At 47.9% G+C, this 230,686-nt stretch carries 211 protein-coding genes, 3 tRNA genes, 3 rRNA genes, 1 other RNA gene, 12 pseudogenes, 3 riboswitches and 2 other annotated features (1 of these 235 running past the window's edge); of the genes and pseudogenes, 58 read left to right on the top strand and 172 right to left on the bottom strand.

Features of this window, described 5'->3' with window-relative positions:
- From skT53_RS16445 to skT53_RS16420, 7 genes are all read right to left on the bottom strand, one after another.
- On the bottom strand, nucleotides 1-314 hold the 5' portion of the coding sequence (locus tag skT53_RS16445) for a hypothetical protein (RefSeq protein WP_200758872.1). It extends 4 nt beyond the left edge of the window; only the first 314 of its 318 coding nucleotides appear in the window; it begins with the start codon at nucleotides 312-314; its stop codon lies beyond the left edge, outside the window.
- Between the two features lie 66 nt (nucleotides 315-380).
- Entirely contained in the window at nucleotides 381-1,835 is a 1,455-nt protein-coding gene (locus skT53_RS16440) for an aldehyde dehydrogenase family protein (RefSeq protein ID WP_200758871.1), read from the bottom strand.
- A gap of 34 nt (nucleotides 1,836-1,869) precedes the next feature.
- Nucleotides 1,870-2,883, bottom strand: a complete 1,014-nt coding sequence (locus skT53_RS16435; RefSeq protein WP_264176028.1) for a thiamine pyrophosphate-dependent enzyme — start codon at nucleotides 2,881-2,883, stop codon at nucleotides 1,870-1,872.
- Nucleotides 2,884-2,957: 74 nt separating this feature from the next.
- Nucleotides 2,958-3,395, bottom strand: a complete 438-nt coding sequence (locus skT53_RS18645; RefSeq protein WP_226375260.1) for a thiamine pyrophosphate-binding protein — start codon at nucleotides 3,393-3,395, stop codon at nucleotides 2,958-2,960.
- Between the two features lie 27 nt (nucleotides 3,396-3,422).
- Nucleotides 3,423-4,604, bottom strand: coding sequence for a 4-hydroxybenzoate 3-monooxygenase (gene pobA / locus skT53_RS16430; RefSeq protein WP_200758870.1), 1,182 nt, complete (start codon nucleotides 4,602-4,604; stop codon nucleotides 3,423-3,425).
- Between the two features lie 151 nt (nucleotides 4,605-4,755).
- Complete coding sequence (locus skT53_RS16425; RefSeq protein WP_200758869.1) at nucleotides 4,756-5,256, bottom strand: 3-phenylpropionate/cinnamic acid dioxygenase subunit beta; 501 nt, start codon at nucleotides 5,254-5,256, stop codon at nucleotides 4,756-4,758.
- 12 nt (nucleotides 5,257-5,268) lie between these two features.
- Complete coding sequence (locus tag skT53_RS16420; protein ID WP_200758868.1) at nucleotides 5,269-6,612, bottom strand: aromatic ring-hydroxylating dioxygenase subunit alpha; 1,344 nt, start codon at nucleotides 6,610-6,612, stop codon at nucleotides 5,269-5,271.
- Nucleotides 6,613-7,037: 425 nt separating this feature from the next.
- On the opposite strand from skT53_RS16420, the gene skT53_RS19270 reads away from it, so the two are divergent.
- From skT53_RS19270 to skT53_RS16410, 3 genes and pseudogenes are all read left to right on the top strand, one after another.
- Nucleotides 7,038-7,253: a DUF1980 domain-containing protein gene (locus skT53_RS19270; RefSeq protein ID WP_404828891.1), complete on the top strand. Its 216-nt coding sequence runs from the start codon at nucleotides 7,038-7,040 to the stop codon at nucleotides 7,251-7,253.
- Nucleotides 7,254-7,519: 266 nt separating this feature from the next.
- Nucleotides 7,520-7,633, top strand: a pseudogene (locus skT53_RS19265) (TIGR03943 family putative permease subunit); the annotation flags it as partial.
- A gap of 89 nt (nucleotides 7,634-7,722) precedes the next feature.
- Nucleotides 7,723-8,409, top strand: a complete 687-nt coding sequence (locus skT53_RS16410; RefSeq protein ID WP_200758866.1) for a permease — start codon at nucleotides 7,723-7,725, stop codon at nucleotides 8,407-8,409.
- Nucleotides 8,410-8,433: 24 nt separating this feature from the next.
- Here the strand turns inward: skT53_RS16410 and skT53_RS16405 are convergent, their stop codons facing one another.
- From skT53_RS16405 to fdhD, 5 genes are all read right to left on the bottom strand, one after another.
- Entirely contained in the window at nucleotides 8,434-9,210 is a 777-nt protein-coding gene (locus tag skT53_RS16405; protein WP_200758865.1) for an IclR family transcriptional regulator, read from the bottom strand.
- Nucleotides 9,211-9,501: 291 nt separating this feature from the next.
- Nucleotides 9,502-10,158 (bottom strand): serine O-acetyltransferase, encoded by a 657-nt coding sequence (locus skT53_RS16400; protein ID WP_200758864.1) that lies wholly within the window; start codon nucleotides 10,156-10,158, stop codon nucleotides 9,502-9,504.
- Nucleotides 10,158-10,358, bottom strand: coding sequence for a hypothetical protein (locus skT53_RS16395; protein ID WP_200758863.1), 201 nt, complete (start codon nucleotides 10,356-10,358; stop codon nucleotides 10,158-10,160). The genes skT53_RS16400 and skT53_RS16395 overlap by 1 nt, the downstream gene beginning before the upstream one ends.
- A 178-nt stretch (nucleotides 10,359-10,536) precedes the next feature.
- Complete coding sequence (locus skT53_RS16390) at nucleotides 10,537-12,888, bottom strand: FdhF/YdeP family oxidoreductase (protein WP_200758862.1); 2,352 nt, start codon at nucleotides 12,886-12,888, stop codon at nucleotides 10,537-10,539.
- Between the two features lie 32 nt (nucleotides 12,889-12,920).
- Nucleotides 12,921-13,703, bottom strand: a complete 783-nt coding sequence (fdhD, locus tag skT53_RS16385) for a formate dehydrogenase accessory sulfurtransferase FdhD (RefSeq protein ID WP_200758861.1) — start codon at nucleotides 13,701-13,703, stop codon at nucleotides 12,921-12,923.
- Between the two features lie 325 nt (nucleotides 13,704-14,028).
- Here fdhD and skT53_RS16380 point away from each other — a divergent pair, with 325 nt between their 5' ends.
- Nucleotides 14,029-14,802 (top strand): IclR family transcriptional regulator, encoded by a 774-nt coding sequence (locus skT53_RS16380; protein ID WP_200758860.1) that lies wholly within the window; start codon nucleotides 14,029-14,031, stop codon nucleotides 14,800-14,802.
- A 66-nt stretch (nucleotides 14,803-14,868) separates the two neighbouring features.
- Here the strand turns inward: skT53_RS16380 and skT53_RS16375 are convergent, their stop codons facing one another.
- From skT53_RS16375 to skT53_RS16350, 6 genes are all read right to left on the bottom strand, one after another.
- Nucleotides 14,869-15,579: an ABC transporter ATP-binding protein gene (locus skT53_RS16375; protein ID WP_200758859.1), complete on the bottom strand. Its 711-nt coding sequence runs from the start codon at nucleotides 15,577-15,579 to the stop codon at nucleotides 14,869-14,871.
- Nucleotides 15,566-16,330, bottom strand: a complete 765-nt coding sequence (locus tag skT53_RS16370; protein WP_226375259.1) for an ABC transporter ATP-binding protein — start codon at nucleotides 16,328-16,330, stop codon at nucleotides 15,566-15,568. Before skT53_RS16370 ends, skT53_RS16375 begins: the two co-directional genes overlap by 14 nt.
- Nucleotides 16,308-17,324 (bottom strand): branched-chain amino acid ABC transporter permease, encoded by a 1,017-nt coding sequence (locus skT53_RS16365; protein ID WP_200758858.1) that lies wholly within the window; start codon nucleotides 17,322-17,324, stop codon nucleotides 16,308-16,310. Before skT53_RS16365 ends, skT53_RS16370 begins: the two co-directional genes overlap by 23 nt.
- Nucleotides 17,321-18,190 carry a branched-chain amino acid ABC transporter permease gene (locus tag skT53_RS16360; protein WP_226375258.1) on the bottom strand — a complete coding sequence of 290 codons (870 nt, stop codon included), beginning with the start codon at nucleotides 18,188-18,190 and terminating at the stop codon, nucleotides 17,321-17,323. The genes skT53_RS16365 and skT53_RS16360 overlap by 4 nt, the downstream gene beginning before the upstream one ends.
- An 86-nt stretch (nucleotides 18,191-18,276) precedes the next feature.
- Nucleotides 18,277-19,503: an ABC transporter substrate-binding protein gene (locus skT53_RS16355; protein ID WP_200758857.1), complete on the bottom strand. Its 1,227-nt coding sequence runs from the start codon at nucleotides 19,501-19,503 to the stop codon at nucleotides 18,277-18,279.
- 134 nt (nucleotides 19,504-19,637) lie between these two features.
- The gene (locus skT53_RS16350) at nucleotides 19,638-22,502 is read right to left on the bottom strand and encodes a transporter substrate-binding protein (RefSeq protein ID WP_200758856.1); all 2,865 of its coding nucleotides are present in this window, start codon (nucleotides 22,500-22,502) and stop codon (nucleotides 19,638-19,640) included.
- A 307-nt stretch (nucleotides 22,503-22,809) separates the two neighbouring features.
- On the opposite strand from skT53_RS16350, the gene skT53_RS16345 reads away from it, so the two are divergent.
- From skT53_RS16345 to skT53_RS16335, 3 genes are all read left to right on the top strand, one after another.
- Nucleotides 22,810-23,310 carry an AmiS/UreI family transporter gene (locus skT53_RS16345; RefSeq protein ID WP_200758855.1) on the top strand — a complete coding sequence of 167 codons (501 nt, stop codon included), beginning with the start codon at nucleotides 22,810-22,812 and terminating at the stop codon, nucleotides 23,308-23,310.
- A gap of 119 nt (nucleotides 23,311-23,429) precedes the next feature.
- On the top strand, nucleotides 23,430-24,476 hold the full coding sequence (locus tag skT53_RS16340; protein WP_200758854.1) for an aliphatic amidase: 1,047 nt from the start codon (nucleotides 23,430-23,432) through the stop codon (nucleotides 24,474-24,476).
- 79 nt (nucleotides 24,477-24,555) lie between these two features.
- Nucleotides 24,556-25,710, top strand: coding sequence for an AAA family ATPase (locus tag skT53_RS16335; RefSeq protein WP_200758853.1), 1,155 nt, complete (start codon nucleotides 24,556-24,558; stop codon nucleotides 25,708-25,710).
- Nucleotides 25,711-25,792: 82 nt separating this feature from the next.
- On the opposite strand, the pseudogene skT53_RS16330 reads toward skT53_RS16335, so the two are convergent.
- The 3 genes and pseudogenes from skT53_RS16330 to skT53_RS16320 all read right to left on the bottom strand — a co-directional run bounded on the left by skT53_RS16330 (nucleotide 25,793) and on the right by skT53_RS16320 (nucleotide 28,910).
- Nucleotides 25,793-26,284: pseudogene (locus tag skT53_RS16330) on the bottom strand (C40 family peptidase).
- Between the two features lie 24 nt (nucleotides 26,285-26,308).
- Nucleotides 26,309-26,437: riboswitch (cyclic di-AMP (ydaO/yuaA leader) on the bottom strand.
- A gap of 53 nt (nucleotides 26,438-26,490) precedes the next feature.
- A complete protein-coding gene (locus skT53_RS16325) occupies nucleotides 26,491-28,323 on the bottom strand; it encodes an APC family permease (RefSeq protein ID WP_200758852.1) in 1,833 nt (610 codons plus the stop codon).
- 203 nt (nucleotides 28,324-28,526) lie between these two features.
- The gene (locus skT53_RS16320; RefSeq protein WP_200758851.1) at nucleotides 28,527-28,910 is read right to left on the bottom strand and encodes a Na-translocating system protein MpsC family protein; all 384 of its coding nucleotides are present in this window, start codon (nucleotides 28,908-28,910) and stop codon (nucleotides 28,527-28,529) included.
- 80 nt (nucleotides 28,911-28,990) lie between these two features.
- Nucleotides 28,991-29,134, bottom strand: a riboswitch (cyclic di-AMP (ydaO/yuaA leader).
- Nucleotides 29,135-29,493: 359 nt separating this feature from the next.
- On the opposite strand from skT53_RS16320, the gene skT53_RS16315 reads away from it, so the two are divergent.
- Complete coding sequence (locus skT53_RS16315; RefSeq protein WP_200758850.1) at nucleotides 29,494-29,688, top strand: hypothetical protein; 195 nt, start codon at nucleotides 29,494-29,496, stop codon at nucleotides 29,686-29,688.
- A 91-nt stretch (nucleotides 29,689-29,779) separates the two neighbouring features.
- Here skT53_RS16315 and skT53_RS16310 read toward each other — a convergent pair whose 3' ends face one another.
- The 3 genes from skT53_RS16310 to skT53_RS18640 form a co-directional block, all read right to left on the bottom strand.
- The gene (locus tag skT53_RS16310) at nucleotides 29,780-30,316 is read right to left on the bottom strand and encodes a nitroreductase family protein (protein ID WP_200758849.1); all 537 of its coding nucleotides are present in this window, start codon (nucleotides 30,314-30,316) and stop codon (nucleotides 29,780-29,782) included.
- Nucleotides 30,317-30,446: 130 nt separating this feature from the next.
- The gene (locus skT53_RS16305) at nucleotides 30,447-30,719 is read right to left on the bottom strand and encodes a DUF1294 domain-containing protein (protein ID WP_200758848.1); all 273 of its coding nucleotides are present in this window, start codon (nucleotides 30,717-30,719) and stop codon (nucleotides 30,447-30,449) included.
- A 176-nt stretch (nucleotides 30,720-30,895) separates the two neighbouring features.
- Nucleotides 30,896-31,663, bottom strand: coding sequence for an HD-GYP domain-containing protein (locus skT53_RS18640; RefSeq protein WP_226375257.1), 768 nt, complete (start codon nucleotides 31,661-31,663; stop codon nucleotides 30,896-30,898).
- Nucleotides 31,664-32,237: 574 nt separating this feature from the next.
- Here skT53_RS18640 and skT53_RS16295 point away from each other — a divergent pair.
- Together skT53_RS16295 and skT53_RS16290 are read left to right on the top strand one after the other, a co-directional pair.
- Complete coding sequence (locus skT53_RS16295) at nucleotides 32,238-32,840, top strand: N-acyl amino acid synthase FeeM domain-containing protein (protein ID WP_200758846.1); 603 nt, start codon at nucleotides 32,238-32,240, stop codon at nucleotides 32,838-32,840.
- Nucleotides 32,837-33,595 carry a ThiF family adenylyltransferase gene (locus skT53_RS16290; protein WP_200758845.1) on the top strand — a complete coding sequence of 253 codons (759 nt, stop codon included), beginning with the start codon at nucleotides 32,837-32,839 and terminating at the stop codon, nucleotides 33,593-33,595. The genes skT53_RS16295 and skT53_RS16290 overlap by 4 nt, the downstream gene beginning before the upstream one ends.
- Before the next feature lie 188 nt (nucleotides 33,596-33,783).
- On the opposite strand, the gene skT53_RS16285 is transcribed toward skT53_RS16290, so the two are convergent.
- Entirely contained in the window at nucleotides 33,784-34,500 is a 717-nt protein-coding gene (locus tag skT53_RS16285; RefSeq protein WP_200758844.1) for a haloacid dehalogenase type II, read from the bottom strand.
- A 69-nt stretch (nucleotides 34,501-34,569) separates the two neighbouring features.
- Between skT53_RS16285 and skT53_RS16280 the strand changes: the two genes are divergently transcribed.
- Complete coding sequence (locus skT53_RS16280; protein ID WP_200758843.1) at nucleotides 34,570-34,824, top strand: DNA alkylation repair protein; 255 nt, start codon at nucleotides 34,570-34,572, stop codon at nucleotides 34,822-34,824.
- 72 nt (nucleotides 34,825-34,896) lie between these two features.
- Here the strand turns inward: skT53_RS16280 and skT53_RS16275 are convergent.
- Nucleotides 34,897-35,058 (bottom strand): annotated as a pseudogene (locus tag skT53_RS16275) (response regulator transcription factor); the annotation flags it as partial.
- On the bottom strand, nucleotides 34,998-35,798 hold the full coding sequence (locus skT53_RS16270) for a sensor histidine kinase (protein ID WP_200758842.1): 801 nt from the start codon (nucleotides 35,796-35,798) through the stop codon (nucleotides 34,998-35,000). The gene skT53_RS16270 and the pseudogene skT53_RS16275, both read right to left, overlap by 61 nt.
- A 126-nt stretch (nucleotides 35,799-35,924) precedes the next feature.
- Between skT53_RS16270 and skT53_RS16265 the strand changes: the two genes are divergently transcribed.
- The 3 genes from skT53_RS16265 (at nucleotide 35,925) to skT53_RS16255 (ending at nucleotide 38,055) form a co-directional block, all read left to right on the top strand.
- On the top strand, nucleotides 35,925-36,854 hold the full coding sequence (locus skT53_RS16265) for a copper resistance CopC/CopD family protein (RefSeq protein ID WP_200758841.1): 930 nt from the start codon (nucleotides 35,925-35,927) through the stop codon (nucleotides 36,852-36,854).
- 102 nt (nucleotides 36,855-36,956) lie between these two features.
- Nucleotides 36,957-37,574 (top strand): YcnI family copper-binding membrane protein, encoded by a 618-nt coding sequence (locus tag skT53_RS16260; protein WP_200758840.1) that lies wholly within the window; start codon nucleotides 36,957-36,959, stop codon nucleotides 37,572-37,574.
- A gap of 115 nt (nucleotides 37,575-37,689) precedes the next feature.
- Nucleotides 37,690-38,055, top strand: coding sequence for a hypothetical protein (locus tag skT53_RS16255; protein ID WP_200758839.1), 366 nt, complete (start codon nucleotides 37,690-37,692; stop codon nucleotides 38,053-38,055).
- A 107-nt stretch (nucleotides 38,056-38,162) separates the two neighbouring features.
- On the opposite strand, the gene skT53_RS16250 is transcribed toward skT53_RS16255, so the two are convergent.
- The 4 genes and pseudogenes from skT53_RS16250 to skT53_RS16235 all read right to left on the bottom strand — a co-directional run bounded on the left by skT53_RS16250 (nucleotide 38,163) and on the right by skT53_RS16235 (nucleotide 42,947).
- Entirely contained in the window at nucleotides 38,163-39,296 is a 1,134-nt protein-coding gene (locus tag skT53_RS16250) for a glycosyltransferase (protein ID WP_200758838.1), read from the bottom strand.
- Nucleotides 39,293-40,015, bottom strand: a complete 723-nt coding sequence (locus skT53_RS16245; RefSeq protein ID WP_200758837.1) for a glycosyltransferase family 2 protein — start codon at nucleotides 40,013-40,015, stop codon at nucleotides 39,293-39,295. The genes skT53_RS16250 and skT53_RS16245 overlap by 4 nt, the downstream gene beginning before the upstream one ends.
- 351 nt (nucleotides 40,016-40,366) lie before the next feature.
- A pseudogene (locus skT53_RS16240) lies at nucleotides 40,367-40,981 on the bottom strand (superoxide dismutase); the annotation flags it as partial.
- Between the two features lie 373 nt (nucleotides 40,982-41,354).
- Nucleotides 41,355-42,947: a long-chain-fatty-acid--CoA ligase gene (locus tag skT53_RS16235; RefSeq protein ID WP_200758835.1), complete on the bottom strand. Its 1,593-nt coding sequence runs from the start codon at nucleotides 42,945-42,947 to the stop codon at nucleotides 41,355-41,357.
- 184 nt (nucleotides 42,948-43,131) lie between these two features.
- Here skT53_RS16235 and skT53_RS16230 point away from each other — a divergent pair, with 184 nt between their 5' ends.
- Nucleotides 43,132-43,410 (top strand): hypothetical protein, encoded by a 279-nt coding sequence (locus tag skT53_RS16230; protein WP_200758834.1) that lies wholly within the window; start codon nucleotides 43,132-43,134, stop codon nucleotides 43,408-43,410.
- Between the two features lie 93 nt (nucleotides 43,411-43,503).
- Nucleotides 43,504-44,478 (top strand): ATP-dependent DNA ligase, encoded by a 975-nt coding sequence (locus tag skT53_RS16225; protein ID WP_200758833.1) that lies wholly within the window; start codon nucleotides 43,504-43,506, stop codon nucleotides 44,476-44,478.
- A 117-nt stretch (nucleotides 44,479-44,595) separates the two neighbouring features.
- Here skT53_RS16225 and skT53_RS16220 read toward each other — a convergent pair whose 3' ends face one another.
- From skT53_RS16220 to skT53_RS16205, 4 genes are all read right to left on the bottom strand, one after another.
- On the bottom strand, nucleotides 44,596-45,372 hold the full coding sequence (locus skT53_RS16220; protein ID WP_200758832.1) for a DODA-type extradiol aromatic ring-opening family dioxygenase: 777 nt from the start codon (nucleotides 45,370-45,372) through the stop codon (nucleotides 44,596-44,598).
- A gap of 533 nt (nucleotides 45,373-45,905) precedes the next feature.
- The gene (locus skT53_RS16215) at nucleotides 45,906-46,100 is read right to left on the bottom strand and encodes a FeoB-associated Cys-rich membrane protein (protein ID WP_200758831.1); all 195 of its coding nucleotides are present in this window, start codon (nucleotides 46,098-46,100) and stop codon (nucleotides 45,906-45,908) included.
- Between the two features lie 24 nt (nucleotides 46,101-46,124).
- Nucleotides 46,125-47,945, bottom strand: coding sequence for a ferrous iron transport protein B (feoB, locus tag skT53_RS16210; protein WP_200761030.1), 1,821 nt, complete (start codon nucleotides 47,943-47,945; stop codon nucleotides 46,125-46,127).
- Between the two features lie 37 nt (nucleotides 47,946-47,982).
- Entirely contained in the window at nucleotides 47,983-48,177 is a 195-nt protein-coding gene (locus tag skT53_RS16205) for a FeoA family protein (protein ID WP_200758830.1), read from the bottom strand.
- Between the two features lie 245 nt (nucleotides 48,178-48,422).
- Between skT53_RS16205 and skT53_RS16200 the strand changes: the two genes are divergently transcribed.
- Nucleotides 48,423-48,758 carry a YmaF family protein gene (locus tag skT53_RS16200; protein ID WP_200758829.1) on the top strand — a complete coding sequence of 112 codons (336 nt, stop codon included), beginning with the start codon at nucleotides 48,423-48,425 and terminating at the stop codon, nucleotides 48,756-48,758.
- Nucleotides 48,759-49,096: 338 nt separating this feature from the next.
- Here the strand turns inward: skT53_RS16200 and skT53_RS16195 are convergent, their stop codons facing one another.
- Nucleotides 49,097-50,005 carry a cation diffusion facilitator family transporter gene (locus tag skT53_RS16195; protein ID WP_200758828.1) on the bottom strand — a complete coding sequence of 303 codons (909 nt, stop codon included), beginning with the start codon at nucleotides 50,003-50,005 and terminating at the stop codon, nucleotides 49,097-49,099.
- A 458-nt stretch (nucleotides 50,006-50,463) separates the two neighbouring features.
- Entirely contained in the window at nucleotides 50,464-50,613 is a 150-nt protein-coding gene (locus tag skT53_RS18635) for a hypothetical protein (RefSeq protein ID WP_226375479.1), read from the bottom strand.
- Here skT53_RS18635 and skT53_RS18630 point away from each other — a divergent pair.
- Both skT53_RS18630 and skT53_RS16185 read left to right on the top strand, forming a co-directional pair.
- Nucleotides 50,551-50,715, top strand: a complete 165-nt coding sequence (locus skT53_RS18630) for a DUF1259 domain-containing protein (RefSeq protein WP_226375461.1) — start codon at nucleotides 50,551-50,553, stop codon at nucleotides 50,713-50,715. The two genes, skT53_RS18635 and skT53_RS18630, sit on opposite strands and share 63 nt — an antisense overlap.
- Nucleotides 50,716-50,731: 16 nt before the next feature.
- Nucleotides 50,732-51,192: pseudogene (locus skT53_RS16185) on the top strand (GMC family oxidoreductase N-terminal domain-containing protein); the annotation flags it as partial.
- Nucleotides 51,193-51,373: 181 nt separating this feature from the next.
- On the opposite strand, the gene skT53_RS16180 reads toward skT53_RS16185, so the two are convergent.
- From skT53_RS16180 to skT53_RS16085, 20 genes are all read right to left on the bottom strand, one after another.
- A complete protein-coding gene (locus skT53_RS16180) occupies nucleotides 51,374-52,354 on the bottom strand; it encodes an NADPH:quinone oxidoreductase family protein (protein ID WP_200758827.1) in 981 nt (326 codons plus the stop codon).
- An 18-nt stretch (nucleotides 52,355-52,372) separates the two neighbouring features.
- A complete protein-coding gene (locus skT53_RS16175; protein WP_200758826.1) occupies nucleotides 52,373-54,121 on the bottom strand; it encodes a SulP family inorganic anion transporter in 1,749 nt (582 codons plus the stop codon).
- 103 nt (nucleotides 54,122-54,224) lie between these two features.
- The gene (locus skT53_RS16170) at nucleotides 54,225-57,440 is read right to left on the bottom strand and encodes an RCC1 domain-containing protein (RefSeq protein ID WP_200758825.1); all 3,216 of its coding nucleotides are present in this window, start codon (nucleotides 57,438-57,440) and stop codon (nucleotides 54,225-54,227) included.
- A complete protein-coding gene (locus tag skT53_RS16165; RefSeq protein ID WP_200758824.1) occupies nucleotides 57,437-59,749 on the bottom strand; it encodes a PKD domain-containing protein in 2,313 nt (770 codons plus the stop codon). Before skT53_RS16165 ends, skT53_RS16170 begins: the two co-directional genes overlap by 4 nt.
- A 10-nt stretch (nucleotides 59,750-59,759) precedes the next feature.
- Nucleotides 59,760-60,584: a copper amine oxidase N-terminal domain-containing protein gene (locus skT53_RS16160; RefSeq protein WP_200758823.1), complete on the bottom strand. Its 825-nt coding sequence runs from the start codon at nucleotides 60,582-60,584 to the stop codon at nucleotides 59,760-59,762.
- 350 nt (nucleotides 60,585-60,934) lie between these two features.
- The gene (locus skT53_RS16155) at nucleotides 60,935-61,474 is read right to left on the bottom strand and encodes a hypothetical protein (protein WP_200758822.1); all 540 of its coding nucleotides are present in this window, start codon (nucleotides 61,472-61,474) and stop codon (nucleotides 60,935-60,937) included.
- Nucleotides 61,458-61,889: a hypothetical protein gene (locus skT53_RS16150; protein ID WP_200758821.1), complete on the bottom strand. Its 432-nt coding sequence runs from the start codon at nucleotides 61,887-61,889 to the stop codon at nucleotides 61,458-61,460. Before skT53_RS16150 ends, skT53_RS16155 begins: the two co-directional genes overlap by 17 nt.
- Before the next feature lie 5 nt (nucleotides 61,890-61,894).
- Nucleotides 61,895-62,323 (bottom strand): prepilin peptidase, encoded by a 429-nt coding sequence (locus skT53_RS16145; RefSeq protein ID WP_200758820.1) that lies wholly within the window; start codon nucleotides 62,321-62,323, stop codon nucleotides 61,895-61,897.
- 12 nt (nucleotides 62,324-62,335) lie between these two features.
- On the bottom strand, nucleotides 62,336-62,533 hold the full coding sequence (locus skT53_RS16140; protein WP_200758819.1) for a Flp family type IVb pilin: 198 nt from the start codon (nucleotides 62,531-62,533) through the stop codon (nucleotides 62,336-62,338).
- Nucleotides 62,534-62,558: 25 nt separating this feature from the next.
- Nucleotides 62,559-63,398: a type II secretion system F family protein gene (locus skT53_RS16135; protein WP_226375460.1), complete on the bottom strand. Its 840-nt coding sequence runs from the start codon at nucleotides 63,396-63,398 to the stop codon at nucleotides 62,559-62,561.
- Nucleotides 63,399-63,497: 99 nt separating this feature from the next.
- Nucleotides 63,498-64,436 carry a type II secretion system F family protein gene (locus skT53_RS16130; protein WP_200758817.1) on the bottom strand — a complete coding sequence of 313 codons (939 nt, stop codon included), beginning with the start codon at nucleotides 64,434-64,436 and terminating at the stop codon, nucleotides 63,498-63,500.
- Nucleotides 64,437-64,442: 6 nt separating this feature from the next.
- Complete coding sequence (locus skT53_RS16125) at nucleotides 64,443-65,792, bottom strand: TadA family conjugal transfer-associated ATPase (RefSeq protein WP_200758816.1); 1,350 nt, start codon at nucleotides 65,790-65,792, stop codon at nucleotides 64,443-64,445.
- On the bottom strand, nucleotides 65,789-66,871 hold the full coding sequence (locus skT53_RS16120; RefSeq protein ID WP_200758815.1) for a CpaE/TadZ family protein: 1,083 nt from the start codon (nucleotides 66,869-66,871) through the stop codon (nucleotides 65,789-65,791). The genes skT53_RS16125 and skT53_RS16120 overlap by 4 nt, the downstream gene beginning before the upstream one ends.
- Nucleotides 66,872-66,876: 5 nt before the next feature.
- Nucleotides 66,877-67,620 carry a Flp pilus assembly protein CpaB gene (gene cpaB, locus skT53_RS16115; protein WP_200758814.1) on the bottom strand — a complete coding sequence of 248 codons (744 nt, stop codon included), beginning with the start codon at nucleotides 67,618-67,620 and terminating at the stop codon, nucleotides 66,877-66,879.
- 32 nt (nucleotides 67,621-67,652) lie between these two features.
- Nucleotides 67,653-69,077, bottom strand: a complete 1,425-nt coding sequence (locus skT53_RS16110) for a P-loop NTPase family protein (protein WP_200758813.1) — start codon at nucleotides 69,075-69,077, stop codon at nucleotides 67,653-67,655.
- Between the two features lie 98 nt (nucleotides 69,078-69,175).
- Nucleotides 69,176-69,547, bottom strand: coding sequence for a hypothetical protein (locus skT53_RS16105; protein ID WP_200758812.1), 372 nt, complete (start codon nucleotides 69,545-69,547; stop codon nucleotides 69,176-69,178).
- Between the two features lie 115 nt (nucleotides 69,548-69,662).
- On the bottom strand, nucleotides 69,663-71,381 hold the full coding sequence (cysI, locus tag skT53_RS16100) for an assimilatory sulfite reductase (NADPH) hemoprotein subunit (protein WP_200758811.1): 1,719 nt from the start codon (nucleotides 71,379-71,381) through the stop codon (nucleotides 69,663-69,665).
- Between the two features lie 33 nt (nucleotides 71,382-71,414).
- Nucleotides 71,415-73,262 carry an assimilatory sulfite reductase (NADPH) flavoprotein subunit gene (locus skT53_RS16095; protein ID WP_200758810.1) on the bottom strand — a complete coding sequence of 616 codons (1,848 nt, stop codon included), beginning with the start codon at nucleotides 73,260-73,262 and terminating at the stop codon, nucleotides 71,415-71,417.
- Nucleotides 73,263-73,504: 242 nt separating this feature from the next.
- Nucleotides 73,505-74,362, bottom strand: a complete 858-nt coding sequence (locus tag skT53_RS16090) for an alpha/beta fold hydrolase (RefSeq protein WP_200758809.1) — start codon at nucleotides 74,360-74,362, stop codon at nucleotides 73,505-73,507.
- Nucleotides 74,363-74,392: 30 nt separating this feature from the next.
- Nucleotides 74,393-74,782 (bottom strand): hypothetical protein, encoded by a 390-nt coding sequence (locus skT53_RS16085; RefSeq protein WP_200758808.1) that lies wholly within the window; start codon nucleotides 74,780-74,782, stop codon nucleotides 74,393-74,395.
- A 338-nt stretch (nucleotides 74,783-75,120) separates the two neighbouring features.
- Between skT53_RS16085 and skT53_RS18625 the strand changes: the two genes are divergently transcribed.
- From skT53_RS18625 to skT53_RS18615, 3 genes are read left to right on the top strand one after another with little or no spacing between them, the layout of a single operon-like run.
- A complete protein-coding gene (locus tag skT53_RS18625) occupies nucleotides 75,121-75,441 on the top strand; it encodes a COG3415 family protein (RefSeq protein WP_226375256.1) in 321 nt (106 codons plus the stop codon).
- Nucleotides 75,438-76,022 (top strand): hypothetical protein, encoded by a 585-nt coding sequence (locus skT53_RS18620; protein WP_226375255.1) that lies wholly within the window; start codon nucleotides 75,438-75,440, stop codon nucleotides 76,020-76,022. The genes skT53_RS18625 and skT53_RS18620 overlap by 4 nt, the downstream gene beginning before the upstream one ends.
- On the top strand, nucleotides 75,905-76,183 hold the full coding sequence (locus tag skT53_RS18615; RefSeq protein ID WP_226375459.1) for a transposase: 279 nt from the start codon (nucleotides 75,905-75,907) through the stop codon (nucleotides 76,181-76,183). Before skT53_RS18620 ends, skT53_RS18615 begins: the two co-directional genes overlap by 118 nt.
- Before the next feature lie 41 nt (nucleotides 76,184-76,224).
- Here skT53_RS18615 and skT53_RS16075 read toward each other — a convergent pair whose 3' ends face one another.
- Both skT53_RS16075 and skT53_RS16070 read right to left on the bottom strand, forming a co-directional pair.
- Nucleotides 76,225-78,123: a sigma-54-dependent Fis family transcriptional regulator gene (locus skT53_RS16075; RefSeq protein ID WP_200758807.1), complete on the bottom strand. Its 1,899-nt coding sequence runs from the start codon at nucleotides 78,121-78,123 to the stop codon at nucleotides 76,225-76,227.
- 315 nt (nucleotides 78,124-78,438) lie between these two features.
- Nucleotides 78,439-79,161, bottom strand: coding sequence for a tyrosine-protein phosphatase (locus skT53_RS16070; RefSeq protein WP_200758806.1), 723 nt, complete (start codon nucleotides 79,159-79,161; stop codon nucleotides 78,439-78,441).
- Between the two features lie 237 nt (nucleotides 79,162-79,398).
- Between skT53_RS16070 and skT53_RS16065 the strand changes: the two are divergent.
- Nucleotides 79,399-79,726, top strand: a pseudogene (locus skT53_RS16065) (helix-turn-helix domain-containing protein); the annotation flags it as partial.
- A gap of 161 nt (nucleotides 79,727-79,887) precedes the next feature.
- Here the strand turns inward: skT53_RS16065 and skT53_RS16060 are convergent.
- From skT53_RS16060 to skT53_RS16050, 3 genes are all read right to left on the bottom strand, one after another.
- Nucleotides 79,888-81,129, bottom strand: coding sequence for a hypothetical protein (locus tag skT53_RS16060; RefSeq protein WP_200758805.1), 1,242 nt, complete (start codon nucleotides 81,127-81,129; stop codon nucleotides 79,888-79,890).
- A 113-nt stretch (nucleotides 81,130-81,242) separates the two neighbouring features.
- The gene (gene modA / locus skT53_RS16055) at nucleotides 81,243-83,129 is read right to left on the bottom strand and encodes a molybdate ABC transporter substrate-binding protein (RefSeq protein WP_200758804.1); all 1,887 of its coding nucleotides are present in this window, start codon (nucleotides 83,127-83,129) and stop codon (nucleotides 81,243-81,245) included.
- A 62-nt stretch (nucleotides 83,130-83,191) separates the two neighbouring features.
- Complete coding sequence (locus skT53_RS16050) at nucleotides 83,192-83,998, bottom strand: ABC transporter permease (RefSeq protein ID WP_226375254.1); 807 nt, start codon at nucleotides 83,996-83,998, stop codon at nucleotides 83,192-83,194.
- A gap of 118 nt (nucleotides 83,999-84,116) precedes the next feature.
- On the opposite strand from skT53_RS16050, the gene skT53_RS16045 reads away from it, so the two are divergent.
- From skT53_RS16045 to ku, 3 genes are all read left to right on the top strand, one after another.
- Nucleotides 84,117-84,455, top strand: a complete 339-nt coding sequence (locus tag skT53_RS16045) for a DsrE family protein (protein WP_200758803.1) — start codon at nucleotides 84,117-84,119, stop codon at nucleotides 84,453-84,455.
- 97 nt (nucleotides 84,456-84,552) lie between these two features.
- A complete protein-coding gene (locus skT53_RS16040) occupies nucleotides 84,553-84,861 on the top strand; it encodes a hypothetical protein (RefSeq protein ID WP_200758802.1) in 309 nt (102 codons plus the stop codon).
- Between the two features lie 223 nt (nucleotides 84,862-85,084).
- Nucleotides 85,085-85,954 carry a non-homologous end joining protein Ku gene (ku, locus tag skT53_RS16035; RefSeq protein WP_200758801.1) on the top strand — a complete coding sequence of 290 codons (870 nt, stop codon included), beginning with the start codon at nucleotides 85,085-85,087 and terminating at the stop codon, nucleotides 85,952-85,954.
- On the opposite strand, the gene sda (skT53_RS16030) is transcribed toward ku, so the two are convergent.
- The gene (gene sda, locus skT53_RS16030; protein WP_226375253.1) at nucleotides 85,955-86,119 is read right to left on the bottom strand and encodes a sporulation histidine kinase inhibitor Sda; all 165 of its coding nucleotides are present in this window, start codon (nucleotides 86,117-86,119) and stop codon (nucleotides 85,955-85,957) included.
- 265 nt (nucleotides 86,120-86,384) lie between these two features.
- On the opposite strand from sda (skT53_RS16030), the gene skT53_RS16025 reads away from it, so the two are divergent.
- Complete coding sequence (locus skT53_RS16025; RefSeq protein ID WP_200758800.1) at nucleotides 86,385-88,373, top strand: methyl-accepting chemotaxis protein; 1,989 nt, start codon at nucleotides 86,385-86,387, stop codon at nucleotides 88,371-88,373.
- Nucleotides 88,374-88,480: 107 nt separating this feature from the next.
- On the opposite strand, the gene skT53_RS16020 is transcribed toward skT53_RS16025, so the two are convergent.
- Together skT53_RS16020 and skT53_RS18610 are read right to left on the bottom strand one after the other, a co-directional pair.
- On the bottom strand, nucleotides 88,481-88,678 hold the full coding sequence (locus tag skT53_RS16020; RefSeq protein ID WP_200758799.1) for a hypothetical protein: 198 nt from the start codon (nucleotides 88,676-88,678) through the stop codon (nucleotides 88,481-88,483).
- A gap of 369 nt (nucleotides 88,679-89,047) precedes the next feature.
- Nucleotides 89,048-90,091: pseudogene (locus skT53_RS18610) on the bottom strand (transposase); the annotation flags it as partial.
- A gap of 152 nt (nucleotides 90,092-90,243) precedes the next feature.
- On the opposite strand from skT53_RS18610, the gene skT53_RS16000 reads away from it, so the two are divergent.
- Nucleotides 90,244-91,407: an iron-containing alcohol dehydrogenase gene (locus skT53_RS16000; protein ID WP_200758796.1), complete on the top strand. Its 1,164-nt coding sequence runs from the start codon at nucleotides 90,244-90,246 to the stop codon at nucleotides 91,405-91,407.
- Between the two features lie 50 nt (nucleotides 91,408-91,457).
- Here the strand turns inward: skT53_RS16000 and dtd are convergent, their stop codons facing one another.
- The 7 genes from dtd to skT53_RS15965 all read right to left on the bottom strand — a co-directional run bounded on the left by dtd (nucleotide 91,458) and on the right by skT53_RS15965 (nucleotide 99,586).
- Nucleotides 91,458-91,907, bottom strand: coding sequence for a D-aminoacyl-tRNA deacylase (gene dtd, locus skT53_RS15995; protein ID WP_200758795.1), 450 nt, complete (start codon nucleotides 91,905-91,907; stop codon nucleotides 91,458-91,460).
- 20 nt (nucleotides 91,908-91,927) lie between these two features.
- The gene (locus skT53_RS15990) at nucleotides 91,928-94,150 is read right to left on the bottom strand and encodes a RelA/SpoT family protein (protein ID WP_200758794.1); all 2,223 of its coding nucleotides are present in this window, start codon (nucleotides 94,148-94,150) and stop codon (nucleotides 91,928-91,930) included.
- A complete protein-coding gene (locus skT53_RS15985) occupies nucleotides 94,122-94,634 on the bottom strand; it encodes an adenine phosphoribosyltransferase (RefSeq protein ID WP_200758793.1) in 513 nt (170 codons plus the stop codon). Before skT53_RS15985 ends, skT53_RS15990 begins: the two co-directional genes overlap by 29 nt.
- A complete protein-coding gene (recJ, locus tag skT53_RS15980) occupies nucleotides 94,631-97,096 on the bottom strand; it encodes a single-stranded-DNA-specific exonuclease RecJ (RefSeq protein ID WP_200758792.1) in 2,466 nt (821 codons plus the stop codon). The genes skT53_RS15985 and recJ overlap by 4 nt, the downstream gene beginning before the upstream one ends.
- A gap of 120 nt (nucleotides 97,097-97,216) precedes the next feature.
- Entirely contained in the window at nucleotides 97,217-98,095 is an 879-nt protein-coding gene (gene secF, locus skT53_RS15975; protein WP_200758791.1) for a protein translocase subunit SecF, read from the bottom strand.
- A complete protein-coding gene (gene secD / locus skT53_RS15970; protein WP_200758790.1) occupies nucleotides 98,092-99,321 on the bottom strand; it encodes a protein translocase subunit SecD in 1,230 nt (409 codons plus the stop codon). The genes secF and secD overlap by 4 nt, the downstream gene beginning before the upstream one ends.
- Nucleotides 99,322-99,361: 40 nt before the next feature.
- Nucleotides 99,362-99,586 (bottom strand): post-transcriptional regulator, encoded by a 225-nt coding sequence (locus tag skT53_RS15965; RefSeq protein WP_226375252.1) that lies wholly within the window; start codon nucleotides 99,584-99,586, stop codon nucleotides 99,362-99,364.
- A 149-nt stretch (nucleotides 99,587-99,735) separates the two neighbouring features.
- On the opposite strand from skT53_RS15965, the gene spoVB reads away from it, so the two are divergent.
- Nucleotides 99,736-101,325, top strand: coding sequence for a stage V sporulation protein B (gene spoVB / locus skT53_RS15960; protein ID WP_200758789.1), 1,590 nt, complete (start codon nucleotides 99,736-99,738; stop codon nucleotides 101,323-101,325).
- Between the two features lie 223 nt (nucleotides 101,326-101,548).
- On the opposite strand, the gene skT53_RS15955 is transcribed toward spoVB, so the two are convergent.
- On the bottom strand, nucleotides 101,549-102,190 hold the full coding sequence (locus tag skT53_RS15955) for a DUF421 domain-containing protein (protein WP_226375251.1): 642 nt from the start codon (nucleotides 102,188-102,190) through the stop codon (nucleotides 101,549-101,551).
- Nucleotides 102,191-102,392: 202 nt separating this feature from the next.
- Here skT53_RS15955 and skT53_RS15950 point away from each other — a divergent pair, with 202 nt between their 5' ends.
- A complete protein-coding gene (locus skT53_RS15950) occupies nucleotides 102,393-102,791 on the top strand; it encodes a TIGR04086 family membrane protein (protein ID WP_200758788.1) in 399 nt (132 codons plus the stop codon).
- 69 nt (nucleotides 102,792-102,860) lie between these two features.
- Here skT53_RS15950 and yajC read toward each other — a convergent pair whose 3' ends face one another.
- From yajC to tyrS, 33 genes are all read right to left on the bottom strand, one after another.
- Complete coding sequence (gene yajC / locus skT53_RS15945; RefSeq protein WP_200758787.1) at nucleotides 102,861-103,169, bottom strand: preprotein translocase subunit YajC; 309 nt, start codon at nucleotides 103,167-103,169, stop codon at nucleotides 102,861-102,863.
- Between the two features lie 26 nt (nucleotides 103,170-103,195).
- The gene (gene tgt, locus skT53_RS15940; protein WP_200758786.1) at nucleotides 103,196-104,320 is read right to left on the bottom strand and encodes a tRNA guanosine(34) transglycosylase Tgt; all 1,125 of its coding nucleotides are present in this window, start codon (nucleotides 104,318-104,320) and stop codon (nucleotides 103,196-103,198) included.
- A 93-nt stretch (nucleotides 104,321-104,413) separates the two neighbouring features.
- Nucleotides 104,414-105,526: a tRNA preQ1(34) S-adenosylmethionine ribosyltransferase-isomerase QueA gene (gene queA, locus skT53_RS15935; protein WP_200758785.1), complete on the bottom strand. Its 1,113-nt coding sequence runs from the start codon at nucleotides 105,524-105,526 to the stop codon at nucleotides 104,414-104,416.
- Between the two features lie 360 nt (nucleotides 105,527-105,886).
- Nucleotides 105,887-107,155, bottom strand: coding sequence for an anti-sigma factor domain-containing protein (locus skT53_RS15930; protein ID WP_200758784.1), 1,269 nt, complete (start codon nucleotides 107,153-107,155; stop codon nucleotides 105,887-105,889).
- Between the two features lie 18 nt (nucleotides 107,156-107,173).
- The gene (gene sigI / locus skT53_RS15925) at nucleotides 107,174-107,917 is read right to left on the bottom strand and encodes an RNA polymerase sigma factor SigI (RefSeq protein WP_200758783.1); all 744 of its coding nucleotides are present in this window, start codon (nucleotides 107,915-107,917) and stop codon (nucleotides 107,174-107,176) included.
- A 60-nt stretch (nucleotides 107,918-107,977) separates the two neighbouring features.
- Nucleotides 107,978-108,202, bottom strand: coding sequence for a DUF2905 domain-containing protein (locus skT53_RS15920; RefSeq protein ID WP_200758782.1), 225 nt, complete (start codon nucleotides 108,200-108,202; stop codon nucleotides 107,978-107,980).
- Nucleotides 108,186-109,193 carry a Holliday junction branch migration DNA helicase RuvB gene (gene ruvB / locus skT53_RS15915; protein ID WP_200758781.1) on the bottom strand — a complete coding sequence of 336 codons (1,008 nt, stop codon included), beginning with the start codon at nucleotides 109,191-109,193 and terminating at the stop codon, nucleotides 108,186-108,188. The genes skT53_RS15920 and ruvB overlap by 17 nt, the downstream gene beginning before the upstream one ends.
- Before the next feature lie 52 nt (nucleotides 109,194-109,245).
- Nucleotides 109,246-109,851, bottom strand: a complete 606-nt coding sequence (gene ruvA / locus skT53_RS15910) for a Holliday junction branch migration protein RuvA (RefSeq protein ID WP_200758780.1) — start codon at nucleotides 109,849-109,851, stop codon at nucleotides 109,246-109,248.
- Nucleotides 109,852-109,854: 3 nt separating this feature from the next.
- Nucleotides 109,855-110,358: a crossover junction endodeoxyribonuclease RuvC gene (gene ruvC, locus skT53_RS15905; protein WP_200758779.1), complete on the bottom strand. Its 504-nt coding sequence runs from the start codon at nucleotides 110,356-110,358 to the stop codon at nucleotides 109,855-109,857.
- A gap of 108 nt (nucleotides 110,359-110,466) precedes the next feature.
- Nucleotides 110,467-111,462: a CobW family GTP-binding protein gene (locus tag skT53_RS15900; protein WP_200758778.1), complete on the bottom strand. Its 996-nt coding sequence runs from the start codon at nucleotides 111,460-111,462 to the stop codon at nucleotides 110,467-110,469.
- A gap of 124 nt (nucleotides 111,463-111,586) precedes the next feature.
- Nucleotides 111,587-111,970, bottom strand: a complete 384-nt coding sequence (locus skT53_RS15895) for a Na-translocating system protein MpsC family protein (RefSeq protein WP_200758777.1) — start codon at nucleotides 111,968-111,970, stop codon at nucleotides 111,587-111,589.
- Nucleotides 111,971-112,124: 154 nt separating this feature from the next.
- A complete protein-coding gene (gene nadE / locus skT53_RS15890; RefSeq protein WP_200758776.1) occupies nucleotides 112,125-113,057 on the bottom strand; it encodes an NAD(+) synthase in 933 nt (310 codons plus the stop codon).
- A gap of 217 nt (nucleotides 113,058-113,274) precedes the next feature.
- Complete coding sequence (locus skT53_RS15885) at nucleotides 113,275-114,339, bottom strand: LysM peptidoglycan-binding domain-containing protein (protein WP_200758775.1); 1,065 nt, start codon at nucleotides 114,337-114,339, stop codon at nucleotides 113,275-113,277.
- Between the two features lie 120 nt (nucleotides 114,340-114,459).
- Nucleotides 114,460-114,837: a PilZ domain-containing protein gene (locus skT53_RS15880; protein ID WP_200758774.1), complete on the bottom strand. Its 378-nt coding sequence runs from the start codon at nucleotides 114,835-114,837 to the stop codon at nucleotides 114,460-114,462.
- A gap of 150 nt (nucleotides 114,838-114,987) precedes the next feature.
- Complete coding sequence (gene leuB, locus skT53_RS15875) at nucleotides 114,988-116,070, bottom strand: 3-isopropylmalate dehydrogenase (RefSeq protein ID WP_200758773.1); 1,083 nt, start codon at nucleotides 116,068-116,070, stop codon at nucleotides 114,988-114,990.
- A complete protein-coding gene (locus skT53_RS15870) occupies nucleotides 116,063-117,631 on the bottom strand; it encodes a 2-isopropylmalate synthase (protein ID WP_200758772.1) in 1,569 nt (522 codons plus the stop codon). Before skT53_RS15870 ends, leuB begins: the two co-directional genes overlap by 8 nt.
- Nucleotides 117,632-117,729: 98 nt before the next feature.
- Complete coding sequence (locus skT53_RS15865) at nucleotides 117,730-118,716, bottom strand: ketol-acid reductoisomerase (RefSeq protein ID WP_200758771.1); 987 nt, start codon at nucleotides 118,714-118,716, stop codon at nucleotides 117,730-117,732.
- A gap of 104 nt (nucleotides 118,717-118,820) precedes the next feature.
- Nucleotides 118,821-119,315 carry an acetolactate synthase small subunit gene (gene ilvN / locus skT53_RS15860; protein ID WP_200758770.1) on the bottom strand — a complete coding sequence of 165 codons (495 nt, stop codon included), beginning with the start codon at nucleotides 119,313-119,315 and terminating at the stop codon, nucleotides 118,821-118,823.
- The gene (ilvB, locus tag skT53_RS15855) at nucleotides 119,312-121,042 is read right to left on the bottom strand and encodes an acetolactate synthase large subunit (RefSeq protein ID WP_200758769.1); all 1,731 of its coding nucleotides are present in this window, start codon (nucleotides 121,040-121,042) and stop codon (nucleotides 119,312-119,314) included. Before ilvB ends, ilvN begins: the two co-directional genes overlap by 4 nt.
- 42 nt (nucleotides 121,043-121,084) lie before the next feature.
- Nucleotides 121,085-121,972: a branched-chain-amino-acid transaminase gene (gene ilvE / locus skT53_RS15850; RefSeq protein WP_264175975.1), complete on the bottom strand. Its 888-nt coding sequence runs from the start codon at nucleotides 121,970-121,972 to the stop codon at nucleotides 121,085-121,087.
- Nucleotides 121,973-122,101: 129 nt separating this feature from the next.
- Nucleotides 122,102-122,350: a binding site (T-box leader), on the bottom strand.
- Nucleotides 122,351-122,423: 73 nt separating this feature from the next.
- Nucleotides 122,424-123,311, bottom strand: a complete 888-nt coding sequence (gene pheA / locus skT53_RS15845; protein ID WP_226375250.1) for a prephenate dehydratase — start codon at nucleotides 123,309-123,311, stop codon at nucleotides 122,424-122,426.
- A 10-nt stretch (nucleotides 123,312-123,321) separates the two neighbouring features.
- Nucleotides 123,322-124,611 (bottom strand): homoserine dehydrogenase, encoded by a 1,290-nt coding sequence (locus skT53_RS15840; protein WP_200758768.1) that lies wholly within the window; start codon nucleotides 124,609-124,611, stop codon nucleotides 123,322-123,324.
- 356 nt (nucleotides 124,612-124,967) lie between these two features.
- Nucleotides 124,968-125,858 carry an NAD(P)-dependent oxidoreductase gene (locus tag skT53_RS15835; RefSeq protein ID WP_200758767.1) on the bottom strand — a complete coding sequence of 297 codons (891 nt, stop codon included), beginning with the start codon at nucleotides 125,856-125,858 and terminating at the stop codon, nucleotides 124,968-124,970.
- A 113-nt stretch (nucleotides 125,859-125,971) separates the two neighbouring features.
- On the bottom strand, nucleotides 125,972-126,625 hold the full coding sequence (locus skT53_RS15830) for a hypothetical protein (RefSeq protein WP_200758766.1): 654 nt from the start codon (nucleotides 126,623-126,625) through the stop codon (nucleotides 125,972-125,974).
- A gap of 139 nt (nucleotides 126,626-126,764) precedes the next feature.
- The gene (gene ilvD, locus skT53_RS15825; RefSeq protein ID WP_200758765.1) at nucleotides 126,765-128,426 is read right to left on the bottom strand and encodes a dihydroxy-acid dehydratase; all 1,662 of its coding nucleotides are present in this window, start codon (nucleotides 128,424-128,426) and stop codon (nucleotides 126,765-126,767) included.
- Between the two features lie 147 nt (nucleotides 128,427-128,573).
- Nucleotides 128,574-128,965, bottom strand: an RNA gene (gene rnpB / locus skT53_RS15820) — RNase P RNA component class B.
- Between the two features lie 110 nt (nucleotides 128,966-129,075).
- Nucleotides 129,076-129,190: ribosomal RNA gene (gene rrf, locus skT53_RS15815) — 5S ribosomal RNA — on the bottom strand.
- Between the two features lie 130 nt (nucleotides 129,191-129,320).
- A 23S ribosomal RNA gene (locus skT53_RS15810) occupies nucleotides 129,321-132,254 on the bottom strand.
- 349 nt (nucleotides 132,255-132,603) lie between these two features.
- Nucleotides 132,604-134,153, bottom strand: a 16S ribosomal RNA gene (locus tag skT53_RS15805).
- Together the 16S, 23S and 5S rRNA genes form the textbook arrangement of a ribosomal RNA operon.
- Nucleotides 134,154-134,651: 498 nt before the next feature.
- Nucleotides 134,652-135,026, bottom strand: coding sequence for a DUF309 domain-containing protein (locus tag skT53_RS15800; protein WP_200758764.1), 375 nt, complete (start codon nucleotides 135,024-135,026; stop codon nucleotides 134,652-134,654).
- Between the two features lie 95 nt (nucleotides 135,027-135,121).
- Nucleotides 135,122-135,847 (bottom strand): sporulation protein YunB, encoded by a 726-nt coding sequence (gene yunB, locus skT53_RS15795; RefSeq protein ID WP_200758763.1) that lies wholly within the window; start codon nucleotides 135,845-135,847, stop codon nucleotides 135,122-135,124.
- Between the two features lie 64 nt (nucleotides 135,848-135,911).
- The gene (locus skT53_RS15790; RefSeq protein WP_200758762.1) at nucleotides 135,912-137,039 is read right to left on the bottom strand and encodes a two-component system sensor histidine kinase NtrB; all 1,128 of its coding nucleotides are present in this window, start codon (nucleotides 137,037-137,039) and stop codon (nucleotides 135,912-135,914) included.
- Between the two features lie 111 nt (nucleotides 137,040-137,150).
- Entirely contained in the window at nucleotides 137,151-138,371 is a 1,221-nt protein-coding gene (tyrS, locus tag skT53_RS15785) for a tyrosine--tRNA ligase (RefSeq protein WP_200758761.1), read from the bottom strand.
- A gap of 169 nt (nucleotides 138,372-138,540) precedes the next feature.
- On the opposite strand from tyrS, the gene skT53_RS15780 reads away from it, so the two are divergent.
- Nucleotides 138,541-141,504: a PBP1A family penicillin-binding protein gene (locus tag skT53_RS15780; RefSeq protein WP_200758760.1), complete on the top strand. Its 2,964-nt coding sequence runs from the start codon at nucleotides 138,541-138,543 to the stop codon at nucleotides 141,502-141,504.
- Nucleotides 141,505-141,552: 48 nt separating this feature from the next.
- Here skT53_RS15780 and skT53_RS15775 read toward each other — a convergent pair whose 3' ends face one another.
- Nucleotides 141,553-143,898 carry an endonuclease MutS2 gene (locus skT53_RS15775; RefSeq protein ID WP_200758759.1) on the bottom strand — a complete coding sequence of 782 codons (2,346 nt, stop codon included), beginning with the start codon at nucleotides 143,896-143,898 and terminating at the stop codon, nucleotides 141,553-141,555.
- A gap of 119 nt (nucleotides 143,899-144,017) precedes the next feature.
- Between skT53_RS15775 and skT53_RS15770 the strand changes: the two genes are divergently transcribed.
- Complete coding sequence (locus skT53_RS15770) at nucleotides 144,018-144,386, top strand: phage holin family protein (RefSeq protein ID WP_200758758.1); 369 nt, start codon at nucleotides 144,018-144,020, stop codon at nucleotides 144,384-144,386.
- 75 nt (nucleotides 144,387-144,461) lie between these two features.
- Here the strand turns inward: skT53_RS15770 and skT53_RS15765 are convergent, their stop codons facing one another.
- The 10 genes from skT53_RS15765 to ytxC form a co-directional block, all read right to left on the bottom strand.
- Nucleotides 144,462-145,007 (bottom strand): CvpA family protein, encoded by a 546-nt coding sequence (locus skT53_RS15765; RefSeq protein WP_200758757.1) that lies wholly within the window; start codon nucleotides 145,005-145,007, stop codon nucleotides 144,462-144,464.
- The gene (gene zapA, locus skT53_RS15760; RefSeq protein WP_200758756.1) at nucleotides 145,004-145,285 is read right to left on the bottom strand and encodes a cell division protein ZapA; all 282 of its coding nucleotides are present in this window, start codon (nucleotides 145,283-145,285) and stop codon (nucleotides 145,004-145,006) included. The genes skT53_RS15765 and zapA overlap by 4 nt, the downstream gene beginning before the upstream one ends.
- 65 nt (nucleotides 145,286-145,350) lie before the next feature.
- Nucleotides 145,351-147,789, bottom strand: coding sequence for a phenylalanine--tRNA ligase subunit beta (pheT, locus tag skT53_RS15755; protein WP_200758755.1), 2,439 nt, complete (start codon nucleotides 147,787-147,789; stop codon nucleotides 145,351-145,353).
- Between the two features lie 14 nt (nucleotides 147,790-147,803).
- Nucleotides 147,804-148,841, bottom strand: coding sequence for a phenylalanine--tRNA ligase subunit alpha (gene pheS, locus skT53_RS15750; protein ID WP_200758754.1), 1,038 nt, complete (start codon nucleotides 148,839-148,841; stop codon nucleotides 147,804-147,806).
- Nucleotides 148,842-148,893: 52 nt separating this feature from the next.
- Nucleotides 148,894-149,135: a binding site (T-box leader), on the bottom strand.
- A 71-nt stretch (nucleotides 149,136-149,206) separates the two neighbouring features.
- On the bottom strand, nucleotides 149,207-149,566 hold the full coding sequence (locus skT53_RS15745) for a DUF2512 family protein (RefSeq protein ID WP_200758753.1): 360 nt from the start codon (nucleotides 149,564-149,566) through the stop codon (nucleotides 149,207-149,209).
- 60 nt (nucleotides 149,567-149,626) lie between these two features.
- Nucleotides 149,627-150,427 carry a TrmH family RNA methyltransferase gene (locus skT53_RS15740; RefSeq protein WP_200758752.1) on the bottom strand — a complete coding sequence of 267 codons (801 nt, stop codon included), beginning with the start codon at nucleotides 150,425-150,427 and terminating at the stop codon, nucleotides 149,627-149,629.
- Nucleotides 150,428-150,442: 15 nt separating this feature from the next.
- Nucleotides 150,443-151,096, bottom strand: a complete 654-nt coding sequence (locus skT53_RS15735; RefSeq protein WP_200758751.1) for a potassium channel family protein — start codon at nucleotides 151,094-151,096, stop codon at nucleotides 150,443-150,445.
- A gap of 12 nt (nucleotides 151,097-151,108) precedes the next feature.
- The gene (locus tag skT53_RS15730; RefSeq protein ID WP_200758750.1) at nucleotides 151,109-152,455 is read right to left on the bottom strand and encodes a TrkH family potassium uptake protein; all 1,347 of its coding nucleotides are present in this window, start codon (nucleotides 152,453-152,455) and stop codon (nucleotides 151,109-151,111) included.
- Between the two features lie 271 nt (nucleotides 152,456-152,726).
- Complete coding sequence (gene thrS, locus skT53_RS15725; protein WP_200758749.1) at nucleotides 152,727-154,670, bottom strand: threonine--tRNA ligase; 1,944 nt, start codon at nucleotides 154,668-154,670, stop codon at nucleotides 152,727-152,729.
- Between the two features lie 377 nt (nucleotides 154,671-155,047).
- Nucleotides 155,048-155,950, bottom strand: a complete 903-nt coding sequence (gene ytxC / locus skT53_RS15720) for a putative sporulation protein YtxC (protein ID WP_200758748.1) — start codon at nucleotides 155,948-155,950, stop codon at nucleotides 155,048-155,050.
- Nucleotides 155,951-156,120: 170 nt separating this feature from the next.
- On the opposite strand from ytxC, the gene skT53_RS15715 reads away from it, so the two are divergent.
- Entirely contained in the window at nucleotides 156,121-156,345 is a 225-nt protein-coding gene (locus skT53_RS15715) for a spore germination protein (protein ID WP_200758747.1), read from the top strand.
- Between the two features lie 168 nt (nucleotides 156,346-156,513).
- Here skT53_RS15715 and skT53_RS15710 read toward each other — a convergent pair whose 3' ends face one another.
- The 6 genes from skT53_RS15710 to skT53_RS15685 all read right to left on the bottom strand — a co-directional run bounded on the left by skT53_RS15710 (nucleotide 156,514) and on the right by skT53_RS15685 (nucleotide 162,652).
- Nucleotides 156,514-157,131 carry a cyclase family protein gene (locus skT53_RS15710; RefSeq protein ID WP_200758746.1) on the bottom strand — a complete coding sequence of 206 codons (618 nt, stop codon included), beginning with the start codon at nucleotides 157,129-157,131 and terminating at the stop codon, nucleotides 156,514-156,516.
- 40 nt (nucleotides 157,132-157,171) lie between these two features.
- Entirely contained in the window at nucleotides 157,172-158,509 is a 1,338-nt protein-coding gene (locus tag skT53_RS15705; protein WP_200758745.1) for a glucose-6-phosphate isomerase, read from the bottom strand.
- Nucleotides 158,510-158,565: 56 nt separating this feature from the next.
- Nucleotides 158,566-159,459, bottom strand: a complete 894-nt coding sequence (gene gnd, locus skT53_RS15700; RefSeq protein WP_200758744.1) for a phosphogluconate dehydrogenase (NAD(+)-dependent, decarboxylating) — start codon at nucleotides 159,457-159,459, stop codon at nucleotides 158,566-158,568.
- A gap of 357 nt (nucleotides 159,460-159,816) precedes the next feature.
- The gene (locus tag skT53_RS15695; RefSeq protein ID WP_200758743.1) at nucleotides 159,817-160,278 is read right to left on the bottom strand and encodes a hypothetical protein; all 462 of its coding nucleotides are present in this window, start codon (nucleotides 160,276-160,278) and stop codon (nucleotides 159,817-159,819) included.
- 200 nt (nucleotides 160,279-160,478) lie between these two features.
- A complete protein-coding gene (gene zwf / locus skT53_RS15690; RefSeq protein ID WP_200758742.1) occupies nucleotides 160,479-161,966 on the bottom strand; it encodes a glucose-6-phosphate dehydrogenase in 1,488 nt (495 codons plus the stop codon).
- A 323-nt stretch (nucleotides 161,967-162,289) separates the two neighbouring features.
- Nucleotides 162,290-162,652, bottom strand: a complete 363-nt coding sequence (locus skT53_RS15685) for a transcriptional activator HxlR (RefSeq protein ID WP_200758741.1) — start codon at nucleotides 162,650-162,652, stop codon at nucleotides 162,290-162,292.
- Nucleotides 162,653-162,962: 310 nt separating this feature from the next.
- Between skT53_RS15685 and hxlA the strand changes: the two genes are divergently transcribed.
- Together hxlA and hxlB are read left to right on the top strand one after the other, a co-directional pair.
- Complete coding sequence (gene hxlA / locus skT53_RS15680; protein WP_200758740.1) at nucleotides 162,963-163,595, top strand: 3-hexulose-6-phosphate synthase; 633 nt, start codon at nucleotides 162,963-162,965, stop codon at nucleotides 163,593-163,595.
- A gap of 9 nt (nucleotides 163,596-163,604) precedes the next feature.
- Complete coding sequence (hxlB, locus tag skT53_RS15675) at nucleotides 163,605-164,162, top strand: 6-phospho-3-hexuloisomerase (RefSeq protein WP_200758739.1); 558 nt, start codon at nucleotides 163,605-163,607, stop codon at nucleotides 164,160-164,162.
- 208 nt (nucleotides 164,163-164,370) lie between these two features.
- Here the strand turns inward: hxlB and skT53_RS15670 are convergent, their stop codons facing one another.
- The 3 genes and pseudogenes from skT53_RS15670 to skT53_RS15655 all read right to left on the bottom strand — a co-directional run bounded on the left by skT53_RS15670 (nucleotide 164,371) and on the right by skT53_RS15655 (nucleotide 165,511).
- Complete coding sequence (locus tag skT53_RS15670) at nucleotides 164,371-164,610, bottom strand: hypothetical protein (protein ID WP_200758738.1); 240 nt, start codon at nucleotides 164,608-164,610, stop codon at nucleotides 164,371-164,373.
- A 43-nt stretch (nucleotides 164,611-164,653) separates the two neighbouring features.
- Nucleotides 164,654-165,079 (bottom strand): annotated as a pseudogene (locus tag skT53_RS15660) (SCO family protein).
- Between the two features lie 33 nt (nucleotides 165,080-165,112).
- Nucleotides 165,113-165,511: a FixH family protein gene (locus tag skT53_RS15655; RefSeq protein WP_200758735.1), complete on the bottom strand. Its 399-nt coding sequence runs from the start codon at nucleotides 165,509-165,511 to the stop codon at nucleotides 165,113-165,115.
- A gap of 340 nt (nucleotides 165,512-165,851) precedes the next feature.
- Between skT53_RS15655 and skT53_RS15650 the strand changes: the two genes are divergently transcribed.
- Complete coding sequence (locus skT53_RS15650) at nucleotides 165,852-166,289, top strand: sensor histidine kinase (protein WP_200758734.1); 438 nt, start codon at nucleotides 165,852-165,854, stop codon at nucleotides 166,287-166,289.
- A gap of 231 nt (nucleotides 166,290-166,520) precedes the next feature.
- Here skT53_RS15650 and bluB read toward each other — a convergent pair whose 3' ends face one another.
- Together bluB and skT53_RS15640 are read right to left on the bottom strand one after the other, a co-directional pair.
- A complete protein-coding gene (gene bluB, locus skT53_RS15645; RefSeq protein WP_404828888.1) occupies nucleotides 166,521-167,180 on the bottom strand; it encodes a 5,6-dimethylbenzimidazole synthase in 660 nt (219 codons plus the stop codon).
- A 78-nt stretch (nucleotides 167,181-167,258) separates the two neighbouring features.
- Nucleotides 167,259-167,434, bottom strand: a riboswitch (cobalamin riboswitch).
- Nucleotides 167,435-167,580: 146 nt separating this feature from the next.
- Entirely contained in the window at nucleotides 167,581-168,057 is a 477-nt protein-coding gene (locus skT53_RS15640; RefSeq protein ID WP_200758732.1) for a polysaccharide deacetylase family protein, read from the bottom strand.
- A 578-nt stretch (nucleotides 168,058-168,635) separates the two neighbouring features.
- Between skT53_RS15640 and skT53_RS15635 the strand changes: the two genes are divergently transcribed.
- Nucleotides 168,636-169,049, top strand: a complete 414-nt coding sequence (locus tag skT53_RS15635; protein WP_226375249.1) for an Hsp20/alpha crystallin family protein — start codon at nucleotides 168,636-168,638, stop codon at nucleotides 169,047-169,049.
- A gap of 221 nt (nucleotides 169,050-169,270) precedes the next feature.
- Here skT53_RS15635 and skT53_RS15630 read toward each other — a convergent pair.
- From skT53_RS15630 to skT53_RS15605, 6 genes are all read right to left on the bottom strand, one after another.
- A tRNA-Leu gene (locus tag skT53_RS15630) sits at nucleotides 169,271-169,357 on the bottom strand.
- A gap of 40 nt (nucleotides 169,358-169,397) precedes the next feature.
- Nucleotides 169,398-169,472 (bottom strand) — tRNA-Cys (locus skT53_RS15625).
- 43 nt (nucleotides 169,473-169,515) lie between these two features.
- Nucleotides 169,516-169,591, bottom strand: a tRNA-Ala gene (locus skT53_RS15620).
- 125 nt (nucleotides 169,592-169,716) lie between these two features.
- Nucleotides 169,717-170,124, bottom strand: a complete 408-nt coding sequence (gene speD / locus skT53_RS15615) for an adenosylmethionine decarboxylase (RefSeq protein WP_200758731.1) — start codon at nucleotides 170,122-170,124, stop codon at nucleotides 169,717-169,719.
- Nucleotides 170,125-170,148: 24 nt separating this feature from the next.
- Entirely contained in the window at nucleotides 170,149-170,913 is a 765-nt protein-coding gene (locus tag skT53_RS15610; protein WP_200758730.1) for an enoyl-CoA hydratase/isomerase family protein, read from the bottom strand.
- A gap of 24 nt (nucleotides 170,914-170,937) precedes the next feature.
- Entirely contained in the window at nucleotides 170,938-171,627 is a 690-nt protein-coding gene (locus tag skT53_RS15605) for a TerC family protein (protein ID WP_200758729.1), read from the bottom strand.
- A 138-nt stretch (nucleotides 171,628-171,765) separates the two neighbouring features.
- On the opposite strand from skT53_RS15605, the gene skT53_RS15600 reads away from it, so the two are divergent.
- The 3 genes from skT53_RS15600 to skT53_RS15590 are packed head-to-tail and all read left to right on the top strand — an operon-like array spanning nucleotide 171,766 to nucleotide 174,353.
- A complete protein-coding gene (locus skT53_RS15600) occupies nucleotides 171,766-172,485 on the top strand; it encodes an FAD-dependent thymidylate synthase (RefSeq protein WP_200758728.1) in 720 nt (239 codons plus the stop codon).
- A gap of 28 nt (nucleotides 172,486-172,513) precedes the next feature.
- Nucleotides 172,514-173,692: an LL-diaminopimelate aminotransferase gene (locus skT53_RS15595; RefSeq protein WP_200758721.1), complete on the top strand. Its 1,179-nt coding sequence runs from the start codon at nucleotides 172,514-172,516 to the stop codon at nucleotides 173,690-173,692.
- Between the two features lie 58 nt (nucleotides 173,693-173,750).
- Nucleotides 173,751-174,353, top strand: a complete 603-nt coding sequence (locus tag skT53_RS15590; protein WP_200758719.1) for an LPS-assembly lipoprotein LptE — start codon at nucleotides 173,751-173,753, stop codon at nucleotides 174,351-174,353.
- A gap of 12 nt (nucleotides 174,354-174,365) precedes the next feature.
- Here the strand turns inward: skT53_RS15590 and skT53_RS15585 are convergent, their stop codons facing one another.
- The gene (locus tag skT53_RS15585; protein WP_200758717.1) at nucleotides 174,366-174,626 is read right to left on the bottom strand and encodes a DUF2621 family protein; all 261 of its coding nucleotides are present in this window, start codon (nucleotides 174,624-174,626) and stop codon (nucleotides 174,366-174,368) included.
- Nucleotides 174,627-174,746: 120 nt separating this feature from the next.
- On the opposite strand from skT53_RS15585, the gene skT53_RS15580 reads away from it, so the two are divergent.
- Nucleotides 174,747-175,724, top strand: a complete 978-nt coding sequence (locus skT53_RS15580; RefSeq protein ID WP_200758715.1) for a M23 family metallopeptidase — start codon at nucleotides 174,747-174,749, stop codon at nucleotides 175,722-175,724.
- 64 nt (nucleotides 175,725-175,788) lie between these two features.
- Here skT53_RS15580 and skT53_RS15575 read toward each other — a convergent pair whose 3' ends face one another.
- Complete coding sequence (locus skT53_RS15575; RefSeq protein ID WP_200758713.1) at nucleotides 175,789-176,025, bottom strand: DUF3905 domain-containing protein; 237 nt, start codon at nucleotides 176,023-176,025, stop codon at nucleotides 175,789-175,791.
- A 114-nt stretch (nucleotides 176,026-176,139) separates the two neighbouring features.
- Between skT53_RS15575 and skT53_RS15570 the strand changes: the two genes are divergently transcribed.
- From skT53_RS15570 to skT53_RS15560, 3 genes are all read left to right on the top strand, one after another.
- On the top strand, nucleotides 176,140-176,472 hold the full coding sequence (locus tag skT53_RS15570; protein ID WP_200758710.1) for a hypothetical protein: 333 nt from the start codon (nucleotides 176,140-176,142) through the stop codon (nucleotides 176,470-176,472).
- 70 nt (nucleotides 176,473-176,542) lie between these two features.
- Complete coding sequence (locus skT53_RS15565; protein ID WP_200758708.1) at nucleotides 176,543-176,971, top strand: CBS domain-containing protein; 429 nt, start codon at nucleotides 176,543-176,545, stop codon at nucleotides 176,969-176,971.
- A 73-nt stretch (nucleotides 176,972-177,044) separates the two neighbouring features.
- Nucleotides 177,045-177,542 carry a VanZ family protein gene (locus skT53_RS15560; protein WP_200758706.1) on the top strand — a complete coding sequence of 166 codons (498 nt, stop codon included), beginning with the start codon at nucleotides 177,045-177,047 and terminating at the stop codon, nucleotides 177,540-177,542.
- Here the strand turns inward: skT53_RS15560 and skT53_RS15555 are convergent.
- Together skT53_RS15555 and skT53_RS15550 are read right to left on the bottom strand one after the other, a co-directional pair.
- Entirely contained in the window at nucleotides 177,509-178,303 is a 795-nt protein-coding gene (locus skT53_RS15555) for an N-acetylmuramoyl-L-alanine amidase (protein ID WP_200758704.1), read from the bottom strand. The two genes, skT53_RS15560 and skT53_RS15555, sit on opposite strands and share 34 nt — an antisense overlap.
- Before the next feature lie 234 nt (nucleotides 178,304-178,537).
- The gene (locus skT53_RS15550) at nucleotides 178,538-179,686 is read right to left on the bottom strand and encodes a citrate/2-methylcitrate synthase (RefSeq protein WP_200758702.1); all 1,149 of its coding nucleotides are present in this window, start codon (nucleotides 179,684-179,686) and stop codon (nucleotides 178,538-178,540) included.
- A 451-nt stretch (nucleotides 179,687-180,137) separates the two neighbouring features.
- Here skT53_RS15550 and sda (skT53_RS15545) point away from each other — a divergent pair, with 451 nt between their 5' ends.
- Nucleotides 180,138-180,281 (top strand): sporulation histidine kinase inhibitor Sda, encoded by a 144-nt coding sequence (gene sda / locus skT53_RS15545; RefSeq protein WP_200758700.1) that lies wholly within the window; start codon nucleotides 180,138-180,140, stop codon nucleotides 180,279-180,281.
- Here the strand turns inward: sda (skT53_RS15545) and acpS are convergent.
- From acpS to skT53_RS15525, 4 genes are all read right to left on the bottom strand, one after another.
- Entirely contained in the window at nucleotides 180,278-180,655 is a 378-nt protein-coding gene (gene acpS / locus skT53_RS15540; RefSeq protein ID WP_200758698.1) for a holo-ACP synthase, read from the bottom strand. The two genes, sda (skT53_RS15545) and acpS, sit on opposite strands and share 4 nt — an antisense overlap.
- Nucleotides 180,656-180,789: 134 nt before the next feature.
- On the bottom strand, nucleotides 180,790-182,694 hold the full coding sequence (mrdA, locus tag skT53_RS15535; RefSeq protein WP_200758696.1) for a penicillin-binding protein 2: 1,905 nt from the start codon (nucleotides 182,692-182,694) through the stop codon (nucleotides 180,790-180,792).
- Nucleotides 182,695-182,769: 75 nt separating this feature from the next.
- Nucleotides 182,770-183,741 carry an ABC transporter permease subunit gene (locus tag skT53_RS15530; protein ID WP_200761020.1) on the bottom strand — a complete coding sequence of 324 codons (972 nt, stop codon included), beginning with the start codon at nucleotides 183,739-183,741 and terminating at the stop codon, nucleotides 182,770-182,772.
- Nucleotides 183,742-183,754: 13 nt separating this feature from the next.
- The gene (locus skT53_RS15525; protein ID WP_200758694.1) at nucleotides 183,755-184,681 is read right to left on the bottom strand and encodes an ABC transporter ATP-binding protein; all 927 of its coding nucleotides are present in this window, start codon (nucleotides 184,679-184,681) and stop codon (nucleotides 183,755-183,757) included.
- A 90-nt stretch (nucleotides 184,682-184,771) separates the two neighbouring features.
- Here skT53_RS15525 and skT53_RS15520 point away from each other — a divergent pair, with 90 nt between their 5' ends.
- Nucleotides 184,772-185,638, top strand: coding sequence for a GDSL-type esterase/lipase family protein (locus skT53_RS15520; protein ID WP_200758692.1), 867 nt, complete (start codon nucleotides 184,772-184,774; stop codon nucleotides 185,636-185,638).
- Between the two features lie 184 nt (nucleotides 185,639-185,822).
- Here skT53_RS15520 and skT53_RS15515 read toward each other — a convergent pair whose 3' ends face one another.
- Together skT53_RS15515 and skT53_RS15510 are read right to left on the bottom strand one after the other, a co-directional pair.
- On the bottom strand, nucleotides 185,823-186,068 hold the full coding sequence (locus skT53_RS15515; RefSeq protein WP_318978567.1) for a SelT/SelW/SelH family (seleno)protein: 246 nt from the start codon (nucleotides 186,066-186,068) through the stop codon (nucleotides 185,823-185,825).
- A gap of 87 nt (nucleotides 186,069-186,155) precedes the next feature.
- A complete protein-coding gene (locus skT53_RS15510; protein WP_200758688.1) occupies nucleotides 186,156-187,394 on the bottom strand; it encodes a protein kinase in 1,239 nt (412 codons plus the stop codon).
- A 197-nt stretch (nucleotides 187,395-187,591) separates the two neighbouring features.
- Between skT53_RS15510 and skT53_RS15505 the strand changes: the two genes are divergently transcribed.
- Nucleotides 187,592-187,798, top strand: coding sequence for a hypothetical protein (locus skT53_RS15505; protein WP_200758678.1), 207 nt, complete (start codon nucleotides 187,592-187,594; stop codon nucleotides 187,796-187,798).
- A 143-nt stretch (nucleotides 187,799-187,941) separates the two neighbouring features.
- On the opposite strand, the gene skT53_RS15500 is transcribed toward skT53_RS15505, so the two are convergent.
- The 4 genes from skT53_RS15500 to skT53_RS15485 form a co-directional block, all read right to left on the bottom strand.
- Nucleotides 187,942-189,585 carry an L-lactate permease gene (locus skT53_RS15500; RefSeq protein WP_200758676.1) on the bottom strand — a complete coding sequence of 548 codons (1,644 nt, stop codon included), beginning with the start codon at nucleotides 189,583-189,585 and terminating at the stop codon, nucleotides 187,942-187,944.
- A gap of 132 nt (nucleotides 189,586-189,717) precedes the next feature.
- Entirely contained in the window at nucleotides 189,718-190,848 is a 1,131-nt protein-coding gene (locus skT53_RS15495; RefSeq protein ID WP_200758674.1) for a glycerate kinase, read from the bottom strand.
- Nucleotides 190,849-190,869: 21 nt separating this feature from the next.
- Nucleotides 190,870-192,384: a nicotinate phosphoribosyltransferase gene (locus tag skT53_RS15490; protein ID WP_200758672.1), complete on the bottom strand. Its 1,515-nt coding sequence runs from the start codon at nucleotides 192,382-192,384 to the stop codon at nucleotides 190,870-190,872.
- A gap of 45 nt (nucleotides 192,385-192,429) precedes the next feature.
- Nucleotides 192,430-193,611 carry an MFS transporter gene (locus skT53_RS15485; RefSeq protein WP_200758670.1) on the bottom strand — a complete coding sequence of 394 codons (1,182 nt, stop codon included), beginning with the start codon at nucleotides 193,609-193,611 and terminating at the stop codon, nucleotides 192,430-192,432.
- Nucleotides 193,612-194,014: 403 nt separating this feature from the next.
- On the opposite strand from skT53_RS15485, the pseudogene skT53_RS15480 reads away from it, so the two are divergent.
- From skT53_RS15480 to skT53_RS15460, 5 genes and pseudogenes are all read left to right on the top strand, one after another.
- Nucleotides 194,015-195,445, top strand: a pseudogene (locus skT53_RS15480) (YfcC family protein).
- A gap of 37 nt (nucleotides 195,446-195,482) precedes the next feature.
- Nucleotides 195,483-196,603 (top strand): annotated as a pseudogene (locus tag skT53_RS15475) (M20 family metallopeptidase).
- A 198-nt stretch (nucleotides 196,604-196,801) separates the two neighbouring features.
- Nucleotides 196,802-197,266, top strand: coding sequence for a hypothetical protein (locus tag skT53_RS15470; protein ID WP_200758668.1), 465 nt, complete (start codon nucleotides 196,802-196,804; stop codon nucleotides 197,264-197,266).
- Nucleotides 197,267-197,577: 311 nt separating this feature from the next.
- Nucleotides 197,578-198,798 (top strand): IS110 family RNA-guided transposase, encoded by a 1,221-nt coding sequence (locus skT53_RS15465; RefSeq protein ID WP_200758666.1) that lies wholly within the window; start codon nucleotides 197,578-197,580, stop codon nucleotides 198,796-198,798.
- Between the two features lie 115 nt (nucleotides 198,799-198,913).
- Nucleotides 198,914-199,415, top strand: a pseudogene (locus skT53_RS15460) (sigma 54-interacting transcriptional regulator); the annotation flags it as partial.
- A 55-nt stretch (nucleotides 199,416-199,470) separates the two neighbouring features.
- On the opposite strand, the gene skT53_RS15455 reads toward skT53_RS15460, so the two are convergent.
- The 6 genes and pseudogenes from skT53_RS15455 to skT53_RS15430 form a co-directional block, all read right to left on the bottom strand.
- Nucleotides 199,471-200,016: a lytic transglycosylase domain-containing protein gene (locus skT53_RS15455; RefSeq protein ID WP_226375247.1), complete on the bottom strand. Its 546-nt coding sequence runs from the start codon at nucleotides 200,014-200,016 to the stop codon at nucleotides 199,471-199,473.
- Nucleotides 200,013-200,618 carry a dephospho-CoA kinase gene (coaE, locus tag skT53_RS15450; RefSeq protein WP_200761018.1) on the bottom strand — a complete coding sequence of 202 codons (606 nt, stop codon included), beginning with the start codon at nucleotides 200,616-200,618 and terminating at the stop codon, nucleotides 200,013-200,015. Before coaE ends, skT53_RS15455 begins: the two co-directional genes overlap by 4 nt.
- 5 nt (nucleotides 200,619-200,623) lie before the next feature.
- Complete coding sequence (locus skT53_RS15445; RefSeq protein ID WP_200758664.1) at nucleotides 200,624-201,343, bottom strand: MntP/YtaF family protein; 720 nt, start codon at nucleotides 201,341-201,343, stop codon at nucleotides 200,624-200,626.
- A 96-nt stretch (nucleotides 201,344-201,439) separates the two neighbouring features.
- Complete coding sequence (gene mutM / locus skT53_RS15440) at nucleotides 201,440-202,288, bottom strand: DNA-formamidopyrimidine glycosylase (RefSeq protein WP_200758662.1); 849 nt, start codon at nucleotides 202,286-202,288, stop codon at nucleotides 201,440-201,442.
- A 408-nt stretch (nucleotides 202,289-202,696) separates the two neighbouring features.
- Nucleotides 202,697-205,339 (bottom strand): DNA polymerase I, encoded by a 2,643-nt coding sequence (gene polA, locus skT53_RS15435; protein WP_200758654.1) that lies wholly within the window; start codon nucleotides 205,337-205,339, stop codon nucleotides 202,697-202,699.
- A 92-nt stretch (nucleotides 205,340-205,431) separates the two neighbouring features.
- Nucleotides 205,432-205,584, bottom strand: a pseudogene (locus skT53_RS15430) (SDR family oxidoreductase); the annotation flags it as partial.
- A gap of 712 nt (nucleotides 205,585-206,296) precedes the next feature.
- Between skT53_RS15430 and skT53_RS15425 the strand changes: the two are divergent.
- From skT53_RS15425 to skT53_RS15415, 3 genes are all read left to right on the top strand, one after another.
- Nucleotides 206,297-206,866, top strand: coding sequence for a hypothetical protein (locus skT53_RS15425; RefSeq protein WP_200758651.1), 570 nt, complete (start codon nucleotides 206,297-206,299; stop codon nucleotides 206,864-206,866).
- 93 nt (nucleotides 206,867-206,959) lie between these two features.
- Nucleotides 206,960-207,559: a hypothetical protein gene (locus skT53_RS15420; protein WP_200758649.1), complete on the top strand. Its 600-nt coding sequence runs from the start codon at nucleotides 206,960-206,962 to the stop codon at nucleotides 207,557-207,559.
- 332 nt (nucleotides 207,560-207,891) lie between these two features.
- Nucleotides 207,892-208,449, top strand: a complete 558-nt coding sequence (locus tag skT53_RS15415; RefSeq protein WP_200758646.1) for a hypothetical protein — start codon at nucleotides 207,892-207,894, stop codon at nucleotides 208,447-208,449.
- A 487-nt stretch (nucleotides 208,450-208,936) separates the two neighbouring features.
- Here skT53_RS15415 and mdh read toward each other — a convergent pair whose 3' ends face one another.
- From mdh to skT53_RS15355, 12 genes are all read right to left on the bottom strand, one after another.
- The gene (gene mdh, locus skT53_RS15410) at nucleotides 208,937-209,875 is read right to left on the bottom strand and encodes a malate dehydrogenase (protein WP_200758644.1); all 939 of its coding nucleotides are present in this window, start codon (nucleotides 209,873-209,875) and stop codon (nucleotides 208,937-208,939) included.
- A gap of 72 nt (nucleotides 209,876-209,947) precedes the next feature.
- Complete coding sequence (gene icd, locus skT53_RS15405; protein ID WP_200758642.1) at nucleotides 209,948-211,243, bottom strand: NADP-dependent isocitrate dehydrogenase; 1,296 nt, start codon at nucleotides 211,241-211,243, stop codon at nucleotides 209,948-209,950.
- Between the two features lie 210 nt (nucleotides 211,244-211,453).
- Nucleotides 211,454-211,849, bottom strand: coding sequence for an FxsA family protein (locus skT53_RS15400; protein ID WP_200758640.1), 396 nt, complete (start codon nucleotides 211,847-211,849; stop codon nucleotides 211,454-211,456).
- Nucleotides 211,850-211,872: 23 nt separating this feature from the next.
- Nucleotides 211,873-212,304 (bottom strand): acyl-CoA thioesterase, encoded by a 432-nt coding sequence (locus skT53_RS15395; RefSeq protein WP_200758638.1) that lies wholly within the window; start codon nucleotides 212,302-212,304, stop codon nucleotides 211,873-211,875.
- Nucleotides 212,305-212,340: 36 nt separating this feature from the next.
- On the bottom strand, nucleotides 212,341-214,095 hold the full coding sequence (gene pyk, locus skT53_RS15390; protein ID WP_200758636.1) for a pyruvate kinase: 1,755 nt from the start codon (nucleotides 214,093-214,095) through the stop codon (nucleotides 212,341-212,343).
- Nucleotides 214,096-214,123: 28 nt separating this feature from the next.
- Nucleotides 214,124-215,083: a 6-phosphofructokinase gene (gene pfkA / locus skT53_RS15385; RefSeq protein ID WP_200758634.1), complete on the bottom strand. Its 960-nt coding sequence runs from the start codon at nucleotides 215,081-215,083 to the stop codon at nucleotides 214,124-214,126.
- A gap of 78 nt (nucleotides 215,084-215,161) precedes the next feature.
- On the bottom strand, nucleotides 215,162-216,163 hold the full coding sequence (locus tag skT53_RS15380; RefSeq protein WP_200758628.1) for an acetyl-CoA carboxylase carboxyltransferase subunit alpha: 1,002 nt from the start codon (nucleotides 216,161-216,163) through the stop codon (nucleotides 215,162-215,164).
- The gene (gene accD, locus skT53_RS15375) at nucleotides 216,153-217,025 is read right to left on the bottom strand and encodes an acetyl-CoA carboxylase, carboxyltransferase subunit beta (protein ID WP_200758627.1); all 873 of its coding nucleotides are present in this window, start codon (nucleotides 217,023-217,025) and stop codon (nucleotides 216,153-216,155) included. The genes skT53_RS15380 and accD overlap by 11 nt, the downstream gene beginning before the upstream one ends.
- A 17-nt stretch (nucleotides 217,026-217,042) precedes the next feature.
- Nucleotides 217,043-217,240, bottom strand: coding sequence for a glutamate decarboxylase (locus skT53_RS15370; RefSeq protein ID WP_200758626.1), 198 nt, complete (start codon nucleotides 217,238-217,240; stop codon nucleotides 217,043-217,045).
- Between the two features lie 93 nt (nucleotides 217,241-217,333).
- Nucleotides 217,334-218,563 (bottom strand): NADP-dependent malic enzyme, encoded by a 1,230-nt coding sequence (locus skT53_RS15365; RefSeq protein ID WP_200758625.1) that lies wholly within the window; start codon nucleotides 218,561-218,563, stop codon nucleotides 217,334-217,336.
- A 95-nt stretch (nucleotides 218,564-218,658) separates the two neighbouring features.
- Nucleotides 218,659-219,129 (bottom strand): phosphatidylglycerophosphatase A family protein, encoded by a 471-nt coding sequence (locus skT53_RS15360; protein WP_200758624.1) that lies wholly within the window; start codon nucleotides 219,127-219,129, stop codon nucleotides 218,659-218,661.
- Between the two features lie 66 nt (nucleotides 219,130-219,195).
- Nucleotides 219,196-222,777 carry a DNA polymerase III subunit alpha gene (locus skT53_RS15355; protein WP_200758623.1) on the bottom strand — a complete coding sequence of 1,194 codons (3,582 nt, stop codon included), beginning with the start codon at nucleotides 222,775-222,777 and terminating at the stop codon, nucleotides 219,196-219,198.
- Between the two features lie 91 nt (nucleotides 222,778-222,868).
- Between skT53_RS15355 and skT53_RS15350 the strand changes: the two genes are divergently transcribed.
- Nucleotides 222,869-223,048 (top strand): hypothetical protein, encoded by a 180-nt coding sequence (locus tag skT53_RS15350; protein WP_200758621.1) that lies wholly within the window; start codon nucleotides 222,869-222,871, stop codon nucleotides 223,046-223,048.
- Between the two features lie 22 nt (nucleotides 223,049-223,070).
- On the opposite strand, the gene skT53_RS15345 is transcribed toward skT53_RS15350, so the two are convergent.
- Nucleotides 223,071-224,384, bottom strand: coding sequence for a DRTGG domain-containing protein (locus tag skT53_RS15345; RefSeq protein WP_200758619.1), 1,314 nt, complete (start codon nucleotides 224,382-224,384; stop codon nucleotides 223,071-223,073).
- 181 nt (nucleotides 224,385-224,565) lie between these two features.
- A complete protein-coding gene (locus skT53_RS15340) occupies nucleotides 224,566-224,862 on the bottom strand; it encodes a hypothetical protein (RefSeq protein WP_200758612.1) in 297 nt (98 codons plus the stop codon).
- A 361-nt stretch (nucleotides 224,863-225,223) separates the two neighbouring features.
- On the opposite strand from skT53_RS15340, the gene skT53_RS15335 reads away from it, so the two are divergent.
- Entirely contained in the window at nucleotides 225,224-225,472 is a 249-nt protein-coding gene (locus skT53_RS15335) for a DUF3243 domain-containing protein (RefSeq protein ID WP_200758611.1), read from the top strand.
- Between the two features lie 65 nt (nucleotides 225,473-225,537).
- Here skT53_RS15335 and skT53_RS15330 read toward each other — a convergent pair whose 3' ends face one another.
- The 4 genes from skT53_RS15330 to skT53_RS15315 all read right to left on the bottom strand — a co-directional run bounded on the left by skT53_RS15330 (nucleotide 225,538) and on the right by skT53_RS15315 (nucleotide 229,263).
- The gene (locus tag skT53_RS15330; RefSeq protein WP_200758610.1) at nucleotides 225,538-226,221 is read right to left on the bottom strand and encodes a metal-dependent hydrolase; all 684 of its coding nucleotides are present in this window, start codon (nucleotides 226,219-226,221) and stop codon (nucleotides 225,538-225,540) included.
- Between the two features lie 26 nt (nucleotides 226,222-226,247).
- Nucleotides 226,248-227,372: a DUF445 family protein gene (locus skT53_RS15325; protein WP_200758609.1), complete on the bottom strand. Its 1,125-nt coding sequence runs from the start codon at nucleotides 227,370-227,372 to the stop codon at nucleotides 226,248-226,250.
- A gap of 232 nt (nucleotides 227,373-227,604) precedes the next feature.
- Nucleotides 227,605-227,991: a phage holin gene (locus skT53_RS15320; protein ID WP_200758608.1), complete on the bottom strand. Its 387-nt coding sequence runs from the start codon at nucleotides 227,989-227,991 to the stop codon at nucleotides 227,605-227,607.
- Nucleotides 227,992-228,087: 96 nt separating this feature from the next.
- Complete coding sequence (locus skT53_RS15315) at nucleotides 228,088-229,263, bottom strand: thiolase family protein (RefSeq protein WP_200758607.1); 1,176 nt, start codon at nucleotides 229,261-229,263, stop codon at nucleotides 228,088-228,090.
- Nucleotides 229,264-229,414: 151 nt separating this feature from the next.
- Here skT53_RS15315 and skT53_RS15310 point away from each other — a divergent pair, with 151 nt between their 5' ends.
- Nucleotides 229,415-230,224: an amidohydrolase family protein gene (locus skT53_RS15310; RefSeq protein ID WP_200758606.1), complete on the top strand. Its 810-nt coding sequence runs from the start codon at nucleotides 229,415-229,417 to the stop codon at nucleotides 230,222-230,224.
- Nucleotides 230,225-230,686: the final 462 nt, after the last annotated feature.

Below are 230,686 nucleotides of genomic sequence, written 5' to 3'. Positions count from 1 at the left end.
CGGTTCCACGTTTTGATCAGAAGCGGTGTCCCAATCGTAGCCACTGTAAGTCCGACGGACAGGCCGGTGATCACCACCCCCATGCCAAGCCCGACTTTTTCAGGCGGCGAATGAAAGACGATATAGGATCGGTCATTGGAATAGAAGACGCCTTGATCAGGCCTCCCAATCCGTGTGGATTTGGCACCACTGACAGAAAGGATATTTTGTTGTCGATCATCCAGGTCACGACAGGACCGGTCGCCGTTCGGTCGATATAGGAAACAAACCATCCCATAAACAACATCGCCCAGATCGTGTGATACCGCTGCCATCGCCTTTTTTCCACCCGCTATTCACTCCTTTACATCGCCTGCCGGCACGATAACTGGGACGACCCATCAGAACGGAAACGCGCGAGATTCATGTTGGACAGAAATCCATTTTACGGTTGTAAACTCTTCCAATGACCACTCCCCATTAAACCGGCCCAACCCGGACCCTTTTTCCCCGCCAAAGGCGATGTGCGGTTCATCATTGATCGTTTGATCGTTGACATGAATCATCCCGGTATGAATTTGTTGCGCCACTTGAATTCCCCGTTCCAACGATCCCGAGAACACGGCGCCGCTTAATCCGTACTCCGAATCATTGGCGATTAGGATCGCTTCTTCCTGACTGTTTGCCGGAATAATCACAGCCACCGGACCGAATATTTCAGATTGGGCGATCGCCATCTCATTTCTTGCATCAATCAAAATAGTAGGGGACAGCAGATTGCCTTGCGCTTCACCTTGCAGGGCTACACGCGCGCCTTCCGATACGCTCTGCTCAATCAATCCCAAAATCCGATCCACCTGTTTCCGGTTGATCAGCGGCCCCACCACCGTTTCCGGATCAGCGGGATCACCGACTTTGAGAGCCTTCACTTTCTCTGTAAAAACGCTTACAAACTCGGGATAAATCTTCCGGTCGACAATGAATCGGTTCACACACATGCAGATCTGTCCGTAATGCATAAACTTGCCAAACACTGCGGCCGCCGCCGCCTTTTCAATATCGGCATCGTCCAATACGATAAACACGTTGTTGCCGCCTAATTCAAGCGCCGCCTTTTTCAGATGTTTACCGGCAAGGGACCCGATGTGACGCCCGGCAGCCGTCGAACCGGTAAACGAGATCATGCGCGGAATCGGATGTTCAACGAAATAGTCTCCCACCTCAGCCAAATCGGCCACCACTACATTCAGTACCCCTTTGGGAAGTCCCGCTTCTTCAAATGCTTCGGCAATGATCATGCCGCCTGTGATATACGTCTGCATATCCGCTTTGAGCACCACCGTGTTCCCCGTGGCGATCGCCGAAACAACCGAACGCATGCCCAAGTGAAGAGGTACATTCCAGGGTGCAATCACGCCTACGACTCCAATGGGCAACCGATAGATTCGATTTTCTTTCCCGGGAATAACGGAAGGAACAATTTCGCCCTGCATGCGTAATGGATACGTAGCCGCTTCCCGCATAAAACCGGTCGTCAGATGCACTTCCAGATGAGCTTTAAAATGAGAGCTCCCCGCTTCTTCAATCGAAATCGGCGCGATTTCTTCCGCCCTGCGTTCGAGAACCGCAATCGCTTTCTCTATAACGGCCGTTTTCGCCATCGCCGGTGTGTTCTCCCAATCTTTCTGTGCATCTCGTGCCGCTTCATACGCTTCATCAATATCTGTTCGGCTGGCCAGTCGAATTTCTCCCAGCGTCTCGCCCGTAAACGGATTCAGATTGCTGTAAGTATGCTGGCTGGATCCCTCTTTCCAAGCGCCATTGATATAAAGCTTGTTCCATTTTGCATATTTCATATAAATCTCCCCCTCTGCCCACAATTTTTAAAAATTAACTTTTTTCAAAATTTCTGAAATCAGATTGTTGCTGGGAAACCTGCGGCAAACGTACATCCAGCACAGCAGAACGCCCACCTTTTACGATTTCCAACGCGTTTACAATGGCGTCCATCAGTTCACCCGGTTTTTCTACCGTTCTGGCAAAAGCCCCGCCCGCCGCTTCCGCTACCTTGGCCAATTCAGCAGATGGATCGAAATTCACCCAGAATTGATCCGTCCGACTCGCCATTCCGTCAGGATGTACCCCAAGCTCAGACATTCTGGGCGCTCCCCACCCCCGATTGTTATAGATAATGGTCAGAAATGGCGTATTGTATTTTCTCGCCATCCAATGAACAGGCGTCGGATTGCTAAAAATATAGGAACCATCGCCGGTGAGACTGACAATCGTCTTATCCGGGGCGGCCAGTTTTGCGCCAATCGCCGCGCCTCCATGCCAACCAAGCGCACTTGCGCCGCTTCCAAAAAGAGTTCCCGGTTTATTGCGTGGCAAATGTGTAGAGACGATTTCATAGTTGGTGATCGATTCAGTCAATACGATCGTATCCTCATCTATCGCTTCGCGAACACATGCGGTCAAGAACTGGGGTGTTATGAGGGCGGAATCGGTCAACTGCTCCAGACGCTTCCATTCTGCTCTTTGTTCCGCGTGGATTTTAGAAAATGCTTGATAGCGTTCCCTGACCCATTCCTGATCGATCGTCTCCACACCATCCAAATAAAAGTTCAATTGCTGCAGCGCCACCAATGAATCGGCTTTAAAGAATCTTTCGGAGGGAATGTACCACAGTGGGATCTTCTCTTTTAAAGGATCCACATCGATATAATAGATTTTGCAATCTTTCTGAGGTTTATTTTCCAGAGGAATCCAGGGCACATCACTATCCAGCACCAGGATAAAATCAGCTTCCGCCAAAATCTGATTCTGCACCGGCGCGCTCCACTGATACCCGACATGGAGAGGGTGGCTGGCCGGAAAATTTACATAATTGGGCACCGATTCCAATACAGGAATGGCCAATTTTTCGCTTAATTTGATCAGTTCGGAAACGGCCTCCGGGTTTCTGCCGAGGTAAGAAGTTACCCACGTTGATCAAATACATCCTGAATCCAATGGATGTGTTCATTCCGGCTTCCTGTAAGCTCACCCTCCTGCGTATGCGGGGAAGTTCCTGCAAAAATGAGGACAGGCACTCTTCTTTTCGCTGCATTATGGATGGACCCGCCCAGATTTTGCGTTCCGCATTCCACATGGACAAAAACGGCTTGCGGCTTGCCCGTCACCTGCGCATACCCGTGAGCCGCGCTCAATGCTGCCATCTCATGGGGACAAATAATAATCTGCGGGAGTTCCTTGTTCTCCAGTTGTGCTTGCGCCCAGCTTTCGATGATTGCCGGATGATCGCTGCCCAGATTCGCAAAAATACAGGAAACCCCTGCCTCCTGCCCATCATCGCACTCGCCGTTGTGTACTTGTAGGATGCCTGTGCCATATTCACCTCTCCAATCCGCATGCAATCATTGATTTATAGTGAGGATAACTTATCACTCCATGGGCAAACCGACATAATTTTCCGCGAGGCTGGTCGAGGCTGCTTGCGAGGAAGTTACATAATCAAGTTCAGCCAGCTGGATGCGATGCTCGAACGGAGTGTGGTCATGGTGCCGGTGCAGCATGGAGGTCATGTACCAGGAGAAACGCTCCGCCTTCCAAACGCGGCGCAGACAGGTTGCCGAATAGCGTTCCAGCAGTTCGGTTTTCCCTGATGTATAGAAAGAATCCAGGGCGCGTGCCAAAATCTGGACATCTGCAACGGCGAGGTTGAGTCCTTTGGCGCCGGTCGGCGGGACAATGTGCGCGGCGTCACCGGCAAGGAAAAGCCTGCCGTACTGCATCGGATCACAGACAAAGCTGCGCATCGCAATGATACCCTTTTGAATAATCGGACCTTCGATCAGTTTCCAATCGTCTTCGGTTGCAAGACGTGCATGGAGTTCCGTCCAGATACGGTCGTCAGACCAGTTGGCGATGTCATCCGCAGGATCGACTTGGATATAAAGACGCTGGATCTCCGGCGAACGCGTACTGAGCAGTGCGAAGCCGCGTTCATGGTTGGCGTAGACCAGCTCGGGCGCTGACGGCGGCGCTTCGGTAAGGATTCCCAGCCAGCCAAATGGGTAAATTTTCTGGTATTCCGTGCGGACAGTTTTGGGGATGGCAGGCCGACATGGACCGTGGAAACCGTCACACCCGGCGATAAAATCGCAGTGTATCTCCTGCAGCTCACCGTTCTTGTCCTTGCGAAAACGGATCTTTGGTGCCGAACTATCAAGATCGTGCAGGCTTACGTCGCCCACATTGAAAAGGATCTCCCCTCTCGCCTGAAGCCTTGCGGCAATTAAATCCTTGATCACCTCATGCTGGGCATATACGGTGACATTCTTCCCGCCGGTCAGCTCATGCATGTTAATCCGGTGACCTTTGCGGTTGAAGCGCAATTCAATTCCACGGTGGAAATGCCCCTCCCGCATCATTCGTTCACCGATACCCGTTGCGTTCATGAGATCTACTGTGCCCTGTTCGAGTACACCCGCGCGAATCGTTCCTTCTATTTCTTCGCGGGAGCGGCTTTCAATAATGACAGATTCAATCCCCTGCAGATGCAGGAGGTGCGAAAGCATCAGTCCTGCCGGGCCAGCTCCGATAATTCCGACTTGTGTTCGCATGTTGGCGACCTCCCCCTTTTTGTTTTTGCGATGTGCGCGACAGGTCAAATGCGAAATATTTGCATAATTCAACCCATTCTTTTGGTGATCATATACGATCACCGTGCCAACCAAAAGATGAAAATTCCCCTATACAGAACAGATAAAATTTTTACAAGAACATACTCAGATTCATAACCCCTAACACAGCCTGATCCGGATAGATGGTTCGCGATGCGATTTTCCACTCTTCATTTGCATTTCGGATGACGTCCAGCCGTTCGCCAAAAAGCTGCTCCACATCAATATCGGAACCTCTGCTGCGCATGAATAAAAAACAGCTTCGCACTTGCCATTCGTTTGGTTGAGACCCTTGTTCCACAAGTATGTTCGTTATGAAATGCCGCTGGCGCGGCGCCGGATTGTCCACCCATGCTGATGACGTGCGGAGTCTGTTCACCCTGGTGGTTAAGGATTTTTTCGTTTCTTCAAAAAAGGTCATCTCCTCTACAAGATTGGGACCGTCCTTGGCCTCTTTTGTCACTCGCATCGGCATCCGGTACACGATATCATCTGCCAGCATGTCGAGCCACTCTTCATATTTTCTGTGGTCTAACAGATAGGTTTCACGGGTAAGAAACTGGGTAATGTGGCAGTGTAATTCACGATTCATAACGATTCCCCCTTACTCTGCACCTGAAAGATCTCTCGTAAGCAGTTCTAACCAATATTCATGCATGCTTCTTGATAAGGCATCAAGATAACAGGTGGGATACGCGATACCAGGTCCGGGGAATGTATTATCAGGCTCGACTCGATCGAATCCCATCAGATAATTGCAGAGATTGTTGTAACTCAGTTCTTTGTCTCGCGCCATAATGCCCCTGCTGGCTTGCACAATACGAGCCCAGATTTCGGTGTCGTCCTGCTCCAATGTGCCAGACGGCCCAAACGATCCAATATACCCTTTGTAGGCTTCTTCTTTGTACTCTTCCGGTGCCGCCTTATCAATCATAAACCAGCACCAGACTTCCACTTTTTCCGGCCCTAAAGGCCGCCAAACCCGAAAATTCAAGTAGTTATGCAAATGTCCCTCTGTTCCATGAATGGGGCTGACAAACGAAAGATTCGGGAAAACGCCTCCTACAAAAACGGTCGTTCTCGATAAAATATCCACTTGTTCCGGACATAAGTTTCTTTCAAACATCGGCCACATGGATTCGGGCAATCCTTGGAATCGATAAGCAGACCGTCCTGTAGCTGACGTGATGACATTGATGCCGTGCCCATGTCCTAAAACGACTTGATGTCCATAACCGGCATATAAGGGATCTTTCGGACTGATACCCAATTCAACGGTAGATCGATGGGTGGTTTGCACATGATAGGGGTCTGCCGCGAAGTTTTCGCTTGTCATTTTCCAATTGGCATGAGCTACCCAACGCTGAGGGACGCCTCTGACTTCCATTCCTCCATCGCTTCTCCCCAGCAGCATATCGAAATACCATTTCATATCTCCCAGATACTCTTCCAGCGGCATCGCTTTCGGATCCAAGTTTCCAAAGATCATCCCTTGATAAATGCCAATCTTCGGAATTCTGCGGAGGGACCACTCGTCTTTTTTCATCTCCTGTCCATATACCTTGTCTCCCGCGACAATGCCAATCAGATCTCCCTCCAGGTTATAACTCCACCCATGATAGGCACACGTGAACGTTTTCCTATTTCCTGCATCTGCCGTACACAAGTGCGACCCTCTATGCGTACAAGAGTTGAGGAAAGCTTTCAATTCTCCGGAATTTGTTTTGACAAGCAGTACCGGATCATTCACCATCCATCGTGTTACATAACTTCCGGGTTCCTTTAATTCGGATTCATGCGCTAAAAATTGCCAGGTATGACCAAATATCTCTTCAAGTTCCAATTCGTAGATTTCCGGATCTGTCACTACCCATTGCGGCAATAGTCCTTCTGCCATTTTTTGTTTCAGCGTCTGAAACGTCTTTTCGTTCAATCTATTTCTGCTCATTGGGCATTTCCAACCTCCTTATCCTTTGATGTATTCCCACGCCGCCTTCTGATTCACCTGATGAATTGATAAACCACTATATGATCTGCTAGTATAAAATATAGTTCTGTGATTTCTGATATGTCAATATTTTTGTAATTTTTAACCAACAAAAACACCCTGCTCTGACGTCGGGCATATTCACCATGAGTATTCACGAGATAAGGTTGAAAAATATTGCTTTAGTATCACTTTTTCTTAAGGTGCAGGAATTTTAGCCCCTGAAACTTGGACAGTACTCCCCTTATTCCGATAAACTAAAATTAGCTGAAAGGGTAACGGAACAACGGGAACGGTATTGGCAAAATGACAGCGGTGACTGTTGAATCCGGAAGGAGAAATTAAAATGCGAAAGCGGCTATTTACCGAAGGAAGTTGTACAAGGATTGATAATGTTCAGCTTTACTCTGTTTCTTTTGAAGTTGTTCCGTACAGGAGAAATTCACAATCTTGTGTCGCCCATGATCGGGATGTTGTTGAAGATAACAACAGGTGTTTTGCTTGTTATGACCTCCCATGCTTTATCTACAAGTTTTCGTTTCAAAAGAAACCGCGGGTATTACCATCAACACACTCATGACAACCACCACACACGAACATGATGATCATAATCATAATTTGAGACCGCAAGCAAGGGGCCAATCAGCTCTTGTGAACAAGACGGACGATGGGACAACTCCCGATACACCTTCATTGGATAAAGTTGATTTGCAAAAGGTACCCAAATTGGAACTGAAGGATTACCCCAAACCTCCGAAACCCGCCTCTGGATCTTCACTGCCTCTTAATCAGTCAGTAGAAAATATTTTGATTGCACCGGAGTATTATTTTTAACCAGCGGTTTGAGTTTTCCTGATTTGTCTATCATCCACCGGGTTGGCCGCAAAATCGGCTGATCTTAATGCGTCTTGTGATCGTTTGTTGTGCAGCTGATATGATGCCCATGGGTATTACTGTTGAATCGAGCGATGCATCGCAGTAAACGAATAACACATGGGTAGAAATTGACGGTGTTAACCAGGAAAATTCCTGAAGCCGACCAGGAATTGCCGATAAGCTGGTATGCTGGCTATGAACAGAAGCCTGTTCTCGTCGCTCACAGCATTAAAACTATTAACCAGCCAGATGAGCCCGATCTCTATCCAAATATCCAACACGTTGACCATGATCGCCACCTATTTTGCTTTCGGGATGAACCCTTCGATGATGTGGACACGAACCGCTGCCACACTTGGAATAGCGGTTGCGATAGGTTGGGTCCTTTTAACCATCGAATCGAAACGGCGCAAGCTATCGCCGCGTGAGCGAGATGAACTTCCGATGTTGGAAATCGCTGCAACCGGTACTCCTGCGCCTAGACGAACCGTTCTGCAAGTATTAGGTGCAGTAATCGAGCATGCGGTGATCGAATTTTTCGAAGTTGGAGGTTTTGTGATTATCAGTGCCGCAGTTGCTACTCTTTTACAAACAGTGGTGCCAATCTCCATCATCTCTCCCATTGGGCAGCATCCTGTTTGGTCGGTACTTGCAATGATGGGTCTTGCTTCGTTGCTCTCACTTTGCCCGGAAGCGGATGCGTTCGTCGCTCGTTCTCTTGCAGGATTGACGACGTCTGGCGGCGTGCTGGGGTTCTTGGTGATCGGCCAAATGATCGATATGCGTAATATATTCCTGTTTCCGCACTCAGCAGTGAAAATTGCCTTCTGCCTGGCGATTGTCCTTCCGCTTTGTGTAAGTATTTGGATGAATTACAGATAATTGATGGAAGAGTGGTTAAACGATTCATTTTATAATGTGACCCATTCGCAAGGATATTTTCATTGCCGTCTCTTTCGTCTGTTTGATGAATCGATCTCTCGGTTCTCCTTCCATTTTGAAGCTGGGCCCCGAAATGCCGATGGCAGCAATCGCTTTGTCTTTTCCGTCGAAAACCGGCACTGCGATGGCCGTAAAGCCGGCAAACGTTTCTCCCTCATCAACAAAAAACCCATTTTTTCGTATTTCCTGCAGTCGATGGATAAAACGTTCTTTATTAATCAATGTATCGGGCGTCAGAGCCTCAAGCGGATATTGATCGAGAATTTTCTGCACAAAATCCGGTTCCATATGAGCCAACAACACAATTCCATATGCCCCGTTATGCAAGATACGCCTTCTTCCGATGAAATTACGCGGTTGGAATCCTTCATCACTGTCGTACCTTGCCAGATACTGGACCGTTTCATTTTGTGGAACAGCGAGTATCACCGAATGACCCGTCACCTCGTATAACTCCTGCAGATAGGGTTCCGCTTCCCGGCGAATATCCAAATTCTCTAAAACGATGCCACCATATTCCAAAGATTTATACCCGAGGCGGTACCGGTTTTCTTTCTTATCGTAATGAATCAGCCCATTTTTCTCCAAGGTCCAGAGCAACCGGTAGATGGTGGCCTTGGCCAATTTTGTTTTTTCGATAATTTCTTCAATGGACAGATCGGGCCGTTCAAAACTAAAACAGTTTAAGATTTGAATGGCGCGTTCCACAGCTCGAATCGGATCTACATTCAATTCCCTCATCGTGACTCTCCAATCCACTAAAAGAACATTCAAATACTTGTGTGGGTATTAAATTTATTATATACATCACGGATTTGGATTTGAATTTTTTTCTCACCGGGCGGTTTCTTCGTTTCCTCAAGCTCCTTCTCAAGTTCTGCTCATGATTGGGAGGACCATAGCTAAACCGGATAAACAGCCCCAGAAATGCTTCCATCCAAACGCGTAAAGCTTTATGTAATCAAAGGATTCCGACAGATCTCTAAGATGTTTGCACAGAAGTCATTCCCTCCACCTCACTCGACATCTTTTCTACCGAAAACTATTTTTTCCTCGCATAATAAAAACCCCGTTCACCCTAACTCTTATAAGCAAAGAGAAGTTTGTCCGGGGGCTTATGGGGCTACTCCAATCTTCAATTGTCGGATGACGCTTTGTACCACGAACTACATTTCCGACTTCATCCATTTTAAAACTAAGTGCTCCTAATGTAACGCCTTGATAAATTTTCACATGATTGCCAATCTGACAAGTCTCGCCAATGACCACACCGGTACCATGATCGATGAAAAAATGCGTTCCTATTGTAGCACCGGGGTGAATATCGATTCCCGTTAAGCTATGCGCATGTTCTGTCATGATTCGTGGAATCAATTGAACCTTCAGTTTATGTAATTCATGCGCCAGACGATACACAGTAATCGCGTAAATACCAGGATAGGATAAAACAATCTCTTCATAGCTGCTGGTGGCAGGATCACCTACATATGCGGCTTTCACCTCCAGTATCAGCTTATGGCGGATATTAGGCAATTGTTCAATAAATTGATCAGCGCACTTAAACGCCTCTTCAAATTTTTTGCAATATAAATCACCAACTTGATGGCCATTTGCATTTATACAGTGGTGTTTCATACTATCATGAATTTGCCTTGCCAGCGTTCGGTGGATGATAGTTATTTGTTCCATTAATGTTGTTGGATATTGATAAATTCGACAGGTCCAAAATACCCCGGAAATAAAACAGCTTGCATATTGTTAATTAGATTTATAATTGTCTCACGGTTAACAGAGCTTTGAGATATACTAATGGGATCCTCTGAACATCCTTGCTGCAACTGACTTACTACACTTGGCAATGGGTTAAACATATTTTTCAAGTAATCCATACTTTATTCCTCCGGTCCTATGGCACTACCCATACGTGTAAAAAGGACAGATTGAATTATTCCCCTGTCACCCGTCCTTTTCAATGTGAAATTATCGATAACTATTTTTGGTGGCAGCATAGCCACCTTATAATAGATGGCTAGTTCTATGCTTCTTGTTGATTTTTACACCCTAACCTTACTCAACGCTTACCTTACGTTCTTCGATTGCCTTTTCGGCGTACGATATATCCTTTGCCGCGTGATACATTTCGGCCTTTTCCACAGTCACCGTCGTGTTGTATTCCGGAATCCCCGCATACTGCTCGTAGACTCCTTTCGGAATGAGACAGTTGCCTTCCGGCCAATGGACTTCTATGTTCCCCGGCTTCACATTCTCGAATTTGGCATGCCCCTGTAACATGCCGTGTTCATTATGGACAACGATTGCCTCGCCTTCCTTGAGATTAAGTGCACTTGCATCTGCCGGATGGATCAGCACATCATAGCGGTCCGCCTTGTTGAAAGGATCGGTTTCGCTGTATACCATGGAATTAAATTGTTTTCCCCGGCGTGTCGTGACATAAAAGCGCCCTTCCGCTTTTCTTAACTCCGGCAATTCAATTTCAATCAGGTTACCTCGCCCGTCCGGTGTCGGACATATCCCGTCTTCACATAGCCAGGCACCGCCCCATTGGAACACGTCGCCCTGCTTCTTCAAATGCTGAATTCCGTCGTAATTCGGGGCGGCTTTAGCGATTTCATCGCGGATTTCCTGAGCGTTATCAAACCAGATCAAATGTTTTTGTTGCGGTTTCACGCGGGCCGCAAGATCGATAAAGATCTGCCATTCCGCGCGCGCTTCCGGGATACGGGGGCCGGGAATTTCAGGCGAAAAGTAGACCATCCTTTCCGTGGAAGTCGACGTAACTCCCCCCGGCATCTCATAACGGGTCATTGCGGGTAACACAATCACCGCTTCATTCGCATCAACCAATGTCGATGTGTTGAAAATAATGTCCTGGTGAACACGAATATCCACATTTTCCAAGCACATTTTGACAAAATCGGGATTCGGCATCGTTTCGAGGAAGTTACCTCCCGAAGTGTAGAAGAGCTTAAGTTTTCGTTCATGATCTGTTGGAAGAAGAGCGTTCTCAATCGTAACTCCGACAATATCGCCTTGCCACTTTGGCAGTTCAAACCCCCAAACCTTTTCAATTCGTTCGACATCCAGTCCTTTGAAGTCACCGCCGGGCAAACTGAACGGATCGGCTCCCATCTCACCGGATCCCTGTACTCCGGAATGTCCACGAATCGGCATCAATCCGCAATGTTCACGGCCCAAAAATCCGCGCAACAGGGCAAGGTTTGCCACTTGCGAAATATTGTCCGTACCAAACCGGTGCTGCGTTAATCCCATCGACCACACAAACACTGCTGACTTCGCTTCAGCAAGCAGCTTGGCGAATACGTACATCCGTTCTTTCGACAAACCGGACGATTTTTCAAGCGTTTCCCAGTCATACTTCATAATATGGGCTTTTAGTTGTTCGTAACCGTTCACATGTTCCTCGACAAATTGGTGGTTGATGGCGGAACCCGGCAGCCGTTCTTCCATTTCAAACCAACTCTTCATCACACCGTTCATAAACGCAATGTCCCCGCCAATATTCACTTGGTAGAAATCATCTGCGATTTTGGTTCCGAAAAGGGCAGATTCCGGAATCGAAGGAATCCAGTATTTTTCCATCGCGGGTTCATAATACGGGTTAATCACGATGATTTTGGTTCCTTTCCGCTTGGCAGCATACATATATTTTGTCGATACCGGCTGATTATTTGCTGCCACGCTGCCCCAAAACACAAGTACGTCCGTTCCGATCCAATCTTTATAATTGCAGCTTGAAGCCCCAATGCCAACGGATCGTTTCAATGCTGTCTTTGAGGGTGAATGGCAAATGCGGGAAGCGTTGTCAATATTATTGGTTCCCAGGAAACGTGCCACTTTCGCAGCCACATAATACGATTCATTCGGGATTCCTCGGGACGTCAGATAAAATGCAAGTTGCTTTGGATCGATGCACCTGATTTTTTCAGCAATCTGATCAAGCGCTTCGTCCCAGGAAATACGGGTGAAATTGCGTTCCCCTTTTCTACGGATCAACGGATACGGAATGCGCCCCAATTTACGAAGTGTAGTGCTGTCCATTTTTCGAAGCTCGTCGATATCGGCATGAACGATTTCTGCTTTTATCGCGGGCATTGTGTTTAAACGGAGCACATTCAGCCGCGTCGTACAAAGATGCGGCCCGGCTAATGTCTGATCGTGAAGTCCGGCAACCCCCAGTGCGCATCCGTCGCAAACCCCTTTTTGCAAAATTCGGACAGCATAAGGCAGGTTATCACGGTTCTCCCATGCAATTTTTATCGTATCGCGAATGTGGTGCGGTTTGACTTTTCCAAATCCAAAGGGAATTGGACTCACCCAAAATCGTGGGTCTGGCAGCGAGGGAAGCTTAATTGGACCAGTATGTTTTGTCTTTCCCATTTTAATCACTCCTGTTTTGATAGGTTTATCCTCTACACAATACGTTCCGGATGAGTGTACACGTTCATTTTCCGTCCCCGCACAAATCCAATGATCGTGATCCCAAGTTCCTCCGCCATTTCTAAGGCGAGATCGGTAGGAGCCGATTTTGATATCAAGATTCCCACTCCAATTTTAGCTACTTTAAGCAGTACTTCAGATGAAATCCGGCCGCTGAATACAATTACTTTGTCATGCAAGTGAATCCGGTTCTGCATCCAGTACCCGAAGATTTTATCCAATGTGTTATGCCTGCCGATATCTGTACAGGAGATGATAATTTCATTCTTGCTGCATAGCGCGGCGTTATGTACACCGCCTGTTGTTTGGAAATGAGTGGAACTTTGCTGCAACAACTCCATCAGATAAAAACATTGATCCACAGTGATTTGGTTCCGGCTCATAACGGTCTTGGCCGTCTTTACATCATTGTGAAAATAAAAGGATTGCCTGCTCTTGCCGCAGCATGAACCGATAAACCTCTTGGCATAGAATTCAAGGCTTGTTGGCTGTTTGTTGGTGGTTTCCACATAGGCGAATCCTCGCTCTTCGTTAAGAGTGACCGATACAATTTCTTCAGGAAAACGAATGACTCCTTCGGAGGTAAGAAAACCAATTGCCATCTCTTTCAAGTGAGTCGGGGTACAGACCAAGGTCGCAAATTCCTGTCCGTTTAGCACGATGGTAAAAGGGTATTCGGACGCCACTTCATCTACTTGTTCAATCAGGGCGTTGCCGTCATATTTAAAAACTGTTCTGTTTTTTGTAGTTTCCATGTTATCCACCCATGTATAAACGGAAATGATTTCATCAGCACATTACCTGTTTATTATCATAATTGACTCTGTAGAACCTGTTTGCGTAGCAGCTTTGATCAGTAAAACCTACAAAACTCACAACCCCAACAAGGAAATCCGGCTTGGCATATCGTAATTCTTTTAACATACAACCTGTTCTTCTATAGTGAACAACGAGATAGATTTTACAGAAAATCGTTGTAGTTTATACTTAAAGGTTTACAGTTGTGGAGATTTTCAGACGGAATTTTTCAGAATCGATTGAATAATGTGGTATAGAAAGGTTTAAGGAGGAGATCTGCTTATGCCGGAAAAAAATGAGCAACGTATGCTGTCTTCACTCAGCAACGCCCTTCGAATCCTTCGTTCCTACTCGATGGATAAACCCAGCCAGGGCATTACGGAAATTGCCGTCGCGCAAAATTTGGGAAAAAGCACGGTACACCGTCTGGTTTCCACGCTTGTTAAAGAAGGATTTCTGGTTAAAGAATCGGAAACACACAAATATCGGTTGGGATACTCGGTTCTCGCTCTTAGCGGAGTGATCTTTTCCACTCTGGATATCTATAATGAAGCGCTCCCGGTTGTCCGAAAACTGGTGGATACAGTAGATGAGACCGCACATATTGGAATACTGGACGGAAACGAGCTTATCTACATAATGAAGATCGAGTGTACTCACCATGTTCGCTTTTTAACGCACGTAGGCAAAAGAAACCCGCTTTATTGTACAAGTTCCGGCAAAGTGTTGCTGGCCCATCAAGAGCCTGATTTTATCAAACAGATCATTGAAAATGGCCTGGTGAAACATACGCCGAACACGCTGACCAACCCGAATCTGCTGCATCAGGAATTGGCAAAAATTAAAACTCAGGGCTATGCGACCAGCTTTGAAGAGTTACTGGAGGGTGTGCATTCGCTGGCAGCCCCTATTCGCGACTATACAGGACAAGTCGTGGCGGCCCTTACCCTCGTGGGTCCGAAACAGCGTATGGGCCGCTCCAAAGTAGCATATTTAAGCAAGAAAGTAATAGAAGCCTGCCAGGAAATTTCACAGAATCTAGGGTTTTATAGATGATCTCAAACCAACCGAGCCTATGCGATTGTTTAAAAGAAACAACGCAAAGGCTTGGTTTGTGAGCAATCAGACTCCCAAATAGCGGTGCTGAATCTCTTCATTCGCCAGCAATTGCTGCGGTTCTCCCTGCCAAACGATCTGCCCCTTATTCATCACCAACACTTCGTTTGCCACTCCGCACGCCAAATAGAAGTTTTGTTCCACCAAGAGGATCGACAAGCCCGTTTCCTTCAGCTTTTTTATAATTTCGCCTACCTGTTCGATAATGATCGGCGCCAATCCTTCAGACGGTTCATCCATCAGAATCAATTGCGGATTGGTGATCAGCGCCCTTCCGATCGCCAGCATTTGTTGTTGCCCGCCGGACAACTGAGTGCCCATATTGTTTTCCCGCTCCTTCAGGATTGGAAACAATTCGTATACTTTCGCAAGCGTCCACTTCTCTTGGTCTGTGCGGGACTGGTCCGCATGTCGCGCGGCAATTGTCAAATTTTCTCTGATTGTAAGCGAAGGAAAGATCCGTCTTCCTTGTGGTACCAGACCGATTCCACAACGGGAGATTTGATAGGGCGTAAGTTTCTCAATTTTCCTCCCCTGAAACCGGATCGTTCCGTTGCGAGGAGGAGTAAGTCCTGCGATGCTGTGGATCGTGGTTGTTTTTCCCGCTCCATTACGGCCCAGCAGGGCGACACATGTTCCTTTTGGCACTTCAAAGGAGATCCCCTGCAAAATATGGCTGTTGCCATAATAGGTATGGACATTATCAAGTTTGAGCATGCGCCATAGCCCCTCCTCCGAAGTAAATTTCTTTGACTCTTTCATCACCGCGAATCTCATTCGGGGACCCAGTCATAAACAGTTCCCCATGATGCAGAACCGTTATCCGGTCTGCGATCGAAAATACGACTTCCATGTCGTGTTCAATCACCAATAATGAAACAGAACGGGGCAGACTTTGAATCAATTGGGTAGTTTGCAACGTTTCTGCAGGAGACATACCGGACGTAGGTTCGTCCAGCAACAGGATCTTTGGCTTGGAAGCCAATGCCAGCACAATTTCCAGCAATCTCTGCTCCCCGTACGACAATTCATTTACCAGACGATGACGGCGTTCCCAAAGGTTCCACCTTTCCAGTAATTCCTGTGTTTCTTGCAGCAAATCCGTATACATTCGAAACGGTTTGATTATGTTGTTGCGATAGGGCTTGCAAGCATTTATGGCTAAATGCAAATTCTCTTCGACGGTCAAATTGCCAAACAGATTATTTTTCTGAAAGGTACGAGCCATACCATTTGCAACCCGGGTGTCGGACGGCAGCCCGCTGATTTTTCTTCCATTTAGCATGACAACACCGTCATCGATTGGCAAAACACCCGTGATACAGTTGAACAGTGTCGTTTTCCCCGCACCATTTGGGCCGATAATCACATGACGTTCTTCGCTTTCCACTTCCAAACTGACATTTTTCAACACCTGCAGGCCTTTAAACGATTTGCTTAGACGTTCAACCTTTAACAGATTCACCATTGACAACCTCCCCCGCTTGCTTCGATGGCCCCATTTCCACAGCTGGATTGTTTCCACCCCGGAAGTTCGATTGAATCTTGGCCCACACGAATATCAATAAATGAGCGACTCCTCCTCGCCCGTAAAGGACAAACGCAACGAAGATCAATCCCATAATGATGGGCCAACGTTCCGTATAGGAGCTCATGTAGTTTTGCAGCACAACAAAAAAGGCAGCGCCAATCGGCGGACCAAACAGAGTACCCACCCCTCCGATGATGACCATAACCATCGCTTGCCCTGAGAAGATCCAGCTTAATGTGTCAGGGCTCACAAACAAGTTATAAAGGGAGTACATGGCGCCCGCGAAACCGGCCATCATTCCGGAGATCGTATAGGCGAGCAGCTTGAATGAATGAGTCCGATAGCCCAGCGCCTTCATGCGTGACTCGTTCTCCTTGACGCCTTGAACCGCTTTTCCCGCCGGGGAATTTACAAAACAGCTCAGAAACAGATAACAGAGCAAAAAAGAAATTGCCATCAAATAATAAAGACCTAAAGGGCTGGAGATCGGGCCAAACCCTAAGTCGGGCGAGGCGGATACGGCCATCCCGTCCGCACCGCCGGTCACATTTTTCGCCTTATAGACAACCGCATAGAGCATCTGGCTGAATGCTAATGTAATCATCAAAAAATAGGCGCCTGATGTTTTAATAAACAAGAATCCGGACAACCAGGCTAACAAACCGGCAATCAAAATGGCCGCGAGCAAGAGCACATAGGTGTTCGGGAAATACTTGCCCAATAATGCAACGGTATAGGCGCCAGCGCCAAAAAAAGCGGCATGTCCCAAAGAAACAAGACCCGCGTATCCGATGATTAAGCCAAGTGAAAGAGCAAAAATCGAGATCACGAACATTTCGGTAAACAATGAAACGCTGTACGAAGACAACACGAAAGGCAGTGCAAGGATAAGGATGACAGCTGCCAGAGAAATCGGAAACTTCTTCTTCACGCCTCCACCCCTTTTCCAAACAGACCGGACGGTTTTACGAGCAACACGCCCACCATCAAGGCAAACACCAGTACCATCGATAACGAGGGGAACCATATTTGTCCAAGCGTTTCAATCATGCCAATCAGAATAGCGCCAATAAACGAGCCTCTCCAAGTGCCCAAACCGCCAATCACCACAATCACCAGCGAGAAAATTAAAATATCGGCATCCATCCCATTATAAAGGCCCAATATAGGTCCTCCGAGTGTACCGCTTACACCGGCTAACGCTGCACCAAACGTGAACACGCCTGTAAAAACCAATTTTACGTTGATTCCCAAGGCACCGAGCATTTCCCGGTCGTCTACACCCGCGCGAACGATGGCGCCAATGCGGGTTCGCGTTTCGAAATACCAAAGAAAAAAAGCCACGATGCAGCCCACAGCTACAACAAACAGCCGATATGCAGGAAACTGTACGACACCTGCGGAAATGGAAAAATCCAACATCGGTGGTACGGGCAGCGTTTGTGGGCTGGAACCCCAAATCCACTTGACAAGGTCTGTAAAAATATACATCAATCCAAACGTCAAAAGGATTTGTTCAAATGTTTTTCCGTACATCCGGGAAAGAAGAAAACGTTCCACCAGTACCCCCATAACTGCCACTGCAAGGACCGACAATAACAAAGCCACCCAAAATCCTGCATGTTGATTTATAAAGGTAAAAGCGACATAAGCTCCCAACATGAAAAAAGTTCCGTGAGCCAGATTAATCACGTTCATGATGCCAAATATAATGGATAGTCCTGCCGCGATCATAAACAGCAGCATTCCATAGGCCAAACCTGTGAGAATTTGCACAAACAAGATAGAAAAATCCAAATAACTCCCCTCCCCTGGTCTGTAAGTGCATAATAGGCTGAAATAAGCGAGGGGCCTGGTTGAGCCCCTCGATATCCTGTCAGGGGTTATTTGTCTGGAGCTTTCTCCGGCATGGTTACGTCTTTTACCGTTTCGATCACTTCCTGAACAATAGCTCCATCTTTCATCACATTTTTCACGATGTACATGTTTTGAATGGGGTTGTTCGTTTTGGGGTCGATGGTAATGCGTCCGCGCGGACTGTCAAAGGAAATTCCTTTCAGCACCTTGATCAGATCTTCCGATTTCTTGCTGCCTGCTTTTTGAATCGCGGCGTCAATGATTTGTGCGGAGTCATACCCCTGTACGCTGAACACATTCGGGTTTTTACCATATTTCGCTTTATACGACTGGACAAATTTTTTGTTCACATCATTATCCAGATTGGGGAAGTAGGTGACTGCCGCCAGAATTCCTTGCGCCGCATCCCCTGCCGGACCGGTAATCAGTTCATCTCCCAATTCAAGAGGACCGGTTAACGGGACTTTCCCCGCCAAACCAAATTGCTTGTACTGTTGAACGAAGCGAATTCCATCCGTTCCAGTTGCAAACGCATATACAAAATCTGGATTTGCTTTTGCAATTTGCGTCATGTATGCGGCAAAGTCGTTGGTGCCCAATTTTGGATACGCTTCTTCCACAACCGTACCGCCCGCCGCTTTAAAAGCCGCCTTGAACGCTTCTGCATTCTCATGACCTGCCGGATAATCAGGTCCTGCTACAAATGCCTTTTTGCCAACATGTTCAGCAAAATATTTTGCGCCTGCGCTGCCATTTTGCCAATTGGAGAAAGACACCCGGTACACATAATCGCTCTTTTTATCCCAGGACATATCATCTGCTGCCGCGTTCGCATCGATCAGCACAATCTTGTCCTTTTCGATCTGATCTCGCAACGCGTAAAGAACAGGAGTGGAAATCGGTCCTACTAACATATCAACCTTTTGGCTATCCACCAATTGACGATACTTGCGTAAAGCCACTTGCGGGTTTCCTTCATCGTCCTCATATTTAATTTCTACCTTTTGATTGCTGATCGAATTATTATGCTGTTCAAAATAAAGCTCCATCCCATTCTTGATACTCTCGGACAACGGCGCAAACGTTCCGGTAAAGCTTAGAATGACGCCGATTTTTACAGGTTGGCTGCTGGCAGATGATCCAGAATTTGTCGCCGTATTTCCGCAAGCTGTCATAAAGATCATCAACATTCCTAATACAAGTGAGAACCCCCATTTCCAACCCACTCTTTTGTAAGCGCTTACGGTTTGCATGTTCTATGCCCCCTGATTACGATTGATGATTCAGATTCAGTATAGTTACGTATGCAGGGACTTCCTAGCGCAGTGTTCTTCCATGGTGAACAATAACGAAAAATTCTGTTAATTTTCTCACCCCGATTTTTGCCCTATTTGAGTTGATAATCCCTGAGTTTACGGTACAGGGTGGTACGGGAAATGCCAAGTTGTTTCGCCGCTTTGCTGATATTTCCGCGAAATTGGACAAGCAAGTCGGTCAACTCCTGTTTTTCGATTTCTACGCTTATCTTTTTAATATCAGTGAGACTCTTGGTTGACGAAATTCCCTGCGGAATAATGCCGGAATGATTTCTGATCGGAACCGGCAGGTGATCAACCGTTATGAACGGAGAATTGGCAGCAAGATAAAACGCACGCTCCACCACGTTTTTTAACTCGCGAACATTTCCCGGCCAGTTATATGTTAGGAACAATTGACGAACCTCGTCTGTAATTGTCTTGGCGGGAAGTCTGGAAGTTTCATTCAATTCTGCCAGAAAATAATCACTAAGGTCCGGTATGTCTTCCACGCGTTCCCGCAATGGAATCAACTCGATCGTAAAAACGTTGAGACGATAGAAAAGGTCGCTCCGGAATGTACCACTGTATGCAATTTCATGGTTAAGGTTTTTGTTGGTGGCCGCAATGATTCTTACATCGACAGGTATGGGTTGATGTCCGCCTATCCGGACCACTTCACGCTCCTGCAAAACCCGCAATAAAGTAGCTTGCAGTTCGAGCGGCATTTCACCGATTTCATCCAAAAATAATGTTCCCCCGTTTGCCACTTCAAATTTTCCCGGATTCCCCCCTTTTTTGGCTCCGGTAAACGCTCCTTCCACGTATCCAAACAGTTCGGCGTTAATCAGCTCCCGTGAGAGCGCACCGCAGTTAATGGCAACGAAAGGATGGTTCTTTCTCGGACTTTCATTATGAATCGCCCTTGCAAAAAGCTCTTTGCCTGTGCCGCTTTCACCCAACAGCAGAATGTTTGCCTCAATTTGGGCGGCCGATTTGGCGAGTTTAATGGTGTAGAGAAACCGCTCGTTGGATCCGATCAGATCCTCGAGTAAGATCGGACCTCTTTTTTGAACCGACTGTTTGTCCAAACCAATTTTCCTGACGAAAATATAACGATCATCGTCGGACGGAACAATCCGCAGTTCATAGAGAACGTCTTGTATTTTTTTGCGGACAAGCATTTCATCATGGAGTGTGTCAGCCATGTAAAGATCAGATAGATATTCATGAATGAAGGCCTGATGTCTTGTTAGAAAAGATTGGCCTCCCTCATTGCTGAACAGTATTTTGCCATTTCGGACCACAAACAGGCTTTCGCCAATCCATTCCGACATGTCGCGGGACAACTTTTCCATAAACTGGAGCCTTTCGGCATGCTCCACCTTTTCCACACACCATTCTGTTATTTGCGATAGGGATGGCACCAGAACTTCCAGATGATTCTTATGGAAGTCATCCAGATGTAACACCATTCCCAAAACCCCCTGTATTGAGCCAGTGGTTCCTTTGATCGGGATTCCCACCGTGATCCGGTCATGCAGATCCCGGATATCGTGATCCGTCCCATAAACGATTGCCTCTGTGTGCCCCGATAATGCCAAGGTGATTCCCGATTGTCCGATACAATCGGTCGTCCACACCGTCCCAGGACTGAAAAGAGGCCAGTTGTCACGCTCTCCCAACTTTCCATTTATAAACATATCCAACAGAACCCCATTGTTGTCAAAAACGACGAATGTATAGGGCAAAAGACGGGTGGCTGTTTTCAGCTTTTGAATTAGCGGGTTGTATTTGACCAGTAATTCTCCCAACCGGTCTTGTGTGCGAATGTTTTCATCTGCAGCGGTCGCCTTTTGTCGCACAATGTTCGGATGCACGAAAGGTTCCGGGGGAATGAGTCCGTCTGATTCCCATAAAATATCAAACTGTCCTTTTTCGTTAATTCGACCAATCCGGGAGTGCAGCCACAGGTGATGGTTATGCGTATCCATCTTAATTACCCCTTGCGGAGCTTCAAATGCGACCCCGGAAAAAGCATTTCGAAGGGAGTCGGTATCTGTCGTTTTTGCCTTTTTGATTGCTTCGGCCAGCAAATATACGCTATAATACGCGCTTTCCATAACAGAACTGATCGTGTCGGTTCCATATGTACGCAGGTATTCCATGCAAAACGTGTCGTTTTTTGCGGAGCGGACCGTATTGAAATAGGGGAATGAAGTATAATGTCCCGTTGCAAAGGCAGGATTCATCGCTTGAATTTCTGTTTCCGCCGTTATAGCACTGGCTATGGGCTTCTTGACCCCCGAATGATAAAACTGTTGATAAAAAGCGATCTGGCTCTCCCCAACCACTGTTGAGAAAACTACATCCGGCTTCGATTTGGCAATTTCTCTCAAAGGATGATCAAATTTCTGAGTGCCCAAAAGAGAGTAATACTCTCCCGCAATTCGCCCACCGTATGATTGGACAAGACGATGGATATGCCTGTTTGTTTCGCGGGGATAAATGTAATCGGATCCGATCAGGTAAAATGATTTCCCAAGATTTTCAATAATCCACGGAATAAAAGTTTGAAGTTGTTGATTCGGCACCGGCCCCAGGTAAAACACGTTCCGACTTAACTCTTCGCCTTCGTAAAGGGTTGGGTAAAGCAAAAGAACATTATATTTTTCCAGAATCGGGATAACCATCTTGCGGCAGACAGATGTGTAGAGGCCGATTATAACTGCAACCTTATCCGAAAGGATCAATTTTTCCGCTTTCCTGGCTGCCAGAAACGGGTCGGACGCAATATCCTCCACGATGGGAAGCAGTCGTCTCCCGTGTATTCCTCCCTGTTCGTTAATCTGTTTAATTGCCAATAGGGTCGATTGATACTGCCCCCGTTCGGTGACTCCGGTTGTTCCGGTCAGAGAATACAGCAAACCGATTTTGATGTCTTCTTCCCGTGCCATAACAATCCCCCCATACTTCTTCCTAGCTACTAGTATATTTGATTTTTAATGTTCAGAAAATGTACAAATTTCGTTCACCTTTTGTCTAGGTATGTTGTCCACAGTACAAAGTTCAGATTGAACAAAACCATTACAGTTATTGGACAGAATCAACCAAAATCTGCACACTTTTTACTTTTACCGAATTATCCGGATCGAATTTTTCATACAACCAAGCACTTCATGTTGTATTTCGGCAGTTGGCACTAAAGTTGCAATAGAGATAAACGAAAAATCTATTTCCAATTCGGTCAAGGAGGGATGACAATTGCTCGCAATCTCACTTTTGTATGTCGGGGCGGTGCTATGGGTAAATGGAATGATGTTGTTAGGAAGGGTGAGCGGTAAAGGGGCGGCACCCCTGAATTTGTTCACTGGCAGCATTACGTTGATCATAAATATTTACATCATGCTGAAAGCTCCGTCAGGTGATCCCCTGTCTTATTTTACAGCCGCTACTGGACTTCTTTTTTCTTTCACTTATTTGTATGTGGCGATCAACAACGCTTTTGATTTAGAGGGAAGGGGGTTTGGCTGGTACTGTTTCTTTGTAGCGGTTACTGCACTCCCAACAGCGGTTTTGACGTTTCAGAGCGGCGATTTCCGCTTTGGAGTCATTTGGCTTCTGTGGGCCTTTCTATGGTTTTTGTTCTTTCTTCTACTTGCCTTGGAAAAACCGATCGCTAAATTTACTGCCTACGTAACGCTAGTGGAGGCGGTTATAACCTGTTGGGTTCCGGGATATATGCTTCTTACCGGAAACTGGTAAGAGCGGCGCTCTCATCACACGCAGGGGGTGAGGAAGATGTGACGGCATGGTCGGATTTCCAAAATAAGCCAATTTGACTTATGTACTTAAAACTACATTTTAAGGGAGTGTGTTTTGAAATGAGACATGGAGATATTTCAAGCAGCTTTGATACAGTCGGTGTAGCAGTCGTCAACTACAAAATGCCGCGTTTACATACGAGGCAGGAGGTTCTGGAAAATTGCAGGAACATTGCCAATATGGTAGTCGGAATGAAACAGGGACTGCCGGGCATGGACCTGGTTATTTTCCCGGAATACAGTACGCAAGGCATCATGTACGATCCGAAAGAAATGTTTGAAACCGCCTCCATGATTCCGGGTGAAGAGACTGCAATCTTTGCGGAGGCATGTCGGCAGGCAAATACTTGGGGCGTTTTTTCTTTGACAGGGGAACAACATGAAGACCACCCAAACAAATCTCCATACAATACCCTTATCTTAATGAACAACAAGGGTGAAGTTGTGCAGAAATACAGAAAGATTATACCTTGGGTTCCTATCGAAGGGTGGTATCCCGGCGGTCAGACATATGTATGCGAAGGACCGAAGGGCATCAAAATCAGCCTAATCATCTGCGATGACGGAAACTATCCGGAAATTTGGCGTGATTGTGCAATGAAAGGCGCAGAGCTGATCGTTCGCTGCCAGGGATACATGTATCCAGCCAAAGAACAGCAGATTATCATGGCGAAATCAATGGCCTGGGCAAACAATTCCTATGTAGCAGTAGCGAATGCAACAGGGTTTGACGGAGTGTATTCTTACTTCGGACATTCGGCTATCATTGGCTTTGATGGACGAACCCTTGGCGAGTGCGGAACAGAAGAGAACGGAATTCAGTATGCGGAAATCTCCATTTCGCAAATCCGCGATTTCCGAAAGAATGCCCAATCGCAAAATCATCTTTTCAAACTCTTACACAGGGGTTATACAGGATTGATCAATTCCGGAGAAGGCGACAAAGGACTAGCGGAATGTCCATTTGATTTCTATCGAACCTGGGTGTTAGATGCAGAAAAAGCCCGCGAAAATGTGGAGGCAATTACCAGATCAACGGCTGGCACTGCGGAATGCCCGATTGTAGGGATTCCGAACGAAGGCAAAGTAATGGCGGCAGAAAAATAATAGTTAAATCGAACATGAAGGAGTCGGGTGACTTTCTCTATCTGGCTCCTTTTTACATAAAAATAAGGGGGAGGATACTATGCCCTTCATCAACGATAAACTCGAATATTATGCAGCCGACCGAAAACGTAAAGAGTTGGAGGCTGCCGAACGGATGCAAGATACGGACGTGGTGGCGGATACATCTTTCAAAAGGATCGAAACCCGGTATCGGTTTCATGTTGAAGAAGTAATGAAACGGCTGCGAAACAAAATTTTCGGACAGGAAAAAGTTCTGCAAAGTTTGGAAAACATGTTGAAAATTGTGCGGGCTGACATAGCAGATCCGGATAAACCTTTACACATAGGTTTGTTTCTGGGACCTACGGGAGTCGGCAAAACGGAAATCGTACGCGTGCTTGCAGAGGCCCTTTACGGAAACCGGGAGGCCTTTTGCAGAGTGGATATGAATACTTTATCGCTTGATCACTACGCCGCCGCGCTTACCGGTGCACCGCCAGGATATGTGGGAAGCAAGGAAGGCTCCACGATTCTGGATAAAGAAAAAATTGAAGGGTCCTACAGCAAACCCGGCATCGTGTTGTTTGATGAGCTGGAGAAGGCAAGCCCGCAGGTGATTCAAACATTATTGAACATATTCGATAACGGGGTGATGACGATTGCCTCGGGGGAAGAGAAGATCGATTTTCGAAATTCGCTGATTTTCATGACAAGCAATTTGGGTGCCCGAGAAATACAAAGCTATGCCAATAATCGACTGGGTTTTGTGCTGAAATCGATAACCCATTACCTAAATCCCCGTTACTGGAAAATCCGGAATAACGAATCATTTCTGGAAACAATCATTAAAAGAAAACTGGAATCAACCTTTCGGCCCGAATTTATCAATCGAATTGATGACATTGTGATTTTTAATTGGCTTTCGGAACAAATATTGTTTGAAATCATTGATGTACTAACGGAACAGTTGAACAGAAGAATACTAAGATTCAACTGTCGCTTGGAACTGCTCGATTCGGCAAAAAACTTTTTAGTCAAAAAAGGGTTTGATAAACAGTACGGTGCCCGTGCTTTAAAAAGAGCCTTTCGGCAATATGTGCAACTGCAGCTTGCGGAACTGCTTATGGAACATAGTCCGCAGCAAGGATTCGTCAGATATGTTTCGCGAGGTGCCGGAAATCGGATTGAGATAAACGGCAATAAGGAAGAAATTCCGATGCCTCAAAGCGTGTAATCCGTACAATAGAAGCGGTAAAAGAAAAACAAGCTGACACCAGTTGAATACTGGCGTCAGCTTGTTCTCAAGGCATTCTTGCTTAAAACATACGTTTAACGGCCGTAATATTATTGTACCAGGAAGACCCAGGAGAAACGTTCAGATAGCCAACCTTTTTCAGGCCGCCACCTTCCTGAATCACGCGGCCATTTCCCGCATAAATACCAACGTGACTGCCATTATTGAAGATTATAAGATCTCCCGGGCGCATTTCAGCTTTCGACACAGTACGTCAGACAGAATGGTATTGAGTCTGGGAAGCTCCACTCATTTTATACCCCAATGCGTGATGATAAATATAAGCGGTATAATTGGAGCAATCGAAACCGACCTGACCGCGGTCTTCATTATGTCCCCATACATACGGAGTTCCCAGCTTGCTTTCTGCTACCTGCAGAACTGCATTAACCTTTGTCTGGTAATCTGCATCAAGAGGCGCAACCGGTTGTATATTGGTATCAAAGCTAACTCCCGGCGGTAATTGTGTGGATGTTGCCGCAGCATTGTCAGGTGCTGCAAATGCCGGAATCATCACCGATGTCGCGATACCTAGAAAACATCTCCTCTCTGAAGCCTGCGAGGTTAGCTGACGGATTCGGGTAAAGAGGATTACCCTGCCACTAATGTGGTTTCACCCCAAAAAATGGGTCCCCCGCGCTCGATTGAGCTTCGGCTTATTTTTAACAAATGATAGTACACCATGACATTATGTAAACTTCATTGCACAATGTATGGTAGTTACTCCTGCAAATGGTACGGCAGGGTTGCCACAACGACATCCTTTCGGCCGAAAAGCATCGCGCGGATTCGAAATGCGGATTGATTGTGAAGCAATCGCTGCCAGAACTTTTTGGGCACAAACTGCGGCAACAACACCATAACCGTACTTGTTCGGTTTAAACGGCAATCAACCCGTTCTACAAATTCCACAAGGGGTTCAACGACGGTTCGATATCGGGACACGAAGGTCACAAGCCGAACCCCGGGGTTCCATTGTTCCCATTTTTTCTCCATTCGTTCCGCCTCTTCCTCAGAAAACGCCACGTAGAAAGCAACTACTTTAGGAGAGAGAGTCTTTGCGTAAGCAAGGGTCGATGCGACGACTCGGTGGATTCCCGCAACCGGCACGATTATGACAGATTCTTTTTGAGGGAGCGGATCGTTCAAATCAAATCTCAGCTGCTTTGCAACCGCCTCGTAATGCTTGTGGATCTTTGTGATCAGCCACAGTAAGAGTGGTGTCACGACAACGACAATCCATGCGCCTTCCGTAAACTTGGTAATGCTGAATATTAATACCACAGCAAAGGTCGCGGCAGCCCCAATTCCGTTGATAAGTACTTTTCGCTGCCACCCCCTGTTCCTTTCTCTTACCCATTTAAGCACCAGCCCGCTTTGTGCCATTGTAAATGACAAGAAGACACCGATCGCGTAAAGCGGGATGAGCAGATCCGTCTTCCCACGGAACAAGATGAGCAGCAGACTGGCCAATATCCCCAATGTAATAATTCCATAGTTAAACGCCAACCGATCTCCCCGATTGGCAAACATACGGGGAAAGTTTTGATCCTGCGCCATAATGGAGGCCAAAATCGGAAACCCGTTGAAGCTGGTATTCGCCGCTAATGTCAAAATGAGCATCGTGGCAATCTGTATAACGAAGTACATACTCCCTCGACCGAACGCATTTTCCGTAACCATCGATAATACGGAAGTATTCCCTGTTGGATCAGGATATACGCCGTAAACCAGAGACAGAATCGTTACCCCGCCAAAGATCACTGCCAACAAAGTCCCTAACATTATCATAGTAAGCTTCGCATTGCGCTGGGCCGGATTTCGAAAATGCGGAACGGCGTTGGAAATTGCTTCAATTCCCGTGACGGCGGAACATCCGGAAGAAAATGCTCTCAGCAAAACAAACATCGTAAGTCCTGCAGGCATGTCCGTTGGAATGGTGACCGCATGAGCTGTATGGACAGCTCCGGTCATCCAGTCAAATGTGCCTTTTCCGACAAGCAACAGCATGCAAAAGATGAACAGATAGGTTGGAAACGCGAAAACCGTACCCGCTTCAGACGTTCCTCGCAGGTTCATCCAGACCATTATCCAAACAAGGGCAATCGCGATCGGGACAATGTAAGGCACCGTTGCCGGAAAAGCAGACGTAAGCGCCTGAACTCCGGCTGCTACAGAAACAGCTACCGTCAACGTGTAATCGATTAACAGTGAGACACCCGCAAGACGTCCCCACATGAGTCCCAGGTTTTCCTTGGCGACCATGTAAGAGCCGCCTCCTCGCGGATACGCATCGATCACCTGGCGATAACTTACGACCAAAATGGCGATCAGAATGATAATGGCTACTGCTATCGGCAATGAAAAGGAGAAGGCTACAGCCCCAACAGTCGCCAGTTCCAAGAGAATTTGCTCCGTGCCGTATGCCACAGAGGAAAGAGCGTCTGACGACAAAATCGGCAGCGCCTTCCACACGGGCATTTTCTCAGCTTCTGCCTCGCTTGATTTTAATGGTCGTCCGAACAGGATCTTTCTAAGTGTTTGACTAGGCATAGTTCTGTGCCTCCCGTAGGCTCTGTCTTTCGATAGGATTCCCCAAAATCGACTGCTATCATTTCCGAAAAAACATAAGCCTGCGGTTTCTCGCACGATTCCTACATGTCACATGACACATCGAAACCTTCCACGAGCCCGCAGGCTTACAAAATACCCGGATCCCGCTTCGGGGGTCCCTGTATTCCGTCTTCCTGACATGGTCACTGTTCAGTTTTTTCCTTCAACTTCTTTTCCAGATCCAAATCTAAAATAAACAATTCCACTTGCTCGCCAATTTTCGTGCTTACGTCACTATGGCTGGAGATAACCTGACACCCCGTAATGCGTGAGATGATTCCTTCCGTATCCTGACTGTATTGTTCCCGCAAGATCCTGCGCATCGCCTTGACAAGCTGTTTCCCTTTTTCCGACTGTACAAGATGGGTTTCTTCATGTGTCAACACACCTTTCATTCGAACAATCACCATGTCTCGAATGATGTATGTCTTTGTTTCCTGCGGACCCCGCCCCAAAATTTCCCTTTGAAGTTTAATGTAGGATTCACTAATTTCTGCTTCCAGCCTGTTTTTTGTAGTTTGCGCCAAAATCTAAACCTCTTTCCGAGCGGTGTTACTTGCACAAAACAAAAAAGACCATCACAACGAATACTGGATAGGTCTTTTGGACCTTCCCTGCTTTAGCCGACGAAGTTAGCTGACGGGTAGGATGGCAGAGAAGTGTATCTCATCCCTCCTGATCAATCAGGATTAACCCCACTTGATTGGTTCCTCCGCTCTTGCTGTAAAACAAGATTAGGCTAGATTGAATTGTTGGTACGATAATACTTGGATTTTAAGATTTTTGCGACATGTGTTTTTCATAAAAATGACTCAAAATAGACTTCAAATAAATATAAAAAGATTATTTATCACTTATATTCTTATGGTATCTCTTTTTTTCGTCATTTCTCATTAAGCTCCACCCATCGAAAAATATCCGCCAGCTCCATCAGTTAGGTAGACGGCGCCAATCGTCTTTACCCTTGATAACAAATGCGGATTTATCCGTTTTTCCTGCCGAAATCCTTAATACGCCCGGTTCAATAGCGCGCAAACCGACATTTACTGGAGTAAACCGCTGGTCAAAAACGATCGCGGTTTGAATACAGCGCTCGGGGGGTGAACAGGAATGGCAACAGAACGGAATGCAGCCCGCAGACGGCGTGCACGTCGCAATCTTAGAAGAGCCATCAGAGAACTTCGAGAAGCAAGACGGTTTCTTCGGACCCGTACTGGAGTTGAAGCTGCCGAAGCAGAGATGGGCGATGCTCTTGTGTTTATTGGCAGAGCGTTGCGCAACCTGCATCGTACAGCTCCTCGCTAATCGAGAACACTTCCCGCCACGGTCAACCGAAAGACGGTTGGCCGCTTTTTTCCAATTATACCGGTAGTGTCGTGCGATCCTCTTCCAACCATTACGGGTTTGTTTTGCCAAATTTATCGTAAAACACAACGGTTTCTCGCGGATACATTTGCTTTGGCACCGGATTTTGCTTGGAATAGCCGAACCCGAGGATAGCCAAAATGCGCCGATCATCCGGAATAGATAGAGCGCTGCGCACAAATGTCTCTCTCCGCTCTGATTCCTCCGCATCCTGCGTATGATGAACCGCCCCAAATGCCGCACCCAGTCCCAGTTCTACCGCTGCAAGCCAGATATACCCACATGCGATCGAGGCATCCTGTATCCAATATTTGCTCACTTCTGGCAATCCTGTGACGACAATAGCAGCCTGAGCACCAGTTAGCCAGGATACATAAGGGGTCGTTTTCGACAGATGATCCAACGCGTCCCGCCCGGTGATTAACAGAAACTCTCTGGAAGGAAGGTTATTTCCCGCAGGTGACAAATAGGCAACATCCAGCAATTTTTCCAATATATCGAAGGAAATCTTTTTTTCTTCGAAACTCGTGATTTCACGTCTGTTTCGAACCGCCTCAAATATATTCATACGCAAAACCCCCCCCCCCCGTTTAAAGATACAAACACATCGTCTATAAATTCTTGCACGATTTGACAATATTTTACCACTGCTTTTCATTCATTAACATTTCGAAGAGACTGTTATTTTCATGTCAAAATCATCGTAAAAAACGCAACAGATAGACCCATACGAACAGATTGAGGATAACCAAAAGCGGAATCCCGAATACGAAAGATGGATGCTTCGTTTTATGACGAAACCCATACATTCCGATCCAGATTCCCACTGCGCCCCCAACCGCCGCAATCGCAAACAGGCGATTCTCAGGCACCCGGCGACTCTTGTGTTTCGCCTGCCGTTTGTCGTACCCCATCAGAAGCAGAGCATACCCATTCCACACAAGCAACAGGAATTCTCTCCAATGATCCATTCCATTCCTTCCCCCAAAGCAGTTTCTCCTACTATGACACTTCCTCTCCAAAAAATCTATCCGTCAAAATTGGCCGCTCTCGATGTCCTGAACTTCGATTTGAACAAACATAAAAACTGTCTCCTAAAGCAGGTGAAGCTGCTCAAAGAAACAGCCTTTTTCAACGAATGCCTATTTTATAAGAAATCCGTAAGTTTCTCTAAATCATCCAAAGAAAACTGCGATTCATTGTAGATCTGAAGCCATTGAAAGCGAACCGATTCCAAACAATCGATCAGTTTCGGATCAAACTGCGTCCCCCTTGCCTCTTTTAACCGATTAAACGCTTCGTGAAAGGACAAAGCATCCCGGTAAGCTCTTGAAGAGGTCATGGCATCAAAGGCATCTGCAATGGCAAGTATGCGGGCATCCAAAGGAATTTCTTCCCCTTGCAGTTCCGCCGGATACCCCCTGCCATCCCAACGTTCATGGTGATACAACACCCCGTTCTTAAGCGGCCCCAACCCGGTGATCTTCTCTACCATTCGAGCCCCGACCACCGTATGCGTCTTGATCAGTTCATATTCTTCCGGTGTTAACTTATCCGGTTTGGTAAGTATGGATTCCGGAATATTGATTTTCCCGACATCATGCATTAAACCGCTCAGTCGAAGCGTTTTTAATTTGTTATCATCTTCATATTCCCGCAGTGTCTTTGCCATTTCCACCGCATAGAGGCTTACCCGCTCACTATGTCCGAACGTATATTGATCTTTTGCTTCAATGGCCACAATAAAACTGGCCACCACTTGTTCAATCGTGGTTTCCAGCGCTTCTGTAACCACCGTTACCTGTTTGTTATAGTTTTCGAAAAGAGTTTTAAATAACAAGTAACTGTAGGTAGCTAAAATAAAATACAGCAAAATACGGTTGGCTACATCAATCGAATCGGATGATACTGGCATTGGGAATTTGACGCTGAGAAACGTTAAACATGCCAATCCAACTCCCGAGTACAGAAATGTAAAGTACCGATCCCCGTATAAAGCGGCAGCTAACGGAACCAGAAAAAAATAACTCCAGGATTCGCTGAACCCCGAACAAAAATATAATAAGAACATAATAAAAATACACAGACCTACGACGAAATGCCGCATTGTTTTTGGAGCCGGTTTTTCATATTTATGAAGTCCATAAAGAACAACTGAAACTGCCAGGCAAACCAGTAAAGCGCTTAACTGAGCCCGGGAATATGGCAATGAATAAATGTGAAAAACTATATTCCAGCCGATGCTTATAAGTAAGTAACCCAATATAATCTTTAACACCCTGGAACTTATTAAATCCCAATGTTCTCTATAACAATTCGCTAAAAGTCGATTCTTCTCTTCTGTCATATCTCACCTTTTAAACATTGTTTAGTACCTATAAATAGTTCTTTCTCTATAATCTCTTCGACAACTTTCAGCAAATTTCCTATCTTCTCTCCTTTATATTTAGAAATGCTACAAAATTCAACACAAGGGGTAGGTAGGAGAAATGGAAAACCAAAACTATGTATTTAGTCACGCCACTGGGGAGCTGCGTGACAAGGCAATCAAACTGCATTTTGAAAGATACCGGGAGGTTGGCTTTTTCAAAAGGGATGAGGTTGATCCCTACGAGAAAGAGTCAACGTATTTTGTCGCACAGACAAAAGAAAATTCGAATGTTGTTGGCGTAATCCGACTTATTCGAAAAGAGTTGAATGAACTGCCCACGCTGCAGCACTTTGAAATATTTGATATTGAAAGACTGAAACTGTCGAAACTGGATCGAAGCCAATACGCCGAAATCAGCGCTTTCGCCAAAATCCCCCAACATGATGTGGGATTGGGGCTGATCCGAGCCGCTTTTCGTTATTCGGAGCATTTTGGAATTACTCACTGGGTCTGTTGTGTGGATGAGAGGGTCCATAAATATTTAACGCGCGTTTTCCACTTTCCATTTAAGGTGATTGGCGTCCCGAAAACATACCTGGGTTCTGTATCCATTCCCTGCTATTTATATTTTCCGGAACTGCATGAAAGTGTTAAACAATATCGTCCTTCCTTATACCAATTTATGACATCTGAATCGAACTACAAGGAGATGGTAAAATGATTAAAGAGCAGTTCAAGCGGAACATCGGGATTTTGTCGGAAGAGGAAGTCGAAAAACTGCAAAATACCACCATTGCGATTGCAGGCTGCGGATGCATTGGCGGATTTTCGGCAGAACTGCTTGCCAGAATAGGGGTCGGAAGTTTAAAACTGGCAGATCCTGATGTGTTTGATGTATCGAACATTAACCGGCAATGTGCAGCAACCTATCAAACGGTGGGCATGAATAAAGTCGATGCGTTACGAAACCATCTGCTCTCGATTAACCCTGAGTTGAGAATCGATTCTTATACAGAGGGGGTAAACCCGCAGAACGTGGCCGATTTTGTGGAAGGCAGCGATTATGTGATTGACGCCATTGATTATTTTTCATTTCCGGATGCGGTTGCTTTGCATCGGGCTGCAAGGGAGAAAGAGTTGTTCGTCACAACTGCTGTAGCATTGGGGTTTGGGACATCTGTGTTGACGTTTTCACCGCATAAAACAACGCTTGAGGAGTACGTGGGAATTCCTGTCGATCTCCCGATTGAAGAACTGCAGGGAAAAACCTTCCCGGCTTCCGGTTATACCAATAACCTGCCGAATTATGCGACGCCTGAAAAAATCATGGGGTGGCTGGAGGAAAAATCGATTCCGACGATCAGCGTAGGACAAGCTTTAGGTCCTGGGATTCTGGTTTCCCAATTGATCCTGCACTTGCTCGGGCGGAGACCACCGACGTTAGTGCCTGATTCCTATCAGTTGCAATTTGAATAACATATAAAAAGGGCTGCTCCGTTAAGTGGTTTGGTTTTATCCGCTTGCGGGGCAGCCCCTTCTTCATAAAATCGTTTCACTTTTCGCGGTCCATTCGTTCCATGATTTCAAGCAGCCTGGCGTCCATATCACATGCATCGATTCGCAACCCACAGCAGCGGATTATACGGATGAATGGGCCATTTTGTTCAACAACAGTCTAGCTGTCTCGCCAAATCGACTATGTCATTGGCCACTACGTCAAAAGAAGGGTCGGGCGTCAGATCAGGAATCGCTGACCAGCCAAATTCGAGCGGACGCAAGATAAAGGCGGTTTTAAGGCCGACTTTTTGTGCGCCAAGCAGGTCCTCTTGATGTGCTGCGACCATCATTACCTGTTCAGGCTGCAGGCCAAGCAGATTAACCGCCGTTTGATAGACACGGGGGTCCGGCTTGTACGCTTTCGCCAGTTCTGCTGATAGTATCAAATCCCACGGCAACCTCGCATGTTTGGCCATGTTGCTTAGCAAGGCAACGTTTCCGTTTGACAAGGGGGCAATTGTATACCGCATGCCGAGATACGTAAGGCCCATAACCGTGTCGCCCCATGGCAGCAGACGATGCCAAATGGTATTCAATTCCGTTTTTTCGGCTTCCGAAAGATCGTTGATCCCGTATTTGGGCAGCAGTTCCTCCAACGCCATCCGGTGCAACTGATCAATGTTCATCCACGGCAGCTCGCCTCGCATCACCTTGTCCATATTCGGCCGATACTGACCGCGCCACTCATCGGCAAATTTTGCCCAATCGACAGTCCAGCCCTTTTTTTGATTCCATGCGGCCCCTTCCCGAATGATGGTCGTACGGTAATCGACCAACGTTCCAAACGTATCAAAGATTAATGCTTTCACTTGCGGCTGCGCCATTTTAATCTCTCCTTTGTGTATGTAGTATTCGGCAATTTTGGACATACTGATAAAAGGAGGATTGATAGTATGGCTACTCCTTACCTTTGTCCCGCTTGCCGGACGAATCGCACAAAATTCGCCGTGATCGAACAAGTTCCGCAATATGTAAAATTGGATCCCGATACAGGCAACACCGTTGAACTGTTGGATGCGGCCAGTATCGATCCGCTTCATATCCCGTATAAAGGAAGTCTGCGCCGCGTGCAGTGCGGCGTTTGCGGATTGCTCGACGATGAACAGACCTTTGCCGCAACCGCCCGCAACCATCCACGCGGACGCTAAATAAAGACTTTCATACAAATCAATGCCGCTTCTCCATAAGCTGAAAGATCTTGTGGAGAGGAAGCTCTTTGATTACTCTTTCGATTGAATCCAACCCTGTTCATATGCATAACTGGTTAATTGCACCCGGTTTTCAAGGTGCAGCTTGTGCAGAATGTTTTTCAGGTGGTTTTTTACCGTATTTTCCGATATAAATAGCTCTTCTGCAATTTCGCGATTGGTTCGTCCGCCCGCTCTCTCATCATGCGAAGCCCATAGCAAGAAGGATTCGCAAACGGATCCTCACTGATTCCGCCCCCATCATCTTCCACCAGCAGACGCCACCCCAACCCATCATTGGAAAACCGAATCCATACCCGGCTGGCATTTGCGTGTTTCCGTATGTTCATCAAGGCTTCCCGCAGACATGCGGTCATTTCCACTTTTTCTTTCGGAGTTAACATATCTCTTTCAAAATCCCAATCGAGAGACACTGACAAGCTTGTGTCGTTCTCGAAATTTTGTATCAAGGATTGAATCGAATGGCTCCATTGTGCAGAATCTGTGAGGGGAGGAACTCGCAAATTGGCTATCGCTTGTCTGACATCGTCATAGACACGGCGAATCGTCTTCTTAAGGCTTTGAAACGGCTCCGATTCTGCAAGAGAAGATTCCTCCAACTTATGCAATTTTACCGATACCAGGAAAAGGGATTGGGCGATGCCATCATGCAGTTCACGTGCGATTCTTTCCCGCTCGACCAAAATCGCTTTTTCGGCTCGTTCCCGATTCAGTTCCTCCTGCAGATTTTCCATTCTCTTAAACAGCCCGACGGTCAGCATGAGAGTAACAGCCAAAACAATGATGGCCGACAGCCAGTTTCCCATTCGCATGGACATATATGGATATAAATAAGCGTGTCTGATAAATTCCCATAATTCTATCGTCAGCATAGGAACAAGGATGATCAACCACTTGGTTTGTCTGTAGGTCATGTACCAGCCCCCCCTGTTTCTACATTATCACAGACTATCGACCAAAAATAGCCCGGGTGGGTCATTCAAATCTTGTTCGGCACCTGATAGATTAAATGTGGTGATTACATCAAAAAGGAGACCACCATGAAACGGTTCTCGCTTTGGCTAATAAGTCTGGGGCTGTTGCTTTGCTTGTTTCCTTCTTCGGCATTCGCCCATGCAAATCTGATCACATCTTCCCCTGAAAGCGGGGAAATTGTGCAGCAAAGCCCGCAAAAAATCATTATGGATTTCAGTGAACCGCTGGAATTAGAAACCGTCGGCTTGTATCTGCAGGATCGCACGGGAAAAAAGATACCGGTAACCGAATTAAAACTGACCCCCGGCAATGCCCGGGAGCTTTACGCCAAACTTCCGCCTCTGGCAGAGGGGACGTACGTTCTGGTCGCGGGCATTCTTGCGGTCGGTTTCATCGTGTCAGGCATCACCTATTCTACAGATTTGCCGAATTCGTTTCTGGGCTCGGTATTTGGCGAAGGAAAATGGTACTTGCTCAAACAGGCACCTCTTGTGGCAATGCTGGCCGTTCAATTGATCCTGCTTCTGCTGCTGGCAATCCCCGGTATGGTGGAAAGCTGGTACCCGATCCTGTGGGGACTTTTGGTTTGTGCGAACGAGCTCGGAGGACACGCCTGGGGAATTGAGCCGCTCTGGCTGGCGCTTGCTTCCCGCGCTTTACATCTGGCAGCCTTATCCCTCTGGTTGGGTGCATTGACCTATCTGGGCCTGACTATGATTTGGAAAACAATCGATGGTCAGAATCTGGACCGGCAAACATTTCGCCCTTTTTTTGTGCAAACAGCGGCACTGTCTGCCATATTCACGATTGGTTCCGGTCTGTTTATGATGTTTTTGCAGACCGATTGGACAACGCTTACCGCAGCTCTCAGTTCTTGGACTTTCTTACTGGTTTTAAAAATCGTTCTGGTGCTCGCCATGCTTCTGCTGGCGTTAAGGCAGACACTGCAATGGAGAAAAGATGCGCCTTCCCTCTCCCAAACCTTATTGGGCTAGGAAGTGGGCATCGGACTCTTTGCGGTGATGGCCGGGATTTTAATGAGCCAATCCGCTTATCCCACTCCATAAATGTAGGCAAACCAAGGGAGGATACCTCTAATGAAGAAACGCAAACAGATCGCATCCGCCATCCTTTTCTCCGCCAGCCTTCTCCTGTTCGCAGGCACTGCGAGCGCGCATGTGACCGTCTGGCCGAAAGAGACGAAAGCGGATTCTTATGAGCGGTATACGATTCGTGTGCCGAATGAGAAAGACAATCCGACAACCAAAGTTCGTGTTGAATTTCCACCGGGAACCAGCATCGGAAATGTACTGCCCGTACCCGGTTGGACCTATGAATTTGAAAAAGATTCGGAAGGCCGCTTTAAGGCGATCACTTGGACAGCAACTGCCGGCGGCATTAAACCGAATGAATTTGTCGAATTCGGCCTATCCGGCAAGAATCCGAAGGATCCTGGAACACTGTCGTGGAAGTCGTATCAAACCTATTCGGACAACTCTGTCGTGGAGTGGACAGGCGCTCCAGATTCCAAGACACCCGCTCCCGTCGTAACGGTCTCTGCAGATACAAAAGCGGGAGATCAGCAGCAGCAAGAGAATGCAGCCGCACCAGGGGCAAAAACGGAATCGTCAACAAGCGGCAACACGTGGCCTTATGTTCTTTCCAGCGCAGCACTCCTCCTGTCGCTCGTTTCTTTATTCCGAAAAAAAACGTAGGTTAGAGGAATTCCGCTGGCTGATGACAAAATCCACTTATTTTATCAGATCTTTGTCCAAACTCTTTTATTTACTCCGAATAGAATAGTATCAAATATTCGCAAGGAGTGTTAATATGAAAAAGAGTGTCAATACCCGTGTGAAGAAAAAATGCGATGTAATTACCACGAATGTAGTAATCCCGAAAAAAAAAAAAAAACGGGTCAACGCAAAAATTAGTGATGATCTAAGAATAAAATTAATCAAATCGTCAAAAGACTCCATAAGTTTTGTTGTTCTTGAAGCCGGGAATATTAATGGTCAATTTACAATCGATTCAATAAGTTTTAGCGACCCCGCCGATATACCCACTGATCTAATAATTAATGCTAGTAGTGTAAGTCCTATCTTGACGGAGCTTATCAACAGAGGATTTGGAATATCAGCTTTTATCAGTAACCCTCCGACCGTTGTATTTGTTCTTGAGAAAGCCATTAGTTAATCTTTCAGAAAAAATATGTATACATCAAAGATCCCTCTGGCTGACGACAGAGGGAATCCCTTACCTTAACACATTAGCAAAATGACGAATCGTCAATCTGAGGTTCGTCACTGCTTTCTCAGGCAGCGGCGGTAGACGGTAGCCAGTTGGCGTGCAGATCTCGTAATCGTAAAGTTATTGATGATAAACTGTCGACCTCGTTTTCCAAATATTGTCCTGCGGCTTGCAGGAGCAGAGAGAACGGCGTATAAATGACCGGCAAGCATTGCGCTGGAACATGGTTGCAGGGAGTTGTGATCCCCAAAATAATAATTCCATCCTTTATGGAGAAGTTTAGGATATAAAACTCCGAAAAAGCCGTGGCGTCCTACCGCAACGACAGGTCGAGCACATGCCATTGCTTCCAACGCTACGCGCCCCGTGCCCACGACACAGGTACTGATCGAATAAAGAGAGGCCATGTCTCTGCGCTCACCGAGAAAGTGGATAAACTTTCTTTTTTTATTTTTTTGGATATCGGCCACCAGGTTTTTAATGTTATCAGCGTGCTGCCCACTCCCCACAATGAGCACATGCAGGGATGGAAAATGTCTTTTGCGTAGTGTCTCGCACGCGCGAATAAATTGTTCGCATATATCCGCCTTTTCCCAGGCTAACCGGCTTGCGTAAAGGGCGATCGGGACATGTGCGGGAATTCCAAGCTGTTTTCGTAATCCGGGCTTTTTCAGTGGCCGATATTCCTTGACATCGATTCCATTTGGGATCAGGATGGACGGAATGGCATACCGCTTCAGCCAGTCTTTGATGGGGACGCTCACACTGATGATAGCAGCTCCCATTTCCTTTATATCCTGCAGGACTTGGATGTCCTCATAGGTGCCGTGTACGGTGAATACAAGAGGAATCTTCAATTCTCTCACTACCGACAGAACGCGTCGAGTGGATGTTGTCTGGTGACCGTGAATAATGTTGATGCGTTCTGTCTGCACGATCTTTTTTAATACAATGTCCGCCTCTTTCCGTGCTTCATCGAGAACAGTGTTATCGACCCGAAAATCAATAGCGTACACGCGGCAGCCAATGTCTTGAAAAGACTTATATAAAGGTCCAGTTTTACCCGCTATTACAACTTTTTTTCCGCTTTTCACCAGCTCGTTGGCGATCGTGAGCACATGGGTTTCTGTTCCCCCAACATAAAAGCCATCCAGAATCATTAAAACACTGGTGCTTTTCTGCTTCATTTCCATCTACCCTTTTTTTCTGTTTTACCGAAGTATTTTCTTGACCGTTGGAGGGCGTGGTTTCGGTAATAATACAGTACGTCCGGAAGATTTTCGACAGTTATCCCGTTTTCGATACATCTAACAATGAATTCGTAGTCTTCCGCTCCTTCGATGCGTCTTGTAGGACCTCCGATTTGATCGAAGATGCTTCCCCGGAACATAATGGTTCCATGACAAATGCAGTGGCCCCCTGCTGCATATGTCTCTTTTATTTCATTCCCGAACCTGATCCAATTCGCTATCTCCTGATTTTTAAAAGATCCGCTTTTAAACGCAGCATAGTTGGTTCCCACCAATCCGACTTCAGGATGGTCGCGTAGAAACTGTACCTGTTTTTTAAACCGATCCGGGTGGGATAAATCGTCAGCGTCCTGAATGGCGATAAATTCTCCCTCAGACAGAAACATTCCCATCGTAATGGCACCGGAAAATCCGGTATTTCGAGGTAAGACAGCCACAGCAATCCGCCCTCTGGAGGCAAGACGTGCACCGGTTGATTTCTTCCAATTTTGGATAACGTTAGCTGTCCTATCAGAAGAAGCGTCATTTACGATAATAATTTCAATATGGGGGTAGCTTTGCTTTACAAGACTGTTTATACAAGTTCGAATATAACGCGCACTGTTGTAGGCGGGTACAACAACGCTGACAAGGCCTCGTATCCTTCGATAAGACATAGTTGTCCCCCCTTCTATCCTAAACATTCACTCGCTCGTTCTGCTATATTCTATTCTCTTATTTTTTTTAGAACATGGTTTTTGGCAAAAAGGGGTTAAAAATAGACAAGCGCACTGTCTATTTTTCCTATAGGAAAGAGAAAACCGCGTCCTATTTCAACAGAGGACACGGCTTTTGGTCGTAAGCAAAAACTAAAGCGCTCTTCGTCTTATTTGTAAGCAGGCTGCCCGATTTAGGGCAGCCTGCTCTGCTAACAAGAAATATAATTGAGTTATAGAAATTCGGGTTGGAGTGGGGACAATGGTTTCCATGATGAATCAGGAATCCGCAAGGGCTTGCCCTGCGGAGCGTCAAAGAGACAGTTTGCTTGCTTGCTGATACCGTTTGTTAACATCGTCCCAGTTAACGACATTCCACCATGCTTTCACATAGTCCCCGCGCTTATTATTATATTTCAAGTAATATGCATGCTCCCATACATCAAGGACTAGCAGCGGAATTACGCCCTGCTGCGTGAGATTTTGATGCTTTTCTGCCTGCAGGATTTCGAGATGTCCGGCCCCCGGGCTCCATACAAGTGCCGCCCAACCGGAGCCTTCCACTTTTTCAGCGGATGCCGAAAAATGTGCTTTGAATTTCTCGAAGCTCCCGAATGATCTTACAATCTCTTTCGCAATAGGCCCGCTTGCTTGCCCGCCGCCGTTTGGCTTCATGTTATTCCAGAATATAGTATGTAAGTAATGGCCGGAGCCGTTAAAGGCAGCTTCTCTTTCCCAATGCTTGATTAGTGCAAAATCGCCGGAATCACGTGCTTTCTGCATTTCTTTTTCCGCCTTATTTAAACCATCCACATATGCTTTGTGGTGAATGTCGTGATGCAGACGCATCGTTTGCTCGTCAATGTACGGTTCAAGTGCATTGTACGCATATGGTAATGGCGGAACCTTGTGTTCACCGATCGGTATCGATGTCATCCCAGACACGGGTATAACGGGTTGATCTGTTGAAGCAGCATATGAAATTCCAGAAAACAATACTGTACCTGCTAGTGCAATAGAAAGAAGTTTTTTCATATTACTTAGATCGCTCCAATTCATTTATTTTTACATTTTTCAGTCCGCTTACCTACTCATCAGATAATATGTGTATAATTTGTCAAAAAAATGCACATACAGTCCTGTCGGTATTTTTATATTACCGTGGGCGTTCGACTGATTGGCAATTGGGGATCCTCTTTCGCACAAAAAAACGCCGCCTCCGAATCACCCTTGAGAAGTCCGTTTGTGTAGGGAGGGGCGTATTTCCTGCTATTCGTTGATTACGGTTGCTTTCATCTCATTAATTCACCCGCCTGTTGCCTTGCCAGTACTTTTCCCGCAGACGAAACTTTTGCAGCTTTCCGGTTGCGGTGCGCGGCAGCGAATCGACGAAATCAACCGATTTTGGGCATTTAAAATGTGCCATTCTGTCCCGGCAGAATTGAATCAATTCCTGCTCGGTCAGAGTAGAACCTTCCTTCAGGACGATGATGGCTTTCGGCACCTCTCCCCATTTTTCATCAGGGACAGCGATAACGGCCGCTTCCAATACGGCCGGGTGTTTGTAAATGACGCCTTCCACTTCGGTCGAGGAAATATTTTCTCCGCCGGAGATAATGATATCTTTCGATCGGTCCAAAATCTCCACATAGCCGTCCGGATGCACGACCGCCAGGTCGCCCGAATAGAACCAACCATCCTTGATCGCGTTTGCGGTTGCTTCCGGCTGTTTGTAATAACCTTCCATCACAACATTGCCCCGGGTCACAATCTCGCCGATTTCCTTGCCGTTCCATTCCACTTCCCTTCCATCCTCTGGACGCACCACTTTCGTTTCGCCATTAAACACCATTTCAATCCCCTGTCTTGCTTTGATATCGGCCTGCTCGTCAGCCGACAGCGATTCGAAACGGCGGGGCCATTCGCAGTACAGAATAAACGGCGACGTTTCAGTCAGCCCGTAGACATGAATCATTTCAAGTCCGAGCAGTTCCTGCGCTTTTTGAATCAATGCGGCCGGCGGAGGCGACCCAGCTGTTCCCATGCGAGGGCGAACAGACAGCTTGATATCTTTCGCTTCCGGTGCGTTGACCATCATGTTAACAACCGTCGGGGCGCCACACAAGGAACTGACGCCTTCTTTCTGGAACAGTTCGAGTATTCGTTTCGCATCCACTTTTCGCAGGCAAACATGGGTACCCCCGGCTGCCGTGATCGCCCACACGCCGCCCCATCCGTTCGCATGGAACATGGGCAGCGTATGCAGGTACACATCATCATGATGAATACGCAAATGATAGAGAAAATCGGCCGCGTTCATATAGTTTCCGCGGTGTGTCATCATAACGCCTTTCGGTCGGGAGGTGGTCCCGCTCGTATAATTGATCGTGATCATTTGATTTTCGTCAATTTCGATGTGAATATCCGAATCCGCTTTGCCTGCCAGAAACGATTCGTAGTCCAAAGCATCCAGCCTGGTCGAAAACTGATTCTGATCGGTTACGATAAAGTGCTTGATATTTGGAATTTGATCGCGAATCTCCTCGATCGGTTTGGCGTATTCGGCAGACAGAATCAACGCTTTGGCATCGCTGTGATTCAAAATATACGCGAAGTCGTCCGAGGTTAACCGATAATTCAGCGGGACCATCACCGCGCCAAACTGCGTAATTCCATAGAAACATTCCAGCATCTCATGCGTATTCGGCAGCATCACGGCGACATGGTCGCCTTTTTGAATGCCAATCGACATCAAAGCATGGGACAACTGGTTGGTTCGTTTCCCGAACTCCCGATATGTAAACCGCTTCTCGTCGTCAATGACGGCGATTTTGTCAGGATAATACTTAACCGCTCTCCGTTTCCAATCAAGCGGAGTCAATGGGGTAATCATTAAAATCTCTCCTTTTGGAAAAATTGGCTTATTATCAGATTAACCCGAACGGTTACTTTTTTGAAGAATATTTTAAAAGTTTTTTCATTTGTGTCACAAAAACGCAACAAAGACAAACCAGTTGAGATTCCGGCAAGAGGATGGTATGGTTAAAAAAGCAGAATCGTGAAACGGAGGTACATAAATGAGCAGCCATGTGGAACATGCGATTGAGGGCACTGTAGAACTGTCGGCCAAGCTGCTGCAAGACATTCAAAATCAGAAGATGGATATCAAGATTGCCAAAATGGCGATTCATGCCCGTCTCGTACAAATTTTGAGTCTGATGGGCATGAATGCGGCACCGTCACCGTGGGTGCGGAAAAAGAAAACGGCGGAAGATTTGAAGCAAGCAATCGAAACGGTTCACAGCAAGGATCAAGTCATTGATGTGATTCGCAAAGTAAACGAACAGTTGAAATAAACAGAACGCTCCACCAGGATTCCGAATTTTTGGGAATCCCTTTTTATTTTTGCTCTTTTTGCATCAATATATAGTAAAAAGGGACTGTCCATCATGCCACTTCAACCGATTGTTCCGTTCGAACCCATACGTACAGATCAATTTCCTGAGGGCCCTCAATGGGCGGCCCAAGTGAAATGGGATGGGGTTCGGATATTGAGCTACTACGATGGCCGCGAACACAGACTGTTTAATCGAAAATTAAACGAACGAACCTTTCACTATCCCGAACTGTCTGAGATCAGGGAGTATTGTTCGGCGAAGTCTGTCATATTGGACGGAGAAATAATCGCCCTCCGGGATGGAAAACCTTCTTTTTATGAGGTTATGAGAAGAGACGGCATAACCAATCTCCAAAACGTTGACTCCATCCAACAGGCAGTACCCGTCACGTACATGATTTTTGACGTTCTCTATCTGAACGGTGAGTGGATAACCTCTTACCCATTATCGAAACGGCAGCAAATCCTTGACCGTATTATCACCCCAAAGTCCAGCGTTCAACTGGTCGAGAATTTTGACAACGCACAGGCTTTGTACCAAGTTGTCAAACAACAGGAAATGGAAGGGGTTGTTCTCAAAGATCTGACCAGTACATATGAAATCAACGGGAAAGATTCGCGATGGCGAAAAATTAAATTTTACCGGGATTTAATAGCGGTAGTGGGCGGGGTCACTCTCAGAGATCGTATTGTGAATTCACTGCTCCTGGGTTTATTCGATTCGAAAGGCCGCTTCTGGTATATTGGCCACGCGGGAACCGGCAAACTGACACAAAAAGACTGGGCCGATGTAACGGAGGGCATAAGGCCGCTCATTCAACCGGCGATGCCTTTCGAAAACAAACCCCCACGCTTAAAAGACACTCTCTGGCTGAAACCGGAACTCACTGTCAAAATTCATTTTGCCGAGTGGATTGACGGTCACTTACTGAGACAGCCCAGCATCCAATCTTTTGTGGATGTTGCGGCGGGTAAATGTACATTCCCGGTTGAGGAACTAAAAACGTTCAAGGGAAGAGACCCTTGAACGTTGTCTCGTAAGTACTTTTTGTCGATTTTTTTGAGCTACAGGACTTTCTTTGCGCGGGCACAGTCTTCAAAATTGTCTTTATGCCCGCCGTCGCAAAACGGTTTGTTTCCCCTTTCAAGCAAATTCAAGGATGATGTGGCTTAACGATCCATATCGATAGCTCTGGTGCAGCTGTTTTGCTTTTCGGTTGTCGTCGCCGCATCCCATCGCAATGAACACCGGCAAAAAGTGCTCATAATCCGGTGTGGCCGCTGCCGCATAAGGCGCCAGTTGTTTATAGTCAAAGAGAGAGGCTGTGTCCCATTCGCGGATACGGTCAATCAGCCAACTGTCAAATTCCTTCGCCCATTCGGCTGATGCATTTTCCCTTGAAAAGTCAATTTCATGAAAGTTATGAACGGTTCCACCGCTCCCGATCACCACAATGTTTCTGTTTTTCAGTTCGGTCAGAGCTCGCCCAATTCGATACTGCTCTTCTGGCGGAAGCAGCGGATTCACGCTGACGGGAATTACGGGAATGTCAGCTTCGGGAAACATGTGACGAAGTATCACCCAAACGCCATGATCAAGTCCCCGGCCCAAATCGCGTCTTACCTCGATACCGTTGCTTTCCAAAAGCTCCGCAACTTCTTCCGCCACTTTGACTGATCCTTTCGCGGGGTAAATCACTTCATACAAATCCTTCGGAAACCCGCCAAAATCATATATCGTTCTCTGCGGTTCGTTCGTACTCGTTAAGGAAAGCGTGCGGCTTACCCAATGAGCGGAGAAGACGACAATTGCGTCAGGCGTGCCCAAGCTTTTCCCCAACTGATTCAGATCACGGGTGTATTCGTTATTTTCAATCGCCAGCATCGGCGATCCATGTGCAATGAAAAACGCAGGCGCCATTTTATTTTTGCCTCCTCTTGCCTAAAGTTTGCATCCTTTCAATATCTGAACAAATGGAATTACTATTTGTACGTTACTAACCTTATGTGCCTATTATGACACGATAGTTACTTTTGTCAAGCAACTGAATTAAAGTAACAATTAGAAGGCATAGGATAAAGAATGCAAGCATCAATATCAATCAGGAAGGGATTCGTTTGGCAACCACGCAGTTGCCTAAACTGTGGGAACTACAGGGATCGCTTGGTAATTTTCACTTCGTTGGAAGCGACTATCCAAGAATCTCCTTCCACTCAGCCGTTAGGCGTAGGGAGGGAAGTGTTCAATTGTTACACATTTGTTACCCGAATGTAACGGTTTGTTACAACGCTAACGGAGTGTCACCCTATTATTCTACTTGATCCCCATTTTCATTGTTGTGCCGGGCGATCCCTCCGAATTGTTATGGTTCGCTGCCCTGATTCCTTCTATCGACAAAAAGAAGGGAAGCCCGTTTTTGGACTTCCCTCTATTTCTTATCTGTTTAGTGAATGCTACAAACGAATCTCTTTCACATCCGTAATATCAACGTCGATGCTATTGTTGTGAGTGTTCTGGATCGGGCAATGGCCATTTGATCCGCAGCCGGAACAGCCGCTGGCGCACATTCCCCGCTTCGCCCGTCTTACCAGATTCACGATTTGCCATCCCGCAACCCCCAACACAACCGCCATGACCGCGTAAATCATGTTTTTCCCACCTTTGTGCGGCATTTAGTAGACCCGTGATGCAATTCCGTACACCATCAAAGCAACTACCCACGCAACCGCAAAACTGTAAATGATTGAAAGGGCCGTCCACCGCCATGAACCGGTTTCCTGCTTCATCATTACGACCGTAGACAAACAAGGCGTGTACAGCAGCACGAAAAACAGAAACGCAAGGGCGGCTTGCGGCGTGAACGCAGTCTTCAGAACAGAACCGAGCATATCAACCGCTTGCCCCGTCCCGTACGTGATGCTCATCGTGGAAACAACCGCTTCTTTTGCCAGAAATCCGGTCAGTAAAGCAAACCCCGCCTGCCAGGTCGCAAATCCCATAGGGACAAACAGCGGCGCAATAAAACCACCGACCGCCGCCAAAAAACTATTCTCCATGGAAACGGCTCCGTGCCAGGAATAGTTTCCAAGGAACCAGACAATCACCGACATGGAGAAAATGATAGTTCCGGCCTTGCGCAAAAATCCTTTTGCCTTATCCCATGTATGCAAGAAGAGACTTTTCAGCATGGGAGCGCGGTACGGGGGCAGTGCCATCAGAAACGGACTTTCTTTGTCGCTCAACCATTTTTTCAAAATAAAAGCGGTCCCAATCGCCACCAGAATTCCGGTCACATATAACAGAAACACGACAGCTCCCTGCCATTTGGCGAAAAACGCCGCCACGAACAGCGAATACACGGACAATCGGGCGGAACAGGACATAAATGGCGCCATTAAGGCCGTCACGATTCGCCCTCTTTCATCTTCAAGCACACGGGTAGCCATAATGGCTGGCACATTACAGCCAAATCCCAATATCAGCGGAATAAACGATTTTCTGTTTAGACCTATAGCCCTCATCAAACGGTCCAACAATATGGCAGCCCGTGACATATACCCCGAGTCTTCCAAAAAAGATAAAGCCAAAAACAGTATGGCAATCTGCGGCACAAGTACCAATACACCGCCTACACCCGTCAGTATGCCGTCGACCATCAATCTGGAAAACCAGTCGGGGCTGTTGAGCGATGCAAGCAGTGATTGCAACCCGTCCGCAACAGGACCGCTGAATACATTGTCCAACTGGTCGGACAGATAGGTTCCCACCCAACTGAACGTCAACTGAAACACCAGAAACATCATGAACAGAAAAATCGGGATACCTAAATAGCGGTGCATTAAAGTACGATCTACCCGGTCACTCCATGTCTGATTGACCATTTTTTCCTGAATGACAATCTCCTGTGTCAACGATTCAATCCAACTGTAACGGGTATGGCGGATCAGATGGCCGGCTTTTTCCGTCAATTGGTCCCGAACCTGCTGCATCTGTTCATAAACGGATGGATCGACCCGGCTATAGACGGCCTGTTCAACCGTTTCATTCCGTTCAATCCACATCAGGGAAATCCAGCGGAAACTGGGAGTAAATACCGTACCCGCACGTTCCAGGATGGCAACCAAACGCTCTACCGCTGACTCCACCTCGGCCGGATATTCAATCCGGAAAGAACTGGTGGACGGGTACTGTTTGAGCCGTCTGATCAAATCATCCTGTCCGATTCCCTTACGGGCAACCATCGACACAACCGGAACACCGAGCCGATTTTCCAGTGTTTCATGTTTCACTTTCCTGCCTTGCGATGCCGCCACATCAACCATATTCAAGGCAACGACGGTTGGCAACCCCATTTCCAGCAGCTGCACTGTAAAATACAAATTGCGCTCCAGATTGGATGCATCGACGATATTTAGCAGCAAATCGGGAGATTCATTTAATATATACGAAACCGCAAGCTTTTCCTCAATCGATTGCGCATAGAGGCTATAAATTCCCGGCCAATGCGATAGTTACAGACATGGCGCATCCCTACGAAACCGTTTCCACGGAAATCCGTTTTGCATCGGACACACGCAAGCCAATCTGGTATCCGCGAAATCGCACTACAATCGGATCCCCAAATGGCGCTTTTCTTACCACCGACACTTCCGTTCCGGGAATCAAGCCCAAATCCATCAGCCGTCTGCCGAACGCATCGTTTGTCAACGTGGTGCTTACTTTCATTTTTTCTCCGATTGGCAGTCACTGAGGAACATCTTCAACACCTTCATTGATAATGATTTTCATTGTCCTTTACTATAACTGTTTTTCGCAAGCCTGTATAGAGTCCAAACAAAAAAAGAGAAAGCAGACACAGACATTCCTCTAAACAAAGACCGACGACCATGGATGTGTTACAAAATATCCCGTGTCAAACAAGTAGGCTGCCGCATAAATTAAATTGACTTGTGACAAAGGAGCCGGGGACGATGGCAGTCAATAAAGAGTCTTTTATCCAAGGTTTTGTTCCGCATCATACTCACGGTTCAGTGGATTATACCGCAATCGCAAATGGACATGTCCACCAATGTCTGGATGTTACTCACCCACCTATCCTAACGCCGGATGGAGGTCATATCCACTATACCGAGGGTTATGTCGTATTTGAAGATGGCCATACCCATTCATACAAAGCATACTCCAGTCCGGCGATTCCGGTTGGAAACGGAATGCATGTTCATTATTATGATTTTTACACATCTGTGGATGACGGACATCAGCATCATGTCAGCGGAGTCGATCAACCCGCGCCGGGAACCATTTAAAAAATTGGTTTCAGCCACCGCTATCTCTAAACCTCACTTCTAAATAAATTCACTTGTACGACAGTTGCATTCAAAAAAAAGACGATTATTAATCAAGGTGTCTAAAAGCTGGAAGACACACCCGTTGGGCGGTCGTATTCTTGATTATTTTCGTCTTGTTCATCCTGCTGGTTCCTGCAACAACCTATTAATCCGCTGGTAAAAATAGAAGGACCGGAGACGCCGGTCCGATTTTTTGTAATTAGATTGGTTGGGGTAGGCTCAGTCGTTTTTTATTGAAAAGTGAGGAACAGGTTTACTCACCAGAATAAATGCCGTTTCCACGTTCTACACTTTTTCTATTGGTTATCATGGTTCTCGGTTTCATACCATGGATTTAAATGAACAAGAACCTCATAAACGTCCTTATGAGCACCCATAATCGATTTTTTAATTTGGCGACTGATGTCATGCCCTTCCTGTACAGTAAAATTGCCGGGGATCCCTACCCGTACATCGACCATGATATAGTGACCATGTTCCCGGGCACGTAACCGATCAATACGTTTTACTTGCGGCACTGATTTTACAAGCTCTTCATATTGCTTTAATTTTTCAGAGTCTACATTCTTCTCCATTAACACTTCAACAGATTCCCTGCCCATTCCGTAGGCTAATTTCATAACCAATAATGCAACTACGATCCCCGAAACAGGATCACCGTATGCTGTGAAAGGAATGTTGTACTTTTGGCCTAGTAATGCCAGACCTATACCGATAACAGCAGCCAGTGAGGCATAAACGTCAGCCAAATGATCATAGGCCGCAGCAAGTAATCCTTTACTATTATGTTCTTTACCCAAACGAATGGTATAGATATAGAGTGCTTGTTTCCAAACCAACGAAACGAAGGCAGCTATCAGGGCAATAATATGAGCTTCAGCAGCCGGTTTCAATAAGACTTCAACCGATTTAAAACCAATCATAATAGCGGCTAATGCCAAAATCATCGCCACGATACCGGAAGCCACCACCTCCGCTTTCCCATGGCCATACGGATGGTCCTCATCTGCAGGTTGGTTCGAAATCCGCATGGAACTCAAAGAAGCAAAAGAAGCGATCACGTCACCGGCATTATGCACTCCATCGGCCACTAACACCTGACTATTAAATAAGACTCCGACCACAATTTTAATTATGGTCAAAAGAACGTTGCTGATTAAACTAACCCATGCTGCAAACATGGACGCTTCTTTTCCCATACGCACCAATGTTGCCCCTCTCCATTTTTATTTCACTAGGGAAACATAATGGCCTTCCACCCAGTTAGGGCAGAAGGCCATTTTTGAACACGTTATTTATATTTATATGTTTACATTGCATCTTCATTGCACTCACCAAAAGTAAGTTTATCACAGTTTGTACGGTTGTCAATTCAGCGTACCGGGTGGTGAAGGAGGATGATGCACGCAAAACACGACCGAGAGCTTCTCGACCATGTTTTGCCAGTTAAAATTGCTGAACACAGTTAGCGGCGTTTGCCCTTGCGGACGTTGGCAGCGTTTACTGCAACGGCATTGCCCCCCCGTGCCCGAGCGGTAGCTTTTTGCTTAATGCGAATCGCGTTGCTCGCCAGCGCGTTTCCTCGCTTCATCTTCGCCGTTGATGATTGGAAAATTTTGACGACGATGAACGTTTTTTTTGCCGATACGAAATAGGTGTGTTTTCACATGCGTCCGAGCAGCAACGGCGAATTTTCGTTATACTCCAAAGTGAGGTGAATCGCTTTATCTCTGTACTGCGGCGAAACGGAATCAAGGTAACTGCTTTTCACGACCACTGGCTGTTTGACAGTCCACGTCTGATGTTCATCCATTTCGAATCTATTGATAGGCCATTGTCGTTCGCTCGGAAAGCAGCACGCGCATTGGCGACTCTTACTACGGGACCCGTAAATCCCCGTGTTCGCAGAAGGTAAGGGAAGAGGATCCCGATTGAGTAAATTACAAAGAAATAATAGAAAACTAGTTTTTGACTATGTCGTAATAGGCACCGGTCCCGCCGGTACTGTCATTGCAAAGACACTTGCTGATGATAAGAAAACTTCCGTTCTTGTATTGGAAGCGGGAGAAAATAATGATCGAGATAAGCCAATTCGGGGTTCTACATTTGCCCCCGAGCTGGAAGAAAGATTTTTTGCAAAGTACTTTTGGCAAGGGGAGGGAGTGCCTCAGGAAGGACTTGATGAACTAACTTTTGAATGGACAACAGGCCGATTCCTGGGGGCGGCTCTTCGATCAACGGCGAGCAGTATGCAAGACCGACGGCAGCCGTTTTTAGGAAATGGGAAGGGCTTCTAAGGCCTCTTTGGACACCCAGACAGGCAATGAACCGATTTAAAAAACCGGAGAAATTTAACGGAAAAACAAATAACCGCAACACTCATGGATATAATAGACGGAGCCATTACGTAATAAGAATTTTGTTACAATAGGGCAAAAGGGCTCACGATAAGGAGGAACAAAAAAAGCAGGCTTTCAAGCCTGCTGCTGTCTGTCAAAAATGCGATAACTCTTCTGATTTTCCTTGCAAATACGATAGGGTTTTCAACGGTTTCGCCAACAAGAAACTGTTTGCTACGGTTGAATAATGACTTTTCCCCAGGTGTTGCGAGTGGCCAGCATTTCCAATGCTTCCACCAGTTGGTCAAACGAAAACTCCTTGTAGATGAGCGGTTTGATCTGACCTTTCTCGTACATCTCAATCAACTGACGATGGATTTCACGTACTCCTTCCGGCATCAAACGGCGGAACAATCCCCAATGCACACCCACAATCGAGTAGTTTTTGACCAATACATGGTTGGTCGGCGCATCGGCAATCCGTCCGCCAGCAAACCCGATTACCAGAATCCGCCCTGCAAACGCGATACATTTACGGGATTTGTCAAACGTGTCACCGCCTACCGGATCAAAAATTACGTCAGCGCCGCGGCCATTTGTGGCTTTCTTGACAGCCTCCACAAAATCTTCCGACAGGTAATCGATTACCACTTCCGCTCCCAGATCACGGCAAATTTGCGCCTTAGCCGCCCCGCCCGCCGTAGCAATCACGCGCGCGCCTGCCGCTACGCCCAACTGAATAGCGGCAGAACCGACGCCGCCTGCTCCGGCATGAACGAGAAGCACTTCACCCGGCCGCATGCGGGCACAATGATGCAATGCATAATAGGCGGTTTGGTAGGTGATAAACATAGAGGCCGCATCGCTCCAGGTCATCGAATCAGGAATCGGATAGACCGAATCGGCTGGCACGGCCACTTTTTCCGCATATCCGCCATTCGGCAGTTGAGGAGTCGCCAGAACCCGCTGGCCCACTTGCAACGACACGCCTTCGCCCACCGCGACTATCGTTCCGGAAATTTCTGCGCCCGGCGTGAACGGAAGCGGCGGTTTTTCCTGGTAGATGCCTTGGCACAGCAGGATATCAAAAAAGTTGGACGCTGCCCCTTTCACTTCAATCAAGACCTGACCCGCTCCAACAGACGGATCGGGCAGTTCTTCCATGGTCAACACATCTCGTGGTTCCCCCAACTGTTTCACAACCCATGCTTTCATTCCACCATCCCCCTTTTGTTAAACTTGAGACGTAACCAGAACTGTTCCCTGCTGCGGTTTAGACAACTGATGACATTCGCGAAACGCATAATGCTGACAACCTTTACATTTAGCCGAATCCAACTGCGACACGGCATAGTCAAGCGCTTCGCCGGTATGCGCAAAAATCCGGTCGCCGCCAATTTTTTCATATAATCCCGTTTTTTTCAAAAGATTTGTCGGCTGTTCCGCCACTTCTGTCAACAGCAGCAATACCCCCTGTTCCTTAGCTCGCTGCACCATTTTAGCCAAATACGATTCACCTGTCGTATCAAGAAATGGCACTTTTTCCAGGCGCAATAAAATCACCTTTGGGAACCTCGCCATTCCATGCATGACCTGATTTTCAAAAAATCGGCCAACCCCAAAGAAAAGAGGACCCTCCACGTTATAAATGGTGATTTGCGGACAGTCGTGTTCCTCCGATACCATGTGCGAACCGATTTTTCCCCGATTGTTTTCCGGATCGGGCAGCGCTTTGGCAACTTCCGCTACATCCGACATCCGTTTGGCAAATAAAACAATAGCCAACAACAGTCCGAACCCGACAGCCACCGTCAAATTGAAAAACACAGTAAACAGGAACGTCACCATCAATACGACGGCATCGCTGGAACGGGTTTTCAACAAGTGAAGAAATTCTTTCCGTTCACTCATATTCCAGGCGACCATCATCAATACGGAAGCCATTCCGGATAGCGGTAACAACGCAGCATAAGGAGCAAACAAAAGCAGTACCAGCAACACCACGATGCTATGTATCACACCGGACAAGGGAGAAGCCGCACCTGTTCGAATGTTGACAGCCGTTCGCGCAATCGCCCCCGTTGCCGGGATTCCGCCAAAAAACGGCGTGACCAAATTGGCGATTCCCTGCCCAATCAATTCACGGTTGCTGTTGTGACGGGTACCCGTCATCTGATCAGCCACAACCGCAGATAACAGCGATTCGATACCGCCAAGCATTGCAATCACAAAAGCGGACGGCAACAGTTGCTCAATATGCTGCCAGGAGAAATCGGGAAAATGGAAATTCGGCAACGTATTTGGAATCGATCCGAAAGCGGAACCGATGGTCGCCACCTGTCCGGGATAGAACCAGACAGAAATCAAGGTCGAAATCACCAAACCTACCAGCATGTTGGGAATCTTCGGAGTAACCTTTCGGATCAGCAAAATGCTAAACAGACAAATTAAGGCAGTCAGGATACTATACCAATTGGCTGTCCCCAGGTGACTGACGATTTCCCGCATATTGGCTGAAAATTCCTGATGGGAAGTGACATTTCTCAACCCCAGAAAATTTGTGATTTGACCACTGAATATGATGACAGCAATACCTGAGGTAAAACCGATCGTTACCGGGCGCGGAAAATACTGAATGAGCGCTCCCAGTTTCAAAAAGCCCATCAAAATCAGAATCAAACCGGCCATCATACAAGCCAGTAACAGATCCTCGTAGCCGTGCGCGAGCACAATCGCAAACAGAATGGGAATAAAAGCACCCGTCGGACCGCCAATCTGATATTTGGACCCGCCAAAAAGGGAAATCAGAATACCGGCAATAATGGTCGTATACAGTCCATATTCAGGCCGCACACCGGAAGCTATCGCAAATCCCATTCCGAGCGGCAATGCCACAACTGCTACCATCACCCCCGAAAGAAAGTCGTTACGCAAATGATGAATCGAATACCCTGCAAATCTCCCGGTCGGTTGAAAATTCATGTTCGGCCCTTCTTTTTTATAAATTTCTGAAAACGGAAAACAGTTATCAGTCTATTTGTATTTTAATAGTCCTGGCGCTTGCGGTCAATTTCTTGCAGTCAATTTAATGGTAATGCTCAATTACAAAATCATTGAAAATAGAACCCTGCACCCTGACAGACTGATAATCGGAAGCGGTTTTGAGAAAACCTACATTCGTTTGTTTCGTTGCGGCAAACTGAACGGGATAGTCTCCATCTTCTGTCGGCAGCGGAATGATGACCGTCGCCTCCCAAACATTTTCATCGAGTGAGGTGTCTGAGAGAGGCGTGAGGGCAACTGTTTCACTCTCGCCATCGAAACGGCCATCCTGGTTCCAATCGATTTTCGCGGAAACTGACTGTGCCTTTCCTGCTGTTGTGGCAGTTAATTGAATCGCTTGTCCGGATCGGGCGACAGGTGGATGTACTCTACCTCCTATCGTTAAAGGCTTCACGACAAAAGAAGCTGTGGCACGGCCGGTCTCTCCATCCGGGTCGGTTGCCGTTGCTTGCAAGGTATACGTTCCTTGCGACAGATTTGGAATAGTGAATGTTTGGGATTGACCGGAAGGGACTGTATTTTTCGTCCAGACGGTCGTCCAAGTCCCCCCTTCCCTTTGCATTTGCACCACCAGGTTTGTCGGGTCTCCGTCAGGGTCGGTGAGTGTTACCGTAACATTTACGTTATCTCCATCGTAGGATGGGTTGGGTGACTCACTAATAGTTACGATTGGGGGGTGGTTCTTATGAATTTTAAAATACACGACATTACTAAACGGTGACCAGGAACCCTTGGAGTACACTTGTCCGTACAGTTTGACTTCCCGGTCTTTTGGTATCGTACCGGCTGGAATTTGATACGACACGGCGTTTCCTGTCTGTTGCATCGAAAAGGCCATCGTGTTCGTATCCGTATAGTAGCCGAACAATCTCCATGCTTGTTCCGGATCATTTTCCGGGTCTGTGTACGTCCATGTAACCAATGGATCCGAACTGTAAACGGTTGGGTTGCTCACCGTTCCGTTTGGCTGTGTGATAATCATTGTCGGTGACAGGTTCGGGTTGGTTGTGTCAATCTCTTTTATGGTTGGGTAACTCCACGCGCCTTCTAAATCCTTGACCTGAAGCTGGATTAAATACTTTTCGTTCGGTTGTAAAACGGTAGGAACCCCGGTATTCCAACCTACAGCACTAGATAATTTCCAACTCCACTTCCATTGGGTAATCCCTTTATCGGTTCTTGACGTGTGATCTGGGTCGTAAGACTGATCGTTCATCCAGACGTTGTAGGACAAGTCCTGATTTCGGCTTATAAAGGACACGCCGAAGTCGGCAATCGGCCGGCGGTGTACATAAAGAATAAAAGGTGTCGGAGAATTCAAACTCCATAATCGGTAATTGTCAAACCGATCATCGTTTTTGGGATTGTCGCGCACCTTGTAATTGACGACATATTGCCCCGTTTTCGTAAAGGGCGATATGGGAGTTGACCGCCATTGGCCAGAATCAGGTATTTTGCCCAGATTGTTTTCAAAATACGTTTCATCGTGGGTAAACATCCACTTTTCTGCATATTTGGGGTCTTGCTCCGGATCTCCATATTTCGGATCGTAACTCACCTGTTCATTAAGCAAGATATACTGGCTAACGGGTGGATACTCAGTATTTGCGACTTGTATGATATAGTCGGCCAACTGATTTAAGGCATTATCAATTGTATTGTTGGCAATATAAGTACCCTTTTGGTTGTTTTGTGTGATCAGGTTCAAAAACTGCGCTTGGTTAGATCCCGTCCCCAGACCTGCAAAATACGCATGGTTGCCGATTAACTTCTGCTGGATTGTTGACGATACAAACGGATCATTCAACTCGCTTCGGTAATTATCACTAACATCAATAACGAAAGGAACCGAGTCGCTACGATAGGTCAGTGGGGAAATGTAAGCACTAAAATCTTTGGAATATGTTATTTGTGGCATGGTCAGATAGGTGGATCCAGTCGCTCCGCCGCGAACTTGTTTCGGGCTGCTGTTTGTCGCACTCGCCGTATCACCTGTTCCCAATTGCCCATACTGATTATTACCAAATGCCCAGACACTACCATCCTTTTTGATGGCAAACGTACCACTTCCATTAGTGTTGATCTTTTCAACATTCGTCAATGAAGTCACTTGAACCGGTGTAGACCAATAGCTATTAGAGCTTGTGGTCCAGGTCCAAACGGTTCCATCGGATTTGACAGCGTAATTGTTTGACCCGTCATTTCCTATGGAAACCACATTCGTTAGACCAGGAACAGTCCATGACTTGCTCGGACCCCATTGATAGATGGTCCCATCTTTTCGAAGCAACATGATCGAATATGTGTAAGCATCCTGTGCATACCCGGCAAAATCAACTACATCGGATGCTGAAAAACCTGTATTTGCGGGTGTAGGATTGCCGTTACCCCACCCCCACACCGTTCCGTCCGAACGAATTGCAAAGAACATATTGTACCAGTTACCATACCCTGCATGAAAAAGCTTTACCACATTATCAATTTTCGTCTGAAGCGGAGTTAAAGTAAACCCACCTGGTGGATAATAACTCGTTCCTTGCCCGATTTCACCAAATTGAGTATATCCAATCCCCCACACCGTTCCGTCTGTTTTCAGCATCAGTACGGTACCCGTGCTTGATTCAATTTGTTTGACATTGGAAATTGGGACCTTAACAGGCAGATAATAATTAGGGTAATTGGTCATAGATTGAGCACCCCAATACCAAACGGTTCCGTCCCGTAAAAGTGCAATACCTCCCGAAATAAAGTATTTCACATCAACAATTTGAGCATTATCAAATACCGTCATTCTTTCGGGAGCCATATGCGGAACCGCTGCACCATCTTGGGATCCGACCCCCAACTCACCGTTTTGGTTGATTCCCATCGACCAGAAGGTGTTATTGACCATGTGGATGTAATTATCCCACCCCCCGCCTGCAATGGTCCCGTGATCAACCCCTACCCCATCAGTCACCTGGATATCCGCGTCAATATTATTGGCCGCTAGTTTCGGTTTAACGATAGACTGAATCTTGGCATTGATTGTGGAAGCGTTGCCTTGTGCTGTTACTCCGATGTTAAACCGTAAATCCACCTTTTTTGCCCTTTGCAACTGAAAATCCGCAACAGGCGGCAGGTTTTTCCACTCGTTAATCTTGTCGCTCTCTGCCATTGTGGATGCAAAGGACGGATGGACAATCAGTATAAAGATCGAAAGAATTAATAGAATTTTTTTACTCAATCGCTCTATCATTCTGTGGACCCCTTTTTGTAATCACTTGGTAAAATAAACTCCGGCATGGTTGGCTGTCCGAACCCTTCTGTAACCTCTAATTCAAAGTGATATTTACCGACCTGATTCAACTTAAACAATAGAAACTGTCCTTGTGCATCCGATGTTTTGGTTACACGATAAGTAAAGCCGTTGAATGTGATTGTTTTTTCAACATTGGGAACCAATGTACTTTCATCAATCACTAAAACCGGTTCATCGGAAAAAATACCGTCATTATTCGAATCATACTGCACTTTCCAAACTCGATTCGCAATATAGTCTCCGTCTGGACTTATTGATGTGTCGTAGATTTTATCTGCACCGTAGTCTTGATCTTTTATATCCCTGTAAACTACTTTAGTGCCTTGAAATGATGGTGTAGGCGGCAAATCCGGATCGATCGGCAAGGCCAGATCCGTTTCGTCAGAGTAACCGGCAGTATTTTGGACATATAGATGCACGTTATACGGCCCTTGTAATTTGATCAACATATCAAGTGTCTGATTGCCGGTATATGATCCTTTGGTTCGAATGGAAGCCGCCATTGAACCTACATCATAGATGCCTCCCGGTTGTGCGGTGATTGTCCATTGCGTCTTACTCCAATCAATCGGATAATGCGTCGGGCTTTGACTTTGCGTTGCATCAAGTGTAAACTTTCGATTTTCCTTCTGCGTACCTGACACCGCGATTACAGCCTTCACTTTTGGCTCGACTACTTGGATGGTAGCCCTTGTGTCATTTGTAAGCCCTTTATCGTCCGTGACGGTTAAAACCACTTGATAGGTTCCTGGTGTCGGATACCAGATTGTTCCCTGTTGCCCCGTAATAGAACCATTTGGCTTAACTGTGTAATCCCATTGGTATTTCACAATCCGTCCATCCGGATCATAAGACCTTGCGCCGCTGACCGGAATATCTTCACCTGCCATGACCGTTTCAGGTGCGTCAATAATGGCTTTAGGCGGTTGATTCACCGGAGCGGGTACGGACCAAGTAACAGAAACCGTGTTGGACTGTGCATCGATCCTGCCTTGTGAATTCATCAAAAATGCCTGATACTGAACCGTTTGGGCTGTTTGGCTTACAGCGGTTGTTGATGCTGCGGACACTTGATTGCTACCGCTTAAAGTATTGGCCAGGCTGATATCCTTAATTACAATGCTATCGCCATTCGGTACATTGGACGCGCTTGTGGTCAGAGTCGAATATCCACCTACATCCAATGAAGTTGGGTTTGCACTTAAAGAGATAGCGGGTCCAGCAGGCGGCGGTCCTAACGTAATCTTAATGGTCTGTGTTGTTGCCTGCCGCGCCACTTCATCATACAAAATAAAATCGACTTTATATGTCCCGTTTGGAAGTGCCAAAGCTGCCGTATCAAGAATCCCGGTATCCGTGTAAGTTTGTGTTGTGTTTGTATTTGTTAGGTTTCCCCCTGCAACGGCTACAGCCTTGTCATAAGTGGTTCCTGTAGCGGCTGCATAGCTTTTCCCATCATTCCCGGTTACGGGCAGATATTGATCATAGCCGTTGCCTGTAAGATGAACCGCCACATAATGATAGTTAGTGTTCGCGGCAGAAACGTGTGAAACCAGATTGAGATTAATTTTATCCCCGACTGTGTAACTTGCTTGCGGTTGAGCAATAGACATTTCTGCCGTAGGCGACGGTGTGGGAATCACTTTGTATTCCGCATGGGCGGTTGTCCCGTCTGAATTAACGATAAACCGGGTGTCTTGTGTCCCTCCGCCGCCGAATTCAATGATCCCTCCGGAGAAGTTAATCACGTCCGGGAGGGGGGCGACAGACCACTGAATTCCTGACGGCGCTTCCATTGTACTGTGGTTTAACTTACTGTTCACATAGTCAAGATTGCCTTGCATGGCGGATACCCAATCCGGAATATCCTTGTCCGCCACTAACAAATACCCGTTGTTTTTCTGTAAATCAGTTCTTTGGTATTCCAGAACCTGACCGGTTCCGGTGGAGCCGTCAGGAAACGTAATATTCGCTTGACCTTTTCCGTAATTTACTGGAAATCCTCCAGGATTGTACCAAGATTGAGATAAGCCACCTTCATACCCGTTACCATCCGTATCACTAAAAGAAACCGTGGAACCGGGTGGATAGGTGCCTTTTAACTGGATCTCGCCCGGCATTGATCCTACATCAGAACCATCGTAAGGATTTGCAACCCCGTTCGGGATTAATGCCGCCATAGAGAAAGAGGGAAAAGCCTGCCCGATCAGACAGGCTACTAAAACAGTCGCTAGTTTTTTCTTCATATTGCACCTCTTATAGACTTGGATACTTTACAACCCATTCGCCATTTTTGTATAAAATCCATAATTTAGCTAATTGAGCCCCGGTTGTAATGTCATACAAGATAATAGTTTGTCCCCAACCGCCAACCGTTGTCCGGGTGTGTGCAGTCGTACCATCCCATTGAGGGGGCGTAGAATCCTGCATAATCCAATGAAGATTTTCAGAACCTGTTGCGGGAACCGAAACGGTGACCGTATTTCCCGATGTTGTCCATTTAATTTGAGAAAGCAAATTCACCGTATTTTCTTTTTCTCTCTCACTTTGGTTGGTACGAACAGTTGCTTGATAGACGTTATCAAAACTATACGAACCATCCTCATTCTGCTTCATGTTAGAGCTATTAGCGGGAGTCTGCGGCACTTGGAAGGAAACCGTCTGCCCGTCCCAATTGACTTGTGCGCCTAACGCTTCCCCGATAAACCGCGCCGGAATAAATACCCGATCTTTCGTCAGTTCCGCTTGGGTATCCATCTGCACACGTTGACCATCCACATTGATGAACGACTGTCCGACTTGGATCTGGATGGTCTTGTTCCCGGTGATCGTTACTTTTTGACTGTATTGATCCCAATTCACATAAGCACCCAACTGTTGACTAACGAAACGTACCGGAACCATTGTCCGACCGTCCTGATTGATATACGGCTTTTGCTCCCCTTCCGGAGTGACATACGCTTGCCCATTGATCGAGATTCCAAAGTTTTCGCTGACTACTTCTGCGTTCGCGATGTTACCAAAACCAATACCCGCCACGATTGCCAAACCTACTACTCGCGCCATTGTTTTCTTTTTCATAAAACCATCATTCCTCTCCTAATTTTTGGTTTCTCTTAACACCAGTCTAAGGACCAGATATTTTCGAGGCAAATCTCGCAACGCGAATGAAACTGAGTCCGTTAAAAACAGAAAACGCCCTTTGGAGCCCATGAACTCATTTGTCGGATTGTGAATCCATTCGTGTGCTCACGAACAAAGAAGTCCCTGAAAATGCCAAATTGACATTCCAAGGACATCCCCCAATATCCAGTCATACACTTACTAAAATGGTAAATTTGTCCTTATTATCCTTTCATTTGTAAATTTTTGCAATCGTGAGTATCAAGATAATGCAGCCCTCTATTATCGCGGCATCTGCTGTCGATGTATCAATTTGTTTTCTGAAAATCTGTCACCCGTTGAACCCCCATTTGAAAAACTTGACCGAAAAAGAGTAGTTTTACTGGGATTGTAATTTTGGAATAAACGCTGATTTTCTCAATCGGAAAGCCTTGAGGGGTGGCAGCCGGCAAATCGGAGGCCAGGTAGACCTGAAAATCATTCAATTCTACAGGGCCCGCAATCACTGATTGCGCCGGACTTTCCGGTGTCATCAAATCACTCACATTCATACCTTTTCGAAGCGCCGCCAAAAATACATCCTCGGCCCGGCGATCTCCTTCGGAACGTGATTCGTTCACAGCATGAAATTGAACCACCCCATACGCCAGGCGTTCCCGATCAATCGCCGCCCACGCTGCTCCATTGGCAAAGTCCAGATCGTTTTGAAAGCGGTTATGCAACGCATACAACCGCCCCACTTCCACAATAAGGAAAGCGGCATAGGTAAGCAGCAAAACAATCGTCAATGAAATGAGTGTCGTGGCAGCCGCCCGCCTGCTTTTTAGAAACTTATTTAAAATAGACACGGCTGATCGAACTCCTTGTCACCTGAATCACCTGTTCATCTCTGGCAGACTGGAATGCCAACGCCTTCAACCCGTAGGTGTCGTAATCGGTCTGATAACGAATCGTCAGGTCGATTGGGTCCCCCCATTGTGTAGGAGCAGGCGTATCGCTTGTGATTTGCGCTTTGCGGCTGTCCAGACCCCACGCTTCCAGCTTTCGTTCGATGGAGGTTTTCAGACTGTCGCTAAAGCCGCCCTCCTGCTCCATTTGAAGCAGCGCCAAACGGTGAACATGTTCAATTGTAAACATCTGGTAGATATACTTGATAGGTCCATAAATATTGAACACAATCAGCATGATCAGCAAAACGGCGCCCAAAAACTCAATCGACGGCGAGCCTTTCTCTTGTTTCATAAAAAATCGGATTTGTCGCATCGCGATCACCCGATAAGAGGCGACATTTGCTGCCAGATAATGCCGCCCAGAAACGGAACTGCATACGGGATGCTAGGGTTTTTTGTGCCGTCTTTCAGCATATAAAAGGCAAACACAGGCAGCGCGACCAGCAAACTGTAGAAAAAGGCGCCAAACGACCATTTCAGACCGGTCAACACCGCCAGCGCGATATAAAACTTGTAGTCACCCGCCCCAAACATCGATTCGTTAATACGGTACAAAAGCAGCGAAATACCAGCCGCAACCAGAAAGGCAACCAGCATGCCGCTCCACAAACCTTTTGCCGCATTAACAGCCATCCCTGCCAACAGGAACAGAATGACCAGCCGGTTGCTGATCCGTCGTGACCGAATATCTGTGATCACCGCCCATATGGAGAAAAAGTAAACAATCAGCAAACTCGCTCCTTCCATCTCCCTACACCATCAGGAAGACGTGCGATTCGTGGCGGAAATCTGGTTTGTCAGCTCGTCTTTCACATAATCAAACACATCCCCCACCGCTTTGCCCAAATCACCTAAATTTGTAAAAATCGCCAATGCAATAAACGCGACAATCGCGACCGTTTCGATGGACGGGGTGGCCGTTTCCTTTTTCCAAAATCGTTTCATCATCCTTTTCATGTTCAGCACCTCACCAAAATTTTTGTTATTTAAATAATCCGTTTGTGGCAATCGACAAAAACAAAGGCACTGCCACAAGCAGAAAAATACAAATCACCATGCCAACCGTGGCAAGCGGCAAAAAATTCGCCCGATTTTTCGTGTTTTTATGTGCCGCAAACGATTCCCTCCGCTTCAGAATCTCCGCCTGTTTCTCCAAAATGACCCGCATCTTGCCGGATTGTTCCGCCTGCAACATGGCAAATGCCATATCGTCGACTTCCTCCAAGCCGATTCGATCGCAAAAAGCGGGTAAACATTTTGACAGGTTGCCCTCTATGCTGTAATGAGCAGACAACCGTTTCACCTCTTCCTGCAGCGGCCCGCGTAATCGGTCGGCCAAAACGGCCAACACCTCGCGAAGCGGAATTCCGTTTGAGGCAGAGCGGGCAATTTTCTGCATCATAAAGGGCAGTTCCCGCAAAATACGCTTCTGCCTGGCCCGCCTTTTGGCAAACAACAGCAAATCCGGTGCCAGAAAGCCGATCATCGCATAAACGATTTTCCCTACGATCCACTTCGGAGACAGCAGCAAACCAAATCCGACCGCGCCCAGCAGTTTCAAGACCGCATATCGGGGAAACGTCATTTGATAGGGGCTTCCCGCCTGCAAAGTCACACGTTCCAACATCTGTCTGTTCGGCATGTGGCGAATCACGGGCATCAACCAACCGGCCAGCCGATCGAGCGGATGAATGTCGATTTGCCGCTCTTTTTGAATGTGTTTTAACTTGCGGTGCTCCGAACCGGTTTTTTGCCGCAGATAGGACAACAGTTCTTGCCAAAGCACAAAGAGACTCGTAAACAGAAACAGACTGCTGGCCACGATCAAACCGCTCACCTCCAACGACTACTGCCCTCATCGACTACCGTCCCTGTTAGCCACTCACCATGACCACTCCGATAACCCCCCCCCCCTTCCCACCTACTGTTCTTCGACCTCGGTCACCTCTTTCAACACATAGAGAACCGCGAGCATAATCAGGAGGATCACCACTACCGTCAGTTTGCCGACAGGATGAGTCACCAGCAGTTGGATCGCCTGCGGCTGGATGCGGCGCATCGAAACGAGCAGCATCAAAAATACGCCAAACAGAAAGTATGTCACCAACGACGCCCCGGCCGTTTCGCTGCTGCGCTCCATTATGCGAATTTCCAATTCAATGGCTTCTTCCGCATAGTTCTTCAACGTATTGGAAAAATCACCCCCATACCGAATTTGCAGTTCCAGATCATCAAGAAAATCCTGCAGCAGCTTGTTGTCGAACCGCTGCTTGACGTCCTGGATCGATTCCCTCAGCGTTTGATTCCCATTCTGCAACTGCAGCACCAAAAACTGCAGATCTGCCCGCAAAGGCTGCTTCAGCCTGGGAACCGCGTCTTTCACCGCAGACAAGATGTCATGATGCACCTCATAGAAATTCATCAACGTCAGGAAAAAATGGGGGGCCTGCCTGCGCATCTGCCGCTTCCGATAGCGTGCGTCCCACTTTAATCCGTGAACGGGCAAGTAAGCGGCCACGCCCCCAAGCAACAATCCGGCGACCGGATTGTACAGCATGCCAGACGCGTATATCGCCGTATACAGGAAGAGTGTGGTAACCAAAAAGAGGAACAGGTACTTGTTGAGGGGCCTTCCGCCGATACGGATTCGCGATTTTTGCAACAGATTGTTGCATCGTTCCGTCAGGCTGTACATCCGTTTGTTTCGCCTCAACCAACGATCCCATTCTTTTTCAATACGAGCGCCGTGATCCATCCATTTCAGCCTGCGCTGTCCCTTTTTCGGAAACGGGGAGGGAATTTGACGAAATAGCGCGTACAGACAGCCTAATAACGTGAATGACCAAAAAACAGCCTGCATGCCTGCTCACCTACTTTCGAATGGGGGCGGAAGATTCGGGTGGAGATCGGAAGGTTCGGATGGGAATCGGATGATTCGGGCGGGAATGGGGATCGGTTGTTTCCGCTTACGGAGGGAACGGCGCAGCGCCATTTTTTGTAAAAGACTGTCGCTTTCCCCCTTTTTCTCATACACTCCCTCCTCCGTAAGCGGATCGACTTGATAGCGCCAGACCGTTCTCGTCGCAATCGTCTGCCGCGACGAATCGAAACCCACCACTTCGGCGATTTCCACCACTTTGTATCGTTCGATATGGACCACAATGTCGACTGAATCTGCGATCATACTGAGAAGATGCTCATATGTAAGCGGCGTGTCCGCATACAGCATCAAAAACGCCAACTGTTTCAAGGCGGATTTCACATCGTTCGCATGAATACAAGTAAGCCCTCCGTCATGTCCGGTGCCGAACGCCCGGATCAATTCAAGCGCTTCTTTATGCCGCAGTTCACCAAGAACGATCCGGCGGGGCGACATGCGCATCGCATTTTTTACGAGTAAATCCATCTCAATGGCCAGTTCGTCTTCGCCCCATTTTTTCTTTGTTTCCAGCGCCACTATGTTTTGATGCGGAATCCGCAGTTCCGCTTCTTCCTCCAGTACGGCCAGTCGCTCCAGCGGATCGATACATTCGCAGAGCGCTCGCAGCAAAGTCGTTTTCCCGGAGCCGGTCGGACCGGAAATTAACAGATTCAGCCAAGAACCCACATAAGTCTGCAAGGTATCCGCCATATCCCGTGTCAACGTACCGGTCTCAATCAACTTTTGCAGGGTGAATGTGTCCGCCTGGTGTTTGCGAATGGTAAAATACGGTTCGTTCACTACCGGCGGTATGCCGCCATTGATGCGGAGATGGAGGTCCGGGTCGCGCGTGTCCACAATCGGGTGAAATCTGTCGACACGGGCTCCGAGCCGCATCATGATTTTGCGAAAATACTCTTCCAACTGTTCCGCATCCCGAAACCGAAGCGGCACAGGTTCGTCCGCCCCATTTCGCCTGACAAGAATTTCCTGGTGGTGGTTGACGAATATGTCCGTCACCGACGGATCGTCGACCAATGGCTGTAAAATTCCGTATCCGAGCAGTTCATCGAGAACCAGCTTCTTCAGTACGCTGTGAGATACAACGGGGATTACAAGATCTTCTGTAAGGAGCAGTTCGTCCAATTTTTCTTGAAAAACGGAGATCGGAATTTTCTTTTGATACAGTTTGTGAACCAGTTCCACCTGCGTGTCGTTGACGTAGCGAATCACCGCATGCAACGCGATCTCCAACTCGGGAGAACCGGTTAACGATGCTTCAGACGTCACACTCATGTCAGCACCGCCTCTTTCAGCCCGAGACTGTTCATCCAATCGTCCAAACTTTTCACTGGATCCGACATGTCCTGCGTCTCTTGCCGCAAAGGTTTATGCGAAGCGATTCGACTCCAGAGATTCGCGATTTCTGGTATCTGCGCGACAGAATCGGCATTCGCCAGCTTTTGTAAATCGCGGTTGCTGATTGAATACGATTCTGTTCTCCGATTCAAGACCAGATGCAGCCGAGCCGGATTTTCCACCCGCTGCGCCCTGATCCAGTCGACCAGTTGCAAAGTATTCTCCCATGTATGCGGATCAGGCAGGAGCGGAATCACGATGTCGGTGAAACGAAGCAGGGCAACTGTTGCAGGTGGGAGCAGCGGGTGATTCGGAACCTCACAAATCAGAACGTCATGCACTTGTTTCTGATAGAGATCCCACAGTTCACTAAAATGATCGACAGTCCATTTTGAGGATTCGCTGTAATTAACCGTTAACCCTGACAATGTCAAATTTTCCTGGACATCGGTTTCATATTGGTGCAGATCGACAGGTTGTCCATTGCGTATCGCTCCCAACGCGGCAGTCAGATCAGCCGAACGCCCATTCACCCTGAAAAAATGGGCGTATACAGGCGACGCGCAATTCCAGTCCACCAACCGTACCCTTCGATCGACAGACAGTTTTCTTGCCAGATACAGACTTAAGAACGTTTTCCCTGCGCCTCCCATTGCGCTCGCAAAGGCAAACGACCGTTTTAGCGGCAGCGAATTCAGCCGCCATCCAAACACCTGACAAACCGATTCTGCGTTAAAAAATCCGTTTACCAGCAACTTCACATTTTTCCCCTTCAAATAGGTCTCCCACATGGCACGATCCGCTTCCTGCAAAAAGCAGGCCACCCGGTTTCCGTTTCTGTGCAACGCCTCCAGGATCGTTCTTACCGAATCAGACGCAAACCGATACATCATAAAAACCACATGCTGCCTCCGCAAACGGTTCGGATCGGTGAAAATATCCGCTTCCAATTCCGGAAAACACGACTTGAACAATTGGCCGATCCGTTCATTTACCGCCAGAATGGCAATTTTCATTTAGTTCACTCCATTCCTGTCCGCCGCAGTTGGTCCGCAACGGGTGATTTGATTTGCACGTTGGAGCTGTTTGGCTGTCTGCCTATCAACCGGATGGCAACATCCGGACTGCCAATCAACGTGCTTAAGAGCAGGCTGTCCTGCACAGTCACCTTCAGGGAAACAATCGCAGGCACAAAATCTTCTTTCCCTTTCGATTGCTGTTCAGTCGGCGGCTGCTTTCCCTCTTTTGTCACCATCGATTGAATGTACACATTCTGCAAAATCAGCTCCGTGTGGCCGATGCCGGCTCCCTTCTGCGGCGGCTGAAAATATGCGATCACATCGACAACATCACCCTGTTTCGGCATGCCGCCAAGATTCGCCAATTGTACCGGCAGATTCATCACTCTCTCATCCGGTTGAAAATTGGCCGCCTGCTTCTCTGCTACTCGCTCTGCCCGTACCCATTCCCCGGGAAAAATGTCCACCTCGGCATACTTGCCGATGAGCTGCGCCGGATCGCGAACCATCCATGACTGATAGCTGGATGATGGAATTGGTGCCAAAGTAAGTGAGGCAGGCGTGATTTTTTGATTTTTGGCAATCGGGGCAGATGCTTCCACCACCTGAACCGTTTCTTTCACGGCGGGAGGGGAAACGGTCAGGTACAACATCCAGGTGGACAAGGCGGCCCCCACAAACGCAAAGAGAATTCTTTTACTTCGCGGCTGGAAGCCACTCCATAATCTGATACGCCACGTTTTCAAATTCCTTACACCTCCTCCTCGCACATCGTTTGTTAATTTCCGATAATCAGGAAACGCTGATTTTTTCGAGTGAATTCGTCCACAACCAGTGGCGGCAGAATCCGTTTCGCCAAAATCTGAAACGGTCTTCGTAACATGGATTTACCGACAGCTGTTTGTATCGTTTTCTTGCCTTCCCAAAGGGCCATTAGCGGAATGTGCGACAAATCCTGAATGGCTGTGACAAATTCAATTCCCGTCCGCTCCGATACGATCTCCGGCGTTATGTATTCGTCCAACGCAGAATCCCATTTGTTGCCGATCAGCACTGCTTTCTTACGGCTATTTAAGCGCTCAATAAAGGGGATCAAGCGGGAAAGCCGATTGTTCATCTGAATCGGATCACCGGTCATGACAATCCAGATTTCATCCGACTGCCGGATCGATTCTTCCGCCATCGGACTCTCCCAGTTGTTTGACAGATCTGCGAACAGCACCGGAAACTGCTTGGTGAAATAAAACAATTTGACCGCTTCCTCCGCCGAAGCCTCAGGTGTTGAATGCTTGCCCTGCGGGAAGCAATGCACATCGTCCCGTTTCCACTCGATTCCTTTTTGCAGATGCCCCTTGTCCCGCAGCTGTTCCAACCAGGAAATCCACCCGTGTGGGGCGCCCGCGTCCCCATCCAACAGATCGTACCAAATCGGCGGATCGGCCGATGATTCAATAACCGCCACTGGAATTTGATTCTCCGCTAAATAAAAGGAGAAATTATCTGTCAAAAAAGTGGCCCCCGCCTGCGGATGCAGGCTGATTACCGAAATCATTCTGGCTGGAACGGACAGATATTTGGAGCCGCCGCCGGAACCGGCGCCTACACTGCAGCCGGGGCTCTCTTTGGATTCATCCCGGGAAACAGCAACTTCCACCTGCTGCCGGTTCTTTGCAGTGTGCAGACCAAACGAAAGAAAAGGCGGGCGCTCCGGTTCGGATTCTCGCCAGCGAACGGTTGGATCAAAATGACGAAGAATCTCCAGTTCCGATTCGGTTAATGGCTGCCGATAGGCGGTTATCAGATCGGCTGCCTGCAGTGGTTGGCGATTTGTGCCACGCAGCAAAATATGGCGGATTCCCATCTCAACCAACTCAGAGAGAAACGGGTGGCCGACCGTTTCCTTGCTTAAAACGAGCATTCTCACAGCAGGAAAACGTGATTTTATCATTCGCAGCTGGTCGGCCAAACTCTCCAATTTATTGTCCGGGCCCGTATACGCCAGATCGCTTGCCAAAATGATGCCTTCTACCGCCGCACCCTTTTCATTCAGACGATCCAACGCCTCTGTCAAACCGCCAAGTGAATCGATGAGGTCCGCTGTCGAATAACCCGATTTTTCAAAAATGCGCTTGATCTCCTCCCGAAACAAAGTGCTCGGGGAAGCAACCAGCAGATGGGTTTGCTTTTCATGATCCGTAATCACTATAGCGCCGTCCTTTCCGTTCCGCCTTTCGCCTGTAATACAAAAAGCACACATTTCCCATCAGGAAAATGCGTGCTTCGCATTCGGCCAACTTTTGGCTACAAGATTTTCAGATGTTTTTCGTCTTCCCATTCGACCGCCATATCGTCAATTTGCGATCCATCCGGATTCAATCGATAGGTAATCGAAATGTGTCCATAATCGATCCGTTCATATTGCTGCAGGGCGTCTTCAACCAACGCGAGGAATTGTTTGATCATTGCCGGGGTCATTCCCGCTTCCGGAACCGCCAAATCGAACCGGCTGCCGCCGATCAGGCGAAGTTCGTTTTTGCGGAAAATCTTTTGAATCTGCCCGTTGCGAACAAAGAATTTTAACGTACCCCGGCTTCTGGTTTGCAACTGCTGTTTGCATTCGGAAAGAATTTGCAGTTTCAATTGATCCGCCAAAATTGCATTGCTACCCCGCATCCCCACAAATCCCCTTCCAAACGGTTTTCCTATCGTTTGAAAAGTATTTTACATCATTTATGCAAATACAGCAATATTATTGATTGTATTTTTTATCGACAGATTGCGACAACCTTTACTCATGGTAGTCCAATCCAGAGCGAACTTCTTTGACATATCCGGCACGGATGACAAAATCACCGAAATGTTCGCCTTCATGCCGTTCCTGCGCATAGTGATGGATGATCGGCCGCAGCGTCTCCAGGATCTCTGTTTCGCCGATGTTTTCGCGGAACAGTTTGTTCAAGCGCTGCCCGGCAAATCCGCCGCCCAGATACAAATTATATTTGCCTGGCGCCTTTCCCGTAAACGCGATTTCAGCCAAAGCCGGCCGAGCGCATCCGTTAGGGCATCCGGACATACGAATCACGATTTCCTCTTGACGAAGGCCGACCTCATCCAGGATTACCTCGATCTTCTCCAGCAGAGCGGGAAGGTAGCGTTCCGCTTCCGCCATCGCCAGCCCACAGGTGGGCAGTGCCACACAGGCGATAGAATTCCTCCGTAACCCGGAATGTTCCAGACCGTCGGTAAGCCCGTATTGCTTGACCAGCTCTTCAATCTTAGGCTTTATCTGGCTGGTAACGTTGGCGATGATGAGGTTCTGGTTCGGCGTAAGTCGAAAGTCCCCAGAGTGAATCTTGGCGATTTCGCGCAGGCCGGTCATCAGAGGGGTATCCCCATCCACAATCCTTCCGTTCTGGATAAAAAGGGTGAGATGCCATCTGTCGTTACTCCCCTTCACCCAGCCAAACCGGTCACCGTTTCGTTCAAAATGGTAAGGCCGAGCTTCGTCAAGCTTCCACCCCAGCCTGTCATGGAGTTCGGTCATAAACCACTCTATGCCACGGTCGTCGATCGTGTATTTGAACCGGGCGTGCTTCCGGACGGAGCGATCGCCATAATCCCGTTGGATCATGACCGTCTTCTCGGCCAAGTCAATAATCCGGTCCGCCGGGCAGAACCCAATCACTCTGGCCACTTGCGGATACGTCTTCTCATCTCCGTACGTCATCCCCATACCGCCTCCGACCGCCACGTTGAATCCCAGCAGCCGTCCTTCTTCATAAATGGCTATCAGGCCCAAATCCTGGGAAAACACATCCACATCATTGGTCGGTGGGACCGCAATTCCGATTTTGAATTTTCGCGGCAGATATACAGGCCCGTAAATGGGCTCCACTTCTTCCGCAGCCTCCCGGCTGTCTACCACTTTTTCCCCGTCGAGCCAGATTTCATGATAGGCGGTTGTCTGCGGCTTGAGGTGTTCACTAAGCCGCTTGGCCCACTCGTATACCTCTTCATGAACTTCCGACTGGTACGGATTTGGATTACACATGACATTGCGGTTCACATCGCCGCAGGCGGCCAACGTGGTCAACAGCGCATCGTTTACCTCGCGAATCGTCTTCTTCAGATTCCACTTGAGAATACGGTGGAACTGGAAGGACTGCCGAGTGGTCAGGCGCAGCGTACCGCCTCCATAGTTTTGGGCCAGACGGTCCAGAACCAGCCACTGTTCCGGCGTAACAACACCGCCAGGAGCCCGCACACGCACCATGAACCCGTAGGCGGGTTCTAACTTCTGCCGTTTGCGTTCGTTGCGCAAATCTCGGTCATCCTGCATATAGCTCCCGTGGAATTTCGTCAACCGTTCGTCGTCATGGGGGACGGAACCGGTGATTGGATCTTCTATCGACTCTGAAAGCGTCCCTCTCAGGTAGCGACTCTCGCGCTTGATACGCTCCACATCGCTGGGAGCCCCCTGAGACAGACCCATTGGATTTTGTGCCATGCCCTTCCCTCGCTTTCGTTCTTGATGTATGTCTTAGTACACATCACGCTGGTAACGCTTCTGCTGCTGCATGTCAGACAGATAGGCCAGAGCTTCTTCCCTGCTCATACCGCCCTCTTGTTCCAGAATCGTGGCCAGCGCAGCGTGAACGTCATGTGCCATGTGCTTCTCATCGCCGCAAACATATACATGGGCCCCTTCCTCCAACCACCGGAAGAGATCCTTGCTTTTCTCCAACATGCGGTGCTGCACGTACACCTTCTCAGAGGTATCGCGGGAGAAAGCTACATCCATCCGCGTCAGGACTCCCTCTTTAAGCCACTTCTGCCAGTCGAGCTGATACAGGAAGTCCGTACTGAAGTGCTGATCCCCGTAGAACAACCACGTTTTCCCTTTGGCACCGATCTCCTCACGCTCTGCCAGAAAGGCCCGAAAAGGGGCCACACCCGTTCCCGGACCGATCATAATCACGGGTGTATCAGGATCGGAGGGAAGTTTGAAATTCGGATTGTGATGGACGTAAACCGGCAAGGTGTCACCCGGCTGTACACGGTCTGCGCAGTACACGGAGCAGACGCCATACCGCTCTCGTCCGTGCGCATGGTAACGCACGGTTCGGATGGTGACGTGCACCTCGTCCGGGTTAGCCTTTGAACTGCTGGCGATCGAGTAGAGACGTGCCGGCATTTTCCGCAGGATCGGTACGAATTCGCCTGCAGGCAGCCCCCGCAGTGAGAAATCCTGCACCAGATCTAACAGATCCCTGCCGTTAAGATAGGTTCTGAGTTCCTGCTCCCGTCCTGGTTCCAAAAGCTCGCGCAGCCCGACGCTTGAAGACAGCTGGGCCGTTTGCTCCATTAAGGGCTTTGTCAACACCGTGATCTCGTAGTGGGAGAGCAACGCCTCCCGAAGTGCACACTCTTCACCCTTTTTATTCACCAAAACGGGCTCATCAGGATTCCAGCCCATGGCACCAATCAGTTTGTCCACGAGCTCAGGGGGGTTTTGCGGGTAAATGCCCAAACAATCACCCGGTTCATACTGCAAATTGGATCCTGCAAGGGATATTTCGAGGTGCCGGGTTTCCCGATTCGATCCACGGCCGTTAAGATTCAAATTCTCCAGGACCTCCGCATAAAATGGGTTAGTCCTCGAATAAACGGCCTCTGTTGCCTGTGCTTTTTGCAGCGCTGTATTAGCTTCCGCTGCGACAGAAGGAACCTCTTGCGTTCCACTCAGGGCGCCCAAGACGCCTTCAAACCACTCTGCCGCAGGTTCATCGAAGTCAACGTCACAATCCACACGCGGGAAAAGACGCTGACCACCCAACTCCTCCAAACGTCTGTCGAAATCCTTGCCGGTTTTGCAGAAAAACTCGTAAGAGCTGTCTCCCAAAGCGAGCACGGAATACCGCAGGTCCTCCAAACGAGGCGCTCTCTTGCTGTGGAGGAACTCAAAGAAAAGCAGGGCGCTGTCCGGCGGCTCCCCTTCCCCGTGGGTGCTCACCACAACCAACAAGTTTCGGAGATTCTTTAGATTCGTAGGCTTGAAGTCGCCCATGGAACTGAGTGTTGCCTGAAAACCTCGCTCTTCCAGCTTTCGGGAAAACTCCTTGGCCAAGCCTTGGCTGTTGCCGGTCTGCGATCCGAAAAGCACCGTCACCTCCCGGGAGGCTGTGGCGTGATGGGTTGGGCCTGTTGCCACCGCGACTGCCTGAGACAGCGCCTGAGCAGATACAGACGTTTGCAAAGATCCCGCTGCATGCGCGGAAAGATATCCGCTGAGCCATATCTTTTGTGTCTCCGTAAGCGTTGGCAGGAGGCGATTCAGGAGTTCTATCTGCTCCTGATTAAATGGACTGTTCATAACCTGAAGTTGCAACAATATTCACCTCACATAGGTCCACAATTAAAACCTAGTATTCTGATAGGATTAAACAAATAATCGTTTTTTAGTATCATACCACGAGAAGCTGGTGACGACCAGACTTCTTAAAAAACAATTTCCTTCAAGAAAAAATGAAGTCTGAGTCAAGACTAATTCTCGTAAATTAGAAAGAGCCATCCACGATGGGAAGTCGTGATGGCTCTTATGGGACATCAAGCTATTTGTGGGCCTCTTTTTTACGCCTTTGCCGTGCGAATCATATCCAATGCTTGTTTTAGGTACTTTCGGAACACTTCGTGGTTTTCACTCATCGGGAAGTGCCCGATGCCAACCATTTCGACAAACTCGGCATTTTTAATTTGGCTTGCGGTACGCCTTCCATCTTCAGGGGTGGTGAGATAGTCGTAATCTCCTGTGAGCATGACAACTTTGACTTTGTCGCCTTGAATTTGATCAAGCTTTCCACGAAGGTCATGATCAACGGAGTAGAAATACAAATCACCCTTAAACGCTTCCGATCCTTGAGAGTAATAAAACCACGTTGCCCACCGATCTTTATCTGGTGATTGTGGAGCCATTAAATCCCATACCCCGCTTGCACACACTTGAGCGGCATTAGCATGCGGATGATGCCACCAGTCAAGATAGAACCCTGGAGAGTAGTCGGCAGCTTCTACAGGAATGACGGCTTCAAAGCGATCAGGGTAGCGTAGGGCAAGCTGAAGAGCTACGTTCCCCCCAAAAGATGATCCCATGAAAATGGGTCTTTCCAACTCGAGTGCATCACAAAGGGTGACGATAAATTTGGTGTAGAAATCAGCAGTCAATTTATACTCTTCCTTCCACCACTCGCGGTTAAGCGGAGGATCGGATTTTCCGTGGCGTGGCAGGTCATAGGCAATGATACGATAGTTTTGCGTGAGTTCTTCATCTTCAAGAAGCCCCCGCCATTGATGGTTGTGACATCCTGCGGTATGCTGACAGACAATTGGTTGTCCTGTTCCGTTTTCCAAATAAAATACTTTATACTCATCTCCATCGACTTCGATTGTGACATAGCGACCAGTTACAGGTGAAATTTTAGCTTTTGGCATAGTTTATTTCCTCCTCTTTAAGTTTTTAGTTTAAACTGGAACTCCGACGACACGGAGAAGCTCCAATTGGGTTGTTATGCAGCGAAGATTTTGCATTAAAACAAGCAGGTCACCTTCCAATTTCATATCACGCTTAAAACTTGCCGCCCAAATGCCATGATACATCGGCGGTGGAGTGGGCTGAGAAAACTTGCGCCACGTATCTGCGCTTGCACGAATGGCAAATTGATAATGATCAAGAGGATCAGGGTCAATGGTAATTTTCTCAATTTTTCCCGCGTGGGTTTGAATTAGGAACTTTTTTGTCTCCATATCCAACAGATACGAGCAGGTAAAAAACTTTCCGTGGGCGTTCAGCTCTTCATTTGTGTCATTAGTCTCTTTAAAATGAGTAGACCATTGATCTGCAGCAATTGTCATATCAAATCTCCTCCTTAAATTTTGTTAGTAGAGCGTGTTGTTGATGTTCTCTACTTGTCTATTGGATAAAGCAAAAAACATGCCAATCCATCAAATATTCGTTAATATCAAAAAAAACAGTATTCTCAGGTTGTAATGATGTTGTTCATGTACCCTTATTCTACCGTATCTGTTTCATGGTACATTCGGTGTCCGGACAACGGACATTAAAAAACAAGACAACTCAATGGACATGAGTTGTCTGAACACCGACACTAGTATAACGTTTTGAAAATACTATAAGTTTATGCCAGAATACGATATCCTTGGTATAGAGATCCAGTCGGGAGAGGATACCAATGGCCGCCTACTATAAAAAACCTGTACTTGTACTTTCAGAAGAAGAACAGACTATGCTTCGACAAATCAGTCAATCTCGCACCGCCCAAGTTTGTCACGCTGAACGTGCTCGTATGATATTGCTTGATACAGAGGGCCTGAGTGTGCCCAAGATGGCTGCTCAATTACACACGAACGTACCTAAGGTAGACCGCTGTATTAAAAAGGCATCGCAATTGGGCGTAAAAGCTGCGCTGGATGATCTTCAGCGCTCCGGCCGACCTGCCGCGAGATTTGGACATATCGGTTACTCACCCGTCATATTCGGGAACACGCGGTGAAGCAAGGACATCCTAGCGTAGCACAAATAGGTGTTGGTACGGTCTCTCAAATTCTCTCCCGCCAAGAGATTCGCCCACATAAAGTCACGTATTACTTACAGCGGCGCGATCCGGACTTTGATGCGAAGATGGCGCAAGTGCTCTGTGTGTATCAACAAGTCCAATGGGCTCTGGAAGATGATACGTTCAGGCCGGTATATGATGTGATGGTATCTTATGATGAAAAGCCTGGTATCCAAGCCATTTACACAACGGCTCCAGATTTGCCTCCTGTCCCGGGTAAACATGCTTCGACCGATCGCGACCCTGAGTATGTCCGCCACGGTACGTTGAGCGTATTGGCAGGGATCGACTTGCTGACAGGCGAAGTGATCGGCACGGTAGAAGAACGTCATCGCAGTAAAGATTTGTTGATTTTCTTAAGAAGCTGGATGGTCATTATGACCCTGGGCTTCGCATTCAAATTATCTTGGATAACCACTCTGCCCACACCTCCAAAGAAACTCGAGCATACTTGGAAACCGTGCCTAATCGCTTTGAATTTGTGTTCGCTCCCAAGCACGCCTCTTGGCTCAACGTGATCGAGGCCTTTTTTTCGAAGATGAGCAGAAGTGTTTTACGCCATATACGTGTACACTCCAAAGAAGAACTGAAGCAACGTATTGAGCTTTATCTTAAAGAAGTAAACGAAAATCCGATCCCTTTTCGTTGGAAGTATGGACTTGAGTCTTTCGCTCAATAACATAATTTACGTTATTTTAAAAACGATCTACCAGATCGGCATTACATACTGTATTTCTCCAATTTACGATATAAAGCGCTTCGTGAGATATTCAGTTGTCTGGCAGCTTGAACACGATTACCATTGGCAATTTTTAAAGCCAATTCAATACGTTCCCGTTCACTCATTTTTATCTTGGCTGTTTCACCAAAATCCAAAAACTCTTGTACATGACGAGCATCAAACTGATCCTGTTCATGAAGGTATGTAATTCTCTCGATGACATTCCGAAGCTCACGTAAGTTACCGGGCCATGCATAGTGTAGAAAGAGTTCCATGGCTTCTGGAGTAAACGTGATAATATTACGCCACGCTTGTTCACAAGATGCGGAAAGCATCTGATTAATCAACAGTTCCAAATCTTCCGGCCGTTCTCGTAACGGGGGAATGTGAACAGTAAATACATTGAGACGATAGAACAGGTCTTGCCGGAACTCCCCTTTTTCTACCAATAGCCACAAATCCTTGTGGGAAGCGGCGACAAAACGTACATCCACAGGAATGGGAGTTGTGCTTCCTACTCTCGTGATTTGTTTTTCCTCCAGAGCACGAAGAAACACAGCCTGCAGTTCGAGAGGCATGTCTGCAATTTCATCCAAAAACAAAGTGCCTCCATTCGCTGCTTCAATTTTTCCGGGGTTTCCCTGCTGTTTGGCCCCGGTAAAGGCTCCCGGTGCATAACCAAAAAGTTCAGAAGCAATTAATTCTTTTGGCAAAGAGGCACAGTTTAGAGCAATAAAAGGTTTACTTCGCCTGCTGCTTTCGCGGTGTATCGCTCTGGCCATAAAATCTTTACCCGTGCCGCTTTCCCCTTGGATAAGAATGCATGCCTGACTCCTGGCAGCTTTTGCAGCTACATGCAACGTTTTCTTAAAGAGAGGATTCTTCGTTTTAAAGGCAGCATGCACTTCGGATTGTTCTTCTTGTGAAGGTTTTGCCACAGGATAGGTGATTTTCTTTTGCGTTTCGGGCGTGACCAAAACAACCGTGGCCAAGTTTTGATCCTGTTTCGTTAATTGTTTAGATTCAAGCAGGTATCTCTGTCCTTGCAGGAAGATCTCCGCTGTTTCTTCCGAATGGCTTTTCATTTGGTAGATTACGTGATGTTCCTTGGTCTGTGAAGAAGGGTTTAATCTTTGATTTTCCTGCTGGAGCAGATGGATAAACTCGGAAGCCAGTTTATTCTTATGTATAATCTTTCCCCATTTGTCGAAGGAAAGAATGCCTGTGGACTGCAAATTGATATCCCAAGAATGTAAGAGAATTTCGGATAATATCTCTTCCCTTATTCTGTTTCTCTCATAACGTAATCTTTCTGCCACAGCCCGTGCTCCTGAGACCGCTAACGTGAACAGTTCACGTATGTCATTTCCCGGACCCACCCGACATACGTCGAACACCCCCATAAATTCTCCATCTACATATATTGGGCAGGCTGAGCAATCCCATATACGAAAGGCGGTACAAAAATGTTCCGTGGCTGATGTGGCCATAGCGGTGCGAGTCCTCAGGGCTATGGAAAGTCCGGTGGACCCAACATTATCCTCCATCCATCTTGCACCGGGAGAAATGCCTCCACGATCGCATATTTGCTGCGCCTTCGCATCCGCCATCATTTCGATCAAATACCCATCCGCATCGGCGAGAAGGAGCAGGTAACCACCACCCTTTAAATGGTTGTACAGTTCTTCCATCACTGGAACAGCAGCCGCCAATAGAACTTCGTTTTTTTCACGTCTCTTGATGAACTCATCACTACTGATGTGAGAAGCAACCTGATCCAATTCATGAGAAATACCTAACTGCCTGCACCTTTGCCATGAATCCAAGATTTCCTTACGAACATTCACGCGGGTTTCTCTGTTAAGCACAAACTGCTGCCAGGATTGCGTAACGTTCAAACTGTATCCCTCCCTAGGTAAGAATAACTATCAAAATATCATAGTATTCAAATATTTTTGAATTAATTGTATAAAAGTAAATCTGTCCCTACAACACGTATTTTGTTTTTACTGCCAACTTCTTTGTCGCAAACAGCTCTATACTTGGGCCATGTAGTATATTGGCGGTGCTGATGGCCAAGGTTGAGATAAGTAAGGATGGCAATATTACCATCCATTACAACCTTAAGAATCTAATGCTGAAGGGGGTTTAATCAAAACCGAGGGGATGCTTTTCTTATCGACAGATTGCGACAGCAGATTCAAATCCAACACCTAAACCTGTATGTTCTCCCCGTTGATTACCGCCATCGCATTAGAATGGAAGCGATCTGTCTCCTTTTTGGAAAACAATTCTGCCAGTTTTTCAAAAGCGCTGCGCAATTCCGGTCTTTTTCCTGAACAATTATGCGCATCCGAACCAATGACATGAACAAACCGATTTTTAATAAATTCGACAGCCGTTCTTTGCATAAGGCCGCCAGACTGACCTGTAATTGAGCGGGCTGTCAATTGAGAAATGACCCCGTGTTCAATCCAGTTTTGCAAAATATCCGGCCGCTTTCGAAGCACCATATTCCTTTCCGGGTGGGCGATAATAGGGGTAAGTTTGAGTTTTTTCAATTTATCTATCTGTTGATCGAATTCTGCCGGAATTTCATGGGAGGGAAGTTCCAGCAAAATGTACTTTTTGGCGTTGCAATAGGTCATACAATGATTTTGTTCCAGATGAAAAAGCAAATCCTTATGCAGGTGGATTTCCGAGCCCGGATGAATGCGTATTGAAATGTTGCGCGCATCCAGTTCTGTCTGCAGCAGTTTAACAGACTCCAGGATTTTTTCGCCCGAAATCTGATGCAACCCGTTATACGTATGCGGGGTTGCCACAATATCGGTGATACCATCCGCTGCCGCTATCCTTGCCATCTCAATCGATTCTTCCATCGTCATAGCGCCGTCATCCACCCCAGGCAACAGATGGCAATGCATATCGATCATAATGCTCCCCCGCCAATTGGATAGTTCTTTCGTTACCAGAATATCACAAAAATTGGAATACTCGCTATTAGATATCCACCAACAGTTTCTCTTTTTTACACCTTTCAATCTGCGCACGTTGAATGGACGAAACCAGTTGCTGTTGTTGTTGATATCGTACAAACACATATTTTAGTTTTTTTATAACGTAGTATAATAAGATTGAATTAATACTCTGTAAAAAAGAAGGGATATTTTTTGATTGGTAAAAAAATACAAAATTTGAGGCAACTCCATAAAATGTCCCTGACCGAACTGGCAGATCGGGCGGAGTCGCAAAATCCTATCTCAGTTCCATTGAACGGGGAATTCAACAGAACCCTTCCATTCATTTTTTGGAAAAAGTGTCCCATGTATTGGGTACCGATATTCAAACGTTATTGGAAGGCAGCTCACAGCCGGATACTGAGCCGCTGATGAAGATCGGCTGCAGCTTGCGAGAGATGCGATGGCTTCCGGAATTTCCAAAGATCAATTTCGCGAGTTTCTTGAATATCAAAAATGGCGATTGCAGAGCAAAGATCAATTTCGCGAGTTTCTTGAATATCAAAAATGGCGATTGCAGAGCAAAGATCAATTTCGCGAGTTTCTTGAATATCAAAAATGGCGATTGCAGAGCAAAGATCAATAGCCCAACTAAAGCCGCTCCAGCAGCTTTAGTTGGGCTTCTTTCGCCTTTCTTAAACATTAGCTCAGAAAAGTCGATTGTGCGTTGGTTCCTGCAAATCCACTCATATTCATTCCATAACCGGATTCACGCGCAATGTCTTGCCGTACACTCTGTACATTGGTTCCTGCAAAGCCCGGTGACATCAATGCTTGTGCGCCTGGGCCCAAAGTTACTGCACCTTGGTCCGTGCCTTGTCCACCTTGGCTCATGGCCATAAATTGTGCCCCTTGGCCCGTACCTTGCGCGGTGCCGAATTGCCCGGAAAACTGGCTTCCCATACCCATTCCATAGCCGGATTCACGCGCAATGTCTTGCCGTACACTCTGTACATTGGTACCTGCGAAGCCCGGTGACATCAACGCTTGTGCGCCTGGGCCCAAAGTTACTGCAGCTTGGCCCGTGCCTTGTCCACCTTGGCTCATGGCCATAAATTGCGCCCCTTGGCCCGTACCTTGTGCGGTGCCGAATTGCCCGGAAAACTGGCCTCCCATACCCATTCCGTAACCGGACTCACGCGCAATGTCTTGCCGTACACTCTGTACATTGGTTCCTGCGAAGCCCGGTGACATCAACGCTTGTGCGCCTGGGCCCAAAGCTACTGCACCTTGGCTCGTACCTTGTCCACCTAGGCCCATCGCCATAAATTGTGCACCTTGGCCCGTACCTTGCGCGGTACCGAATTGGCCGGAAAACTGGCTTCCCATCCCCATCCCCATACCCATTCCATAGCCGGATTCACGCGCAATGTCTTGCCGTACGCTTTGTTCATTGGTTCCTGCAAAACCCGGTTGGAACATCGCCTGCGCTCCAAATCCAAACTGGCCAAATTGATTGCTTTGTTGATTCACGTTACCGTATTGGGTACCTCCAAATTGGGAAGTGGCACCTATGCCGTAGCCGCTTTCCTGTGCGATATCTTGCCGCACTTTCTGTACGTTGGTTCCTGCGAAACCAGGTGACATCAATACGGATGCAGCGGGTCCGAGAGACATTTGGTTGCCGGATTGGCTGCCCGCTCCAAACTGAGCGCCCGAACCAAATCCAAAGCCGGTCTGCCCCATATTCTGCTTTACCGCCTGTGCATTAGTGCCTGCATAGCCCGGTTGGAACATTGCCTGCGCACCGTAACCCGCCTGCACACCACCGAAGCCGCCCATTTGTGAACCAGCATTGCTGTAAGCCAGGTCCTGTGCAATGTCTTGACGAACCTGCTGCGGGTTTGTTCCAAAGCCTGGTTGGAACATGGATTGTTGTAGCATTCGTTAATTCCTCCCTAAGTGAATTGTTGGTAAACTCACAGAGGGTAGTTTTTCCACAAATGAAGATCATATCCTCAAAATATTCATCCAAAAGAAAAATTTTTTTACACGCCTTATTTCAGGTTGTCGTACCCGTATTTTTGAAACAATTTCTGGCCTTCTTCCGACAGCATGAATTTCTTCAGTTCATTCGCCAATTCAGGATTGGGCGTATTTTTCATGACCGCGATATAGTTTGTCGCAGCCACATTGTAGCGTGGCGGGATTTCAATGATGTCCAGCTTATCTGCAAAATTTGGCGTTACATCCGTACGATAGACAATTCCCGCGTCCGCCTCGCCCAAGGCTACTTTTTGCAGCACCTGTTTGACATTTGACTCCATGGAGACCACATGCGACATCACTTCTTTCGGAAACTGCGGCCCCAGATCCTGTTGGCTCGCCTTCTCAAACACTTGCCTGGTATATTTGCCGATCGGTACAGAATCCGTCCCGATGATCAATTTTGACGGTTTTGTCGCCAAATCTTGCAAGGAATGAATTCCTGCCGGATTGCTTCTCGGAACGACGATCACTTCATGTCCGCGTGAAACCGGGTCATACCGGTCAATTAATCCTTCATTTTGGACGGCCTGTATATGATCCTGATCGGCTGACAGGAAAAGATCTGCTTTTGCGCCGTTTTCCAACTGTGTTCGCAGCACCTGTGTACCTGCGTAAGTAGCTTCCAATTGCAATCCGGGGTGCTGATTTTTGAATGCGACAATCGTTTCGTTGAACGGGTCGGTGGCATTGGCCGCCACAAACGCCACCATGTGGATCTGATGGCTGCTGTTGCCCGATTTTGCGGAAAACAATCCAAAACCGGCCACAAAAACGACTGCTGCCACCAGTCCCAATAAGGAGGCGATCAGGCGTTTGCGACCTTTTGGCGCGATTTTGGCATTCGCGGTTTGCGCATCACCATTCCCGTTGGAACGGGAGAAGGAAGATAAGGAAGGCGTCACCAGGCGTACATGATCCGGATGTACGGTTACGTGTACCGTATCGCCCGGTTGATAACCCCTGCTGTTCAACTGATCCGCCTGTATATCGGCAAAAAACGGTTCCGAGCCCTCGATATGCAACCGGGCATATCCTCCAAACCGGGTGATATCGGAAATCTTCCCTTGCCATTCATAGCCGCTTGCCGTCGGTTGAAAACTGACTGCCACCGACCAGGGATGAAACGCGGCATGCGTTTCTTTTGCGGAATCCGGATGATTGGTGGTGGCACGGGCAGGAACGGGCAGCAGATTGGTGCCGGTAAATTCCGCTACGAAAGAGCTGGCCGGATACTCTGAAATCTCCCTGTCGGTTCCTGACTGGAGAATCTCACCATGGTCCATGACTGCAATCCGATCCGCCAAAACACGCGCATCCTCATAGTCATGTGTGACAATAATCGTTGGGATCGACAGTTTGCGCAGGATTTCTTTCAGTTCCGTCCTGACAAACGAACGCGTCGAAATATCAAGCGCGGAAAGCGGTTCATCAAGCAAGAGAAGTTGCGGACGCGTCACCAAGGCACGGGCCAGTGCCACACGCTGTTGTTCACCGCCTGACAACATGGCCGGTTTGGCTTGCGATAATGATTGGATGCCCAAAAAGTCAAGTGTTTCATTCACCCTGGCCATTTTTTCTTCCCGGTCAAGTCGGGAAATACCGTATGCCACGTTTTCCGTAACGGTGAGATGGGGAAACAGCGCATAGTTTTGAAATACATACCCGATGTTGCGATGCTCCGGCGCAAGATTTATTTTGTTTTGCGTGTCGTACAACACCCGGCCGTTTAAATGGATGAAGCCTTCATCGGGGGCCAAAAGCCCGGACAGCATTTTCAGCGTGGTGCTTTTGCCGCAGCCCGAATGTCCGATCAGGACCAGCGTCTCTTTGTCAATCTGGTGTGTGATATCAACTGTAAAATTACGCAATTGCTTGCGAAGTTGAAACGATAACAACAAGACCCACTCCTTATCTCTATACGAACTCACATACCACGTTTACATCGTGTAAAAGTGGACTAACGGGCCGACACTGTCTGCCGCATCCGTCTGTCAATGAAGCTGACCAATAAAAGCAACAAGAATGATACGGTCAACAACAAGGCAGAAATGGCAACCGCTACATCGGCGTCCGATTCCATAGCCGTATAGATGGCGAGCGGCAGCGTCTGCGTTTTGCCCGGCAAATTTCCGGCAAACATCATGGTAGCCCCGAATTCCCCCAACGCTCTTGCCCAGCCGAGCGCAATTCCAGTCAGTAATCCGGGCAGGGCAAGCGGCACCGTTACCCGCCAAAAAGTTCGCCAAGGGGCAACGCCAAGCGTCCTTGACACGTCCAGCAATTGATTGTCTACCGCTTCAAACGCCTGCCTGGCAGTCGTAATAAAAAACGGAGCCGCCATAAAAACTTGCGCCATTACCACTGCGATGCGAGTAAACGGAATAGAAAAACCGAACAAGGAGAACGTGCTGCCGAGCAGCCCTTTTTGCCCGAATACAAGCAAAAGGCCTACCCCGACAACGGCAGATGGCGCCACGACTGGCATTTGCAGAGCTACTTCCAGTACCTTTTTACCGCGAAAATTGCTTTTGGCCAACAAATAAGCAAGCGGTGTCGCGAATACCACAATCACAATCATCGCCACGACAGTGGTCTGCAGGCTGAGAGAAAGCGCTTTAAAAGACAGATCGCTATGCAACTTCTCTAGCAAAAATGCAGGATCTTTTGATATAAAAACGGAAATCAGAGGCAACAGCAAATAACATATGATCAGGAAGATCATTATATATAACGGGATGTGGCCATTTCTTCCTACCAAGCCCACAAATCAACACTCCTTCAGGATTGTGCAGTTTTTAAGTCATATTTGTTATTATACATATAACGATTAGTTTTTGAACTGCCTCAAAAGATTCCAAAAGAAACAGGGGAGGATTTGTGTTATGCGAAACAAAATAGTTCTGCTGCTTTCCGATCAACTGGGACAAGGGGATCGTGGGCTGGGACAAACCGTGTTGGAAACTTTTTTTGTGCTTCTGAAACAGCAGGAAGAAAAACCGGCCGCCGTATTCTGTATGAATCGGGGGGTGTATGCTCTTACCGATCAGTCATTGGCCTCTGTTCACTTAAAGGAACTGGCTGATGCAGGAGTTCCCGTGCTGGCCTGCAAAACCTGCGTGGAGTTTTATCAGTTGGCGGATCAACTGACGGTCGGGGAAATTTCGGGGATGAATTATTTTCTTGAATTGGCAGGGAAACACGAGGTTCTGACCATTTCCTGAAAGGGTTATTATCCTGATTTATTCACGGGAATGGCAAAACTATTCTCTTTTCGGACACCCCTTTTATCATGTATCATGAAGGTAAGGAGGGGAGCCCATGTCATTTGACATCTTGTCGTACGTCCGGGAAGCAAAAGAGGAATTTGATCGCACAGTTGCATGTAAACATACCTCATTTGATGACCTTTACCCATATATGATGGAAAATCAGTCATTTTTCTGGTATAAACGTCATGCGGCGTGGGCCAGTCTCTTGACAGCCGTTCGAATTGCGGACGGCATGGGAGCCAACTGGCGCGATGTGTTCACCTTAAAACAACTTTCCATGGTCACAAACAAAGTGTTAGACAAACAGGTTTTGGACGACTGGCTGGAAACCAGCGAGACTGACATTACGGTCGAATAAACCAAATCGCAACAGCAATAAAGAAGACTGCCCCGCACGATACGGGAATACTTTACAGTAATCTCCGTCGTACAGGGCTTTTTGTTTGCCCGTTTATGCTGCCTTTTCATCGTCTGCGGTTCACACCGGAGTAAGCCGCACAAAACAGGGAACCCTAAGAATCAAGAAAACTTGGCTTTCGCCAAGACTTTAGCACAGATCGACTAAAAAGGGGCGTCCGATCATGCGATCGATGTGGAAAGGGAGCATCAGTTTCGGGCTGGTAAACATTCCGGTCAGTCTGTTCAAAGCAACGGAAGATCATTCCACAAGCTTCCGCAATCTTCATGAATACTGCAAACATCCAATACAATATAAAAAATGGTGCCCCGTATGTGACCGCGAGGTGGAAGCAAAGGAGATCATCCGCGGCTATGAGTACGCACCGGGCAACTATGTTCTTATAACGGATGAGGATCTTGACCAGCTTCCTCTGCCGACTTTAAAAACGATCGAGATTCTCCATTTTACGGACAAGGACAGCATTGACCCTATTTTTTATGAAAAGGCCTACTATTTGGGACCTGGCGAATATGGCGCAAAACCCTACAAGCTGCTGTATGAGGCGATGCGGCAAACCAACAAGGCAGCGGTTGCCAAAGTGGCTTTTCGAACCAGCGAGCACCTGGCCGTTATTCGCCTGCATCAACATGCGCTGGTCATGAGCATGATCCATTACCCGGCGGAAGTACGCGCGGTCAGTGAGGTCCCGGGAATTGAAAATCTGACAGGGATGGAGGTCAGTGAAAACGAACTGCAGATGGCCGTCCGTTTGATTGAGGAAATCAGCAGTCAGTTCCGCACTGATTATCAAAGCAATTATGAAGCCGCATTAAAGGAATTGATCGCAGCAAAAGTTCAAAATGCGGAAATAGACCAGCCACAAGCCGCGCCCGCCAGCAACGTAGTGGATTTGATGGAAGCATTAAAGCGGAGCTTAGCCGCAACGGATAAGGAAACAAAGACAGCAGCTTCCGACCGTAGAGCTCAAAATCCGAAGGCGGTTGAAACGGACGAGCAACCCAAACGGAGGCGGCGGAAAGTCACCAGCTAATCAGGTTGGCAGTAGTTCAATTGCATTCTGCAATCCGCGCCGATAAATTTCTTCCAGCAAATATTGCACAAACTCATCATCCAAATTCAGTTCCAACGATTTTTCATAACAGTCCAGCAACGTGTGATCCGTGAGTTGTTTCAGCATAGCGATCACCTTATTCACGATATGTGTAACTCCTAATCCCCCCGTTTCGTGAGGTTACTACTATTTTAAAATTTCGTTGTAACGTTCTTGTGACAACTGTGTAACAAACGTGTGACAAAACCAGACCCCTAAAAAGGGATGTACGCATTATAGCGGACATTCCCTTTTTTACTGCCCAGGAGAAAGAAGCCAGAAATGCAGGCAATTGACGAATACTGTCGAAATTATTTAATAAGATTGAAGAATCATCCTCGTATCAGAGCTAGAAAGGAGTCCTCATCTGATGTTTCGTCAAAGCAACCTGCGCAACCGACTTATCTCCTGGTTTCTTCTCGTGGCTCTTGTCCCCTTGCTTGTCGCTACTTACTTCATCTACCGGGCAAGTTCCACGGAGTTAGTCAAACGACAAGAAACCTCTGCATTGGATTATGCGCAAAGCGTCTCCAAAGGAATGAACCAGTGGCTGGAAACACGCCAGTCAGAAATCGAGCTGGCAGCCAAATCGGAACCGATCCGTTCGCTTAACGTACCCAGCCAAATGAATCACCTCAAAATGATGAAGGAACAATTAGGTGTTTATGAAATCATCATGTTTGTATCCGCGAACGGCATTGCAACTGCCAGTTCGGCCGAAAACCTCGGAACCAACTATATCGACCGTGATTACTTTCAAAAGGCAATGTCCGGGCAGACGAATCTGTCATCCATCATAATCTCCCGAACAACCGGCAACCGTATTATCGCAGTGGCATCTCCTGTCAAAAATGATAAAGGAGAAATCATCGGGGTTGTAGCGGGAACGGTTAACTTTGAGGAACTTATCAAGCAATCCCTCACAAATCTGAGCCTGGTCGGTTCCGGCGGTTATCCGATTTTGGTGGATGACAAGCAGCAGGTGCAAATTTACCCGACAAAGGAAGCGATTGGTAAAACGCTTGATAAATCAGGCCTCTCCCCTGATCTGGCCAACATTCTAAAGAAAGCAAGCAAAGAATCCGGTATAGGGTCTTACACAGATAAAGGGAAACAGTATCTTGTGGTGTACACGCCGATTCAAAAAACCGGTTACGGACTTGCGCTTCATATCCCGATGGATTCGATGGTATCTACCACCAGTGCCATTACCGTAAGCGTTTCGCTGATCCTTGTAATAGCAGCTGCGCTTGTCGTTCTGATTTCCTTCCTGATCGCACGCAGCATCTCCAATCCGATCCGAATGGTCGCCGATCAGATGAAATTAGTCGCTGACGGAAATCTGGCGGTTGAAAAAATCGATCTCAAAAACCGCGATGAAGTAGGCCGTCTGGCGGAAGATTTCAACACGATGATCGATAACCTGAAAGCCATCATCAAACAAATATCGTCGCATTCCAAACAGTTGGCTTCCACTTCTGACGGATTGCGTACATTCACTTCCGAAACTAAGGAAGCCAGCCAGCAGATGGCAGTTGTCATCGATACTGTTGCGGAAGGATCAAAAACCCAGATGGAAAGCACGGGACAAACCGTTAAGGCGATGGAAGAAATGGCAATTGGCATCCAACGAATCGCGGAAACTTCTTCCGGTGTTTCCGAATCGGCGTGGAGTATGGCGAAAGGCGCTGAACACGGCAACGAATCGATTCAGAAAGCCATTCGGCAAATCGACTCCTTAAGCAATTCTGTGAATCATTCGGCTTCCGTCGTCAAACTTTTGGGAGAACGATCAAAAGAAATCGGCCAAATTGTGGAAGTGATCACCGGAATTGCAGCACAGACGAATCTTTTGGCCTTAAATGCCGCCATTGAAGCAGCCCGAGCCGGCGAACAAGGCAGAGGATTTGCTGTAGTAGCGGATGAGGTGCGCAAACTGGCGGAACAATCGGAAGCATCCGCCAATCAGATTACCGAATTGATCAAAGAAATTCAGGCAGATACAGCACGCTCCGTACAGGCGATGGATGTCGGGATTTCGGAAGTGGAGGCAGGAATGGCGGCTGTTAACGAAGCAGGCGAGGCGCTTAACGGGATTTTACAGGCCGCTCAACAAGTAGCAGATCAAATTCAGGAAATTTCCGCTGCATCTGAAGAAATGTCGGCTGGTACGGAAGAAGTCACCGCTTCTGTCGGGGATGTTGCACAAATTGCAGTCGATTCGGCAAACAGTTTACAAGTCGTGTCGACCAGTTCACAAAAACAGCTTCACTCGATCGAAGAAGTGTCCACTTCCGCTCAAACCCTGTCCCAATTAGCGGATGATCTGCAGAAGATTCTGGCCAAGTTTAAACTTTAAACGGTTCAGCACTATTGCTGAAGGAAAAAAGAGGCTCCTGTGTTGTGTTGAACCTCCACAATACAGGAGCCTGTTTATCTTTCCACATTCGTTAAACGTTTTCCACTTCAACTTCCCGTGGTAAACGTTAATTTATTGCTATTGTCGGTACTTTGACTGATCTTCTCCGAAAGCTTTATCAGCAACGTTGCAAACCCTCCAAGAACAGCCGCAAGTACCAACGTAAGAACGGTGTAATACCATCCGTAGCGGGTTCCAATCAGCGCGCTGACAGTCGGCATAATGGTAGCGGCGGCACCCCCCACATGTTCATCCAGGCCGAAATTATCCCTGAATGTTCTCCTCCAATATCATTGGATATCGCCCAAGGGAGTACCCCGGCAAATATAGCGGCGCATAATATAAATATCCAGGGCACGGGACAATGTCACCGAGTTGGCAAAACCTCGCTCCTTAACTGGAACAGAATATATTGGTTCATGCCTGGCAATACAGGGGCTTCAGAGAACCCGAATAATATGCGAATAATCAATAAAGAAACAAAACCTTCTGCGAAGCCGGTGAAAACAGTGAATATAGACCATAGCAGGACAATCCAGTCCACTCCAGCTCGAGTGTTTACCCGTTTAATAAACAGGGTCAAGGGAGATGATTTCGTCGGGTACCGTCTCTTTCAGGATAGTCTGGAGTGCAACCACGGTAAAGCTCGTTTGTGCGAGGCGTGCCCGGATCCGGTTGAGTCCATATTTGCGCTTTCCCTCGCCAAACTTGCCTTCTATGGCATTTCGCTTCGTTGCATCTTCGATGATCGCGTATCCGTTCACCATGCTCATCGACACCGTGGAGCCAAACTCGACCTTTGCCTTCGCCTTGCCTCGTACGATGGGGCGTACATGCGGTTGGTGAATGCTAACAATCCGATCATCGATCTGGTGAGTTTGTTTCGTGTACATCTCCAACTGTTGCCGGTACAGTTCCTGCACGACGAGCAAGTTCTTGTATTGTTGTTTGTTCAACACGGTGAGAGGAGTGAGGCTCGCCAGTTGCTCAATGATTCGGATGTCCCGTGCAATGAATTTCAACTGCTTGCCAATCGCATGCAGCACATCCATGATTTCTTCCAGTTTCTCGCGGCCTTCATTGAGCAATGTAATATCTGTAGGGTAGGCTTATATCCGCCGGCGCACATGTCGCATCGAGTAACAACGTGCCCTGATTCGAATCTTTGTCAGAACCCATTGACCACTTTCGTTTTGCAGAAAACTTGCGACCTGCGTTGGGTGTAGAATCGTTATCGTCGTGATCTTGTTCTTGTTTCGCCGATTCCATTGCAATCCATTCATTGACCTCTTGAAGAACGGATGCATCCAGACGTTTCCGGAAATGAGTCATGAGCGAATGATGAAATGGCGGCCGCCGATCCTGAAATCCGGACAGACCAATGAAGTACTTAAGATACGGATTCTCCGTTAATTGTCCACTGTTTCGCGATCAGAGAATTGCAAACGCTCTTGGATGATCAAAGCGCCTGGTGCCATACGAATGGAAACGGCTTGTTGACCACGGATCGACTTTTTAAACGACTTGGCGTATTTTGGGTCCACCTTCGCCCACGGGATTAATTGGGCCAGCTTGCACCAACGATTCTCAGGATTCAGCTTCCCGCCAAAAGGCAGAAAAAAGTCGCCTGGCAACAAGATCTGGTTCGCTGCATATATATTTGACAAAACCAGGCAGAAATCCTTGATGTTATGCGGTTTTTTAATCGTTAAGCAAGCCCTACTTAAATAAAGATTCATGTTGGCATCTTTTAGGTACAATATAGAAAGTAGGACACCGTTTTTGAACATAACCAGCCAGGAGGTAACTTATGAAGAACTTTACCTTTTACAATCCGACAAAGCTCATCTTCGGCAAGGGACAGGTCGAACAACTCCGTAATGAAATCCCGAAATACGGAAAAAGGATTCTATTGGTGTATGGAGGAGGAAGCATTAAACGAAACGGTTTGTATGATCAGATCACAGCCATTTTGAAAGATCTGGGGGCCGCCGTTTTTGAACTGTCCGGGGTGGAACCGAACCCGCGGCTGTCAACTGTACATAAAGGGGTAGACATCTGCAAGAAAGAAGGAATTGAATTATTGCTCGCTGTAGGCGGCGGCAGTGTAATCGACTGTACAAAGGCAATCGCTGTAGGTGCAAAATATGACGGGGATGTGTGGGATATTATTACCCGTAAGGCATCCCCGCAAGACGCAGTACCTTTCGGCACGGTGCTTACGCTGGCTGCCACCGGATCGGAAATGAACTCTGGATCTGTCATAACCAATTGGGAAACCAAGGAAAAAATCGGTTGGGGAAGTCGTCTGTCTTTTCCCAAGTTCTCCATACTGGACCCGGTGAACACGTATACCGTACCAAAAGATCACACCGTATATGGAATGGTAGACATGATGTCGCACGCTTTTGAGCAGTACTTCCATCACACCCCGAATACACCACTGCAAGATCGTATGTGTGAATCTCTTTTGAGAACTGTCATAGAAACTGCGCCCAAGCTGCTCGAAGACCTGCAGAATTACGAATATCGAGAAACGATTCTGTATTGCGGAACGATGGCGTTGAACGGCATATTGGGAATGGGAGCAGAGGGGGACTGGGCCACACACGGAATTGAACATGCTGTGTCCGCCGTATATGACATTCCACACGGTGGAGGATTGGCGATTCTGTTCCCTAATTGGATGAAATACTGTCTGGATGAGAATGTGGGGCGCTTCAAACAGATGGCGGTACGGGTATTTGACGTTGACACCAATGGAAAATCGGACCGCGAAGTGGCACTCGAAGGCATCCAGAAACTGCGTGAGTTTTGGAACCGTATAGGCGCGCCAAATCGACTTGCCGATTACAACATTGACGATTCGAACATCGGCCTGATGGCAGAAAAAGCGATTAGCAACGGGCCATTGGGAAGGTTTAAGAAACTCAGCAAGGAAGACATAGCGGAAATTTACAGGATGTCGTTGTAGGATAAATATTAAGCTGCAAATGCTGCAGTAATTGCCGGTTGTTGCAAGGCCTAAAATAATTTCTTGCTGTCGAGCAAAAGAGTAACCGGTCCGTCGTTGACCAGTTCCACTTGCATCATCGCGCCGAACACGCCTGTTTCGACCGGTACACCGAGCGAGCGAATTCGGTCGTTCAGATATTGATAAAGCCGATTGGCCGCTTCGGGTTCCGCCGCATCCATAAAATTGGGCCGTCTTCCTTTCCGACAGTCTCCATACAATGTGAACTGCGACACGGAAAGAACGGCCCCTTTTATATCAAGCAGGGACAGGTCCATCTTCTGGTTGCCATTTTCAAAGATTCTTAAATTTACGAGCTTGTCTGCCAGATAATCGGCATCCCGCTCCGTATCCCCGTGCGTAACACCCACCAGCACGACAAGACCGCAATCGATCGCTCCTGTCACTCGTCCTTCCACTGTGACGCTTGCTCTCGATGCCCGTTGTACGACCATTCGCATAAACCGATTCCCCTTTGCTGTTACTGCATGATTCTCCGCACGGTATATACATCCTTGACACGCTTGATGCGTTCCACAACCGTATGCAGATGGTCCACATTGCGAATGGTGATCTGCAGGCTGATGGTAGCGATTTTCCGTTTGTCGCCGCGCGCTTGTACGGCTCCAATATTCGTTTTCGTTTCCGCCACCGCGTTCATCACATCAATCGTAATACGAGGACGGTCAAGCGCTGTCACTTCGATATCGACATGGTAGGAGATAGCTGGTGAACTTTCCCATTCCACCTCCAGGAACCGTTTTTCTTCTTCCTCATCGTTCGCTTTCACGTTCGGGCAGTCGACGCGGTGAACCGAAACGCCGCGGCCACGGGTGACAAAACCGACAATCTCGTCGCCCGGCACCGGGTTGCAGCAGCGGGAAAAACGGATCAGCATATTATCGACGCCACGTACCCGAACACCCGCACTGCCTTTTCGCTGCTGCCTGTTTCCTTCCCGGAATTCCGTAACGGGAGCTTCTTCCGGTTGTTCTTTCCTGATTTTCTCCAACAGCCGCGTCATCACCTGAATCGGTGAGACAGCACCATAGCCGACAGAGGCCAGCAGGTCGTCCTCTTTTGTAAAATTAAACTTGACCATCACGTCGCTTAGATTCTTCTCAGTAAGTACTTCGGAAACCTCCAGGCCGTTCTTTTTCACTTCTCTCTCAAGCAGTTCGCGGCCTTTCAGAATGTTTTCTTCGCGTGTTTCTTTTTTGAACCAGGTGCGGATCTTGCTCTTGGCCTGCGGTGATTTGACAATGTTCAGCCAATCGCGGCTGGGGCCGAACGACGATTTGGAGGTTAGAATCTCCACGATATCGCCTGTCTGCAATTTGTAATCCAGAGGTACGATTTTGCCGTTTACTTTCGAGCCTATCGTGCGGTTCCCTATATCCGTGTGGATACGGTAAGCGAAATCGATCGGAACAGAACCTTTCGGCAGTGAGATAACTGCTCCTTTCGGTGTGAAAACGAATACTTCGTCGGAGAACAGATCGATTTTCAACGTTTCCATGAATTCCTGAGCGTCTTTCAAATCTTGCTGCCATTCGAGAATTTCACGGAACCAGCCCATTTTCTGCACGAACGACATGTCTTGTGCCGGTTTGCCTTCTTTATACAGCCAGTGGGCAGCAATCCCGTATTCGGCGGTGCGGTGCATTTCCCATGTACGGATCTGGATTTCAAGCGGTTCGCCGCGTGGTCCGATAACGGTGGTATGCAAGCTTTGATACATGTTTTGTTTTGGCATCGCAATATAATCTTTAAACCGTCCCGGCATCGGTTTCCACAGGGTGTGAACAATGCCGAGGATCGCATAACAATCCTTAATGGAATCCACAATGATTCGAACGGCCAGCAGATCGTAGATTTCATTGAATTGTTTGTTCTGGTTGGTCATTTTGCGATAGATGCTGTAAATATGCTTAGCCCTGCCGTACACTTCGGCAGTGACTTCGATTTCCTGCAACTTGCCTTTGATTGTCTCAATAACATCCTGAATGTATTGTTCCCGCTCCTGGCGTTTTTTCGCCATCAGGTTGACAATCCGGTAGTATTGCTGCGGATTCATATAGCGCAGCGCAATATCTTCCAGTTCAAACTTGATTTTTGAAATCCCCAGGCGGTGCGCCAACGGCGCAAAAATCTCAAGCGTTTCGGTCGCAATCCGCTGCTGTTTTTCCGGCGGCAGATGTTTCAACGTGCGCATATTGTGCAGCCGGTCGGCCAGTTTAATAAGGATCACGCGGATGTCTTTGGACATCGCCAAAAACATTTTGCGCAGGTTTTCTGCCTGTTGTTCTTCTTTCGACAGGTATTTTAAACGTCCAAGTTTTGTCACACCGTCAACAAGATCCCGAATCTCCGTGCCAAAAGCGGCTGTCAGCTGTTCTTCCGTCACTTCGGTGTCTTCCACCACATCATGCAGAAGAGCAGACGCAACCGTAGCGGCGTCGAGCTCCAAATCAGCGAGAATATCAGCCACCGCTACCGGATGGATAATGTAATCCTCTCCGGAGCGGCGTTTTTGTCCCTGGTGGGCCTGTTTGGCGAACTCATACGCGCGGTTGATCAGTTCCAAATCGGCCGGACTGCCGTAACGGTCCACCTTTTTGATCAACTGCTGGATGCCCGTGGGGGATTCTCTTCGCTGTTCGATATTCGGTTGATCAGTATTGGACGAGTGAGAATACTTCATAGTTTTTTAACTTCTCCCTGCCTGATAGGTACGTTAATTCTATCATGAAAGCCAGTCCTGCAACTATACCACCTAATTCTTCCACCAGCTTGATCGTCGAGCTGACAGTTCCGCCGGTGGCGAGCAGATCATCTGCGATGACAACCCGCTGTCCCGGTTGGATAGCATCCCTGTGAATTTCCAGCTTATCTTTTCCATATTCAAGTTGGTAGGAAACGGATACTGTTTCGCCGGGCAATTTACCTGATTTTCGGATGGGGATAAAGCCGACTCCCATCGAATAGGCAACCGGCGCCGCCAAAACGAACCCGCGCGCTTCCGGACCGGCAATCAAGTCGGCATTTTGCTGGCGTGCAAAGGCAGCCATCTGGTCAATCGCGGATCGGAACGCTGCCCCGTCCTGCAATAGGGTGGTGATATCTTTAAAGCGGATTCCCGGTTCTGGAAAATCGGAAATCACGCGGATTTTATCTTTCAGATTCATGCTTGTAAGCTCCTTTTTTGTGGGGACGCCAGAAGAACCATCAGATTGGCTGTCGTTTGATCCGACGAAGCATCCAGCAGCTCTCTCATAACGTCAACATAAGATTGGACACCGGCCTTTCGTTCCCGGTAAAGCGTAGATTCTTCCAATGATCGTTTTGGACTCTCTTTATTCACATAATACGTGTTCCCTTCCTGAACTGCAAACCCTAATTCGACAAATACAGACAGAACAAAATCGGCCGCTGCGTGGTACGCAGGTTGCAGCCGCCGCCGCAGTTCCTCATCCGTACAGGCTCCCGACTCTTGCAGGATCTTATAGATTCGGGCAAACATCTGACGGTCAGGCAAATGCTGGCGAATGCGCTGTTCCAGCCACTTTCGGTCTGACTGTCCGTGCAGCAGATACAAACAGTACGTGCCGCCGATCAAGTCAACCACGTTTCGATACTGATCAAGCGTTTGCGGCAGATCATAAAACACAATATGACCGGAGAGAGGGAAATCGGTTACAGGCGGCAACGGCCGATCCGACTCCCCTGACAACAGTCCGTTCTGTTTCCCGGATGTATAAACCGGCTGCAAAACGCCTTTTCCATCAGCCAACAGCACAGACTGCTGATGCGGTTCCTGCCAGGGGTACTGTTCCAGCGCACGCCTCGTTTCGGCTACCGATTCCTTATGAAAACAGACAACCGTCAAATCTTTCGTGCCCGCCTGTTCATTCAGCCACGTCTGTTTGTCTTTCACATGGCGGCAATCGATCACCTGCGCTTGATTCGGCCGCCAATCGTCGATTACCAACTGAACCGTCCGATTGCCGTTCCATTCGTTGATCGTCAATCCCCCGACCAGATCCAGACGCGGCCACCGGTGGATCAGAGCCGCCTCCTCGCCTCTTCGAAACGCAATACCCGTCAGTCGGGCAGCCCCAAGCCCTACCGTCAGTTGCAGATGCGCCCCATCTTGTCCAACCGCGCGGCAGCGCTCCACCTCTAATCCGGTCAATTGCAGTTTCGGGCTGGGATTTCCGAATCCAAACGGGGCCAATTTTTCGATTGATGCGACAAGATCCGTATCGACCTCCAACAGGTCAACTTCAGCGTCCACATTTACTTTTGGCCGCAAATCGTCTGGCGTCAAAACGGCTTCCGCGATCTGGTTCAAACGATCCCGCAGTTCACCAATCCGCTCTTCACCAAGAGAAAATCCGGCTGCCATTTTATGACCACCGAAGTGATCAAACAGATCGCGGCACTGGTACATCGCATTGTACAAATGAAATCCGTCGATACTGCGTCCCGATCCCTTGCCTTCCCCCGCTTGCAGCGAAATCATCAGAACCGGGCGGTAATACTGTTCGACCAGCCGGGAAGCGACAATTCCAATTACTCCGGCGTTCCAATTTTCTTTGGCCACTACCAGCACACGGCTTTCCAGCCACTCCGGGTGTGCCTGGACCTCTGCCACCGCTTCCTCAAAGATTTGTGCGCTTATTTCCTGCCGCTCCTGATTGCGCTTATCCAAAAAATAGGCCAAGGAGCGCGCCCGTCCCTCCTCTTCCGTTATCAGCAGTTCCACTGCGTTGGCGGCAGAATCCAACCGTCCGGCCGCATTGATTCTGGGTCCGAATGAAAATCCGATGTGGCCGGCCGTGATCCGCTTGTCTGTCAGGCCGCTGACATCAATCAACGCCTTGATTCCCACTCGCGGCGATTGATTGATTCGCTCCAAACCGTAAACGGCAAACAGTCTGTTTTCATCTACCAGCGGGGCCAAATCGGCGACCGTTCCAATTACGGCCAGATCGAGATACTCTTCCGGCAGCCGACCGAACAGCGCCTGCGCCAATTTGAAGGCAACGCCCACCCCCGCCAGCATTTTATCGGGGTAAGGACAGCCCGGTTGTTTCGGGTTTAAAATGGCATACGCATCAGGCAAAATCTCCGGCGGCGTATGGTGGTCAGTCACAATCAGGTCAAGTCCCAGCTCGTTTGCCAAACGAACTTCTTCCACCGCCGCGATACCGTTATCCACCGTAATGACAAGCTGGAACCCATTTTCTTTCGCCTGCTGTAAGGCGGGCCCGTTTAACCCGTATCCTTCCTCAAACCGGTCCGGAATGTAATACTCGACATCTGCGCCCTGTTGTGCAAGCGCCAAGTACATGAGACTTGTCGAAGTGGCTCCATCCGCATCGTAATCACCATACACCATGATGCGTTCCTGTTGATCAATCGCCTGGCGGATGCGCGTTACCGCTTTATCCATATCTTTCATCAAGTAGGGATCATAGAACCCCAATCGGTCAGGTTCCAAAAAGCGCCGGGCGGCAACTGCATCTGTCAGCCCCCGATTGATCAAAAGCCTCGCGATCAATGGGGAAACGCCGAGTTGTTCTGCCAATTTTTCCGCATGTGTGGAGTCGGATTCGGCCGCCAGCCACCGTTTTTCTATCTTCATGTCTGAAAACCCTCGCAAGCTTTTTTTCCATTATAAATGAAAAACGCAAAAAAGACCGCCGTACATTTGAGTGACAACACCAAATGCCCGCGACAGTCTTTGTGTCAATCGTTCGCGCGATTATCCTTTCAAACTCCGTTCCCGCCAGCTAACCCACAGCTGGGACGCGATAAAAATCGACGACAGTCCCCCGATAATCAATCCAATCAGCAGAGCCAACGAGAAATTACGGATCGCCTGACCGCCTAACAGCCACAGACAGCCGGCTGCAAATATCACCGTCACAATCGTATTGATGGAACGGTTCATCGTTTCCCACAGTGACTCGTTCACGAGATCTTCAAGCTGTGCCTTGGTTTTCAATTTGGTTACATTCGTTTTCTCGCGAATACGGTCGAAAATGACAATCGTATCATGAATACTGTACCCAACAATCGTCAGAATAGCCGCGATAAACGGCAGATCGATCTCAATCTGCAACAGGGCAAAGATCGATAAAACCAAAAGCACTACCTGCAGCAGCGAAATCACACCCGAAATCGCAAATCGGTACTCAAACCGGATAGACATATATAGGATAATCCCGATCGAAGCGGCAATCACCGCGTAAAACGCTTTTTGCGAAATTTCCTTCGCCACGATCGGGTCCACTGAAGCAATTTCAGGATCCTGTGAGTTTGGATATTTCGATTTTAAAGCCGCTTTTATCTTCGCTTCCTGATCGGGCGCAATCTTTTGCGGCAAACGAATCACTGCATATTCCCCTTGGTTGCCCGCCGAGGTGATGGAGATTCCGGACAATCCAACCTGATTAAAAACACCAGTCAGTTCCGAGCTGGAAAAACCGGCCCCCAACTGTACCTGTATCCGCGTACCCGCTTGAAAATCGGTGCCTAAGTTCAATCCCCTCGTAAACATCGTAATTAAACCTGCCACCAGCAAGATCACGGAGATCAAGAAAAACCAATTTCGTTTTCGCACAATATCAAACTTTTTCATTTTGCCGCCCCCTTTTTACTTGCCCCAAACCACCAGGGATTTTTCACCAGATTGGAGCGAATCAGAAGCTGCAGCATCCAGCGGGACAGCAAAACAGCAGTCAAGAATGTCACCAGAATGGAAATCATGTGCGCAATCGCAAATCCCCGCACCTGCCCCGTACCAAACCAAAACATAATGGCGCCGGCAATCAGTGAGGTGGTATTTGCATCTATGATCGTCCGCATGGAACGTTTCTGTCCCATAATGACGCTTGACAACAGTGTTTTTCCGGAGCGGAACTCATCCTTGATCCGCTCATACGCAATAATATTCACGTCGACTGCCATACCGACCCCTAATACCAGGGCAGCCAGACCGGGCAGGGTCAGTACAATTTTCAGACCGTCAAATACAGCGAGCAGCAGATAGATGTACATTAACAACGCAATGTTTGCAATCAAGCCGGGCAACCGGTAAACCACAATCATAAACGCGAAAATCAGGGCAAACGCAACAACTGCCGCGTAGAGCGTTTTTTGCAAAGCGGCTTGTCCGAGCGTCGCACCTACGGACATCGAGGACAGCTCTTTAATCGGATAGGGCAGCGCACCCGCATTCAACAGTTGTGCCAACCGGGTTGCTTCCTGCGGATTTGCCATACCGGTAATCACTGCTTGTCCCGTTGAAATAACAGTCTCTATCTTAGGTTTGGACAGCGGCTTGTCGTTCAGGAAAATACCCACTTGCTGACCCAGATATTTGGTTGTTACATCTTCAAACTTTTTAGGTTCTTTAAACTCAACCGCAACCACCGCCGCTCCCGTGTTGGGATCCTGCTGATAGCGTGCGTTTGATTTCAGGTCCGCTCCCGTAAGCAAAACGGTTTTGTCATCCGGGGCACGGAACTCCAGTTTGGCTGGCTCTCCCAAAATCCGCTTTGCTTCATCCTGATTCTGAATGCCCGCCAATTGCACCCGAATTCTATCCGTTCCTTCAATCGAAATATTGGGTTCACTGCCACCAAATGCGTTTGCTCTTCGTTCCAGAGCCTGCTGGGTGGCAATCACCCCTTCTGGAGTTACCTTATCTGTGGCAGTAGGTTGGACTTGATAAAGAACGTCAAACCCGCCTTGCAGATCTAACCCCAGTTGAATGCCCTTCCACAGCTTCGTAGTTGTGGTTCCGGCCAATGCCGCAAAGACCGCCACCACCAACAGAAGCGTCACCAGTTTACTCCACTTCATAATTGCCTCCTGTAACTGTGCTAAATAAATACAGTATATCCTATCCTTTATAAACTTCCATCATCGCCCAATTCATATAGACGTTGATGCGGAGCGACAAGATGTCATTCACTATCTGATGCAAAGGAGGTGTTCCCTTTTTGTATTTGCTGGAGACACACTTCCAAACGTCGGCGCCCTCCACATCATATCCCAACAGTTTGAACTCTTTTGCTTTTGAATGACACAGTTCTTCTATCATATCCGACAATTCCCGATCGTTCAAAGGGAGTGCCCCCTCTCTGTCCCTCCGCCGTAAACCGCATGGGGTTCCTTAACAAATTCGATTTAGAAACGTGAATTCCTGCCATCTTTTGGACTAACCGGACACCTGTCCGCATAGGTTGTAAGGAGAACTGGACAGGGGAGACCGATATGAGCAAACAATCATTCCTGCACGGCGCCATGATTCTTGTATTGGCAAGCGTCATTACGAAGATCATCGGAATGGGTATGCAGATCGTACTGAACCGGATTGTCGGCCCCGAAGGCATCGGATTGTTTCGTTTGGTATTCCCGATGTTATCGATGGTACTGACTCTGTCTACGATCGGATTGCCGACAGCCGTATCCAAAGTGGTGGCGGAAGCAATTGTCGTAGGGGATCGCCGCAAAGTGAAACGGATCATGGTCTTTACAACTTCCGTTATCACAGTATTGGCCACCTTCTTTACGATTCTGGTGGTATCAATGGCCCCCTGGCTGACTTCCCATTTGCTTACCGATTCCCGTACCTATTATACCGTATTAATGATGAGTCCGACGATTTTAATTATTTCCTGGTCCTCGATCTTACGGGGGTATTTTCAGGGGATTCAAAATCAGAGCCCGCCGTCAATCGCCTGGATTCTTGAAACGATTGTGCGCAGTCTGGTCACGTTGACTATCGTCTACTTATGTATGCCCGATCTGTTAAAGGCTTCCGCCGGCGCCATGTTCGGTGTTCTGGCGGGCGAATTGGCTCATTTACTCTATATCGGGGCCTGCTACTATCGGAAATTCGGCCTCAATAAAATCAGTTTTCCGCCGATGCCTGCCCATGTGAAACCGGAATCCTACGGAAAAACGATCCGCTCTTTGTTTGAAGTGGCTGCACCCGTTCTGGTCGCTGGCATCATCGGTTCACTCGTGTACTGGTCAGAAACGCTGTTGATCCCGCGTGCGCTGATCGCTGCCGGACATGCACAAACGGAGGCTACCGCCCTGTTTGGTTTGTATTCGGGTTACGCAGTATCGCTTCTGGTGTTGCCAACCGTGTTCACGTACGCTCTCTCTACCACCCTGGTACCTGCCATTTCGGAGGCGATAGCCATCGGGCAGCCGACACTGGTTCAGCGACGCCTCTATCAAGCATTTCGATTCACCGCTATGCTTGGTTTGCCGGCATCCGTAATTTTCACCCTGCTGGCAACAGAACTGTCAACCGCTATCTATAATACTCCCAGCGCCGGACCGCTTTTGGCGATAATGGCGCCCGTTGGATTTTTTATTTATCTGAAATCCCCTCTTTCAAGCATTCTGCAAGGGATGAACCGGGCGGGGCTGGCAACCTTTTTCTCCGTGGTCGGGTCACTTTTTAAACTGGCGATTATTTATTGGGTGGCTTCTATACCCGGGATCGGCATCAGAGGAGTGGCATGGTCAGTGGTACTGTCAAACGTGTTCGTGGCCTCCGCCTATTTTGTAACCGTCACCCGATTGATCGGATTTTATATCGATCTGGCCGATACGATGAAAATCCTGATTTCCACGTTGGTGATGTCGCTTATCATCTTGCAGGCCAAAGCGGTCACAGCTGGTATAGGCGCCAGCTACACGGTGATCGTTAGTGTAACAACCGGTGCACTGGTGTATGTCATGCTACTTTTTCTATTCCGCGCTTTGTCACTGCATACGGTAAAACGGATTCCGTATATCGGACCGCTTGCCGCCAAAGCGCTGCAGTGGATTCCATTTGTGAAGTAACAACTGAAGGGACAAAGCACCGCGCATAGGAGACAGAGTTGCCGTATGCACGCCACATGCATAAACGACTCCCTTACCGTGTAGATCGAAAGCGGACCGTTTCGGAACAAGCGATTCGCTGCGTATGTGATACACCGTTCCGGGTCCGGTTTTGGTCACACGGTAAGGGAGCCATGCATGCAAGCCATTCGTAGCATCTGTCCGAAAAGCGGTATCCGTCCCTTTACATTTTCTCGGTCTGCGCATCTTTTACGTCAAAATACAGCCGTCCCTTGTGGTCAATGCTGCAGAAGAAAATATCTTCAATTCGATCCTTTCCATAGTGGCGGACCTCTTTTTCCAGCCACTTTTGGTTCCGGCCAATTTGCTGCAAGTTTTTGGTGATCACTTGTCCGTCCACAATCAGGCTGACCGGCATTTTAAAGTGGGCGGGGCGCATCTTCATATCTTCTTTCGCAACCGGCAGTTTCTCTTCTTTTGGGAAAACAGATAATTTTCCAGTTGTTTCCAATATGGCAAATTCCACATCTGCCACATTTGCAATGTTTTTCTCGCGCAGCTGAGTGAGCAGATCGCTCATCGAATAACGGGTACGCCTCATTTCTGCATCGTTAATTTTTCCCTGATTAATCAAGACGGTAGGTCGCCCTTCAACCAATTGGCGAAACCGGTAGCTTTTTAAAGAGATATAAGAAACCAGAATTTGCAGTAAAACGAGGATTGTGACAATCAGGACACCATTCAACATCGGTTTATCCAAATCCAGCGTAATCGTAGCCACCTCGGCAATTATGATCGAAACGACCAGGTCAAACACTGACAGTTTTCCGATCTCCCGTTTGCCCATCATTCGCAGCGCGAGCAATACAAACGCGTAGATAAAAACCGTTTTTAAACCTAACTCGACTAGCTCCTTGACCCCAAAGCAAACTCCCCCCTTTTCGCAAACCTAGTGTCTCTACATGAGATTTCCAAACGCGCTATTTAGTATGACACAAGGGACGAGTGTTCATAACGTATCACCGTGTTGAATAGAATGAAGTAACAATTTGGAGGAGGAATCAAAAATGAAGGGGAAATCGATCAGCGATATCGCGCCCCGGTTTGGCGGCACCCCGATCCTGACGGGACTGCTCTATGCTTTAATCATTGCGTTTGGAGCCGTTATTTTATCTGCAATGACCATCACATGGACCGCCATACCAGAATCCAAACTGCCGGTTATTACATACATCATTAACGTCGCGGCTGCCTTGATAGGATCATTTACCGCTGCTCGCAAGGCGGGTGAAAGAGGTTGGTATTACGGCGGGATTACCGGTTTGATATACTCTGTTCTGATTACCATCCTTGGACTCATGTTAGTTTCTGCTGCATTTACCCTCCACAATGTCGTTCAAATAGCAATTTTGTCCGCTATCGGCGGATTGGGTGGCGTGATCGGGGTAAACAGCCAAGCGAAGTAAAAACGGTCTCTAAAAACAAAGACCTGTTGGCGCTCCAACAGGTCTTCTTCCTATTGCTGTATTCAGAACCTATGCCTTCTCATTGCTTGCAGCCGCGTTTGTTACAGGCTGCTGCACCGGCTTGACGCTGCCAATCGCAGAACGTTCAAATTTGATGCGGGTGTTCTCGGCAACTTTCAATGTCATCGTAGTGTCGTCGAGGTCAGTAATCGTGCCATGCATGCCGCCAATGGTAACGACATGATCCCCTTTTTTCACGTTGGATAACATGTTATTCCGTTCTTTTGTCCGTTTTTGTTGCGGACGGATCAGCAGAAAATAAAAAATTACGAACATTAACAGAAATGGCAAAATACTCTGCAACGTTTGCGCATTCATGTATGTATCCTCCCTTTTGGAACACCTTATATAATCTTTTCATAGCCATATTGGGAATAAAATTCCTTCTTGAATTCTAGCAGACGATTCTGCTCTATGGCAAGCCGAATCTTTCGCATTAATTCTACTAAAAAATACAAATTGTGATAACTTGTCAATCGCAGCCCGAAAATTTCGTCCGCCTTAATCAGATGACGGATGTAGGCGCGCGAGTAGTTGCGGCAGGTATAGCAATCGCAATCCGGATCCAATTTTTCCCAATCACGGGCATAAACCGCATTGCGAATGACGACCTTGCCTACCGAGGTCATACAGGTTCCGTTTCGTGCAATGCGTGTCGGCAGCACGCAGTCAAACATGTCAATGCCTCTTTGCACCCCTTCGAACAGGTCGTCAGGGGATCCGACTCCCATCAGGTAGCGTGGTTTATCTTTCGGCAGCAGCGGTACAGTGAATGAAAGCACTTCCTGCATGAGTGGCTTCGATTCGCCTACCGATAACCCCCCCACCGCATAGCCCGGAAAATCGAGTTCCAGCAGTTCCATCGCACTCTGTTCACGCAGATCGCGCTCCATTCCCCCCTGTACAATTCCAAACAGCGCTTGATCATGCGGACGGCGGTGCGCTTCTTTGCATCGTTTCGCCCAACGGGTTGTGCGTTCCAGAGAATCCTTCAAATAGTCCCGGCTGGCCGGATAGGGCGGACATTCGTCAAACGCCATGATAATATCGGCGCCCAGCGCATTTTCCACTTCAATCGCTTTTTCAGGTGAAAGGAACAGCTTTTCACCCGATATATGGGAGCGAAACTCGACGCCTTCCTCGCTGATTTTACGCAGGGTGGACAGGGAAAACACCTGAAATCCGCCTGAATCGGTCAAAATCGAACGGTCCCAGTTCATAAACGAGTGCAGCCCGCCCGCTTCTCTCACCAAATCATGACCGGGCCGCAAAAACAGATGATATGTATTTGACAAAATGATCTCGGCCCCGATTTCCTTCAATTCTTCCGGACTCATCGCCTTGACAGTCGCTTGCGTGCCAACTGGCATGAATACCGGAGTTTCAATGGTTCCATGCGGCGTGTGAAGCCTGCCCCGTCGGGCCCCTGTATCGCGATCGATGGACAACAGTTCATATCGGACAGCCATCGCCACCTCTCCTTTCCAAGCTGCTAAACTAACGCCCTATTATAACAGAGATATCCATTCGCTTCCAAATCGCCCAATCTATCACGCATATCACTAAAGAATCAACATCGCGTCTCCGAACGAAAAGAACCGGTACCGTTCTTTGATCGCCGAGTCGTAAGCGGCAAGTATCCGTTCGCGCCCCGCCAGGGCAGATACAAGCATCATCAAAGAGGATTTGGGCAAATGAAAATTGGTGACCAATCCATCCACAACGGTAAACGAATATCCCGGATAGATAAAAATATCGGTCCATCCACTCGATTCTTTCAGTTTCAACACGTTTGTCCGCGAATTAGGATCGGCTTCCTTCCCATTGTCAGCTGTTTGACTCTCCGATCCGTCCCCGTTCGCAGGGGTCGTGGCTGCACGATTACCCACTGTCTCCAACGTCCGGCAGACCGTGGTGCCAACCGCAATCACACGGCCCCCCCTCTGCTTTGTCTGCATGATCCGATCGGCTGTCGCCTGCGGAAATTCGTAATATTCCGCATGCATCCGGTGTTCCTCAATCGTTTCGGCCGAGACGGGACGGAACGTGCCTAATCCCACATGCAAGGTGATAAACGCAATTTGGACTCCTTTGTCTTCAATCTGCTGCAGGAATGCTTTTGAAAAATGCAGTCCCGCCGTTGGCGCGGCAGCCGACCCTCTCTTGCGTGAAAAAACCGTCTGATAACGCTCCGCGTCCGCCAAACGTTCCGTTATGTAAGGAGGCAGCGGCGTCTCGCCCAACCGGTCGAGTACTTCATAAAACACCCCGTCGTATGTAAAACGAACGATGCGTCCTCCTTCTTCTGTTGTCTCTAACACTTCCGCACTTAGCACGCCGCCCCCGAAGTCGACAATCGCACCCGTTTTCACTCGTTTGCCCGGTCGAACCAGAACTTCCCAATGATCAGGCTGTATCTCTTTTAACAACAGAAATTCCACTTGCGCGCCAGTTTCCCGCTTTTGCCCATACAGGCGAGCCGGTATCACCCGAGTATCGTTTAGAACCAGACAATCCCCCGGCTCCAGATAATCAAGCAGATCGGTAAACATCTTATGTTCAAAGCGACCTGTTTTCCGATCCAGCACCAACAGCCGTGAGGCGGTCCGCTCGGCAAGCGGATGCTGTGCAATCAGCTCTTCCGGCAACTCAAAATCAAATTCTTCTAACCGCATAGTCCGTTTCACCTTTCATTTGAAAAGGGCGTGCTGTGCGGACACGCCCTCCGTTCGTAATGTTTGGCTTCCTGCCTTACTGTTCGGGGCTCAGATTCACCCCTTGATAATAGTGTTGCAAAATCCGGTCATAAGTATAACCTACTTACTCCATTCCGCTCCGACATATCCTCAGTTCGACAAATCCCTGCAAACTCCTGCACTTAAAGTCGTATTCTGACGGAATAATAATTCTAAAAAACAAGTAACTATGGTAAACTATTCCACACCATCATGATTACGGGAATCGAATAATCTCGCTTGTTAAACAAAGAACCTTCCATCGCTGTCGGGATGAAAGGTTCTTTTTCATATTCGGTATTACCTGTCAGATTTGTCGCCATGGTCTGTCGAACGGTCCGGCGTATCATCGTTCTGCCGTTTGTCGTGTGCCCCCTTGTCACGCTGCCACTTGTTATCAACCGCACCGTTGTCAGGTGGCCCCACACGATGGGAGGAAGCGCCTACATCCCCTTTCGGGTTCAGGCGCTCTCCTTCCTGGTTCGTCCATTTCTTCTCAACCGGGTTCTCCTGCTTTGATGTCCCCTTATCATCTCCAGAGTTGTCAGGAGTTCTTTGATCGCCCGATTCAGAATTGTTTTTTGAGTCTGATTGACTCTTTCCTCTATCGTCAGATGTGTTCTTACGAGGATGATTTCCTCGTTGCCCGTCATCTGATCGATTCCAATTACCGGGAACCCATTTGGGCAACTCCCCAACTCCAGATTCTGACGGCTTAACTTGATCGGTATCGTGCCCCTCTTTACTGTCCCGTTTTTCCTTCTTCGCTTTCCACTCCTGCAAAAGATCTTCCAGATTGCGGTCACCATTCATATGTTCCAAAATTTGCTTTATCTCGTCACCGTGTTTTTTCACCACAGTTGTGACCGCTTCCCGCTTTAACTCCTCAACCGAAACGGGCAGCCCGGTTGCCTGCGCCTGTAAATACACGGCGTATTTTCCTGAAGAAAGTCCAACGGTTTTGGCTTCTTCGCGAACCTTTTCCGACACCACCACACCACCGACATTTGCTGAAAGCCCGCTTTTCGAGACTTTTTCGCTCACCCGTGTCATCAATATCTGCTCCAGGCTTCCCACGTCGATTTGAGCATCAGGAGCCGCCGAGGCAGTAACAAGAATTTCGGAATCCGGCTTTATGAAACCTTTCTTCGTCGCTTGATCAGTCAGTTCATCGATCGCCTGTTCGACCGGCTTGCCTTCCAGATGAAGGTCGGCCACCAGAACTTTCCCGTCATCGTTTAACGGCTCCGTTTTTAAAACGGACTTTTCCTTGTTGATGGCCAATTCCAAACTGGGGTTAATATCAAGAGCTACATAAGCAGACACACGTTTCGCCTGCACGATTTCCGATGCCTGCCATAACCCGATCGCAAGAACAAATGCCGCCGCAAGAGGAGCTACTCTTCTCCATGCCAAATACGATCGTGAAAAGCCCGGAACCGAAAATTCAATCTCTTCACCAAGTTGAATTCCACTTGGCACCGGGATTTTCACAAATTGCCGGTCAGCCGTCATAACGATTGCATGCGAACCGGATATTTTCATGATAACACCTTTTGATTTCCGCATGGCTGCGCACCTCTTACGCTACTGAATATACTCTTGCAGCATCTCAAATTCGCCTATCAGGATCAGCGTAATCGCGATGATATATTTTCGCTGCCGCTCCACCGTTTTACGGCTCACGGCAATCTTCGAACTTAACAACTTTAATGGCAAAGATTTTTTTTCGAGCAGATAAGCTCTCATTTCCGCATCTTCCGCAATCGTTCGGGCGACCTCCATCGCATTGAAGCGAGCATCCGCATGCTTGGGGGAAATTTCTACCAACTCCTCCATATCAATGCCAAATTCGTAGAGCCATTCGGTAAAACGGAAAATTTCTTCTCTCCGGCTTTCCGTTTCGACCGTTTGCTTATGCAGGTCGATTGATTTTTGAATTTCGATCTGGTTGATGACATTTTCTTCTCCATCTTCCACATCAAATTCACTAAGCAATCGATCCTTGCTGCGCGAGGATTGGGAACGGTAAAAATCGATCAGCCGTCTTTTAATTACCGTCTCCGCAAATGCTAGAAAACTTGTCCCTTTTTGCACGTTATACCGGTCTATTGCCTCATTAAAAGCGGACAAAGCAATGCTAAACTCATCGTCAACGCCACGTTCAATATAACGTCCGCTTGTTTTGGACGCTGTCTTGGCAATAAACGGAATATAATCTTCCAGCAATTTATTGCGAACGGAAGGGTTTCCCTGCTGAGCGAGCTCGACCCATTCTGCAAGTTGTCCGTATTCTTCTGTTTTTCTAGGCCGGAACGGTAACCATGGCACCCCATTCCACCTCGCTTGCTATAAATTTCGAGACACCTGATTCGTTTCTGGGGTACAATGTTATCGTCGGAAATAATTTACAAGAAACGCGATCAATGACAACAAAACACTCAGCAAAACACTGGTCATAATCGGGAAATAAAAGGAGAAGTTTTCTTTTTTAATCACAATGTCACCGGGCAGTTTACCAAGAAAGCCCAGCCAGCGACCGCCAACCTGCCAGACGAGCGCCAGTCCGATACAGACAACCCCGATAATCAACAGCGTTTTAGTCACCGGATTCATGATTGGGAGTCCTCCCGAAATGAGAGTAGGCACGCGCAGTCACCACTCGACCGCGCGGCGTCCGTTGTAAAAATCCAATCTGCAGCAGATACGGTTCATACACATCGTCAATCGTATCCGATTCTTCCCCAATGGTAGCGGCAATTGTGTCCAATCCGACAGGGCCGCCGTTAAACTTATCCATAATCGCCAACAATAATTTATGGTCGATATGATCCAATCCTAACGGATCGACTTGTATCTGCTCGAGCGCGTTTTCGGCAATCTCTTCTGTGATAACGCCGTCCCCGCGCACCTGCGCAAAATCACGCACCCGTTTCAAAAGCCGATTGGCCACTCGCGGCGTACCGCGTGAACGTGTGGCAATCTCTACGGCGGCGTTCGGTTGAATTTTTACTTGCAAAATATCCGCCGCCCGGACCACAATACGGCACAAATCTTCCACACTGTAATAGTCAAGATGGCTGATTACGCCAAACCGATCGCGTAGAGGAGAAGACAAAAGCCCGGCGCGTGTGGTCGCTCCGATTAACGTAAAGGGAGGCAGTTCCAATCGGACAGAACGGGCACTCGGCCCTTTGCCGATTACAATATCAAGCGCGTAATCCTCCATCGCCGGATAGAGAACTTCTTCTACAGACCGGTTTAAACGATGAATTTCATCAATAAACAAAACGTCGCTCTGCTGCAGGTTGGTCAGCAGGGCGGCAAGATCACCCGGCCGTTCAATCGCCGGACCCGATGTGATTCGGAGGTTCACACCCAACTCATTGGCGATAATGTTGGACAATGTGGTTTTGCCAAGCCCCGGCGGACCATAGAGCAAAACGTGATCAAGCGGCTCTTGGCGCATTTTGGCCGCCTCGATAAACACGCGCAAATTCTCTTTAACCTGCTTCTGTCCAATATATTCATTCAAATAGCGCGGCCGGATCGATTCAAAAGATCCGTCCTCACCCATGTAATGGGCCGAAATGATGCGCTCTTCCATGACCCCACTCCTTCACGGTCACTGCTGTCTATTTCGTATCGAAAAATCGGCTCTATTTCGTAAAAAGCTCCTGCAAAGCTTTTTTTATCAGTGATTCCAAAGGGAGACCTTGCTCAATCTCATCCGCAAGCGAGCGCATCACATTGCGTACTTCCTTTTCATTATAGCCGAGTGACAAAAGTGCATCAAACAGTTCCCGGTTGCTTTTCCCGCCAGGTTCTTTCACAGGAGCTGCTGCGCCAGTTCCCGCTATGCCAATGTCATCCAGCTTGTCTTTCAGTTCAATGATGATTCGCTGTGCCGTTTTCGCTCCAATCCCTGGCAGCTTTTTTAAAAAATCGGCCTGTTCGCTCTGAATCGCCGCTACCACATCACCGACCGGCGCGGATCCGACAATCGTCAACGCCGCTTTGGGACCGATGCCTGACACGTTCTGCAAACGGACAAACAGATTCCGTTCGTTTTTTGTTTTGAATCCGTAGAGCAAATGAGCGTCTTCGCGGACATGATACTGCGTATGCAGCCTTTCCTGCGCTCCCGGCTGCAGGGAAAGGGAAGTAGCGGCGGTCACAAACACCTGATACCCGATTCCGTTCACATTAAATACCACATAGTCTGCCGCCACTTCTTCCACAATGCCTTCCACAAATGAAATCACTGTTTACCTTCCTTCCGCCTGGCGAATCCGATTTGTAAGCGGCGCCGTATGTGCATGTGTGATGGCAACCGCCAATGCATCTGCCACGTCATCCGGTTTGGGGACATCCTGCAGGCCCAGGAACAAGCGAACCATTTCCTGCATCTGCTGCTTGTCCGCTTTCCCGTAACCGGTGATCGCCTGTTTAATCTGAACCGGCTTGTACTCACTGACAGGCAAACCCATTTGGGCAGCTGCCAATAGCACAACACCGCGCGCTTGACTGACCCCAATCGCCGTTGTCACATTACGGCTGAAAAACAGTTCCTCAAGCGCCAACGCATCCGGTTTTCTCCGTTCGATAATGGTAAGCAATGCATCATAAATTTGCAGCAGGCGCTGTTCCATCCGTAGTCCGGGTTGGGTTTCGATCAGACCAAATTCAAGCGAGCGTATCCGGCTGCCGTCCAGTTGGATGACCCCGTACCCCGTTCGTCCATATCCCGGGTCAATCCCGATAATCCGCATTCGTTTGCCTCCTGCCTTTCACAGCGTACCTATGCTTACCTTATTCGTTTCCCATACGTTCATTTCCTACCCCGAACATTCATTCTATTGAAACGGTTTGTTTCCGCGTCAAACCAGACAGGTCTGCAGCCGCTGCAACAAACTGTCCCGGTCCAGATGTTTGCCGATAAAAACAAGCCTGTTTTCCTTCCGGTCGCCCCAGACACCGTCAGCTACCGCCTGACTGCGATCTCCGACCAAATGAAAAATCAGTTTTTCCTCATACCCGTCGATCCACAAGATTCCCTTGCCGCGAAAAATGCCCTGCGGCAAATCGGACATCAGTTCCCCGAATTTTTCATAATCGAACGGACGCTCCGATATAAACGAAACGGATGAAATATCGTCATCGTGCAGATGACTGTGTGCATGCGAATGCGGAACACCTGCCGAACAGTCCGGACATTCTTCCAACGCGATCAAATCCGCGCTGTCTCCCTCCAACATCCGTTCCAACTGAAACATGCCGACATCCAGCAAAAGTCTCAAATCGACTTGCGAATTCGTGGTCCGCAGTACACGGGCGACCGGATTCATATCGGCAATTTCCGTTTCGATCTGCGCCACCTTTTCATTCGATACCAAGTCCGTTTTATTCAATAGCAAAATATCCCCTGCCAAAATTTGATCCGCCGTTGTCCCGCTCAACTCCAGGTTCTCATCGAAACGGGATGCATCAACAACCGTCACAATCGCATCCAAGCGAACCTGTTCAGACAATTCATCAATTAAAAACGTCTGGGCAACCGGACGAGGATCCGCCAATCCAGTCGTTTCTACAAGTATATATTGCGGTCTGTCGAGTCGCGCTAACACGCTTGTCACGGCACGCTGCAAATCATCCCGAACCGTACAGCAGATACATCCGTTAGCCAGTTCCACAACTTCTTCATCCGTTCCCACGACCAGGTGATGATCGATCGAGACCTCGCCAAACTCATTGACGATTACCGCTACTTTCAACCCATGATTTTCCTGCAGTATGTAATTTAACAAGGTTGTTTTGCCGCTTCCCAACGCGCCTGTCAGAATCGTCGCCGGAATGCGCGGATCGATTGCTTCCACAGCGAACCCCCCTCGCCCCCTGAATGTATATACCGCTAGTATAACATTTGGAACACAAAAACCGGACTCTTATCCGCACAGGATTTTGGCCCGGTTCTCTTATCAAACGCGATCCGTTTGATCATCACTCATGTGCATCTGCCGGATTCCGATTTAAAATAACCACGATGACGCTTTTATCCTGATCAAAATCCCAATCAACAAACGAATCAACCACTTGCCTCTTCAGGTACTCCTCAAAATGGCCATTGTTGTGCAGATACCTTTTTTCCAAACCTTCACGTATGATCAATACGGTTCGGTCATCCATTTGACAAGAGTAGATCCGATCGGGAGCTTTTTGCGCATTTTGACTGATATGAATAAGCTCCTCTTCAAGACGCTCCTTGCCTATAAAATCTTCTCGGATATCCTTTTCTGCCAGCAGCGGCGCCGGACTGAGCCCGACAAAAACGCCAGTCTTGTTAACCAGGTTCCAGTCATAGTAAAATTCCCGAGAAATCTCCACCCGTCGTAATTTTCACAAACGATTTAATTTCGGGTATTACCCCCAAAATAAAAAGCCTAACTTCACAGTCGGAAGTTAGGCCATGGAACGACTTCTAAGAATAGATTCAACCATTTGCCTTTCATAAAGAAATGCCTCACGAAATGAACCACTGTTAAAATTTTTGGGGCAGCACATTCATTTCTTTTGGGGCGGAAGGCGGCAGTTCACGTTTGTGCTGGCTTCGCGCCTCCATCAGCTGAATCCGTTCCCTGATATCGTCCGGTATCTCAAATCCGCAAATATAGTCATCAATATCTTCATACCGCAAACCCATTTCCGATTCATCGGTCTGACCCTCATACAGACCGGCAGAAGGCGGTTTCTCAATCACGGCAGCCGGAATACTGAGATACTTGGCCAATTCCCGCACCTGTCTTTTTAACAGGGAACTGATCGGCAGAATGTCGACGCCCCCGTCTCCGTATTTGGTAAAATAACCGGTTATGCTTTCGGGCGCATTGTCTGTGCCGACCACCAAATAGCCTCGTTCCTGAGCCGCCAGGTAGAGAGTCGACATCCGTAAACGGGCTTTTAAATTGCCGCCGACCAACGGATGTGAACGTTCTCCGATCAGACCCGATGTCTGTGCCGTTTTCACCAGTGTGTCATATGTATCAGACAAATCAACCACTTTATATGTCAAACCGATTGAATGGCAAATTTGTTCCGCGTACTGCCGATCTTCCGGAATACTTCGACAGGGCATAATTAACCCCAGTGATTGATCAGGAAATGCTTTTTGGCACAAGGCGGAAACAACCGCGCTGTCAATACCGCCCGAAACTCCCACAACGACACCTTTCATCTTTGCAGTGGACACCCTGTCGCGTATCCACCATACCAGACTGTCAATCGTGTGATAAGCCAGCCCTGCGCGACTATCCGCTACCGGTTCCACCGCATCCGCCGATAGAGCAACCTCCCCCTTGGCAAAGTACTCTCCCGACAAAAGGCAGGTTATCATGTCGCCAGATTCGGCACGTACGATTCCGTAACTCGGACTGTAGGGACCCGCCACTACTTTTACCACTTTTCTTTCCACCATGCGCATCACCACTCCCAATCACCAGGATTTATTGGATTCTCGCCTTTCACTTTATCTGTAAGTATACAATTCTTGTTAAAAAAAACAAAGCTCCGGACCGGAAGATTGGTCTGCTCCAGAATGGAAGGCCGATTCATGCTGAGTACACAAACAGACACCGAAAAGAAACAAAAACCATTCTTTCGGTGTCACAAGTATATCCTATAATCAAATTACCTCATCTCTGACCATTCGGATTAGGCTGTTGGCACTCATTGCGGTATGCTGGCATCCCGTATCCCTTTCCGTATGGCATCATACCCGTTTCATACATCTTCGTACCGGCCATCCCCATTCCATATGGTTTCGGAGCAGCCGGATACATATCCGCACTGATTCCCGGGAGTCCCGTTGCATACGGATACATGGCAGGTCCGGTTACCCCATAGGGAGCATACGCCGGATACCCCGCCGGTGCCAGCCCTGGATACGGATATAGGTTTCCAAATTCATCCATTAAAGCGGGATACATTCCGGGCGGACAGGGACTGCACGGCGTACAGTCAATCACCATCGGCGGCGGACACGGCATTGGCATATATTGGATTGGCTGTACAACCGGCGTTGGTTTCGGCATTTCTTTCAGCTTCGGTTTCGGCATTTCTTTCGGCTTTGGTTGTTCTTTGATCTCAACTTTCGTATAATGCGGCTCATAATCCAGTTCGACGTCCACATGTTGAATAATCGTTGTCTCTTCTTTGACTGGGGCAGGTGGAGGAGTAACAGGAGCGGGTACGGGAACCGGAGCTACTTCAATCGGTTTCGTCACCATCTCTTTCGGTTTCGGCATAGTCAATTTTTCTTTTGCTATTGGCATCATCGCTTGTTCTTTTGCTATCGGCATGGTCATTTGTTCTTTTGTCATAGGCATTTTCAGATGTTTGTGATGCAACAGCCCTCCATGTCCAATCGAATAGGGAGCCGGAATATTGATGATCTGACCCGGCGCAATCATTTCAGGATTGGCGATTTGCGGATTTGCTGCAATTACATTCGCCAATGAATTACCGGTTTCTTTTGCGATTTTCCATAACGTATCGCCTTCCTGAACCGTATACGTCGTCATCGTACCGGTGGGCTCCGGCATATTGCCGTGGACAGGAATGTGAATTACCTGACCTACATCAAGTTTATCCGGATCCGGGATTTGCGGATTTGCCGCAATCAACGAACTTAGCGTCACACCGTTCTTTTGGGCAATTTTCCATAACGTGTCACCTTGTTGGACCAGGTGTGTTATCAATTGATTCGTCCTCCCCCATAGTCAAATATCACTTGCAGTATATGCGCCTCTGTTACGTTTGTCATGAAATTCGGGAAAATAGGCGTTTATTCATAAAAAACCGGAGATTGTCTCTCCGGTTTAACCTGTAATATATTTTTCTCGTTGACGCCTACGTATCTGAATAGTATTAATGCTGGTTATCAGGTTCCGCTGTTCGGTTTCTTCAAGAAATACAAACTTGACACCATACAAGTAGAGTTCCTCTTTCTTCTCCATCCAAACGAGTTGTCCGTATACCTCAATTTCCCGGTCCCCGATGTCAATTGCAAATTGCCACTCCAAATACTCGCTGACCGGCAGTTCACGATCAGATAAAAAACAGAGGCCGCCGCCGGATATGTTTTGGATTTCTACCTCAAATTCCTCTTCTGCCGGCAGCATTTTACCACCTAATTTCCGCAGGCGAAGTGAGCAAAAAGTAGTCAGCGGTATTCGATAATATTCTCTTTGCCTCATTTCGCCCCACCCCTTCTCATCCTCTCGCATTTATCTGCATGGAAAATATAGGTACATAAACTATACTGCAAACTCTACCCATTCGATTAGGTGCTTAAGACCTAATTTTCAAAAAAAAATTCCCCGACTCAGTCAGGGAAATTTTTAAACTCAAGACGCAACTTTGGAACGAATCGACTGTACGACCAGATCCCCCATTTCGGAAGTGGATACGGTTTTTTCATCAGGTGTCGCCAGATCGGCTGATCGAACGCCTTTCGAAAGAACTTCGTAGACCGCTTCTTCAATGGCAGCTGCCTCCGCCTCCCATCCAAAGGAATGGCGAAGCAGCATCGCAGATGACAAAATCGTCCCTAACGGGTTGGCGATCCCACGGCCTGCAATATCCGGCGCGGAACCGTGACACGGTTCATAAAGCCCGACAGAAGCTCCGAGACTTGCAGACGGCAGCATTCCGATTGAACCTGTCAGCATCGCTGCTTCATCCGATAGAATGTCGCCAAACATATTTTCCGTTACAACCACGTCAAACTGTCGAGGATTACGGATTAACTGCATGGCGCAATTGTCCACCAGAATATGTTCACATTTCACATCCGGATAATCTTTCCCGATGCGATTCACCGTTTCACGCCAGAGACGCGAGGATTCGAGCACATTCGCCTTGTCTACAGAATGGAGAATCTTCTTGCGCTTTCTGGCTATATCGAACGCCATACGCACAATTCGCTCAATCTCCTGCGTAGAATAAACAAGTGTATCGGTTGCCAGTTCGCCCGTTTCAGTAGCCGTACGCCTTTTTTCACCAAAGTAGATGCCGCCTGTCAGCTCTCTCAAAATCAGAAAGTCAACACCGGACAGCACTTCTTTTTTGAGTGTGGACGCATGCAACAACGGTTCGAACGCCGTTATCGGACGCAGATTGGCAAAAACGCCAAGTTCTTTGCGCATCCGCAAAAGTCCGGACTCGGGTCGCAAATGGGATGGATTCTGATCCCATTTCGGTCCGCCAACCGCTCCCAACAGGATCGCGTCGGATTCCTTCAGCCCTTTTACTGTGTGGGGAGGAAGCGGATCCTGAAAATCATCAATCGCATTTCCTCCGATGGGCAGAGTCTCGTAAACGAATTCACGAGAAAACCGCTGCGCGACAGCGTCCAACACTTTTACTGCTTCCGCCACAATTTCCGGACCAATTCCGTCACCAGGCAGAAGAGCAATTTTTTTAGACATGCAAATCCACCTTCTCTTGTCTACGTCTGTATTCCTTGCCGTGAGTGTCCATCCGTTTCGTGATCATACGATTGATGGCATCCAGATAAGCTCTTGCACTCGCTTCCAGGACGTCGGTTGAAACCGCTCGACCATTTGCGACAATGTCGTCTTGACGAATCTGTACACGTACTTCACCCAATGCGTCTTGTCCGCCAGTCACCGAATCGATCTGATACTGAAGCAGTTCTACCTCTTCATTCGTGATACGATCAATGGCGCGGTAAATGGCGTCAACCGAACCATTCCCGACAGCCGCTTCCTGCAAAAGCCCTTTTTCGTCATCAACAAGACCGATCGTCGCTGTCGGCACACCCTGTGTACCGCATGAAACCTGCATAAACTCAAAACGGTAAGCCAGTTTCGATGTATCCGTTTCTACATCGTTCAGTAAAGCCAGTATATCTTCGTCCGTAACGTATTTTTTGCGGTCACACAGATCCTTGAATTTACGGAATGCTGTATTCAAAGCATCGCCTTCCAGTTCATACCCGAGTGAAACGAGATGATCCTTGAATGCGTGACGGCCGGAGAGTTTCCCCAATACCAGTTTGGAATCGCCCATTCCTACAATTTCCGGACGGATAATTTCATAAGTGCTTTTTTCTTTCAGGACACCGTCTTGATGAATGCCCGATTCATGCGCAAACGCGTTCGCCCCGATAATCGCCTTGTTCGGCTGTACAACCATACCGGTCAACTTGGAAACCATGCGGCTGGTCCGCGCGATTTCCGCCAGTTCCAGCCCAGTCGCGGCTTGGTAAAATTGCGGACGAGTGTACAATGCCAACGCAACTTCCTCAATCGCTACGTTACCGGCACGTTCCCCAATCCCGTTGATCGTTCCTTCAATCTGGTCAATTCCTGCCGCAATGGCAGCCAACGTGTTCGCGGTTGCCATTCCCAGATCGTCGTGACAATGAGCAGACAATTTGATTTTGTCAGCACCTTTGGCATTCTCGCGCACATAGCGGAAAATATGGGCATACTCGGAAGGAGTCAGGTAGCCTACCGTATCCGGAATGTTCAGTACAGTGGCACCCGCTTTTGCTGCGACTTCCGCCACTTTGACCAGGAAGTCGAGGTCGCTTCGACCGCCATCCTCTGCAGAGAATTCCACATCGGACACGAACCCTTTAGCCAGACGAACAGCCGAATCAATCTGTTCCAATACCTGTTCCGGGGTCATGCGCAGTTTATGCTGCATATGAATCGGCGATGTGGCCAGAAAAACGTGTATCCGCGGGTTGTCTGCCCCTTTTAACGCTTCATACGACTGCTCGATATCAAATTTTACAGAACGGGACAATGAACAAACCGTAACACCGCGAATTTCATTTGCAATCCGTTGGACGGATTCAAAATCCCCTTTGGAGGAAGCCGCAAATCCTGCCTCGATGATATTGACACCCAGGCGAGCTAGCTGCCGGGCAATCTCCAATTTTTCTTCAAGATTCAGGTTCACACCCGGTGACTGCTCTCCATCTCGCAACGTAGTGTCAAACACTTCAATTTTGCGCATAGTTCTCCCTCCCATGAATAATTTGATGAATGCACGATTCTACGGATCCCGTCAGACAAAAACCTGACAGGATCAGTGGAACCGATAATACTTCCCATTTAACGATTGATCCAGCTCATCATTTCACGCAGACGAGAGCCGACTTGCTCAATTTGATGTTCCGCTTCCCGACGCTTAATCGCGTTGTATGTCGGACGGCCTGCCTGGTTTTCAAGAATCCATTTTTTCGCAAATTCACCGCGTTGAATTTCTTCCAGAACCCGTTTCATTTCTTTTCTGGTTTCTTCCGTCACGATACGAGGGCCCGTTACATAATCGCCGAACTCAGCAGTGTCGGAAATCGAATAGCGCATACGGGCCAAGCCACCTTCATACATCAGGTCAACAATCAGTTTCAGTTCATGCAAGCATTCAAAATATGCGATTTCAGGCGAATAACCAGCTTCTACAAGCGTTTCAAAACCGGCTTTTACCAACTCGGAAGCGCCGCCGCAGAGAACTGCCTGCTCACCGAACAGGTCGGTTTCTGTCTCTTCACGGAAGGACGTTTCAAATACACCCGCACGAGTACAGCCGATTCCTTTTGCATAAGCGAGAGCCAATTCTTTCGCCTTGCCGGTTGCATCTTGATGAATCGCGACCAGACCGGGCACGCCGCCGCCTTCCGTAAATACGCGGCGAACCAGATGGCCAGGGCTTTTGGGAGCCACCATTGCCACGTCTACATCGGCAGGAGGCGTAATCTGACCGAAATGAATGTTGAATCCATGCGAGAACATCAACATTTGACCGGCACGCAGATTCGGCTCGATTTCTTCCCGGTATACTTGCCCCTGGCGCTCATCCGGCATCAAAATCTGCACAATATCCGCCGCTTTGGTTGCTTCCGAAACGGTCATTACTTCAAATCCGTCATTTTCCGCTTGTTTCCAGGACTTTCCTGGTCGACCGGCAACGATTACTTTAACACCGGATTCACGAAGGTTCTGTGCTTGCGCGTGTCCCTGCGAGCCGTATCCTACAACGGCAACTGTCTTTCCATGCAACGCTTTCAAATCTGCATCTTGGTCATAGTACATTTTCATTGTTCAAAATCCCCTTATCCTTTTAGTTTTCTTATGTCGATGGCCTGATTGCCGCAGGACACCGATGTATGGTTAACCGTCGTAATGACAACTGGCTTTCCGGGTTATTTCACCCTGGCCGCCACTTGTGCACGCACCAATGCGGTTACTCCGGTTCTGGCAATTTCTTTAATCCCATAGGGACGAAGCAATTCAATAATCGCATCGTTCTTTTCCCGGCTGCCGGTCGCCTGGATCATCATCGAAGAACGCCCGACATCGACAATCGTTGCGCGGAACGGTTCCACAATGCCATTGATTTCCGAGCGGGAAGCCGGATTTGCAGCAATCTTGATCAGAATCAGTTCTCTCTCCACCATCGGGTCTTCCGACAGATCCTGCACTTTAATCACGTCAATCAGTTTGTGAAGCTGTTTCATAACCTGTTCGACAGTCGCTTCATCGCCGATTGTGGTGATCGTCATACGGGAAACCCCCGGTTCTTCACTCGGCCCTACAGTCAGACTGTCGATGTTGAATCCACGGCGGGAGATCAATCCAGCCACTCTTGCAAGCACGCCAGGCGTATCGTTTACGATTACAGACAGGGTATGTCTCACTCTTCCCACCCCTTAACAATCAGTTCATCTGTTCCTTTGCCGGGTGGTACCATCGGGAACACGTTTTCCGCTTCCTCCACGATAAAATCAACCACGACCGGACCGGGATGCGCCAGCGCATCTTTAATTGCCTGTTCGGCCTGAGCCGTATTTTCCGCACGAATCCCTTTGACATTGAACGCTTCTGCAACTCGGGCAAAATCAGGCGCTCCAATTTTCGATTCGGACAGACGATTTTCATGGAACAGTTCCTGCCATTGGCGCACCATTCCCAAGAACCCATTGTTGATGATGAACACTTTGACCGGAATATTTCGCTCTGCAATGGTTTGCAGTTCTTGGATGTTCATCTGGATCGACGCATCTCCTGCAATACAGATGACCAGTTCATCCGGTTTCGCAAGCTGTGCGCCAATCGCTGCCGGGAAACCGTATCCCATCGTACCCAGTCCGCCGGACGTGATCCATTTCCGTGGCTCGTTGAATTGGTAGAAATGGGCTGCCCACATCTGATGCTGTCCGACTTCTGTCGTCACAATCGCACGGCTATCGGTCAATTTATTAATCAGATCAATCACATATTGCGGCTTTAGCGATTCGCCTTGCTGCTTAAAGCTTAACGGGTATTCCGCTTTCCAAGCAGCGATTTGCCGCTGCCAGTCCGCGCAATTCGCACGCGGCGCCTTTTCAAGCAAAGCTTTTAACGCATTTTTTGCATCCGCCACAATCGGATATTCGATTGCCACGTTTTTGCCGATTTCCGCCGGATCGACATCGATGTGCACCTTTTTCGAATTAGGCGAAAACCGTTCCAGCTTGCCGGTCACCCGGTCGTCAAACCGGACGCCACAGGCAATGAGCAGATCACAATGGAAAATTGCCATATTTGCCGCATAGGTACCGTGCATGCCCAACATACCCACATACAACGGATCATTCTGCGGATACGCTCCCAGTCCCATCAGCGTGCTGGCAACCGGAATTCCCGATTCACGAGCAAATCGACGGAGCTCTTCTGACGCTTCACTGCTGATAATGCCGCCACCAATATACATCAATGGCCGTTCCGCTTCCGCAATCGCTTCCGCTACCCGTTCAATCTGCAGCATGCTTGGCATGGTCGTCGGATTGTAACCCCGGATATTAACGGTCTCCGGAAATACAAAATTCGCTTTTCCATTTGCCACATCTTTCGGAACATCAACCAACACGGGACCGGGACGGCCAGTTCCCGCAATGTGATAAGCTTCCGCCAGAATACGAGGAATATCTTCCGTTTTGCGGACTTGGAAATTATGCTTCGTGATCGGCATGGTGATCCCCATCACGTCTGCTTCTTGAAACGCGTCGCTTCCAATTAAGGAAGTCGCTACCTGACCGGTGATGATCACAACCGGAGTCGAATCCATATACGCATCGGTAATTCCGGTAATCAGGTTGGTCGCGCCCGGACCGGACGTAGCCATGACCGTCCCCACTTTGCCGGTTGCCCGTGCAAATCCTTCAGCTGCATGAATCGCCGCTTGTTCGTGCCGGGTCAAAATATGCTCAATGCCGCTTTCATAGAGAGCGTCATATATGGGAAGAATCGCACCTCCCGGATATCCGAAAATCGTTGCAACCCCTAAACGCTTCAGGGATTCCACAACCATTTCAGCCCCCGTCATCTGAACCGGCTTTGCTTGCGGCGCATTCGATGTCGGCGCTGGTTTGATTGCTTGTGACATCTTCTTCCCCACCTCTTCCAAAGTTGATTTTTAAAAAGATTTTCAAGCCAATCCAGGCACTTTCGTTCCTTCTACAACAGTAATTTTGCGAAACTCGCGTGTTAACAGTTCCGTCATCTGGCCAGGCTTTCCATTCCCGATGATACGGGAGTCCACATCTACCACTGGAATCACTTCCGCCGCCGTTCCCGTCAGGAATACTTCATCCGCCACATACACATCATGCCGGGTAAACGGTTTTTCCTCGCAGGGAATCCCAAGTCTCTGGCAAATATCGATAATGGCGTTACGGGTAATTCCTTCTAGCGCTCCCAAGTATGTGGGCGGCGTAATCACTTTTCCGTCTTTTACGAGGAAAACGTTGTCACCAGAACCTTCACATACGTACCCTTCATGATTCAGCATCAAAGCTTCCATCACACCCGCTCTTGCCGCTTCCAATTTGACCAGGATGTTGTTCAAATAGTTGAGCGACTTAATCTTCGGATTGAGCGCATCCGGATTGTTTCGTCTGGTTGGCACGGTCACAAGTGCAAGCCCATTGTCATAAAATTCTTGCGGGTACAGCTTAAGCTGTTCGGCAATAATCACGACGCTGGCTTTTTTACAATTGCGCGGGTCCAGCCCCAAGTCACCGGCACCTCGTGATACAACAAGTCGTATATACGCATCAGGAAGTTGGTTTCTGCGCAACACTTCCAACACGCTATCTTCCATTTCCTGCTGGGTAAGCGGAATTTCCAGCAGAATCGATTTCGCCGACTCATACAGACGTTTGATGTGTTCTTTCAGTCGGAATACATTGCCGGAGTAACTGCGAATCCCTTCAAAAATTCCGTCCCCGTACAAAAAACCGTGATCGAACACCGACACAACCGCTTTGCTGCGGGGCACAAACTCACCATCCAAATAAATTACCAATTCACTCACAGGTTTTCTCTCCTTTTTCTGAATTGTCAGTCTAAGCGGACTAAACAAAAAGCAAACCGTGATAGAAGCTAATAAAAAAATCCTTCTCCAAAACACCCGAACGAAAGTGAATGTACTCACTTGTTCGGCTGCTGGGGCGAAGGATCTCGCGGTACCACCCAGTTTCTCTGTTTTTCTCACAAAAAACAGACTCCGTAAGTCGTAACTGACTTTGTCCGATATCGGGGACATTCCGTTGTTTCCTAGTGGGAATTTGGTCTTTTCAGAAACAAAGCTCCAAGGTGAGCTTCGAAATAAAGATGGCGACCGACTTCTCAGCTTACAGTCGGCTCTCTGGCACCAGAGCTTCTTTCTACTTGTCCTTGTCATCGCAGTTCATTTATTCACGTTACGTGTTCCAAGACTTAAACTGATTATAGTGACCCAAGCGTTTACCTGTCAATGGACATTTTTACTTTTTTTTGTCTTTTTTGTATCCGCCTAGAACGCGGACCTGATGTCCGAAGGTGCCAATTACGGAAACCGCTTTTTGCATGTCATCCGTTTCCACGCCCGCTTCTACATCAATAAAAAACTGGTAAGTTCCCAATTTCTTGCGGGTTGGCCTTGATTCGAGGCGAATCAAATTAAGCCCGAAGGCGGCAAATATATTCAGTACATGCACCAAAGCGCCGGGCCGTTCTTCACTCAACGTGACTAACAGCATCGTGTGATCCGATTCAGGAAGCGGGATTGCGCCTTTTCGGACAACTACAAAACGTGTATGATTTTCGGTAAGATCCTGTAGATTGGATTGCAGAATTTCAAGTCCAAAAATTTTCGCCGCCCAGGAACTTCCAATTGCAGCCACGTCTGTGCGTTTGCTGGCGGCCACTTCTTGTGCAGCCTTCGCAGTACTGTCGTAAGTTTTTGCCTCTGCGCCGATTTCCCGGATGAAGTTGCGGCATTGCGCCAAACCTTGCGGATGCGACCATACTTCTTTGATATCAGAAACTTTACATCCGGGGTTGGTAAGCAACCCCTGTTCAATTGGCATCACAATCTCCGCTGTGACAAACAGATCCTCGTTTCCCGACAAAGTATCAATCGTCATGGAGACAGAACCTTCGATTGAATTTTCAATCGGTACAACTCCATAATCAACATCCTGTTCCTGAATAGCATACAGTACATCTGGAATGGAGGTACACGCTTTCCAAGTTACATCCTGCCCTTCAAAAAAACGAAAGGAAGCTTCTTCCGAAAACGTTCCTCTCGGGCCCAAGTACCCCACTTTCATCGTCTGCCCCCCGCCTTCTTCTTCGCGCGATTCTTTCTCTCCCAATTGCGTGTATTTCATGCGTACGATATCAGCTCACGACTCGCAGGGTTTGCTTAATCGCATGTACATGCTCCATGTCGCCCAATTCATTCAGCGCGTCACGCAGAGAGCCTTCCCGTACTTCATGGGTGATCACCACAATTTCCGCCGTTTGGCTATCTGTCCATTTCTGGAACATCGTATGAATGCTCACCCCATGCTGTCCAATTTTGCCGGCAATCGCTCCCAGCACTCCCGGTTGGTCAGCCACTTCCAAACGCAAATAGAACCGATTTTTATTTTCAAGAGAAGACTGGATGGTCTTCTGTTCATAACAGTCAACCAAAAATTTCCCCCGCGTGCCCGCATGGAAATTGCGAACCGCTTCCACAATATCCCCGATCACCGAGCTGGCAGTCGGCAGTTGCCCTGCACCAAGCCCAAGGAACATGGCCTCGCCAATCGCGTTTCCTCGTACGAAAATCGCGTTATAAACACCATTGACGGAGGCGAGCGGATGGTCTTGCGGAACCAGCGCCGGATACACTTGCGCTGAAATGCTGCCGTTTTCCGTCTCTTTTGCCGAACCAATCAGTTTTATTGCATATCCCATCTGTTTCGCGTAATCGATGTCTCTTTCCGTGATGGAAGTAATCCCTTCCGTATCTACATCGGAAAAGTTGACCCGTGAATTGAATGCCAGGGACGCTACAATTGCGATTTTACGACCGGCATCCCATCCCTCTACATCCGAAGCAGGATTCGCTTCGGCATATCCCAGTTCCTGCGCTTCTTTCAGAGCATCTTCAAACGCCATCCCCATTTGGGTCATCCGGGTCAAAATATAATTGGTGGTGCCATTTACAATTCCCATTACCTCGCTTATTTTATTCCCGGCCAAATCCTTCCGGAGCGGGCGTATGATAGGGATTCCCCCTCCGACGCTCGCCTCATACAAAAAATCGCAACCGTTTCGCGTAGCTTCCAGAATCAGTTCGTCCCCATGTTCGGCAATCAGGTCTTTATTTGCCGTTACTACGCTTTTTCCATTGCGGAAAGCGGTCAATAAAAGATCCTTCGTTCCTTCAATGCCGCCCATAACCTCAACGATCACATCGATCTCGGGATCATTTACAACCTGCCAGGCGTCAGTGGTCAACAATTCAGCAGGAACTTCCACCAGTCTCTCTTTCTCCAGATCGCGTACAACAATTGATTTAATGCGGATAGGGAGACCCGATCTTTTTTCAATTTCTGTTCCATTTTCCGCTAATACTTTGACGACTCCGGAACCAACAGTTCCAAGCCCCAACATGCCAATTCTGACCTGTTCTTTCATGGCTCCCCACTCCCCATTTCTTTTGTCCCTTCATAAAAGACAGAAGTCTCCAATTAGGAGACAGTATATAACAGGAATCCATTCTTGGCAACCGTCATCTATTTACAAAACCCGTTCTATCACAGAAAAAGGCCTTCTACGTATAACAGGTGTGCTGATTCTCCAGGGAATGGGAATGGGAGAAACAACACACCCGTTAAAACGAGAAAACCTTCGTGCCGCACGATCCGAATTTTCGGAATAAAATCAATGATTCTTACTCACCTAGTTTTAAGAATCATCGATTTGTGCGAGTTTGACAAAAGATTGCCTTTGGACCCATTATAGACAAGCTCCTATTTTTCGTCAACTTTTGTCTAATTATTTTTCACTTCCACTTTCGCCAATTTCTCTAACGGAAGCAGTAAAGCGGCTATATCTTTGGCGCCGTGACCAGAATTTCGAGCTTCCTGAAAAATTTGTTCCGCCAGATTGCTCGCCAACAATCGTACTCCCTCCTGTCGACCCATGTCGTTTGCGAGCGATAAATCTTTAAAGAGCAGATCAATTGTAAATTTTGGTGAAAAATCCCTTTTCAGAATACAGTTGGGGACGGTCCGATGCAGCATTGCGCTGTTGCCGGTGGAGGTCGCCAACACTTCGTAAAGCGCTTGTGGGTCCACACCCATTTTACTGCCCAGGACAAATCCTTCGGAAAGAGCGGCTTGCGTTACACCAATCACTAATTGATTCACCAGTTTTGCAATGTTTCCAGCGCCTGACTCCCCCATCCACCGGATGTTTTCCCCCATCGGATTGAAAACAGGCATCATCGCATCAAATGATCCCCGATCGCCGCCCACCATAATTGTCAATGTACCTGCTTCCGCACCCATCGGGCCACCGGAAATCGGCGCATCCAAATACGATACTTGTTTGGTTTTGGCAAGTTGATACAGCTTGCGGCTGGTATAGGGCGAGACAGTACTGTGATCGATGATTACAAGGCCTTGTTTGGCGGATGCCAATAATCCGTCAGACCCGGCCACAATCTCTTCTACGATCGCATCATTTGGCACACAAAGCAATACGGCATCGCAGGTAGACGCTAACTCGTTATATGTATTTGTGGCAGTACAACCGATTTTTGTAACTGCTTCCTCGATTTCTGAACGTCTTACATATACGGCCACGTCAAAATTTGCTTTTCGCAAATTTCCAATCATCGGCAAACCCATAGTTCCTGCTCCAATAAACCCAATTTTCATACCGTTTTTCCTCCTCCTTTTCTGTCCAATTCATTATACCGCAATTTTCATCAAACAAAATGGTCCCTGCAAAACAGGAACCATTGGCGCTCATTTATTCATGCGCGTATTTTTTAATGATGCTCCAAATACATGTCCGCCACATGCTGATCTTCATAGTTCATAGTAAATGTAATCTGTGAGATCGAGCCGTCTTTAAACGTTTCAAACAGCATTTCCGCTACTTCTTCCGCCTCATTTTTGTCCGGTTCCACCCAAAAATCAACGCGCCCTGAAATGGTGTCGTCCACTTCATCGACGGAAACCATGCCGATTACATTGTTAAAATCGTCTCGCAAATGGTATTTGACATGTTCTCCTTCGTCTGAAATCAGACTCAGATGGTATTCATCATCCCCATCGTTGCTTTCAAAATCCGTTTCATAAGTGCTGTTCACATCTACATCATGGTAATTCGGATCTGGATCCATAACATTCATCGGTTCCATTTCCAATATCTGCTCAATGTCCCCATACATCATCACTACAGAGGAGGTGGAAATTTTCAGGGCCGCCGTGAGATGACTGATGTACGTTCGAACTTCGTCCAACACGTATTCCAGATTCCGTTCGTTTACTTTCCCGGTGTCGATCTGTACGGTCCCGGTCAGCAAGTCACCTTCCCGATATACTAAGTACACATCGCCCACCCAGTCCTCGTTGCAATAGATGCTGACCGTTTCGCCGCCCGCTGTCCTGAGTTCCGGTTTTAACGATACGACCGTCATCTGTCATCTCCCCTTTTTTGTAGGTGTATAGGTAGTATCACCTGATTTTTGTAAGCGTAAAGTGAGAATTTTTCCCATAAAAAAACGCCCGTCCGCATCGAAAATACGATGCAAGACAAGCGTTGGTTCTTCGGTTCGATTACACTTTTAAAACAGCGCCTGTGTTTGCAGACGTCACCAATTTGGAATAGCGAGCCAACCAGCCGGATTTCACTTTCGGTTCCGGTTCCACCCATTCCGCACGGCGTTTAGCCAATTCTTCCTCGCTGACTTTTACTTCAATCAACCGCTCATCTACGTCAATGACAACGATATCTCCATCACGAAGAAGAGCGATCGGGCCACCTGCAGCCGCTTCCGGAGAAATGTGTCCTACGCTGATGCCGCGACTTGCTCCCGAAAAACGGCCGTCTGTAATGAGCGCCACTGTTGAGCCAAGTCCCATCCCCGCAATGGCCGATGTAGGAGCCAACATTTCCGGCATGCCGGGACCGCCCTTCGGACCTTCATAACGAATCACCACGACAGAACCTTCTTTCACCCGGCCCATCATGATACCTTCCAGCGCTTCTTCTTGGGATTCAAAAATAACGCAAGGTCCTTCAAAATGTTTGACCTCTGTTGCGCCGCTCTTAATAATGCCCCCATCAGGAGCCAGATTGCCCGTCAGTACGCGGAGTCCGCCTTCATGGCTGTGCGGTTGTTCAATTGTCTTGATTACTGCCGGATCCTGAATATCCGCATGCATGACATTCTCACGGAGTGTTTTGCCCGTTACCGTAATGCGGTCGAGATGCAGCGCACCCTCTTTTTTACCAAGCTCTTTTAAGATGGCGCTAATTCCACCTGCCCGATGAATATCTTCCATATGCCAGTTGGAAGCGGGGCTTACTTTACAAAGATGCGGAATTCTGCGGGAAATTTCGTCAATCCGAGACATCGGATATTCGATACCCGCTTCACGCGCAATGGCCAATGTATGAAGAACCGTGTTGGTAGATCCGCCCATCGCCATGTCGAGAGCGAACGCATCATCAATTGCTTCCATCGTAACGATGTCACGCGGTTTGATATCTTTTTCAATCAACAGTTTTAGGCTTTCTGCCGCTTGTTGAATCAAATTTTTACGAGCTGGATCCGTTGCCAAAATGGATCCGTTGCCCGGCAATGCAATACCCAGAACTTCACACAGACAGTTCATTGAATTTGCTGTGAACATACCGGAACAGGAACCACAGGAAGGACAACCATTATCTTCAATTTCCTTCAATTCGCTCTCCGAGATCTTACCCGCCTGGTAAGCACCGACCCCTTCGAATACGGAACTCAGATCGACCACTTGACCCGAACTTGTTTTACCGGCTGCCATAGGGCCGCCAGAAACAAATACGGTTGGGATGTTAATCCGCATAGCCGCCATCATCATGCCTGGTGTAATTTTGTCACAATTGGGGATGCAAATCATTCCGTCGAACCAATGGGCATTGACGACCGTTTCAACCGAATCAGCAATCAATTCCCGGCTCGGAAGGGAATAGCGCATTCCGATATGTCCCATTGCAATCCCATCATCAACACCGATGGTGTTAAATTCAAACGGTATCATACCAGCCGCCCGGACGGCTTCTTTGACCATTTTGCCAAATTCGTTTAGGTGAACATGGCCCGGAATAATCTCAACAAACGAATTGCAAATCGCAATAAACGGTTTATCAAAATCTTCATCCTTCAACCCGGTTGCTTTCAGAAGACTACGATGTGGAGCTTTGTCAAAACCCTTTTTGATCATATCGCTTCTCATTAACGTCCACTCCCACAATAAACTTTAAAACGATTCAGTAATTTTAATTATAGTAGCAAACGATTGGACATATGACAAGGGTAATTCCTAACAAAAAAGTCCGGTGATAGACCGGACTCACTTTTTTAAGATCGGCATGCAGGATAAAGCTGTAAGCCACATTCTGTTCTCTCGTGCTGCAAACGGTCGCCAACCTCGCACTTGAGCAGTAATCATCTAACTATCGCCTAATGGCGATCCGCCCGTCCGTTCGAATTCCTTTCGGGCAGTTCCCCTACCGTAATTTGGGTTTCTCGCAGATGGGGTTTACCTCGTTCCACTCTTCTCGTTTCCAAGAAGACTTCGTCACTGTGGCACTTTCAGGCTAATAGGAGCATATCTGACAGCAGACGTAGCTCCGTTCACCGCCGTCAACCCAGTTGTTACACCAGATTGCCCTGACTTATGGATTCGTCAGGCATCCAAACTCCAGGCATCACAGCCCGGGCGAGTGTGGACTTTCCTCACTGATGCAAAGATCAGCGCGATTACTCACTTAACCTGCGTTTTGAAATCACAATACTGAAATGATATCAGAACCATAGAAACGATTCAACTGACAAAAGAAAACAAAAATCATCAAGAATCTTGATGATTAACAATAAAAACAGCCTAGCAACGACCTACTCTCCCAGGGCTCATGCCCAAGTACCATCGGCGCTGGAGAGCTTAACTTCCGTGTTCGGGATGGGTACGGGTGGGTCCTCTCCGCTATTGTCACTAGACTCGCAGGGATGCAAGTCGCTCGACGTTGTGACAGGATGTCACAGTTCCTGGTCGAGCTTCCTCTTTCTTTATTCAGGGTTGCTCCCTGAAAACCAGATGCGAATATGAGTGGCGCATGGGAATCCATGATGGATTAAGCCCTCGATCGATTAGTACTGGTCAGCTCCATGCCTCACGGCACTTCCACACCCAGCCTATCTACCCTGTCTTCTTCAGGGGATCTTACCATGTTCTCCATGTGGGAAGTCTGATCTTGAGGGGGGCTTCGCGCTTAGATGCTTTCAGCGCTTATCCCGTCCCGACTTGGCTACTCAGCGTTGCAGTTGGCACCACAACTGAGACACCAGCGGTCGGTTCATCCCGGTCCTCTCGTACTAAGGACAACTCCTCTCAAACTTCCTGCGCCCGCGGCAGATAGGGACCGAACTGTCTCACGACGTTCTGAACCCAGCTCGCGTACCGCTTTAATGGGCGAACAGCCCAACCCTTGGGACCTACTTCAGCCCCAGGATGCGATGAGCCGACATCGAGGTGCCAAACCTCCCCGTCGATGTGGACTCTTGGGGGAGATAAGCCTGTTATCCCCGGGGTAGCTTTTATCCGTTGAGCGACGGCCCTTCCACTCGGCACCGCCGGATCACTAAGCCCGACTTTCGTCCCTGCTCGAGTTGTCCCTCTCGCAGTCAAGCTCCCTTTTGCCTTTGCACTCAAAGCGCGATTTCCATCCGCGCTGAGGGAACCCTTGGGCGCCTCCGTTACTCTTTAGGAGGCGACCGCCCCAGTCAAACTGCCCACCTGACACTGTCCTCTCACCTGCTTCAAGGTGACGAGTTAGAAGATCAATACCTCAAGGGTGGTATCCCAACGTCGACTCCACCTAGGCTGGCGCCCAAGCTTCGATGTCTCCCACCTATCCTGTACATGATGTACCCATCTCCCATATCAAGCTACAGTCAAGCTCCACGGGGTCTTTCCGTCTTGCCGCGGGTAACCTGCATCTTCACAGGTATTACAATTTCACCGGGTCTCTCGTTGAGACAGCGCCCAAGTCGTTACGCCATTCGTGCGGGTCAGAACTTACCTGACAAGGAATTTCGCTACCTTAGGACCGTTATAGTTACGGCCGCCGTTTACTGGGGCTTCGGTTCAAAGCTTCACACCTTTCGGCATTAACCCTTCCCCTTAACCTTCCAGCACCGGGCAGGCGTCAGCCCCTATACGTCGCCTTTCGGCTTAGCAGAGACCTGTGTTTTTGCTAAACAGTCGCTTGGGCCTTTTCACTGCGGCTCCCTCAGGCTTTGACACCCTACCGGAGCGCCCCTTCTCCCGAAGTTACGGGGCCATTTTGCCGAGTTCCTTAACGAGAGTTCTCCCGCGCACCTGAGGATTCTCTCCTCGCCTACCTGTGTCGGTTTGCGGTACGGGCACCGGCTCACTCACTAGAGGCTTTTCTTGGCAGTGTGAAATCAGGGACTTCGGTACTTCAGTTTCCCTCGGCATCACAGCTCAGTCTCACGAGGAGCGGATTTGCCTACTCCTCCTCCTCACTGCTTACACGGCCATCTCCAGCAGGCCGCTCTCCCTATCCTCCTGCGTCACCCCTTCGCTCAAACGCGAGCGCGGTGGTACTGGAATTTCCACCAGTTGTCCGTCGCCTACGCCTTTCGGCCTCAGCTTAGGTCCCGACTAACCCTGGGCGGACGAGCCTTCCCCAGGAACCCTTAGGCTTTCGGTGGACAAGATTCTCACTTGTCTTTTCGCTACTTATACCGGCATTCTCACTTCTATGCCCTCCACCAGTCCTTCCGGTCTGACTTCCACGAGCATAGAACGCTCCCCTACCACGACATTGTCATCCATAGCTTCGGTGTCCGGTTTGAGCCCCGTTACATTTTCCGCGCAGCGTCACTCGACCAGTGAGCTATTACGCACTCTTTAAATGGTGGCTGCTTCTAAGCCAACATCCTGGTTGTCTGTGCACCGCCACATCGTTTCCCACTTAACCGGTACTTCGGGACCTTAGCTGATGGTCTGGGCTGTTTCCCTCTTGACCACGGATCTTAGCACTCGTAGTCTGACTGCCGAAAATAAGTCAACGGCATTCGGAGTTTGACTGAGTTCGGTAACCCGCGAAGGCCCCTAGCCCAATCAGTGCTCTACCTCCATGACTCTTACTTCGACGCTAGCCCTAAAGCTATTTCGGGGAGAACCAGCTATCTCCGAGTTCGATTGGAATTTCACCCCTACCCCCAGCTCATCCCCGCACTTTTCAACGTGCGTGGGTTCGGACCTCCAGTAAGTGTTACCTCACCTTCATCCTGTCCAGGGGTAGATCACTCGGTTTCGGGTCTGCGACTCCAAACTTTCGCCCTCTTCAGACGCGCTTTCGCTGCGGCTCCGCATTCTCTGCTTAACCTCGCCTGCAATCGCAACTCGCCGGTTCATTCTACAAAAGGCACGCCGCCAGACATAAACGTCCTCCGACTGATTGTAGGCACACGGTTTCAGGTTCTTTTTCACTCCCCTCCCGGGGTGCTTTTCACCTTTCCCTCACGGTACTGGTTCACTATCGGTCGCCAGGTTGTATTTAGCCTTAGGAGGTGGTCCTCCCGGATTCCCACGGGATTCCTCGTGTCCCGCGGTACTTGGGGTCCGTCTCGGAGATGGATCTGTTTCAGATACGGGACTCTCACCCTCTGCGGTGGGCTTTTCCAAACCGCTTCTCCTACACATCCATTTTGTAACTCCTCATGAGACGCCCCGCAACCCCAACCTGCAAGCAGGTTGGTTTGGGCTTCTCCGCGTTCGCTCGCCGCTACTGACGGAATCACTGTTGTTTTCTTTTCCTCAGGGTACTTAGATGTTTCAGTTCCCCTGGTCTGCCTCCTCGCTGCCTATGGATTCAGCAGCGGGTACTGGACCATTACGTCCAGTGGGTTCCCCCATTCGGATATCCCCGGATCTCAGCCTGCGTACGGCTCCCCGAGGCGTTTCGGCGTTCGCTCCGTCCTTCTTCGGCACCTGGCGCCTAGGCATCCTCCGTGTGCCCTTTGTAGCTTAATCATCTACATCGGTTTTACTCGGTATCTTCCCAGCTAATTGTGAATTGTATACTCGCTCCCCAATCTCTTTGGGTCCCCGCCAAAGTATTCGGTGTTGCTCCAACGCTTCACTTCACTTTGGCCGGTAGATGAGTTACCTCGCAATTTTTCGTTTCTCATATTCGCTATCCAGTTTTCAAAGAACAAAAATCAACGGAAGATGTTGATATCACGGTGGCATGTGCGACCGCAACCCTCAAATCTTTCCACCTGAAGAAACTCTTCCTTCTCTCGAAGGCTGTCGTTCCTTCAAAACCAAATCGTGTAGAGAAGCCTGTGTGTTCGTGCTTGTGCTCTTTCGAGCTCCTTAGAAAGGAGGTGATCCAGCCGCACCTTCCGATACGGCTACCTTGTTACGACTTCACCCCAATCATCGATCCCACCTTCGGCGGCTGGCTCCCTTTCAGGTTCCCTCACCGACTTCGGGTGTTACCAACTCTCGTGGTGTGACGGGCGGTGTGTACAAGGCCCGGGAACGTATTCACCGCGGCATGCTGATCCGCGATTACTAGCAATTCCGGCTTCATGCAGGCGAGTTGCAGCCTGCAATCCGAACTACGAACGGTTTTCAGGGTTTCGCTCCAGATCACTCCTTCGCTTCCCGTTGTTCCGCCCATTGTAGCACGTGTGTAGCCCAGGACATAAGGGGCATGATGATTTGACGTCATCCCCGCCTTCCTCCGGTTTGTCACCGGCAGTCACCTGTGAGTGCCCAACTCAATGCTGGCAACACAGATCAAGGGTTGCGCTCGTTGCGGGACTTAACCCAACATCTCACGACACGAGCTGACGACAACCATGCACCACCTGTCTCCGCTGCCCCGAAGGGAAGGTCTATCTCTAAACCGGTCAGCGGGATGTCAAGCCCTGGTAAGGTTCTTCGCGTTGCTTCGAATTAAACCACATGCTCCACTGCTTGTGCGGGCCCCCGTCAATTCCTTTGAGTTTCAGTCTTGCGACCGTACTCCCCAGGCGGAGTGCTTACTGTGTTGACTTCGGCACTGATGGGTGGACCCCACCAACACCTAGCACTCATCGTTTACGGCGTGGACTACCAGGGTATCTAATCCTGTTTGCTCCCCACGCTTTCGCGCCTCAGCGTCAGTTATCGGCCAGCAAGGCGCCTTCGCCACTGGTGTTCCTCCACATCTCTACGCATTTCACCGCTACACGTGGAATTCCCCTTGCCTCTCCGATCCTCAAGCCATCCAGTATCCAGGGCCATCCCGGGGTTGAGCCCCGGGCTTTCACCCCAGACTTAAATGGCCGCCTGCGCGCGCTTTACGCCCAGTAATTCCGGACAACGCTTGCCACCTACGTATTACCGCGGCTGCTGGCACGTAGTTAGCCGTGGCTTCCTCCTTGGGTACCGTCACGCCATGAGCATTCCCTCTCTCAGCCATTCGTCCCCAAAGACAGAGTTTTACAACCCGAAGGCCTTCTTCACTCACGCGGCGTTGCTCCATCAGGCTTGCGCCCATTGTGGAAGATTCCCTACTGCTGCCTCCCGTAGGAGTCTGGGCCGTGTCTCAGTCCCAGTGTGGCCGTTCACCCTCTCAGGTCGGCTACGCATCGTCGCCTTGGTGAGCCGTTACCCCACCAACTAGCTAATGCGCCGCGGGCCCATCTGTCAGTGATGCCGTAGCACCTTTTACAACCCCTTAGATGCCTAAAGGCTGATTATCCGGTATTAGCACCCGTTTCCAGGCGTTATCCCAGTCTGTCAGGCAGGTTACCCACGTGTTACTCACCCGTCCGCCGCTGGCTTCCAGAGAGCAAGCTCTCTTTCCGCCCGCGCGACTTGCATGTATTAGGCACGCCGCCAGCGTTCGTCCTGAGCCAGGATCAAACTCTCAATGAACAGTTAGTGCTTCAGCACTTACTGTGAATGGATCCCGTTCCATAGGAATCGGGATTTCCTTAAGAATCAATCTGGCTCCCTACACGATTCAGTTTTCAAAGAACGACTGCCACCTTTGGTGGCTTAGCGTTGCTTGTGCCCTTTGGGTGCTTGTGCCCTTTGGGTGCTTGTGCCCTTTAGGTACAAAGAACGACTGGTTTGTGCTTCCCAAAAGCAGCGACAAACATGATCTTAACAGATTCAAACGCCCAAAACAAGTGGGAGTTTTTATCTTTTTTCGTGCCGCTCTCTCGCGGCGACAATTGCTATCTTATCACATTTGACCGTTAGCCGCAACTGGTAAATCCAGTCACCCGATCCACAAGCCGCCGCGTTTCGACGACAACGATGATTATATCTCGCAGAAGGCCATCTCTCAATCCGAAGCGTAAAACAAAATCCAACAAGAATCTGCAAAAATTTCTTTTAATCGAATTCCGTTCCACTTTTTTCAGCCATTCAAGTGATCTTGTGGATTTTTAGCAAGCGCAAACCGTATTTTTCGTAATCATCTTCTCCAATATAGTGTTCCGACGGCAACCCATCAACAAGTGCTTGAAAATCTTGACGCAATTTTGCGAGATCGACCCCCTGCAACTTATCGGGCAAGGATTGCAGAGACGGGTAGGCATACTCATAGAGCTTTCGAACTCCGCGCAACACCCCTTTTTTCAATTTAAACTGGGCTGTGGCCACCTGAACCAAAGCTTTGTAAAATTGAGCTTCAACTGGATCCTGTGATCTCTTCCAAGCCTCTTCAAATATTTCGTGGCACTCATAAAAATCTTGTTCGTCATTGAACAAACGGAGAAATCTCTTGGTTACCTCGTTCATTTTCCAAACACCTTTCACTAATTCTCCTATATTTATTATAAACGAAAAAGAGGGAACCCTTTCCGGTAAAATAAAGGCTCCCTCAAGATTCAACTTTATTTTTGCTGCTGCCCAGCGCTTGGATTCGGATATACCGGCGGACTCACTGGCATAAACGGAGTACCTTGCACATCATAGAAAACCGAAGGAACATCACCCACCATCACGAAAGAGGCAATCGGCACTTTTGCCTGAACATCTACTGGTTTCGTAACAAAAGGAATAATGACATTGACTCGCACTTTAACATTGAGGATCAATGAATGTTTGGTCTGATTAATGCCAAGCGAATTCGATTCCTCAGTGATTTCAGAATTAACGGCGCTGACCGGAACGACAGTAATCGGAATGTCAGGACCAAACGTAGCCAAAATCGATGAATGCAGAGCCTGCCCGACTGGCAAACGAATCTCCGATTGATTCATTTCCTTCAAAACGCTTTGTATTTGTTCGGTCGTCTGCGCCTCGATGCGGTTTGCCTGCGGCATGTTAAAAACCGCTGACCTTATATTCCCTTTATCATCTTTAATGAATTGAACAATGTCCTTATAACTTTGGTCTGTCGCTATTTTTTGCACAATCGCATCATTAATTGTCTCCGTTGCATACTGGCGTGCAATAGTTTCGGCCACATTAACAAATGCAGGCCGCAAATTCGTTTCGATAAAAAAAAGCGATTGAACGACCATCAGTACAATTAAAAAAAACGCGATGAGAAAAACCGCTCTCCAACGTTTTACAGGTCGGCGAAGGCGCATTCGTCTTCTGCGTAGTTGGATCATATACGCCCCTCTCCCTTCGATTCATTTTATGACGAAGGGGAGGCAAGCAGTACAAAAAAAGCAGCTATCGTTTCGCTGCTTCTTTCAGACCCAGACGCATCTCTTCTAAGCTCAGAATTTCATCCTGCAAACAGGGGATGACCGTTTGGACAACGGTTCCTTTGCCGGTTTCACTTTGAATCGATATCGAACCGCCCATGCGGGTAACAATTTGTCGGCAGATGGACAGTCCAAGACCTAATCGTTCCGGTTTGGTAGTAGTGAACGGATCGAATACATTCGACATTAACTCACTTGAAATTCCGACACCGTTATCGCGCACAGACAAACGAAAACTGTCACCAAACGACTCCACCGACAAATGGATTTCACCGCCCTCGACCGCGACAGCTTCCAGCGCATTTTGCACAAGATTGAAAAGCAGCGAGTTGATTTCGTTTATATCACCAAAAAATTTAAAGTTTTTTCGCGGGAACTCACACAAGATCCTGGCGCTGTGCAAAAGAGCTTCTTGCTGAAGTCTTGGCATAATCTCATGAAGCCAATCGTTAACCCGAATCACTTTAAAACGAAGTTCCTGCGGTTTGCTGATCAAAAGAAAATTGCTTAGGATTTGCTCAATCTTTTCGATTTCAGAAAACAACAACGGAAAAACGTTCTGGCATTTATCCGAAAAATTGCGCTGCAGCAAACCAATCCCCGACATTTTTTGGATATCTCGCTGCAAAAGTTGCAGAAAACCTTTTACAGTGGTTAACGGATTGCGAATTTCATGAACAGTGCCAGCCGCCATGTTGCCGATCGCCGCCATCTTTTCCGCTTCTACAATATCCTGTTGAATTCGATACGATTCCGTAAGATCTTGGAATGTCAGCATGATACCGACCGTCTGATTCAACATCACCAACGGAGAAACTTCCGCTTTTAAATACAACTCTTTTCCATTTATTTGAAAGAGCAGTTTGCCTAACGATAAGGTTATTTGCTCAGTGAGAGATTGTTGGACTACATCCATATTAAGAGCTGGAAACATTGCCGTGACGCTGGTTCCTACCCATCCGTTTTTGTCAATTCCAAACAACGTTAATGCAAACCGGTTGATATCTGCAATATTTCCTTTTAGATCAATCAGGATAACTCCGGATTGCAAACGATCGAACATGGATTCGAAAAATTCACGGAAAGAAACCATAGAAAAGCTGACGCCCCTTCAAAAGACGATTGAATTCGGTATACACAACAATTAGATATGTTTCGTCATTCTCCTGCAACAAAAACCAATTTTTTGGTAAAATATTTTCGGTTACAGTCGAATTTTGGCAAACTTCCTCTTTCCAACCTGGAAAATCATACCGTCTTGCACTTCAATCTGGGTATCCACATCGGATATTTTTTCACCGTTCAGTTTGACGGCCCCCTGTTGAATCATACGTCTCGCCTCCCCGCTGGAAGGGCAGAGTTTCAAATCGGTCAAAAGCTTAACAATCCAGACGGTTCCTGCATGGTAGGACACTTCCGGTATATCTGCCGGCAGAGCACCTTGTTGGAACACTGTTTTAAAATACTCTTCTGCCACATTCGCTGCCTCCAAACCGTGGTAGCGGCCAACGATTTCACGCGCCAGGCGCATTTTGACGTCACGCGGATGCAGAGTACCTTCCGCAAGCCCTTTCCGAATCCGATCAATTTCCTGTACAGGAACAGCGGTCACCAACTCAAAATATTTCACCATCAGTTCATCCGGAATTGACATTGTTTTTCCGTATTGATCATTCGGTGATTCATTGATCCCAATATAGTTGCCTAAGGATTTGGACATCTTCTGCACCCCGTCCAATCCTTCCAAAATCGGCATCATGATAGCGATTTGCTGCTCCTGGCCAAATTCTTTTTGGAGCATGCGCCCCATCAGCAGATTGAATTTTTGATCGGTGCCGCCGAGTTCAATATCGGCCTGCATGGCCACCGAATCATACCCCTGCATTAAAGGATACAAAAATTCATGCAGCGAGATCGGCAAATTGCCGCTAAACCTTTTCTGAAAATCTTCTCTCTCCAACATGCGGGCCACTGTCATTGTAGAAGTCAGTTTGATTACATCAGCAAAATTCAATTTGGCCAACCAAGTGGAGTTATACAGAATTTCCGTCTTCTCCGGGTCCAAAATTTGAAACGCCTGATCCGCGTAGCTTTTAGCATTTTCCAAAACCTGTTCACGTGTGAGTTGTTTACGAGTCTCAGATTTTCCGGTCGGATCCCCAATCATGCCTGTAAAATCACCGATCAGGAGTTGTGCCCGATGGCCCAATTCCTGAAAATGGCGAAGTTTATTTAGAACAACCGTATGTCCCAATGTGAGATCTGCGCCGGATGGATCAACGCCCAGCTTCACGTTTAACGGCTTACTCGTCTCCAGGGACCGGGCCAATTTTTTAGCCAGTTCCTCTTCTGGAACAATTTCGGCCGTCCCCATTCGAATCACTTCAAGTTGTTTTTCTATTTCTTTTCGCATCTTTGAATCCATAAGCTTCCCCCGTCACTCAGCAAGATTACTCGGAATGATTTTGAAAATCCTGCTAATTCTAAGTCTAACTAACCGTAACACAGCCAATTAAGCGTTGTCAAAACAGGTCGAACAAGTCTCTCAAATTTCTGCCAATTTTGCTATAATAGGGCAATCAAGGGGGAAGTCTATGACCAGCCAAAGCAACCGGACAACGGATATAACGACCCGAACGGGCAAATTCAAAAGAAAACCTCGATTTTGGTTAAAAATACTTATTGTATCCATTTTGGCATTCGGTTTACTTGGTACGGCAGGTGCTTTTGGTTTTGTCTATTATCTGATTCAGGATGCACCCGCTTTCACCCCGGAGGCATTTAACAGTCTTTCTGCAACCACCAACGTATATGACCGAAACGATCAATTATTGGGTTCTATGCAAAGTGACGGAGAACGGGAACTGATTAAGAGCCTGGACGAAGTTTCCCCTTATGTCGTACAGGCATTTGTCGCGGCAGAGGATGCGGATTTTTACAAACATTTTGGAATTGATCCGATTTCCGTGCTGCGAGCCGCCTACCAAAATTTCATCGGCGGCGGAATTGTATCAGGCGGAAGTACGATTACCCAGCAAACGGTGAAAAATGTGATGTTTCCCGCACAGGAACAAACGATTAAACGAAAGGTGCAGGAAATGTATTTATCTGTTCAACTGGAACGGGCCATGAGCAAAAATGAAATTTTGGTCCACTATTTGAACTGGATTTATTTCGGAAAATCCGGTTATGCGAATATTTATGGCATAAAAGCGGCCTCGAAAGCGTTTTTTAACAAGGACCCGCGCGACCTGAACCTGGCACAAGCGGCGATTTTGGCGGCTCTTCCCAATAACCCGGGCAAATATAATCCATATACCGGACTGAAACATGCAATTACCTATCAGAATTATGTATTAAATGAAATGATGAAAGCCGGTTATATTACGCAGGAGGATTATCAGAAAGCGCGCTCGTTTGACATCGAAGCGTCGATTGTCAAACCGAAAGTAACAGCCACTGGGTACAACAATTACCCGTTTGTCATTTCGGAAGTGGAACGGCGCGCGGCAGAAAAATTAATGTCTGTAGGCCGATATGACAATTTGGATGATGCCAGACAAGCCCTCTTTAAAGGCGGCTACAAGGTGTACACAACTATCGACCGAAATTTTCAGGATGCGGTAGATCAGGTGCTGGCAGACGATAAAAACTTTTACGGCCAACCGATCAGTTATCGTTCAAGCGACAATCGAGAAATAAAAGATGCCCTTCAACAGGCGGGCGCTACTTTATTGGACAACCAGACGGGCGGTGTTTTGGCAATCGGAGGCGGACGCGATTATAAGAAGAATCAAAACAACCATACCACACTGCCACGGCAACCCGGTTCGACCATGAAGCCTTTATCTGTCTATGGACCGGCTGTTGAGAAAAAGTTGTTGTCGCCTGGTTCCGTGCTGGACGATACGCCGATGGCTCTTGCCAATCCGAATGCGGCAGGCGGAAAGTATTTTCCCATGAATTATGACAACAAATTCCACGGCTTGATGACAGCGAGAGAAGCGCTGAAAAGATCCTACAACATTCCGGCGATTAAAACCACCGAGTTGGTGACACCTGCAGTCGGACTTGATTATGTGAAAAAAATGGGTGTAACGACTTTGCAAAAAAGCGATGAAAATCTTGTTTCCGGCATCGGCGGACTCACTTATGGAATGTCGGTGGAAGAAGCAACAGGCGCTTATTCCACTTTTGCCAACGGCGGCGTATATAAAAAATCGCATTTGATTACCCGCATCGTCGACCGGACCGGGTATGAAGTGTATCGCTATAAACCCACCGCAGAAAAAGTGTTTTCGCCAGATACCGCTTATATTTTGACAGATATGATGAAGGATGTTGTCAAAAGCGGCACGGCTGCAGGAGTCGGGGCCCACTTTCCCGGACGACAAATTGCAGGCAAAACCGGCACCACAGACGGCACTACCGATTCCTGGTTCGTAGGCTACACTCCTGCCGTCACTTTGGGAATTTGGGTGGGGTATGATATCCCGTATCCGATGGCAGATTTAAGCGCAATTGACGCTTCGGGTTCCCGTCCTCTCAAAATTTGGGATGACATTATGGACAAGGTCTATCCGAAATTGCCGGCAGAACCGTCTTTCCCTCCAATGCCGGAAACAATTGCGCGAGCGGAAGTGTGTACAAAATCCGGTAAAATTCCAACCGACCTTTGTCGGGCTTTAGGAACCGTCACAACAGATCTGTTTGTAAAAGGAACCGAACCGAAAGAGCTGTGCGACACTATGGTAAGCGTAAAATACGTCGAACTCAACGGAAAAAAATATCTGATGAACGATAAACTGTCCGCCATGGGCAGCGTTGTAAAAGAAGGCATTTTTATCAAACGGAAACCTTATGAACTGCCGGATGGAAATGAGAAATACAGACCGACAGACGCCTATATGGAACTTCCACAGCAATTCGCAAAAAACTCTGGAACAAGTGCTTCCGCAGAATCCGGAGCGGGAACTTCTGCAGGTTCACCTGTTGATATACAAATTGTCAGCAATACTCCAACCTCTGTCACGCTTGCGTGGAAACCGGTAACAGAGGCAGACGGATATGTGATGATGCGGTCAACGTCGCCGACAGGGCCCTTCCAGATTATATCTGAACACCTGCAGGAGACACAGTATACCGATGCGACAGTACAAGCGGGTATCAGCTATTACTTCCAGGTATGCGCCATTCAAAACGGAACGATTCAACCCGCTGTTGCGTCGGTTCAGGTAACGCCGGGAGCCACCCATGCGACGGAGCCAGGAGAGAATCCGGGCACTCCTGGACCCTCTTCGGATACGACCGCGACCGCCCCCGTCTTATCCATCAGATCGGGCAGCACGGGACAAGCGGAACTTGCATGGACCCCTTCGGCGGCTGCCTTTCATTATCTGGTCGAACAAAATACGGGGTCGGGTTGGCGGCAAATCGCCAATACCACAACCAATTCCTATACACTGTTGGCATCAGACGGAGATTCATTCCGTGTGAAAGCGGTTGATCCGACAGGGCAAATTTCGATTTCGAATACGATCCGTTACCACTTCCAATAAGTTCACGGTAATTACGGTGATCCCGATTCCCTCAAGGAACGGGATCCATTATTTCAACGTCACAATCGTTACACCTGTATGCCCTTCGCCATGTTCCCCGTTGCGAAAGGATCGAACCTGTGGATGCGCCTTCAAAAATTCCTGCACGCCAGCTCTTAGAGCACCCGTTCCTTTGCCATGAATAATAGAAACTTGTGACAATCCCGCCATGACCGCATTATCCAGATACCGATCAATTTCATATTTCGCCTCTTCGATTGTAGTGCCCCGTAAATCCAACTCCAGACGGGTCGGTTCATCCGATTTGCGCCTGACGATTCCGCGTGTTTCCTGCTTCTTCGGCTCTGCCAGCTTTTCAACCGATGAAAGTTTCAATTTCGTTTTCATTGAACCGATTTGTACCTGCAATTCATCAGGCCCTACCTCAAGCACCGTACCCTTTTGATTGAGCGTTAGCACTTGGACTGTATCCCCCGGTCGGATTTCCTTTCTTTCGGCCGACTTTCTTTGGATTCGCCGCTCTCTTCTGGCAGGAGCCGCCGATTCTAACTTTTTGCGGAGTTCAATCAGTTCATGTTCTTTAAAATTGGCCTGTTCCCGCTGGCGAATGCGGCGCAGTTCCTGTAAGATTTCCTGAGCTTCCCGATCCGCTTTTTTGACGATTTGGCGCGCCTCTTCTTCCGCCTGTTCCACAAGCCGGTCTCGTCCCAGAAGGAACTGTTCTTGTTCTTTATCCAATTGGGCACGCAGCTGTTCCATTTCTTTGCGGACGCGCTCCGCTTCCTGTCTTTCTCTTTCAGCTTGCAGCCGATTTTCTTCCAACTGACGAATCAGGTCGTCTACCCGTACATCCTGACGGTTCATTCGTGACTGGGCATCCTTCACGATCTCTTCCCGCAGCCCCAGCCTTTGCGAAATGGCAAATGCGTTTGACCTGCCAGGGACACCAACCAACAGGCGGTAGGTAGGCCGCAAACTTTCCGAATCGAATTCGACAGATGCGTTCATCGCTTCCTTTTGCGTGTACGCATATTCTTTCAACTCACTATAGTGCGTGGTGACGACCACTTTGGCCCCACGCTTCCGCAAGAATTCCAAAATCGCCTGGGCCAATGCGGCGCCTTCTGCCGGATCGGTACCTGCCCCCAATTCATCAAACAGCACCAGGGAGCGAAAGTTTACGCTTTCCAAAATCCCAATGATGTTCTTCATATGACTGGAAAACGTGGACAAACTCTGCTCTATGCTCTGTTCGTCACCAATATCCGCAAAAATTTCTTCAAAAATGGAGATCTCGCTGCCTTCGTCAGCCGGGATCTGCAGCCCTGACATAGCCATCAAGACTAACAGTCCGATCGTTTTTAAAGTGACCGTTTTACCGCCCGTATTGGGTCCGGTAATCAGCAACATGCTAAAATCAATCCCTAAATGGACATCGATCGGAACGGCTATTCGCCGGTCTAACAGAGGGTGAAACGAGTTTTTCAAACGAATCCGTCCCTCCTCATTGACAATGGGCGGATTCGCTTTCATTTCATGCGCCAACAATGCTTTGGCAATAATAAAGTCGATCTGGGCAAGTGCCTCCAGACCGATTTTCAGCACTTCCGCTTCGGCGCCAATCACAGCCGTCAATCTGCTTAAAATACGCTCAATCTCGCGGCGTTCCTTCGTCTCCATTTCCCGCAAACTGTTGTTTAAGGAAACGACAGCAGCCGGTTCTATAAACAGAGTTGCGCCGGAAGCGGATTGGTCATGTACAATGCCGCCAAAAGCTGCCCGATGTTCCGCTTTGACAGGGATACAGTACCGATCATTGCGAATTGTAACAATTGCATCCTGCATCATTTTCTGATAGTCCGGATTTCGCAGCATCGAATCCAATCTTTCCCGAACTCTTGCCTGCAGACTGCGCATTTCACCCCGAATTCGATACAGTTCTGGTGATGCGTGATCCACCACTTGCCCATTTTGATCGATGGCCGATCGGATCTCTTCTTCTTGGGAACGCATTTCTACCAATTGTTCCGCCCACCCTTGCAGGATAGGAAGCGGATTTTGTTCCGCCAAATCCAGCAAAAACTTGCGAAGACGGCGGCTGGCTGCGATCGTGTCCGCAACGTCCAGAAGTTCTGCCGCATCCAGCGTACTGCCGACGGCGGAACGTTTGACCGACTGCCGAATATCCCGGATCCCGCCAAAAGGTATCAAACCTTTTAAACGGTATACCGTTTTTCCTTCTTCTGTAGCGTCTAAAGCGGACTGCACGTCAGACAATAAAACAAACGGTTCGATGCGTTCTGCCAATTCTTTGCCGATTGCGGTACTTGCTTTGGCAACGAGCATTTCTCTGATTTTATGGTATTCGAGTACTTGCAGCACTCGTTGGTTCATGAATTTTTTCCTCCTGTACAAACAATTGACAGCCATAGTTCGGAACAAATCGGTAACAATATTCATTGAGGTATCTCTCACCTATTGTAACGATTCTAACCAAAAGGAGGCAAATCAAAATGAATATTTTGGGTACCATTGTCCGGTTTGTGGTTTCGGCCTTGGTTCTTATGTTTGTAGGCTTTTTAGTACCGGGGTTTGGTGGTTTGACCTTTTTGACAGCCCTGTTGGCGGCTGTTGTGATCGCCGTATTGGGATGGGCAGTTGAGCGTTTGTTCGGCGAAAGGCGGTCTCCGTATGCAAGAGGCATTTCAGGATTTATATCTTCTGCCATTGTGATTTATATTGCGCAATGGTTTATCCCCGGCATGCGGGTCACTATTTTGGGGGCACTGCTCGCTTCCCTGATTATCGGAATCATCGATTTGTTTGTGCCGGGAGATGTGGTAAGAGGCCAAGGATTTGGCGATCGCCCACGAAACGACTAATCGTTTTCGCGCTTATAACAAAAGACTGTCGGCATTCGACAGTCTTTTGTTGCAGTATGCTTGCCAAAAATGCTCTTATTTCCCGACTTTGCCGAACAAAATGCCACTTATTTGCGCCTGCTGCAGGGCATGGGCAATTTGTGACTTTTGCAGCGCCGTTTGAACGGCATCTACTGGCAAAAATGCTCCTACATTGACCACTAAAACGAGCACCAAAACACCGATTACCAAACCCACGACCAGTCCTGAAACTCGGTTCAAGAACGACAGACCTGGAAGTCTGACAAATATGCCAAGAAACCTGCCGACAATCCGAATTACAAGAACCGTTACCGCAAATAACAGAATAAACGCCAACACGCCGTACCCATTCTGCATGAGAGGAGCGATCAAAGGCGCCATGCCGGAATCCACCGTTTTTTGAACGCTGCTCGATGACATCAGCACGTTTCCGCCTAGCTGTTGAAGCAAAGGCGTTACATTTGGGCTGTATGTTTTAGCCACCCAGTAACCGGCAAAAACGCCGACAAATCCAACAATCTGTTGTACCAATCCCGTTCTGTACCCATTCCAAACAAACAACAGCAAAAGGAGCGACAAAATGATATCTGCGGTCGTCACAAATCCAATCTCCCTTGTGGCCGATCCGGCTCACGTTCCAGAATTTTCAGCAGTTCCTCATATTCCTGCCGCAATCTCATATATTCGTCCGCGATATTGACAGCTGCCAGAACGGCGAGACGATTTAAATCAAGACGCGGATTTGCGCCAGCAATCTCGCGCATCTTGTCATCCACGAGGCCAGCCACCAAGCGCAGGTGATCTACCGACGCTTTTCCGCGCAGTTGATACTCCATCCCGTAAATATCAACCCGAATCCGATTATTCTCTTTCTGCAAGGGATCGCCCCCTTTACACCGTCTATTATAAATTCGTTTCAGAAAGAGTAAACTCCTGCAACTGCCTACGCCCGAAGTTCTGCCTGGTATTTTTCGCGCAGGGATTGAACAACCTGATCGTGCCTTACCTGCACTTCTTCGTCTGTCAAAGTTCGGTCTTCCGCACGGTACACCAGAGAGAACGCAACCGACTTATTGCCTGCAGCCACTTGCTCTCCTTGATAGACATCAAACAATCGAACTTCTTTCAACAGATCGCCAGCCGCTTCCCGAATTGTTTGCTCCAGTGAACCTGCTGGAATATCCAACGTTACAACGACAGCCAGATCCCGTTCAATAGCCGGGAACTTCGGCAATGGCCGAAATTCGATAGCTGAACGGCTGAACTGCTGCAGCGTGTTTACATCCAATTCCAAATAATAGGTTTCTTTCAACCCCCACGTATTTTCCGCCAGCGGGTGCAGCGCTCCGAAGAATCCAATCTCTGTGCCGTTGACGACTGCCCGCGCTGTTCGGCCGGGATGCATGCCAGGCCGTTCATCTGAATTATACACAACGTTTGTGATTCCCAGTTGGGAAAGTAATGTTTCGACAATTCCTTTGACTGTGTAAAAATCAACCTTGCGCGGTTTCTCGCCAATGTTCTGCGAACCGAACCCCCCCGTCAGAATGGCCGCCAATTTCGTTTTTTCAAGCGGTTGCTCTGTAATTGGAAGGCTGTTGGGATGGAACACCGTGCCTATTTCAAACAATGCCAAATCATTGTTTTTTCGGTTTAAGTTGTATCCAACCACTTCCGCCAGGCTTGGCAACATGGTGGTGCGAAGTACTTTTCGTTCGTCTGACATCGGCAAAGCAAGCGGAATCTGTTTTCGAAGCGGCGATTCGTCAGCCAGAGACAATGGTTGCAAAGAACCGGGACTTGTAAAGCTGTAAGTGACAATTTCAAGCAGTCCCATTCCACTCAATAATTCACGAATGGTTCGACGCAGCCATTGCCCGCCCGTATAGGCGCCCTGCGACAGTACCCCGACAGGCATAGTGGTAGAGATTTTATCATATCCGTAAAGTCTTGCGGCTTCCTCAATCAGATCAATTTCCCGCGATATATCCGTACGTCTGACTGGGACTGTGACGGCAAGTGTGTCAGCATCCCGTTCGGAAACCGCAAAGCCAAGTCTTTGCATAAACGATTGTATGACTTCTGCTGACAAATTGGTTCCCAATATCTGGTTGGTGCGCGTAATACGCAGATCGATCGTCAATTCCTGGGCAGGGCGCGAGATAATTTCCACCGGTTGGCCCACCACCTGACCGCCGCCTAAATCGGCCATCAACTGTGCGGCACGCAGCAAAGCAGAGCGCATAATGGACGGATCGATCCCTTTTTCAAAACGCATTTGGGCTTCCGAACGAAGACCTAATTTTTTCCCTGTAAGTCTTGTTGTTCCCGGATCAAAATAGGCCGACTCCAACGCGATCATAGAGGTTTGCTCCCTCACTTCCGAGTTTTCACCGCCCATTACGCCTGCCAGACCGATTGCCCGCTCTGGATCGGCAATCACTAACATCGATTCATCCAACTGGCGTTCTTGCCCGTCTAACGTAACGATCCGCTCTCCTGCTTTGGCCTGTCTGACAATAATGGTTGACTCCTTGACTTGCGACAAATCAAATGCGTGCAAAGGCTGTCCGTATTCTAACATAACGTAGTTGGTCACATCGACAATATTACTAATTGGCCGAATCCCGGCGGTCAACAAACGCGTCTGCAGCCACAGAGGCGACGGAGCTACTTGAATGCCTTTCACAACTTGGACACTGTATTGAGTACAATTATCGGATTGAATTTCAACTTTTACTTGCTCCGAACTGTTTGCTGGCTCTGTGACAGGAATGGAAACGGGCCCTTCAAATTTCACTTTTCGATTGAGAATGGCTGCCACTTCATAGGCCACACCGCGATAACTCAAGCAATCCGCGCGATTGGGGGTCAGTTCCAGTTCGAGCACTACATCATCCAGACCCAGCAACGGCTCGATCAACTCACCCGGTTTCGCATCTTCCGGCAGAATGTAGAGTCCCTCTGTTTGTTCTTTGGGCAAAAGACGGGTGTCCAGCCCCAATTCCGCTGCTGAACAGAGCATCCCCTGTGATTCAACACCGCGCAATTTTGCCCGTTTGATTTTGATATCTCCCGGCAATTCCGCTCCCGGCAAGGCACAAGGCACCTTTTGTCCCGCTTTTACATTGGGGGCGCCGCACACAATCTGCAAAAGTTCCGCCTGCCCCGCATCCACACGGCATACTTTCAATTTATCCGCATTCGGGTGCTGTTCAGTCTGAACTACATGGCCCACCACCACATTGTGTACGCCTTTATTCAGCCGTTCGATCACTTCGACCGGTATTCCATGGTCAGTTAAGAGCTCGGCCAATTTTTCCGGTGTCATATCCGCCCCTAAGTCAACATAATCCTGCAGCCATTTGTATGAGATTTTCAATTGAATCCCCCCCTTTAAAACCGATTCGCAAATTGTTTCAGAAAGCGAACGTCATTTACATAAAAATGCCGAATATCATCGATCCCATATTTCAGCATGGCTATTCGCTCCACTCCCATACCGAAAGCAAACCCGGTGTAAGTTTCCGAATCATACCCTGCCATTTCGAGCACTCTTGGGTGCACCATACCGGCTCCCAAAATTTCAAGCCAGCCCGTGTGCTTGCAAATTCGGCATCCATTTCCCTGGCACGCATAACAGCTTACATCGACTTCCGTGCTCGGCTCGGTAAACGGGAAATAACTCGGACGCAGCCGGATCTGCTGCTCCGCCCCGAACATGCGGCGGGCAAATGCAAGGAGAATTCCTTTCAGATCACTCATCCGGATGCCCTTATCGACAACCAGTCCTTCGACCTGCGTAAACGCGTGTGAATGGGTTGCGTCATCATCATCCCGTCGATAGACGCGTCCAGGCGCAATAATCCGGACGGGCACCTCGCCTTTTTTGGCTTCCAGTGTCCGAACCTGAATTCCCGACGTATGCGTCCGCAGCAAAATTTCTTCGGTCAAATAAAACGTATCCTGCATATCTCGGGCAGGGTGGTTTTTCGGAAGATTAAGCGCCTCAAAATTATAATAATCGGTTTCCACTTCCGGTCCTTCTGCAATTTCAAACCCCAGTCCAATAAAAATCTGTTCCATTTCTTGTATCACGCGTGTGAGCGGATGAATACCGCCTACCTGCACCGTTCGACCCGGCAGTGTGACATCAATCGATTCCGATTTCAGCCGCTGCTCCAGTTCGGCCTGTTTTAACCTCAATTCTTTCTGTTCAAATGCGGAATTGAGTTTTGCCCGCACCTGGTTTACCCACTGCCCGATCTGCGGCCTCTCTTCCTCCGACAGTTGTCCCATTAAACGCATAATGGAAGTTAATTCACCTTTTTTGCCCAGATACTTTACTTTCCATTCGTTCAGTTCGGCCTGTCCCGAACAGGTTGCCAATTCGGCCAAAGCTTTCTGCCGCAATGTTTCCAATTGCTCCTTCATGCAAACGATCCTCCCCAATTCTCTTCTACAAAACAAAAAACCTTTCATCCAAAAAAGGGACGAAAGGTTATGCATCCGCGGTACCACCCTTGTTAAGCAGCTTGCTGCTTCACTTTACAATCCGTAACGTGGACATACGGCCAGCCCTAATTTTCAATCCCACACAGGCGATTGGGTTCAGGTGGCAGCTACAGAGTGAACTTCCGAACAACATGCCCTAGAGACGTTTTCAGTCTGTGACGTCTCCTCCCTGCAAGGTATGGTTGCCCGTACTCTCTCCTGCATTGCTGTTCAATCTTTGGAATTTGCTACTCAGTATAGTATAGTCACATGTTGAATGCAAGCCCTAATCGTTGAAACTTCGCCTATCGCCGGTTTACGGCCGTGACAAACTTCGCATGATAGAAAATCTCTACCCCCGCCACGATGAGGCCCAGAATTACAGCGAATGTCCAGGTGACATTCATTCCGAATAACAGGTAATTGCCCATATAAGCAATCAACGCAGCTAAAACAAAGTCTGCGACGATCGCCACCATCTGGTTAGCGGCAGGCGAAATTACAAGATCTGAAATATATCCGATAATGCTGATAACCGTTCCGATCAGCAGTACATGGCCGAAGTTCATTGTCCCGTGCAACGGGAAAAACAGACTGGTGAACCAAACGGCGGCTGTTACTGCGACCCATTTGATCAAAAAAGATGTGATCATTCCGTACCGCACACTACCACCCCCTAAAGGGTAGCTTGTCCAACTCCATTTTCAAATAATCGTGTCTCCGCATTACATCCTTCGCTGGCGCAACGCTTCATAAAGAACGACACTGGAAGCGATTGCAGCATTTAATGATTCCGCCTTCCCCGGCATGGGAAGCGACATCCATCTGTCGATATGCCGTCGAATTTCCTCGGAAATACCATGCGCTTCTGAACCGATCACAATTGCAATACTGCCCGTCAAATCCACCGAATAAATATCTTCATGGTGATCGACTGACGTGCCGATTATGGTCACATCGTGTCTTTTTAAAAGAGGAAACAATTCATCCAAATTGACTTCCATAACTGGCAGATGAAACAAAGATCCCATTGTCGCCCGGACTACTTTCGGATTATAGAGATCCACACTTCCTTTCCCTACAAATACGCCGCCCGCTCCAACCGCATCGGCGGAACGGATCATAGTTCCCAAATTTCCTGGGTCCTGTATAGAATCAATCGCCAGGAAAAGAGACTGTTTACGGCTTTCAATCAAACCGGCTGGCTGGTGTTGATACTGCCTGGCCACTGCGACCACACCCTGTGGCGTTTTCGTGTCTGCCACATTTTCGATCACCGCTTGACTCACTTTGATCTGTTCGATTTGCAGGGAATCTGACAAGTTAATGATCTTGTCCGCTTTTCCGCTCACAATCAGATCTTCCGCAAGCAAAACCACTTCAATTGGCGCGTTCGATTCCAACGCATCTTCTACAAGGCGAATACCTTCGATGATAAAGAATCCTGTTTGGTCGCGGAATTTCTTCTGTTTCAGTGCTGCCCAGTCTTTCACCCGATTATTTTTTGCTGATGTGATGAGTTCCAAGACTCTTCAACCTTTCTATGCTTCTTCTTCCAAAGTTTGCAAGTCATCATTTTTCCCGATTACAACTAAAATATCCCCTTGATCGATCCGGTCATTAGCCAACGGTGAAATATTGATGTCCTCACCACGCTTAATGGCCATAACGGTACAGCCGTATTTTTTGCGGATATCGGTTTCCTGCAGGGTCTTACCGACCATTTTATGGTTGGCGACAATCTCAATCATGCTGTATTCCGGCGACAGCTCAATATAATCCAAAATATTGGGGGAAATCAAGTTGTGAGCGACACGAATACCCATATCGCGTTCCGGATAGACAACTTTATCGGCACCGATTTTGGTAAGCACTTTTCCATGCAGTTCGTTTTGCGCTTTCACCACAATCTTTTTAACGCCAAGCTCTTTTAAAATCAAAGTCGTCAAAATAGAAGCCTGGATATCGGCTCCAATCGCCACCACGACCACGTCAAAGTTGCGGATTCCAAGCGCTTTTAAAGCATTGTCATCGGTTGAATCGGCAGTGACCGCATGAGTTACAAAATCAACCGCATCCTGTATTTTATCCTCGTTCGTATCAATGCCCAACACTTCATAACCCATCTCATACAGTTCACTGGCCACACTGGTGCCAAAGCGGCCCATGCCAATCACAGCATATTGTTTCGCCATATCCTTGCCTCCTCATCCGACAAAAAGCTTTTCTTCCGGGTATTTAATCAACGCCTTATCTTGTCCGCGTGCCGTCAAAGCAAGCGTCAATGTTAAAGGCCCGACCCGTCCAATATACATCATCACAGTTATCAGCAATTTTCCAAACGGTGACAGTTCAGGCGTCAAATTGGTTGACAGCCCCACCGTACCAAAAGCAGATGTCGCTTCAAATAAAAGCCGGATAAATGCAATATGATGTTCTGAGATAGTGAGTGCAAAAGTGACCGCTATCAATAAAATCGCACTTATAACTGTAATGATAAACGATTTATAAATGGTTTTCGGATCAATTCGTTTATGGAAGACAACGGTACTGTCCTTGCCTGTGATGACCGACCAGACGTACAGCAGAATCACGATCGTTGTAACCGTTTTAATCCCGCCCGCCGTCGACCCCGGGGACCCACCGATAAACATCAGGAGAATCGTCCATAAAAGAGAAGAGTCGGACAGGGATCCGTAGTCGATCGTCGCATAACCTGCCGTTCGTGCGGTTGTTGAAGCAAACAGGGAAGCAAGCAGTTTGTCCCCCCACCCCAAGGTTCCCAGCGTCTTCGGGTTGTTCATCTCCAACAACAGATACCCAATGGCGCCGAATACCAACAACCCCGCCGTTGTAAGCAGCACCAGTTTGCTGTGTACGGATAACCGCTCCCCCTTGGGAACTCTCCATAAATCAACCATTACGGTAAACCCCAAACCGCCCAGTATTATCAATACCATAATGACAATGTTCACAATCGGATCGTTCACATATCCGGTCAAGCTCCTAAAGTCCCCGAACAGATCAAAGCCGGCATTGCAAAAGGAAGAAATTGCGTGAAACACACCATAGTAGATAGCACGTACAGTTGGCATATCATACGAGAAACGAAACGCCAGAATGGCAGCACACACCAATTCAATTCCCATTGTGATCAATACGATATTGCGTACCAATCGGATGACGCCTTCCAACGAGTTGACATTGAGTGCTTCCTGGATCACCAACCGTTCCCGCAAGCCAATTCGCCTGCCTGTGAAGATAATGATAAACGTGGCCACGGTCATGAAACCTAATCCGCCTATCTGAATCAGCGAAAGAATCACAATTTGACCGAAGAGGCTGAATTGCGTCAAAGTATCCACTACCACCAACCCGGTCACACAGGCGGCCGATGTAGCTGTAAACAGCGCATTCATAAAATTGAGACCTTGTCCTGTTTTCGAGGCAATCGGCAAGCTGAGCAGGAACGCTCCCAAAAAAATCAAGGATGCAAATCCAACTGTCAGTATCCGGGCGGGAGTCATCCACCTTGCCATTAGACGTTGCGCCATCTGGTTCTCCTCTCTTTTCAAAAATCCTTTTCCATAGGATATCCAACAAACAAGTATCCATCATTAATCTGTTTAAACAGGATAATCTTACCAAACTAATGGAAGCAGCGAAACTTTATAAAAAAGGCTTCTACCGAAGCATATTCAAGAAGAAGCGGCGTCTAATAGAGGAAGCCTTTTTCGACAGCCGAAAGTATAAAAATAGTGATGGAATATCACATTTTTATACTTTCCAAGCTGTTAAAGACGCCCCCCGTTACGGGGGACATCCTCATTGCCGTTCTTCGATCTCTTTTACCATTCGGTTGGCCAATTCCTCCAAATTATGCGATCCTTGATCGCCTGCCCCGCGCTTTCGCACGGAAACCGTTCCGTTTTCCGCTTCCTGTGCCCCCACGACAAGCATGTAGGGAACTTTTTGCATTTGGGCTTCCCGGATTTTATAACCGATTTTCTCATTCCGATTATCCAGTTCAACCCGAATCCGTTTGCTGTGCAAGTAATCGAACACCCGTTGACCGTATTCCTCAAATTGCGGTGAAATCGTCAGTACTTTTGCTTGAACAGGCGCCAACCAAAGCGGGAACGCCCCTTCATACACCTCGATCAAATAGGCGGTCATGCGCTCCATCGTACTGAGGATTCCCCGGTGAATTACGACTGGACGGTGCGCTTTGCCATCTTCACCGACATACTCCAATTCAAACCGTTCCGGCAGAAGAAAATCAAGCTGCGCAGTCGACAAAGTTTCTTCCTTGCCGATGGCCGTTTTCACCTGAACGTCCAGTTTCGGTCCATAAAAGGCTGCCTCCCCTTCCGCTTCTACATAGGGCAGGCCCATTTCGTCCATCGCTTCTTTCAGCATCGATTGGGCTTTCTCCCACATTTCATCGTTTTGGAAGTATTTCTCTGTATTTTTCGGATCCCGATAGGAAAGCCGGAACCAGTAATCTTTGATTTTAAAATCACGGTATACGCGTTGGATCAGTTCGACTACTTTCTTAAACTCCGACTTGATCTGATCGGGTCGGCAGAAAATATGCGCGTCATTTAATGTCATGGCGCGGACCCGCTGTAATCCGGACAGCGTCCCTGACATTTCGTAACGGTGCATCGTACCCAGTTCCGCAATGCGTAGCGGAAGATCACGGTAGCTGTGCAGCTCATTTTTATAAACCATCATATGGTGCGGGCAATTCATCGGACGCAATACGAGTTGCTCGTTATCCATTTCCATGGGCGGATACATATCCTCATGGTAATGATCCCAGTGTCCGGAAATTTTATATAATTCCACATTCGCCATATGCGGTGTGTATACATGTTCATAACCAAGGCTTTCTTCCAGGTCAACGATATAGCGCTCGATGGTGCGGCGGATGCGTGCTCCGTAAGGAAGCCACAGCGGCAGCCCTTGTCCGACTTCTTTTGTCAACGTAAACAGTTTCAATTCCTTGCCGATCCGTCGATGGTCACGCCGTTTCGCTTCTTCCAGCCGCTGCAGATGCTCGTCCAGTTGCGATTGCTTTGGCCATGCGGTCGCATAAATACGCGTCAGCATTTCATTTTCCGCTTTGCCCCGCCAATAAGCACCGGCAATCGAAAGCAGCTTGAACGATTTGATTTTTCCGGTAGAAGGCACATGGGGACCGGTGCAAAGGTCGGTAAATTCTCCTTGGTGATACACGGACAACACCGTATCCTCCGGCAGATCGTTAATAATTTCCACCTTAAAGCGGTCGTTCCGTTCGCTGAACATTTTTAACGCTTCTTCGCGAGAGACTTCTTCCCTGACGATCGGCAAATCTTCTTTGATAATTTTTTGCATCTCCTGTTCAATTAACGGCAGATCATCAGGGGAAAATGAATGATCGGCAAAATCATAGTAAAAACCGTCTTCAATGACGGGGCCGATGGCAAACTTCACTCCCGGCCACAAACGGGCAACCGCCTGTGCCATCAAATGGGCGTTTGAGTGCCGCAAGGTTTCAAGACCTTCCGGATCGTCATATGTGAACAGTTCCACTTTCGCATTTTCAATGACAGGCGTGTTTAGATCGACCAACTTGCCGTTCAACTTCCCTACAAGCGCGTTTTTCTTCAGATTTTGTGACAAGGAGCCTGCAATTTCCAGTAGGGTTGTCCCTCTCGGGTAGATTTTAACGGTACCGTCTTTTAGTTCGACTTGAATTTCTTTCTCTGCATCGACAGTCATTTGCTATACCCTCCTATCGTTTTTTGCGTGCAGGTCAGGAAATTAAAAACGCCTTCGTCAAACAGACATTAGAAGCCTGCAAGGACGAAAGCGTACTGCTTACGTGGTTCCACCTTGTTTCAATTCAACCGCGCAAATAAACCAAGATCGGTTAAATTCTTATTAACCCCTGTAACGTGGGGGATCCGTCCCGAAATACTGTCCACCTACAAGGCAGAGTGTTCCTTCGGGAAGCTATAAGGTGGTTTTTCATCCGCCGTTACTGAAGAGTGCTTGCAGCCACGGCACCCTCTCTCTGCCAGTTGTACAGATGAAACGTCCTTAATTGCGCTTTTGTGCTTTCGCTTTTCAATACTTCATTCAAGATCATAATTTGTTTATGTTAAATAGTCAAGTGGCGGCTGTTCCTGCAGATTCGGCACTTCAAACACAGGCTGGCAAATGGAACATCCTTTGCAGTACAATACACGGTCCCGAAATACCTGTTTGACCATATCGGAAAAAATTTCGAAGTGAGAAAACTCGATCGGCATATGAATTTTGACATGGGACGGCGCCAACGTAATCAGAGTCGAAATCAGCATGTTTTCCTGCTGTAAATCATCGTCTGGCTGACCTTCCGAAAAACGCTGCAGGTCTTCATCCGTGATCGGCATTCCGTCATAATCAACCAACTGTATGGCTTCTTCTGTCAAAACCAGATGAACTAAAGGAGACCGGGATTTTTGCATTTGTAAAAAATGGCGCAGCAGTTTGACAAATTCCTGATACTCCCGATCCATCAGGTCTCTGTCAATCGCGTATTCCATTGCTTTTTGAAGATCGGTGATAAATTCGTTCAGTCGGAAACGTATCAGTCCTTCTATATGCAGTACCGCGTGTTCCTGCAAATAAATGGTCAGTTCCTGTTCCAATTCCGCCCTGCGAAACAATCGCGAACTCGGCCGACGATACGATTGCAGAAATTGGACTGCCGTTTTCGTCAGATAGACGAGCTCATCAACATCATAATAGCTATATGTTGTCTGAATTCGCTTACGGAACCAATCGGACGCCCATTGGTCGGTTAAAAAATCGGCCATGCATTTGGCAACTGTCTGCCGGACTTTCAAGTGATCCTGAGCGTTTTTTGATTCGATCGTATAGTACCACTGGGTTCCCTTTTCACATCTTCCTGTAGAAGCCTCGATCGAGTATTGATGCAGTTCTTGCAGACCTATATCCAAACAGCGGGCCAACGAGTCAAACATCTTCTCGGTGCCGATTGCAATTACGTTCAATAACGTCACCCTTTCATCGGTACAACTTACCTCTGCAAAAAGTGTTATACAGTATATGTCAGCAGCCATTAGGATATACGATAAACGGAGAAACATGCAGCAGACAGGAACTCTTGGTTTAACCGCGACATATTTTATACCACTGGACGCTGATGAAGGAGGGGTGACAGATGCCATCATTTATCGCAGGCCCCATTAAAATCACATCTGTTTCAGCAGGTGCCACCGTCTTATTTGGCGATACAGCGTTTGTTGCTCCAAAGAACGCCTCCAAATCGTATTCCGGAGGCGGCGGCGGAGTGACGGGGGACTTGTCAGCCACCTATTCATTGCTCAGCAACACCAATACAATCGATCCGGATTTGGTTGATACGAATAACAATACAGGCACATAACTGTTTTCTGGCGGCGGATTTTTGGGTAAATTGGCCTTAGTCTACAAAAAAACCCTTAAGACCACTGTCTTAAAGGGATTTTTTCTGACTATAAAGACTCTACAGGATGATTCTCAATTTGAACGAAAGGCAACGAAATTCTTTCTTCGGAATCAACCAACGCGCCTGTTAGATTAGACCTTCAAACAACAATACTCTTGTCGGCGAAGCGTCCGTCCCCATCAATTTCAGAGGCGCGGCAACCATAAAATACTCCCCTTGCTCCACTTCTTTTAAACGAAGGCCTTCAATTATCACCACTTCATTTTCGAACAATATTTTATGAGTGGGATGTCCCGTTTGACTTCTTTCAATACCCAGCGCATCGATTCCGATTCCTCGAACTCCCAACTGAGAAAGATATTCGGCCCCATCCTGCGCAAGAAAAATAAAATCATAAGTAAATGTATCTTCAAACGAATTTTTCGTTTTAAATAAAACAAAATCCCGCTTCTCGATCTCAAAACGCTCCAAATCAGCCTTAGTGATGCGGTCTTCCACCCCTGTTAAATCTAACACTTTGCAAGTACCCACCAAATTATCCAACGAAATGGTTTCGAATGTGACTCCGTCTGTCACCATATGAAGCGGCGCGTCAATATGCGTTCCCGTGTGTACATCTAACTCAATACGAGATTCAGTTACATATCCGTTTCTGACTCGAATGAATTTCGGCTGCTTTTCCGGCTTGTTTTTATATACGGTCATTCCTTCAAAAATGGCCCCTGTTACATCATACATTTTCATTTATGCTCACCCCCATTCAATCATTACTCGTTGGCACGACTCACTCCGATAAACGTTTCTCTAATTTCTTCTTCTCTTCTTCAAATCCCGGTTTGCCAAGCAAGGCAAACATGTTCTTCTTATAAGCCTCGACCCCCGGTTGATCAAATGGGTTTACACCCATCAAATGCCCGCTGATCCCGCAAGCCTTCTCGAAAAAGTAAACCAGTTCACCAAACGTATATTCATTTATTTCATCGAGTTCCACAACCAGGTTAGGTACACCTCCGTCTACATGAGCCAATATTGTACCTTGGAACGCTTTATTGTTGACTTCATTCATGGTTTTCCCTGCTAAAAAATTCAGCCCATCAATATTATCCGGATCATTTTGAATTGTAACTTCAATTTTGGGTTTCTTAACATGTAGAACAGTTTCTATGAGATCTCTGCGACCTTCCTGCACGTATTGACCCATGGAATGAAGATCTGTTGTAAAATCAACAGATGCCGGATAAAGCCCTTTCTGATCCTTCCCTTCACTTTCACCAAACAATTGTTTCCACCATTCGGAAACATAATGAAGGGAAGGTTCATAATTAACAAGCAGTTCAATCGTTTTTCCTTTGCGGTAGAGTACATTTCGTACAGCCGCATATTGATAGCTGTCATTGCTTAAAAGATCGGGATTGTTGTATTTGCGGCAAGCGTCTGCGGCACCTTGCACCATGCGATCAATATTGATTCCAGATACAGCAATTGGCAGAAGACCAACGGCCGTCAAAATCGAGTACCTTCCCCCCACATCATCGGGGATCACAAAGGTTTCATACCCTTCTTCATCCGCAAGCTTTTTTAGCGCACCTTTTGCTTGATCCGTGGTAGCGTAGATACGTTTTCTAGCTTCCTCTTTCCCAAATTTCCTTTCCATCAAATCACGGAATATACGGAAGGCAATAGCTGGTTCCGTAGTGGTCCCCGATTTAGAAACCACGTTAACTGAGATGTCCTTACCCTCTAACAGTTCGAGGAGATGGGAGATATAGGTAGAGCTGATATTTTGTCCTGCAAAATAAATCTGTGTAGTATTGGCCAATTGGTTATGAAAGGTGTGGGACAACGCTTCAATAGCCGCCCTTGCTCCTAAATATGACCCGCCTATACCGATAACAACAAGAGCATCTGAATTCTTTCGAATCCTCTCGGCCGCTTGCTTAATTCGCAAAAACTCATCTTTATCATAGGTGAGCGGTAGATCAACCCAACCCAGATAATCGGATCCTGGCCCCTTCTTTTCATGAAGAAAGCTATGTGCCACTTTCACCGATTCACTCAGATTTTCTACTTCACTCTTCTTCATGAATGATAAAGCGTTGGCAAAATTAAAAGAAATGGTCACGCAAATTCCTCCCTGCGCTCAATCTTTCGTGATTCATTCGTGTAATCTTTTTGGCATTACTTTTTTTCTACTGCATGTCCGCCAAATTCGTTGCGTAGAGCTGCTACCACTTTCCCTGTGAAGGTGTCGTTTTCTAAGGAACGATAACGCATCAATAAGGACATGGCAATCACAGGAGTAGCCGTTTGCAAATCCAAGGCAGTCTCAACCGTCCATTTGCCTTCACCGGAAGAATGCATTATCCCTTTGATTTCATCCAATTTCGCATCTTTAGAAAACGCACGCTCGGTCAGGTCCATGAGCCATGACCGAATCACCGAACCGTTATTCCACACTCTTGCTACTTTTTCATAGTCATAATCAAACTCGCTTTTTTCTAGCACTTCAAATCCTTCGCCAATGGCGGCCATCATACCGTATTCGATCCCGTTATGAACCATTTTTAAGAAGTGTCCACTCCCTGCCTTTCCCGCATATAAATACCCGTTTTCTACAGATGTGTCGCGGAAAATTGGCTCCACAATACTCCAAGCTTCGATGTCTCCCCCAATCATGTAACAAGCGCCGTTTCGGGCACCTTCCACCCCGCCAGAGGTTCCTACATCCATAAAGCTCACTCCAACTTCCTGTAGTTGGTTGTAACGACGAATGGATTCCTTATAGTGTGAATTCCCAGCTTCAATCACAATATCTCCTTTGGTCAAAAAAGGAGTAATCTCATGGATAACTGAATCAACGACCGAGTGCGGAACCATAATCCAAAGGATTCTTGGCGTTTGCAAAGATTCAACGAGTTCTTGCAAGCTTGATGTTCCTGTAGCCCCGTATCTTCTCATCTCTTCAACTGCATCTGTATTCAGATCAAACGCCACAACATCGTGTTGGTTATCGATTAAGTTCCGTCCCAAGTTCAAACCCATTTTTCCTAAACCAATTAATCCGACTTTCATAGTATTGCCTCCTTGTATATTAAGAGCAGCCACCGATTTGGTTTACATAACCATGACGTAGTTGCTCTTTTAAATTGTTCTTTGAAAATTAAATAGAGTAATTTTGATCATGCTGGATGTAGCCCAAGCGAAGCGCGGGAGCATTTTCCTAGCGATCGCTTTAGCAATTGAATGCAGTTAGAGATGTTTAGGACCTTGGGTGTCTTTGGGAAAATAGCCGCAGGTGTCTACCAAGGGAATGTTCCGTTACCTCCCGCAGAGGGAGGCATGTGCACCGATGGCCCCCGGTGTATTCCAATAGCTCGCAAGGCCGTCGTTCATGGGTTTCCCAGGGACATCCCAAGGTCGTAGGCATCTTCATTCCAACCGAAGGAGGTGATTGCCATGCCCTCTCCCCTGTTTGTCGGAATTGATGTAGGCAACCAAGCCAATTCGGTTTGCTGTTTGACCCGGGACGATGAGAAACGACCTGTTAGCCGTTTCACCGTCACCAACAATCGCCCTGGAATCCTGGAGTTTCAGGATCGCATCACCAAGCTGGTGCAGAAACACCACGCGCAAGAAGTTCTCTTCGGCCTTGAGCACACGGGCTGTTTTTCGACCCATGCCGCCATGTACATCCAACGTCACTTTGATTTCGGCGTCCGCCGTAAGAACGTGTACCTCTTCAATCCCAGTCTTATCGTCGACTTCCTTGTGAAGCACGGCAAGAACCGGTTCGACGATCCTGAGGCGGTCGCCCGTTCCTTGCAAAAGGCTGCGCGCTCTTCGTATCGATTGCCGCAAACGCTGGATTCCATTCCCGGCAATCGCTCCCATCTTTGCTTCCGGAATAGTGGCCGAATGGCAATAACTGGAATTCAAGGCAGGGTGGGCTTAGTTTGGTGTTGCCTTCTTTCGCTGCACCTCCCCCAAAAGCATGGGTACGACAAATATTAGGTTAAGTTGGGGGCTTGACATCGCACCGCTGCTCTGAACGTGTTTTCGTAAAATAAATCAGTTAAAGCACGTTTCTGTTGTTATGTCAAAACCTTAACAGGGCCTTTATCTAACCACCACTGAAACCCATCCTCTTCCAATAATTGACGTGACGCTTCCGGACCATCCGATCCTGCCGGATATTGATGCAGAGGTAAGAGGTTTTCTTCAAATGCCTCTAAAACGGGCTGTACCCACTTCCAGGATAATTCAACTTCCTTCCAATGGGCGAAGAAAGTGGAGTCTCCCCGCACAGCATCAAATAGTAACAGTTCATAAGCTTCCGGCACATCTTTCGTATTAGATGTAAAATCGACAGTGACAGGCTCAATATGCCCACTTTTTAAAGGGTTTTTACGGTTTAATTGCAAAGATACACCTTCGTGCGGATTCACCTGGATAATCAAAAGATTTGGGACCGGACTTTCGTTTTGAGCGATATACAAATCCTTTACCGTATTTTTAAATTCAATGACAATACGCGTGGACTTTTCCCTCATCCTTTTCCCTGTACGGATATAAAAGGGAACGCCTTCCCAAGAAGGATCATCAATCCATAAACGGGCAGCAACAAATGTATCTGTCATTGAAGAAACATCAACGCCAGGCTCTTCCCTATATCCGATTACTGTATAGTCATTAATTTTCCCTGGGCCATACTGACCACGAACCACATGGTTACCTACATCGGCTTTTTGCAAAGGACGGAGAGATTCCATCACTTTTCTCTTTTCATGACGAATATCCTGGGCAGTGATTTGTTTTGGTAAATGCATGGCAGTCATCATCAACATTTGCAGCATATGATTTTGCACCATATCTCGAATCGCTCCTGCGTGGTCATAATAACTGGCTCTTTCTTCCACTCCAACCGTTTCACTAGCGGTTATTTGGACATTCGCAATGTGTTGGTTGTTCCACAAAGTCCGGAGAACAGGATTCGCAAATCCTAATGCTTCCAGGTTTTGTACCATTGGTTTACCAAGGTAATGGTCAATCCGATAAATTTCATTTTCCTCAAATGCTTGGCTTAGTTTATTATTTAAATCCTGAGCTGACTTCAAATCATGGCCAAACGGTTTTTCGATAATCAGACGTTTCCATCCCTTGGTTGCACCTAATCCGCTCTCCTTGATATTCAAAGCAATCACATCAAAGAACTCCGGTGCAACAGAGAGATAAAACATTCGATTTTCAGGGATACCGAATTCCTGTTCTCGCTCTTGTATTTTTTTCAACAAAGATTGGTACCCTTCTTTTTCTGTTACATCTAAGCGACAATAACGGAAGGTACGAAGAAAAGATTCCAACTTCGAATTGTCTTCCGGTTTGCGTCTGGAAAAGGTTTGTAAAGATTGTTCTATAAATGTTTTGAATTCAACATCTGTGAATTCTTTTCTCCCTATACCAACAACTGAGTATACAGGAGGTAATTTGTCATCGGAAAATAGATTGTATAGTGCTGGGAATATTTTTCTTTTTGCTAGGTCACCGGTTGCTCCAAATAACACAAAGGTCATAGATTCCATTTTTAACCCCTCCATTTATTCAAACATTTTTTCAAAAGCACAAAAATGTGAGAAATTGATCGGCTAACCTTAACACTTGTATGGATTGACTTCCTTTATCTTCTTTAATGCAATCCGCCAAATCTATGGTTAGCGTTGATGGGGATATTATTAGACATATTATAACAAGGAGCAAGTATGTACTTTTATGTTACATAGTATAAAAAAGTATACTATGAGGGACAAACGAAAAAAACAACGTGCTCTTCTTCTAAGGTTCCGCACGTTGTTTCTAAAATATGTGGCCAAGTATTACCGGTGCTTGTTTTAATTTCCATACATGTTTATATGGTCTTTATTCTTTTATCCTCGTCCTGCATGACTGTTGTCATATAGTTTTTACCCCATTCATACATCGAATCGAGAATCGGCATCAGGGTTTTCCCTTGTTCTGTCAATGAATATTCAACTTTAGGCGGAACAACGGGATAAACTTCGCGATGTACAATAAGGTCTTCTTCCAATTCCCGCAACTGGTTAATAAGCATTTTCTGTGTAATACCCGGAAGGAGGGCTTTCAATTCACTAAATCGCTTTGTGCCACTTTTTCCTAAATGCCACAAAATAATCATCTTCCACTTTCCGCCAATTACAGAAAGAGTCAATTCTTTTTCACAGTTAAATCTTTTATCATGAAAACGTCCCACTCGTTTCACCTCCATGTCTAATTAAAACCTATGGTATCTTTTTCACTATCTTACAAAACATCACCCCCTTCCAAACTCTTGTTCATATCCTTATTAGATTATAGATGAATCTTTCTTCTAAGTATACTTTTTGTTACTACCTTACAAAAAAGTTCGTACTTCTAATCTCGGGAGTTTGCATCTAAAATAACCGATGTGATAGACCAATACAAACAAAGAATTTTTTGGACAAGTTCATCATAATACTAAATGGACTCACCGAAAAAAGAACTACGTTTGTATAAAATAGTTAAAAAGGGGCGGAGAATTCGTGGAACTTCAATTAGCGTTAGACCTCGTTAACATTCCGGAAGGCATTGCACTGGTGAAAGAAGTTGAACCGTATATCGATATCGTAGAAATCGGTACCCCGGTTGTTATTAACGAAGGGCTTAAAGCCGTTAAAGAAATGAAGGCAGCATTTCCGAACTTGAAAGTACTCGCAGACCTGAAAGTAATGGATGCGGCTGGATATGAAGTAATGAAAGCGTCTGAGGCTGGCGCAGATATCATTACGATCCTTGGTGCGGCTGAAGACATGACCATCAAAGGGGCAGTGGAAGAAGCTAAAAAACAAGGCAAGAAAATCCTAGTTGACATGATCGCTGTTAAGAATTTGGAACAACGAGCTAAAGAAGTCGATGAGTTAGGTGTAGACTACATCTGTGTGCATACGGGCTACGACCTGCAAGCAGTTGGAAAAAATTCTTTTGAAGACCTCCAAACTATTAAACGTATTGTAAAAAATGCTAAAACTGCAATTGCAGGCGGCATTAAATTGGATACATTGCCAGAAGTTGTTAATGCACAACCCGATCTGGTGATTGTAGGCGGCGGTATAACCGCTCAACAAGATAGAAGAGCCGCAGCTGCTGAAATGCAAAAATTGATCAAACAAGGGTAAACGACAATTATGCAGACTACTCACTACTTTGCTGAAATCATAAAAGAGTTGAGTCGGGCAATTGACTTACTGGCAGATGACGAAGCTGAAAAACTGGCAGATGGGATTCTTCAAGCAAAGAAAATCTTTGTGGCTGGCGCAGGTCGCTCCGGGTTTATGGCCAAGTCCTTCGCGATGAGAATGATGCATATGGGCCTGGATTCGTATGTAATTGGAGAAACCATTACCCCAAACTTCGAAAAAGGTGACATTTTGATCATTGGATCGGGTTCAGGAGAAACGAAAAGTCTGGTTTCCATGGCTGAAAAAGCCAAAAGCTTAGGTGGAACTGTGGCGGCTGTAACGATTTTTCCTGAATCGACGATTGGCAAATTGGCGGATTTCACAATTAAATTGCCCGGTTCACCAAAAGATCAGGCGGATAGCGTGCACAAAACCATACAACCAATGGGTTCCTTGTTTGAACAAACCCTATTATTATTCTACGATGCTGTGATATTAAGGTTTATGGAGAAAAAGGGATTGGACTCCAACACCATGTTTGGCAGACATGCCAATCTTGAATAGAGTAAATAGTAAAAAACCAATGCAACCCTTCTCTGATGTTAAATTGGAGAAGGGTTGTCCTTTTGTCAAGCGGGCTTGCACCGGCAAGTTGTGCCTAGCTTGGTAAAAGTTAGTCCATGTGATTTATCGGACAATATCGGGACAACAAGCTCCTGGTTGCCGCAAATGGCGTGTCCAGTCAACGGGAAGGTAAGGAGCAATCCAAAAGTCAGAACCAGTTTGCTCCCCTTATTAACACGCTTTGTTGTCGCGGTAACAAAGTGAGAATCAACAGCCCTGCTACAATCACAGGACGCATCCAGCTGATGGTTCCCAGTAAAGTGCTTGAGAAAATCTGCATTCCTATTCCTGCGAGTTCAGATGAGTTGCCGCTCAGTTTTTGTGCCAACAAATAGATTTGCGTAGCATCCAAAACAAGAAAGAGGACAGCCCCACCCGTAAAGATCATCCGTTCCACTCTTACTTGTGACCCATTTGCAGTGGCAGCTGTTCTAAAAAACCTCTCCACATCCGCTCCAATCGACCTTCAGCTTGTTGCCGTAATTTTTCAGATTGGCCGGTGTATCCCGTGTTGGGTCAAACGTAATGGTGACAAATTCCGTTTTGTTTCCGAACAGGTGGCGTTTTTTCAACTGTTCCTAGATCGATACCATATTGATCGTGGTAGTCGGGCAAATATCCGGACAGTTCAGGTAGATAAACTCCACCAGTTTGACTTTTGGCGCGAGATCCTGAAACGATTGCCGCTGTCCGTTAATATTTTGCAACGTCCAGTTGGGCGCCGCGTTGACCACGGGCAGCCGCGTGAATCCCCACGCAATCCAATAAGCCAGGCCGCCTGCAAATGCGAGGCTAAGAATAACAATGATGAGGGTCAAAATTCGTTTGTTCGCAATTCGTGCATGGTTTCCCCGCATTAAAAAACGAACTCCTTTCCCCTGAAGATGGTCCTACTTTACAACGTCAATCTTCATGTCCTTCATAGAATGTTGGTCTCTTGCCGTGACGTGATACATCACATGGTAAGTACCTGCATCGGAAAACACATGTTTCACGTAATATTCGCCGGATGATCCTTTTGTTGCATCGAGCATTTGACTTTCTTCGCGATGTTCTTTCCAGATTTCAAATTTCACATCGGATGCGTCTGTAACCGCTTTTTCATCCTGTTTCACAAAAACGGACAATGTAACCGGTTGCCCGGCTTTTACGGGTGAAGCAGGTTGCGGTTGAAACGTGACTTGAATGGGAGTGGCTGACTTTGGCTGCTGATTCGTGCTGCAGCCGTTTGTTGCCAGCAGTGCAGATAAAACCAAAATGGCAATCAGTGAGCGTTGGAATGTTCTCATTTTAATTCCCCTTTGCTGTAAAAGTATGTAGTATCAATGTCTTCTTATAAGTTCCCCTGTTTCGATTTGATCGACCCTTTCAGGTTATCAAAATTTAATTGTGATTGAAAATGGCCTATCTGAGCTATATTTGTGATGCTTCTTTGTATGAGAATGTGAATAGGGAGGAAAAAGTATGTCATACAGATTGATTAAATATGGGAATTTGTCAGGCATGAATATTTATATCCTTATATCTCCATGGATACCGGGAACTGGTTATCCGCCCTTATCGTATTAGCAGTCACCCTGTTATTAACCATAAAGCTTTTTTTCGAAAATGGAATATATGCAGGAGGAATTGAATCGGGAGCGCGCGGATAAAACCAGATTGCTCGAAAGGGAGAGAATTGCGAGAGAACTGCAGGATGGTATCGCCCAATCTTTATTTTTGCTATCTGTAAAAATGCATCTACTTGAGCAGAGCGAACTCCCTCCTATCGGAGATCGTTATCAAGGGCTTCGAGATACTGTCCGGCGTGTGCATGACGACGTAAGGCAAGCTATAACCAATTTGCGTTTTCCGCCATCTTGTGATTCCTTGCCGTGGACCAAAACCGTAGAAGACATGATACAAGACCTTGAAAAAGAGACGGGTTTACCCGTATCCGTTAAACGGGATTTTGAAGAAGAACTTTTTTCATCAAGGGAAAAGGTAGAGGTTTCCTCATGTCTTCGTGAGGCTTTGATGAATGTTCGTAAACATGCTAACGCTCATCATGTATGCATTTTTTTCTAAGAGAAAAATCAGGTTGGTACCTGATAATCGAAGATGATGGACAAGGTTTTACAGGAGATCCTTTTAGTGATCCCTCTCGTTACGAACTTCGAATGATGAGGGAACGAGCCGAAGAAATGGGATGGAAGTTTAAAATTGAACGCTTTAATGGTCGAACTCGAATTGAAATTGGAAAGGAAAGTCACTCATGAAGCCCCCATTTCGCATATTGATTGCTGACGACCATATACCTCACAGTGAATTAGACATGTTATCCCATTTATCAAGATGGATTAGATTACTCAGATGTAATCTTTTTTCCCAATTTACTTTTTCTAAGATGGGTGCATCTGGATAGTTGTCAGTAAATCCTAAAGATAAAAGTGCCACGGGGTCAACATGCGGTGGAATATTAAGAATCTGGCGCACATCATGCTTTTTATAAAAACTTACCCACCCCATTGCAATACCTTCAGCATAAGCTGCCAACCACATATTTTGGATACAACATGCAACGGAAAGTATGTCCGTTTCAGGAATTGAATTACGTCCTAATACATGACCTCCTCCCCGGGTCGGATCACATGTTACACATATCGTAATAGGCGCCTCTTTAATACCCTCTACCTTTAAAGAAAGAAACTTTGCTTTTCGCTCATCCTCATAATGAATCGCCAGTGCTTCTACTTCTTTTTTACATATTTCAGATAGTTTCTCTTTTATTTGGTGTGATTCAACAATTATAAAATCCCAAGGTTGCATAAATCCGACCGAAGGGGCATGATGACCCGCCAGTAAAATTTTCTTTAATTTCTCCTTGGGTATAGGTTTGGAATTAAACTGCCTGATATCCCTTCGTTCAAATATTGCCTTAAAAACGCCTTCCTGCTGTTGCCCGTTTAACAATTCCATTCGCCCTCCTTCGATTGGTAGCACTCCATAAAAATAAAAAATCCTCAGCCTTAATAAGACTGAGAACGTGTCATTTCTCGTATGGACCACATTTTGGCAGGTCTTCTGACTCAAAGTTCATCATGCATGTTACGCCTTCCCGGTAAAACCAGTGGCTTTAATGTAAATGCACTCACTTTATACAGCGATGGACACATCGTGTGATTTACTTCCCTATTCTCCACTCTCGTGGCACCAAAATATTTATTTTTTTGTCAATATTATATTAATCTTTTTTGTAATGGATATCAAGGATCAAATAACAAAACCTATTATGGTTCGTTTTCTCCAATATGGGAGTAGGCGTATCTCTTAATCTCCTTGTACTGTTGAACCTTGCATCCACGCCCATATTACCATTTCATTTATAAGCCGGTATGTTTAGCAAATCTGAAACAGTGACTAACTTATACCCTTCTTCACGAAGAGTACGAATGACATAAGGCAATGCCTCAACTGTGTCCTCCAGGCTTTCCCCACGACCACCGGCACTGTGCAGCAACACGATTGATCCGGGCCCAGCGTGGGCCAATATATTGGCTGCTACTTGTGGAGCAGTGAGACCTGCCCAATCCAGACTATCAACGTTCCAAAAAATAATCTTATAATCAAGTGCCATGATTTCACGAATTACATCATGTTGGGCCAAGACATCCAGAATTCGAGGCGTCCAGACATCATCCGGTCCATCGTCAAAAGTCAGGGCTACTTCCTTACGAGGAGGACCATGTAAAATCACTTCAGTTGGAAACATGGAAGCCCAATCTATATGTTTAACATGTGGATGTCGTTCTTCGATTCGTTCGGGTCCATGTTTGAAAGGTGCTACCTGTCTCATCCAGTCCTCCCGTTGGACTTCATGAATGCCGGTGTATTGTATGGGTGTCGGATAGAACGTGTAAGTAGGTACTGGATAAACCGTTGGCACTGTCCGCGGATAAAAGAAAGATGGGTAGAACACACTTATCCCCCTAATAATATCGGTTTTTTATACCTTATGGTAAAAGGAATGTCCTTGGTTCTACAGAAATCGACGAAAGACATGGATGGAATTAAGGCGCAATCGTTTGCCGACATCCCAAAATTCTGCCAGATAAGTGCAAGAATTGTGTTTGGCGAACCGGAAAGGTTTATATGTTCCCGCTTTGTGTACAAAAGAAAAACTAAGAGACTTTCACCCTGCCTCCTAGTTTCTTTCCATTCAGCAAGTTGCTGGTATTATCTTTATCTACCGAAATTTAATTCCGTTGTAAACAAAAAAGTCTACTGGTGAACCTTGCAAAATTGTGGAAAAGCCCTTATGTCGTAATTCGATTTCTAGACTAAGCATAAAAATGTTGGGCTATATGGGTAATACACATAATTTGTTTTCTTAATGGGATTATAAAAACAGACAATTTGAGGAGGTTTGATTTGATGCCAATAGTACCTTATGACCCATTCAACATGATCAGAGGGCTGTTTGATGAAAATTGGTTTGATACTCGTTTTGCGAATATGGCAAGAGTTCGTGTTGATGTAAGAGAAAATCCGACTGAAGTAGTTGTAACAGCCGAAATCCCAGGACTTCAGAAGAAGGAAGATGTGAATATCACCGTACATGACAACCATCTTCACTTAAGCGGCAAAATCGAACGGAGTAGTGAAGAAAAAGGGGAGAACGTTCATCGAACGGAAAGATATTATGGTAAATTTTCCCGCACAATTGCATTGCCAAGCAATGTCGAAGAGACAGGAAGCAAAGCATCCTATAAGAATGGCATCTTAGAAGTCAGATTGCCAAAAGCACAGAAAGAAATTGGGAAACGAATCGACGTCGACTTTCACTGAATGGCCGTTTTATGTTTATCTATGCCCTCGGAACAGTCCGGGGGCTTTCAATTTAACGTGATTGTGGTGCAAAAGCAGTTGCATCGATATACTATTCCTGATGCCGGTGCTCGTCTAAAAAATATTCGTTTTAGCTCGTTAATACAACTTAAATATCCATACTCTTTACTTCAATAAAGAAGGGTTGCAGCCAATACGACTGCAAAATCGCATGGTCTAGTTGGTGCCGGAGACCGGACTCGAACCGGTACGGGTTATACACCCGAGGGATTTTAAGTCCCTTGTGTCTGCCATTCCACCACTCCGGCGAAGAACAGGACGTTCAAATGCCTACGTTGCGTTTTTACTTGGAGGCGCCACCCGGATTCGAACCGGGGCATAGAGGTTTTGCAGACCTCTGCCTTACCACTTGGCTATGGCGCCTTATTAAGGATAGCCCGTAACGGATATACCGGACGGGCCTGTGTGGTGGAGCGTAGGGGATTCGAACCCCTGACCTTCACACTGCCAGTGTGACGCGCTACCAACTGCGCTAACGCCCCATATTCCTTACACATTCGCTTTTATAGTCGCTGCCATTGCGATTCCATTGGTGCGACACCACGAAAACAAGCTTTATTATACCCGGCTTTCCACAAGACTGCAAGAGGAGAAACAAGCCAAAAATCTAGTCATTTGAGTGGACAACGGCGGGCAGAATTTCAACATGTTCTTGAAAAGCGCCCGTAAAACCTTCCCCGCGTTCAATCTGGATCCACTCTCGTCTGTGACAGCCCAAAGCGTCAGTAATGACGTCGCATGCCACTTTGGGATCAATCCGGTCACCGCAAGTATACACATCTACACTGGCATATCCGTGTTCCGGAAAACTGTGAATCGTCAAATGGGACTCCGAAATGATCACTACACCGCTGACTCCAAGCGGTGAAAATTTATGAAAAGTCACTTCCCGCACTTCTGCTCCTGCTTCCAGTGCTGCCTCCACCATGATCTGTTCCACCAACTTGATGTTATTCAGCTTTTTCGGATCGCATCCCCAAAGCTCCGCGATCACATGCCGTCCCATGGTTTCCATCCCAATCCCTCCCTGTATGGAATGTTATTTCCTCTTTTTCAAAAATCTGTCGATCGCCGCCTGATGAGGCTCCGAATTCCAGAGAGACGCACACAATCGGCTTTCCAGTTCCATTGAGGCAGCCAAGTCCAATTTTTCAGCGGTACGCATCATTTCCAAAATCCCCTGTACGGCATCAGGTGGATTGGCGGCCAACTCGCCGGCAAACTGCAACGCATCCGGCATAAATGTGAGAGACGAAACCACCCGATCCACAAGTCCCAATCCTTCTGCCTCCGCCGCCTCAAGTACTTGACCGCTCAGCAATAACCAGCGCGCCCGCTGCATGCCGACTGTTCTCGCAAGTAACGCGGCCCCGCCCCAACCGGGTGAGATTCCCAATTTAACCTGCACAAACCCAATTGAAGCTTTCGAGGATGCCACCCGAAAATGGCAGGCCATCGCCAATTCCGCGCCACCACCGCGAACCGCTCCGTTTAATCCAGCAACCACGGGTTTGTTGAATGTGGCGATCCGGTATAAAATCTGCCGCATGACCGACCATTTTTTGTAGACATCTTCGGCGCTGTGCAGGGTATCATGAAATTCCTTCAAATCTCCGCCCGCTACAAACGAACGATCTCCGGTGCCGGTAATCAAAACGGCACGCACACTGGCGTCATTCGCCGCACGTTCAAGCGCTTCCGGCAATTCCGCCATTACTTGCGAGTTGACTGCATTGCTGGCTTCCGGACGATTTATACGAATGACGGCAACCTGATTGCTTGTTTCATATACAATTTCTGACATCCCAAGAAACCCCTCTTCCGACTTTTAGATATTCTCCGCTTGCTTTTGTTTCACACCGTCCACCTGCCGCTTATTCAGCGCATAGGCCAGTAGCAGAACCAAAACGGCAGTTACGGCAGGCAGTATATAATGAATACCCGGTATTTCCTTCACCGCACGATACACCCAATGATCATCCAGAATCATTTGCCCCGCCGTGTAGGCAAGAATTCCTGCGCCAATATAAAGAATAAAGGGGAAACGGTCCATCATTTTCAAAATCAGCGTACTTCCCCATACGATCAGCGGAATACTGATCGCAATCCCGATCGCCAGCAGCAAAACGCTGCCTTCTGCAGCTGCCGCTACTGCCAACACATTGTCCAAACTCATAATCAGGTCGGCCATGATAACGGTACGCACGGCTCCCCATAAATTATCCCTCGCCTTGACTTCCTGCTCTTCCTCTTTACTGAGAAGCAGTTTAAACGCAATCCAGATTAAGAGCGCTCCCCCGATCACCATCAGGAACGGGATTTTCAAAATCTCCACAACTACAAATGTCAACAATATACGTAATATGACCGCCCCTAGCGTCCCATACCAAACCGCTTTCTTCCGCTGGTCCTCCTGCAGGTTTCGGCATGCGAGCGCGATCACAATGGCGTTATCTCCGCTAAGCACCAAATTTATGATAATAATTTTTAATAAACTTGCCAAAAAAACCAGTACCACATGACTCGCCTCCCTGCGAGTAGTATTTCACATGTTGGACAAATAGAAAAGACCTTATGTTTCCATTCGGAAATGAGAAAGGAATCTGTCGAGCGGTATCGAATTTTAGGTAGAGCATCTTTAACTGGAGGTACAACGATGGATAAACGGAGAAAACCGCAAGTAAAAATTTTGCGCTATACCGACCCGGATCGCCTTTCTCTCGCCAAGAATGCGGCCGTTTTTTTGGGTAAAATGGATGAGGAGAACGTGAAAAGGCCTTTGAATATGCTAAAAATGGGGCATACGTCCGTATTTCGCGGCGAGCATGTCAAATTTGAATTCCGGACAACGAAAGTGGTGTATGACCATCTGATTACCTATACGACTGCGGAAGTGAGGGCATGCGGCGGTCTGCGGGCGAACGAAGCCCATTACTTTATACCGCCCATTGATGCGCCTGAACTTCAGGAAATTGGTCAACGCCATTTGGACACCTACAAAATGCTGGTACACGGCATCGATCCGGAAACGAACGACCCGACAGAACGCATGCGCCTGCAAACGGCACGTTCTGTAGCACCCGTAAGCGTCGAATTGCATTACATTCTCCAGTTCAACTTCCTGACGCTGATGGAAGCGATTTTTCCACAGCGAATCTGGGAACCAGGCGCACAACCGGATACATTTGAAGTGGTCAATTTAATGTGGGAACAGGTTCGTGAGTGTGACACGGAATTATGGGATCTGGCGAAAGATATTTATGGACCGGAAGCGATTGCATGGGAAAAAGCACGCAATCGGTTGAAGAAAGACGATCCTGAACTATTCGAAAAAATCATGAGCAAATACGGTCAGCTCAAATCGATGTGGTCGTAAGCTTCTTACGAAATGAGCGGGGGTAAAAATGAATATGCAGGTTTCTCGACGGCTGGAACGATTTAGTTCCGCCATGTTTTTTGAGTTGAATCAGTTAAAACAACAATTGCGTGCAAACGGAACGGAAGTGATTGATTTGGGGATCGGGTCCCCCGATTTGCCGCCGCCGCCGCATGTAATCGAAGCGTTAACGGAAGCGGTTTGTGATCCTTCTGTTTATGGGTACCCCACTTCAGAAGGAAGCCCGTTCTTTCGTCAGGCGGTAGCCGACTGGTATAAAAAACGATTTGACGTCGAGTTAGACCCCTCCACCGAATGTATGGCTTTAATGGGTTCGCAAGACGGACTGTCCCATCTGTCGCTTACTCTGGTCGACCCGGGCGACTATGTACTGGTCCCTGACCCAGGCTATCCGATCTACGAAGTCAGCATTCACTTGGCTGATGGACGTCCCTATCTGATGCCGCTTTTGGAAACGAATGATTTTCTTCCGGACTTTTCAAAAATTCCACCAGAAGTGGCTCAGCGGGCCAAATATATGATTTTGAACTATCCGAACAATCCGGTCACCGCTGTGGCCGAACGGTCTTTTTACGAACAGGCGGTCTCTTTCGCTAAACTGTATGACATTTTGATTGTGAGCGATATTGCGTATTCGGAACTGGCGTTTGACGGATTCAAACCGATCAGCATTCTGCAGATTGACGGAGCGAAAGATGTGGCGGTGGAATTCCACTCCCTTTCCAAAAGCTTTAACATGGCAGGCTGCCGAATCGGATATGCAGCAGGAAATCGGGAAGCATTACAAGCACTGGCAGTTGTAAAATCAAACATCGATTACGGCGTATTTACCGCTGTTCAAAAAGCGGGAGCGGCTGCCTTGACCGGCGACCCGTCGCATACAGCGCATATGTCCGAAACGTATCGCAAAAGACGTGACGTATTGCTGGACGGACTGAAACGAATCGGCTGGGACATTCCAAAACCGCAAGCCACTATGTTTGTATGGGCAAAAATCCCCATTCCAATGACATCTCGTAAATTCACAAAGGAACTGCTTGCCCAAACAGGCGTGGCAGTCGTACCGGGTGTGGGATTTGGCGAACAGGGTGAAGGATATGTACGAATCGCGCTAGTACAGCCGGAGGAAAAACTGCAAGAAGTGGTTGCCCGTATTGAAAAAAGCGGTATCCTGAAAAAAAACTGAATCAGCAGCCCCCCTTTCGGAGATTCTAACTGGTAAGAAACTCCTAGGGGGGCTTATTTTGCGTTACGTTCCATCATTATTAATCGGACTCGCGATGGTTATGTTGACAGGCTGCGGCACTCCCAATCAAACGGCACCAAAAGCAAAAGGCCTCAATATACAGGCGGTAGGTGAACAAGGACCCATCAGCGATTCGGATATTCCAGCAGTCGAACAGCAGTTGCGAAACGACATTAAAATTAAAACATTGGATGAAAGACCTCTTAAAATCACACAGACCGCGCACACGAAAAAAGTATCCTATGTGTTGTTCAGCATGCCAAACAATGACGGATTGGCTGTCGTCACCAAACAAGGAGGATCGGTCCGCATTTTGGAACGGCTCCCTATTGTTTCTGGCGACCCTAAGACAAACTTGGTGTCCTATAATACGATCATCGCGGGAAACCGTTGGGACCCTGATAACGGCGTACTGTTTGGCATGGTATACAATCCTTACATCACCGGAATCGAAGCGTATTTTCGGGACACAACGAAAGTCAAGGTGGATGTAAAACAGTCCCGCGGTTTTATCATTGTCCGTCCGGGCACCGACACCCGATTTGTACAGATCAATGCGATCGGCGAAGGCGGCTTGTGGTGGACAAGCGACTCTCGTTAACGAGAATGTATTCTAGTCGAACAGTTCTTGGTAAAGGCTTACGTCAATTCCTTTACTGGCCAGAAATTGTTTGATTTTGTCTTTGTCTTTATTTTCGCCAGCTAAAATATAGCCGCAGATTACATCATCCTGTTCGATTTCACTATGTCCTCGTTCGGCGGCAATCTCATTTACTTTTTTTTCGATCATTTTCTTTGCCATCGGACGGACAAAGAAAGGGATAGGCGACAGCAGTTCTTCCAACAATTGTTTCGATTGTGCACTGTATTCCATCGTTTGATGACACTCCCTAAAGTATGGTTAAAATGGACGCTATTCCTGATTCTATCATTCTCCTGTTTTCGTTTCCAGTCATTGCGAAAACCAAGTCTTATGCGTAAGGGGATGTACCGGATGAGGACTGCTCGATTTTTATTCCTTTGCATGTGCTGTGTGTTAGGGTTCACCGTATTGCCTCTTCAGGCGGCGGAAACAGGGGAAGTACCGCAGCTGACTGACCCGGCTCAGGAATTTCGTAAAGTGGCTGCCCAAACAAATATCCCATGGTTCTATATTGCCGCCATCTATCAATACGAATCAAGCATTCACAACAAAAAGAAACTGACATCCGGGCAGTCAGCCGTGCAGATTCCCGCGCAGGATTGGTGCGGCCCCATGAACCCGAATCAATTGGATCGGGACGAGGGTACCATCCGTGTTTTTCACGGCATCGGGCGGGATGGCAACAAGGATGGAATCGCGGATCCAACCAATCAAACCGATGTGATTTATTCACTGGCCAATCTTTTGCGATCCAATGGACTGACAGAAGATGACATTCAAATCTCTTTATGGAATCGGTATGAAGATACGATGGTTGTTGATCGGGTGGTCGCATTCGCCCGTATTTACAACCAATTTTCCACGGCCGATTTAAGCCAAAAGGCGTTCCCGATTCCCAACCGGTACAATTACAGTTACCGCAGCACATGGGGCGACAAACGCGGTTGGGGTGGCCGCCGGATGCACGAAGGCACCGACATATTCGCCGATTACGGAACTCCTGTAGTGGCTACCAGTTACGGGTATGTCGAAATGAAAGGATGGAACAAATTTGGCGGGTGGCGAATCGGCATTCGTGATCTGAACAATGTGTATCATTACTACGCGCATTTATCCGCTTACGCCAAAGGGATTCAGACACGAAGCATCGTAACGCCCGGTCAAGTGATCGGCTATGTTGGCTCTTCCGGTTACGGGAAACCGGGAACATCGGGAAAATTTGCTCCCCATTTGCACTATGGCATGTATTTTGATAATGGAACAAGGAGCTATGCGGTCGACCCGGCTCCCCATTTGCGGCGATGGGAACTGCAATCCAGGCGAAAATGAGGAAATGAAATAAAGCCCGCGAATGCGGGCTTTTATCTGCTTCCGTTTGTTGTCATCTGGCATTTTAGTCATTCCCGTATGTTACATCATGTGTGGGATGCATAAACGGAGCCATCGGCGACTTCACTTCACCTGACAGCAAGTGCTGATTTTCCATTCTCTCCGATCCGGGATCATGTTCATTATCTACCCACTCATCACCCGACATGATGGCCGGATCCACATCCGTGCTCCAGTGATCAAGCGGTGTGTCACGCCAGGGAGCATCTTTCTCGCGCAACGGGGGATTTACATCAGTCATGATTCCTCACCTCCACTCACTATTCTTCCCTGTTCGGAAAAGTGAATTCAGAAGCAACCGGAATGTGCTTGACCGAATCGGCGTATGTATGCAGTAGAGAGAGGAGTGTTGTAAATGACTGTAACCTATGCGCGGGTGGTCGGGTGGCTGTTTGTAGTGCTTGGCACAATCGGATTTTTTAAACAGGAATTGCTTGGTCTGATCCAATTCGACCGTATCCAAAATATCATATATCTGATGTTGGGAATCCTTGGGCTGGCAGCGGTCGCCAACCAAAAAAACGATCTGTACGCCATTTGTATCGGCATGCTAAGCTTGCTGTTCGGTTTGTTCAGCATCTTTCAGCCTGCGTTATTGGGAATTCGCCTGGAAACGATTGAAATCGTCCTGTTTCTCACGGTTGGCGGCTGGGGAGTTTTTACCGGCGTATATAAAAAGGCGGAATAGCTTATCCTACTTATCGACGAATGAATTCGTCAATCACGTTTCGTTTCACATCTTATGAGGAGGCGATTCGATGAAGTTGCATGAAATTATGACGAAAAACGTACGTACATGTGACCCTCAGGATACAGTGTTGGATGCGGCCAAGTTGATGCGCAACATTGATGTCGGAATCGTCCCGGTAACTCAAGGGGATAAACTGGTTGGTGTGGTGACTGACCGCGACATCTGTCTGAATGTTGTGGCAGAGGGCAAAGATGTCAACACCACCCGCGTCCAAAGCTGCATGACCAGTGCAGTTATTACAGGTACCCCTGACATGGATGCCCATGAAGCGGCCGATTTGATGGCCGAGCACCAAATTCGCCGTTTACCGATCATAGACAACGGAACGTTGGTCGGTATCGTGGCAATTGGTGACTTGGCCACCATCAATATTCATGAAAATGAAGCCGGTTATGCGCTCTCCGAAATTTCGGAACCGAGCCAGCCGCAACATTAATTCTTTTCAAATTGCAAAAGGACAGGTGCTCCTGTCCTTTTTTTGATATGATGAACCCAAGGAAGTGGGTCTTATGCAAAAAAACGTAAAACGAAATCTTTGGTTCATCGCATCCATTTTGTTTATGCTGTTAATCTTTGCAAAATCGGCCGAAACGTATCAGCAACAAGATCTTCGGCCGCAACTGGCGGTTTGGTTTTCCTCCCAAAGTTTGATGCTGTGGCTTCCGCACATTGCTTTTGTTTATGACGGCGCCCGGTACAGCTGGCAGACTCCGTACGACATGCTGGAGTTTTTCATCCGGAAACTCGGCCATGTGACTGAATACGCGATTCTCGCTTTTCTCTGGCAGCAAACGTTACGTCATACTCGTCTGTCACGCGGAAAAATCTATCTGTGGACGGTGTTGATTTGCCTTTTGTATGCGTCCTCTGACGAATGGCATCAAACGTTTGTGCCCGGCCGAACGGGCCATCCGATTGACGTCGCAGTAGACAGCATCGGAATTTTACTGGCGACAATCATATACTGGATCTTTCAAAGAGTTCGTCCAGATTGCAGAAAATCGTAGAAACGGGTTAATACGATTGCCAATTCCGCTCGCGTGACAGGCTGGTTCGGTCGAAACGTGCCGTCCGGGTACCCGACCAGCAACCCTGCCTGTACGACACGATTCACCGCACTTTGAGCAAAATCGGGAATCTGCTCCCCCGTTTCGCCTGTCGACGGCGATGGATTGCTTACAGGACTGGCAGCAGGCGCTACATACGGCAAATCAAAAAACTGGCATATTGCTTGAGCGGCAGCCTCTGCCTGTTCCGCGCGAAAAGCAGCGGATGCTAACTGGGCCGCTTCCTGCGGGTTTGTTATGAAACCGGATTCGACTAGTACCGCCGTCATACTCGTTTCCCGCAGCACAGCAAAATCTTCTACATAAACGCCACGATTTTTTTGTCCTGTCGCTTGCGCAATTGCATTCACGATAGCTGTCGCCACTGTTTCCGTTGTTGTGCCCCGGGTGGATGGATAGATATAAACGGAAACTCCGCTGACGCTCGGATCACTGTAAGAATTGACATGCCACGAAACAAACAAATCTGAGCGATTCTGATTCGCGAGACTTGCTCTATATGTCAAATCCGCTGCAATTGTACCCCCCGTTAAAGGAAGTACATCCTCTGTTCGGGTCATGATAACCTGAATTCCGCAGCGCTGCAACGCATCCCGAAGCTGCAAACCGGCCGCCAGATTTATATCTTTTTCCTGCAATCCGTTACCCGTCGCACCTGGATCTGTCCCTCCGTGACCGGGATCCACGACTACTAAAGGCATTTTTTCATCCCTCCCGACCTGATGGTATCAACTGATGAAAAACCCGGTTTTCCTATCGTTAGAGTATGCTTCCATTCAAATTTTGCCCCGGCCAAGGGCATACATGACTTACCTGCTAACAACTTTCCTTTGATGGGTGCGCCAAAAAGTGAAAAAGGCATATCACACTGGAAACTACGCCAATATGATATGCCTGATTAAGCTATCATGTTTGCTATTCGGTTTCGGTTCGGATTACTTGCGGTCGGCAACAGGGACAAATTGCAGATCGACTGGACCTGTATAATCAGCACGAGGACGAATAATCCGATTGTTTTCATACTGTTCCAGGAAGTGAGCCGTCCATCCGGACATCCGGCTAACCACAAAAATCGGTGTAAACAAATCGACCGATATTCCCATCGCATTATACAGACTGCCAGAGTACAGATCCACGTTATACTTAAGATCTTTCCCTTTGGCCGCGAAATATTTCAAAACCACATCTTCCATAATTTCCGTCATTTGGAACCATTTCGTATTGCCCGTTTTTTCCGTCAACTGTTTTGCATATCGCTTCAAAATCAAGCCGCGCGGGTCATAATTGCGGTATACGCGATGCCCAAATCCAGGAACCTTAACACCTGCTTCGAGCTTTTTGTTAATGGCATCGGCTGTTTGTTCAACAGAGTCGATTTCCATCAACGTACGCATTACATCTTCGTTGGCTCCTCCATGCAAAGGACCTTTTAACGCACCGATTGCTGAGGTAACACCGGAATACAGATCGCTCAACGTGGCAACTGTTACGCGTCCTGCAAATGTGGAAGCGTTTAACTCGTGGTCAGCGTGGAGAATAAGGGCAACGTCGAACGCCTCGACAGATAATGCATCAGGTTCATTTCCAGTCAACATATAAAGGAAATTGGCTGCATGACCCAAGTCGGAGCGTGGCGGAACATAGTCCAACCCTTGCTTGAAGCGGCCAATAGCTGCGGTTAACGATGCGGAGAGAGAAATCAATTTGGCAGCTTGCGCCAAATGAGCTTCGCGAGTCATCGCCTTATTGGGATCAACAGCCCCAATATAACTGACCGCCGTTCTCAAGATTTCCATTCCTGTGGGATTGGCAGGGTTTTTCGCCAAGGAACGAACCAGTTCCAAAACATCCGCAGGAATGTCCCGATTTTTCTGTAACTCCTTGTTCAATTCGTTCAGTTCATTCAAATTCGGAAGCTTGCCATGCCACAAAAGAAAAACGACTTCTTCAAAAGACGCTTTCCCGGACAACTCATTAATGTCATAACCGTGATACACTAATCGGCCCTTTTCCCCGTCCACTAAACAAATATCTGATGTTCCAGCTACGACATCTTCCAAACCTGCTTTAACTTCTGTACTCATGTTCTTCCACCCCCTGAAAAATAAGCAACACCTTAAAATGCTTCTAGGATTTGTTATGTAACACATTTCATTTGTTTGTAACAATCATATCACATTTTTACTAAACCAAAAATAGGTTGCAAAAAAAAGCTGTAAAAGATTGGTCTGGTGTGCTCCCTCCACTGCATAAAGATGAATAGACATGGCGTTTTCTCCGTAAAAACAGGAAATTTTCCGGCAAGATGCGACAAAATACCGCATTTGTGGATAACTTATCCTCATTATGCACATTAAGTTGATGTCTGTACTTCAACAGGTGTTCACATTATCCACAAATCACCTACATATTATCCACACGTTTTTGTGGATAACAGGAACACTTGTTCCACGCGCCGACTGATGGTACTCTAAGTTCACTACCCGCTTCGTCAGACCTGACTCATCAATAGAATCTGATAAAGGGGATGAATTCATGCGTATTTTAACCGATGAAAATTTGATTGAAGCGTATAAAACTGCTGTGGAGCTAAAACTTGATCCGCATTTTATAGAATTGCTTATGCAGGAAATCAAACGGCGGAAACTCGACTTCAACATAAACTGCAATTCGGCTTAAGCCGTTTCCATCCAGATGTATGCAATGGCCAGTTCAGCGGTATGCGAAATGCTTACTTTAACATCTGTCACTCCGAGCAGGTCTGCCCTCTGTTTAGCGGCCCCATACAAGAGTACTATTGGCTCACCACCGCTGCCATGCAGGGTTTCAATGTCACGGAACGAGATTTGCTCTGCAATACCCGTACCAAGCGCTTTAGAAACTGCCTCTTTAGCGGCAAATCTGCCGGCCAGCAGTTCCAGCCTGCGGCTATCTGACACTCCTTGCAGCAGCAGCAGCTCATTTTCCGTGTAAATTCTTTTCAGAAACGAGTCCCGTTTCGAAGATTCGGCAATTCTTCTTATTTCTACCAGATCGACACCGATTAGTGGCATACGATCACCTCCGCCCTGCTTCGTCTTACCTATTCTACCATATCCTGTAATATGCAAAAAACGGCGCTGCACGCCACATGCAGCACCGCCTGCAACGACAAATAACCGAACGTCGTTGGCTTCTCATTTTTTTGTTAGGGCTTCGATTTGGGTGGTACATTGAAGTACGTATCCAACATTGTCTCTGCAATCGGTCCCGCCATCTCATAGGAGTGGGCGCCAATTCGTCCGTCTGGTACCACAACTGCGATGGCAATTTTCGGATTGTCATAGGGGGCATACCCGACAAACCAGTAATTCTCTGCGACTCCTGTTTGCGCCGTTCCCGTCTTGCCTGCCACATTATAAGGTTTATTCTTGAACATATAAGAGGCGGTCCCATATGGTTCATGTGTGACCTGCCACATACCGTCTTTTACGTAATTCAACAGGTCCTGACTAAATGTCACCTGATTCAATACTTTTGGTTCTGTCTTTTTAATCACATTGCCGTTCGGATCTACAATTTCTTTTGCCAAAAAAGGCTGCATCCGTTTTCCGCCATTGGCGATTGTGCTGACATATTGAGCCAACTGGATCGGAGTAAACGTGACATTTTGGCCGATCGCAAGAAACGGCATATTGGTTGTCACTTCCGGTTGATAATTATATTGGCCCACCCATTCATACGGCAAGTCGATTCCCGTTTCAACGCCCAGTCCAAATTCGTTCTGGTACTTTTTAAATTTTTCAAACGCCGGGTAATCATATTTTTCCATCCAGCTTTTTACACCGTATTGCGCCAGCAAATCATGCTTGCCCAATCGTTTCCCTACCGTATACATGTATACGTTGCACGAACCGGCGATCGCCTCTTTGCCGTTTATCCAGCCGTGCCCCTGCGGCAGCCAGTCGAGTGCATAGTAGCCGGAAAGATCCAGGCCGCCCGTACACAATATTTTCTCGTCAGGTTTGATTACCCCTTCCCGCAGACCGATCATCGTCGTCAGCATCTTAACGGTAGAACCGGGAGCAAACGGATAGACCGCCCGGTTAATGGCGCCCGGACTGTACCTAGCGTATTCTTCATTTGTCATAACCCCGTCTACCCAGTCATTTGGATCGTATGGCGGATAGCTCGCCATCGCGAGCACCTCTCCGGTGTTCGGATCCATTGCAACGGCAGCCGCATTCTGGACTCTGCCGCCCCCTTCTTTTTGCAATGCTGTGACCCGTTCTGCCAGAGCCTGTTCGGTCGCCTGCTGCAGTTTTTTATCGATCGTAAGAATCACGTCATTGCCAGGGATTGGCTTTTTCTCAATATAGTCGGCGTTTTTATCGACACGATCGCCATTGATATTGACTTCCACCCGGGTAGCCCCATCAACGCCTTTCAGGTATTGTTCATACTGTTGTTCCAGTCCGTCACTGCCGACCAGATCACTCATTTGATACCCTTTATCTCTGTATTCAGGCCATTTTTCAGGTCGAATCGAATGCAAATACCCAATCACATTGGAAGCAAACGTTTTCAATCGATAGTCACGAATTGCCTCCGGAATAACGGCAATTCCCGGCAGCTCGTTCAAATGCTCCCGGATTCTCGCTACCTGTTGATCGGTTGCACTTTGCTTGATTTTGCGCGGAGCCGACCTTGGCAAATTATCTTTTTCGCCCTTCATAATCGAAATGATCTGCTCTTTCGACAAGTTTTCCTTCTCCGTCGGATCTTTTAACAAAGGCACCAGTTTTTCAGCGACCGTTTCAATGTTTTGCTGCGCCTTCTCCTTTTCGTGAATCGTATACGGATCGGTATATTGAATTGTAAAAGAGGGCTTATTTGCCACTAATACTTCCCCGTTCCGATCAATAAAACGTCCCCTTGGCGCGGGTAAAACCTGTTGAGCGTAACGGTTCTCTTCTGCCAGCTGCTGATACTCTGCCCCTTTGCCAAGTTGAATAAAACTCAGCCGCAATAGAAGTATCACCAAGGCAAGGAACAGTATCAAAAAAAGAAACTGCAGACGGCTCCCGCTTTGTGGTTGGTTCTCCGCTTCCATGCACTATTTGCCTCCCGGTATCGTTCTCCCTTTATTCTACCAAGCAAATCGATCTGTTTGTAAGGGTAATATTTCCTAGGCCAACACGTCCCGTTTGCTAAACACCGCAAAACCGATCACAAGCGCCGCAATTCCCCAAATCAAAAGCACAGCAAGCGAAAAAGGCAGTGTCATTCCTTCAATCGGCGGTACTGCACCGGACAGATATCCGGTAATACGTAAATTTACGACAAACAGATATTTGACGCCGGTCCAGGAACTGGCCAGATCATACAAAATATTGCCTCCGATTAACGCTGCCAACATGATCCCCATAGCGGCAGCAGCCTGCCTTACCAGTATCGAAATGGTAAATGCCACTGTGGCAACCACCAGACAGGTGAACCATCCCAATCCGTAGGATCGAAAAATATACTGCCACTGCGGCACATTATATGCGGTGGAAGCATCCAATTGGCTGTTCACGATCGAAAAGCCGGTCGCCACCGGCATCGTCCAGCCCCCCCAACCAAAGAAAAATCCACCGATCAGAGTTGCTGTCACAAAGGCGGCCAATATCGTGAGCGATACAAACATGACCAAAACCGCATATTTGGCGGCGAGCACTTTCCATCGCCTGACAGGTCGGGTCAACAATAGTTTGATGGTCCCCTGTCCCCATTCAGAAGAGACAAGATCAGCCGATAATGTAACAACCAACAAGGGAAGCAGCAGCGATACGCTCAAATCCATAAACGTTCTGACAAATGTAGCCGTTCCCGGTGCGGCCGGATTTATATTTTTCTCCAGATAATAGCGGGCCTGTTCGATCCGCTGTTGGTACATTTTCTTGCGATCTTCCGGCACAAACGCATTTTTCATGCGGCTCTCATAGTCGGCTATCTGCTGCTGCAACACAGGGCGCCAGTCGAGTGTCCCCACCCGTTGCAGCGTACGCTGCTGGTTCAACTGCTGGGCATATGCGAACAAGGAAACCAGAATCGCCAAAATCAGAATCACCAGCACAAACCGCCTGCGTCGGATCAGCTTGATCGTTTCATTTTGCATCAAATCAAAAAAACTACGCACGCCGGTCACCTCCGGTAATCTCCAAGAACAAATCTTCCAGGGAAGGGGAAACCGGTTCAATTGCGAACACGTCTATACCCCGTTCCACGAGTTTCGCGTTCAGTTGGGGAATACGCTCCGATGTAACATGACAGCGAATGCTGTCCTCCCTGAGTACGGCATCCTGCACCTCTGGGTCACTCGTTAAAACAGCAAACGCCGCCTCCACAGGGTTTACCCTCCAGACCGTTTGGTTGTTTTTTTTCTCTGTCAGTCCATTCACCGTGCCCGCATATAAGGAACGGCCTTCATGAATAATCGCCACCCGATCGCACATCATTTCGATTTCACTTAGCAGATGGCTGGATATAAATACGCTGAGTCCTTCTTCTTCCACCAACTGTCTGACAAACTCGCGAAGTTCCCGGATTCCTACCGGATCAAGACCGTTTGTCGGCTCGTCCAGAATCAGCAGTTGAGGTCTGGCCAGAAGTGCCTGTGCAATTCCGAGGCGCTGCCGCATCCCTAACGAATACGTTTTGACCCTGTCATGAATGCGCTCCTCCAGCCGTACCTGCCTGACCACCTCTTTGATCCGCTCTGGGGTGACCCCTTCTGTCATGCGGGCGAACTGTTCAAGATTTTCCCATCCGGATAGAAAACCGTACAGTTCCGGATTCTCCACAATACAGCCGACATGCTTCATCGCACTGACAAACTGTTTTTGAATGTCAAAATCACATATTCGAATCGTTCCGGCTGTCGGTGCAATCAGTCCGACCAGCATTCGAATCGTGGTCGTTTTGCCCGCTCCATTCGGTCCCAAAAAGCCGAATACTTCCCCCGCTCGTACGTCAAACGAAATATCGTGAATCAGTTGTTTCCCGCCAATGGTCTTTTTCAGATTCTGCACCGACAGAACTACCGGCTTTTCTGCCATTCCGCAAATGCTCCTTCCGATTTTCTGATATAATAATGAGCAGCAGATTACAAGTTTTGCAGATATACAAATCTTCTGGAGGTTGTACCCGTGCAAAGCAAAAAATCAGGTTGGTACGCAATTTTCTCTGTTTCTTTGGGCAGCATCCTCCTGCTTGGTACAGGCGCTGTTATGGCCTATTCCAGCACGACAGGAACCGTTGTTCAGAAACAACCGTCTTCACCGCCGCAGCCCCAAACAAATTTGCCCAATACACAAACACCGCCGACAGGTCAACCAAAACAACCGACAACACCTGTCACGAAGTCACCCGTAACCTCACCTGCCGCTGTAAACGGAGATTATCGGCTGCTTGCGCTGGGAGATTCTTTAACACGCGGTACAGGCGATGAAACGGGCCTCGGATATGTAGGAAATGTGACGACCGAGCTTCAGAAATTGACCAAAAATAAAATTATTGTATCCAATCTGGGAGTCAACGGCATGAAATCACCGGAGTTACTTCAGTATGTCAACTCTCCCGAGGTACAGCAGGATATCCGTTCGGCGAATCTGATCACCATCACGATTGGCGGCAATGATCTGTCACAGGGAGTCGGCTCCGTGACATCTCCCGATCCGCAGGTTGCGAAGAAGACGAGGGATACATATCTGGCATCTCTGGATCAAACGGTCGCTACCATTCGGTCGTTGAATCCGAACTCGGCCATACTGTTTATCGGCTTGTACAATCCTTTTCTTCTGCAGGGCAGCGCTGCCGAAACCGCTACACAAATCCTGCAGGATTGGAATCAACAAACGGTCCATGCGTTGGGTAAATACCCGAATACGCTGTTTGTTCCGACAGAAGATCTGTTTGCCTGGGACGGCACCCGGCTCTTATCAGCCGATATGTTCCATCCGAACGCCAAAGGATACAAATGGATCGCTGACCGTATTTTACAGGATATACTTTAATTTATCATTAAAAAAGGCTTCTACCGAAGCATATTCAAGAAAAAGCAGCGTCTAATAGAGGAAGCCTTTTTCGACAGCCGAAAGTATAAAAATGGTGATGGAATATCACATTTTTATACTTTCTAAGCTGTTAAAAAAAACCTTCTTCGCCACAAGGCAGAAGAAGGTTTTAATTTAATCGAATTCAGATGAGCCCCGCTGACAAATTCAGGATTTCTCCTGGTTCCGGGAAACGGTTCGACTCTTTTTTCGAGAAGATCAATTTGTCACCGATCTTGATCTCGAATACGCCCCCGCTGGATGGAATCAATCTTAATTCGGAAATTTTGTTCGTGTAATTGCTAAGCAGCTCTTCCGTCACACTGACGGTTTTGGGCAAAAAACCTCAGGCTGTACAATATTCGATCGAAATTATAACGCGTTGATCCATATTACATTCCCCTTTCTATGTCAATATCGGTTCTTCATTGTAACCATCGTATCGATTTCTTACCGTATGCTGCATTACAATTTACCGTTATTTTCCGCCGCTCACATAAAAAATAATCCGCTCACCCGGTTTATAAAGAGAATCCGGTTGTTGCACCTGCTTCACTACTCGTCCAGGCAGCTCGTCGGAAGAAACAACATAATAGACGTACCGCATGTTGTAAGAGAGCAGTACGTTTTCCGCCTCGTCGATCTGCATGCCGGACAGATCAGGCACGTTCATCGGCTTGCCCGCTTTTGAAACCGGCTCTTTTGGTGAGATCGTAATAGTAGAATGAGTTGCTTCGGTTGCTTTTGCAGTTGATGTCAGCGTAATCGGCACCGTTTCCAACAAAGGCATGATTTGCTTTTCCGCAGAACCGTTTGGTGCAGATGCCAATTCAGATCCTGACAGAACGGCCGTCAAAACGATAAATGTTAGAATGCCAGTGAAAATAGCAAAGTACGATTTCAAGATCGATCGAAATTTGTAGAATGAATGAGGAAACAACGCGCGCTTCTTTCCTGACAGAAGCGCCTCCATCTCTTGGCGGGTAATGTAATAAGGACGAGTTTGTTCCGCTTCCTCCTGCACAAAATTACGATACAGGGGGTTGGCATCCTTGCGAAGCAGCATCTCAAGGTCATGGGCCAAATCTGAAGCATCTTCATAGACAGGGAGCCTTTGACCCGTCAGACGATCTATAATTTCCGAAATCTTGTTATGCAGTTCCGGTTTGTATAACGGCGGCGTCGCTGAGAACAACTCTTTGAATATAGTCCCTAACGAAGCCAAATCCGATTTTTCAGTACTTTCAACGGAAGTATAGGCAGTTCGAGGGCATACAAATGAAACCTTGATATCGCGCCCCTGCACCCATATCATTTCGGAAGACAGATTCCCATGCACGACTTGCTTCTGGTGTGCGAAAGACACCGCCTTTGCAATATGCATGGCCATAAAAATCGCATCTTCCAGGGCAAACCTTTCTCCGCGGTGGATCGTTTCCCGCAATGTCAGTCCTTCCCGATATTCGGAAATTAAAAAGCATGTATCTCCCGTACATTGCATATCAAAAATGCTCATAATATGGTGATGTGTCAGGCTGGCGAGCGATTGCGCCCGAGAACGAAAGAAGTCTGCAGTTGAACTGTCACAATCGGAAAACACGGTGATAAATACATTGCGGGGAAACGAATTGTCAAGAGCTCGATAGAGATCAACCCCATCCGAAGCTTCCAGACGCTCCACCAGTTGATAGCGGTCTGAAAACGTACGGTTTTGCAAGAACTCTTCCTCCTCTCAGTTTACACTGACCCCATCACCCCATTGCTTCTGCTTGAAGCACTTTCAAAAAACGAGAAATGTCGAGCTTTTAAAAGACAATATTCGTCATTATTTGTCATTTTCCTTCTGTATTAATGAAAAATTAATGGAGTGCAGATGGAAACTTCAGTATGATGAGAAAGAGAGGAGTGTCAAAATTGGATTTGCGGAGAACCCTGCTATTCATTTTTTCCCTGATACTTGCGGTAACGGGGACAATTTTATACGTTTCGGCCAAACGATCCGGCCAATCGCTTCCCTACTACGCGATGGGATTACTCGCTTACGGTTGGACGTTTGTCGGATTCTGGATGATTGATACGGCTGCCCGCACTTATAAGAAAAAATATCGGGATCGCCACTGACCTTCATCATGACCGTTTTCTCTAACGGTGGAACGTCTGATCGATTCATCGCCCGATGTTTTAAAATTAGATGTTTCTCAGCAGGCAGAAAAGAGGGTGCTGCCGGATAAATCCGGCAGCTTTCAGGGCAGAGTCTTAATTTCTTACGAATGTGGAATCATTCCGGTAAACACATACGCCTGCAGCCAAGTGATTACACCGATCAATGTTACGAAAATCAAGCTGTGCTTCAGTGTAAACCGCAGAATGTTTCCTTCCTGGCCCGCCATGTTGGTGGCGCCTGCGCCGACCGCAATTGACTGCGGTGAAATCATCTTCGCCGCACAACCGCCAGAAGAGTTTGCCGCTACCGCCAATACGTCGCTGATATGAACCTGTTTGGCTGTAAACGCCTGCAGTTTTGCGAACAATGCGTTTGTCGAGGTATCGGAACCAGTCAGGAACACCCCGATATAACCGATAAACGGAGCGAAGAAAGCAAACAATACGCCGGTTTTTGCCAATGCATTCCCCATCGAGTTCCCCATGCCGGAACGTCTGCTCAATTCCGCATAAGCCAGGAAGCATGCGATGGAAAGAAGCGGCAGCGCCAACTGTTTGAACGTTCTGCCAAGCACACCCAGGAAACGCTGCGGGCCCATCGCAAGCACGATTGCAGCGAGTACACAAGCAACGAAAATAGCCGTACCAGATGCTGTCACCCAGTTCAGCACATAAGTTGCTGCTTGCGCCTTCCCATCCACCAGAATCGCGTTGTGGACTCCTGCCATATTAAACTTGATTTCCCACCAGTTGCCAGGCGCATTTGCTTTCGAAGCGGGAAAAAGATTTTTAAACCAATCACGGCCCCAGATCAAGATCACGATGGAAGTGATGATATAGGGGGACCATGCGCGCAGAATCTGTCCGCCTGTATAGTGTTTGTCACTGACTGCCGCAGCAGCCGTGGTCCCTTCAAACGACCATTTGTCCTTCGGTTTCCAGAACATCATCAGAACAACCAATGCGACAATCGAGAACATGGAAGCGATTAAGTCAGTCGACTGATACCCCATATAGTTGGATGCAATAAACTGTGCCAATGCGAAAGAGATTCCGGAGACAGCCAGCGCCGGTATAACACCTTTGGCCGCTTTCCATCCACCCATGATCATGACCACCCAAAACGGAATAATCAATGTCAGAATCGGCAATTGTCTTCCCACCATCGCACCGATCAAGTCCGCGTGAATTCCGGATACTTGGCCAGCCGTAGTGATCGGAATCCCGATCGAACCGAACGCAACCGGAATCGAGTTGGCAACCAGCGCGAGCCCCGCTGCATACAGGGGAGGAAAGCCAATACCAATCAACATGGCAGCCGCAATCGCTACAGGCGTTCCGAAACCGGCTGCTCCCTCCATAAATGCGCTGAATGAAAACGCAACCAATAAAGCCTGAATTCGTTGGTCATCAGAAACTTTGGAAATTGAATATTTGATAATTTCAAATTGCCCGGCTTCAACCGTGAGGTTGTACAGAAATACCCCCATCAAAACGACGTAGCCAATTGGCGCGAGCCCGGTAACGGCCCCCAGGATGTCGGTGGAAACTACAATGCTTGCAGGAATCCCATAGAAAAAGACAGCAATCAGAGAAGCAAATATGATGGTAAGAATGGCGGCAATATAACCCTTCATTTTAAGGACTGCCAATGCGATGCCGAGAAAAATAATCGGCAGTGCAGCCACGAGCGCGGATATCCACAGATTTCCCGCCGGGTCCGCATTAAAAGACCATGTGGGCATTGTGTTAGACCTCCTAGTTGATATAGTGATATGATGACACGATCATCATAGAAATACTATACCATGAATGAAAGCGCTTGCAAACTCAAAAAATTGATTGTATCTAATCATTTGAATATTCTATCTATGAAATCAGGCCAAAAATCTGGTTCGCATGACACGTTCCACAGTGTTGGCGATCAGCTCCACCGCCCTTTCCATTGCCTCCTGCAGAGACATTGGGCGATCCACGATCGAAAACACACTGCATACCCCGTGCGAGTAAAGTTCTTCCACTCCCTGCCCGATTGATCCGGCAATTAGAATTACTGGCACGCCTGCCGTTTGTGCCGTTTTTGCCACGCCAAACGGCGTTTTTCCCCGCACCGTTTGCCCGTCGCATTGGCCTTCCCCGGACAGTACCAAATCGGCTCCCATTACCTGTCGGGGCAAATCGGTTGCCTCGATCACGATGTCGATCCCTCTTTTTAAAACTGCATTCAAGAACGCAACCATCGCAAACCCAAGTCCACCCGCCGCTCCTGCACCTGGCAGATTTTGAATGGAGCGGTTCAACTGTTTTTCTACAACTGCGGCATAATGGCTTAAGTTAGCGTCCAACAGACGAATCATTTCTGGTGTGGCCCCTTTTTGCGGGCCGAATATATGACTTGCCCCCTGCGGTCCAGTCAGCGGATTATCTACATCACACGCGACTGTAAAGGAGCATTCTGCCAAACGAGAATCGACAGCGGACAGGTCAAGTCGCTCCAGCTTATCCAAACTGCCGCCGCCAAAAGGCAGCTCCTGATTATTCGAGTCGATAAACCTTACACCCAGCGCTTGCGCCATCCCGGCCCCCCCGTCATTGGTCGCGCTGCCGCCGATTCCCAAAATAAACTTGCGGCAGCCCCGATCCAACGCTGCACGGATCAATTCACCGGTTCCGTATGTACTGGTCAACAATGGGTTTCGTTTGTCTGCAGGCACCAAATAAAGTCCGGATGCTTCCGCCATTTCAATCACAGCCGTTTGTCCGTCGCCAAGAATTCCGTATTTCGCTGTTACCTTCTGCCCAATCGGACCTGTTACTACTTCGGTCAAAATCTGTCCGCCTGTCGTATCAACCAAACTTTGTACCGTCCCCTCGCCGCCGTCCGCCATCGGAATCTTGACGATATCGGCCGCCGGAATCACTCTCCGTATCCCTTCCTCCATCGCGTCGCAAACTTCTTTTGCTGTCAGGCTTCCTTTAAAAGAGTCGGGCGCCAACACAATTTTCATTTGAGAACCCCTCCCAATCTTTTAAATCGATCCGTTGCGCGCTTCCTTCAGCAAACGCTGTTTGAGCTCCCACAGTTTTTCTGACAGGTCTACATGATAGGAATGGGGATTGATCGGTCGTTTGATTTCACGCGGCATGCTATCCAATTGGGATTCGGCGCGTTTTTTGATCTGCTCCAGATCAGGCAGTTCATAAACAATTTCACCATTTTGCAAAATGGGAACCAGCAGTTCTTCCACTTTGAAATTTCGGATCGTTTTCCGTTTATATGTATGGATAGGATGAAACAAGGTCAGCGGCTGAGAAGGATCCAATTTTTCATCGGCCAGCATGATGAGATCGGCGGTTGCCGTGCCATCTTCCAGATACAACCGAACGGTTCGTTTATAACCGGGATTTGTGATTTTCTCAGGGTTTTCCGATACTTTGATCTTCGGAATCATCATACCGTCCTCTTCTTTTGCCACCAGTTTGTAGACACCGCCTAGCGCCGGGCAATCATCACCCGTGATCAAGGCCGTGCCAAAACACCATATGTCGACGCGCGCTCCTTGCAGCATCATGTCTCTTACTACATACTCGTTCAGATCACCTGACGCTAAAATCTTCACATCCGGAAACCCGGCTGCATCCAGCATCCGACGAACCTCTTTCGACAGCCAGGCCACGTCGCCCGAGTCGAGGCGAACTCCCAGCAGTTCACGCCCTTTTTCACGCAGTTCCCGTGCGACCGTTATCGCATTCGGAACGCCGCTTTTTAATGTATCGTATGTATCCACCAAAAGTGTGGTCCGGTCCGGATAGGTGGCCGCATAAGCGCGAAACGCTTCCAACTCGCTGGGGAAACTTTGAATCCAACTGTGCGAATGTGTGCCGACCACCGGAATGCCAAAATTCTGTCCCGCATACACGTTGCTTGTACCCGCAAACCCGCCAATAAAGGCGGCACGCGAACCGAATGTTGCCGCATCCGCATTCTGCGCTCGCCGCAAGCCAAATTCGACCGACTGATGCAAATGATCGTACATGTCTCCGCGTGTTGCCTGCACAATGCGGGCCGCTTTCGTGGCAATCAGAGTCTGGTGGTTTATAAACGACAGACAAGCCGATTCGATCAACTGCAACTCGAAAATCCGTCCTTCAAATCGGAGTAGTGGAACGGAGGGAAATACGACAGTGCCTTCTTCTACCGCATACACCGTTCCCGTAAATCGAAACCGGCGTAATTCCTCCAGAAACCCTTCGTCAAACAGTTGAATTGACCGCAGGTAGTCGATATCTTCCGCTGTAAATTGTAAGCCTGTCAGAAATACAACTACCTGTTCAAGACCGGCTGCTATCGCAAATCCGTTTCCACACGGGTTTTTGCGGTAAAACAGCTCAAAAACGGCCTTCTGATTCATTCTGCCTGATTTATAGTAGCCATACATCATCGTTAATTGGTACAGATCGGTTAAGAGAGCGGAGTATGAATGTCGGTACACCCCTTTTTGCCGGACGGCGTCCAATTTTTCGATTGCCGCAGTGAAACTCATGCCGGTCACCTTCTCATCTCTTTTTTCTCCATTGTACATGAAATGTCAAGCATCTTCCCACATCCCGTTTAACCGGAATCCGACTCTTCGCAGGCACAAAACAGCCAGAATTTGCATGGAACCGGCGATCAGCAGGTAGAGAGGCAGTGTATTTTCCGGCAGATAATGATAGGTGATGGCAAACACAGCGATACTCAGGACCCGACCGCTATTTATTACAATCTCCCGTTCCACCATATATTCCCGCTCAAACCGTTCATGCGCCTCGTCAATTACCTGAAACACCCTGGTTCCAAACGGCACCAAAAAAAACGGGGCAAACAGAGCGGAAATTACGCCGTATACGAGCAGAATCCAATAATTCGGCTCAAACAGAAACAAAACAAGGGCTATACTGGAAGCCAGGGATCCGATCAGCATAAATTCATTGTATCGATTCCAACTCAACATTCGGCCGACCAAAAAATAAGAGACAGCCGACAATCCGGCGGTCAGCGCCACATATTTGCCCAACACCCATGCGCTGCCCGTTACGATAATCACCATGATCGACAAAATGAAAACGAATACGCCCTCCCGCAACCCCTGAAAAAAGTTTCCTGTCAACACGCGGTTCCAATTGGGATGGCGACGGCGGAACAGCCGCATTGGCCTGTCTTGTTCGTTCGTTTTTTGCAGGCGCAGGCTGGTCCAGAACGACAAACCAAAAAACAGCAATGACAAACCAAATACCAACGTATACCCTACTTCTTTTGCCATCATGATGATGAATCCGGACAGCAAAGGAGCGGTCACCAGCGCGATTGAATTGCTGGTGCCCACCCCGCTTTGGAATTTGCCGCGCAGATGCCGTTCCGTAACACGAAGCGCCAGCAGGTTGTACGCATACCAATAAAAACCGGCTCCCATACCGAGTAAAATCCCCATGACGGACACCGGCAGACGGTTATCCAGCAAAAGGATGAGTCCATAAAAAACGCCGTGCAAAAAGATACCCGTCCGCAAAAAAGTGCCAATGGCAACCCGCCAAAGCCGACTTGCCAGGAAAAAAATCACAGGCATCATGGCAAACTGCAATCCATTGAATACCGCAAGCGGGATAAAACTTTTGGTTTGGTTCCACAGGTACACATTGATAAAGGCGGCTGACAGCGCATACGCCAAAGTAAACAGGAAACCGGTCCAGAGGAGAGTTCGCATCTGTTTCGTCCAAGCTCGGAAAGACAAGCAAAATCCCCCTTTCCCGTATGGTATTCCCTCTTTCCTTTTTTTCATTAGTGAAGCTTGGCTTATGCCAAGCCTTTGGCGCGGGCGTAAGCCAAGTTACACTGATATGTATGACATTTGAAATTGAATAATTGAATTTATTGGTTTGTTTTTAGGCCTTTTTTAGGCTGTTGAATCTCCAACAAAATATCTATAAGTCAAAAAAACATTCGAAACACTTGTACTTTCAGCGGAAATTCCATTTGGCATGTTTTTTGCTATAGAAGTATTACGTGCATGGATAACACAAAAAATGGGGGAGGGTTCAATATGATACGAAGCAAATTGTCATAAAATTCGGTCCATAAGACCGGGTCCTGATGTCAATCAAATAGGCCAAGCAAACACAACACGGCAGAGGAGGATACACTCTCATGCAAGAAACCGACTTAGTAAAAAACAGACGAAAAGAAGATTTCCAAAACCTGATGCATACATTCTTTTATTTTATATTTGTATCGTCTGTGCTATTGCCACCTATGTAATTCCGGCGGGCGTGTTTAAAACTGTAAAAAAGGCGATATCACAGTTACGGTACCAGGAAGCTATCATACGGTTGCGTCTAATCCGACTGGGTTCGTTGATTTCTTCACCCTAATTCATACAGGAATGGTGAAAGCGGCGCCTCTTATTTTCCTTATTCTCTTTACGAGCGGGGCTTTAGCGGTTATTGAAAAAACCGGTGCAATCGATGCATTTTTAAAAACCACTCTGCATAAGTTTCGAAATCGATTACTTCTATTCATCATTCCGATAGCCTTGGTGTTTTCTGTTCTAGGGACAACCGGGATTGTAGTTAACTCTGTGATTGCTTTAATACCATTAGGGATCATACTCGCAAGAGGATTGAAACTAGATGCTGTTTTTGGTGCCGCACTTATCTACTTAGGCACATATACAGGATGGAATATGCCGGTGATTGCCCCGCAAACACTTGGTTTGTCGCAGCGTATTGCGGAACTGCCGCTATTCTCCGGAATCGGCTATCGTATTGTGATGTATCTGACAGTTCTTATTGTAACAATAGCTTACATTTACTGGTACGCGCGTAAAATAAAAAAGGACCCTGGCAAAAGCATACTTGGGTCGGATCCGTTCCCCAATTCTGTGAATGAAAACCAAACGGAAGCAGACCATGCGGCTTCTATGACATTACGTCAGAAACGAATCCTGGCTTTTCCGGTCTCGCTTTATTGGCATTTATCATATTCTCGCAGAAGTACAAATGGTCAGAAAACGAAATGGCAGGACTGTTTATTTTTATCGCAATAGTTTCCGGTTTAATTGCCCGGATGAGTGCGCATGACATTGCAAAGACATTCATTAAGGGCTGTCAACAGATGGTATATGGAGCGTTAATTGTAGGTATGGCGAGAGCCGTAGGCCTCATTCTGGATGATGGAAAGATCTTAGATACCATCGTGAATGCGCTAGCATCTCTTCTGGCACCGTTACCTCCCGTTGGAGGAGCGATCAGTATGGTTATTGGAAGTGTGGCTCTGCAGTTTTTGATTTCTTCCGGTTCCGGAGAATCCACTGTGTTGATGCCAATTCTTGTTCCTTTGTCTGATTTGCTGCATATCACCCGTCAGGTTGCTGTACAAGCCGTAATGTTTGGTGAAGGATTTGTCAACACCATTAACCCGACATCCGGCGTATTAATGGGCGTTCTCGCTTCCAGCGGGATTTCATACGGTAAATGGTTGAATTCATGCTTCCATTAACTGCGATTTGGTTTGTCCTCGGATTTATATTCATAATCATCGGTGTTTTGATTCACTGGGGACCATTCTAAACTCCCGCATTCAGTCATAAGAAAGGGGCTTCAACAGATGGAAAAAGTATTGAATTATTTACAACAACATCAACAAGACATTCTAAACGACCTTCATACGCTCGTAGCAGCCGAATCACCTTCCAATTCAAAAGCAATGTAGATCGTTGCGGGGAAGAAATTCAAAAACTGTTTAAGAAGCATCTAAACATTGAAGCTGAAATTATTCCTCAGAGCGATTCCGGGAATCACCCGCGTTTCTGCGATGGGACTGACGATTCACAAATCTTAATTACTACTCATTTTGTTACAGTTTGGGATGTTGGTCGGCTCTCATACAGTAGAAGGGAATAAAGCGTTTGGTCCCGGCATCTTAGATATGAAGGGTGGCATCGTACAATCCCTTTGGGCAATAAAAGCTTGCGGTGAATTGGGAATCCCTATAAACAAACGCATCGTTTTCTTATGCACCAGCGATGAAGAAATTGGCAGCACCTCGTCCCGATCCCTCATTGAGCAGGAAGCTGAAAAAGTACCGCTGTACTTGTACCTGAACCATCCGCCGCACGCAGCGGAGCTTTAAAAACCGCGCGCAAAGGGATGGGCAGGTTCCATATCACAATAAAGGGAAAAGCGGCACATTCGGGCAACCACCACCAAGAAGGGATCAGTGCGATACAGGAATTGGCTCATCAAATTTTATTCCTGCATTCATTGACCGACTATGAAAAAGGAACAACCCTTAACGTAGGAGTGGTAAAGGGCGGAAGTACTGAGAATGTGGTAGCCGAGCACGCCGAACCAGGTGTGGATCTTCGTATATCACAAATCGAACAAGGGCATCGGATTACTGAAGTTATTCATGGAATTCAGCCACATCTTGAAGGGATTTCCTTGCAAATTTCGGGCGGAATCAATCGTCCCCCAATGGAAAGGACAGACAAGACCGCGCAGCTGTTCATTTTGGCAAAATCTTGTGCATCCGAGCTAGGTATTCATCTGACTGAGGAATCAGTAGGTGGGGGCAGTGACGGTAATTTCACTTCTGCATCAGGAATTCCGACGCTGGATGGCTTGGGCGCTGCAGGTGAAGGCATTCACGCCGGAAATGAGCATATTGAAATTGATCAGCTTCCTGTCAGAGCGGCACTTTTTGCATGCCTTTTGACCAAACTTTAATAACCGGAACAATGCAAGCGTCTTTGGAGCCTGCATTTTTTATAGCAAATACAGCCTACGAAAGTAACCAGAACGTATGTTTAATCAATCTGTTGAAAAAGTGGTTTTCACTCTTTATAGGTGTAGTTTTAGGATTGTTTTAAGTCAACAATTCAAATTTATACCGCCCATGAACATAAACAACTTCGTGAGGAAGTTTTGAATGCATGCAAACTGGTTCTGGTTACCACCAAAAGTCTGTTGGAGAGTTTGCCGGAACTATCAAACGAAGTTCCGGTACTACTCGCAAGAAGGACCGTTCAATTATCGAAATTGGAGCAAATCATGGATCTTGCACCGGGGACAAGATGCCTTTTTGTTTCAAACAGCATTCATACGGTGAATGATACGGTTGAACTATTGAATCGTCTCGGATTTGATCATTTGCATTTCATTCCTTATGTACCAAACTCCGATATTCAACTGCCGGAAAAAGACCAGATCGATGTAGCGATCACTCACGGACTGAAAGAGTTGGTGCCTGCCGCTATAGAAAAAATAATCGATTTGGAAACGCGTCCGTTAGACCTTACCACAATTTTTGACATTGCTCGACTGTTAAAACTGCCAATGGAAAAGCACACTTATATTCTGCCGAATTTTTCCGGGACTTCGTCAGATTAGGTCGAGAGTTAGCCAATAGATAAGAAACTTGGTTCCGCTTGTTTCGAAAGTTCCGATCATATTAGACCTCCATGCCGCTAACGCGGCACCATCAGATGATGAAAATGGTACACATGCGATATCATTTACTTACGGCTGGCGAAGGGAGGTCGGCAGTCAATGGTGCTTCGAGCCCGAGTTTTAGACAGACCCCAACGACCAGGTGCACCACAGATTGTTGCTCCATTTTGGAAGCACGCAGGATAGAATAACCATTTGGTGGTTGTTGCACCAGCCCTTCAATCTTGCACGCCGTAAGGAGAATTCTACGAATGGACGTCGTTTATAGCCATGTGTGCGGACTTGACGTTCATAAAAAGAACATTGTGGCCTGCACCATCACACCCGAAGGGAAAGAAATCCAAACGTTTGGTACCATGACCGATGATTTAATCTTGCTCGTTGATTGGATCAAGGTCAAAGGGTGCACTCACGTCGCTATGGAAAGCACAGGACCGTTCTGGAAACCGATCTACAATTTGTTGGAGCTTGAGGATATTGAGGCGCTTGTTGTGAACGCTCAACACATCAAGAATGTTCCTGGTCGCAAGACCGACGTCAAAGATGCGGAATGGATTGCCGGATTACTCCGGCACGGCCTCCTAAAAGGCAGCTATATCCCAAACCGAGAGCAACGCGAACTCAGAGAATTGATCCGGTATCGCCGTAGCCTCATTGAAGAACGTGCTCGAGAGGTCAGCCGCATTCAAAAAGTATTGGAAGGTGCCAACATCAAGCTTGCCGCGGTTGCCAGCAACGTGCTTGGGAAGTCCGGACGCGCCATGATCGAAGCGATGATTGCCGGTGAAACGGATCCGGATACTTTGTCTGAACTGGCAAAGCGGAAGTTGAAAAGTAAGAAAGAGGATTTGAAACGAGCTTTGAACGGCTTAATGGGACCGCATCAGAAACTCATGCTGGGTGCCCAGCTCCGGCACATCGATTATTTGGACGAAGAGATTGGCAGGTTAGATGAAGAAATCAAGGAGCGCATGCTCCCTTTTGAGGAAGACCTGGCACTGCTGGACACGATCCCCGGCGTGGCGATACGGACAGCAGAGACAATATTGGCTGAAATTGGTACGAACATGGATCAGTATCCCTCTGCTGCTCACTTATGCTCTTGGGCAGGGCTGTGTCCGGGTCAGAACGAAAGCGCCGGCAAACGAATTTCAGGAAAAACGCGCAAAGGGAACAAGAAGCTTCGAAGTACGCTCGTCGAAGCCGCAAAGGCTGCGGCTAGAACGAAAGGAACATACTTATCCAGCCAATATCACCGAATTGCGACACGCCGGGGAGCTAATCGAGCGACGGTTGCTGTAGCTCACAGTATATTGTCTATGGCCTACTATATCCTTAAGCGGAAACAACCCTACATCGAACTTGGTCCGACCTATTATGAGGAACAAAAACGCGACGTGATCATTAAGCACTCTATAAAGAAACTCGAGTCATTAGGCGTATCGGTTACGATTAATACAGCTGTCTCCTGATTGTTACTGTTTATTTCAAACAATAGGTTGTCATCTGCTCTGGCCATTTTTTGTCGGCTCAAGGGTCACTTTCTTATTGCCTTTTTAAGGTCTTACAATGAGCGATATTTTCAGGATAGACGGACTGTTCCTGGGAGTGGTTGTGACATTTCAGGACGTGACTAAGGTACAACGAATCGAACAGGAAATCCGCAAAAAGAGCGCCCATCTGGGTTCAACTACAAAGTACACTTTTCAAAACATTATCGGTGTGAGTCAATCCATAACCTTCGCCAAACATGTGGCCGCCAAATTAGCAGAAAGCGATTTTACTGTATTGATTACGGGAGAAAACGGTACGGGTAAGGAAGTATTTGCCCAGGCGATTCATCAACATTCCCCCCGACGGAATGAACCGTTTGTGCCTGTAAACTTTGCTGGTTTAACCGAGAGCCTGGCCGAAAGTGAATTGTCTGGATACGAAGAAGGCTCCTTTACGGGAGCGAAAGAAGGGGGGCAAAATAAGACTGTTTGAATTGGCACATAACAGAACCTTTTTTCTGGATGAAATTGATGATGCACCTCTTAGTATCCAACCAACACTGTTGCGCGTCCTGCAAGAACGACAGGTAATGCGCGAGTGAATCAGTAAATAAACCGTCTCCCGCAAGACGATCGCGCGGAGACGGTTCTTTATGTGTAAATTTCTTTGTATCGTTCGTAATTATAAAGAACCCGCTGTACGTAGTGACGCGTTTCGCCAACCGGAATTTGGTCGAGGTGTTCAAGCGTACCGTCCCACGTGCCGCTTTTCAGCCAGTTATCGACTCGGTTTGGACCGGAATTGTACGCCGCAATGGCTGCCACACGGTTTCCGTTGAAACGTTTTTCCAAGTAGGCGACATACCAGCTTCCCAACTTGATATTCACTCCTGGCTGGGCCAAATCGGTCTGCGATTGGTATAAAATACCCGACTGTTGGGATATCCATTCCGCCGTGTCAGGCATCAGCTGCATAAGACCGACCGCTCCTGCGCGTGATACGTTCGTTTCCTGAAATTTGCTCTCGACATGGACAATCGCGGCGATCAGCAACGGATCGACGTTATACGCCAGTCCGTTTTCCCGGATCACATCGTAATGGTAGAGCGGATACATCCATTTTAAAATCGGCTTGGAGGCCAACATGGTAAGCAGTGTAATCAGAATTACGGCAACCAGCAGATACCTTTTTTTCACGCCAGCCGGTTCAACTCCTCCCAGATTTGTTCGACCTGCTGTCGGGTTCCTTCCAAGGAACCGCTGTTGTCGATCAGAAAATCGGCAAACTTTTTTTTCTCTTCAATCGGCATCTGGGCCCGAATCCGTTGCATGGCCTCCGCTTTCGTCGAACCGTCCCGCTGCATCAGGCGCTGTAACTGTGTCTCCTCATTCACATACACGACGATCACTTTGTCCATTTGTTTGTATAGGCCTGTCTCAATCAACAACGGAACGTCCTGCAGAATCGGGCGTTTCGGATCTTCTCGCAAAAATTGTTCTACCTGCCGGGCCGCCTCCTCGCGCACACGCGGGTGGACGATCCGGTTTAGCTTGTCCCGGCGGGAAGCATCTGCAAATATGATGCTTCCCAGTTTTGTACGGTCAATCGTGCGATCTGACAGCAAAATCTCAGTTCCGAATTCTTCCACGATACCCTGCCACGCCGGACGATCCGGTTCCACCACTAAACGGGCGATAATGTCGGCATCCACGATTGGGGCCCCTAGTTCCCGGAACATTTTGGAAACCGTGCTTTTCCCGCTGGCGATGCCGCCTGTTAACCCTGCGATCATAACAATTCTCCTTACGAAAACAGTTTAGATATACCGATCATAATTAAAAGGATTCCCGGCAAAATTGCCAGTTTCCGGACAAATGGTGTTTCTGCATATATATGTCCGATTTTCAATCCCAGACCAATAAAAAGCAAGCTCATGAGTGAAATCGTGGTCGCTGTCAAAACAGGCGGGTATCCAACCAAAGACGCTCCTATACCGGCGCCAAAACCGTCCATCGACAGTGCAATTCCTAGTACAATCGCTTCACTGCTGCTGATCGAACCGGAACGGTCCATGTCGGCAATGGAAGGCGTTTTTAAAATTTGGATGACCAACCCCACTTTTTTCAGTTCCAATTGGAACACGTACGAAACGGTTGCGCCGGAACCGGGTGACGGATTGGCCGACCACTCGGTTTCCGTACCGGCCGGCGGTTCCAATGGCGAGACGTTTTTCGGTTCATCGGTATTGTCAGATTTCCGGCTAAACATCTGGTAAACCGCCCATATGCCGACCAGGATCAGGATCACCGCGCCCACTCGTTTGGCCGCTTCCGGCGAGAACAGTTGGATTAGCAAATGACCCAGCCCCATCGCCAACAAGATGGTCGAGGCGGATAACATTGTCACTACGGCGAGCGACCACCAGGGAAACCTGATTTTTCGCAGGCCGTACGTAAAGCCTACCCCCAGGCTATCAAGACTGACGGCAAAAGCAAGCAACAACAACGACAAGAACGCCACCAAACCGGCTTTCCCTCCCCCACTATGTGGATCCTACCTAGCTGCCTAACTAAGTCTATGAGGAAAGGGAATGTCCTGTGCGGCACAACCGGAAATTCGTTAGCGGGACCGTCTGCTGCGGGGGGCCGGTTGACATTTCGGACAAAAATGGGTTCCCCGCCCGCCGACACGGTTTTTTTTGATGGGTGTACCGCAATTTGGACAGGGTTCGTCTTTTCGGCCATACACGTTCAAATGGTATTGGTAACTTCCTGTACTGCCAAATCCGTTAACGTATGATTTGACGGAGGAACCGCCCAACTTGACCGATTCGGAAAGAACATCAACCACCGCCCGGTATACCCGTTCAATCTGGGCTTTGGTGAGCAATCCAGCTTCCCGTTCGGGATGAACACCCGCCCTGAACAGAGCTTCGTCGGCGTAGATGTTGCCGATGCCGGCGACCAAATTTTGATCCAACAGAAGCGATTTGATCTTGCCGGTCCGATTTTTTAATTTCTGCTGCAAGACGGTGGGCGTGAATTCGCCTGACAGCGGCTCCGGCCCCATTTTCCGAAGTCCGGGTACGGCTGACAAGTTATTTTCGGGGAGCAAATCGAACGTGCCAAACTGCCTTACGTCCTGATAGCGCAGTTCCGTACCATCCGTAAAATGAAAAATCAGATGTGTATGTTTGGCGATCGGTTCTCCTGTCTGATACAATCCGTAGCGCCCTTCCATGCGCAGATGGGACACCAACGTGTACGGACCGATGTCCAACAGCAAAAACTTGCCGCGTCTGCGAACGCCGCGAATGGTTTGCTGCCGCAGCATGATTTTGAACTGTTCCACATCGTCCGGTGTTCGAATCAGACGGGGCAGATTGACCGTCACGTCGCCGATTGTCTTATGTACCACAAGCGCTTCCAGACTTCGTCTAATGGTTTCCACTTCCGGCAGTTCGGGCAAACGGATCGCTCCTTTCAGGTAAAAGTTTAACGTTGCCCCAAATAATCGGCTCTGATAGCAGACACCGTTTTAAGCACTATCAAACTCTCACCAAGACGATAAAATTATCCAGCTCACTCGCCAACAGCATCTGCTATCAGAATCGAACGGTGGGCGATGCCTTATAGCAGGCTGGGCATTCCGTGTTAAACGGAAGACGCGTTTAGAGACCACGATGCGGGCCGGACAGTACCTGACAAAGCAGACATTTATGAACGTGCGGCCGAGCGAACGAGTCGAATGGCTTACGAAAGCCGTTTGTCCGAACGAAGTGAGTTTAACGGCTTTCGTTGTCATTCGCACGAGTATGCGGACGGTTCGGCATACGTGTCCCGTTCATCTTGTCTGCGTGGCAGATACCGTACGGACCTACTTCGCATCATACCACGTCGGGCCGTACGCCACATCCGCTTTCAGCGGCACATCCAACTTGACCGCATGTTCCATAATGTCAGGAACCAACTGCTTCATCAACTCCAACTCATCATCCGGCACTTCGAACACCAACTCGTCATGCACCTGCAGCAGCATACAGCTTTTCAGCTCTTTTTCCGCAATCGTACGAGCGACTTGCATCATCGCCAATTTGATGATGTCGGCAGCCGATCCTTGCACTCTCGTGTTTTGCGCCGCCCGTTCCGCAAAGCTGCGGATATTGAAGTTTGACGCATGCAGATCTGGCAAGTAGCGCCGACGGTGGAGCAGTGTTGTCACATACCCGTCTTTCCGCGCCTGTGCCACCACTTCTTCCATATACCGCTTGACGCCGGGAAATTTCAAGAAATAGTTTTCAATAAATTCGGCTGCCTGCTTGCGCGGTATGTTCAGGTTTTGTGACAGTCCGTAATCGGATATGCCGTATACAATCCCAAAATTGACCGCTTTCGCCGCTCTCCTCATATCAGAAGTGACCTGCTCAATCGGCACTTCAAACACGTCGCTGGCAGTGCGGGCATGGATGTCCATACCATTGACAAACGCGTCAATTAAAGTGCGGTCCTGCGAAATATGGGCCAAAATCCGCAATTCAATCTGCGAATAGTCGGCTGCCAGTATGGTCCATCCCGGTTGGCTCGGCACAAACGCCTGCCGCAGGCGTCTTCCTTCTTCCATGCGGATCGGGATGTTTTGCAGGTTCGGTTCGGTGGAAGACAGCCGTCCGGTCGCTGTCGTAGCCTGATTGAAACTGGTGTGGACAAGCTGATCTTCCCGCACCACTTTCAGAAGACCTTCCACGTAAGTCGACTGCAGTTTGCCGAGTTGTCGAAAATCAAGGATCTTCTGAACGATCTCGGAGTAAGGGGCCAATTTTTCCAAAACGTCAGCCGAGGTCGAATACCCTGTTTTCGTCTTCTTCTGGGTAGGCAAGCCCATTTTGTCGAACAAAATCTCGCCCAACTGTTTCGGGGAATTGATATTAAACTCGGTACCTGCCAACTCGTAAATTTCTTTCGTCAGACTTTCTATTTTACCGCTCAATTCACTGCCGATCTGGCGCAGCCGATCCGTATCGACTTTTACACCGTGTCGCTCCATATCAGCCAGCACATAGGCAAGCGGAAGTTCCAGATCCTGATACAGATCGTACAGCTCCTGTTTCTGCAATTCAGCAGCCAGTTTCGACTGCATACGGGCTAACGCCGCCGCAATTTTCCCGCAAAAACCGGCCCGCTCTTCGACCGTTGGCATGCTGCCCTTCTTGTCCGGTTTGGCAAACGACGGCAACGCCCAATTTAATTCGCGCCGGATCACATCTTCCAGTTTAGGCGTACCATCCTGCGGGTTTAACAAATAAACGGCGAGCAAAGCGTCAAACGTGCGACGGTTCAACACCACACCAAAATCACGCAGCAGATAATCGGCCGATTTTACATCAAAGAAGATTTTTTCCTTGCTGTCATCTGAAAAAAACGTTTTGAACGCATCCGGCAGCTGGCCATCAGGAAGCGGCAGATACCAAGCCCGGTCTTCTTCCGCCACCGCAACGCCCAACAGAGTAGCCTGCTGGTAATTGCCGCTGAAATCGAGATACACACCTGTCTTCGTCGGAAGTTCTGCCAGCACGCCGGTCAGTTCGTCTGTGGAAATCAACCGGACAGGCAGTTCGTATGATGGAGTATCAACCGCCATTTCCGCGCCCGGTTCCTCTTCCAGCTTGTTTAACAGCGATTTGAACTCATATTGGCGGAACGTTTCCCGCAGGCGGGAAGCCTGAAAACCTTCATATGCCAACCGGTCCAGATCGCTGTCGACAGGAACCTCGCGGAAGATGGTGGCCAATTTTTTCGAGAGGAGAGCTTTGTCGCGATGTTCTATTATTTTTTCCTGCAGTTTCTTGCCCGATACCTTGTCCACATTAGCAAGCACCGATTCCACAGAACCAAACTCGTGCAACAGTTTTAATGCTGTCTTTTCACCGACACCGGGAATCCCCGGGATATTGTCCGATGTGTCACCCATCAGACCTTTCAGGTCGATAATCTGCTGCGGTGTCAATCCATACCGTTCCTGCACCTTTGCGATGTCGTACAGTTCCGTCTCGGTGATTCCTTTGCGCGTTAAAATCGCATGCACCCGGTCGGACACAAGCTGCAGCAGGTCCTTGTCACCCGATACGACCAATGTTTCGTAACCGGCAGCCTCTGCCTGCCGGGCTAACGTGCCGATAATGTCGTCCGCCTCATACCCTTCTTTTTCCAGATGGGTGATGCCAAACGCATCCAGCACTTCCCGCACGATGGGAAACTGTTCGGAAAGTTCATTCGGCGTTTTGTCCCGCGTTCCTTTATACTCTGTAAAAAACTCATGACGAAACGTAGTTTTGCCTTTGTCAAAGGCGACCGCCACATGCGTCGGCCGCTCGTCCTGCAACAGCCGCATCAGCATCATGGTAAATCCGTATGCCGCATTGGTATGACGGCCGCTGGCCGTCGTCAACAGCGGCAGCGCGAAAAAAGCACGGTATGTGATACTGTTCCCGTCAATCAGGATCAGCTTTTTGGCATCGCTCAATGTAGTCACTCCGATTCGCAAGAATGATAGTTCCTGTATGATGTTATTTTACCATACTTACGAATAGACTCCATCTGCTTGTCGGATAGTTGTCAGGAGGACATTACCTGACCTCCGTTAACATGAAGGGTTTGACCGGTCACGAAACGTGAATCATCGGATGCGAGATAAACATAGGTAGGGGCAAGTTCAAACGGTTGGCCTTGACGATCCATTGGATTACCCGCTAATGAAACTTGGTCCGCAAGAATTAATTGCGTGGTCATCGTGTGGGCATGTGGTCAAACAAAGGGTCCCTTTGCCGGTCCCTTTTCTATTATTCTCATGGGACATGTTATTATTGCAAAACCTGAAATTCCTCCAGCAGAAAATCGAACGTATCCGTTCAGTACTCTGCCCCGCAGTCGGAACAGACAATCTTTTCTTCGTTTCCTTTAAAAAATCGGTTTTTCCGCACTCTGAACACATGATGACAATCATGAGATCACTCTCCAATTAACACGAGGTTCGTCACTCAACTGATTGACACCTTCTGTCTTACGAAGCCGGATGAAAAGAATGATGTTTATATTTGGGAGCTTGTTTTGACAGGTTCTTGCGTGGCGGATCGGAATACCATAAGCACTCCCTTTTCTGTTCGACCAATTACTCCTTTTGATGGAGAGAAATATCGGTAAGCATTAAAACCTCACCTATAACAGGAGCATTTGTTCGTATATATTAACCCAGTGATGATTTTTCTTTAACCGTTTTTCTATTGGTTCCTTTGGTTTCAGTTTTCCCTAAAATAAAAAAGCCTCCACACCTAAGGTAGGAAAGTACTTGTTTGCCATAAAGTGGACCTAAAGGCTCTTTTCTTATTTTTCATTAACTAATAAACTCGTCTATCTAATCTTCTGCAAGTTAAGCATATTTTGTAATCGTAAGAAAAAATCACAACTTGGAGGTTATTTCAAAATGGATTTTACTTGCCCCACACCTCAGACACAAGAAGTCTGCTTGAAAGCTTTTTCTGTCATTTGTACAAAATTAGTACAGGAAGTCGCTGAATTAACTGTGCCAGCAACGGCATTAGGAATCACTGGACCTGTGACTGTACCGATCACGGTTACAGCAAATTCATCTGGAATCGTTCTAAACGGGACCTTACTGCAGGATAAGGTAGTTGATACAGGTTATGTTCCTGTAACGGTAACTGTCGGGCTTCCAACACCTGTAACCTTAGCCTTTAACCTTCCATTCCAGACAGAGACGGACTGCCCTGGTGCATGTCCTGGTGATAACTTACAAAAGACTCCACCTGTTATAGAAGGGGTACTAAAACCAATCATTACGCCTAATGGAACCATTGTAGGAGGACTTCCCGTCGATACAGTCACCTTTAAAGTGATTGTCCGTACTCAGGTAACGGTAAGCCGTGAACAACTGCTTCGGATTAATGCTACCGTAATCGGTGATATCAATCCCGATCGTTGTGTAACGGTCCAACCGACTGCGCCCACTTCACGGACAATCCGCTTCTTTTGATAAGTCTCTAAATAAAGTAAAACTTTAGTACAACTTTCAATTATAAAGCCTGAATCATAGGATAGTCTGACACCTAATTAAGGAGAGATGAAGATGAATCCATGTTCAGGCTCTTATAATGAGTGCATTCTTGTTCAGTCAGTCATATGTTCCAGGGCGGTGTTTTTAACAGCAGAAGCCAAGATACCTGCTTGTCACTTGCAATTAAAACTTGATCCATCCGGTGAAATTAAACAGGCGATTCGATTAATTGCAGGAGAGTCTTCAGACATAAGTATTAATTTAAGTTTAGTGAAAGATATTGCAGTTGTATCCGGTTTTATTCGAGGGATAGTAGTTATAAATAACAGAATCTCATGTCCTGTCGTATTGCCATTTCAAACGGAATTTGAATGTAAAGGAATTTGCCCAGAAGACAATATTCGAAATACAATACCTGTTGTACAAGGAATATTACCTCCACTTGGAATACCACATGGAGATGATCAGCAGGATGCTATAGTTTTTAAAGTTATACTTAAAACTCAGGTTACGGTGACTAGGGAGCGAATTGCGAAAGCAAACCTTGAGATTTTGGGAGATGTTAACGAGGACAGATGCAAACAACCAGCACAAGTGGTAACAATTCCTCGTTTTGAAACGAAAAATGAAGAAGAGGACGAGGACGACGAAAATGATGGGTCAAAGTTTTAAATATAGCTCTCTCTTAATCTTACGATGGAATGCAACCCTTTTACGAGACCTGGTGGTTCCGCCTTGGCTCAATCCGGGGAAAGAGAAGGGAAATTGAAAAGCAACGTCCTCATATATAATGTTCCCCATTTGTTAAATATTACACTCTAGTGAAAGAGCAGATTGCAGAAAAATGCCGTAGAATCATCCGGGTCCTGCTCATTTTCTGTAACTGGTGGTTCGAATCCTTTGGCGAAACACGTAATATTTTCGAGATTGCGGATAAAATTCATATATTCTGCAAAATTTAGGAGAGGTGTTCTGTAAGAAGATTCAATTGTCTGAGGTGGAAAATGAAAACGCTGATACAATTTTTTATGGTCATAGTTTTACTCGGAGGATTTGTGATTCCTGCAAAAGCCGAAAAGAATCCGGTATCCGATTTAAAAGTCGATATCTCACGGGTTACAACTGATCGTGATCTTGTGAAGCGAGCTACTCTTGTAGTTCACGGGACCCCTAGAGGAGAGGTTCGGGCTTTCCCGAAAAGACAGATAATACCCCAAGGGAGAGTCGTAAATTACCTGCAAGCAATACGAGTCAATAGCGTACTAAAAGGAAAAGCCCCCAATACGATTCAACTCGTCCAGCAAGGTCTTGTACCAGAGCCAAAAGTTCCGGATCCCTTGATCAAAAATTATCCAGGACCGCTAGCAGAACAAGACTATATCTTCTTCCTGCAGCCCATTGCGAATACAAACTTTTATAGTATCGTAGGTGTGTGGCAGGGTCTGTACCCGGTTAACCCACTCACCAATAAGACCAGTGCTTTAGAAAGAGAAGGATTTTCGAGTTTTGAAGGACTTAGCATAGAAGGCGTTAAGAAAAGGATTCAGGAATTAAGGACATGAACTTCCTTCCCCCCAAAAAATTCCCGGTATTAACCGGGAGACTAAAAGGGGTTTGTTGTTAAAAGGAAATGCCTTTATATGTAATAAATCCCCAAGCATCACTCGGAGATTCTACGCTACCCATACCACATCTCTGTCTTTTACGTTGATGTCATAGCGGGCTACTTCTAGTCCTTGTTGCTTCAGTCTTTGCATTTGTTCAACAGCTTTGCGATATGCGTCCGTGTCGGATTGTATATCTCTCAGGTCGATGAATCCTACTTGGATATCAAACGGCGTGTCTCCCACCCCTTTTGAGGACGTACATACATCTTCTATAAGAGGTCAGATAATTCCTTGTAGAGTAGAGAACTGAAATTTCATTGGAGGGCGAATGCCCTCTCAGACTGAAGACAAACTCCCTTGTTTCTTTTGAAAACTCGGGAGTTTGTTGTAACCTGACTCTCTGACGTTTATTACGCCAGAGAGTTTCATTTCGGTCGAAATTTTAGCCAACTACTTTCATGACATTGCGGACCGATTCGGCCGATTTGTCGAGTGCGGCTTTCTCTTCCGCAGTCAGTTCCAGTTCGTATACTTTCTCGATGCCGTTTGCACCCAACAGGGTCGGTACACCCATGTACAGATTTTGATAACCATATTCTCCTTCCAAGAAGGCGATAGAAGGAAGAATCCGCTTCTTATCTTTCAAAATCGCTTCCGCCATTTGGGCCAGTGATGCAGCAGGCGCATAATACGCGCTGCCGTTGCCGAGCAGATTCACGATTTCGCCGCCGCCTTTACGGGTGCGTTCTACGATTGCGTCAATGCGGTCTTTGGGGATCAGCTTATCAAGCGGGATACCGCCAGCAAAAGAGTAACGGATGAGCGGAACCATATCGTCGCCGTGGCCGCCGAGCACAAAGCCGGTGACGTCTTCAACCGAAACGTTCAGTTCTTGTGCCACGAACGTGCGGAAACGCGCCGTATCGAGTACACCAGACTGTCCGATCACACGGTTTTTCGGGAATCCGGATGCTTTGTGAGCGACATATGTCATGGCGTCAACCGGATTGGACAACACGATAATGAAGCAGTTCGGCGAATATTTGACCACTTGCTCCGTAACCGATTTTACGATTCCTGCGTTTGTCGTAACCAAATCGTCGCGGCTCATGCCCGGTTTTCTGGCGATGCCGGCAGTAATGATGACAATGTCGGAATCCTTCGTATCTTCATAGTTGCTTGTACCCATAATGTTTGCGTCAACGCCGAGCACCGGGGTCGCTTCCAACATATCGAGCGCTTTCCCCTTTGTCGGATTTTCCAACTGCGGAATGTCGAGCAGAACCACATCTCCCAGCTCTTTCTGAGCCAAAAACAATGCGGTCGTAGCTCCCGTAAAACCGGCCCCTACTATTGTAATCTTGCTGCGTTTGATTGCCATCAAAGGTCTCCCCCTTTTTATGTATGGCGGCGGCTTTGTTAGAAACCGCCGATTTTCCTTACAGGTGGTTTCTTACAGGTTGTTGATCAATGCAGTTGCGAACTCGGAACACTTGACTTCTTTTGCACCTTCCATCAGGCGGGCAAAATCGTAGGTAACAACTTTTTGGTTGATCGTTTTTTCCATCGAACGGATAATCATGTCAGCCGCTTCCTGCCAACCGAGGTGTTCCAACATCATCACACCAGACAGTAAAACGGAACCCGGGTTCACCTTGTCCTGGCCCGCATATTTGGGAGCCGTTCCGTGTGTAGCTTCAAACACCGCATGACCCGTCACATAGTTAATATTGGCACCCGGTGCAATACCGATACCACCAACTTGTGCAGCCAGCGCGTCAGACACGTAGTCCCCGTTCAAGTTCAAGGTCGCAATCACGTCATATTCAGCCGGACGGGTCAAAATTTGCTGCAGGAACGCGTCTGCAATACTGTCTTTTACGATAATCTTGCCTGCCGCTTCTGCATCCGCTTGCGCCTTGTTTGCCGCTTCCGCACCTTTTTCGTCTTTAATGCGATCATACTGTGCCCAGGTAAATACGCGGTCGCCGTATTCGCGTTCAGCCAACTCGTAGCCCCAATTCTTAAACATGCCTTCCGTAAACTTCATGATATTTCCTTTATGAACAATCGTTACGCTCTTACGTTTATGCTTGAGAGCATACTCGATCGCGGCACGCACCAGACGTTCCGTACCTTCTTTGGATACCGGCTTGATGCCGATGCTGGACGTTTCCGGAAAGCGAATTTTCTTGACGTTCATCTCATTTTGCAGGAATTGAATCACTTTCTTAACTTCTGGGGTTCCTTCCTGCCATTCAATCCCTGCGTAGATATCTTCCGAGTTTTCACGGAAAATCACCATGTCCACCAGTTCCGGATGTTTAACCGGCGACGGAACACCATTAAAATAACGCACGGGGCGCAGGCAGACATACAGATCCAACTCCTGGCGAAGCGCCACGTTCAGAGATCGGATACCGCCACCAACCGGCGTTGTTAAAGGTCCTTTAATGCTTACGATATATTCGCGGAGGGCTGTCAGTGTATCGTTTGGGAGCCACTCGCCAAATTTGTCAAACGCTTTTTCACCGGCGTATACTTCAAACCAAGCAATTTTCTTGTCGCCTTTATACGCCTTCTCGACTGCTGCATCCAACACGCGGGAAGCTGCCGCCCAAATGTCGGGACCCGTTCCGTCCCCTTCAATAAATGGAATAATAGGGTTGTTGGGAACTTGCAGTTTACCGTTTTCTACCGAAATTTTCTGTCCATCCGTGGGTAATGCCAACTTTTCAAAAGATGCCATTGAGCGTTCCCCCTTCTTATGTATTGACGAATATCCAGCTATCCGCCAATCATCATACCATATGTCTAAATTATGTCACAAGAAAATTTTCCCGTCTACTGAACCGACGTTTCACACTGTGAAACAAATGCACAGGAAGGAATAAATGAATCGGTTTCGCTTTCCCTATTTTGCCAAAAAAACAAGAATCCATCCTGTTAAACCGCCCTGTTAAAATCGGCGGTAGCTGACCCATGTACCTTTTTCAAACTGAGCGCCCAGCCATCGACGGAGCCATCGTTTAATCGGCTGCCGAGTCACCGGAAAAAGCAGCACGACTCCCATCAGATCGGTTACAAAACCCGGCATCAGAAGCAGAACGCCACCTGCCAATATGCAAATTCCATCCAACAACGTGTTGCCGGGAGGCTGTCCGCTGGCCATTTCGATCTGCAGTCGACGAAGTGTCGCTCTGCCTTGCGATTTGGCCAAGTAGGCACCGAGAACCGCCGTCAACAGGATCAAAAATACGGTCTGCCAACCACCGATCGCCTTCCCTACCTGAATCAACACGAAAATCTCGATTGTCGGGACGATAACAAACAGAAGAAACAGCAACCGAAACAAACGATTCACCTCTTTTGGCGGGATTACTCAGGATTTTGTACCAGTTCGTTGAACAGTCGGGACATTTCCGGCGCTACCTTGCGCAATTGTACCGGCTTCATTTCCCGCGTTACCCAAGCATGCATCGTATATCCGCTAACCAGTAACTGGCGATCCGATTGTCGTATGATTTGATATTCAAAATGAACACGGACCCTTGCCTCCCGCAACTGTGTACGAATCACCAACAGATCATCATACCGGGCCGGCAAGTGATAAAACAACCGGCTTTCGATTACCGGCAGCATAATGCCAAACTGAGTCTCCAGTTCACCGTAGGGAACTCCGTTATCACGCATCAATTCGGTTCGACCGATTTCAAACCACGTCAGGTAATTGGCATGGTATGCAATTCGCATTGCATCCGTATCCGCGTACCTCACCCGCACTTCCGTTTCATGCCAGCCGTCTTTCATCTCCCCTCTCCCCCCATCGTTCTGGTTTCGCAACTCTTACAGAACCTGTGCATGCCCTTTGTAAACAAGTCCGTGCACCGCATCAACCGTCACCACGTCTCCATCAGCCAGAATCGATACAGCCCTTTCCACACCTACGATCACGGGAATACCCAGTGACAGGCAAACCACTGCCGAATGAGAGGTCAGCCCGCCTTCCTCCGATACGACAGCCGCTGCCTTTTCAACCGCAGGCATCAATTCCGCATCGGTTGACCGAACCACCAAAATGCTGCCCGCCTCCATTTTTGCAAGCAGTTCATCAACATGAGTTCCTTTACAAACGCGGCCTGTCACAGCCCGATTGCCGATTCCTTGTCCGCGCGCCAGTACATCCCCAATGGTGTGAACCTTGACCAGATTGGTCGTGCCAGGCTGTCCGACCGGAACTCCCGCTGTAATCACGACCAGATCGCCCCGTTTCACCCACTCTGTCTGCAAGGCCCCCGTAACTGCCATTTCCAGCATCTCGTCCGTTGTTTTTGTCTCTTTCACCACAACAGGATACACACCGTTCGAAATGCAGAGGCGGCGCGCCACATCCTGATTCGGCGTAACGGCGATAATCAAACAGTCGGGACGGTATTTTGACACCATCCGGGCCGTATGTCCGCTGTGTGTCGGTGTAACAATCGCTTTTGCCTGCAAATTTTGCGCAATGGTGGCAACCGCTTGTGAAATCGAATCGGTAACCGTTGGCTCCACCGACCAGTTCCGCTCTTTAGCGGGGACGATTTTATCACGCATCGCCTGTTCCGCCCTTTCTGCAATCCGGGCCATCGTTTCCACCGCCTGGACCGGATATTTGCCAGCCGCCGTCTCTCCCGACAACATGATCGCATCCGTTCCGTCAAAAATCGCATTCGCTACATCGCTAGCTTCTGCCCGCGTCGGACGTGGATTACGCTCCATCGAGTCAAGCATCTGCGTGGCAGTGATAACCGGTTTTCCCGCCTGGTTGCATTTGTCGATCATGATTTTCTGCCAGAGCGGTACTTCTTCTGTCGCAATTTCGACTCCCAAGTCTCCCCGTGCGACCATCAAGCCGTCCGCCACTTTCAGAATTTCATCCAGTTGATCGAGCGCTTCCTGCGCTTCGATTTTTGCAATCACGTCCGCTTTACCGTTGTTTTCTTCCAGCACCCGCCGTACGTCCAACACATCGCCCGCTTTCCGGACAAACGAAGCGGCGATCAAATCCACTCCCTGTTCGATGCCAAATTTAATATCCGCAATGTCTTTCTCAGTGACACTTGGAATTCGCAAGCGAACACCAGGTGCGTTGATGCCTTTCCGATTTTTCAAAATGCCCCCGTTTGTGATCCGACACACGATGTTGTTGCCTTCCACCTGCTCCACGACCAATCCGATCAACCCATCATCGATCAGCAAACGGGATCCTGGCGACACATCCTCCGGCAGCCCTTGATAGGAAATCGACACGCGCTCTGCGTTTCCCAATGTTTCTTCCGTTGTGAGCGTGATCGTATCGCCTGTTTTTAGCTCCACCTGGTCGTTTTCGATCATACCGGTACGGATTTTGGGTCCTTTAATGTCGAGCAGAATGGCCACCATTCGGCCGGTCGCCTGTGATGCCGCCCGAATGTTTCGAATTCGGGCCGCATGCTCCTCATAGCTGCCGTGTGAAAAGTTCAATCGTGCCACATTCATCCCGTTTTGAATCAATTGGCTGAGTACCTCGACCGACTCGCTGGCCGGACCAATTGTGCAGACGATTTTCGTACGTCTCATTGTGCACCTCCGTAATTTTGCGATGTTCCTAAATAGACAACAAGGACGCCAGCGAATACAGCGACAAGTCGGCCTTGCGCAGCGTAGTTACGACCTGTTCAAACGCATGCGCCCGCAAAACGCCTCCTTGAATGCCGACCGCTTTGCCGCTCTCCCCTTTCATCAATAGATCCACCGCCATCGCCCCCATTCGGGAAGCCAGCAGCCGGTCAAATGCGGTAGGGGAGCCGCCCCGTTGAATGTGGCCCAACACCGTGACACGCGTTTCCCAGCCCGTTTTTTGCTGGATCGACTGGCCAATGTCGAACCCTTTGCCAGCGCCTTCCGCCACAAGAATGATGGAATGTTTTTTGCCGCGCTCGATCCCTCGCTGCAGCTTCTCGATCAAACGGTCGAGATCGGCAGGCGCTTCCGGAATCAAAATCGTCTCCGCGCCGGCCGCTACTCCCGCCCATAACGCGATATCCCCAGCATGGCGTCCCATGACTTCGATCACATATGTCCTCTCGTGGGAAGTGGCCGTATCGCGGATCTTGTCCACCGCATCGATGACTGTATTCACTGCCGTATCAAACCCGATCGTAAAATCGGTACAGGCAATATCATTATCGATCGTGCCTGGCAGTCCAATCGTGGCAACTCCCAGTTGGGACAGCACATGCGCCCCCCGATAAGATCCATCGCCACCGATTACCACCAAACCCTCAATCCCATTTTGGCGAAGAACGGAAACGGCCGTTTCTTGCCCTTCTTTCGTTTTAAACGCTTCCGACCTGGCCGTATGTAAAATGGTGCCACCGCGATGAATGATATCGCCGACGGATCCGAGCTGCAAAGGTATGGTTTTCCCCTCAATAAGCCCTTGATATCCCCTTTCGATTCCAATCACTTCCGCCCCATGATAGATGGAACTTCGAACCACCGCGCGGATTGCCGCATTCATGCCCGGCGAATCACCGCCGCTCGTCAGAACACCGATACGTTTCATCTGTTCACCTCCCATTTATTGTAACCTATTCAAAAAAAGAAGTGTCCTCCTTTGAGCACACTTCCCCCTAATCCGATTTCAGTTCGTAATTCCTTCTTTTTCTTCCGTTTGATCAGGTTCCGGTGCCGACTCCCCATACTGACCGATCATTTTGTATTTCCTGTAGCGCTCTTCCACCAGCTGGTCTGCCGGAATGCCGACCAATTCTTCAAGCGCAGACACCACTTGCTGTTTTACCCGGTCGATCATCAAAGACGGGTTTTTCTGTGCGCCGCCCATCGGTTCTTCAATAATGCCGTCGGCAATTCCAAACCGGTGCAAATCCTGGGCCGTAATCCGCATGGTTTCGGCTGCACGCTGCGCTTGCGTGGCGTCTTTCCAGAGCAATGCGGCGGCTCCTTCCGGAGAAATGACCGAATAGACTGCATGTTCAAGCATATAAATGCGGTCACCCACTCCTAAAGCAAGTGCGCCCCCTGAACCGCCTTCCCCAGTCACAACACACACAATCGGCACAGTAAGCCCCGCCATTTCCAGCAAATTTCGGGCAATCGCTTCACTTTGCCCCCGTTCCTCTGCCGCCACCCCCGGATAAGCTCCGGATGTATCAATAAAACAAACAACCGGACGGCCGAATTTTTCCGCCTGCTTCATCAATCGAAGCGCTTTGCGGTATCCTTCCGGCTCCGGCATGCCAAACCGACGATAAATATTTTCTTTTGTGTCACGGCCTTTCTGATGGCCCATGATGGTGACAGGCATGCCGTTCAGCTTGGCAATGCCGCCTACCAGCGCCGGATCATCGCCAAATGTCCGATCGCCATGCAACTCAATAAAATCGGTGCACATGCCGCGAATATAATCCAGCGTTGTCGGCCGTTCCGAATGGCGGGCGATCTGCACTTTCTGCCACGGGGTCAGTTCACCATAGATCGACTGTTCCAATTCGACCGCCTTCCGTTCCAGCTTGGCGATCTCCTCCGAAAAATCGATCCCCTTCTCCTCCGTAAACCTGCGTAATTCCTCAATTTTACCACGAAGCTCTGTCAACGGCTTTTCGAACTGCAGATCATTCGCCACGCCGAACACCTCCCGCGTGGATGTCCAAAATCTTGGCAAGTGTATGCTTCATTTCTTTACGATGCACTACAAGATCCAACATCCCATGTTTTAAAAGAAACTCCGCCGTCTGAAAATCTTCCGGCAACTGTTGACGGATCGTCTGCTCAATTACACGCCGACCGGCAAAACCGATCAGCGCACCCGGTTCTGCGATGTTCAAATCGCCCAGACTGGCAAACGATGCGCTGACGCCACCGGTTGTTGGATGTGTCAAAACAGATATGTAGAGCAATCCTGCCTGCCTCAGTTTATTCAGCGCCGCACTTGTTTTGGCCATCTGCATGAGAGAAAAAACCCCCTCCTGCATGCGGGCGCCACCCGAAGCGGCAAACAAAACAACCGGGTACCGCTGTTCGATAGCCCGTTCAATTGCACGCGCAATCTTCTCTCCTACAACGGAGCCCATGGATCCCATAATAAAGCGGGAATCCATCACACCAATCACAAGCGGCAGACCTTCGATCGTGCCCTGACCGGTCAACACACCTTCCGTCAGTCCGGTCGCTTCCTGCACCTGCCGGATTTTGTCCGGATAATCCGCAAACTGCAGCGGATCGGCGGTAGTCAGTCCTTTGTCATATTCAATAAAACTGCCTTCATCCAAAGTGAAAGAAATCCTCTCCGGCGCGGATATCGGAAAATGATAGCCGCAGCGCGGACAAGTTTTCAGATGTTTTTCCAATTCCCGGCTGATCAACAGTTCGGAACACTGTTTGCATTTGGTCATAATCCCCGCCGGAATGTTGTCTCGCCGATCTGTTAATTCTTTTGTTGGAATCGTTGCGTATTTTCGCTTCTTTTGAAAAAGATCTTTTAGCACGATGTCACCTCTCTGCCTTATAGATGAGAGGAATGCAAAATGTCCTTCAACACTTCCTGCACTTCATCCAGTTCCGACTCAGGCACCAAAATTTCAATCTGCTGTTTCGCAATGTTGGTTTGTCGGAGTTTGACAAGAAACCCTTCCTGGGTCAATCTCTGTCGGATCGAGTCGGCCACTTTTTCACCCGTTGCGATATATATCACTGTCCACATATGACAGTTCCTCCTATACTTTGGAAAAACTGCAAATATCATAACACAGCCGTTTTCACAGAAGCAAGGAACGAAAACCTGTTATCAGGACCGTTATTTGATTGCCGATAGACTTTTCGTCCTGCGTTCTACATCTTGCACATCCAAATGGATTTGAGCAACACCCGTATCCATCGCCGCTTTTGCCACAGCAGCCGCCACTGCTGGCGCTATGCGCGCATCAAACGGTCTTGGAACTACATAATCGGGCGTCAATTCATCATCTGCAATTAACTCTGCAATGGCGTAAGCGGCTGCTATTTTCATTTCTTCATTGATAGTAGTCGCCCGCACATCCAGCGCCCCTCGAAAAATCCCCGGAAACGCCAATACGTTATTGATCTGGTTCGGAAAATCGGATCTGCCCGTCCCCACTATTTTTGCTCCTGCCGCCAACGCATCCTGCGGCAAAATCTCTGGATCCGGGTTGGCCATAGCAAAAATAATCGGATCGCGATTCATGGAACGAACCATATCCTGTGTGACCGATCCGGCGGCCGACACCCCGACAAACACATCTGCACCTGCCAGCACTTCCTGCAGCGTCCCTGCCTGTCTTTCCGGATTCGTAATTTTCGCGATTTCCGCTTTCATCGCGTTCATCCCGTCTTGCCGTCCTTCATAAATGGCCCCTTTGGTGTCGCACATAATGATATGACGGACTCCCATCGAGAGAAGCAGTTTGACAATCGCAATGCCGGCCGCCCCTGCACCGTTGGCCACCACCTTGATGTCCTGCAGCGGCTTGCCGACCACCTTCAGCGCGTTGATCAACCCGGCCAGCGTTACGATCGCCGTGCCGTGCTGGTCGTCGTGAAACACCGGGATTTTCATTTCTTTTTTCAGACGTTCTTCGATTTCAAAGCAGGCAGGAGCCGCGATATCTTCCAGGTTGACCCCGCCAAACGTCGGTTCCAGCAGTTTGACCGTTTCAACAATTCTGTCTACATCGGTCGTGTTGAGGCACAGAGGAACTGCATCCACACCGGCAAACTGTTTAAAAAGAACCGCCTTGCCCTCCATAACCGGCATCGCCGCTTCCGGACCGATATTGCCCAAACCTAATACAGCCGTTCCGTCACTGACCACGGCTACCAGGTTTCCCTTGCCGGTATATTCGTAAACCAAATCTGTCTGACTGTGAATTTCCTTGCAAGGTTCCGCCACCCCGGGTGAATAGGCAAGGCTTAGATCACGGGCGTTTGCCACTGCCACTTTTGAAACCACACTCAGCTTTCCTTTGTGTAATCGATGCAATTCCAATGCATCCTCACGTAATGCCATACATGCACACCATCCTTATGAAATCCCGTGGAAATATTTCAACTTGTCTTGGGTATTGTTCCACATTATACCACGGCAGTTGAAGGATTTAAATATCACGGATTGGATCCATAACGATGTGCAATTCGGGCGCTTGCGGCGGCTGCCACTCCAGACACCAGGTCATCCAGGAACACATGGATGCCATTTTCTTTGTTGTTCAACCGACCGATCAATCCCAGTTTTTCTTTGTCCAGGTAGCCGAAGGACGTCAGTCCGATCGAACCGTATACATTGGTAATTCCCAGCGCCAAAATTTCATCTACGCCATATAGCTGTTCATCGTTTTCCATGATCGTTTGCAGCGGCTCCGGCAATTGTTTCTGTTCGGCCAACATGTCCAGCGCGATGCCTGTATATAAAGCGTGTTGAACTTCCCGCTTGGATAAAACCCGCAACACACTGATTTTACAATCTTCCTTTTTCAATTCCGGGTGATAATGCATTTGCAACGAATACACCACTTCAGCAATATCATCAATCTGCACCCCGCGTTGTTCCAACAGGGTAATCAGCTTCTCGCTCATGTCCGGCTCCTCCCCCCAAAGCATCAAATAATATCATGCTATGTAGGAAAAGATCGGAAATTGCGACTAATTTTTCAAAACCGCCGACCCGCTCCCCATCAACCGCTCAATTTCAGCCAACAGTTCCTCCGTCGGTTCCACCTGTTCCTTGATCTGCCGACTCGTCTTCTTGCCTGCGTAATACAGCACTACGGGGACCGAACCGTTATGCCTTCTTAAACAAACCTGCAGCGTCCGCAGACGGGCCGCGTCCTCCTTGTCAGGGTCGATTTTAATAAAGAGAGTCTGCTTTGCGCCGCGAGATCCATCCTTCGCAAGCGTTTGCGGCCCATCGTCAGATTCCTCTTTCCGCACGGAAGCGCCCTGCCCAACACCTGCACTTCCCCTCGCCCGATCCGTATCACCCCCTGCCAGCAACGGACCCATCTTCTCGGCAATCAGTTTCACCGCATCTTCCTGCCATTGCACTTTCGCTTTCACCCATATAACCGGCTCGTTTTCCAAAATCGGCCTGGCTTCGGCAAACACCATCGGAAACACGACCAATTCAGCCGTTCCGGTCAGATCCTCCAATTCCACAAAAGCCATTGTTTGCCCTTTCTTGGTTTGCACCATGCGGATCTGCCGCACTCGACCGGCCACCTGTACAACCCGGTCGTCTTCCGCTTCGCCAAGTTCAGAGATGCGGTGTTTGGCTGACCGTTCCATCGCTGCGCGGTACCGGTCTAGGGGATGGCCGGAAACATAAAGGCCCAGCAGTTCCTTTTCCATTTCCAGCCGCTCCGCTTCCGAAAAATCCTCGATCTCCGGATAGTCAATCGATTCCGTCTGATCGGCGTCTTCCATCAGACCGAACAACGAAATTTGCGCAGCATCCATTTCTTTCTGCATCCGCCCGCCCCGCTCGATCGCATCATTCAGCGATACCAAAAGCGAACGACGGCCGTGTCCCATCCAATCAAACGCGCCGCTGCGGATCAAACTTTCGATCACCCGCCGGTTGCAAACGCGCGAATCCACTCGCCGGCAAAAATCGAGCAGGTCAGCAAACGGCCCCTTTTTCCGCGCTTGAAGGATCGATTGAATGGCGGTGATTCCCACATTTTTGACAGCCGCCAGAGCAAACCGGATTTGACCATTGCGAACCGCAAACCGGTACTCGCTTTGGTTAACGTCGGGCGGAAGCACCTGAATCCCCATGCGGCGGCAGTCATCCACATACTGGGCCACTTTGTTGCTCGAATGCAGCCAGGAAGTAAGCAGGGCTGCCATATATTCGGCCGGGTAGTTCGCTTTCAGATAAGCGGTCCGGTACGCAATCACCGCATAGGCCACCGCATGCGACCGGTTGAATCCGTAATCGGCGAACCGCACGATCAAATCGTACACATCGTTTGCAATCGATTCCGCATACCCATTTTGCACACAACCAGTGACAAACAGTTCCCGCTGCTGCTGCAGAACATCCCGCTTTTTCTTGCCTACCGCACGCCGCAACAGATCGGCCTGCCCTAACGAAAATCCGGCCATCCGGGACGCGATCTGCATAATCTGCTCCTGGTAAACGATAATCCCATACGTATCCTGCAAAATCGGATGCAGGTCAGGATGCGGCGAACTGACCGGAATTCGTCCGTGTTTGGCTGCAATATAGGTCGGAATATTTTCCATCGGACCTGGCCGATAAAGCGAGATGACCGCCACAATATCTTCAAACTCCGTCGGTTTCAGTTCCCGCAACACATTTTTGACTCCGTCCGATTCCAACTGGAAACAGCCATCTGTATCGCCGCGGGCCAACAATTGATACGTAGCCGGATCGTTCATATCCATCCTTGTAAAATCAATTTCGATTCCATGTTCCAGCCGGACCATTTCCAGCGTCTGATCAATGATCGTCAAATTGCGGAGACCGAGAAAATCCATTTTTAAAAGCCCGACCGCTTCCAAATCTTCCATCGCGTACTGTGTCAATACACCGCCTTCGGCGCCTCGCGACAGCGGCACATAGCGGGTTAACGGCTCTTTTGATATGACGACGCCTGCCGCATGGATCGACGTGTGGCGGGGAAATCCTTCAATCGCTTTTGCCGTATCGAGCAGCCGTCTGACCATTTCGTTTTCCTCATACAGCTTGCCAAGTGCCGGTTCGATCTGCAGCGCTTTCTCAATTGTCATGCTGAGTGAATGGGGGACCAGTTTGGCGACCCGGTCCACGTCTGGCAACGGAACGTCCATTACCCGCCCCACATCGCGAATGGCGGCGCGGGCAGCCATCGTTCCGTACGTGACAATCTGCGCCACCCGGTTTTCGCCGTATTTTTCCGTGACATAGTCGATCACTTCGGAACGCCTTTCGTAATCGAAATCAATATCAATATCCGGCCATGACACCCGTTCCGGATTGAGAAATCGTTCAAACAGCAGATTGTAGGCAAGCGGATCTACATCGGTAATCCGCAGCACGTAAGCAACCAGACTGCCTGCCGCCGACCCTCTTCCAGGCCCTGTCGAGATTCCCCGCTCATGCGCAAACCGCATAAAGTCCCAAACAATTAAAAAGTACCCGGCAAATCCCATTTGCCGAATCACCGATAACTCGTAGTGGAGACGCTGTCTGGCGCGCTCCATAATGTCGCCATCCGCCTCTTTGGTCTTCCCGAACGCCGCCCTGTTCGAAAGAGAGGCGTCCGGCATCGCGCTGGCCAGATTTTCCGCTCCGTAGCGTTCGATCAGCCCCTGCTCACAAAGCAGCGTCAAATACGAATCGGCAGTATGCCCATCCGGCAGATCAAACTGCGGCAGATGCGTTTCGCCGAGATGCAAATCGACCTGACACCGTTTCGCGATTTTCCATGTGTTCTCCAACGCTTCCGGCACATACCGGAACCGATCTTCCATCTCCGCGCCGCTCTTCAGATAAAACTCATCGCTTGGAAAGCGCATACGGTCCTCATCCTGAAGGTTTTTGCCAGTCTGGATGCAGAGCAGCACATCATGCACACCAGCGTCTTCCCGCCGCAAATAGTGCGCGTCGTTCGTCGCCACAAGCCCCAAGCCCAATTCGCGCGATAGCTCGATCAAGTGCCGGTTGACCTGCTTTTCTTCCAGCAATCCGTGGTCCTGCAGCTCGATAAAAAATCGGTCTTTCCCAAATATCTCCTTGTACTCAACAGCTGCCTGCTTCGCGCCTGCCACATCTCCCTGCAAAATCCGACTTGCCAATTCCCCGCCCAAACAGGCAGACAGTGCAATCAGCCCTTCGTTATGATCCCGCAAAAACTGTTTGTCTGTCCGCGGTTTATAATAAAACCCCTGCAGGTGCGCTTCCGATACAATCGCAAGCAGATTACGGTACCCCGTTTCGTTTTCCGCCAGTAAAATGAGATGGTACGGCTTGTCTTGGCGGCCCGCTTTTTCCTGCATCGACGTTCTCGCTACATACACTTCACATCCGATAATCGGATGGATGCCGCGCGCTTTCGCTTTTTTATAAAATTCGACCGCGCCATGCATGACACCATGATCGGTTAACGCAATCGAGTGCATTCCCAGTTCGGATGCGCGGTCCAACAGATGGTCGATCCGGCATGCTCCGTCCAACAGGCTGTATTCGGAATGGACATGCAAATGAACAAACGAATGCAAGTGAAATCTCCTCCGAAACGATCGTATGTTCGCATTTTTATTGTAACATATTCCTTCATTTGCCGCATATAGTAGCAACGGGGGTGGGCAAATGACCAGGCAAAACGAGTTCGGTTATTCGGCACCGCAGCCGGTTCTTTTTCACCATGCAATTTTTAACCCGCACCGCAATCACACCGCAAAAAAGCCAAAAAAACAAGCCGCATCCAAAACGGCGCGGCCCGACCAACGGCTTTCCTCACTGCCGACAGGCAACAAACCGCGCTGTTGAAACGGCTGTTGATCTTCCCAGCTTAACGATCCAATACCTGAGCGGTTAACAATGCTTTTGCCATCCGCTCTCCTTCATGAAAAATTTCAATGTCCGCCTTTCCGAATTTTCGTCCCAGATCAATCACTTCGGCTCGTATCGTAATCTCCGAATCGATCTGGATCGGTCTCAGAAAAAATACGGTTACGTTTTCGACCGACATGTCCGTATTTTTGAACCGGCGGATGGCCAGTTTTCCCGCTTCGCTGATCAGAGTCATCAAAACCCCTGACAACACGCCGCCCAATGAGTTCGTCATTTGCGGCGTCACTTCTCCCACCAGCGCCACCGATTTGTCGTCATGCCGTTCTTCCCGGAAATGGCGCAGGATCAAGTCTTTAATCGTATCTCCTGTATGCGGTTGTTTCTGAATGTATTGCAATCCTTTGATAACGTCCTGCCGCGAGATGACCCCGACCAATTTTCGACCATCCACTACGGGCAGCAGCTCGATCCCTTCCCAGATCATTTTGTGCGCTGTTGATGCGACAGACGTTTTGGGCGTCACAGTGAACGGATTGCGCGTCATTAATTTTTCAATTACCGTGTCATCCGCTTGACCGGAAACGTCTTTCGACGTAACCATTCCCACCACCCGACTGGTCGAATCGACAACCGGAAACCGAGAATGGCCGGTACTTTCCACCAATTGATGCCAGTCAGCGACCGTTTGCTGCGGATGCATCACAGCGGCCGGTTCCTGTCCTTGTAAAATATCCTCGACAATCACGATATCCTTCTTGATCAATCGGTCGTAAATCGCGCGGTTGATCAGACTTGCCACCGTAAATGTGTCATAGGCGGATGAAATGATGGGCAGTTCCAGTTTGTCAGCCAAAGCTTTCACGACAGGGCTGGCATCAAAACCGCCGGTAATCAGCACAGCGGCTCCTTGTTCAAGGGCGATTTTGTGCACCTGATCACGATTGCCGACGATCAGCAAGCTGTCCGGATCGATATATTTCACCATCGCTTCCACCTGCATCGCGCCGATCACAAATTTTTGCAATGTTTTATGCAGACCGTTGGCGCCACCGAGCACAGTGCCGTCCACAATATTAACCACTTCCGCATAGGTCAACCGTTCGATGTCTTTCTTCTGCTGTTTTTCAATCCGTACCGTGCCCACACGTTCAATCGTGGTGGCAATCCCTCGAACTTCCGCCTCTTTGATCGCCCGATACGCTGTTCCTTCCGAAACCCCCATGTGTTTCGCTACTTGCCGGACCGAAATTTTTGAACCAATCTCCAAACTTTCAATATATTCAAGAATTTGTTCATGCTTTGTAGTCGACATTCGTTCCCTCCGAATGGTTGTTATATATCATTAGTATAAACTGTAATAGTGCAGAGTTACAATCAGCAACTTACAAAAGACTTCTATCCGCAGTTTCTTGATCAATGCAATTTATCATTTTTCACCATAAAAAATAAACGGGTGCCCCAAGCGGGCACTCCGTTTTTTGCTGGCATCCCGTCTAACGGGAGCGTAACATACGTCTTCTGCGCCTTTCATACTGCAAGCGTGCGGCCGTCCGCGCCACCTGCTTTTCCCACGATTTCTGAAATTCTTGGCGACGTCTTCGTTCTTTGTCGACACCAATCAGGTAATACAGGTTCGCCCCCACAACCAGGATTCCGAATAACAGCCAGATGACAGAAAACAGACCGGCCAGCGTCCAGGAAAACTTAGGAAGCTGAGGAATGGCATAAAACAGGATTGCCAATCCCAATCCCATATACACAAACGAACGTAATGACTGGTTTTGCCTCATTTCTCCACCTCTCCCACACAGCTTGACATATTTGTATGAGGGAGCATGGACGAGTATGCCTCGATTCACGCAGCAAAATTGAAAAATCCGGAACCACTGTATGCCACAAGGACACACACCCACCTAAGTGTTCATTTTGGTGAGTGAATCGGTCCGTCAACAAAAAAATAGTGGCCAGCGCCACTATATATTAAAGAAAGGGGGTTATGTCGATAAAATCATTATAAAGATGAATTATTACAGGAATATTACAAAGACGTTACGACTTTGTGACAGTCCTGCCATGTATATAATTTCCCGGTTGGTGGAATAGTACCTGTGTCAGAACCAACAAAATCTCACTGCAGGAGGGGATTTTCAAATGGCTTCCGTTCTTGACGATTTTAGCCGTTGGAAAGAGTTTCTTGGCAATAAGGTAGAGCAAGCTCACGCGGTTGGCATGAACGATCAGCAAATTGCAGACGTTGCGGTTCGCATGGGCGAATACCTGGCTAACAAGGTCGATCCGGAAAACCCGCAGGAACGCTTGCTGAAACAGTTGTGGGATACAAATCCGGACCAGAAAGAAAATCTCGCCCGTATGATGGTGAATCTGGTATCCAAACATTAAAAACATGGAACAGAAAAACAACCAGCATTCTTCGGAAGCTGGTTGTTTTTGCCCTATTGGTTCGTTTATACTTCGATTGATTGTCCCGGTTTCAGGGCCAGACCTTCAATGCCTGCCGGCTGCAATCTGGCGGCAAACGCTTCCGCGTCTTGTTCGATCAACGGGAACGTATTGTAGTGCATCGGAATCACTTTCTTCGCGCCGATCCAGTTGGCAGCCAGTACGGCATCATCCGGGCCCATCGTGAAGTTATCGCCGATCGGCAATGCGGCAACGTCGATTTTATTCAATTCACCAATCAGTTTCATATCGCTGAACAGCGCCGTGTCGCCCGCATGATAGAACGTTTTGCCTTCCATCGTTAACAGAATACCCGACGGATTACCAGCGTAAATCATACCGTTTGGATCCTCTATAGCGGAACCGTGAAACGCAATCGTCAACTTGATGCGGCCAAAATCAAACTGGTGCGCTCCGCCAAGGTGCATAGGATGAATCGGCGCCCCTTTGCTGGCGCAGTACGCAGCCAATTCAAAAGGCGCGATAATCGGTGCATCGTTGCGTGTTGCAATGTCGATCGAATCGCCTAAATGATCGGCATGACCATGTGTGACCAGTACCGCATCCACCTTAATGTCTTCCGCTTTAACCGCTGCCGTCGGATTTCCGGTCAAGAAAGGGTCAATAATCACTTTTTTGCTGCCCGCTTCTACAAGAAAGCAAGAATGTCCCAAGTATGTAATTTTCATCTGTACACTCCTCCCGTTTTTTGGAATTATTCTATCCTCATTACTGATAATACTTGAACCAATGCAATTAGTCCACCGAGCAGAGCTCCCAACCAGGTAATCATCTGAAGCTCTTTTTTGACAATACTGACGACTAAAAACTCCAGTTTCGGCAAGGGGAAAGACGCGATTTGCCGCTCTACGATTTGGTTGATCTGAAGAGAGCGCATCACATATGTAAGCCAGCTTACAGATGACTGTTGAACCCGAACCAACAGAGTGTTTACGATATTCTCCAATATATCTTTATGCTTTTCAAACAAAATCAGAAGATCTGCAGCCAACATTCGTTCTGTCAACCGATCCCAAACAGCCTCGGTCTGAGCTGGCACATCCAGTTCGTTCCTGCCTGTGAACTTTTGCAGTAATTCAACTGCATTCTGGTGAAGAAGCTCGTCCCATTCCCGATACAGTATACTTTCGATAAAAATCAACGTCTCCAGACTGTCCGCCCATTTTTTGAGATGCGGGATCATCTCTTCTGTAAGTTTCTCCTCATTCACAAACATAACAGCCATTTTCCCCAACATACCGCCGTTTAGCAGCATCTGCTGAATCGTTTGACTGATAAAATCTTTGATATCTGTTGAATCCAGCCAGGCAGCCGTCTTTTTCTGAATCTCCAAAGCCAAGACACCGATTCTGTCCGCAATTCCCTGTTGCAGTCCGGGAGACAACACATCCCGCAGCTGTTTGCTTTCCAGACCCAAGATCACACTTTGAAAGGCTTGGGACAATAGGCGTTCCACCTGAAAAGCTACCTGTTCGCTTGTCCAACCGCTGATTTTTCGCAGTACATTGCCAAGCGTCCGCTCCTCTGACAATACACGTTCCAGCAATTGCATGACTTGGGAGCGGATTTCCGCCACCCATTCGGGACGGCTGAGTACGGTCTGGACGGCTTCCTCTGTTAGCAGATGGGTTTCTACAACCTCTCCCAATTTTTTCGCAATTTCAGCTTGCCTCTTTGGTATCAAGCCTGGTGTAAACGGAACTTTGACACCAAGAATCCGCCATTCCCGCCAGGGACGAAACAGCATAACGATGGCAAGCAAATTGGTGACAAACCCGATTACAGCTCCCACGATAATGGTAATTGCAGCCATGACCATACATTTGACCTCCGAATAAAAAAGGCTTCAATCGAAGCATAATCAAGAAGAAGCGGCGTCTGCCAGAGAAGCCTTTTTCGACAGCCGAAAGTATAAAAATGGTGATAAAATATCACATTTTTATACTTTCTGAGCTGTTAAAGAAAAGTCGACATGGACATCGACTTTCATTTCCTGTACAGTGATTTTTTTATTATATCCTACTTTTTTGTTTTCCCGCACAAAACGACGATTAGGCGGCTGGTGGCGGTAGAGGCGCACTTTTACCGGATGTCTGGCCGGTGGCCCGCTTGTCACTCATCCACGCGGACTCGATGGCCGAACGCACCTCTTTCATCGGAATCGACTTCCCTTGGCGCGCTAAAGCATCCAACATGTATTTGATTGCTTCATTCAGCTTCGCTGGTCCGTCCGACTGGGCAAAAACGGTTTCCGCATAGGTGAACGCTTCTTGCCCTATGCGCGCAATCAAATCACGCTCTTTGGCTGTAGTGTGTTGTACAATATAATTCTTTAATTCACTTCGGATCCAAACTAAACCTGCCAACACCCCAATCAGCAAGATTTGCAGCAAAATCGCCACTGCCTGCTGCACCAAATTCATCACAACCTCATTCACGGTGGCACCTCCTGACACTCCATAAATTGGATCCCTATCCAACTTACGCAGCACACAGCCAGAATGTGATGCCCTTTGCGGCTGTTTCCGTTTGGCTTACATCTTTTCCAAAAGCAGTGCGACGCCAATGCCCCCGCCGACACAAAGGGACGAGATGCCGTATGGCTTGTTCCGGTGATGCAATTCATGCACCAGTGTGGTGGTAATCCGAGCCCCTGTGCATCCGACCGGATGTCCCAACGAAATTCCGGAACCGTTCACGTTCACTTTTGAACGGTCCAGTTCCAGCAGTTTTTCTACCGCCAAATATTGACCGGCAAATGCTTCGTTGATTTCCCAGAGATCGATCTGCTCTTTTTGCATGCCCGTTTTGGCCAGCAATTTTTGGATGGCCGGAACAGGTCCATATCCCATCAAATCCGGTTCCACCCCGGCAACTGTGCTGGCCACCAATTTGGCCAATGGTTTAACGCCCAGCTGTTTTACTTTCTCACCTGACATGAGAACGACAGCCGCCGCTCCATCATTAATGCCTGATGCGTTGCCGGCTGTTACCGTTCCGTCTTTGCGGAATGTCGGTTTTAAGGAAGCCAATTTTTCAATGGAAATATCTGGACGCACATGTTCATCTTTCGAAACTTCGACTGTACCCCGGCCTGCTTTCGCTACAACCGGCACGATCTCCCGGTCGAACCGGCCTGATTGCTGTGCTGCCGCTGCTTTCTTGTGGCTTTGGAACGCCAGTTCATCCTGTTCTTCCCGCTTGATGCCGTATTTTTCAACCACCCGTTCTGCCGTTTCCCCCATCATAATATGGAGGATCGGATCCTCAAGAATTTCCCAAACGGTGTCGGTCACCTGGCCATGCTGCATGCGTCCGCCCCAACGGTACTGTTTCAACACGTAGGGACTGGAACTCATTACTTCCACGCCGCCCGAAACGATAATGTCCGCGTTGTCCGTTTGAATCTGCTGCATGCCGCTAAGAATCGCCTGCAAGCCGGACGCACATTGGCGCTGAATCGTGTAACCGGTCACCGTGATCGGAAATCCGGCTTTCAGAGCGCCTGTTCTTGCTACGTTCGGTTCATCCGTTCGTTGAATGCAGTTGCCGAGTATCACCTCATCCACCTGTTCCGGTTGAATACCCGCCCGTTTCACCGCTTCCTGCAAAATCGGGACTGCCAATTCGCTTGGCATCATTTCTTTAAAACCGCCGCCAAACGTTCCGATCGCAGACCGGACGGCGGAAACCAGATATACCTCTTTCATTCCCAATCCCTCCCTAAATTCACTCACTTTCTATTTTAAATGAATTTTTATTCAGGATAAACAGAAAACAAAAGGAATCGGGTCGTTTACGTCTAAGTATAAATACAGAGAAAACAAATTTTTCAGAATTGGAGAAACAGGGTGAGCACGTATGATCGATGCACATATGCACGCATTCCCCGAACGATTGATGTCTGCCATTTACAAATGGTTTCAGAACAATAGGGAATGGGACATCCCTTATCATGGATGGAATGCGGACCGTCTGTTTGATTATCAGAACGAACAGGGATATGACCGATATTTTGTATTGTTATATGTGCACAAATCAGGCATGGCGAAAGATCTGAACGATTGGTTGGCCGCCATGGTCAAACAAACACCGAAAATCGTGCCGGTTGGCTGTGTACATCATGAAGATGACGTAGAGGGAGAAACGGAACGATGTTTGGGGGACCTTGGGTTTGCCGGCATGAAGCTGCATTGTGCGGTACAAAACATCACGATGGACGATAAACGGCTCGATCCTCTCTACAAAACACTGATTCGATACAACCGCCCATTGGTGGTTCACGCGGGTACAGCACCGGTCGATTATACGGGGAAAGTGGGTTTTGCGTATTTTGCGCGGACGATGGATCGTTTTCCCGAACTTCGTGTGCAAGTGGCACATTTGGGGCTTTACGAGTCGGAACAATTTTTTCAACTGGCTGAACAGTTGCCTGGTGTTGTGTTTGACACAGCCGCCATCAACCCTGCCAGCTTGGAAGAAAGCGTTTCCCAGGAGCAGTTGAAGGATTGGATCACGCGTTATTCCGACCGGATTTTGTTTGGCAGCGATTTGCCGTTTTTGAACGGGTGGGCGACCGATGTGCGAAGTTTGATTGACGGTCTGAATTTGGAGGACGCTGTTTTACAGAAAGTGTATGCTGAAAACGCCCGCCAGTTTTGGAATATGTGACAAGTACCCAAAGGGCACAAGTCACGCTTGGGCACCAAAGCCGCCAAGTCGTGCTATGTCTCGCTAAGGAAAGGAGTTCAGTTCTGGGGGGATTTTTTGCTTTGTATTCAAAATATAAAAACCGAGAGCGTCAACTCACGCATCTCGGTTCCTTTACCTTTATATACCTCCAAAATTAAAACGACACCTTTAAGTGTCATGATTATTATAACACCTAAAGGTGTTATAATAATGTTTTTCTCAGTTGATTGTTCCCTTATTTCCTGTCCGTAATCCAGAAATTGTGGTTAATGAAATTTTTAAAATTTCCAGATAAATGGTGGCTTGGAGAAAAATCCATACAAGGGAAAGCCGATTCCCGTTTAAACTGACAGCAGTGAAGGTGCGGCAATGAATTCGATTATGAAAAACGCAAATATATTGCCGCCATGGTTAGAAAACAGTTTCAAAATTGGTGCTGAT

The sequence above is a fragment of the Effusibacillus dendaii genome, from assembly GCF_015097055.1.
In the GTDB taxonomy this organism is placed as follows: domain Bacteria; phylum Bacillota; class Bacilli; order Tumebacillales; family Effusibacillaceae; genus Effusibacillus; species Effusibacillus dendaii.
Note: the sequence above shows the minus strand (reverse complement) of the source record. Positions and strands in the feature narration are given on the sequence as shown.

Bases quoted from the DNA above. Each gene is read 5' to 3' on its own strand.
- skT53_RS16440 (WP_200758871.1), bottom strand. From the start codon at position 1,835: ATGAAATATGCAAAATGGAACAAGCTTTATATCAATGGCGCTTGGAAA.
- pobA (WP_200758870.1), bottom strand. From the start codon at position 4,604: ATGCGAACACAAGTCGGAATTATCGGAGCTGGCCCGGCAGGACTGATG.
- skT53_RS16425 (WP_200758869.1), bottom strand. From the start codon at position 5,256: ATGAATCGTGAATTACACTGCCACATTACCCAGTTTCTTACCCGTGAA.
- skT53_RS16420 (WP_200758868.1), bottom strand. From the start codon at position 6,612: ATGAGCAGAAATAGATTGAACGAAAAGACGTTTCAGACGCTGAAACAA.
- skT53_RS16410 (WP_200758866.1), top strand. From the start codon at position 7,723: ATGAACAGAAGCCTGTTCTCGTCGCTCACAGCATTAAAACTATTAACC.
- skT53_RS16405 (WP_200758865.1), bottom strand. From the start codon at position 9,210: ATGAGGGAATTGAATGTAGATCCGATTCGAGCTGTGGAACGCGCCATT.
- skT53_RS16400 (WP_200758864.1), bottom strand. From the start codon at position 10,158: ATGGAACAAATAACTATCATCCACCGAACGCTGGCAAGGCAAATTCAT.
- skT53_RS16395 (WP_200758863.1), bottom strand. From the start codon at position 10,358: ATGGATTACTTGAAAAATATGTTTAACCCATTGCCAAGTGTAGTAAGT.
- skT53_RS16390 (WP_200758862.1), bottom strand. From the start codon at position 12,888: ATGGGAAAGACAAAACATACTGGTCCAATTAAGCTTCCCTCGCTGCCA.
- fdhD (WP_200758861.1), bottom strand. From the start codon at position 13,703: ATGGAAACTACAAAAAACAGAACAGTTTTTAAATATGACGGCAACGCC.
- skT53_RS16380 (WP_200758860.1), top strand. From the start codon at position 14,029: ATGCCGGAAAAAAATGAGCAACGTATGCTGTCTTCACTCAGCAACGCC.
- skT53_RS16375 (WP_200758859.1), bottom strand. From the start codon at position 15,579: ATGCTCAAACTTGATAATGTCCATACCTATTATGGCAACAGCCATATT.
- skT53_RS16370 (WP_226375259.1), bottom strand. From the start codon at position 16,330: ATGGTGAATCTGTTAAAGGTTGAACGTCTAAGCAAATCGTTTAAAGGC.
- skT53_RS16355 (WP_200758857.1), bottom strand. From the start codon at position 19,503: ATGCAAACCGTAAGCGCTTACAAAAGAGTGGGTTGGAAATGGGGGTTC.
- skT53_RS16350 (WP_200758856.1), bottom strand. From the start codon at position 22,502: ATGGCACGGGAAGAAGACATCAAAATCGGTTTGCTGTATTCTCTGACC.
- skT53_RS16340 (WP_200758854.1), top strand. From the start codon at position 23,430: ATGAGACATGGAGATATTTCAAGCAGCTTTGATACAGTCGGTGTAGCA.
- skT53_RS16335 (WP_200758853.1), top strand. From the start codon at position 24,556: ATGCCCTTCATCAACGATAAACTCGAATATTATGCAGCCGACCGAAAA.
- skT53_RS16325 (WP_200758852.1), bottom strand. From the start codon at position 28,323: ATGCCTAGTCAAACACTTAGAAAGATCCTGTTCGGACGACCATTAAAA.
- skT53_RS16315 (WP_200758850.1), top strand. From the start codon at position 29,494: ATGGCAACAGAACGGAATGCAGCCCGCAGACGGCGTGCACGTCGCAAT.
- skT53_RS16310 (WP_200758849.1), bottom strand. From the start codon at position 30,316: ATGAATATATTTGAGGCGGTTCGAAACAGACGTGAAATCACGAGTTTC.
- skT53_RS16305 (WP_200758848.1), bottom strand. From the start codon at position 30,719: ATGGATCATTGGAGAGAATTCCTGTTGCTTGTGTGGAATGGGTATGCT.
- skT53_RS18640 (WP_226375257.1), bottom strand. From the start codon at position 31,663: ATGCCAGTATCATCCGATTCGATTGATGTAGCCAACCGTATTTTGCTG.
- skT53_RS16295 (WP_200758846.1), top strand. From the start codon at position 32,238: ATGGAAAACCAAAACTATGTATTTAGTCACGCCACTGGGGAGCTGCGT.
- skT53_RS16290 (WP_200758845.1), top strand. From the start codon at position 32,837: ATGATTAAAGAGCAGTTCAAGCGGAACATCGGGATTTTGTCGGAAGAG.
- skT53_RS16285 (WP_200758844.1), bottom strand. From the start codon at position 34,500: ATGGCGCAGCCGCAAGTGAAAGCATTAATCTTTGATACGTTTGGAACG.
- skT53_RS16280 (WP_200758843.1), top strand. From the start codon at position 34,570: ATGGCTACTCCTTACCTTTGTCCCGCTTGCCGGACGAATCGCACAAAA.
- skT53_RS16270 (WP_200758842.1), bottom strand. From the start codon at position 35,798: ATGACCTACAGACAAACCAAGTGGTTGATCATCCTTGTTCCTATGCTG.
- skT53_RS16265 (WP_200758841.1), top strand. From the start codon at position 35,925: ATGAAACGGTTCTCGCTTTGGCTAATAAGTCTGGGGCTGTTGCTTTGC.
- skT53_RS16260 (WP_200758840.1), top strand. From the start codon at position 36,957: ATGAAGAAACGCAAACAGATCGCATCCGCCATCCTTTTCTCCGCCAGC.
- skT53_RS16255 (WP_200758839.1), top strand. From the start codon at position 37,690: ATGAAAAAGAGTGTCAATACCCGTGTGAAGAAAAAATGCGATGTAATT.
- skT53_RS16250 (WP_200758838.1), bottom strand. From the start codon at position 39,296: ATGAAGCAGAAAAGCACCAGTGTTTTAATGATTCTGGATGGCTTTTAT.
- skT53_RS16245 (WP_200758837.1), bottom strand. From the start codon at position 40,015: ATGTCTTATCGAAGGATACGAGGCCTTGTCAGCGTTGTTGTACCCGCC.
- skT53_RS16235 (WP_200758835.1), bottom strand. From the start codon at position 42,947: ATGATTACCCCATTGACTCCGCTTGATTGGAAACGGAGAGCGGTTAAG.
- skT53_RS16230 (WP_200758834.1), top strand. From the start codon at position 43,132: ATGAGCAGCCATGTGGAACATGCGATTGAGGGCACTGTAGAACTGTCG.
- skT53_RS16225 (WP_200758833.1), top strand. From the start codon at position 43,504: ATGCCACTTCAACCGATTGTTCCGTTCGAACCCATACGTACAGATCAA.
- skT53_RS16220 (WP_200758832.1), bottom strand. From the start codon at position 45,372: ATGGCGCCTGCGTTTTTCATTGCACATGGATCGCCGATGCTGGCGATT.
- skT53_RS16215 (WP_200758831.1), bottom strand. From the start codon at position 46,100: ATGATTTACGCGGTCATGGCGGTTGTGTTGGGGGTTGCGGGATGGCAA.
- skT53_RS16205 (WP_200758830.1), bottom strand. From the start codon at position 48,177: ATGAAAGTAAGCACCACGTTGACAAACGATGCGTTCGGCAGACGGCTG.
- skT53_RS16200 (WP_200758829.1), top strand. From the start codon at position 48,423: ATGGCAGTCAATAAAGAGTCTTTTATCCAAGGTTTTGTTCCGCATCAT.
- skT53_RS18635 (WP_226375479.1), bottom strand. From the start codon at position 50,613: ATGGATGAACATCAGACGTGGACTGTCAAACAGCCAGTGGTCGTGAAA.
- skT53_RS16180 (WP_200758827.1), bottom strand. From the start codon at position 52,354: ATGAAAGCATGGGTTGTGAAACAGTTGGGGGAACCACGAGATGTGTTG.
- skT53_RS16175 (WP_200758826.1), bottom strand. From the start codon at position 54,121: ATGAATTTTCAACCGACCGGGAGATTTGCAGGGTATTCGATTCATCAT.
- skT53_RS16170 (WP_200758825.1), bottom strand. From the start codon at position 57,440: ATGATAGAGCGATTGAGTAAAAAAATTCTATTAATTCTTTCGATCTTT.
- skT53_RS16165 (WP_200758824.1), bottom strand. From the start codon at position 59,749: ATGAAGAAAAAACTAGCGACTGTTTTAGTAGCCTGTCTGATCGGGCAG.
- skT53_RS16160 (WP_200758823.1), bottom strand. From the start codon at position 60,584: ATGAAAAAGAAAACAATGGCGCGAGTAGTAGGTTTGGCAATCGTGGCG.
- skT53_RS16150 (WP_200758821.1), bottom strand. From the start codon at position 61,889: ATGCGACAAATCCGATTTTTTATGAAACAAGAGAAAGGCTCGCCGTCG.
- skT53_RS16145 (WP_200758820.1), bottom strand. From the start codon at position 62,323: ATGGAAGGAGCGAGTTTGCTGATTGTTTACTTTTTCTCCATATGGGCG.
- skT53_RS16140 (WP_200758819.1), bottom strand. From the start codon at position 62,533: ATGAAAAGGATGATGAAACGATTTTGGAAAAAGGAAACGGCCACCCCG.
- skT53_RS16130 (WP_200758817.1), bottom strand. From the start codon at position 64,436: ATGCAGGCTGTTTTTTGGTCATTCACGTTATTAGGCTGTCTGTACGCG.
- skT53_RS16125 (WP_200758816.1), bottom strand. From the start codon at position 65,792: ATGAGTGTGACGTCTGAAGCATCGTTAACCGGTTCTCCCGAGTTGGAG.
- skT53_RS16120 (WP_200758815.1), bottom strand. From the start codon at position 66,871: ATGAAAATTGCCATTCTGGCGGTAAATGAACGGATCGGCCAATTGTTC.
- skT53_RS16105 (WP_200758812.1), bottom strand. From the start codon at position 69,547: ATGCGGGGTAGCAATGCAATTTTGGCGGATCAATTGAAACTGCAAATT.
- cysI (WP_200758811.1), bottom strand. From the start codon at position 71,381: ATGGCACAAAATCCAATGGGTCTGTCTCAGGGGGCTCCCAGCGATGTG.
- skT53_RS16090 (WP_200758809.1), bottom strand. From the start codon at position 74,362: ATGCCAAAAGCTAAAATTTCACCTGTAACTGGTCGCTATGTCACAATC.
- skT53_RS16085 (WP_200758808.1), bottom strand. From the start codon at position 74,782: ATGACAATTGCTGCAGATCAATGGTCTACTCATTTTAAAGAGACTAAT.
- skT53_RS18625 (WP_226375256.1), top strand. From the start codon at position 75,121: ATGGCCGCCTACTATAAAAAACCTGTACTTGTACTTTCAGAAGAAGAA.
- skT53_RS16070 (WP_200758806.1), bottom strand. From the start codon at position 79,161: ATGATCGATATGCATTGCCATCTGTTGCCTGGGGTGGATGACGGCGCT.
- skT53_RS16060 (WP_200758805.1), bottom strand. From the start codon at position 81,129: ATGCTACAACAATCCATGTTCCAACCAGGCTTTGGAACAAACCCGCAG.
- skT53_RS16045 (WP_200758803.1), top strand. From the start codon at position 84,117: ATGCGAAACAAAATAGTTCTGCTGCTTTCCGATCAACTGGGACAAGGG.
- skT53_RS16040 (WP_200758802.1), top strand. From the start codon at position 84,553: ATGTCATTTGACATCTTGTCGTACGTCCGGGAAGCAAAAGAGGAATTT.
- ku (WP_200758801.1), top strand. From the start codon at position 85,085: ATGCGATCGATGTGGAAAGGGAGCATCAGTTTCGGGCTGGTAAACATT.
- skT53_RS16025 (WP_200758800.1), top strand. From the start codon at position 86,385: ATGTTTCGTCAAAGCAACCTGCGCAACCGACTTATCTCCTGGTTTCTT.
- skT53_RS16000 (WP_200758796.1), top strand. From the start codon at position 90,244: ATGAAGAACTTTACCTTTTACAATCCGACAAAGCTCATCTTCGGCAAG.
- dtd (WP_200758795.1), bottom strand. From the start codon at position 91,907: ATGCGAATGGTCGTACAACGGGCATCGAGAGCAAGCGTCACAGTGGAA.
- skT53_RS15990 (WP_200758794.1), bottom strand. From the start codon at position 94,150: ATGAAGTATTCTCACTCGTCCAATACTGATCAACCGAATATCGAACAG.
- skT53_RS15985 (WP_200758793.1), bottom strand. From the start codon at position 94,634: ATGAATCTGAAAGATAAAATCCGCGTGATTTCCGATTTTCCAGAACCG.
- recJ (WP_200758792.1), bottom strand. From the start codon at position 97,096: ATGAAGATAGAAAAACGGTGGCTGGCGGCCGAATCCGACTCCACACAT.
- secF (WP_200758791.1), bottom strand. From the start codon at position 98,095: ATGAAAAAGTTTGATATTGTGCGAAAACGAAATTGGTTTTTCTTGATC.
- secD (WP_200758790.1), bottom strand. From the start codon at position 99,321: ATGAAGTGGAGTAAACTGGTGACGCTTCTGTTGGTGGTGGCGGTCTTT.
- spoVB (WP_200758789.1), top strand. From the start codon at position 99,736: ATGAGCAAACAATCATTCCTGCACGGCGCCATGATTCTTGTATTGGCA.
- skT53_RS15950 (WP_200758788.1), top strand. From the start codon at position 102,393: ATGAAGGGGAAATCGATCAGCGATATCGCGCCCCGGTTTGGCGGCACC.
- yajC (WP_200758787.1), bottom strand. From the start codon at position 103,169: ATGAATGCGCAAACGTTGCAGAGTATTTTGCCATTTCTGTTAATGTTC.
- tgt (WP_200758786.1), bottom strand. From the start codon at position 104,320: ATGGCTGTCCGATATGAACTGTTGTCCATCGATCGCGATACAGGGGCC.
- queA (WP_200758785.1), bottom strand. From the start codon at position 105,526: ATGCGGTTAGAAGAATTTGATTTTGAGTTGCCGGAAGAGCTGATTGCA.
- skT53_RS15930 (WP_200758784.1), bottom strand. From the start codon at position 107,155: ATGCGGAAATCAAAAGGTGTTATCATGAAAATATCCGGTTCGCATGCA.
- skT53_RS15920 (WP_200758782.1), bottom strand. From the start codon at position 108,202: ATGAATCCGGTGACTAAAACGCTGTTGATTATCGGGGTTGTCTGTATC.
- ruvB (WP_200758781.1), bottom strand. From the start codon at position 109,193: ATGGAAGAGCGCATCATTTCGGCCCATTACATGGGTGAGGACGGATCT.
- ruvC (WP_200758779.1), bottom strand. From the start codon at position 110,358: ATGCGGATTATCGGGATTGACCCGGGATATGGACGAACGGGGTACGGG.
- nadE (WP_200758776.1), bottom strand. From the start codon at position 113,057: ATGGTGGAAAGAAAAGTGGTAAAAGTAGTGGCGGGTCCCTACAGTCCG.
- skT53_RS15880 (WP_200758774.1), bottom strand. From the start codon at position 114,837: ATGAGGCAAAGAGAATATTATCGAATACCGCTGACTACTTTTTGCTCA.
- leuB (WP_200758773.1), bottom strand. From the start codon at position 116,070: ATGTCTAAAAAAATTGCTCTTCTGCCTGGTGACGGAATTGGTCCGGAA.
- skT53_RS15870 (WP_200758772.1), bottom strand. From the start codon at position 117,631: ATGCGCAAAATTGAAGTGTTTGACACTACGTTGCGAGATGGAGAGCAG.
- skT53_RS15865 (WP_200758771.1), bottom strand. From the start codon at position 118,716: ATGAAAATGTACTATGACCAAGATGCAGATTTGAAAGCGTTGCATGGA.
- ilvB (WP_200758769.1), bottom strand. From the start codon at position 121,042: ATGTCACAAGCAATCAAACCAGCGCCGACATCGAATGCGCCGCAAGCA.
- pheA (WP_226375250.1), bottom strand. From the start codon at position 123,311: ATGAAATACACGCAATTGGGAGAGAAAGAATCGCGCGAAGAAGAAGGC.
- skT53_RS15840 (WP_200758768.1), bottom strand. From the start codon at position 124,611: ATGAAAGAACAGGTCAGAATTGGCATGTTGGGGCTTGGAACTGTTGGT.
- skT53_RS15835 (WP_200758767.1), bottom strand. From the start codon at position 125,858: ATGAAAATTGGGTTTATTGGAGCAGGAACTATGGGTTTGCCGATGATT.
- skT53_RS15830 (WP_200758766.1), bottom strand. From the start codon at position 126,625: ATGACGGTCGTATCGTTAAAACCGGAACTCAGGACAGCGGGCGGCGAA.
- ilvD (WP_200758765.1), bottom strand. From the start codon at position 128,426: ATGAGAAGCGATATGATCAAAAAGGGTTTTGACAAAGCTCCACATCGT.
- skT53_RS15800 (WP_200758764.1), bottom strand. From the start codon at position 135,026: ATGAACGAGGTAACCAAGAGATTTCTCCGTTTGTTCAATGACGAACAA.
- yunB (WP_200758763.1), bottom strand. From the start codon at position 135,847: ATGATCCAACTACGCAGAAGACGAATGCGCCTTCGCCGACCTGTAAAA.
- skT53_RS15790 (WP_200758762.1), bottom strand. From the start codon at position 137,039: ATGGTTTCTTTCCGTGAATTTTTCGAATCCATGTTCGATCGTTTGCAA.
- tyrS (WP_200758761.1), bottom strand. From the start codon at position 138,371: ATGGATTCAAAGATGCGAAAAGAAATAGAAAAACAACTTGAAGTGATT.
- skT53_RS15780 (WP_200758760.1), top strand. From the start codon at position 138,541: ATGACCAGCCAAAGCAACCGGACAACGGATATAACGACCCGAACGGGC.
- skT53_RS15775 (WP_200758759.1), bottom strand. From the start codon at position 143,898: ATGAACCAACGAGTGCTGCAAGTACTCGAATACCATAAAATCAGAGAA.
- skT53_RS15770 (WP_200758758.1), top strand. From the start codon at position 144,018: ATGAATATTTTGGGTACCATTGTCCGGTTTGTGGTTTCGGCCTTGGTT.
- pheS (WP_200758754.1), bottom strand. From the start codon at position 148,841: ATGAAGGAGCAATTGGAAACATTGCGGCAGAAAGCTTTGGCCGAATTG.
- skT53_RS15735 (WP_200758751.1), bottom strand. From the start codon at position 151,096: ATGGCGAAACAATATGCTGTGATTGGCATGGGCCGCTTTGGCACCAGT.
- skT53_RS15730 (WP_200758750.1), bottom strand. From the start codon at position 152,455: ATGGCGCAACGTCTAATGGCAAGGTGGATGACTCCCGCCCGGATACTG.
- thrS (WP_200758749.1), bottom strand. From the start codon at position 154,670: ATGACTGTCGATGCAGAGAAAGAAATTCAAGTCGAACTAAAAGACGGT.
- skT53_RS15715 (WP_200758747.1), top strand. From the start codon at position 156,121: ATGCCATCATTTATCGCAGGCCCCATTAAAATCACATCTGTTTCAGCA.
- skT53_RS15710 (WP_200758746.1), bottom strand. From the start codon at position 157,131: ATGAAAATGTATGATGTAACAGGGGCCATTTTTGAAGGAATGACCGTA.
- gnd (WP_200758744.1), bottom strand. From the start codon at position 159,459: ATGAAAGTCGGATTAATTGGTTTAGGAAAAATGGGTTTGAACTTGGGA.
- skT53_RS15695 (WP_200758743.1), bottom strand. From the start codon at position 160,278: ATGGGAGCGATTGCCGGGAATGGAATCCAGCGTTTGCGGCAATCGATA.
- zwf (WP_200758742.1), bottom strand. From the start codon at position 161,966: ATGGAATCTATGACCTTTGTGTTATTTGGAGCAACCGGTGACCTAGCA.
- hxlB (WP_200758739.1), top strand. From the start codon at position 163,605: ATGCAGACTACTCACTACTTTGCTGAAATCATAAAAGAGTTGAGTCGG.
- skT53_RS15670 (WP_200758738.1), bottom strand. From the start codon at position 164,610: ATGATCTTTACGGGTGGGGCTGTCCTCTTTCTTGTTTTGGATGCTACG.
- skT53_RS15655 (WP_200758735.1), bottom strand. From the start codon at position 165,511: ATGAGAACATTCCAACGCTCACTGATTGCCATTTTGGTTTTATCTGCA.
- bluB (WP_404828888.1), bottom strand. From the start codon at position 167,180: ATGGAATTGTTAAACGGGCAACAGCAGGAAGGCGTTTTTAAGGCAATA.
- skT53_RS15640 (WP_200758732.1), bottom strand. From the start codon at position 168,057: ATGAGACAGGTAGCACCTTTCAAACATGGACCCGAACGAATCGAAGAA.
- skT53_RS15635 (WP_226375249.1), top strand. From the start codon at position 168,636: ATGCCAATAGTACCTTATGACCCATTCAACATGATCAGAGGGCTGTTT.
- speD (WP_200758731.1), bottom strand. From the start codon at position 170,124: ATGGAAACCATGGGACGGCATGTGATCGCGGAGCTTTGGGGATGCGAT.
- skT53_RS15610 (WP_200758730.1), bottom strand. From the start codon at position 170,913: ATGTCAGAAATTGTATATGAAACAAGCAATCAGGTTGCCGTCATTCGT.
- skT53_RS15600 (WP_200758728.1), top strand. From the start codon at position 171,766: ATGGATAAACGGAGAAAACCGCAAGTAAAAATTTTGCGCTATACCGAC.
- skT53_RS15595 (WP_200758721.1), top strand. From the start codon at position 172,514: ATGAATATGCAGGTTTCTCGACGGCTGGAACGATTTAGTTCCGCCATG.
- skT53_RS15585 (WP_200758717.1), bottom strand. From the start codon at position 174,626: ATGGAATACAGTGCACAATCGAAACAATTGTTGGAAGAACTGCTGTCG.
- skT53_RS15580 (WP_200758715.1), top strand. From the start codon at position 174,747: ATGAGGACTGCTCGATTTTTATTCCTTTGCATGTGCTGTGTGTTAGGG.
- skT53_RS15575 (WP_200758713.1), bottom strand. From the start codon at position 176,025: ATGACTGATGTAAATCCCCCGTTGCGCGAGAAAGATGCTCCCTGGCGT.
- skT53_RS15570 (WP_200758710.1), top strand. From the start codon at position 176,140: ATGACTGTAACCTATGCGCGGGTGGTCGGGTGGCTGTTTGTAGTGCTT.
- skT53_RS15565 (WP_200758708.1), top strand. From the start codon at position 176,543: ATGAAGTTGCATGAAATTATGACGAAAAACGTACGTACATGTGACCCT.
- skT53_RS15560 (WP_200758706.1), top strand. From the start codon at position 177,045: ATGCAAAAAAACGTAAAACGAAATCTTTGGTTCATCGCATCCATTTTG.
- skT53_RS15555 (WP_200758704.1), bottom strand. From the start codon at position 178,303: ATGCCTTTAGTAGTCGTGGATCCCGGTCACGGAGGGACAGATCCAGGT.
- skT53_RS15550 (WP_200758702.1), bottom strand. From the start codon at position 179,686: ATGAGTACAGAAGTTAAAGCAGGTTTGGAAGATGTCGTAGCTGGAACA.
- sda (WP_200758700.1), top strand. From the start codon at position 180,138: ATGCGTATTTTAACCGATGAAAATTTGATTGAAGCGTATAAAACTGCT.
- acpS (WP_200758698.1), bottom strand. From the start codon at position 180,655: ATGCCACTAATCGGTGTCGATCTGGTAGAAATAAGAAGAATTGCCGAA.
- mrdA (WP_200758696.1), bottom strand. From the start codon at position 182,694: ATGGAAGCGGAGAACCAACCACAAAGCGGGAGCCGTCTGCAGTTTCTT.
- skT53_RS15530 (WP_200761020.1), bottom strand. From the start codon at position 183,741: ATGCAAAATGAAACGATCAAGCTGATCCGACGCAGGCGGTTTGTGCTG.
- skT53_RS15525 (WP_200758694.1), bottom strand. From the start codon at position 184,681: ATGGCAGAAAAGCCGGTAGTTCTGTCGGTGCAGAATCTGAAAAAGACC.
- skT53_RS15500 (WP_200758676.1), bottom strand. From the start codon at position 189,585: ATGCCCACATGGTCTTTTAATGCGGACCCGGCGGGAAATCTGTGGATA.
- skT53_RS15495 (WP_200758674.1), bottom strand. From the start codon at position 190,848: ATGAAAATTGTGTTGGCGCCCGACTCTTTTAAAGGAAGCCTGACAGCA.
- skT53_RS15490 (WP_200758672.1), bottom strand. From the start codon at position 192,384: ATGAGTTTCACTGCGGCAATCGAAAAATTGGACGCCGTCCGGCAAAAA.
- skT53_RS15465 (WP_200758666.1), top strand. From the start codon at position 197,578: ATGGACGTCGTTTATAGCCATGTGTGCGGACTTGACGTTCATAAAAAG.
- skT53_RS15425 (WP_200758651.1), top strand. From the start codon at position 206,297: ATGGATTTTACTTGCCCCACACCTCAGACACAAGAAGTCTGCTTGAAA.
- skT53_RS15420 (WP_200758649.1), top strand. From the start codon at position 206,960: ATGAATCCATGTTCAGGCTCTTATAATGAGTGCATTCTTGTTCAGTCA.
- skT53_RS15415 (WP_200758646.1), top strand. From the start codon at position 207,892: ATGAAAACGCTGATACAATTTTTTATGGTCATAGTTTTACTCGGAGGA.
- mdh (WP_200758644.1), bottom strand. From the start codon at position 209,875: ATGGCAATCAAACGCAGCAAGATTACAATAGTAGGGGCCGGTTTTACG.
- icd (WP_200758642.1), bottom strand. From the start codon at position 211,243: ATGGCATCTTTTGAAAAGTTGGCATTACCCACGGATGGACAGAAAATT.
- skT53_RS15395 (WP_200758638.1), bottom strand. From the start codon at position 212,304: ATGAAAGACGGCTGGCATGAAACGGAAGTGCGGGTGAGGTACGCGGAT.
- pyk (WP_200758636.1), bottom strand. From the start codon at position 214,095: ATGAGACGTACGAAAATCGTCTGCACAATTGGTCCGGCCAGCGAGTCG.
- pfkA (WP_200758634.1), bottom strand. From the start codon at position 215,083: ATGAAACGTATCGGTGTTCTGACGAGCGGCGGTGATTCGCCGGGCATG.
- skT53_RS15370 (WP_200758626.1), bottom strand. From the start codon at position 217,240: ATGTGGACAGTGATATATATCGCAACGGGTGAAAAAGTGGCCGACTCG.
- skT53_RS15365 (WP_200758625.1), bottom strand. From the start codon at position 218,563: ATGGCATTACGTGAGGATGCATTGGAATTGCATCGATTACACAAAGGA.
- skT53_RS15360 (WP_200758624.1), bottom strand. From the start codon at position 219,129: ATGAGCGAGAAGCTGATTACCCTGTTGGAACAACGCGGGGTGCAGATT.
- skT53_RS15350 (WP_200758621.1), top strand. From the start codon at position 222,869: ATGACCAGGCAAAACGAGTTCGGTTATTCGGCACCGCAGCCGGTTCTT.
- skT53_RS15345 (WP_200758619.1), bottom strand. From the start codon at position 224,384: ATGTCGACTACAAAGCATGAACAAATTCTTGAATATATTGAAAGTTTG.
- skT53_RS15340 (WP_200758612.1), bottom strand. From the start codon at position 224,862: ATGAGGCAAAACCAGTCATTACGTTCGTTTGTGTATATGGGATTGGGA.
- skT53_RS15335 (WP_200758611.1), top strand. From the start codon at position 225,224: ATGGCTTCCGTTCTTGACGATTTTAGCCGTTGGAAAGAGTTTCTTGGC.
- skT53_RS15330 (WP_200758610.1), bottom strand. From the start codon at position 226,221: ATGAAAATTACATACTTGGGACATTCTTGCTTTCTTGTAGAAGCGGGC.
- skT53_RS15325 (WP_200758609.1), bottom strand. From the start codon at position 227,372: ATGGTCATGGCTGCAATTACCATTATCGTGGGAGCTGTAATCGGGTTT.
- skT53_RS15315 (WP_200758607.1), bottom strand. From the start codon at position 229,263: ATGAAAGAGGTATATCTGGTTTCCGCCGTCCGGTCTGCGATCGGAACG.
- skT53_RS15310 (WP_200758606.1), top strand. From the start codon at position 229,415: ATGATCGATGCACATATGCACGCATTCCCCGAACGATTGATGTCTGCC.